General features: G+C 57.6%; 215 protein-coding genes, 8 tRNA genes and 1 pseudogene (2 of these 224 running past the window's edge). 118 read left to right on the plus strand and 106 right to left on the minus strand.

Annotation, left to right across the window (positions count from 1 at the left end):
* The 5 genes from chrA to ACOZ42_RS02085 all read left to right on the plus strand — a co-directional run.
* Positions 1 to 681, plus strand: partial view of a chromate efflux transporter gene (gene chrA / locus ACOZ42_RS02065; protein WP_426345493.1) — the 3' portion only. Its footprint begins 546 nt before the window's first position; the window shows 681 of its 1,227 coding nt (coding positions 547-1,227); its start codon lies off the left edge, out of view; its stop codon occupies positions 679 to 681.
* A 189-nt stretch (positions 682 to 870) separates the two neighbouring features.
* Positions 871 to 1,392 (plus strand): ferritin-like domain-containing protein, encoded by a 522-nt coding sequence (locus ACOZ42_RS02070; RefSeq protein WP_426345494.1) that lies wholly within the window; start codon positions 871 to 873, stop codon positions 1,390 to 1,392.
* Between the two features lie 124 nt (positions 1,393 to 1,516).
* Positions 1,517 to 1,801: a hypothetical protein gene (locus ACOZ42_RS02075; protein WP_426345495.1), complete on the plus strand. Its 285-nt coding sequence runs from the start codon at positions 1,517 to 1,519 to the stop codon at positions 1,799 to 1,801.
* 353 nt (positions 1,802 to 2,154) lie between these two features.
* Positions 2,155 to 3,156, plus strand: coding sequence for a 2Fe-2S iron-sulfur cluster-binding protein (locus ACOZ42_RS02080; RefSeq protein ID WP_426345496.1), 1,002 nt, complete (start codon positions 2,155 to 2,157; stop codon positions 3,154 to 3,156).
* 120 nt (positions 3,157 to 3,276) lie between these two features.
* Positions 3,277 to 3,828, plus strand: coding sequence for a GNAT family N-acetyltransferase (locus tag ACOZ42_RS02085; protein ID WP_153008921.1), 552 nt, complete (start codon positions 3,277 to 3,279; stop codon positions 3,826 to 3,828).
* Positions 3,829 to 3,963: 135 nt separating this feature from the next.
* Here the strand turns inward: ACOZ42_RS02085 and dld are convergent, their stop codons facing one another.
* From dld to lldP, 4 genes are all read right to left on the minus strand, one after another.
* Positions 3,964 to 5,685, minus strand: a complete 1,722-nt coding sequence (dld, locus tag ACOZ42_RS02090) for a D-lactate dehydrogenase (protein WP_426345497.1) — start codon at positions 5,683 to 5,685, stop codon at positions 3,964 to 3,966.
* Between the two features lie 2 nt (positions 5,686 to 5,687).
* Positions 5,688 to 6,827: an FMN-dependent L-lactate dehydrogenase LldD gene (gene lldD, locus ACOZ42_RS02095; protein WP_426345498.1), complete on the minus strand. Its 1,140-nt coding sequence runs from the start codon at positions 6,825 to 6,827 to the stop codon at positions 5,688 to 5,690.
* On the minus strand, positions 6,824 to 7,603 hold the full coding sequence (gene lldR, locus ACOZ42_RS02100) for a transcriptional regulator LldR (RefSeq protein WP_003804025.1): 780 nt from the start codon (positions 7,601 to 7,603) through the stop codon (positions 6,824 to 6,826). Before lldR ends, lldD begins: the two co-directional genes overlap by 4 nt.
* A gap of 77 nt (positions 7,604 to 7,680) precedes the next feature.
* Positions 7,681 to 9,348 carry an L-lactate permease gene (gene lldP, locus ACOZ42_RS02105; RefSeq protein ID WP_003804023.1) on the minus strand — a complete coding sequence of 556 codons (1,668 nt, stop codon included), beginning with the start codon at positions 9,346 to 9,348 and terminating at the stop codon, positions 7,681 to 7,683.
* 469 nt (positions 9,349 to 9,817) lie between these two features.
* On the opposite strand from lldP, the gene ACOZ42_RS02110 reads away from it, so the two are divergent.
* On the plus strand, positions 9,818 to 10,246 hold the full coding sequence (locus ACOZ42_RS02110) for a hypothetical protein (RefSeq protein ID WP_131071248.1): 429 nt from the start codon (positions 9,818 to 9,820) through the stop codon (positions 10,244 to 10,246).
* 114 nt (positions 10,247 to 10,360) lie between these two features.
* On the plus strand, positions 10,361 to 11,065 hold the full coding sequence (locus ACOZ42_RS02115; RefSeq protein ID WP_219235580.1) for a GntR family transcriptional regulator: 705 nt from the start codon (positions 10,361 to 10,363) through the stop codon (positions 11,063 to 11,065).
* A gap of 42 nt (positions 11,066 to 11,107) precedes the next feature.
* Here ACOZ42_RS02115 and ACOZ42_RS02120 read toward each other — a convergent pair whose 3' ends face one another.
* Positions 11,108 to 11,569, minus strand: a complete 462-nt coding sequence (locus tag ACOZ42_RS02120; protein WP_003804018.1) for an Lrp/AsnC family transcriptional regulator — start codon at positions 11,567 to 11,569, stop codon at positions 11,108 to 11,110.
* Positions 11,570 to 11,712: 143 nt separating this feature from the next.
* On the opposite strand from ACOZ42_RS02120, the gene kynU reads away from it, so the two are divergent.
* From kynU to ACOZ42_RS02190, 14 genes are all read left to right on the plus strand, one after another.
* Positions 11,713 to 12,963 carry a kynureninase gene (gene kynU, locus ACOZ42_RS02125; RefSeq protein ID WP_426345499.1) on the plus strand — a complete coding sequence of 417 codons (1,251 nt, stop codon included), beginning with the start codon at positions 11,713 to 11,715 and terminating at the stop codon, positions 12,961 to 12,963.
* 36 nt (positions 12,964 to 12,999) lie between these two features.
* Positions 13,000 to 14,373 carry an amino acid permease gene (locus ACOZ42_RS02130; protein ID WP_240208929.1) on the plus strand — a complete coding sequence of 458 codons (1,374 nt, stop codon included), beginning with the start codon at positions 13,000 to 13,002 and terminating at the stop codon, positions 14,371 to 14,373.
* Positions 14,374 to 14,540: 167 nt separating this feature from the next.
* Entirely contained in the window at positions 14,541 to 16,403 is a 1,863-nt protein-coding gene (locus ACOZ42_RS02135) for an amidohydrolase (RefSeq protein WP_426345500.1), read from the plus strand.
* A 170-nt stretch (positions 16,404 to 16,573) separates the two neighbouring features.
* The gene (locus ACOZ42_RS02140) at positions 16,574 to 17,344 is read left to right on the plus strand and encodes a DeoR/GlpR family DNA-binding transcription regulator (protein WP_003804007.1); all 771 of its coding nucleotides are present in this window, start codon (positions 16,574 to 16,576) and stop codon (positions 17,342 to 17,344) included.
* Entirely contained in the window at positions 17,341 to 18,435 is a 1,095-nt protein-coding gene (locus ACOZ42_RS02145) for an ABC transporter ATP-binding protein (RefSeq protein ID WP_426345501.1), read from the plus strand. The genes ACOZ42_RS02140 and ACOZ42_RS02145 overlap by 4 nt, the downstream gene beginning before the upstream one ends.
* A gap of 19 nt (positions 18,436 to 18,454) precedes the next feature.
* Positions 18,455 to 19,717, plus strand: coding sequence for an ABC transporter substrate-binding protein (locus ACOZ42_RS02150; protein WP_003804003.1), 1,263 nt, complete (start codon positions 18,455 to 18,457; stop codon positions 19,715 to 19,717).
* A gap of 12 nt (positions 19,718 to 19,729) precedes the next feature.
* Positions 19,730 to 20,620: a carbohydrate ABC transporter permease gene (locus ACOZ42_RS02155; protein ID WP_003804001.1), complete on the plus strand. Its 891-nt coding sequence runs from the start codon at positions 19,730 to 19,732 to the stop codon at positions 20,618 to 20,620.
* On the plus strand, positions 20,620 to 21,462 hold the full coding sequence (locus ACOZ42_RS02160) for a carbohydrate ABC transporter permease (protein ID WP_059318538.1): 843 nt from the start codon (positions 20,620 to 20,622) through the stop codon (positions 21,460 to 21,462). The genes ACOZ42_RS02155 and ACOZ42_RS02160 overlap by 1 nt, the downstream gene beginning before the upstream one ends.
* 9 nt (positions 21,463 to 21,471) lie before the next feature.
* Positions 21,472 to 22,281 (plus strand): phosphodiesterase, encoded by an 810-nt coding sequence (locus ACOZ42_RS02165; RefSeq protein ID WP_426345502.1) that lies wholly within the window; start codon positions 21,472 to 21,474, stop codon positions 22,279 to 22,281.
* Positions 22,282 to 22,663: 382 nt separating this feature from the next.
* Positions 22,664 to 23,365 carry a TerC family protein gene (locus ACOZ42_RS02170; protein ID WP_059318540.1) on the plus strand — a complete coding sequence of 234 codons (702 nt, stop codon included), beginning with the start codon at positions 22,664 to 22,666 and terminating at the stop codon, positions 23,363 to 23,365.
* Positions 23,366 to 23,465: 100 nt separating this feature from the next.
* A complete protein-coding gene (locus ACOZ42_RS02175) occupies positions 23,466 to 23,747 on the plus strand; it encodes a peptidylprolyl isomerase (RefSeq protein WP_003803993.1) in 282 nt (93 codons plus the stop codon).
* 311 nt (positions 23,748 to 24,058) lie between these two features.
* Positions 24,059 to 24,325, plus strand: a complete 267-nt coding sequence (locus ACOZ42_RS02180) for a hypothetical protein (RefSeq protein ID WP_003803991.1) — start codon at positions 24,059 to 24,061, stop codon at positions 24,323 to 24,325.
* Between the two features lie 3 nt (positions 24,326 to 24,328).
* Positions 24,329 to 24,790 carry a YaiI/YqxD family protein gene (locus ACOZ42_RS02185; RefSeq protein ID WP_003803990.1) on the plus strand — a complete coding sequence of 154 codons (462 nt, stop codon included), beginning with the start codon at positions 24,329 to 24,331 and terminating at the stop codon, positions 24,788 to 24,790.
* Positions 24,791 to 24,861: 71 nt separating this feature from the next.
* A complete protein-coding gene (locus tag ACOZ42_RS02190) occupies positions 24,862 to 25,236 on the plus strand; it encodes a nucleotide pyrophosphohydrolase (RefSeq protein WP_003803988.1) in 375 nt (124 codons plus the stop codon).
* 24 nt (positions 25,237 to 25,260) lie between these two features.
* On the opposite strand, the gene ACOZ42_RS02195 is transcribed toward ACOZ42_RS02190, so the two are convergent.
* The 7 genes from ACOZ42_RS02195 to ACOZ42_RS02225 form a co-directional block, all read right to left on the minus strand.
* Positions 25,261 to 25,902 carry an HD domain-containing protein gene (locus ACOZ42_RS02195; protein WP_039943889.1) on the minus strand — a complete coding sequence of 214 codons (642 nt, stop codon included), beginning with the start codon at positions 25,900 to 25,902 and terminating at the stop codon, positions 25,261 to 25,263.
* A 104-nt stretch (positions 25,903 to 26,006) separates the two neighbouring features.
* The gene (locus tag ACOZ42_RS02200) at positions 26,007 to 26,981 is read right to left on the minus strand and encodes a Bug family tripartite tricarboxylate transporter substrate binding protein (RefSeq protein WP_003803983.1); all 975 of its coding nucleotides are present in this window, start codon (positions 26,979 to 26,981) and stop codon (positions 26,007 to 26,009) included.
* 30 nt (positions 26,982 to 27,011) lie between these two features.
* The gene (locus ACOZ42_RS02205; RefSeq protein ID WP_131071254.1) at positions 27,012 to 28,166 is read right to left on the minus strand and encodes a mandelate racemase/muconate lactonizing enzyme family protein; all 1,155 of its coding nucleotides are present in this window, start codon (positions 28,164 to 28,166) and stop codon (positions 27,012 to 27,014) included.
* A 300-nt stretch (positions 28,167 to 28,466) separates the two neighbouring features.
* The gene (locus ACOZ42_RS02210) at positions 28,467 to 28,847 is read right to left on the minus strand and encodes an RNA-binding S4 domain-containing protein (RefSeq protein WP_003803980.1); all 381 of its coding nucleotides are present in this window, start codon (positions 28,845 to 28,847) and stop codon (positions 28,467 to 28,469) included.
* Between the two features lie 78 nt (positions 28,848 to 28,925).
* Positions 28,926 to 30,239, minus strand: a complete 1,314-nt coding sequence (locus ACOZ42_RS02215; RefSeq protein ID WP_426345503.1) for a ferredoxin reductase family protein — start codon at positions 30,237 to 30,239, stop codon at positions 28,926 to 28,928.
* Positions 30,240 to 30,501: 262 nt separating this feature from the next.
* On the minus strand, positions 30,502 to 31,677 hold the full coding sequence (locus ACOZ42_RS02220; protein WP_426345504.1) for an amidase: 1,176 nt from the start codon (positions 31,675 to 31,677) through the stop codon (positions 30,502 to 30,504).
* Between the two features lie 15 nt (positions 31,678 to 31,692).
* Positions 31,693 to 32,685, minus strand: coding sequence for a Bug family tripartite tricarboxylate transporter substrate binding protein (locus tag ACOZ42_RS02225; RefSeq protein WP_003803973.1), 993 nt, complete (start codon positions 32,683 to 32,685; stop codon positions 31,693 to 31,695).
* A 156-nt stretch (positions 32,686 to 32,841) separates the two neighbouring features.
* Here ACOZ42_RS02225 and ACOZ42_RS02230 point away from each other — a divergent pair, with 156 nt between their 5' ends.
* A complete protein-coding gene (locus tag ACOZ42_RS02230) occupies positions 32,842 to 33,735 on the plus strand; it encodes a LysR substrate-binding domain-containing protein (RefSeq protein ID WP_003803971.1) in 894 nt (297 codons plus the stop codon).
* Here ACOZ42_RS02230 and ACOZ42_RS02235 read toward each other — a convergent pair.
* A complete protein-coding gene (locus tag ACOZ42_RS02235) occupies positions 33,727 to 34,581 on the minus strand; it encodes a cupin domain-containing protein (protein WP_426345505.1) in 855 nt (284 codons plus the stop codon). The two genes, ACOZ42_RS02230 and ACOZ42_RS02235, sit on opposite strands and share 9 nt — an antisense overlap.
* Before the next feature lie 131 nt (positions 34,582 to 34,712).
* Between ACOZ42_RS02235 and ACOZ42_RS02240 the strand changes: the two genes are divergently transcribed.
* Positions 34,713 to 35,255, plus strand: coding sequence for a carboxymuconolactone decarboxylase family protein (locus ACOZ42_RS02240; protein WP_426345506.1), 543 nt, complete (start codon positions 34,713 to 34,715; stop codon positions 35,253 to 35,255).
* Between the two features lie 64 nt (positions 35,256 to 35,319).
* Here ACOZ42_RS02240 and ACOZ42_RS02245 read toward each other — a convergent pair whose 3' ends face one another.
* Positions 35,320 to 35,631 carry a monooxygenase gene (locus ACOZ42_RS02245; protein WP_131071260.1) on the minus strand — a complete coding sequence of 104 codons (312 nt, stop codon included), beginning with the start codon at positions 35,629 to 35,631 and terminating at the stop codon, positions 35,320 to 35,322.
* Between the two features lie 166 nt (positions 35,632 to 35,797).
* Here ACOZ42_RS02245 and ACOZ42_RS02250 point away from each other — a divergent pair, with 166 nt between their 5' ends.
* The 5 genes from ACOZ42_RS02250 to ACOZ42_RS02270 all read left to right on the plus strand — a co-directional run bounded on the left by ACOZ42_RS02250 (position 35,798) and on the right by ACOZ42_RS02270 (position 43,202).
* Complete coding sequence (locus ACOZ42_RS02250; protein WP_426345507.1) at positions 35,798 to 36,682, plus strand: EamA family transporter; 885 nt, start codon at positions 35,798 to 35,800, stop codon at positions 36,680 to 36,682.
* Positions 36,683 to 36,775: 93 nt separating this feature from the next.
* Complete coding sequence (gene htpG, locus ACOZ42_RS02255; protein ID WP_003803961.1) at positions 36,776 to 38,680, plus strand: molecular chaperone HtpG; 1,905 nt, start codon at positions 36,776 to 36,778, stop codon at positions 38,678 to 38,680.
* A 412-nt stretch (positions 38,681 to 39,092) separates the two neighbouring features.
* A complete protein-coding gene (locus tag ACOZ42_RS02260) occupies positions 39,093 to 41,288 on the plus strand; it encodes a TonB-dependent receptor (protein WP_003803960.1) in 2,196 nt (731 codons plus the stop codon).
* Between the two features lie 99 nt (positions 41,289 to 41,387).
* Positions 41,388 to 42,068 carry a Fe2+-dependent dioxygenase gene (locus ACOZ42_RS02265; protein ID WP_003803959.1) on the plus strand — a complete coding sequence of 227 codons (681 nt, stop codon included), beginning with the start codon at positions 41,388 to 41,390 and terminating at the stop codon, positions 42,066 to 42,068.
* A 21-nt stretch (positions 42,069 to 42,089) separates the two neighbouring features.
* The gene (locus ACOZ42_RS02270; RefSeq protein ID WP_426345508.1) at positions 42,090 to 43,202 is read left to right on the plus strand and encodes an alpha-hydroxy acid oxidase; all 1,113 of its coding nucleotides are present in this window, start codon (positions 42,090 to 42,092) and stop codon (positions 43,200 to 43,202) included.
* Here the strand turns inward: ACOZ42_RS02270 and ampD are convergent.
* The 3 genes from ampD to ACOZ42_RS02285 are packed head-to-tail and all read right to left on the minus strand — an operon-like array spanning position 43,190 to position 44,925.
* Positions 43,190 to 43,825 (minus strand): 1,6-anhydro-N-acetylmuramyl-L-alanine amidase AmpD, encoded by a 636-nt coding sequence (gene ampD, locus ACOZ42_RS02275; RefSeq protein ID WP_131071263.1) that lies wholly within the window; start codon positions 43,823 to 43,825, stop codon positions 43,190 to 43,192. The genes ACOZ42_RS02270 and ampD overlap by 13 nt on opposite strands.
* Before the next feature lie 4 nt (positions 43,826 to 43,829).
* Entirely contained in the window at positions 43,830 to 44,081 is a 252-nt protein-coding gene (locus ACOZ42_RS02280; RefSeq protein ID WP_426345509.1) for a PP0621 family protein, read from the minus strand.
* The gene (locus ACOZ42_RS02285) at positions 44,074 to 44,925 is read right to left on the minus strand and encodes a cytochrome C assembly family protein (RefSeq protein WP_003803955.1); all 852 of its coding nucleotides are present in this window, start codon (positions 44,923 to 44,925) and stop codon (positions 44,074 to 44,076) included. The genes ACOZ42_RS02280 and ACOZ42_RS02285 overlap by 8 nt, the downstream gene beginning before the upstream one ends.
* 103 nt (positions 44,926 to 45,028) lie before the next feature.
* Here ACOZ42_RS02285 and ffh point away from each other — a divergent pair, with 103 nt between their 5' ends.
* Positions 45,029 to 46,453, plus strand: a complete 1,425-nt coding sequence (gene ffh / locus ACOZ42_RS02290) for a signal recognition particle protein (protein WP_003803954.1) — start codon at positions 45,029 to 45,031, stop codon at positions 46,451 to 46,453.
* A 154-nt stretch (positions 46,454 to 46,607) separates the two neighbouring features.
* On the opposite strand, the gene lysM is transcribed toward ffh, so the two are convergent.
* From lysM to trmB, 4 genes are all read right to left on the minus strand, one after another.
* A complete protein-coding gene (gene lysM, locus ACOZ42_RS02295) occupies positions 46,608 to 47,051 on the minus strand; it encodes a peptidoglycan-binding protein LysM (RefSeq protein ID WP_003803953.1) in 444 nt (147 codons plus the stop codon).
* A 129-nt stretch (positions 47,052 to 47,180) separates the two neighbouring features.
* Positions 47,181 to 47,381 (minus strand): sulfur carrier protein ThiS, encoded by a 201-nt coding sequence (thiS, locus tag ACOZ42_RS02300; RefSeq protein WP_059318612.1) that lies wholly within the window; start codon positions 47,379 to 47,381, stop codon positions 47,181 to 47,183.
* A 42-nt stretch (positions 47,382 to 47,423) separates the two neighbouring features.
* Positions 47,424 to 48,371 (minus strand): prolyl aminopeptidase, encoded by a 948-nt coding sequence (gene pip, locus ACOZ42_RS02305; RefSeq protein ID WP_240208944.1) that lies wholly within the window; start codon positions 48,369 to 48,371, stop codon positions 47,424 to 47,426.
* Positions 48,368 to 49,135 carry a tRNA (guanosine(46)-N7)-methyltransferase TrmB gene (trmB, locus tag ACOZ42_RS02310; protein WP_426345510.1) on the minus strand — a complete coding sequence of 256 codons (768 nt, stop codon included), beginning with the start codon at positions 49,133 to 49,135 and terminating at the stop codon, positions 48,368 to 48,370. The genes pip and trmB overlap by 4 nt, the downstream gene beginning before the upstream one ends.
* A 202-nt stretch (positions 49,136 to 49,337) precedes the next feature.
* Between trmB and ACOZ42_RS02315 the strand changes: the two genes are divergently transcribed.
* Both ACOZ42_RS02315 and ACOZ42_RS02320 read left to right on the plus strand, forming a co-directional pair.
* Positions 49,338 to 49,411: transfer RNA gene (locus ACOZ42_RS02315), tRNA-Gly, on the plus strand.
* Positions 49,412 to 49,884: 473 nt separating this feature from the next.
* Complete coding sequence (locus ACOZ42_RS02320) at positions 49,885 to 50,922, plus strand: DUF72 domain-containing protein (RefSeq protein WP_426345511.1); 1,038 nt, start codon at positions 49,885 to 49,887, stop codon at positions 50,920 to 50,922.
* Between the two features lie 56 nt (positions 50,923 to 50,978).
* Here ACOZ42_RS02320 and ACOZ42_RS02325 read toward each other — a convergent pair whose 3' ends face one another.
* The 10 genes from ACOZ42_RS02325 to ACOZ42_RS02370 all read right to left on the minus strand — a co-directional run bounded on the left by ACOZ42_RS02325 (position 50,979) and on the right by ACOZ42_RS02370 (position 61,841).
* Positions 50,979 to 52,112 (minus strand): calcium:proton antiporter, encoded by a 1,134-nt coding sequence (locus ACOZ42_RS02325; protein ID WP_426345512.1) that lies wholly within the window; start codon positions 52,110 to 52,112, stop codon positions 50,979 to 50,981.
* Positions 52,113 to 52,446: 334 nt separating this feature from the next.
* Complete coding sequence (locus tag ACOZ42_RS02330) at positions 52,447 to 53,376, minus strand: helix-turn-helix domain-containing protein (RefSeq protein WP_426345513.1); 930 nt, start codon at positions 53,374 to 53,376, stop codon at positions 52,447 to 52,449.
* A gap of 638 nt (positions 53,377 to 54,014) precedes the next feature.
* Positions 54,015 to 54,623, minus strand: a complete 609-nt coding sequence (locus ACOZ42_RS02335) for a 2-hydroxychromene-2-carboxylate isomerase (protein ID WP_426345514.1) — start codon at positions 54,621 to 54,623, stop codon at positions 54,015 to 54,017.
* Complete coding sequence (locus ACOZ42_RS02340) at positions 54,620 to 55,948, minus strand: MFS transporter (protein WP_240208947.1); 1,329 nt, start codon at positions 55,946 to 55,948, stop codon at positions 54,620 to 54,622. The genes ACOZ42_RS02335 and ACOZ42_RS02340 overlap by 4 nt, the downstream gene beginning before the upstream one ends.
* Positions 55,949 to 55,987: 39 nt before the next feature.
* Positions 55,988 to 56,773, minus strand: a complete 786-nt coding sequence (locus ACOZ42_RS02345; RefSeq protein WP_059318619.1) for an aldolase — start codon at positions 56,771 to 56,773, stop codon at positions 55,988 to 55,990.
* Between the two features lie 180 nt (positions 56,774 to 56,953).
* Positions 56,954 to 57,133: a hypothetical protein gene (locus tag ACOZ42_RS02350; protein ID WP_131071271.1), complete on the minus strand. Its 180-nt coding sequence runs from the start codon at positions 57,131 to 57,133 to the stop codon at positions 56,954 to 56,956.
* Between the two features lie 13 nt (positions 57,134 to 57,146).
* Positions 57,147 to 58,559 (minus strand): GNAT family N-acetyltransferase, encoded by a 1,413-nt coding sequence (locus tag ACOZ42_RS02355; RefSeq protein ID WP_426345515.1) that lies wholly within the window; start codon positions 58,557 to 58,559, stop codon positions 57,147 to 57,149.
* Between the two features lie 370 nt (positions 58,560 to 58,929).
* Positions 58,930 to 60,099, minus strand: coding sequence for a YncE family protein (locus tag ACOZ42_RS02360; RefSeq protein ID WP_240208949.1), 1,170 nt, complete (start codon positions 60,097 to 60,099; stop codon positions 58,930 to 58,932).
* A gap of 259 nt (positions 60,100 to 60,358) precedes the next feature.
* Positions 60,359 to 60,832 carry a nucleoside deaminase gene (locus tag ACOZ42_RS02365; protein WP_003803938.1) on the minus strand — a complete coding sequence of 158 codons (474 nt, stop codon included), beginning with the start codon at positions 60,830 to 60,832 and terminating at the stop codon, positions 60,359 to 60,361.
* Positions 60,833 to 61,004: 172 nt separating this feature from the next.
* On the minus strand, positions 61,005 to 61,841 hold the full coding sequence (locus ACOZ42_RS02370) for a bifunctional allantoicase/(S)-ureidoglycine aminohydrolase (protein WP_131071273.1): 837 nt from the start codon (positions 61,839 to 61,841) through the stop codon (positions 61,005 to 61,007).
* A gap of 410 nt (positions 61,842 to 62,251) precedes the next feature.
* On the opposite strand from ACOZ42_RS02370, the gene ACOZ42_RS02375 reads away from it, so the two are divergent.
* Positions 62,252 to 63,157, plus strand: a complete 906-nt coding sequence (locus tag ACOZ42_RS02375) for a LysR family transcriptional regulator (RefSeq protein WP_059318623.1) — start codon at positions 62,252 to 62,254, stop codon at positions 63,155 to 63,157.
* Between the two features lie 42 nt (positions 63,158 to 63,199).
* Here ACOZ42_RS02375 and ACOZ42_RS02380 read toward each other — a convergent pair whose 3' ends face one another.
* The 3 genes from ACOZ42_RS02380 to ACOZ42_RS02390 form a co-directional block, all read right to left on the minus strand.
* Positions 63,200 to 64,096, minus strand: coding sequence for a cation diffusion facilitator family transporter (locus ACOZ42_RS02380; RefSeq protein ID WP_003803929.1), 897 nt, complete (start codon positions 64,094 to 64,096; stop codon positions 63,200 to 63,202).
* A 195-nt stretch (positions 64,097 to 64,291) separates the two neighbouring features.
* Positions 64,292 to 66,361, minus strand: coding sequence for a methionine--tRNA ligase (gene metG / locus ACOZ42_RS02385; RefSeq protein ID WP_426345516.1), 2,070 nt, complete (start codon positions 66,359 to 66,361; stop codon positions 64,292 to 64,294).
* A 216-nt stretch (positions 66,362 to 66,577) separates the two neighbouring features.
* Complete coding sequence (locus ACOZ42_RS02390; protein WP_003803926.1) at positions 66,578 to 66,835, minus strand: hypothetical protein; 258 nt, start codon at positions 66,833 to 66,835, stop codon at positions 66,578 to 66,580.
* Between the two features lie 102 nt (positions 66,836 to 66,937).
* Between ACOZ42_RS02390 and apbC the strand changes: the two genes are divergently transcribed.
* The 7 genes from apbC to gcvH all read left to right on the plus strand — a co-directional run bounded on the left by apbC (position 66,938) and on the right by gcvH (position 78,528).
* Complete coding sequence (gene apbC / locus ACOZ42_RS02395) at positions 66,938 to 68,023, plus strand: iron-sulfur cluster carrier protein ApbC (RefSeq protein WP_003803924.1); 1,086 nt, start codon at positions 66,938 to 66,940, stop codon at positions 68,021 to 68,023.
* A 6-nt stretch (positions 68,024 to 68,029) separates the two neighbouring features.
* Positions 68,030 to 69,808, plus strand: a complete 1,779-nt coding sequence (locus ACOZ42_RS02400; protein WP_415302143.1) for an autotransporter assembly complex protein TamA — start codon at positions 68,030 to 68,032, stop codon at positions 69,806 to 69,808.
* Positions 69,808 to 73,857 carry a translocation/assembly module TamB domain-containing protein gene (locus ACOZ42_RS02405; RefSeq protein ID WP_426345517.1) on the plus strand — a complete coding sequence of 1,350 codons (4,050 nt, stop codon included), beginning with the start codon at positions 69,808 to 69,810 and terminating at the stop codon, positions 73,855 to 73,857. Before ACOZ42_RS02400 ends, ACOZ42_RS02405 begins: the two co-directional genes overlap by 1 nt.
* 127 nt (positions 73,858 to 73,984) lie before the next feature.
* Positions 73,985 to 74,548 carry a dCTP deaminase gene (dcd, locus tag ACOZ42_RS02410; RefSeq protein WP_003803918.1) on the plus strand — a complete coding sequence of 188 codons (564 nt, stop codon included), beginning with the start codon at positions 73,985 to 73,987 and terminating at the stop codon, positions 74,546 to 74,548.
* 9 nt (positions 74,549 to 74,557) lie between these two features.
* The gene (locus ACOZ42_RS02415) at positions 74,558 to 76,831 is read left to right on the plus strand and encodes an arginine/lysine/ornithine decarboxylase (RefSeq protein ID WP_003803916.1); all 2,274 of its coding nucleotides are present in this window, start codon (positions 74,558 to 74,560) and stop codon (positions 76,829 to 76,831) included.
* Positions 76,832 to 76,885: 54 nt separating this feature from the next.
* On the plus strand, positions 76,886 to 78,067 hold the full coding sequence (locus ACOZ42_RS02420) for an NAD(P)/FAD-dependent oxidoreductase (protein ID WP_426345827.1): 1,182 nt from the start codon (positions 76,886 to 76,888) through the stop codon (positions 78,065 to 78,067).
* A gap of 86 nt (positions 78,068 to 78,153) precedes the next feature.
* The gene (gcvH, locus tag ACOZ42_RS02425) at positions 78,154 to 78,528 is read left to right on the plus strand and encodes a glycine cleavage system protein GcvH (RefSeq protein WP_039943780.1); all 375 of its coding nucleotides are present in this window, start codon (positions 78,154 to 78,156) and stop codon (positions 78,526 to 78,528) included.
* A 355-nt stretch (positions 78,529 to 78,883) separates the two neighbouring features.
* Here the strand turns inward: gcvH and ACOZ42_RS02430 are convergent, their stop codons facing one another.
* Genes ACOZ42_RS02430 through ACOZ42_RS02440 form a run of 3 tightly spaced genes read right to left on the minus strand, consistent with a single transcriptional unit; the run spans position 78,884 to position 80,602 of the window.
* Positions 78,884 to 79,375, minus strand: coding sequence for a dihydrofolate reductase (locus ACOZ42_RS02430; RefSeq protein WP_003803908.1), 492 nt, complete (start codon positions 79,373 to 79,375; stop codon positions 78,884 to 78,886).
* Positions 79,372 to 80,172 carry a thymidylate synthase gene (locus ACOZ42_RS02435; protein ID WP_003803907.1) on the minus strand — a complete coding sequence of 267 codons (801 nt, stop codon included), beginning with the start codon at positions 80,170 to 80,172 and terminating at the stop codon, positions 79,372 to 79,374. The genes ACOZ42_RS02430 and ACOZ42_RS02435 overlap by 4 nt, the downstream gene beginning before the upstream one ends.
* 7 nt (positions 80,173 to 80,179) lie before the next feature.
* Positions 80,180 to 80,602: an OsmC family protein gene (locus ACOZ42_RS02440; RefSeq protein WP_003803905.1), complete on the minus strand. Its 423-nt coding sequence runs from the start codon at positions 80,600 to 80,602 to the stop codon at positions 80,180 to 80,182.
* Positions 80,603 to 81,141: 539 nt separating this feature from the next.
* Between ACOZ42_RS02440 and ACOZ42_RS02445 the strand changes: the two genes are divergently transcribed.
* Genes ACOZ42_RS02445 through coq7 form a run of 6 tightly spaced genes read left to right on the plus strand, consistent with a single transcriptional unit; the run spans position 81,142 to position 86,030 of the window.
* A complete protein-coding gene (locus tag ACOZ42_RS02445) occupies positions 81,142 to 82,797 on the plus strand; it encodes a cbb3-type cytochrome c oxidase subunit I (RefSeq protein WP_039943885.1) in 1,656 nt (551 codons plus the stop codon).
* A 7-nt stretch (positions 82,798 to 82,804) separates the two neighbouring features.
* Positions 82,805 to 83,395 carry a cbb3-type cytochrome c oxidase subunit II gene (locus ACOZ42_RS02450; protein ID WP_003803902.1) on the plus strand — a complete coding sequence of 197 codons (591 nt, stop codon included), beginning with the start codon at positions 82,805 to 82,807 and terminating at the stop codon, positions 83,393 to 83,395.
* Between the two features lie 55 nt (positions 83,396 to 83,450).
* On the plus strand, positions 83,451 to 84,038 hold the full coding sequence (locus ACOZ42_RS02455; protein ID WP_003803899.1) for a c-type cytochrome: 588 nt from the start codon (positions 83,451 to 83,453) through the stop codon (positions 84,036 to 84,038).
* 21 nt (positions 84,039 to 84,059) lie between these two features.
* Complete coding sequence (locus tag ACOZ42_RS02460; RefSeq protein WP_003803897.1) at positions 84,060 to 84,695, plus strand: SCO family protein; 636 nt, start codon at positions 84,060 to 84,062, stop codon at positions 84,693 to 84,695.
* Positions 84,695 to 85,330 (plus strand): hypothetical protein, encoded by a 636-nt coding sequence (locus ACOZ42_RS02465; protein ID WP_426345518.1) that lies wholly within the window; start codon positions 84,695 to 84,697, stop codon positions 85,328 to 85,330. The genes ACOZ42_RS02460 and ACOZ42_RS02465 overlap by 1 nt, the downstream gene beginning before the upstream one ends.
* A gap of 31 nt (positions 85,331 to 85,361) precedes the next feature.
* Positions 85,362 to 86,030, plus strand: coding sequence for a 2-polyprenyl-3-methyl-6-methoxy-1,4-benzoquinone monooxygenase (gene coq7, locus ACOZ42_RS02470; RefSeq protein WP_003803894.1), 669 nt, complete (start codon positions 85,362 to 85,364; stop codon positions 86,028 to 86,030).
* 207 nt (positions 86,031 to 86,237) lie between these two features.
* Here the strand turns inward: coq7 and ACOZ42_RS02475 are convergent, their stop codons facing one another.
* The 7 genes from ACOZ42_RS02475 to gcl form a co-directional block, all read right to left on the minus strand.
* The gene (locus ACOZ42_RS02475) at positions 86,238 to 86,537 is read right to left on the minus strand and encodes a hypothetical protein (protein ID WP_240208955.1); all 300 of its coding nucleotides are present in this window, start codon (positions 86,535 to 86,537) and stop codon (positions 86,238 to 86,240) included.
* Between the two features lie 610 nt (positions 86,538 to 87,147).
* Entirely contained in the window at positions 87,148 to 88,569 is a 1,422-nt protein-coding gene (gene pyk / locus ACOZ42_RS02480; protein WP_003803891.1) for a pyruvate kinase, read from the minus strand.
* A gap of 29 nt (positions 88,570 to 88,598) precedes the next feature.
* The gene (locus ACOZ42_RS02485; RefSeq protein ID WP_003803889.1) at positions 88,599 to 88,997 is read right to left on the minus strand and encodes a GlcG/HbpS family heme-binding protein; all 399 of its coding nucleotides are present in this window, start codon (positions 88,995 to 88,997) and stop codon (positions 88,599 to 88,601) included.
* A gap of 23 nt (positions 88,998 to 89,020) precedes the next feature.
* Positions 89,021 to 90,298, minus strand: coding sequence for a glycerate kinase type-2 family protein (locus ACOZ42_RS02490; protein WP_131071278.1), 1,278 nt, complete (start codon positions 90,296 to 90,298; stop codon positions 89,021 to 89,023).
* 223 nt (positions 90,299 to 90,521) lie between these two features.
* Positions 90,522 to 91,406: a 2-hydroxy-3-oxopropionate reductase gene (locus ACOZ42_RS02495; RefSeq protein ID WP_003803882.1), complete on the minus strand. Its 885-nt coding sequence runs from the start codon at positions 91,404 to 91,406 to the stop codon at positions 90,522 to 90,524.
* A 39-nt stretch (positions 91,407 to 91,445) separates the two neighbouring features.
* The gene (hyi, locus tag ACOZ42_RS02500) at positions 91,446 to 92,234 is read right to left on the minus strand and encodes a hydroxypyruvate isomerase (protein ID WP_131071279.1); all 789 of its coding nucleotides are present in this window, start codon (positions 92,232 to 92,234) and stop codon (positions 91,446 to 91,448) included.
* Positions 92,235 to 92,262: 28 nt separating this feature from the next.
* Positions 92,263 to 94,038, minus strand: coding sequence for a glyoxylate carboligase (gcl, locus tag ACOZ42_RS02505; RefSeq protein WP_003803878.1), 1,776 nt, complete (start codon positions 94,036 to 94,038; stop codon positions 92,263 to 92,265).
* Positions 94,039 to 94,148: 110 nt separating this feature from the next.
* Between gcl and ACOZ42_RS02510 the strand changes: the two genes are divergently transcribed.
* The gene (locus ACOZ42_RS02510) at positions 94,149 to 95,066 is read left to right on the plus strand and encodes a LysR family transcriptional regulator (RefSeq protein ID WP_003803877.1); all 918 of its coding nucleotides are present in this window, start codon (positions 94,149 to 94,151) and stop codon (positions 95,064 to 95,066) included.
* Between the two features lie 60 nt (positions 95,067 to 95,126).
* On the opposite strand, the gene ACOZ42_RS02515 is transcribed toward ACOZ42_RS02510, so the two are convergent.
* From ACOZ42_RS02515 to uraD, 6 genes are all read right to left on the minus strand, one after another.
* Positions 95,127 to 96,005, minus strand: a complete 879-nt coding sequence (locus tag ACOZ42_RS02515; RefSeq protein ID WP_003803868.1) for a hypothetical protein — start codon at positions 96,003 to 96,005, stop codon at positions 95,127 to 95,129.
* Between the two features lie 200 nt (positions 96,006 to 96,205).
* Positions 96,206 to 97,690: a nucleobase:cation symporter-2 family protein gene (locus ACOZ42_RS02520; RefSeq protein WP_003803867.1), complete on the minus strand. Its 1,485-nt coding sequence runs from the start codon at positions 97,688 to 97,690 to the stop codon at positions 96,206 to 96,208.
* A 368-nt stretch (positions 97,691 to 98,058) separates the two neighbouring features.
* Complete coding sequence (locus tag ACOZ42_RS02525) at positions 98,059 to 98,244, minus strand: 4-oxalocrotonate tautomerase (protein ID WP_426345519.1); 186 nt, start codon at positions 98,242 to 98,244, stop codon at positions 98,059 to 98,061.
* Positions 98,245 to 98,267: 23 nt separating this feature from the next.
* The gene (locus ACOZ42_RS02530) at positions 98,268 to 99,059 is read right to left on the minus strand and encodes a class II aldolase/adducin family protein (RefSeq protein WP_415302146.1); all 792 of its coding nucleotides are present in this window, start codon (positions 99,057 to 99,059) and stop codon (positions 98,268 to 98,270) included.
* Positions 99,056 to 99,568 (minus strand): ureidoglycolate lyase, encoded by a 513-nt coding sequence (locus ACOZ42_RS02535; RefSeq protein WP_003803858.1) that lies wholly within the window; start codon positions 99,566 to 99,568, stop codon positions 99,056 to 99,058. Before ACOZ42_RS02535 ends, ACOZ42_RS02530 begins: the two co-directional genes overlap by 4 nt.
* Positions 99,569 to 99,714: 146 nt before the next feature.
* On the minus strand, positions 99,715 to 100,245 hold the full coding sequence (gene uraD / locus ACOZ42_RS02540) for a 2-oxo-4-hydroxy-4-carboxy-5-ureidoimidazoline decarboxylase (RefSeq protein WP_003803856.1): 531 nt from the start codon (positions 100,243 to 100,245) through the stop codon (positions 99,715 to 99,717).
* A gap of 291 nt (positions 100,246 to 100,536) precedes the next feature.
* Between uraD and ACOZ42_RS02545 the strand changes: the two genes are divergently transcribed.
* The 9 genes and pseudogenes from ACOZ42_RS02545 (at position 100,537) to ACOZ42_RS02585 (ending at position 111,270) form a co-directional block, all read left to right on the plus strand.
* A complete protein-coding gene (locus ACOZ42_RS02545) occupies positions 100,537 to 101,493 on the plus strand; it encodes a LysR family transcriptional regulator (protein ID WP_003803852.1) in 957 nt (318 codons plus the stop codon).
* Positions 101,494 to 101,693: 200 nt separating this feature from the next.
* Entirely contained in the window at positions 101,694 to 102,818 is a 1,125-nt protein-coding gene (locus ACOZ42_RS02550; RefSeq protein ID WP_003803851.1) for an MraY family glycosyltransferase, read from the plus strand.
* 55 nt (positions 102,819 to 102,873) lie between these two features.
* Positions 102,874 to 104,148 carry a Vi polysaccharide biosynthesis UDP-N-acetylglucosamine C-6 dehydrogenase TviB gene (gene tviB / locus ACOZ42_RS02555; RefSeq protein WP_003803850.1) on the plus strand — a complete coding sequence of 425 codons (1,275 nt, stop codon included), beginning with the start codon at positions 102,874 to 102,876 and terminating at the stop codon, positions 104,146 to 104,148.
* Between the two features lie 14 nt (positions 104,149 to 104,162).
* The gene (locus ACOZ42_RS02560; RefSeq protein ID WP_336579838.1) at positions 104,163 to 105,188 is read left to right on the plus strand and encodes an SDR family oxidoreductase; all 1,026 of its coding nucleotides are present in this window, start codon (positions 104,163 to 104,165) and stop codon (positions 105,186 to 105,188) included.
* The gene (gene murJ / locus ACOZ42_RS02565; protein WP_003803848.1) at positions 105,185 to 106,546 is read left to right on the plus strand and encodes a murein biosynthesis integral membrane protein MurJ; all 1,362 of its coding nucleotides are present in this window, start codon (positions 105,185 to 105,187) and stop codon (positions 106,544 to 106,546) included. Before ACOZ42_RS02560 ends, murJ begins: the two co-directional genes overlap by 4 nt.
* Before the next feature lie 39 nt (positions 106,547 to 106,585).
* Entirely contained in the window at positions 106,586 to 107,695 is a 1,110-nt protein-coding gene (locus ACOZ42_RS02570; protein WP_039943882.1) for a glycosyltransferase family 4 protein, read from the plus strand.
* A gap of 63 nt (positions 107,696 to 107,758) precedes the next feature.
* Positions 107,759 to 108,886, plus strand: coding sequence for a glycosyltransferase family 4 protein (locus ACOZ42_RS02575; RefSeq protein WP_059318632.1), 1,128 nt, complete (start codon positions 107,759 to 107,761; stop codon positions 108,884 to 108,886).
* Positions 108,883 to 109,899: pseudogene (locus ACOZ42_RS02580) on the plus strand (glycosyltransferase); the annotation flags it as partial. The gene ACOZ42_RS02575 and the pseudogene ACOZ42_RS02580, both read left to right, overlap by 4 nt.
* A 255-nt stretch (positions 109,900 to 110,154) precedes the next feature.
* Positions 110,155 to 111,270: a glycosyltransferase family 4 protein gene (locus ACOZ42_RS02585; RefSeq protein ID WP_426345828.1), complete on the plus strand. Its 1,116-nt coding sequence runs from the start codon at positions 110,155 to 110,157 to the stop codon at positions 111,268 to 111,270.
* Between the two features lie 161 nt (positions 111,271 to 111,431).
* Here ACOZ42_RS02585 and ACOZ42_RS02590 read toward each other — a convergent pair whose 3' ends face one another.
* Positions 111,432 to 112,820, minus strand: a complete 1,389-nt coding sequence (locus ACOZ42_RS02590) for a phosphomannomutase/phosphoglucomutase (RefSeq protein WP_059318633.1) — start codon at positions 112,818 to 112,820, stop codon at positions 111,432 to 111,434.
* 128 nt (positions 112,821 to 112,948) lie between these two features.
* On the opposite strand from ACOZ42_RS02590, the gene ACOZ42_RS02595 reads away from it, so the two are divergent.
* Positions 112,949 to 114,364 carry an FAD-binding oxidoreductase gene (locus tag ACOZ42_RS02595; protein WP_059318634.1) on the plus strand — a complete coding sequence of 472 codons (1,416 nt, stop codon included), beginning with the start codon at positions 112,949 to 112,951 and terminating at the stop codon, positions 114,362 to 114,364.
* Positions 114,365 to 114,380: 16 nt separating this feature from the next.
* Positions 114,381 to 115,067 carry a phosphatase PAP2 family protein gene (locus tag ACOZ42_RS02600; RefSeq protein ID WP_415302149.1) on the plus strand — a complete coding sequence of 229 codons (687 nt, stop codon included), beginning with the start codon at positions 114,381 to 114,383 and terminating at the stop codon, positions 115,065 to 115,067.
* Between the two features lie 193 nt (positions 115,068 to 115,260).
* Here ACOZ42_RS02600 and fahA read toward each other — a convergent pair whose 3' ends face one another.
* From fahA to mutM, 6 genes are all read right to left on the minus strand, one after another.
* Entirely contained in the window at positions 115,261 to 116,586 is a 1,326-nt protein-coding gene (gene fahA, locus ACOZ42_RS02605) for a fumarylacetoacetase (protein WP_219235598.1), read from the minus strand.
* On the minus strand, positions 116,583 to 117,887 hold the full coding sequence (gene hmgA, locus ACOZ42_RS02610; protein WP_219235600.1) for a homogentisate 1,2-dioxygenase: 1,305 nt from the start codon (positions 117,885 to 117,887) through the stop codon (positions 116,583 to 116,585). The genes fahA and hmgA overlap by 4 nt, the downstream gene beginning before the upstream one ends.
* 14 nt (positions 117,888 to 117,901) lie before the next feature.
* Positions 117,902 to 118,111, minus strand: a complete 210-nt coding sequence (locus ACOZ42_RS02615) for a DUF2783 domain-containing protein (protein ID WP_003803823.1) — start codon at positions 118,109 to 118,111, stop codon at positions 117,902 to 117,904.
* Positions 118,099 to 119,772: an FAD-dependent oxidoreductase gene (locus tag ACOZ42_RS02620; RefSeq protein WP_426345520.1), complete on the minus strand. Its 1,674-nt coding sequence runs from the start codon at positions 119,770 to 119,772 to the stop codon at positions 118,099 to 118,101. The genes ACOZ42_RS02615 and ACOZ42_RS02620 overlap by 13 nt, the downstream gene beginning before the upstream one ends.
* Before the next feature lie 24 nt (positions 119,773 to 119,796).
* Entirely contained in the window at positions 119,797 to 120,753 is a 957-nt protein-coding gene (locus tag ACOZ42_RS02625; RefSeq protein WP_003803820.1) for an MBL fold metallo-hydrolase, read from the minus strand.
* Between the two features lie 163 nt (positions 120,754 to 120,916).
* Complete coding sequence (gene mutM, locus ACOZ42_RS02630) at positions 120,917 to 121,744, minus strand: bifunctional DNA-formamidopyrimidine glycosylase/DNA-(apurinic or apyrimidinic site) lyase (RefSeq protein WP_131071284.1); 828 nt, start codon at positions 121,742 to 121,744, stop codon at positions 120,917 to 120,919.
* Between the two features lie 122 nt (positions 121,745 to 121,866).
* Here mutM and ACOZ42_RS02635 point away from each other — a divergent pair, with 122 nt between their 5' ends.
* The 9 genes from ACOZ42_RS02635 (at position 121,867) to ychF (ending at position 129,766) form a co-directional block, all read left to right on the plus strand.
* Complete coding sequence (locus tag ACOZ42_RS02635) at positions 121,867 to 123,612, plus strand: tetratricopeptide repeat protein (protein ID WP_230406242.1); 1,746 nt, start codon at positions 121,867 to 121,869, stop codon at positions 123,610 to 123,612.
* Positions 123,613 to 123,614: 2 nt separating this feature from the next.
* The gene (locus ACOZ42_RS02640; RefSeq protein WP_059318641.1) at positions 123,615 to 124,205 is read left to right on the plus strand and encodes an outer membrane lipoprotein LolB; all 591 of its coding nucleotides are present in this window, start codon (positions 123,615 to 123,617) and stop codon (positions 124,203 to 124,205) included.
* Between the two features lie 20 nt (positions 124,206 to 124,225).
* Positions 124,226 to 125,164, plus strand: coding sequence for a 4-(cytidine 5'-diphospho)-2-C-methyl-D-erythritol kinase (gene ispE, locus ACOZ42_RS02645; protein WP_426345521.1), 939 nt, complete (start codon positions 124,226 to 124,228; stop codon positions 125,162 to 125,164).
* A 5-nt stretch (positions 125,165 to 125,169) separates the two neighbouring features.
* Positions 125,170 to 125,246, plus strand: a tRNA-Gln gene (locus tag ACOZ42_RS02650).
* 104 nt (positions 125,247 to 125,350) lie between these two features.
* The gene (locus ACOZ42_RS02655; protein WP_003803813.1) at positions 125,351 to 126,301 is read left to right on the plus strand and encodes a ribose-phosphate pyrophosphokinase; all 951 of its coding nucleotides are present in this window, start codon (positions 125,351 to 125,353) and stop codon (positions 126,299 to 126,301) included.
* Positions 126,302 to 126,398: 97 nt separating this feature from the next.
* On the plus strand, positions 126,399 to 126,995 hold the full coding sequence (locus ACOZ42_RS02660; RefSeq protein ID WP_003803811.1) for a 50S ribosomal protein L25/general stress protein Ctc: 597 nt from the start codon (positions 126,399 to 126,401) through the stop codon (positions 126,993 to 126,995).
* Positions 126,996 to 127,121: 126 nt separating this feature from the next.
* The gene (gene pth, locus ACOZ42_RS02665) at positions 127,122 to 127,718 is read left to right on the plus strand and encodes an aminoacyl-tRNA hydrolase (protein ID WP_003803810.1); all 597 of its coding nucleotides are present in this window, start codon (positions 127,122 to 127,124) and stop codon (positions 127,716 to 127,718) included.
* A gap of 3 nt (positions 127,719 to 127,721) precedes the next feature.
* Positions 127,722 to 128,543: a CPBP family glutamic-type intramembrane protease gene (locus ACOZ42_RS02670; protein ID WP_240208963.1), complete on the plus strand. Its 822-nt coding sequence runs from the start codon at positions 127,722 to 127,724 to the stop codon at positions 128,541 to 128,543.
* Positions 128,544 to 128,674: 131 nt separating this feature from the next.
* Positions 128,675 to 129,766: a redox-regulated ATPase YchF gene (gene ychF / locus ACOZ42_RS02675; RefSeq protein WP_003803805.1), complete on the plus strand. Its 1,092-nt coding sequence runs from the start codon at positions 128,675 to 128,677 to the stop codon at positions 129,764 to 129,766.
* Positions 129,767 to 130,014: 248 nt separating this feature from the next.
* On the opposite strand, the gene ACOZ42_RS02680 is transcribed toward ychF, so the two are convergent.
* Entirely contained in the window at positions 130,015 to 131,250 is a 1,236-nt protein-coding gene (locus ACOZ42_RS02680) for an autotransporter outer membrane beta-barrel domain-containing protein (RefSeq protein WP_426345522.1), read from the minus strand.
* Between the two features lie 270 nt (positions 131,251 to 131,520).
* A complete protein-coding gene (locus tag ACOZ42_RS02685) occupies positions 131,521 to 132,171 on the minus strand; it encodes a carbonic anhydrase (protein WP_003803801.1) in 651 nt (216 codons plus the stop codon).
* Between the two features lie 108 nt (positions 132,172 to 132,279).
* Between ACOZ42_RS02685 and cynR the strand changes: the two genes are divergently transcribed.
* Positions 132,280 to 133,167, plus strand: a complete 888-nt coding sequence (cynR, locus tag ACOZ42_RS02690) for a transcriptional regulator CynR (protein ID WP_003803800.1) — start codon at positions 132,280 to 132,282, stop codon at positions 133,165 to 133,167.
* A 42-nt stretch (positions 133,168 to 133,209) separates the two neighbouring features.
* Here the strand turns inward: cynR and ACOZ42_RS02695 are convergent, their stop codons facing one another.
* A complete protein-coding gene (locus ACOZ42_RS02695; RefSeq protein ID WP_426345523.1) occupies positions 133,210 to 133,752 on the minus strand; it encodes an ureidoglycolate lyase in 543 nt (180 codons plus the stop codon).
* 214 nt (positions 133,753 to 133,966) lie between these two features.
* Here ACOZ42_RS02695 and ccmA point away from each other — a divergent pair, with 214 nt between their 5' ends.
* From ccmA to ACOZ42_RS02745, 10 genes are read left to right on the plus strand one after another with little or no spacing between them, the layout of a single operon-like run.
* Positions 133,967 to 134,587, plus strand: coding sequence for a cytochrome c biogenesis heme-transporting ATPase CcmA (ccmA, locus tag ACOZ42_RS02700; protein ID WP_039943770.1), 621 nt, complete (start codon positions 133,967 to 133,969; stop codon positions 134,585 to 134,587).
* Positions 134,581 to 135,249 (plus strand): heme exporter protein CcmB, encoded by a 669-nt coding sequence (gene ccmB, locus ACOZ42_RS02705; RefSeq protein ID WP_003803794.1) that lies wholly within the window; start codon positions 134,581 to 134,583, stop codon positions 135,247 to 135,249. The genes ccmA and ccmB overlap by 7 nt, the downstream gene beginning before the upstream one ends.
* Before the next feature lie 5 nt (positions 135,250 to 135,254).
* Positions 135,255 to 135,986 carry a heme ABC transporter permease CcmC gene (gene ccmC / locus ACOZ42_RS02710; RefSeq protein WP_003803793.1) on the plus strand — a complete coding sequence of 244 codons (732 nt, stop codon included), beginning with the start codon at positions 135,255 to 135,257 and terminating at the stop codon, positions 135,984 to 135,986.
* Between the two features lie 17 nt (positions 135,987 to 136,003).
* Positions 136,004 to 136,171 (plus strand): heme exporter protein CcmD, encoded by a 168-nt coding sequence (gene ccmD, locus ACOZ42_RS02715; protein ID WP_230406251.1) that lies wholly within the window; start codon positions 136,004 to 136,006, stop codon positions 136,169 to 136,171.
* On the plus strand, positions 136,164 to 136,613 hold the full coding sequence (ccmE, locus tag ACOZ42_RS02720; RefSeq protein ID WP_003803788.1) for a cytochrome c maturation protein CcmE: 450 nt from the start codon (positions 136,164 to 136,166) through the stop codon (positions 136,611 to 136,613). The genes ccmD and ccmE overlap by 8 nt, the downstream gene beginning before the upstream one ends.
* Positions 136,610 to 138,577: a heme lyase CcmF/NrfE family subunit gene (locus tag ACOZ42_RS02725; RefSeq protein WP_003803787.1), complete on the plus strand. Its 1,968-nt coding sequence runs from the start codon at positions 136,610 to 136,612 to the stop codon at positions 138,575 to 138,577. Before ccmE ends, ACOZ42_RS02725 begins: the two co-directional genes overlap by 4 nt.
* Positions 138,574 to 139,104, plus strand: a complete 531-nt coding sequence (locus tag ACOZ42_RS02730) for a DsbE family thiol:disulfide interchange protein (RefSeq protein WP_426345524.1) — start codon at positions 138,574 to 138,576, stop codon at positions 139,102 to 139,104. The genes ACOZ42_RS02725 and ACOZ42_RS02730 overlap by 4 nt, the downstream gene beginning before the upstream one ends.
* The gene (locus ACOZ42_RS02735) at positions 139,101 to 139,574 is read left to right on the plus strand and encodes a cytochrome c-type biogenesis protein (RefSeq protein WP_003803785.1); all 474 of its coding nucleotides are present in this window, start codon (positions 139,101 to 139,103) and stop codon (positions 139,572 to 139,574) included. Before ACOZ42_RS02730 ends, ACOZ42_RS02735 begins: the two co-directional genes overlap by 4 nt.
* The gene (ccmI, locus tag ACOZ42_RS02740) at positions 139,571 to 140,446 is read left to right on the plus strand and encodes a c-type cytochrome biogenesis protein CcmI (RefSeq protein WP_003803784.1); all 876 of its coding nucleotides are present in this window, start codon (positions 139,571 to 139,573) and stop codon (positions 140,444 to 140,446) included. The genes ACOZ42_RS02735 and ccmI overlap by 4 nt, the downstream gene beginning before the upstream one ends.
* 1 nt (position 140,447) lies before the next feature.
* Entirely contained in the window at positions 140,448 to 141,185 is a 738-nt protein-coding gene (locus tag ACOZ42_RS02745) for a cytochrome c biogenesis CcdA family protein (protein WP_426345525.1), read from the plus strand.
* Between the two features lie 59 nt (positions 141,186 to 141,244).
* On the opposite strand, the gene ACOZ42_RS02750 is transcribed toward ACOZ42_RS02745, so the two are convergent.
* From ACOZ42_RS02750 to ACOZ42_RS02765, 4 genes are all read right to left on the minus strand, one after another.
* Positions 141,245 to 141,994: an SDR family oxidoreductase gene (locus ACOZ42_RS02750; RefSeq protein ID WP_131071289.1), complete on the minus strand. Its 750-nt coding sequence runs from the start codon at positions 141,992 to 141,994 to the stop codon at positions 141,245 to 141,247.
* A gap of 224 nt (positions 141,995 to 142,218) precedes the next feature.
* Positions 142,219 to 143,283: a bifunctional DNA-binding transcriptional regulator/O6-methylguanine-DNA methyltransferase Ada gene (gene ada, locus ACOZ42_RS02755; protein ID WP_426345526.1), complete on the minus strand. Its 1,065-nt coding sequence runs from the start codon at positions 143,281 to 143,283 to the stop codon at positions 142,219 to 142,221.
* Positions 143,284 to 143,502: 219 nt separating this feature from the next.
* A complete protein-coding gene (locus tag ACOZ42_RS02760; RefSeq protein WP_003803780.1) occupies positions 143,503 to 143,697 on the minus strand; it encodes a heavy-metal-associated domain-containing protein in 195 nt (64 codons plus the stop codon).
* Between the two features lie 72 nt (positions 143,698 to 143,769).
* Positions 143,770 to 144,207, minus strand: coding sequence for an Ivy family c-type lysozyme inhibitor (locus tag ACOZ42_RS02765; protein WP_003803779.1), 438 nt, complete (start codon positions 144,205 to 144,207; stop codon positions 143,770 to 143,772).
* 325 nt (positions 144,208 to 144,532) lie between these two features.
* Between ACOZ42_RS02765 and ACOZ42_RS02770 the strand changes: the two genes are divergently transcribed.
* From ACOZ42_RS02770 to ACOZ42_RS02805, 8 genes are all read left to right on the plus strand, one after another.
* A complete protein-coding gene (locus tag ACOZ42_RS02770) occupies positions 144,533 to 145,702 on the plus strand; it encodes an ABC transporter substrate-binding protein (protein WP_003803778.1) in 1,170 nt (389 codons plus the stop codon).
* A 20-nt stretch (positions 145,703 to 145,722) separates the two neighbouring features.
* Positions 145,723 to 146,643 (plus strand): branched-chain amino acid ABC transporter permease, encoded by a 921-nt coding sequence (locus tag ACOZ42_RS02775; RefSeq protein WP_003803777.1) that lies wholly within the window; start codon positions 145,723 to 145,725, stop codon positions 146,641 to 146,643.
* A gap of 3 nt (positions 146,644 to 146,646) precedes the next feature.
* Complete coding sequence (locus ACOZ42_RS02780; RefSeq protein WP_003803776.1) at positions 146,647 to 147,609, plus strand: branched-chain amino acid ABC transporter permease; 963 nt, start codon at positions 146,647 to 146,649, stop codon at positions 147,607 to 147,609.
* The gene (locus tag ACOZ42_RS02785; RefSeq protein ID WP_003803775.1) at positions 147,606 to 148,424 is read left to right on the plus strand and encodes an ABC transporter ATP-binding protein; all 819 of its coding nucleotides are present in this window, start codon (positions 147,606 to 147,608) and stop codon (positions 148,422 to 148,424) included. The genes ACOZ42_RS02780 and ACOZ42_RS02785 overlap by 4 nt, the downstream gene beginning before the upstream one ends.
* On the plus strand, positions 148,417 to 149,121 hold the full coding sequence (locus tag ACOZ42_RS02790) for an ABC transporter ATP-binding protein (protein ID WP_059318648.1): 705 nt from the start codon (positions 148,417 to 148,419) through the stop codon (positions 149,119 to 149,121). Before ACOZ42_RS02785 ends, ACOZ42_RS02790 begins: the two co-directional genes overlap by 8 nt.
* A 274-nt stretch (positions 149,122 to 149,395) precedes the next feature.
* Positions 149,396 to 150,397: a cytochrome-c peroxidase gene (locus ACOZ42_RS02795; RefSeq protein WP_426345527.1), complete on the plus strand. Its 1,002-nt coding sequence runs from the start codon at positions 149,396 to 149,398 to the stop codon at positions 150,395 to 150,397.
* 223 nt (positions 150,398 to 150,620) lie between these two features.
* Positions 150,621 to 151,829, plus strand: a complete 1,209-nt coding sequence (gene serA, locus ACOZ42_RS02800; protein ID WP_131071291.1) for a phosphoglycerate dehydrogenase — start codon at positions 150,621 to 150,623, stop codon at positions 151,827 to 151,829.
* Between the two features lie 22 nt (positions 151,830 to 151,851).
* Positions 151,852 to 152,130: a hypothetical protein gene (locus tag ACOZ42_RS02805; protein WP_426345528.1), complete on the plus strand. Its 279-nt coding sequence runs from the start codon at positions 151,852 to 151,854 to the stop codon at positions 152,128 to 152,130.
* Here the strand turns inward: ACOZ42_RS02805 and ACOZ42_RS02810 are convergent.
* A complete protein-coding gene (locus ACOZ42_RS02810) occupies positions 152,116 to 152,568 on the minus strand; it encodes an RrF2 family transcriptional regulator (protein WP_003803771.1) in 453 nt (150 codons plus the stop codon). The two genes, ACOZ42_RS02805 and ACOZ42_RS02810, sit on opposite strands and share 15 nt — an antisense overlap.
* Before the next feature lie 2 nt (positions 152,569 to 152,570).
* Positions 152,571 to 152,975, minus strand: a complete 405-nt coding sequence (locus ACOZ42_RS02815) for a group III truncated hemoglobin (RefSeq protein ID WP_003803768.1) — start codon at positions 152,973 to 152,975, stop codon at positions 152,571 to 152,573.
* Between the two features lie 344 nt (positions 152,976 to 153,319).
* Here ACOZ42_RS02815 and ACOZ42_RS02820 point away from each other — a divergent pair, with 344 nt between their 5' ends.
* Both ACOZ42_RS02820 and ACOZ42_RS02825 read left to right on the plus strand, forming a co-directional pair.
* On the plus strand, positions 153,320 to 154,339 hold the full coding sequence (locus ACOZ42_RS02820) for a glycosyltransferase family 2 protein (RefSeq protein WP_003803766.1): 1,020 nt from the start codon (positions 153,320 to 153,322) through the stop codon (positions 154,337 to 154,339).
* 124 nt (positions 154,340 to 154,463) lie between these two features.
* Positions 154,464 to 156,134 carry an ArnT family glycosyltransferase gene (locus ACOZ42_RS02825; RefSeq protein WP_237714450.1) on the plus strand — a complete coding sequence of 557 codons (1,671 nt, stop codon included), beginning with the start codon at positions 154,464 to 154,466 and terminating at the stop codon, positions 156,132 to 156,134.
* Here ACOZ42_RS02825 and ACOZ42_RS02830 read toward each other — a convergent pair.
* Positions 156,073 to 156,450 (minus strand): GtrA family protein, encoded by a 378-nt coding sequence (locus tag ACOZ42_RS02830; RefSeq protein ID WP_039943765.1) that lies wholly within the window; start codon positions 156,448 to 156,450, stop codon positions 156,073 to 156,075. The two genes, ACOZ42_RS02825 and ACOZ42_RS02830, sit on opposite strands and share 62 nt — an antisense overlap.
* 66 nt (positions 156,451 to 156,516) lie before the next feature.
* Here ACOZ42_RS02830 and ACOZ42_RS02835 point away from each other — a divergent pair, with 66 nt between their 5' ends.
* On the plus strand, positions 156,517 to 157,275 hold the full coding sequence (locus tag ACOZ42_RS02835; RefSeq protein ID WP_100214885.1) for a ChbG/HpnK family deacetylase: 759 nt from the start codon (positions 156,517 to 156,519) through the stop codon (positions 157,273 to 157,275).
* A gap of 9 nt (positions 157,276 to 157,284) precedes the next feature.
* On the opposite strand, the gene ACOZ42_RS02840 is transcribed toward ACOZ42_RS02835, so the two are convergent.
* Positions 157,285 to 157,881, minus strand: coding sequence for a GNAT family N-acetyltransferase (locus ACOZ42_RS02840; protein WP_426345529.1), 597 nt, complete (start codon positions 157,879 to 157,881; stop codon positions 157,285 to 157,287).
* 50 nt (positions 157,882 to 157,931) lie between these two features.
* Between ACOZ42_RS02840 and ACOZ42_RS02845 the strand changes: the two genes are divergently transcribed.
* Together ACOZ42_RS02845 and ACOZ42_RS02850 are read left to right on the plus strand one after the other, a co-directional pair.
* Positions 157,932 to 158,273 (plus strand): TIGR01244 family sulfur transferase, encoded by a 342-nt coding sequence (locus ACOZ42_RS02845; RefSeq protein ID WP_003803759.1) that lies wholly within the window; start codon positions 157,932 to 157,934, stop codon positions 158,271 to 158,273.
* Positions 158,274 to 158,360: 87 nt separating this feature from the next.
* The gene (locus tag ACOZ42_RS02850) at positions 158,361 to 158,822 is read left to right on the plus strand and encodes a universal stress protein (RefSeq protein WP_003803758.1); all 462 of its coding nucleotides are present in this window, start codon (positions 158,361 to 158,363) and stop codon (positions 158,820 to 158,822) included.
* A gap of 165 nt (positions 158,823 to 158,987) precedes the next feature.
* On the opposite strand, the gene ACOZ42_RS02855 is transcribed toward ACOZ42_RS02850, so the two are convergent.
* The 5 genes from ACOZ42_RS02855 to ACOZ42_RS02875 are packed head-to-tail and all read right to left on the minus strand — an operon-like array spanning position 158,988 to position 165,143.
* Positions 158,988 to 159,239 (minus strand): formate dehydrogenase subunit delta, encoded by a 252-nt coding sequence (locus tag ACOZ42_RS02855; RefSeq protein ID WP_003803755.1) that lies wholly within the window; start codon positions 159,237 to 159,239, stop codon positions 158,988 to 158,990.
* Positions 159,236 to 160,102 carry a formate dehydrogenase accessory sulfurtransferase FdhD gene (fdhD, locus tag ACOZ42_RS02860; protein WP_003803754.1) on the minus strand — a complete coding sequence of 289 codons (867 nt, stop codon included), beginning with the start codon at positions 160,100 to 160,102 and terminating at the stop codon, positions 159,236 to 159,238. Before fdhD ends, ACOZ42_RS02855 begins: the two co-directional genes overlap by 4 nt.
* 31 nt (positions 160,103 to 160,133) lie before the next feature.
* Positions 160,134 to 163,058 carry a formate dehydrogenase subunit alpha gene (fdhF, locus tag ACOZ42_RS02865; protein WP_003803752.1) on the minus strand — a complete coding sequence of 975 codons (2,925 nt, stop codon included), beginning with the start codon at positions 163,056 to 163,058 and terminating at the stop codon, positions 160,134 to 160,136.
* 13 nt (positions 163,059 to 163,071) lie between these two features.
* Positions 163,072 to 164,640, minus strand: coding sequence for a formate dehydrogenase beta subunit (locus tag ACOZ42_RS02870; RefSeq protein WP_003803749.1), 1,569 nt, complete (start codon positions 164,638 to 164,640; stop codon positions 163,072 to 163,074).
* The gene (locus ACOZ42_RS02875) at positions 164,637 to 165,143 is read right to left on the minus strand and encodes a formate dehydrogenase subunit gamma (protein WP_426345530.1); all 507 of its coding nucleotides are present in this window, start codon (positions 165,141 to 165,143) and stop codon (positions 164,637 to 164,639) included. The genes ACOZ42_RS02870 and ACOZ42_RS02875 overlap by 4 nt, the downstream gene beginning before the upstream one ends.
* A gap of 201 nt (positions 165,144 to 165,344) precedes the next feature.
* Between ACOZ42_RS02875 and ACOZ42_RS02880 the strand changes: the two genes are divergently transcribed.
* The 3 genes from ACOZ42_RS02880 to mobA all read left to right on the plus strand — a co-directional run bounded on the left by ACOZ42_RS02880 (position 165,345) and on the right by mobA (position 168,370).
* A complete protein-coding gene (locus ACOZ42_RS02880) occupies positions 165,345 to 166,451 on the plus strand; it encodes a substrate-binding domain-containing protein (protein WP_039943870.1) in 1,107 nt (368 codons plus the stop codon).
* Positions 166,452 to 166,520: 69 nt separating this feature from the next.
* Positions 166,521 to 167,774: a GTP 3',8-cyclase MoaA gene (moaA, locus tag ACOZ42_RS02885; protein WP_230406253.1), complete on the plus strand. Its 1,254-nt coding sequence runs from the start codon at positions 166,521 to 166,523 to the stop codon at positions 167,772 to 167,774.
* Positions 167,771 to 168,370, plus strand: a complete 600-nt coding sequence (mobA, locus tag ACOZ42_RS02890; protein WP_426345531.1) for a molybdenum cofactor guanylyltransferase MobA — start codon at positions 167,771 to 167,773, stop codon at positions 168,368 to 168,370. Before moaA ends, mobA begins: the two co-directional genes overlap by 4 nt.
* A gap of 218 nt (positions 168,371 to 168,588) precedes the next feature.
* On the opposite strand, the gene glp is transcribed toward mobA, so the two are convergent.
* From glp to ACOZ42_RS02925, 7 genes are all read right to left on the minus strand, one after another.
* Positions 168,589 to 169,794, minus strand: a complete 1,206-nt coding sequence (gene glp, locus ACOZ42_RS02895; protein ID WP_003803741.1) for a molybdopterin molybdotransferase MoeA — start codon at positions 169,792 to 169,794, stop codon at positions 168,589 to 168,591.
* 102 nt (positions 169,795 to 169,896) lie between these two features.
* The gene (moaB, locus tag ACOZ42_RS02900) at positions 169,897 to 170,427 is read right to left on the minus strand and encodes a molybdenum cofactor biosynthesis protein B (protein WP_059318656.1); all 531 of its coding nucleotides are present in this window, start codon (positions 170,425 to 170,427) and stop codon (positions 169,897 to 169,899) included.
* Positions 170,420 to 170,899, minus strand: coding sequence for a molybdenum cofactor biosynthesis protein MoaE (locus ACOZ42_RS02905; protein WP_059318657.1), 480 nt, complete (start codon positions 170,897 to 170,899; stop codon positions 170,420 to 170,422). The genes moaB and ACOZ42_RS02905 overlap by 8 nt, the downstream gene beginning before the upstream one ends.
* Before the next feature lies 1 nt (position 170,900).
* Entirely contained in the window at positions 170,901 to 171,185 is a 285-nt protein-coding gene (gene moaD / locus ACOZ42_RS02910) for a molybdopterin converting factor subunit 1 (protein ID WP_003803738.1), read from the minus strand.
* A 35-nt stretch (positions 171,186 to 171,220) separates the two neighbouring features.
* On the minus strand, positions 171,221 to 171,724 hold the full coding sequence (gene moaC, locus ACOZ42_RS02915) for a cyclic pyranopterin monophosphate synthase MoaC (protein ID WP_003803737.1): 504 nt from the start codon (positions 171,722 to 171,724) through the stop codon (positions 171,221 to 171,223).
* An 80-nt stretch (positions 171,725 to 171,804) separates the two neighbouring features.
* Complete coding sequence (locus ACOZ42_RS02920; protein ID WP_059318658.1) at positions 171,805 to 172,443, minus strand: response regulator transcription factor; 639 nt, start codon at positions 172,441 to 172,443, stop codon at positions 171,805 to 171,807.
* On the minus strand, positions 172,440 to 174,407 hold the full coding sequence (locus ACOZ42_RS02925) for a PAS domain S-box protein (RefSeq protein ID WP_131071299.1): 1,968 nt from the start codon (positions 174,405 to 174,407) through the stop codon (positions 172,440 to 172,442). Before ACOZ42_RS02925 ends, ACOZ42_RS02920 begins: the two co-directional genes overlap by 4 nt.
* Before the next feature lie 115 nt (positions 174,408 to 174,522).
* Between ACOZ42_RS02925 and ACOZ42_RS02930 the strand changes: the two genes are divergently transcribed.
* The 5 genes from ACOZ42_RS02930 to ACOZ42_RS02950 all read left to right on the plus strand — a co-directional run bounded on the left by ACOZ42_RS02930 (position 174,523) and on the right by ACOZ42_RS02950 (position 180,142).
* A complete protein-coding gene (locus ACOZ42_RS02930; RefSeq protein WP_003803732.1) occupies positions 174,523 to 175,506 on the plus strand; it encodes a TRAP transporter substrate-binding protein in 984 nt (327 codons plus the stop codon).
* Between the two features lie 118 nt (positions 175,507 to 175,624).
* Positions 175,625 to 176,260: a TRAP transporter small permease gene (locus ACOZ42_RS02935; RefSeq protein ID WP_003803728.1), complete on the plus strand. Its 636-nt coding sequence runs from the start codon at positions 175,625 to 175,627 to the stop codon at positions 176,258 to 176,260.
* Entirely contained in the window at positions 176,257 to 177,582 is a 1,326-nt protein-coding gene (locus ACOZ42_RS02940) for a TRAP transporter large permease (RefSeq protein ID WP_003803726.1), read from the plus strand. The genes ACOZ42_RS02935 and ACOZ42_RS02940 overlap by 4 nt, the downstream gene beginning before the upstream one ends.
* Positions 177,583 to 177,967: 385 nt before the next feature.
* Positions 177,968 to 178,477, plus strand: coding sequence for a peroxiredoxin (locus tag ACOZ42_RS02945; RefSeq protein WP_003803725.1), 510 nt, complete (start codon positions 177,968 to 177,970; stop codon positions 178,475 to 178,477).
* A 165-nt stretch (positions 178,478 to 178,642) separates the two neighbouring features.
* Positions 178,643 to 180,142, plus strand: a complete 1,500-nt coding sequence (locus tag ACOZ42_RS02950; protein WP_003803723.1) for an MFS transporter — start codon at positions 178,643 to 178,645, stop codon at positions 180,140 to 180,142.
* A 101-nt stretch (positions 180,143 to 180,243) separates the two neighbouring features.
* On the opposite strand, the gene ACOZ42_RS02955 is transcribed toward ACOZ42_RS02950, so the two are convergent.
* The 3 genes from ACOZ42_RS02955 to bioB all read right to left on the minus strand — a co-directional run bounded on the left by ACOZ42_RS02955 (position 180,244) and on the right by bioB (position 183,299).
* Complete coding sequence (locus ACOZ42_RS02955; protein WP_131071300.1) at positions 180,244 to 181,260, minus strand: BMP family protein; 1,017 nt, start codon at positions 181,258 to 181,260, stop codon at positions 180,244 to 180,246.
* Positions 181,261 to 181,429: 169 nt separating this feature from the next.
* A complete protein-coding gene (locus ACOZ42_RS02960) occupies positions 181,430 to 182,281 on the minus strand; it encodes a hypothetical protein (protein ID WP_003803720.1) in 852 nt (283 codons plus the stop codon).
* Between the two features lies 1 nt (position 182,282).
* Positions 182,283 to 183,299 (minus strand): biotin synthase BioB, encoded by a 1,017-nt coding sequence (bioB, locus tag ACOZ42_RS02965; protein ID WP_003803719.1) that lies wholly within the window; start codon positions 183,297 to 183,299, stop codon positions 182,283 to 182,285.
* Between the two features lie 288 nt (positions 183,300 to 183,587).
* Here bioB and ACOZ42_RS02970 point away from each other — a divergent pair, with 288 nt between their 5' ends.
* Positions 183,588 to 184,010 (plus strand): acyl-CoA thioesterase, encoded by a 423-nt coding sequence (locus tag ACOZ42_RS02970; RefSeq protein WP_003803716.1) that lies wholly within the window; start codon positions 183,588 to 183,590, stop codon positions 184,008 to 184,010.
* On the opposite strand, the gene ACOZ42_RS02975 is transcribed toward ACOZ42_RS02970, so the two are convergent.
* From ACOZ42_RS02975 to ACOZ42_RS03020, 10 genes are all read right to left on the minus strand, one after another.
* Positions 183,987 to 184,469 (minus strand): DUF3293 domain-containing protein, encoded by a 483-nt coding sequence (locus ACOZ42_RS02975; protein ID WP_003803714.1) that lies wholly within the window; start codon positions 184,467 to 184,469, stop codon positions 183,987 to 183,989. The genes ACOZ42_RS02970 and ACOZ42_RS02975 overlap by 24 nt on opposite strands.
* Positions 184,470 to 184,658: 189 nt before the next feature.
* Positions 184,659 to 187,730: an efflux RND transporter permease subunit gene (locus tag ACOZ42_RS02980; protein ID WP_426345532.1), complete on the minus strand. Its 3,072-nt coding sequence runs from the start codon at positions 187,728 to 187,730 to the stop codon at positions 184,659 to 184,661.
* A complete protein-coding gene (locus ACOZ42_RS02985; RefSeq protein ID WP_426345533.1) occupies positions 187,727 to 188,812 on the minus strand; it encodes an efflux RND transporter periplasmic adaptor subunit in 1,086 nt (361 codons plus the stop codon). The genes ACOZ42_RS02980 and ACOZ42_RS02985 overlap by 4 nt, the downstream gene beginning before the upstream one ends.
* Before the next feature lie 52 nt (positions 188,813 to 188,864).
* Positions 188,865 to 189,476: a TetR/AcrR family transcriptional regulator gene (locus ACOZ42_RS02990; RefSeq protein ID WP_426345534.1), complete on the minus strand. Its 612-nt coding sequence runs from the start codon at positions 189,474 to 189,476 to the stop codon at positions 188,865 to 188,867.
* A gap of 391 nt (positions 189,477 to 189,867) precedes the next feature.
* A tRNA-Asp gene (locus tag ACOZ42_RS02995) sits at positions 189,868 to 189,944 on the minus strand.
* 23 nt (positions 189,945 to 189,967) lie between these two features.
* A tRNA-Glu gene (locus ACOZ42_RS03000) sits at positions 189,968 to 190,043 on the minus strand.
* A 25-nt stretch (positions 190,044 to 190,068) separates the two neighbouring features.
* Positions 190,069 to 190,144 (minus strand) — tRNA-Ala (locus ACOZ42_RS03005).
* A gap of 125 nt (positions 190,145 to 190,269) precedes the next feature.
* A tRNA-Asp gene (locus ACOZ42_RS03010) sits at positions 190,270 to 190,346 on the minus strand.
* 23 nt (positions 190,347 to 190,369) lie between these two features.
* Positions 190,370 to 190,445: transfer RNA gene (locus tag ACOZ42_RS03015), tRNA-Glu, on the minus strand.
* Positions 190,446 to 190,471: 26 nt separating this feature from the next.
* A tRNA-Ala gene (locus ACOZ42_RS03020) sits at positions 190,472 to 190,547 on the minus strand.
* A 556-nt stretch (positions 190,548 to 191,103) separates the two neighbouring features.
* Here ACOZ42_RS03020 and ACOZ42_RS03025 point away from each other — a divergent pair.
* Entirely contained in the window at positions 191,104 to 193,926 is a 2,823-nt protein-coding gene (locus tag ACOZ42_RS03025) for an EAL domain-containing protein (protein ID WP_426345535.1), read from the plus strand.
* A 58-nt stretch (positions 193,927 to 193,984) separates the two neighbouring features.
* Here ACOZ42_RS03025 and lnt read toward each other — a convergent pair whose 3' ends face one another.
* The 5 genes from lnt to miaB form a co-directional block, all read right to left on the minus strand.
* On the minus strand, positions 193,985 to 195,553 hold the full coding sequence (gene lnt, locus ACOZ42_RS03030) for an apolipoprotein N-acyltransferase (RefSeq protein WP_219236096.1): 1,569 nt from the start codon (positions 195,551 to 195,553) through the stop codon (positions 193,985 to 193,987).
* A 37-nt stretch (positions 195,554 to 195,590) separates the two neighbouring features.
* Positions 195,591 to 196,472 carry an HlyC/CorC family transporter gene (locus tag ACOZ42_RS03035; RefSeq protein WP_039943754.1) on the minus strand — a complete coding sequence of 294 codons (882 nt, stop codon included), beginning with the start codon at positions 196,470 to 196,472 and terminating at the stop codon, positions 195,591 to 195,593.
* Between the two features lie 147 nt (positions 196,473 to 196,619).
* A complete protein-coding gene (gene ybeY, locus ACOZ42_RS03040) occupies positions 196,620 to 197,096 on the minus strand; it encodes an rRNA maturation RNase YbeY (RefSeq protein WP_003803700.1) in 477 nt (158 codons plus the stop codon).
* Positions 197,089 to 198,084, minus strand: coding sequence for a PhoH family protein (locus ACOZ42_RS03045; protein WP_003803699.1), 996 nt, complete (start codon positions 198,082 to 198,084; stop codon positions 197,089 to 197,091). Before ACOZ42_RS03045 ends, ybeY begins: the two co-directional genes overlap by 8 nt.
* A gap of 3 nt (positions 198,085 to 198,087) precedes the next feature.
* Entirely contained in the window at positions 198,088 to 199,488 is a 1,401-nt protein-coding gene (gene miaB, locus ACOZ42_RS03050; RefSeq protein WP_003803697.1) for a tRNA (N6-isopentenyl adenosine(37)-C2)-methylthiotransferase MiaB, read from the minus strand.
* 260 nt (positions 199,489 to 199,748) lie between these two features.
* Here miaB and ACOZ42_RS03055 point away from each other — a divergent pair, with 260 nt between their 5' ends.
* A complete protein-coding gene (locus ACOZ42_RS03055) occupies positions 199,749 to 199,970 on the plus strand; it encodes a ParD-like family protein (protein WP_003803695.1) in 222 nt (73 codons plus the stop codon).
* Entirely contained in the window at positions 199,967 to 200,734 is a 768-nt protein-coding gene (gene map, locus ACOZ42_RS03060) for a type I methionyl aminopeptidase (RefSeq protein WP_426345536.1), read from the plus strand. Before ACOZ42_RS03055 ends, map begins: the two co-directional genes overlap by 4 nt.
* A gap of 602 nt (positions 200,735 to 201,336) precedes the next feature.
* On the opposite strand, the gene secF is transcribed toward map, so the two are convergent.
* From secF to queA, 5 genes are all read right to left on the minus strand, one after another.
* A complete protein-coding gene (secF, locus tag ACOZ42_RS03065) occupies positions 201,337 to 202,275 on the minus strand; it encodes a protein translocase subunit SecF (protein WP_003803691.1) in 939 nt (312 codons plus the stop codon).
* A gap of 52 nt (positions 202,276 to 202,327) precedes the next feature.
* Complete coding sequence (gene secD, locus ACOZ42_RS03070; RefSeq protein ID WP_003803690.1) at positions 202,328 to 204,199, minus strand: protein translocase subunit SecD; 1,872 nt, start codon at positions 204,197 to 204,199, stop codon at positions 202,328 to 202,330.
* Positions 204,200 to 204,259: 60 nt separating this feature from the next.
* Positions 204,260 to 204,604 (minus strand): preprotein translocase subunit YajC, encoded by a 345-nt coding sequence (yajC, locus tag ACOZ42_RS03075; protein ID WP_003803689.1) that lies wholly within the window; start codon positions 204,602 to 204,604, stop codon positions 204,260 to 204,262.
* An 89-nt stretch (positions 204,605 to 204,693) separates the two neighbouring features.
* On the minus strand, positions 204,694 to 205,830 hold the full coding sequence (tgt, locus tag ACOZ42_RS03080) for a tRNA guanosine(34) transglycosylase Tgt (protein WP_003803688.1): 1,137 nt from the start codon (positions 205,828 to 205,830) through the stop codon (positions 204,694 to 204,696).
* On the minus strand, positions 205,827 to 206,891 hold the full coding sequence (gene queA, locus ACOZ42_RS03085) for a tRNA preQ1(34) S-adenosylmethionine ribosyltransferase-isomerase QueA (protein ID WP_003803687.1): 1,065 nt from the start codon (positions 206,889 to 206,891) through the stop codon (positions 205,827 to 205,829). Before queA ends, tgt begins: the two co-directional genes overlap by 4 nt.
* 158 nt (positions 206,892 to 207,049) lie before the next feature.
* Here queA and dacB point away from each other — a divergent pair, with 158 nt between their 5' ends.
* From dacB to ACOZ42_RS03150, 13 genes are all read left to right on the plus strand, one after another.
* Positions 207,050 to 208,498, plus strand: a complete 1,449-nt coding sequence (gene dacB, locus ACOZ42_RS03090; RefSeq protein ID WP_003803686.1) for a D-alanyl-D-alanine carboxypeptidase/D-alanyl-D-alanine endopeptidase — start codon at positions 207,050 to 207,052, stop codon at positions 208,496 to 208,498.
* Between the two features lie 70 nt (positions 208,499 to 208,568).
* Positions 208,569 to 209,219, plus strand: a complete 651-nt coding sequence (gene upp / locus ACOZ42_RS03095; protein WP_003803685.1) for a uracil phosphoribosyltransferase — start codon at positions 208,569 to 208,571, stop codon at positions 209,217 to 209,219.
* A gap of 102 nt (positions 209,220 to 209,321) precedes the next feature.
* A complete protein-coding gene (locus tag ACOZ42_RS03100; protein WP_003803684.1) occupies positions 209,322 to 210,038 on the plus strand; it encodes a hypothetical protein in 717 nt (238 codons plus the stop codon).
* A 145-nt stretch (positions 210,039 to 210,183) separates the two neighbouring features.
* On the plus strand, positions 210,184 to 210,501 hold the full coding sequence (locus ACOZ42_RS03105) for a DUF883 family protein (protein ID WP_003803683.1): 318 nt from the start codon (positions 210,184 to 210,186) through the stop codon (positions 210,499 to 210,501).
* Positions 210,502 to 210,651: 150 nt separating this feature from the next.
* Positions 210,652 to 211,041: a phage holin family protein gene (locus ACOZ42_RS03110; protein ID WP_039943748.1), complete on the plus strand. Its 390-nt coding sequence runs from the start codon at positions 210,652 to 210,654 to the stop codon at positions 211,039 to 211,041.
* Positions 211,038 to 211,427, plus strand: coding sequence for a hypothetical protein (locus tag ACOZ42_RS03115; protein WP_003803681.1), 390 nt, complete (start codon positions 211,038 to 211,040; stop codon positions 211,425 to 211,427). The genes ACOZ42_RS03110 and ACOZ42_RS03115 overlap by 4 nt, the downstream gene beginning before the upstream one ends.
* A gap of 159 nt (positions 211,428 to 211,586) precedes the next feature.
* Positions 211,587 to 212,465, plus strand: a complete 879-nt coding sequence (locus tag ACOZ42_RS03120; protein ID WP_003803680.1) for a LysR substrate-binding domain-containing protein — start codon at positions 211,587 to 211,589, stop codon at positions 212,463 to 212,465.
* A 464-nt stretch (positions 212,466 to 212,929) separates the two neighbouring features.
* Positions 212,930 to 214,153, plus strand: a complete 1,224-nt coding sequence (locus tag ACOZ42_RS03125; RefSeq protein WP_003803678.1) for an aromatic ring-hydroxylating oxygenase subunit alpha — start codon at positions 212,930 to 212,932, stop codon at positions 214,151 to 214,153.
* Positions 214,154 to 214,171: 18 nt separating this feature from the next.
* Positions 214,172 to 215,137 (plus strand): PDR/VanB family oxidoreductase, encoded by a 966-nt coding sequence (locus tag ACOZ42_RS03130; protein ID WP_003803675.1) that lies wholly within the window; start codon positions 214,172 to 214,174, stop codon positions 215,135 to 215,137.
* A gap of 20 nt (positions 215,138 to 215,157) precedes the next feature.
* Positions 215,158 to 216,030: an NAD-dependent epimerase/dehydratase family protein gene (locus ACOZ42_RS03135; RefSeq protein ID WP_003803672.1), complete on the plus strand. Its 873-nt coding sequence runs from the start codon at positions 215,158 to 215,160 to the stop codon at positions 216,028 to 216,030.
* A gap of 47 nt (positions 216,031 to 216,077) precedes the next feature.
* A complete protein-coding gene (locus ACOZ42_RS03140) occupies positions 216,078 to 216,692 on the plus strand; it encodes a hypothetical protein (RefSeq protein WP_003803670.1) in 615 nt (204 codons plus the stop codon).
* 9 nt (positions 216,693 to 216,701) lie between these two features.
* Positions 216,702 to 217,874, plus strand: coding sequence for a DUF1116 domain-containing protein (locus ACOZ42_RS03145; RefSeq protein WP_240208982.1), 1,173 nt, complete (start codon positions 216,702 to 216,704; stop codon positions 217,872 to 217,874).
* The gene (locus ACOZ42_RS03150; protein ID WP_426345537.1) at positions 217,855 to 219,165 is read left to right on the plus strand and encodes an amidase; all 1,311 of its coding nucleotides are present in this window, start codon (positions 217,855 to 217,857) and stop codon (positions 219,163 to 219,165) included. Before ACOZ42_RS03145 ends, ACOZ42_RS03150 begins: the two co-directional genes overlap by 20 nt.
* A gap of 66 nt (positions 219,166 to 219,231) precedes the next feature.
* Here ACOZ42_RS03150 and ACOZ42_RS03155 read toward each other — a convergent pair whose 3' ends face one another.
* Both ACOZ42_RS03155 and ACOZ42_RS03160 read right to left on the minus strand, forming a co-directional pair.
* Positions 219,232 to 219,666 (minus strand): hypothetical protein, encoded by a 435-nt coding sequence (locus ACOZ42_RS03155; RefSeq protein WP_426345538.1) that lies wholly within the window; start codon positions 219,664 to 219,666, stop codon positions 219,232 to 219,234.
* Positions 219,667 to 219,909: 243 nt separating this feature from the next.
* Positions 219,910 to 221,289, minus strand: a complete 1,380-nt coding sequence (locus ACOZ42_RS03160; protein WP_003803661.1) for an MFS transporter — start codon at positions 221,287 to 221,289, stop codon at positions 219,910 to 219,912.
* Between the two features lie 317 nt (positions 221,290 to 221,606).
* Here ACOZ42_RS03160 and ACOZ42_RS03165 point away from each other — a divergent pair, with 317 nt between their 5' ends.
* The gene (locus ACOZ42_RS03165) at positions 221,607 to 222,530 is read left to right on the plus strand and encodes a LysR family transcriptional regulator (RefSeq protein ID WP_230406254.1); all 924 of its coding nucleotides are present in this window, start codon (positions 221,607 to 221,609) and stop codon (positions 222,528 to 222,530) included.
* Between the two features lie 92 nt (positions 222,531 to 222,622).
* Positions 222,623 to 223,030 (plus strand): lactoylglutathione lyase, encoded by a 408-nt coding sequence (gene gloA, locus ACOZ42_RS03170; protein ID WP_240208985.1) that lies wholly within the window; start codon positions 222,623 to 222,625, stop codon positions 223,028 to 223,030.
* A 143-nt stretch (positions 223,031 to 223,173) separates the two neighbouring features.
* Here the strand turns inward: gloA and ACOZ42_RS03175 are convergent, their stop codons facing one another.
* Positions 223,174 to 224,718: a UbiD family decarboxylase gene (locus ACOZ42_RS03175; protein WP_415302162.1), complete on the minus strand. Its 1,545-nt coding sequence runs from the start codon at positions 224,716 to 224,718 to the stop codon at positions 223,174 to 223,176.
* A gap of 95 nt (positions 224,719 to 224,813) precedes the next feature.
* Between ACOZ42_RS03175 and ACOZ42_RS03180 the strand changes: the two genes are divergently transcribed.
* Positions 224,814 to 225,506: the 5' portion of a lytic transglycosylase domain-containing protein gene (locus tag ACOZ42_RS03180; protein ID WP_003803654.1), read on the plus strand. Its footprint extends 147 nt past the window's final position; only the first 693 of its 840 coding nucleotides appear in the window; the start codon lies at positions 224,814 to 224,816; its stop codon lies off the right edge, out of view.

Below are 225,506 nucleotides of genomic sequence, written 5' to 3' on the forward strand. Positions count from 1 at the left end.
TTGTTGGCCTGGTGGAGGCTGGATTCTGTGCAGGCCGGTGCTATGCAGGCCCATTCGTATCCAGTGTCACGTACGGTCGGGACGGCGGCGTTGGTGCTCTTTGCGGGTCTGTTGATGGTTTTACCGGTGTGGGCAGCAGTCAGTGCTTCGTCCACGGCGCAACTACTGGAAGGGGTGTACCGTTCCGGGGCTTTGGTGTTTGGTGGTGGGCACGTGGTGTTGCCTTTGCTGCAGGCTGCGGTCGTACCCAGTGGGCTCGTCAGTAATGCCGATTTGATGGTGGGGTATGGCGCTGCCCAAGCAGTTCCAGGGCCATTGTTTACCTTTGCGGCTTATATCGGCGCGATGGCTCAAGGCCCCTTGCACGGGTGGCTGGGCGGGCTGGTCTTGTTGGGGGTTATTTTTGTTCCGGCCTTGCTGATTCTGATCGGGGTCTTGCCTTTTTGGCAGGGTTTGCGACACAGGGCGGGGATTCGCACGGCGATGGCCGGGGTGAATGCGGGTGTAGTGGGCATTTTGGGCGTGGCTCTGTATGACCCGGTGTGGACCAGTGCCATTCATACTCGGGCGGATTTTGGGCTGGCTTTGCTCTTGTTTGGTTTGCTGACAGTAGGACGTGTGCCGCCCGCCCTGGTCGTGCTTCTGGCGGGGCTGGGGGCATCGTTGCTGGCCGTGTTCTGATAGAGCTTCAGTGGGGTTGCGGCACGCTTGCTTCACACCCGCCTCGGGCGGGCCGAACGGGTTAAAAGTCGCCCTGCGGTCAGTCTTGTTCTGAGGGCAGGGACAACAATTTCGCGGTTTGGGAACGCTTTGTGCTGGGTATCCATCGCTTGTCGCCGTTGCGACAGGGTAAACCGACTGGAGGATCTCATGGACACCACTCACTCACGTGCAAGCAAACATTTAATGGACTGGCTGCGGGATGCGCATGCGATGGAAGAACAAGCTGAAACAATGTTGAACAGCATGCTCTCGCGTGTCGAGCATTATCCCGAACTGCATCAGCGCATTCAGCAGCATATTGAAGAAACCCGGACTCAGCAGGGCTTGGTGCGTCAGTGCATTGAGCGGCGCGGTGGTGACACATCCCTGCTTAAGGATCTGGGCGGCAAGGTCATGGCAACCTTTCAGGGGTTTTCGGGGATGTTTGCGTCTGACGAGGTGGTCAAGGGCAGCATGTTCAGTTTTGCCTTTGAGAGTCTTGAAATTGCCGCCTACAGCCAGATCAAGGAAGCGGCTGACTATTTGGGGGACGTCGAGACGGCCGCCGTTTGCCAACAGATTCTGGAGCAGGAACGTGCCATGGCCCATTGGCTGGAAGTGCATTCCCCTGAGTTGGTACGGGTCTTTCTGGCTCGGGCCGATGAGGGCCACCCCCAGGCAAAGCGTTGACACACGACAAAGGAGGCGAGCGGCGCCCGGTTTGCTGGTCTGGCTGGGCGGGGGCGATGCAAATTTGCCATAGATACGCTGCTTGCCTGAATTTGCCTGCAAAACCTGATTGTTGGAGGCTTATATGAATACATCACGCCAAGATCGCCGGGCATTGCCAACGCAACCCGAGGCCCCAGAACCCAGCCGTGAATCTCAAGCGGATATTGCAAGGCGGGTGCAGGAAGATTTGAAAGAAGTAAATAAGCAGAGTCAGGACAGGACACCAAGCAAAACGGGTGATCAGAAGGCGACGCAGTTTGACGGCTCTCCCAAGCCAAAGCATGACCCTAGCCCCAACTGGTTCAAACCAAAAGATGATACCCCTGCCATTTTGCCCAAGCGCCACGGGCCCAAGAACCCCGACTGAGATTCCCGGCTAGCCCTTGACTGGATAAACGCAGCCTAGGGGGGCTGTAGGGCAAGGGGCAGGGTGACATTCCAAGCCGTGGCTGCACAGATAAGGCGAAATGCTGGGGCCTTCACTGTGCCGCTGTGGCCTGGCGTGTCGGTTGGCGGGCCTTGTTTCGCCGCCCCAAGTAAGCCTTGGCGTGAAATAATCTCTTGAAAAAACAGGCATATTGCCGGGTTTGCGTGCAAACTTCCGGGAAAGTGTCATGTCACATACAACGATGAGACAGTCAGACCTTTCTGTGGTGCCAAGAAAGGGGCTGGAGTTGACCGCTATGCAGGGCCTGTGCGGCCCTACTTGAAAGGGCAGCAATGAGCAGCAAAACCATTATCATCCGCCAGACCGGCATGCAGTTTGACGCTCAGGAAGGGCAAAACATTCTGCAGGCAGCGTTGGAGAACGGGATCGTCTATCCCTACGGCTGTCGTCAGGGCCGCTGCGGTGGCTGCAAGACCCGTTTGGTGCAGGGACAGGTGGACCTGCTGGATTACTCCCGTTTTGCCCTGACGGAAACTCAAAGCGCGCGCGGCTTGATTCTGGCTTGCCGGGCCATCCCACGCAGCGATGTCACGCTGGACTGGATAGGGACCGATGACGTCCGGGGACAGGTCCCCCTGCGTCAGGTCGAGGGCACAGTCGTCACGCTGGAGGCGTTGACCCACGATATACGGCGTGTTCGCATTCGTCTGGCCGACGAGCAGCCCCTGATGTTTTTTGCCGGTCAATATGCTGATATCAAGTTCGGGCAGGCGCCAGCGCGTAGTTACTGCATGGCTAATCGACCGGGGGAGGCGGAGCTGGAGTTTCATATCCGTCGTGTCCCCGGCGGGGTGGCCTCTGCGTATGTGCATACCGTGCTTGAGCCTGGCGAGCGGGTGACGCTGGAATTGCCCAAGGGAACGTCGTATTTGCGTGAGGGGCATGGTGGGCCCATGCTATGTATCGCAGGGGGAGCAGGTCTGGCTCCCATTAAATCGATTGTGGAGACAGCGCTGGCCAGTGGCATGAGCCAGGCGATTCATGTGTATTTTGGTGTCCGTGAAGGGCGGGATTTGTACGGGCTTGAGGAGTTCCGAGCCTTGGCGCGCGACTATCCCACGCTGCTTTTCACTCCGGTCGTCTCGGGGATACCGGTCGCACACTGTAGTCGGGGCCTGGTGACCGATATTGCAGGCAGTGAACAAGCGGATTTGCGGGGTTGGAAGGTCTATGTGGCGGGCTCCCCGACGCTGGTCGACGCTACCATTGGCATGGCGCTCAAGCGTGGCCTGAAGATTCAGGATCTGCATGCGCAAATCTATGTGACCCCCTAGGAGATTTGCGTGTGAACCCGAGCATGGCGTTCCGTCTCGCAAGAGGAGGGAGGAACGCTATGATTCAAGCCTGGGCTTAACCTTCACTGTTGTAAAACCGTATTTTTCAAACCGATCATCATGTCCTTTGTGCTTGCTGGCCTGACGCTGCGCCCCTTGAGTGAAACCGAATTGAATTGGGTGTGGTCCATTGATCGCAGCGAGCAAATTGAGGCCTTGTATGAATGGCGCGAAGGCGTGCTGCACAAACAAGAGGTGGTGATAGATCTGCGTGGCTGGCCGGAAGGCGATCCCGAGAAATACCATCCGGAACACGAGGAGGCCTTTCATCGCGGTGCCTGGTTTATGGGGGTCTTCAAGGATGACCGTCTGGTGGCCGCGGTGGGTTTGGACCGTTTGCCTCTGGGCCCGCAAGGCGATTGGCGTCAGCTTTTCTTCCTGCATGTCAGCCAGGCGCTGCGTGGGCAAGGCATGGGGGCCTGCTTGTTGGATCAGGCCAAGAAACAGGCGATCCTGTGGGGGGCGAAGGCGGTCTATGTCTCGGCCACGCCTTCAGTCAATACCGTGGACTTTTATAGGGCGCAGGGCTTTGTGATCGCACCCGAGCCGGACCCACGTTTGTTTGCGCTGGACCCCGAGGATATCCACCTGCTTTGCCATCTGGCTACCTGACGGAGCTCGACGGCGCGACCCCCGCCATCAAGCCCCGGCACACTCCTTCAGATAACCACGTTATAAGCAGCACGAACGCGTGTGCTGACTATAGCGCCACGTCCCGTGGGAGTGAGGCCTTCCAGAAGCGGGCATTTAGTCGTGTTTGCCGGCGCAGCATGCACTCCACCATTTACGGCGCGACGTATGACCGATACCGGGGTTGAACGTGTTGGTAGGGTCCAGTTCGCGGTAGAAACCCGCCAGTGCAGGTTTGGCGACGTACAGGTGGCCCACATTGTGCTCGGCTGGGTATTCAGCCTGACGCTCATCCAGTAGTTTCCACATACGGTGTTCCATCTCCAGAGGCGCCACGCCTTTTTTGATGATGTAGTCCTGATGGAACACGTGGCACAGGAAATGACCGTAATAGAGTTTGTGGACGATATCTTTCTCCATATCGTCGGGCAGTTGCTCTACCCATTCCCGGTCGTTGCGGCGCAAGGCAATATCCAGCGCCACAATGTCCTCCACGCTGTTGGGATGGGATTCGCGGTAGCGGATGGCGGCACCGGCGATCGCAAAGCGGTGCAAAAAGGCTTTGCGGCCTTCTTCGGTATCACATTCAAAATACGCGCCCTGCGTGCTGTCGCCAAATTGTTGCTGTAGATAATCGCGGGTGGCCTGGGCGGTGTCGTTGGAGACGCGTAGCAGCAGATGATGCTCGAAACGGTCACGCCATTGCCGCATCCGTGCGGGCAGGTGACTGGGCAGACGATTCATGACGGCCTGAATCACACGATCGGTGACGCCGCGCCAGCCAAAGCGTTCAAAAAAGCCGTCGATACGACTTTTCATCGCAAAGGCGGAGGGCACTTTGGCAGTCCCAAAGCGGTCGATGAGCAGGAACGTATCTTTACCGTACTGCTCACCAATATCGTAAGCGGTGCGATGGATGTATTCGCCCGCAATGGGCAGGCGTGGCAACTGGGTCAGCAGGTGTCGGCGGACAGCCGTCAGCTCATCCGGCTCATTGGTGCCAATGTAGAACACCGTACTGGCTTCTTTGGGAAAGGTATCCAGACGCACGGCAAAAATGCACAGCTTGCCCGCTGAGCCCGAGGCTTCGTACAGGCGGGAGGGGTCAGCATTGAAACGGGCAGGAGTTTGGGCATCCACGTCGCGTACGTCGTCGGCGTAACGGGGATCGCTGGCCTTGCGTTGCGGATCGTTGAGGATGTCGGCAGCACGGTAGTTGCCCTGTTCCAGGCGGCTCAGGATTTCTTCGGGCGTGTCGCCCAGATGGATACCCAGGTGATTGACCAGTTGCAGACTGCCATCGTCCCGCACTTGGGCGTACAGGGTCAATTCCGTGTAGGCGGGTCCACGGCGTACCAAGGCACCGCCGGAGTTGTTGCAGACCCCGCCCAGCACAGAGGCGCCGATACAGGAGGAACCAATGACCGAATGGGGCTCGCGCCCCAGGGGGGCCAGTGTCTGTTCCAGACGATCCAGCGTGGCGCCGGGCAGGCAGACAACCTGTTCGCCATCGTTAATGACCTGTATACCTTGCAGGCGCATGGTGTTCATCAACACGATGTCGCGGTCGTAGTCGTCGCCGTCGGGGGTGGAGCCCCCGGTCAGGCCCGTGTTGGCCGCCTGCATGATCACGATGCAGTCCGCGGCGACGGCTGCTTGCAGGCTGCGCCACTGCTCCAGCAGCGTTCCGGGCCGAACCACGGCCAGTACCTTGCCTTCACCTGTGCGGTGGCCCTTGCGATAGCGGCGCGTGCTGCGATCGTCGGTCAGGACGTGTGCCTGGCCGACAATAGAGCGCAGTTGCTGCAGCAGATCCGTGCGGATGGAGGAAGCGGTCATTATCAAGGCTCCCGGACAAGCAGCTCGGAGGTGATCTGAGAGATGCTGCTGACGCTGGTCAGCGTCATGGCGACGCGGATTTCTTTTTCAATCAGGCCCAGCAGGTGGTCGACTCCGGATTGTCCGGCGGCGGCCAGTGCATAGATGTAGGCGCGTCCCAGCATGGCGGCATCGGCACCCAGGGCAATCATGCGCACTACGTCCAGACCACTGCGGATACCGGAGTCCGCCAGAATCTTGATCTGGCCTTTGACAGCATCGGCAATGGCCGGCAGGGCGCGGGCCGAGGACAGGACGCCGTCAAGCTGGCGGCCACCGTGGTTCGAGACGATGATCCCATCCGCTCCAAAGCGCACGGCGTCGCGGGCATCATCCGGGTCCAGGATGCCTTTGATCAGCATGGGGCCTTTCCAGAATTCACGGATCCACTCCAGGTCCTTCCAGGAGATGGACGGGTCAAAGTTGGCGCCCAAGTAACCCATATAGTCTTCCAGGCCCGTGGGTTTGCCCAGGTAGCGCGAGATATTGCCCAAATCGTGCGGACGACCCAGCAAACCTACATCCCAGGCCCAGCGCGGATGCATGACGGCCTGAGCGTAGCGGCGCAGGGCGGCGTTGGGGCCGCTCATGCCCGAGTGTGCGTCACGGTAGCGCGCGCCGGGTACGGGCATATCCACGGTAAAGACCAAGGTGCTGCAACCGGCAGCCTGGGCGCGTTCCAGTGCATTGCGCATGAAGCCACGGTCTTTCAGCACGTAGAGCTGAAACCACATGGGTCGGCTAAGACGAGGTGCCACTTCTTCGATCGGGCACACGGATACGCTGGACATGGTAAAGGGAATACCGCGTGCATCGGCGGCCCGGGCAGCCTGAACTTCTCCCCGGCGTGCGTACATACCCGTCAGTCCGACCGGAGACAGAGCCACCGGCATGGACAATTTTTCGCCAAACAGATCAACGCTGGTGTCCAGCTGGCTCATGTCTTTGAGGACGCGCTGGCGTAGGGCGACCTCCGCCAGATCGTCCACATTGCGGCGCAGGGTGTGCTCGGCATAGGCGCCGCCATCGATGTAGTGGAACAAAAAGGGAGGCAGCCGTTTTTGGGCGGCACGCCGGTAGTCGGTCGAGGAGGAAATAATCATGGCAGGATGGGGTCGGGTAAGACGGAGGGAGAGGTCTGCAAGCGCGCGGCACGTTCGCGGCGGGCGAGGTCTTCGTCCGCCTGAAGAAGCGTGTTGCGTACGTAGCCCAGATGCTCGTTCACGACATGGCGCGCATGGGCCGCGTCGCCATCGATAATGGCCTTGACCAGGGCTTCGTGCTGGGCGGTCAGGTGGGTGAGGGTTTCGGGACTGTCATGGACGAACATGATGATGTCGCGGTTTTGTGTCACGCTGCTCAGCACCAGATCGAACAGTCCGCGCATGACCTGAACCAGAACCAGATTGTGCGAGGCTTCGGCGACGGCCAGATGGAATTGGGCATCGGCCCGGGCCGACAGATCGGTATCGCCGCTTTGCTGGTAGCGGATCATCTGCTCAAAACATTGCAGGATCTTGCTCTTGTCCTCGGGCGAGGCGCGCAAGGCAGCGTGCCAGGTCGTGCTGCTCTCCAGTGCGATACGGGCTTCCAGTACGTCGTATCGGTATTGCGGATCGGACAGCATCAAGGCGGCCAGCGGGTCCACCGAACGCTGGGTCCACTGCGGCGTTTGAGAGGTCAGGTAAGTACCTGATCCGACCTGACTGCGCAAAATGCCTTGGCTGGTCAGTTGCTGAATGGCCTCGCGCAAGGAGGCGCGAGACACGTTCAATTGGGCTGCCAACGTGCGTTCGGCGGGCAAGCGTTGCCCCGCTTTGAAATCGCTGGACTGAATGAGCGCCAGCAATTGTTGGGCAACGTGATCAGAGAGGCGCATAGTTCTTGAGGTACCGAAAAGATAAATCTGCAAGGCGCGAGTCTACGGCCTTGCAGATGAAGGATGAGGGCGGGCCCTTAGGGGATCATCCAAGGTAACACATAGGCTTGCAGGGTGGTCAGCAGGCCAATCAGAACGGCGAAGATCAGGCTGTGTTTGACGGTGAAGCGGAACAGGTCGGACTCCTTGCCAGCCAGGCCGACGGCGGCGCAGGCAATGGCAATGGACTGGGGAGAGATCATCTTGCCGGTCACGCCACCCGTGGTATTGGCCGCAACCATCAGCACTTCAGGCAAACCCAGTTGCTGGGCCGTGGTGGCTTGCAAAGCACCAAACAGGGCGTTGGCCGAGGTATCGGAACCGGTCAGAAACACGCCAATCCAGCCCAGGAAAGGGGAGAAGAAAGTGAAGGCTTTGCCGGTGTGGGCCAGGGCCAGGGCCAAAGTAGCCGACAAGCCGGAATAGTTGGCGATAAAAGCAAAGGCCAGCACCATGCCGATCGAGTAAATGGGAACGGCCAGTTCCTTGAAGGTTTCACCCAGTGTTTCCACTGCTTTGGCGGGCTTCATGCGCAGAAAAAGAATGGTCAGCAAGGCGGCAATCAAAATGGCTGTGCCGGTAGCCGAGAGCCAGTTAAAGGCATAGACCGCGCCATAAGGAGTAGCCGAGGCGACGACGGGAGGGGCTTTTTCGACCAGATTGTGCAGGAAAGGCACAGGAATGTTCACAATGGTCGAGGCCAGCGGACCGTTGGCGGCAAACAGTACTTTAAAGGGCTGCACGCTCCAGATCGTGACCATGACGGTCAGGATGATGAAGGGCGACCAGGCTTTGATGATGCGACCGGTGGTCAGCGGCAGAGTAGCTTGTTGGGCCACATCGCTCTGGACCGGTGTAGCTTCTTGCTCGTCAAAGCGGAAGATGCGCTTGGGCTGCCATACCTTCAGGAACAAGGTCAGGGCTACCAGGGAAACCAGGGCCGAGGTAATGTCGGGCAGTTCGGGGCCAATGTAGTTGGCCGTCAGGAACTGCACCAAGGCAAAGGAGCCGCCGCCGACCAGCACGGCAGGCCAGGTTTCTTTGATGCCGCGCCAGCCGTCCATGATGGCCATCAGCCAGAACAGCACAATGATGGTCATAAAGGGCAGTTGGCGACCGGCCATTTGTCCAATATGGAAGGGATCAATGCCCGAGACCTGGCCAGCCACAATGATGGGAATGCCCATGGCGCCAAAGGCTACGGGAGCCGTATTGGCAATCAGACACAGACCAGCAGCGTACAAGGGGCGGAAACCCAGACCGGCCAACAGGGCTGCGGTAATGGCGACGGGAGCGCCGAAGCCGGCCGCGCCTTCCAGAAACGCCCCGAAGCAAAAACCGACCAGAATCAGCTGCAGGCGCTGGTCAGGGGTGATGGACAGGATAGAGGCACGAATAATGTCGAACTGTCCGGTTTTTACCGAAATCTTGTACAGGAATACGGCTGCCACAATGATCCACGCGATGGGCCACAGTCCGTAAAAAAAGCCATAGACCACCGAAGCGAAGGCGGTGGAGACGGGCATGCGATAGAAAAACAGGGCTACGCCCAGTGCCAGCAGCACGGTAATGGTGCCTGCCTGATAGCCCTTCATGCGCAACTTGGTCAGGGCCAGGAAAAAAAAGATGATGGGAATAAGGGCGATCAGGGCCGACAGCCAGATATTGCCGGTGGGATCGTATTGCTGCAGCCACGCTTGTTGCATGTTCTTCTATCTCCGCAGGAGCAAAGGGGGGGCGCTTGTAGAGGAAGCGTACCAGTAGGTCGCCAAATTGGTCTGACCATTAAAGATGTGGTCAAGAGTAGAACGCATTGTATCCAAAGGGTAATTTGATTGAACGTCAGTGTTTACCCTAATAATTTAGAGCTCAACGCCTTTTTATGTTGATAATTGGTATGACCAATTTAAGGGCGGCAGTGGTGTGTGAAGGAGGTCAACGCTAGCGTTCCTAGCGTGGCTTCATAGGGGAAAAAGGGCGTTTTGTGCAGAAGAAGACACTGGTCGCCATACCGGACTACCAAGGACACTATCGTCTGTTTGCGTTGGGAGGGGCCGGAGTCTGCGTGTCCTTTTGCCCGTGGCTAATACGTGTTTTCCCGTCTAGTGGGAGCGGGATTTTGATATGACAATATTTTTATTGTCATAACAATAACGATGGAACAGGAGCCAGTCAGTGAAAGACCCACATTGTCATTCCAGCAGCATCTTGGTGGAGCGCCCGGCACAGGTCGCTTTTGAAATCATGTCCGATGGCCTCCTGCAAGGTCAGTGGGCTTGGGGCAGTGCGAATCGTAGCGAAGTGGAACCGGGCTTGTTCAAGGGAACCTCGGTCTTTAGCGGTCAGGAAACCTATGTGCGTCTGAATGTGGATGCAGCGCGTTTGCAGGTGGATTACGACGTGGGGGCCAGCAAAGAGGTGATGCAGTTTCGCAATATGTCGCGTGTCATTCCCGGCGAGGTGCTCAAGCTGGGGGCGGATAAATGTGTAGTGAGCTTGCTCACCTGGCGCCTGGCCACGCAAAGCGATGCCGCCTGGGAGCAGATCTGTTGCGTCCACGAAGCCGAGATGTTTCTGATTAAAGGGCTCTTGGAGCGCGAGTAACAAGGTGGTTTGCAGGCAGGGAAAGCCAGGAGAGACGGCTGAACACAGCAGGGTGAATACCGCAGGTGGGTGGGGCCAGCCGCACATGGCCATCAATGGGGATGAAATTACGCAGTGAGTACAAAACCGCTCTACGAACAGCTTGCTGACAAGCTGACCCGCTATATCCAGGACGGTCGCTTAAAGCCGGGCGACCGTTTGCCCACGGAAGCCGAGCTGGGGGAAATGTTTGGTGTCAGCCGCATTACGGTACGGCAGGGTCTGGCAATCCTGACCCGTAATGGCCTGATCGAGCGCTTTCCCAGCCGTGGCTCCTTTGTGCTGGAGCGCAAGAATACAGGTTCCTGGGAGCTGAACTCCCTCAATGATCTGGTCCAGCTGGGCAAGGACACCAGTACCAAGGTTGCCCGGTGGGAATTGGTCGCCCCTCCGGCGGAGATTGCCGAATTCTTTGCGTCCGACGAGCCGGTGTATAAGCTGCAAGCGGTGCGCTACAAGTCTGCCGTGCCGCTTTATTTTGCAGAAAACTACGTGCTGCGCTCGATTGGCGAACGTCTTGGGCAACAGGATCTGGAAACCCGCACCATGGTGGAGATGCTGACCTCTGTGCTGAATGTGCCCATCAAGCATGCGCAAGAAGAGATCAGCATGGCCGATGCCTCAGCGGAGATGGCCAAGCAGTTGTGGATCAAGGAAAACCAGGCAGTGATCGTGCAGCGTATCGACTTGTTCGATGTCGATGACAAACCGGTACAAAGTGGCAAGGGCTGGTGGCGCAGCGAGCATTTCAAACGCCGCTTCACGCTCAATTACCTCTGAGTGCAAGCGTTGGCCTTATGCCAGCCCGTGCCGCGACGGCGGTTACACCGGCAAGCGTTGCCCCTTGGCTTTGATGCAGGACAGCACAATCTGTGAATGGATTTTGGTGACGCCGCGCAGGGTATTGAGCTTGTGAACGACAAAGTTGGAGAAAGTCTCGAAATTGCGCGTGCGGATGTGCAGCATGTAGTTGGCCTGACCCGTCACGATGTAGGCATGCAGGACTTCATCCATGGTGGCCAGTGCTTTGCTCAGGTACTGGTGTTCGCTTTCATTGAGCTGGGCGATATTCACTTCTACAAAGGCTTCAATGGCAAAACCCAGTTTGCTGGCGCTCAAGTTGGCGCTGTAGTTTTCAATGAGTCCTTCCTGCTCCAGGATTTTCACGCGTCGGTGGCAGGAGGAAGGGGAAAGGGCCACCAGATCAGCCAGTTCTTGGTTGCTGAGTCTGCCGTTATCCTGCAAAAGACGCAGGATTTTAAGGTCTGTCTCGTCTAGTCTCATGTTTTAGAATTATCTTCGAAAAGAGTTTTTAAAAAACGATTTTTCTTCCAAATTTAATCATGATGTTCGTCACTTTGGAATAATTTGCCAGAGCCTCGATGCTAGACTAAATGACGTAAAAAGCAGAATCGAGGAGCATGAACATGATTACCTTGCAGCAATGCGAGCAGTGGGATCAGGCCGACGAACTGGCTGGCTTCAAAGCCAGGTTTGATCTGCCACCCAACACGATTTATCTGGATGGAAATTCCTTGGGCGCCATGCCCCGACACGCGATGGAGCGTGCGCAGCAAGTGATTGCCCAGGAATGGCGTACCGACTTGATCAACAGCTGGAACAAGGCAGGCTGGTGGACCTTGCCTGTGCGCCTGGGCGATCAGATGTCTTCGCTGATCGGTGCTGGCCAGGGCGAAACCATCGTGAGTGACAGTACCTCGGTCAATCTGTTCAAGGTTCTGGCTGCGGCTGTCAATTTGCAAAAAGAGCGTCATCCGCAAAAGAAAGTCATCCTGGCCGAGCGCGACTCTTTTCCAACGGATCTGTACATCATTGAAGGGTTTAACGCCTTTTTTGGTAAAGACTATAGGCTGGAACTGATTGATGAGCCGGCCGATCTGAAAACCGCCATCAATGACGAAACTGCCGTGGTGGTCTTGTCCCATGTGAATTATCGTACCGGCTATCTGCACGATATGCAGGCCACTAACCGTCTGGCACATGAGCACCATGCGCTGGTGATCTGGGACTTGTGCCACTCGGCGGGCGCCTTGCCCATCGAGCTCAAAGCCAGCGGTTCTGATTTTGCCATTGGCTGCACCTACAAGTATTTGAACGCCGGTCCTGGCGCACCGGCCCTGTTGTGGGTGAATCCCGAGCTGCTCGACAAGATCAGTCAACCTTTGTCGGGTTGGTGGGGGCACAAGTATCCTTTTGCCATGAGCCCCTCTTATGAGGCGGCCAGCGGGATCGAGCGTTTCTTGTGCGGTACCCAGCCTATTGTGTCCCTGAGCCTGGTTGCCTGTGGCGTGGACGTTTTCTTGCAAACCGATTTGCAGGCCGTGCGTCGTAAATCCCTGGCCTTGACTGATCTGTTCATCCGTCTGGTCGAGCAGGAATGTGCCGAGTTTGGCTTGCGCCTGATCACGCCCCGCGATCATCATTTCCGCGGCAGTCATGTCAGTTTTGCGCATGAGCAAGGTTACGCCGTTGTTCAGGCCCTGATTGCACGGGGTGTGATTGGCGACTATCGCGAACCTGAAGTGATGCGATTTGGCATTACCCCTTTGTATCTGTCTTTTGTGGATATCTGGCAGGCCGTCCAGCATCTCAAGGCGGTGCTGACGGACAGGGAATGGGACAAGCCGGCCTACAAAACCCGCTCCAAGGTGACTTGATCGCACTCATTAAAAAAACAATCATAAGGAGGAGACATGAGCCGATTTGAACAGATTCAATCGCGCGAGGCCGGACTGCACAAGAGGCTGAATGCCCGTCAGATGAGCATGATTGCGATCGGGGGGGCCATTGGTACCGGCCTGTTCCTGGGCAGCAAGTTTGCTATTGGCTTTGCGGGACCCGGGGTGGTGCTGAGCTACGTCATTGGTGGTTTTATTGCCCTGGTGCTGATGGGGTGCCTGGCAGAGATGACGGTAGAGCATCCTACCTCGGGCTCCTTTGGCGCGTATGCCGAGTTTTATATTCATCCGCTGGCCGGTTTTCTGGTGCGCTACAGCTATTGGGCCTGCATTGTGCTGGCTGTCGGCACTGAGGTGACGGCGGTGGCCGACTACATGAAGTTCTGGTTTCCGGAGGTATCGCCGTGGATCTGGATCGTCTTTTTCTCGGCCGTGCTGATTGCGGTCAATGCCTATAGTGTTAAAGCATTCGGCTCGGTGGAGTATTGGTTTGCCCTGATCAAGGTATTTGCCATTATTGCTTTTATCGTCTTGGCCATTGGCATGTTGACGGGTTATTACCAGCCCGCACAGGTGCAGGAAAACCTGTTGGGCCAGGGTGGCTTCATGCCCAATGGCTGGTATGGAGTCTGGGTGGGCGTGATTATTTCCATCTTCAGTTATCTGAGTATCGAGATGATTGCGGTTGCGGCGGGCGAGGCAGAAAACCCTGAGCAGGCGGTGCGCCAGGCGTTCAAGGCAACCATCTGGCGCTTGATCATTTTCTACCTCTTGTCTCTGTCCCTGATTGTGATGCTGGTGCCCTGGCAGGTGCTGATTGCAGATGGCACAAGCAGCCCCTTCATTACGGTGATGCAGTCGGTGGGCATTCCTTATGCAGACAGCATTTTGAATTTCATCGTGATTATTGCTGCTTTGTCGGCCATGAACAGCATGCTCTACATTTCTACACGCATGATGTTCAGCCTGTCGCGTGCGGGGGATGCGCCACTGGTACTGGGTAAGGTGGCACGCAATGGAGTGCCGTTAAATGCCCTGGCTTTGTCGGCCAGCGGGGTGGGTGTGGCGGCCGTGGTGTATGCCTACAATCCGGAAACGGCGTTCCCGGTGATGATTGCCTTGTCCATGTTCGGTGCCCTGTTTACCTGGGGCATGATTTTCCTGACCCATTTGTTTTTCCGCCGCCGCGTGGCGCAGGAAGGGGTGCAGCTGCGTTTCCGGATGCCGGCCTATCCCATCGGCACCTTGCTGGGTCTGATCGGTATTGTGGCGATTCTGATTACCACCTGGTTCATCAATATCTTCCATTACACCCTTTTGTTTGGTGTGCCGTTCTTGCTGACCTTGATCGTGATTTATGTTGTACGCTCAAAAAGCCGGGTCGCGTAACCGTGTAGCCGCATAGCGTGGTCCCGTTCATTCGTGCTCAGTCTGGGGCTTGGCACGAATGAGCGGCAGCATGGCCAGCAAACCGATACAGACAGCAGGACAGAGCCGGTCTCCTTGTGGCACAGTAAACGAGTTGGCCACTTTTTTCTGAGCAGAAAGGGGAGCATATGTGGTTCAAAAACATTCTGAAAGTGTCTGTGCTGGCGGGCAGTCTGGTGATGGCTGGCTCGGCCTGGACAGCGGAAACGGCCGATCAGATCTGGATGGGCGGGCCGGTCTTGACGATGAGTGACAGCCAGCCTGCTGCCGAAGCGGTCGCGGTCAAGGAGGGGTGGATTCTGGATGTGGGTACCTTGCAGGCGATGCAAGCCTATAAAGGTCCAAACACCTCTGTGATCGACCTGCAGGGCAAGGCTTTGCTGCCGGGGTTTGTGGATGCGCACAGCCACGCCTTCATGATTGGTGTGCAGGCCATGTCCGCCAATCTGCTATCGCCCCCGGATGGGGCGGTCAAAGACATCGCCAGTTTGCAGGAGACGCTCCGGCAATGGCTGGATGAGCAAGGTAAAACCAGGCAGGTGGGCTTGATCCTGGGCTTTGGGTATGACGACGCCCAACTGGCAGAGCAGCGCCACCCCACGCGACAGGAATTGGATGCAGTGTCCGAGTCCGTGCCGATCATCATCATTCATCAGTCCAGCCACATTGGCGTGCTCAACAGCAAGGCGTTGGAGATGGCGGGCATTTCCGCCCAGACCCCGGATCCGGCAGGCGGTGTCATTCGGCGGGAAGAGGGTAGCACCCAACCCAATGGGGTGCTCGAAGAGATGGCCTTTTTTTCAAGCGTGGCCAGCCAGATGGGCAAACTCACACCCGAGCAGGTTCAGGCCCTGTTTGTGGCCGGGACCGATCTGTTAAAGCGTTACGGCTACACGACCGGACAGGAAGGGCGGGCCACGTCCGATACGGTGCCTTTGATGCAGGCCGCGGCGTCGGCGGGCAAGATCGATATTGATGTCGCTGCCTACGTCGATGTGCTCCAGGACCGGGACTTTATCGCGCGTCATGTATCGCGGCATTACACCGATGGTTTTCGGGTGGCCGGTGCCAAGCTCACGATTGATGGCTCCCCTCAGGGGTTTACGGCCTATCGCGACCGCCCCTATTACAAGCCACCAGCAGGCTACCGCGCCGATTACCGGGGGTACGCAGCGGTCACGCCCGACCAGGTGTTTGATTCGGTGGACTGGGCCTTCAAGAACGATATACAGCTGCTGACTCACGCGAATGGGGAGGCCGCCTCGGATCTGCTGTTGGCTGCGATTAAAACAGCACGTGAAAAGTATGGTCCCCGGGATCGGCGGGCCGTCTTGATTCACGGGCAGTTTCTGCGCCGGGACCAGATAGCGTCCATAGCAGACCTGGATGTCTTTCCGTCCTTGTTCCCCATGCACACCTTTTATTGGGGAGACTGGCACCGTGACCGTACGGTGGGGCCGGTCAATGCCGACAATATTTCTCCCACTGGCTGGGTGCGTGAGCATGGCTTGATGTTTTCAACCCACCACGATGCGCCCGTGGCCTTCCCGGATTCCATGCGGGTGTTGTCGGCGACCGTCACGCGTCGCACCCGATCGGGCGATATTTTGGGGCCGGATCAGAGGGTAGATGTCATGACGGCCCTGAAGGCAATGACGATCTGGCCGGCTTTCCAGCATTTTGAGGAGAAGGAAAAAGGGTCGATTGAGCCGGGCAAACTGGCGGACTTTGTTGTCCTGTCGCAAGATCCGACATCGGTCGATCCCGAGCAATTGGCCAGCTTGCGCGTGGTTCAGACCATCAAGCGAGGCAAGCTCATTTATGAACAGGACGAGGCATCGGAGACCGAGCAACTCAGCCAGGCGCAGACTGGGCAGATGCTTTCCCGTTTTCTGAATGAGTGGCAGCACCAGGCATCTGAAACAGGCGCTGCAGAGCACGCGCATGGGCCTGAGTTGCTGATGGGGGCTCTGTTGCGAGGTTTTGAGTAAGGCCAGTCCGTCACTGACACCAGGCGGCCGGCGCGAATGCTGTCTGGATTGAGCGCCGACATGTTCATATGAACATGTCGGCGTCATAAAACTTTCATCTGAGCGTCACTGAGTCGTCATGTCGCGTTCCTACACTGCCAGGTATTCAAACGAAACCTGTATGCCGTGTTATGAACCTATCCGTCAGGCAAAGCATTATTGTGGATTTGCTCGCCGCCCAGGGGGCGGTGTCCGTTGATGGCCTGGCCGCGCATTTCGGGGTGACGCCCCAGACGATACGGCGCGACCTGAACCACCTGTATGAGGCCGATCTGGTGCGTCGTCGTCATGGCGGCGCCGAGCTGAACGTGGTCGAGCGCAATGCGCCTTTTCAAACGCGCCGCATTACCCACTTGCAAGCCAAGGCCCGTATTGGTCGAGCCGTTGCCAAGCTGATCCCTGCCGGTGCCAGCCTGCTGCTGGGTTTTGGCACCACTCCCGAACAAGTTGCCTTGGCGTTGGCAGATCACCGAGATCTTACGGTGGTGACCAACAACATCAGTGCCGCCTTGGCCCTGTCGCACAATATGAGCCATCGCGTGGTGCTGACGGGGGGCGAGCTGCGACAACCCAATCCTGAAATTCTGGGCCCCGGTGCCGAACGGCTGTTCAACAGCTTCAAGGCAGACTTCGGGGTGTCCGGGGTTGGGGGCTTTGATTCGGATGGTGCCTTGCTGGACTTTGATATGGCCGAGTCCGACTGCCACAAGGCGCTGCGGGGCAATTGCCGGGTGCGGATTCTGGTGCTGGACCATACCAAGTTCGGTCGGCGCGCCCCGGTGCGCAGCGGCTCCTTGGACGATGTGGATATTCTGGTCAGCGATCAGCCCATTCCCGAACCTTACCGCGATCAGATTCCTGCGCGTGTTCAGCTTGTGATTGCGGATGAGGTGCAGGTATGAGCCGCAGCGCGATCGAGTTGCAGGGCATAGTCAAATCCTGGGGCGAGCAGGCTGTGCTCAAGCAGATGGATCTGACCATTCAGGAAGGAAAATTCACGGCCTTGCTGGGCCCATCGGGCTGTGGCAAATCGACCTTGCTGCGCATTATTGCCGGGCTGGAAGCGCCCGATCAGGGCCGTTTGCTGATTAATGGGCACGATGCCACCCATATGGAACCCGCCAAGCGCGGCTTGAGCATGGTGTTCCAGTCCTACGCCCTGTTTCCCCATTTAAATGTGGCCGACAACATCTTGTTCGGCTTGCAGGTGCGCCGTGCGGACCGCCGGCAGCAACAAGAGCGTCTGCGCGAGGCCTTGGCCCTGACCAATCTGGAAGGGCTGCAAGAGCGCAGACCCGGCCAGCTCTCGGGAGGGCAGCGACAGCGGGTGGCCCTGGCGCGCAGCATTGTCTCAGGGCATCGCATTTGCTTGATGGACGAGCCCTTGTCGAATCTGGACGCCAAGCTGCGTCACACCGTGCGCCACGAAATTCGCTCCCTGCAACAGCGTCTGGGATTGACGGTGGTCTATGTCACTCACGACCAGACCGAGGCGATGGGGATGGCGGATCACGTGGTGTTGCTCAATGCCGGACGTATTGAACAGCAGGGCCGTGCCCAGGACCTGTATGGCCAGCCTATGAGTGTCTTTACCGCCAGTTTCATCGGCAGCCCGCCCATGATGATGATTCACAGTGACCAAGTGCCCCTGGGACTGTGGCCTTCACGTCGGCAGTACGACCAGCCGCATCGTGTACTGGTGGGCGTGCGCCCCGAAAACCTGAACCTGCACGAGGCGGGCGAGCGGTTTGTGGCGGCCACCGTGGTGCATCAGGAATTTCAGGGGGCAGATGCTTATGTGTACGTGCGACTTGATGATGGGCATACCTTGATCGTGCGTGCCCCGCACAGCCACCGTTTCGAGGCGGGTACACGTTGTGGTCTGAGCTGGCATCCCGCTGACGCTTTTTACTTTAATCAGGACAGCGGCGCTCGCCTGCCGACACCGTCTGCCGATGCGCTGACCGCTGCTTCTTTTGCTGTTGTTCCCTAAACGTACTGCGAGTCTACTCATGTTGAAGAATTGTCTGCTTGCCACTTCCAGCGCTTTATTGATGGGCCTGGGCACCAGTGCCCACAGCGCGGTGGAATTGACCATGTATTACCCGATTGCCGTGGGTGGTCCGCTGACCGAGGTGGTCGATGGAATGATCAAGGACTATCAGGCCCAGAACCCGGAAGTGACCGTGAAGGCCGTCTATTCCGGCAACTACGATGAAACGCGGGTGCGTGCCTTGTCGGCCCTGCGTGCGGGCGAGCCGGTGCAGCTTTCTGTGCTGGGCGCACTGGATACGCATGATCTGGTGGAGCAGGGCCTGGTCGAGGCTTTTAGCGATGTGGCTCAGGATGCCCCCAGCCAGGACTGGCTCAAGAGCTTTTACCCTGCGTTGATGGCTAACGGCACCTTGGAGGGCAAGGTCTGGGGCATTCCCTTTCAGCGTTCGACCATCGTCATGTTCTACAACAAGGATATGTTCCGTGAGGCGGGTCTGAACCCCGATCAAGCTCCCAAGACGTGGGACGAGCTGGTGCAAACTGCCCAGAAACTGACTAATGACAAGCATCACGGCTTGATGATTCCATCGACGGGCTATCCCTACTGGATGTTCCAGGCCATGGCCTTGCAAAACGGCCGTCAGTTGATGAATGAAGAAGGCACGCAGGTCTACTTCAATGATCCCAAGTCGGTGCAAGCGCTGCAGTTCTTCCACGATCTGGCCTACAAGCACAAGGTCAGCCCCGCGGGCACGATTGAATGGGGTACCTTGCGCCAGGCCTTCGTGCAGGGCAAGACCGCCATGATGTGGCACACCACGGGCAACCTGACGGCCGTCAAGAACGAAGCGAAGTTCGACTTTGGCGTGGCCATGCTGCCCGCCAAGGAAAAAGCGGCTTCTCCTACCGGCGGTGGCAACTTCTACCTGTTCAAGGGCGCTAATGACGAGCAGAAAAAAGCCGCATTGGATTTCGTGCGCTGGATGACGGCCCCCGAGCGTGCTGCCAAGTGGTCCATGGCCACGGGCTATGTGGGTGTCAGCCCTGCAGCCTACGAAACACAGGCGCTGCTTGACTACGCCAAGACCTTTCCACAGGCCGTGGTAGCGCGTGATCAACTGGCCGTGGCCTCGCCCGAGTTTGCCACGTACGAAACAGCGCGTGTGCGTGAACTGTTGTCCAACGCCGTGCAGGCCGTGCTGACCAATGCCAAGACGCCTCAAGCCGCCCTGGATGAGGCCCAGGCCGCCGCGGATCGCTTGCTGCGTCCTTTCAACTAAGCAGGTGCAGGAATGGCTGAACCATTGCGTGTGCTGCGTAAAGAGTGGGTATTTGCCTACCTCTTGCTGACGCCGCTGTTTGTGCTGCTAAGCGTGTTTGCCTTTATCCCGGCGCTGCACACGTTTTGGTCCAGCCTGTTAAGTAAAGGCACGGCTCGTCGTCCGGCCCAGTTTGTGGGCATGGACAACTACGATGCCATGCTGGCTGACCCGACTTTCTGGCTGGTTCTGAAGAATAATCTTTGGTACGCCGCCATTGTGATTCCGGTGTCCATGGCACTGGCCTTGCTGATGGCCTTGTGGGCCAACCGGGCCATGAGCATGCGTGCCTGGGTGCGCTGCGCTTACTTCACGCCCACCATGTTGCCCATGATCGCCGCCGCGAACCTCTGGCTGTTTTTTTACACGCCGGATCTGGGTTTGCTGGATCAGATTGCCAAGCTGTTTGGCGCCGGGGCCACCAATTGGTTAGGTCAGCCTCAAACTGCCCTGGGCGCAGTCATGGTGGTGACCATCTGGAAAGAGGCCGGATTTTTCATGATTTTTTATCTGGCCGCCTTGCAAACCATCCCGCCCGAACTGCGTGATGCTGCCCGTCTGGAAGGCGCAAGCCGCTGGCAATATGGGCGCCGTGTACTGCTGCCCTTGCTGGCTCCCACCACTTTATTCATTCTGATCAATGCATTGATCAACTCGGTCAAACTGGTTGACCACCTCTTTATCCTGACCAAGGGCGGCCCCAATAACGCTTCCAAGCTGATGTTGTACTGGATCTGGGAAACGGCTTTTGCTTACATGGATACGCCCGCGGCTGCCGTACTGACGGTGGTGCTCTTGTTGGGTCTGGGCGCCGTCGCTATTTTTCAATTCCGCTACGCCGAACGACGCGTGCACTACCAGTGATGAACATGGACACTGTTTTGACTGCCCCCAGCCGCCCGCTGCGTTTGCCCTCACTGGATACGGTAGGAGCGCACGTTTTGGCCCTGCTGTGGATCGCGCCTTTGCTCTACGCGTGCTGGGCTGCTTTTCGTGACCCGTCAGCGGCCTTGCGTTTTGACTGGAGCGCAGGTTGGACCTTTGATAACTTTGCCGCGGCCTGGGATCGTGCGCCCTGGCTGCGCTACATCTTCAATACGACCGCGTTGGTGCTGACGATTCTGATCGGTCAGTTTGTTCTGTGTACGCTGGCTGCCTACGCCTTTGCCCGCTTTCGTTTCTTTGGCAGCCAGTTTCTGTTCATGCTGCTGCTGTTGCAATTGTTCATTTTGCCCGAAGTGCTGATTGTGGAAAATTACCGCATGGTGGCCTGGCTGGGCTGGACCGATACGGTATGGGGCATGGGTGTGCCTTATATGGCCAGTGCGTTTGGGGTATTCCTGCTGCGTCAGGCCTTCAAGCAGGTGCCGCGTGAGCTGGAAGAGGCGGCGCGTCTGGAGGGCTGTAGCCGTCTGGGGGTGTTGTGGCGTGTGTATGTACCCTTGGTCAAGCCTGTTTACCTGGCTTATGCCCTGGTGTCGGTGTCAACGCACTGGAACAATTTTTTATGGCCATTGGTGATCAGCAGCTCGGATCATACACGGCCTTTGACTGTGGGCTTGTCCCTGTTTGGCGCGCCTGAAAGTGGTGTCAGCATTTCCCTGATCAGCGCCGCCACCATCATGACGATCCTGCCGCTATTGCTGGGCTTTCTGCTGTTTCAAAAGCAGTTCATGCAGGCTTTTTTGCGCGCCGGCATTCGTTAAGGAATTCTGATGAAGATTATCCAGTTTTCGGATTTGCACATTACCCCGCCCGATGGCCTGTTGTTTGGTTCGGACCCTCTGGATCGCTTGCGTCACTGTGTGCAGCACATTAATCGCCATCATGCCGATGCGGATCTGTGCGTGCTGACGGGCGATCTGACCCATGCCGGTCACCCACGCGCGTACGAGCGCCTGCGTGAAGGCTTGCAAGACTTGATTCCGCCCGTGCGCTTGTTGATGGGCAATCACGATAGCCGCAGTGCGTTTCAGCGGGTATTTCCAGACGCCAGGACCGATTTGCCCGGGTTTGTGCAATATGCCGAAACCAGGGGCGATTGGCGTCTGATTTATCTGGATACCTTGGAAGACAGCTACACCAACGGTTATCTGTGCGCACGGCGTCTGCAGTGGTTGCAGCAGGAACTGGCCTCGCATAACGGGCCGGTGATGCTGTTCTCGCACCATCCTTTGCCCGCCTTGCAGTATCCCTCCATGGATTGGCTGCGTTTGAGCAATGCCCTGGAGCTACTGCCTGCGTTGAAGGCGCACCCAGCACCCGTACATTTGTTTTCCGGTCATGTGCATCGCTGTGCCAGCGGCGTGTGGAACGGTCTGCACTTTGTAACGGTCAGTGGCACCAACCATCAGCATGAACTGGATCTGGAGCGCGAGGGAGCGGCAACGTCCACTTTTGAACCGGCCAGCTACGCGGTGATCCTGCCCAATGCAGACGGTCTGACCGTGCATTTTCAGCCCTTTGCTTACGAAGAGCTGCGCTTTCCGTACACGGGAGACCTGAACGCGTTGAAGTGTCTGTAAAGGCGGGGCGGTCGATTTTGAGGTTGGCATGCAACGCGGTCTTCGAACGTGTACTGAAAAACCGCCATGTTCGGCGAAACGCTTTGTTGTTTGCCACAAGATCGCTATACTTGCGAACTATCAGGGGGAGTAGCTTACTTTCCGGCGCATCGTCATCACGGCAATTTGTGTTTTTCACCGATTCCCGGTGCCCGGGCAGCCTTAGGGTTGCAAGCGAGACCTTGCCATTCATGGGCAAGGTGCATCCTCAAAAAAGATGGCCTGTGTCCTTAATGGATCAGGCCATTTTTGTTTTGTACAACAGCGGTCATTTTCTCGTTGTACAGTCATGCAAGATGGTCGTCGGGTTTCAATTAAACAATATGAAAAGGCGGTCTTATAAATGATTGAATTTTTGCAGACAATGAGTTGGGCGGCGGTATTTCAGATCATCCTGATCGATATATTGCTGGGGGGCGATAATGCTGTGGTGATTGCCCTGGCATGTCGCAACTTGCCTGCACAGCAGCGCGTAAAAGGTATTTTGTGGGGAACGGCAGGGGCGATTGGTCTGCGCGTTGTCCTGATCGCGTTTGCTCTGACCTTGCTGTCCGTTCCATTCTTGAAAGTGGTGGGTGCCTTGTTGCTGGTCTGGATTGGCGTCAAGCTGCTGATCCCCGAGGAAGATGGTCACGGCAATGTGGAAGGGGGGGCAACCTTGTGGAAGGCCATCAAGACCATTATTATCGCGGACTTTGTGATGAGTCTGGATAACGTGATCGCGATTGCGGGTGCCGCTCAGACGGCTGACCCGGATCATCAGATTGGTCTGGTGGTCTTTGGTCTGGTGGTGAGCGTGCCCATCATTATCTGGGGCAGCACACTGGTTCTGAAGCTGATCGACCGTTTCCCCATTGTGGTAACGCTGGGCGCCGCGTTGCTGGGCTGGATTGCTGGCGGCATGCTGGTGACGGACGTTAAATACATCGAGTACTTCGGCGAGCCTAGCACCACCATCAAGCTGGCTGCGGAAGTGGCTGGTGCCTTGCTGATTGTCGCGTTGGGTCACGGTATTGCGGCCTACAAGCGCAAGCAGGCTGCCTGAGTCTGAAATTGAAACAGCCCGTATAAAGCCATGCCGGAGACTTCGCTTCCGGCATGGTTCTGGGTTAAGCTCAAACGATTTTCTAAAAAAGGAGTACACCATGGCACAAGCCTCCGCACGCCACATTCTGGTCAGCACCGAAGAGAAAGCGAATGAACTGAAAGCCGCTATCGAAGGTGGTTCTGACTTCGCTCAGGTGGCCAAGGACAATTCCAGCTGCCCATCGGCCCGCATGGGCGGTGAGCTGGGAACTTTTGGTCGTGGCCAAATGGTGCCCGAGTTCGATCAGGTTGTGTTCAGCGCCCCCGTGGGCGTTGTGCAAGGCCCCGTCAAGACCCAGTTTGGCTACCATCTGGTAGAAGTGACTGCACGTCAGGACTGATACGATCAGGCCAGAAAAACCCGCTTCGGCGGGTTTTTTTGCGCCTGCTGCGCCTGTGTATGCTGGGCAGGGCTTGAACTGTTTTGGCAAGCGCAATCCCGTCTTTTCGCGACGGCGATGTCAGTAGGCTCTTGTTCAATAGGCCTGGCTCTGGAGTGGCTTCATGCTGGTATTTGCCAGACATATACATAAAAAGTCTGGACATTTATCCACAAGCTGCGCAGTATGCCAGCCATGCCGGCTCGTGGGGCCTTGCCCACGCCTTGCTCGCTTGTTTCGAGCAATTCAGCCCATTCTTATAAAGAAATCCCATGAAACGCACCGATATGGAAAAACTCAGCGCCGTCAAATTGCTGGGAAATGTAAAAAAGGCGGGCACGCCACAACGCTTTGCAGCTGATTCCGCCGTGGCCGACCGGCGCGAACAACGTCGTCTGGATCAGGCTGCTGGCCTGGTGTCCTTTCCCGTTAAGCTGACGCAGCCTGTTATTGATGCCGTGCGCGCTCGCGCTACCGAGCAGGGTGTCTCGACCAATGAGGTCATTGATCGCCTACTGGCCCAAGCCTTGGACCTGTAATTTATGCAGATCTGGGTAGATGCAGACGCTTGTCCGGTCGTCATCAAAGAAATTTTGTATCGCGCCGGGCAGCGCTGGAGTCGCCATGTGATCCTGGTGGCCAACCAGATGCTGCGCACTCCCCCTTCACCCTGGCTGCGGGCCGTGCAGGTGGCGCGTGGCTTTGATGTGGCGGATGACTATATTGTTCAGCACGCCAGTGTGGGAGATCTGGTGATTACCGCCGATATCCCGTTAGCGGCGCAGGTTCTGGAGCGTCGGGCTCTGGTCCTGACCCCCAGAGGTGAGCGTTTGGATGTCAATAGCATAGGCGAGCGTCTGGCCATGCGCGACATGATGGAAGAGCTGCGCAGCACCGGCGTGGACATAGGCGGTCCGGCGCCCTTCAGCCAGGCTGACCGGCGCGAGTTTGCCAATGCGCTGGATCGTCTGATGATGAGTCTGAATAGCGCAGCCCGACGATGAGCAGACTTGCCTTGGCGGCCACCTTTGTGTGAGTCTGTGGTCGGATTGAATTTTTTTAAGTGAAGTACGCAATGACAGACTCAAACCGTCCTTTGATGAATTTATCCGGTCTGAATGAGGCCGTCGCCCAGTTTGCGCGCGAGCGTGAGTGGGACCAGTTTCACAGCCCTAAAAACCTGGCCATGGCCTTGACCAATGAAGTGGGCGAACTGATCGAAATTTTCCAATGGCTGACAGAAGCGCAATCGCACGAGGTGGCTAGGGACCCGAAAACTGCCGAAGCCGTGCGTGACGAACTGGCGGATGTGCAGATCTATTTGAGCCGTCTGGCGTTCGTGTTGGGCGTGGACATGAACGACGCGGTCGCCTGCAAACTGGCGAAAAATGCGCAGAAGTATCCCGCCGACAAGGTGCGCGGGACGAACAAGAAATATACGGAACTGTAAGAACGTCGCGGCAAACGCGCTGCCTTACAGCTCCCTCAGCAGATCCTGCACAAACTGCTCCATCCGCTCGTGTCTTTCGCGGGCGATTTCCTGTCCTCGTTTAGTCTGAAAGCCCTCAGCCAGTTTCAACAGCTTGGCCGCAAAGTGGTCCAGCGCGTAGCGCTTGTCATCCAGGGGGCGGTGTTGTGCCTGCGGGTCGCAGGGATCATACAGGCCCGAGCCCATGCGCCCGGCGGTATAGAAGCAGCGAGCTATCCCTAAGGCACCAATGGCATCCAGCCGGTCGGCGTCCTGCAAAATGCGGGCCTCCAGGCTGACCGGCCTAATGTTGGCTGAAAAGCTGTGGCTTTGGATAACCTTGCCCACGGCCTCGCAGTCCTGCCCGGACCAGCCTATCTTGGCCAGAATGTGTTGTGCCTGTTCCGCTGACAGGGTGGAAGCGCGCGAACGCAGCGGCGAGTTCTTTTCTACCGCAACGCAGTCGTGCAGCACCGTTGCTGCCAGCAAAATCCGCAGATCCCCACCTTCTTTTTCCTGAATCGCACAGACATTCTTCCAGACACGCTGCAGGTGTGACTGGTCGTGAGAGCCATCGTTATGGCTGGTGCTGCTATGGGGCAGGAGTTGAGTGGCAAGCGCCTCAAAGGGATGAAAAGGACGGGTCATGGTCATGGTCTGCAATCGTCAGGCACACAGCATACCGCGAAGCAGTCCAGGACAAAGAAAAGGAGCTGCACCAGGCAGCTCCTTTCTGGCCTGAGTCCAGCGATTTAAAAGTCGCTCAGGCCCAGATCACTGACAGCATCGGCCCAATAGTTCAGTTCCTGATCCACATATTGTGTGAACTCGGCAGGGCTATTGGTAAGCAGGGTGGCCCCGTTGCCTTGCCAGATCTCCTTGATCTTCTCAGTGTCCAAGGCTCGATGAATGCTGTCCGCGACGGCTTGTACCGTGGCATCAGGCACGTCACCCTGCATGAAGATGCCATACCAGGTCTGGGCGGTGATCTCATCCATACCCAGTTCTTTGAGCGTCGGCACATCAGGCAGGGCAGCCGCGCGCTCCGGGCTGGAGACGGCCAGAGCGCGCAAGCGGCCATTGCGGATCTGTGCGACAGCCGAAGGCATGGTCTCGAACATGAAGTCCACCTGATCGCCACTGATCAGCGCCATGACGGCCGGGCCGCTGCCTTTGTAATGCACGGCAGTCATGGTGGTGCCAGAGCGTTTCTCCAGCTTGCCCGCCATCAAATGCAGCATCGTGGCCACGCCGCTCGTGCCATAGTTCACGCCTGCGCCTTGCTTGGCCGCAGCCAAGAGGTCATCCACGCTCTTGTAGGGCGAGTTGGCATTGACCACCAGCACGTTGGGCATGGCAGCAATCAAGGTGACCGCTTTCAAGTCTTTGCGGGTGTCGTAGGGGAAGTTCTTCAACACGGCAGGCGCAATCATGTGATGCACGGCACCAAACAAGAGCTGATTGTCTGCGGGGCTGGAGTTGGCGACCATGCTGGCACCCAGCACACCACCGACACCACCTTTATTTTCTACGACAACGGTTTGACCGATTTCATTACCCAGTGCTTCGGCCAGAGGACGAGCCAGGGTGTCGCCCGAACCACCTGCGGCAGAAGGGACGATCAAGCGCACCGGGCGCTCGGCCCAGGCGGGGGGAGCTGCCCAGCTTTGGGGTGCGGCAGCGACGATAAAACTGAGGGCAAGTACAACACGGGACCAGGGTTTCATGTTTTTTTACCTCCTCGGTAGTCGGTGGTTTCAGCCTTTGCCGGAGCCCAGGCTGCCAGGGTTGCTGCGCAGCTTGTCGATCTGATCTTGCCGGGGACTCAGACCCAGCCCGGGGGCGTCTGGCATGTGTAGCCAGCCTTGTTCGGGCTGGGGCAGGCCGGTGTAGATCTCGGCCATCATGGCGCTGGCGGCCAGATGCCATTCCACATCACCGCCATTGAGCAAGCCGCAGTGCAAGTGACCGTTGTGGGAGGGGAATGCCCCGCCATTGGCTACCGAAGCATTAAAGCTTTCAGCCAGGGCAAAGATCTTGCGGGACTGGGTAAAACCGCCGGATATCAGTACGTTAGGCTGCACAATGTCCACCGCCTGCTGCATCAGCAGATCGCGGAACCGATAGGCCTGGCCTTCGTTCTGGCCGGCCGCCACAGTGATGCCCGTGCTCTGGCGCAGTTCACGCATACGCCCGGTGTCATTTTGTGTGATGGGTTCTTCAAAGAAACCTACATCCAGGTCACGGGCGTGGCGCGCAATGGTCTTGGCGTGCACATAGTCCAGACTACAGTTGCCATCGATATACAAGGGCATCTCGGCAGGAATGGATTCTCGTACCAGGCTCATGCGGCGCATGTCCTGACGAATCAGCTCGGCTAAGGGGCGTGGTTCATCTCGGCGTTGCAGGCCGTGATGGCCCACGACCATCTTCAAGCCTTTGAAGCCTTGGTTGACGCAGTCCTGGGCGACCTTGACCAGTTCCTCCTCGTTCAGGAAGGCAAAGCCAAACGTGGCATAAGCGGGCACTTTCTCACGGGCGCCGCCCAGCAGTTTCCAGACAGGCAAACCCAGGGCCTTGCCCTTGATATCCCACAAGGCAATGTCCAATGCTGAGATCGCATGCATGGCATAGCCGGTCTGGCCGCGAGGGCATACGTTCCAGTACATGCGATCCCACAGACGCTCCGTGTTCAAGGGGTCTTGTCCGACCAAATCACTGGCCAGGATGTCGTTGATGGTGCTGGCCACGGGGTGCTCTTCGGTAATGGCACTCAGGCCATAACCGGTAATGCCTTCATCCGTTTCGATTTCCACATGACAGATGGCCAGATTGCTGGGTTTTTTGATGCCCGCGCTATGGAACTGAAAAGGTACGTTCAAGGGAATTGCGCGTACTGCCGTGATTCTCATTCTCCGTTCTCCTCACATTTTTTAAATGCGTTTGCATGTAATTGTTTTAGGTTTATAGCGTTTTGGAGAGTAGGTGGGCAATGGTGTAAACCCTTGATTTTATTGATATATAAAAGCCATTTCTGATATATCAAAAGGGCGGGTTCAGGGGCGAAGAGCGGCGCATGCGGCGGGAAAAAGATGCAGGAGAGTGGTGATGTACGCCGCTAGGCGCTCTTGGCCCTTGTGCATGCAAAAGGCCCTGCCAGGCAAGGCCTGGCAGGGCCGGTGAACTCTCGGGATGTATGAGCAGTGAGTGGCTTATTTACCGCGCAGTAGCTGCATCTGACGACGATCTTTTTTAGTCGGGCGTCCCGCGTCAAAATCCAGGGCAGGCTCAGGCGCCAGACGGCGCTGTTCCGCGGCCTGCGCGCGTCGTGCACTGCTTTGCTCGGTTTCTTGATAGAGAGTGCGCGCCACGGGAGCGGGGCCACGTACCCCACTCAAGGCTTGAACGTGAACTTCCATGGCTGGCGTTTCCTTGCGCAGGGTAATCAGATCCCCTACCGATACCTCGCGGGCCGGCTTGGTGCTTTGCTGATTGAGCAAAACCCGTCCTTTAGTGATCTCTTCACTGGCCAGGCTGCGCGTTTTGTAAAAGCGCGCCGCCCAGAGCCATTTGTCCAGTCGTAATTTGTCCATGCCGTATTGTAAATCCAGGCCGGGCCCCCGTGAAAGGCGGAACCCGGTGTGACGAGCTTGCTGGTGGCCAGCCCGGTTCTAGCGGAACTGAAAGTGTTCCTTATGCAAGGTCCAGGACTTAGCGGGCAAGGCACGCTTGAGCTCCCGCTGCAGCTGCTTGCCCATCCCGGCAGGGCCACAGAACCAGATATGTAATGGTCTGCCCGCCTGATAGTGCTGCACCACCTCTTGGGGACTCCAGCGGCGGCCATCGGCATAAATATCCAGCTTGACATCCGGGTGCTCTTTGGCGGCGTTGCTCAAGGCCTGGGCGAGTGGGTCGGAACTGTGCTGACAGGCATATTGCAGATAGGCGTAAGGAGCATGGCCCTCCTCATGCTCCTGGCTTAGCCAGGACAGAAAGGGGGTCGCTCCCACTCCTGCGCCGACCCAGATATAAACCCCCTTGTCGTCGCGGCCCGGTTGAGTGAAACGGCCATACGGGCCATCCAGCTCGATGTTCTGTCCGATATGCAGGCGCTCTGGCAGGCGGCGCGTCCAGTCGCCCAGTTGCTTGATGTGAAAACGCACAATCTGGTCATCCTGATCCGCGTCGGACAGGGTGAAGGGGTGAGACTCGGTTTCGCCTTTCAAACGCAGGAAGGCAAACTGGCCCGCCTGATGACCCGGCCAGGATTGATCCATGCGGCATTGCACTTCTAGGACATCGCCTTGCGGGGTACAGGAAATGACGGTACCGGTGTGCGGGTAAGCCGAACTGAGATTGCGTAACAGCTGAATGCTGGCGGCTACTGTTCCGATCACCAGGCTGACGGCCAGCAGCCAGCCACCTATCCCGCTCCAGTAGGCAGGTGGGGTCAAGACTACGCCATGAAAGACCAGAATCAGATAGGCAACCGGCATTAGCCGATGCAGGCTGTACCATTTTTTATAGGAAATCGTGCGGTGCGCCAGGGTAATGATCAACATCACAATCAGCGCGTAGAACGTCCATTCCCCCAGCGTCTTGGCATAGGGCTTGAAGAGGCTGACCCATTCGGGGACGGGCACTTTGGCCAATTTGCCGCTGGTGCCGATGGCGGCGGCGATCAGGTCTTTGGATTGTTTGCTTAGCCAATGCGCCAGGCTGAGCAAAATCGCCAGGATGCCCAGATACTTGTGTAGCTTGTAGGCTTTGTCCATGCCACCGAGCCACGGTTCCAGGCGACGGGGGCGTAAGGCCAGGACCATAATGGCCGTCATGGTGCCCAGCGCCAGAATGCCGGTGAGCAGCATGCCTTCCTGCCGGATTACCCACAGCGTGTCGCCTGGGGGCGAGGGAGAGAGCCACAAGGCTTGTACAGCCCAGATCAGAAAGAAGGTGGAGAGCAGCAGAAATAGAGGGCGACGCATGGCCTTTTCCGAATGATGGGTGGGCCGGGAGCTGGCAAGTCGCACCATGCAAAAGTACCGACGCAGCGCACCGGGGACATCTGCCCATCTTAGTACGTAGCGTGGCGGTCTGGGGGGGTTGTATTCAGGCGTGAATTGAGAAAACTCAAAATACCCCTAAATAGTTGTTATTTAAAGTATTTGTTAATGATTCTGGTTGCTGTTTATCGTGTTGACCCTGCCTGGGGTGGTTTCGGAGGGACACCGCCTGGCAGGGCGTTTTTCAGTGGGCCTGTTCAGGACTGAGCAGTACGGCCAGATCCAGCAAGGCCGCGTCCTGATGGGCTTGTCCGATCAGTTGCAGTCCCAGGGGCAGCGGGGAGTCCTGAGCGGGCGCGGGCAGGCTTAAGGTCGGCCAGCCTAACAAGGACCACGGGCGGTTCAGAATCGAGGAGCCTGTGCTGTCCAGCCCATAGGGCGCGGGGCCAGGGGCCGCCGGAGTTAGCAAGGCATCGAAATGAGCATATCGGTCCTGCCATTCTGTCTGGAGCTGGCGACGGCGTGCCTGCCAGGCGTGGTAGTCCGCCGGGGGCAATTCCAGGCCTTGCTTGATCGCTTGCACGGTAATGGGTCGCAAGGCATTGGGGCTGGCTTGCCAGACGGGCAGCAGGCTGCGGGCCATTTCGTAAGCCATGATCTGGCCTTGCAGGATCAGCAGCTCTTTCAGTTGCGGGTCCGCGGGCAGACGCTCCAGTTGGGCACCTTGTTGTTCCAGGTGCAGGCAACCTTGCTCCAGAGCAGCAAGGGCAGCGGGGGTAATTGGGCCCAGATCTTTGCCATCCAGCACGCCGATGCGGGGACAGGTGGGCACCTTAACATCGGGCAAACCTTGCAGAACCGTCGCCACACGGCGCAATACGGACAAGTCGCGGCTGAAGTAGCCGATGGTGTCCAGACTGTCGCATAGCAGGAAAAGACCGCTGCGATGAATGGCACCAAAACTAGGTTTGAAGCCGACAATGCCGGTAAAGGCAGCAGGGCGCATCATGGAGCCGCCCGTTTGGGTTCCCAAAGCGAAATCGACCATGCCCGCGGCCACGGCAGCCGCAGACCCACTGGAGGAGCCACCGGGAGTGTGCTCCAGATTCAGCGGGTTACGGGTCGGGCCGGGCGCCGCATAGGCAAACTCTGCCGTCACGGTCTTGCCGACTGGAATGGCACCGGCCCGGCGCAGCACGGCCACACAGGCCGCATCATGCTGCGCGGGCCGCGCGTCGGGGAAATGGGCCCCGTAACGCGTGGGCATGCCTTGCACATCCAGCACGTCCTTGACGCCGAAGCTCAGGCCCGCCAAGGGGCCCTCGGGGTGGGTGCTGATACAGGTAAGCGGGTCCGCCAGCCAGGACCAGGCCTGAATGGACTGGTCCTGCACAGCGAGAGGAGAGGGATGGGCAGTCATAGCGCAGAGTAGCAATTACTGAATCGAGATGTTTTGTGCCTTGATCAGTGCCGTCCAGCGCTTTGCTTCTTCCTTGATGAAAGCAGAGAACTCTGCAGGCGTGCCGCCCACCACTTCTGCGCCCTGGGATTCCACAATCTTGCGGTACTCGGGGTCTTGCAGTGCATCGTTGACGGCTTTATTCAGTTTTTCCAGCACATCGGCTGGAATGCCTGCGGGAGCAATCACGCCAAACCAGTTGGAGGCGACCAGATCCACGCCTTGCTCTTTGAAGGTGGGAACATCAGGCATGGCCTTGACACGCTCTTCAGAGGTCACACCCAGAATGCGCAAACGTGGATTGTCGATTTGCATGTGCGGCAAGAACAAGCTGGCCAATTCCAGGTAGAAGGAGATATTGCCGGCCAGCAGATCGTTGGATGCCGGTGCGCCACCGCGGTAAGGAACGTGTACCGCGTCAAAACCCGACGTGGCTTTGAACTGCTCGGTCAGCAGGTGCGAGGCGCCGCCCGCTCCGGTCGAGGCATAGTCCAGTTTTTGTGGGTTCTTCTTGCCGTCGTTCACCAGGTCGGCCAACGACTGGTAGGGCGAGTTGCTGTTTACACCCAAAGCCATGGCGCCACGCTCAATCAGGGCGATGGGCTGCAGATCCTGTTCGGGATCAAAGGGCAGGTTGCTGCCGTACAGGGCTTTGTTCACGGACATTGGACCAAAGTTGCCCAGACCGATGGTGTACCCGTTGGGCTTGGCACGGGCAATCATGCTGGTGCCGATATTGCCGCTGGCGCCAGGCTTGTTCTCCACCACAATCGTCACGCCCAGACTGTCGCTCATTTTCTGAGCCAGCATCCGCGAACGGGTGTCCGAGCTGCCGCCGGCCGCATAAGGCACAACAAAAGTAATGGCTTGCGAAGGGTAGGGGGCGTCGGCCAGTGCCGAGCCGGAACCCAGCAAAGTCAGTGTGAGTAGGCCGCCCAGCAATGAGGCACGATGCTTGAATACCGTCATGTTCATCTCCTGCAATGGGCCAAGATTCGCCGTGGCGTGCAGTATGGCCCTGTTTTTTTGATAGAAGTCAGAACGGATAGTAGAGAGAGCTTATTATGTTGTCTAATATTAAAAATAGTCATTATTAATCTTTTTAAAAACCTAATTGGTGGGCATATGCTGGACTCCAAATTAAGTGAAATGTTTTTGGTTCTGGCCGAAGAGTTGCACTTTGGTCGTGCGGCACAGCGTCTGTTCATGACCCAGCCTCCCTTGAGTCAGGCCATACGCAGGCTGGAGGAGCAGGTCGGGGCCACCTTGTTCATCCGCACGACGCGCACGGTGCAACTGACTGCGGCCGGCGCGGAGCTGCAGCGCCGCCTGCGCCTTATCGGCAATGAGATGGAGCAGACTTTGCAAGCGGTGCAGCAGGTTCACCGCGGGGAAACCGGTATGTTGCGTATCGCCCTGACGCCCAGCAGTGCCTATGCGGGCGTATCACGGCATTTGTACCGGTTTCGTCAGGACTTCCCGCAGGTGGATATGCAGGTTTACGAGATGAACTCCAGTGACATGCCTGCCGCCTTGTATGAGCGCCGGGTGGATGTGGCGTTGATCCGCCCCTCTTTTGCGGTGCCCGATCTGAATCCGCAATTGGTGGAGTCCGAACCCATGATGTTCGTGCTCAGACGCGATGATCCCCGTGCGCAGGAACATAGCCAGGGGCTGACGCTACATCAGGCGTTTTCTTACGAAATGGTGGCCTATTCACGTCAGCAATCGCGCTACTTCCATCTGCTTCAACAACGTTTGCTGCAGCGTTCGGGCTGCCTGCCGCGCTTTGTCCAGGAGAGCATGGTGCCCACGGTGTTGATTATGGTGGAGGCGGGGATCGCACCGGCTATCGTGCCGGCCTCCCTGGCTCGGCTGCGCACGGATACGCTGGTGTATCTGCCCTTGCTCGATGCTGCCGATATTGCGGCCGAGCTGATGAGCGCCTACATTTCCGACAATACCAATCCCGCGCTCCAGAATTTTCTGGCGGTGCTGGAACAGGATCGTTCAGTCTGACTGGCGGGCAGCCAGCCATTGGCGCATGGATTGACCGGTGCGCTGTCGAAACAGGCGTGACAGGGCCGAGGGATTGGCGTAGCCCAGATCCAGTGCGATGCGTTTGGCGGACTGGCCCTGGGTCAAGCGCTGGCAGGCCAGCGACAGACGCCATTGGGCCAGATAGTCGGCCGGCGTGTCACCCACCCACTGCTTGAACTGGACGGCAAACGCGCTGCGCGAGAGCTTGGCTTGTTCAGCCAGCGATTGCACAGTCCAGTCTCGTCCCGGGTCGGCCTGGATGGCCAGCAAGGCGCGGGCGACGGGAGGATGGGACAGCCCCCGGAACAGGCCCACGGGAATATCGCAGCGGTCGGGATGGTCAAACAACCAGCGCAGCAGTTGCAAGAGCACGATTTCAAACAGACGATCGGCCAGCAAACGATGGCCGCAACGTACTGCTTCTGTTTCTGCAAATAACAGGCTCAATGCTTGCTCCAGACCTGCCGCCTCTTCCAGGGGAACAATGATCAGGTCCGGCAGCGACCGGGCCAGCGGGTGATGTTCACCACCGTCAAAATCCAGGGTGGCGCAGGTAAAGTCCGAGCCCTCCTCGGGCATATCGTAGAAAGTATGGTCCAGCGGACGTGGATAGAACAGCAGGCTGGGACGATCAATCGTCAGGATTTCCGGCACTGGATCGCGCGGATCGTGACGCACCCCCAGCTGACCCCGTCTGAGGATGTGCAAAAAGGCCCGCCCGGGCTGAGCCGCAAAGCGGGTCATGCCGCATAAGGAGCCGTTGTAAAACAAATGGGCCCGGACACGGAATTGTTCCAGCAAAAGAGAGAGGCGATCCAGATTCATGAAATCATCCCTTTTTGGATGAAAAGATAAGTTGTCGGGACTAATCTTATCCAATGATCTTGATTCTGGCGAGACACTATCCCTGTCAGATTCATTTTGGCCCTCAGGGCCTACTTCACCAGGAGATCACCATGTCCCGTCTTACGTTGCCTGATGTTGCTCAAGCTCCCGCCGCCAGCCAACCTGCTTTGCAGGAAATTCAAAAGGCTTTTGGCGGCAATGTGCCTGCCATGTTCCGAATGGTGTCCAACTCGCCCGCCGCTTTGCGCAGCATGTGGGGGTCTTTCGGTGCTTTTGCGGGTGGCAAGCTGGGTGCAAAACTGGGCGAGCAACTGGCAGTGGCTATTGCTGACCGCAATCGTTGCGAGTATTGCTTGGCTGCCCACAATGTGCTCGGTGCCAATGCTGGTTTGAGCCCCGAGACTCTGGCCCAGGCCCAACGTGGTCAGTCTGATGATCCACGCACGGCGGCCGCCCTGAAGTTTGTGCTCAAGCTGGTCGATCAGCGGGGTCAAGTGTCGGCGGCGGATGTGCAAGCCGTGCGCGACGCAGGTTTTTCCGAGGGTGAGGTGGTGGAGCTGGTCGGTGTCACGGCCTTGAATCTGTTCACCAATTACATCAACAATGCGCTGGATGTTCCGGTCGATTTCAAAGCGGTTGAGCTGACGGCTTAAACAAGGTTTGATGACCCGCTTGCTGGAGAGGCAGGCGGGTTTTACTGCGTCGGTACGGCCGGCGCTAGTTGCCGGACAACGGGCCGGCGTTAATTTCGCTCAGTGCCGGATTTACATCAAAAAAGCGGGCGTCGATGCCGGTGATACCAACGCTGTTGAGCCGCTTGCTGTGCATGTCCAGATAGGCCTGTGCGCTTGCCTTGTCACTGAACAAATACACCCCGCCAGCCTTGGACTGCTCCTGATTTTCCGTCCAGAGTTTCCAGATCAATCCCGGTTCCTGCGAAATGGATTGCGCCAGTTCTTTCATGGCGATGGCCATGTCCTCGCCCCAGGGGCCGGAGTAGGGAAAATCAACATACAGCAAGGTGCTCATGGTCGGCTCCAAATCAAAATACGTGACGATCATCATACCCTGATGATGAAATGCTCCCGTATTGTCTCTTATTTGTCATGGGACGTTGAAAGCGGCGTGATTGGCTGGCCTCGCCCCTGAAGGGGGCGTATAGTTTTTGTTTTGCGATTTGCCGGTGGAAGCCCTCATGTCCTGGACCGCTGTGTTGTTGGTGGTGTGTGCTGCGTTCATTCATGCGGGCTGGAATCTGCTCTCCAAACGAGCGGCGATGGCAGGAGCCCATTTTGTATTTGCGTACTCCTTTTTTGCCATCCTGTTTTATTTTCCCATCATGTTGTGGGTGGTGTTTACCGAAGGCAATATGCCTTGGACCACCGAGACCGTGACTTGTCTGGTGTTAAGCGCGTTGCTGCATATGGGCTATAGCCTGAGTCTGCAAAAAGGCTACCAGGTGGCGGACTTGTCGGTGGTCTATCCGATTGCACGCGGCACCGGTCCCATGCTCTCTTCCGTGGGCGCCTTCATTCTGCTCGGTGAGCCGGTACGGCCTGTGGGGGTGCTTGGTATCTTGCTGGTGGTGATGGGAATCTTGCTGATTGCCACGCAAGGTCATTTGCGGCGTTTCTTCAACCCCGCTGCGCTAACCGGCGTGCGCTGGGGCATGCAGACGGGGATTTTAATTGCGGCCTATACCGTGGTGGATGCCTACGGCGTCAAAGTATTACTGATCTCGCCGTTCTTGTTGGACTGGTTCAGCAATGTGCTACGTCTGGGCATGCTGGCCCCCTTCATTGCCAAGCGTGGACGGGAAGGCTTTATCAAACTGAAGCCTTATTGGAAGCTGGCGGCAGCCGTGGGCCTGCTCTCGCCCCTGTCTTACATACTGGTTTTGCAGGCGCTGCGCCTGGGAGCCCCCCTGTCCATGGTGGCACCAGCTCGGGAAATGTCCATGATGGCGGGCACGCTGCTGGGCATGGTGGTCCTGCGCGAGAAAGCCAATGCCTGGAGTTTGCTGGGCTGTGCCGTCATGATCGCCGGGGTGATCCCCCTGACTGCCGGACCGTCTGCCTGATTGCTCTCTTGAAATATGCGGGGCCGACCCTATCTGTCTGCAATAGGGCGCGCACCTGCGCGTGGCCATCAACCCATTTTTTGCTTTTTCACCATGAGCCAGACTGACACTGCGAATACGTCCGAAACCTTGGGTTTTCAGGCTGAAGTCAAACAATTACTGCATTTGATGATTCACTCCTTGTACAGCAACAAGGAGATTTTCCTGCGTGAGCTGGTATCCAATGCGTCGGATGCCTGTGACAAACTGCGCTTTGAGGCCATCGACAATCCTGCCTTGCTTGAGGGCGACCCGGAACTGCGCATTCGTGTGGACTTTGACAAGGAAGCACGCACGATCACTATTTCCGACAATGGCATTGGCATGTCGCGTGATGAAGCCATTGCCAACCTGGGCACGATCGCCCGGTCCGGCACCAAGGAGTTCTTCTCTCAGCTGACAGGCGACAAGCAAAAAGACACCCAACTGATTGGTCAGTTCGGGGTGGGCTTTTATTCCTCGTTTATCGTCGCCGATAAAGTGTCGGTACTGACACGTCGTGCCGGCGAGGACCAGGAAGCCGTCTTGTGGGAGTCCACCGGCGAGGGCGAATTTACCATCGCGTCTGCCGAGAAAGCCGAGCGCGGCACCAGCATCACCTTGCATCTGCGCGAAGGCGAGGATGAGTTCCTGGATGGCTGGCGTTTGCGCAATGTGCTGCGCCGCTACTCGGATCACATTTCTTTGCCGGTACAAATGCGCAAAGAGGACTGGGACGAAGACAAGCAGCAGCAGGTCAAACAAGATGAATGGGAAAGCGTGAACCAGGCCAGTGCCTTGTGGACGCGCTCCAAGTCGGAAATTAGCGACGAGCAGTACCAGGAATTCTACAAACACATCGCTCACGATTACGAGAACCCCTTGGCCTGGACACACAACCGGGTGGAAGGTCGCAGCGAATACACCCAACTGTTGTATGTGCCCAAGCAGGCTCCTTTTGATCTGTGGGATCGTGACGCTCGCCGCGGCGTGAAGCTGTACGTCAAACGCGTGTTCATCATGGACGACGCTGAGCAGTTGTTGCCGGCCTATCTGCGGTTTGTGCGTGGCGTGATCGACTCGGCGGATCTGCCCTTGAACGTCTCGCGCGAAATTTTGCAGGAAAGCCGCGACGTACGCGCCATCCGCGAAGGCAGCGCCAAGCGCATCCTGTCCTTGCTGGAAGATCTGGCGGAGAACCAGCCCGAGCAATATGCTGAGTTCTGGAATCAGTTCGGTCAGGTGCTCAAAGAGGGCACGGGCGAAGATATGGGCAACCAGGCCCGGATTGCGGCCTTGCTGCGCTTTGCGTCCACGCATCAGGAGGGCTCGGCCCAGACGGTGTCCTTGAACGACTATATCGGTCGCATGAAGGAAGGCCAGGACAAGATTTACTATGTGACGGCAGATACCTTCGCCGCCGCCTCCAATAGCCCGCATCTGGAAGTGTTCCGCAAGAAAGGGATCGAGGTGCTGCTGATGTCTGATCGCGTGGACGAGTGGATGTTGTCTTATCTGCGCGAATTTGAAGGCAAGCAACTGGTTTCCGTGGCCAAAGGGGGGCTGGACCTGGACTCGCTGGCTGACGAAGAGGAAAAGAAACATCAGGCTGAAGTCGCCGAGACCTTCAAGCCTTTGGTGGAGCGTCTGAAAACCACGTTGGGCGACAAGGTCAAAGAGGTGCGTATTACGGCCCGTCTGGTCGACTCCCCGGCCTGCGTGGTGGTGGACGCCAACGAACTGAGTCCGCACCTGCTGCGCATGTTGCAGGCGGCGGGGCAGGAAGCGCCGGAGGTCAAGCCGATTCTGGAAATCAATCCAGAGCATGCTTTGATTGCCAAGGTGCAAGCCGCTGACGATGAAGCCTTTGGGGAGTGGGCGCAACTGCTGCTGGAACAAGCCATGCTGGCTGAAGGTGCCGCATTGCAAGATCCCGCCAGTTTCGTAAAACGGGTGAATCGTTTGTTGTTGAATCTCTAACCTTGTATGGACTGTGCGTAAAGCGCAGTCCGGGACTTCTTGGAAAAGCCCTGATCCTCTGTACGAGGATCAGGGCTTTTTTGTGTTTGTCAGTCGGCTAACGCGGCGCAAAAGCCCAGAATCCTCATCAGGAAGCGATAGGTATTAAGCGATTTTTCACTTTTTGTCTATCTTAATGAGAATTGATCTCAGTACGATGCGGGTACGCCACACTCTGGTACTGATCCTGCTTTTTTTCAGCAGAATTTAAGGAAAAGGCCTGTTTTGGATGGACTTAGTAATAAGAATGATTAATATTACGTTTCCTTTATTAAAAGAACTTATCAAGCAGTGAGAAGCCGCCGACGCAAGCGATTGGCCTGGCTCCCTTAGTCCTGTCTTGAAAAAGTGATACCTACCATTTGGAGCTGGTATGTTGTTTGTTTCTTCCGTACCGCCTCGCCGCTTTGCCGAGACGGTTTTGTCTGCTGCCTTGTTTGCTGCCCTGACCGCGCCTGCGATGGCGCAAACCGCTGATCCGGGTGTGACCGAGTTGCAGTCGATTAAAGTGCAGGGTTCGGCAGACGCCAATGGCATAGATGGCTTTCAGGCCCACAAAGCGCAGTCGGTCAAATTCTCTGAGAGCTTGTTGAACACACCGCGTTCCATCACCGTGATTCCAGAGGAGGTGATCCGGGACCGTGGCGCGACCTCGCTGCAAGATGTGCTGCGCACGACCCCTGGCATTACGCTGGGATCGGGTGAAGGCGGCACGCCCGTGGGGGACCGTCCTTTTATCCGTGGTTATGAAGCCAGTACCGATATTTTTATCGATGGTGTGCGCGATTACTCTCGTGGCTCGCATGAGACCTTCAATCTGGAATCGGTTGAGGTTCTGAAAGGCCCCAGCTCGGCCTATACCGGCCGTGGCGGCACGGGCGGCAGCTTGAACCTGGTGACCAAGTCGCCCAAGCTCAAGGACTTTTTCCAGGTGGAAGCGGGTTATGGCACGTCGGACCAGTATCGTCTGACTGCCGACGGCAACTATGCGTTTTCGGATACGGGGGCAATTCGCTTGAACCTGATGCGTATGGGCGGCGATGTCCCGGGTCGCGATGGGGTAAAAATCGACCGGTGGGGAATCGCTCCTTCGATTGCCTTTGGTTTGGGCACGCCCACGCGTGTTACGTTGTCCTACTCCCGGCTTGAAAACAAGGATATGCCCGATCTGGGTTTCCCCTTCAAGAATGCCGCCAACCCGGGCCGTGTCACGCCTTTGGAAGCGGATCGTGACAATTTCTACGGTCGTCACAATGTAGATTTCCGCAAATACATTGCCGATACCGCCTCAGCCAATATTGAGCATGATCTCAATGATCGTTTCACGGTGCGTAACGTTACCCGTTACAGCAAGACGCTGAACCATTACCTGATGACCCGTCCGTCCTTTGACAATTGCGTGGCAGGGGCGGGTGGTGCTTGCGCGTCGGAGGGACCTGGTCTGCAGTTTCGTCGCGATGACCGGACGAATTACCGGGTGGCTGAGTCCTTGCTGAACCAGACTGATGTGTATGGCAGCTTCAATACCGGTTCGATCAAGCACGATATTGTGGCGGGTGTGGAGATCAGCAAAGAGGAAATTCACAACAAAGCCATGACGGGCGGGCCAGGCCGTGACACGGACTCGTTCTACAACCCCGACCCCAATCGTCAGTACAACTATTCCTTGCAGTACGGTCCCAAGACCAAGACAGGCGACATCAATACCCGTTCCGCGTATCTCTTTGACACTTTGACATTGAACGAGCAATGGATGGTGAATGGCGGCCTGCGCTTTGATCGCTTTGAGGCCGACAATACCAAGGACTCCCGCACCGACGATATGTGGAACTATCAGCTGGGCGTAGTCTATAAGCCCGCTCAGAACGGTTCCATCTACTTGAGTTACGGTACGTCCTCCAACCCGACAGGCGAAAATCTGGGGCAGGCTGGGGGAGCAGATGGCCCGGCAGGCGGCGCGGCCATCCGTGATCTGAAGCCCGAGCGCAGTTACAGCTGGGAGCTGGGTACCAAGTGGGATGTGGCCGACGAAAAACTGTCGCTGACCGCCGCCGTATTCCAGACCGACAAGAAAGATGCCCGTTCTACCGACCCGCTGACCGGTGATGTGTCGTTAAGCGGCAGCAATCGTGTGCGGGGCCTGGAGCTGGGTGCGGCTGGCGCGATCACGCCGAACTGGAATCTGTGGGCAGGCTATACCTACCTGGACCCCAAGATCAAGAAGTACCGCAATGGCAGCAACGTCTTTGACGGCAATCAGATGAAATTCATCGCCAAACAAAGCTTCAATATCTGGACGACTTACAAAGTGATGCCCGAGCTGACCTTGGGTGCAGGCGCCACCTTTGTGGGCAAGCGGTTTGTGGATGATGCCAATCAGCTGAAGCTGCCGTCGTACTGGCGTTACGATGCGATGGCGCGCTACGAGCTGAACAAGAACGTGTCCTTCCAGTTCAACGTCAACAACATCAGCAATGTACGCATGTATGATGCTTCCCACGTGGGGATTTTTGCCAACGTGGGCCCCGGCCGCTCTTACATGTTCAATGCGTCTTACCGTTTCGAGTAAATTGCCTCGGGTAGGCTGATGGCAGATGGGCCGCCCGCGGGGGCGGCTCATCTGCTTTTTCCGCGTTCCGATGTGTGTCTTTGTTCTCGCAGGTCTCTCATGCTGATTACTATTCCCGACGTTCTCGATGCCGAGCAATTGCGCGATTGTCGCCAGGCCCTGGAGCAGGCGCAGTGGGAGGACGGACGCACGACGGCAGGCTATCTGGCCCAGCACAGCAAGCGCAATTTGCAGTTGCCTCTGGATGCGCCTCTTGCCCGTCAGATGGGCGAGTTTCTGATGCACGTACTGGGGCAGCACAGCGGCTTTATTGCCGCTGCCTTGCCACTGCGCATGCTGCCGCCACGCTTTAATCGTTACGAGGGTGGCGGGGAATATGGCAACCACATTGATAACGCGATTTTTACCGTTCCTGGCACGCCCCAGCGCCTGCGTACCGATGTGTCCACAACCTTGTTTTTCAGTGATCCCGACGAGTACGAGGGGGGCGAGCTGATCATCGAGGATGTGTACGGCACTCAATCCATCAAGCTGCCTGCAGGACATATGGTGGTGTATCCCGGTACCAGCTTGCATCGCGTAGAGCCGGTAACGAAAGGAACGCGCTATGCCTCCTTTTTCTGGACGCAAAGCATGGTGCGCCACGCGCATCAACGCAAATTGCTGTGGGAGCTTGATCAGAGCATTCAGCAACTGGCCAGGCAGAATGCGGATGCCCAGGAGCTGTCACGCCTGACGGGGATTTACCACAATTTGCTGCGTGAATGGAGCGATGTCTGATCGCCTGGAGCTTGATTGACCATGTCCCACGAACGACTGCCCCCACTCACTCACATCCCGGCCCAGATTAGCTGCCTGAGGGATTACGAATCCTATGCCCGTCAGCGTATGCGTGCGCAGGACTGGGCTTACTTCAGCACGGGGGCAGCCGATGAGCTTACCTTGCAAGACAATCTGGCCAGCTTCGGGCGTTGGGGCCTATGGCCTGCTGCTCTCAGCGAATTTGATCAGCCCTCGACCCGCTTGACGCTGCACGGGCAGTCCATGGATTACCCGATTCTTCTGGCTCCCGTGGCTTATCAGCGCCTGGCTCACCCTGACGGTGAATTGGCCAGTGTGTTGGGCGCGGGTGCGATGGGGGCGACTAGCGTAATCAGCATGCAGGCCAGTCATTCCTTTGAAGAGATCGCCGCACGGGCGCACGCCCCTTTGTGGGCCCAGTGGTACTGGCAAACGGATCGCGCCTTTACTGTGGATTTATTGAGGCGGCTCGAAGCGGCCGGTTATGCCGCGCTGATGTTGACGGTAGATGCTGCGGTCAATGGTGTGCGTAATCAGGAGCAACGTGCCGGCTTTAGCTTGCCTGAGGGGGTGGACGCCGTGAATCTGCGGGGGGTGCCCAAGCAACAGGTGGTTTTGGGTGCAGCAGGAACCAGTCCTTTGTTTGCTAGTGGTTTGTTGGATACGGCGCCGACCTGGGAGGATCTGGCCTGGTTGGTGCAGAACAGTCCTTTACCGGTATGGGTGAAGGGTGTGATGCGACCCCGAGACGCTCAGCGAGCCCTGGATAGGGGGGTCGCCGGAATTGTGGTGTCCAATCACGGAGGGCGAACGTTGGATGGTGCTCCCGCCTCTGTGGACGTCTTGGCACAGGTTTGTCAGGTCGTGCAGGGCAGGGTGCCGGTCTTGATGGATGGCGGTATTCGACGCGGAACCGATGTGCTCAAGGCATTGGCGCTGGGTGCAACAGCCGTGATGATTGGCCGTCCTTATATTTATGGTCTAGCCGCCGCAGGAGCGGCCGGCGTGGCGCACGTCCTGCATATTTTGCGGGCGGAACTGGAAGTGGCAATGGCTCTGACGGGTTGCAACACCTTGGCTGATATTGGCCCTGAACTGCTTTATCGATCCTGAGCGGGCACTGGTTGCGGCTTGGGTTCCAGCTCTTGCTCCGGCAGGCTTTCTTTGGGCCAGCCATGTTCCCGCTTCACCCTTTCCCAATCAAAGCATGGCCCCGGATCGGTCTTGCGCCCCGGGGCGATATGCTCGTGTCCACGTACTGCGGTCAAGTTATGACGCATACGCAGGGCGCGGCTCAGACGGGACAGTTCCCGGTACTGCGCTTCTGTAAAAGGCTCGAAATCGCTGCCTTCCAGCTCGATGCCAATAGAGAAGTCATTGCAGCGCTCACGGTCTTCAAAGCGTGACACACCCGCATGCCAGGCACGGCGGGTAGTGGGCACAAACTGGATGATATGGCCCGTGCGCTGAATCAGAAAGTGCGCTGATACTTTCAGGTCCCGGATATTCTCGAACCAGGGATGAGCACTGATATCCAGCTGGTTCTGGAAGAAATCCCGAATATAGGGTCCGCCAAACTCCCCGGGGGGCAGGCTGATGTTGTGCAGCACCAGCAAGGTCGGGGTGTCGCCCTCGGGGCGCTCATCCTGATTGGGAGACAGGGCCCGCAGGACATTGGCATGAGGTTTGAGCCAGCCCTGGCGATCCAGGTCGTAGGCGTGGTGCATGCGAGCCATAGCTTCAATTGCGCGGGCCGCGCTTGGCGTGTTCCAGGCTGCACCAGGTGTGATGATTGCTCATCAGGGCTTCAGAGCGCGGCAGGTAAATGCCACAGTGCGCACAACGAACCATCTCTTCGGCACCGCCTTTCTTGCGTGGGGGGCGCGTGGTCGGGTTGGGTGGAATGCGCTTGCGGGCCTTGTTTTGTGACACGATGCGGGCAATGATCATGGCCCCCAGAATGACCACAACCCAGAATAAGACTTTACCCAATTTTCCCTCGTTGCAAGATGACGTCCAGTACAAAGTGGCTGCCTGTATAGGCGAGCAGCAGGAAGGCAAAGCCGGCCAAGGTCCAGCGCAAGGCTACCCGACCGCGCCATCCATACTGTTTTCGACCCCATAATAAGCCACCAAATGTAACCCAGGACAGCAAGGTAAAGACAGTTTTATGGTCCGCTGGCAGAAATTTACCATCTATGGCCATGGAGACAGCGGCTCCGCTCAAAATCGTGAGGGTCAGAATAAGGAAAGAGACGCGGATCAGACGAAACAGCAGCTCTTCCTGGACCAGCAGGGGCGGCATGGTGTCCAGCACCCGGCTGAACAGGCCGCGTTGCTCCTGATGAGCCACGGGGCGGTGCAGTTGACGGTCCAGCGCGGTCATCAGGACGGCATGCAAGGCAGCCACTGTGCTGAGACCATAAGCGACCAGGGCGATCATCAGGTGGATGCGCAACCATTCATTGCCCACATGGTTGACGATATGGCCCTGGGGAAAAGCCATGGCCAGCAGGCTGACGATTGTGGCTGCAGGCAGTAGAATGAGCAGCAGGCTGTCCAGACGCAGATACAGGCTTTGGAACCAGAACACCACCATACCCAGCCAGATTGCCGCCGATAGGGCCAATGCCCAGCTCAGATGCAGCCCCTGGGGCTGCACAATCGTCAGCAACAGGCCCGCTCCATGCACAATGATGGCGCATAGCAAGGCTACCCGGCTGGGGGCGTTCAGTACGGTTCGGGTGCTGCCGCGAGTCAATGGACGCCAGAGCGAGATCGACAGCACGATGTACGCCAGTGCGGCGAGCAAGTGAAATACAATACTTGCAGACATAAGTCCCGGTTTTCCTGAAAAACGGTACGGGGCGTACCTCAAGTGGCCATTTTATTCTTATTCGTAGACCACACGATAACCTAGTTTAAGCGAACCCAGTCCTATGTTTGAAAATCTGACCCAGCGTATGTCACGTGTGGTGAAAACCATGCGCGGCCAGGCTCGTCTGACCGAATCCAATACTCAGGATATGTTGAGGGAAGTGCGTCTGGCGCTGCTGGAGGCGGACGTGGCCTTGCCGGTCGTGCGCGATTTTGTGGCGCGGGTCAAGGAAAAGGCACTTGGTGTTGAAGTTGCCGACAGCCTCAATCCGGGGCAGGCGCTGGTAGGGGTTGTTCATCAGGAGCTGACCAACTTGATGGGGGCAGACCTGGGCGACAACGCCAGCGAGCTGTCCTTGGCTGCCCAGCCTCCCGCTGTGATTCTGATGGCGGGTTTGCAAGGGGCCGGTAAGACCACGACCACTGGTAAGCTGGCCAAATGGCTTAGCGAAGGCGGCCATATCCAGCATGGCCGCAAGACAGGCAAGAAAAAAGTGCTGGTGGTCAGTGCCGACGTCTACCGTCCTGCCGCTATCGAGCAGTTGAAAACCGTTGCCGCGCAGGTCGGTGTGGAGTTTCTGCCTTCCGATCCCAGCCAAAAGCCTGCAGACATTGCCCGTCATGCCTTGGATCATGCCAAACGTCATCACTTCGATGTGTTGATTGTCGACACGGCCGGTCGTCTGGGCATTGATGAAGAGATGATGCGCGAGATACGCGCGCTGTACGATTTGCTGAACCCGATCGAAACCTTGTTTGTGGTCGATGCCATGCAGGGCCAGGACGCGGTCAATGTTGCCAAGGCTTTCGCCGACGCTCTGCCCCTGACCGGTGTGGTCTTGACCAAGCTCGACGGTGATGCCCGAGGTGGTGCAGCCTTGTCGGTACGCCACGTCACCGGCAAACCGTTGAAGTTCGTGGGTGTATCGGAAAAACTGGACGGTCTGGAGCCTTTCCACCCCGAGCGCATGGCTCAGCGGGTGTTGGGGATGGGCGATATTGTCTCTCTGGTCGAGCAGGCTCAGCGCAACATCGACATTGCCGACGCGCAAAAGATTACCGACAAGATCAAGGCCGGCGACAAGTTTGACCTGAACGACTTTCGCGATCAGTTACAGCAAGTCAAAAAGCTGGGCGATATGGGCTCTTTGCTGGAAAAACTGCCTGCCCAGTTTTCTCAGGCGGCGTCCCAGCTGCAAGGCGGTCAGGCTGAGCAGCAATTGCGCCGTACTGAAGGCATCTTGAATTCCATGACTCCTGCCGAGCGTGCCAAGCCTGAGTTGCTGAAGGCGTCGCGCAAGCGTCGCATTGCGGCTGGTTCGGGCGTGTCGGTGCAAGAGGTCAACCGTCTGCTTAATCAGTTCGAGCAGATGCAGGGCATGATGAAACAGATGAAAAAGGGCGGCATGGCCAAAATGATGCGGGGCCTGGGCGGCATGGGAGCCTTGAAAGGTCTGGCCGGTAAAGGTTTCAAGGGTTTTCGCTAGGCAGCCGTTAAAGTCGGCGGCAGTGGCGTGATCCGCTTCTCCTGGAGGCTTGAGTCAATAAAAAACGCCCGATGCACTGCATCGGGCGTTTTGTTTTGGCTTGAGCGCAAATCCAGGCCTGTCACCGATGGACAAAGACCGGTACAAGCCCGTTTTACAGGGCAGGAATACGCAGTACCTGACCGGGATAGATCTTGTCAGGATGGCTGAGCATGGGTTTGTTGGCCTCAAAAATGACCGTGTACTTGGCCCCATGGGTTGTGCCGTAATGGACTTCGGCAATTTTCCACAAGGTATCGCCTTTTTGGACGGTGTACATGGTGGCCTCGATGGACGGCTGTGCCACCGTCAGCTGGTTATCGACTTGTGCCACACCCAAGGTATTACCCAGTGCCAGTACGATTTTTTCCGCCTGTTCGGTGGAGGCAACCTGACCGCTGACCGTGACCTTATCGCCCTCTACCGTCAGATTCAGACCGTCAGCGGACAGCTGGTGTTTGGCCAGTTCTTTCTGCAGTTCGTCCGCGGTGGCTGCTTTGGCCTCATTGGCGCCAAAGAGTTTTTCGCCGACATCTTTAAGAAAACTGAATACGCCCATCGCTTTACTCCTGAAGTTAGGGTTCTATGGCAGCCTGCTCCCTGGCAGGCCAATCCACCCATTATGACCGCATTTCTAACGGTGAAGCGGTACCGGAATGTCAGCAATTGTGCATTTTAGGAAGGGGCGTCAGCCGCCTCCGACCGCAACCACGATTTCAATCGTGTCGCCGTCCTTGATAGGGGTATTGGCATGCTGGCTTTTGGGCACGATATCGCCGTTAAGCTCTACAGCAATGCGCTTGTTCTCGTAGCCTAGCTCGCGGATCAGTGAGCCAACCGTATCGGAGTTTGCCAAAGTCTTGCTCTGGCCATTCAAGGTAATGTTCATTCTTGTCTCTGGATAGGGTCCGACAAGGGTCGGACGCGTGATTCAGATGGCAAATTTCCGGGTGGCAGCCAACAAACGGGCCAAAATACCCGGTTCGTCATAAGCGTGACCCGCGTCGGCCACCATATGGAATTCTGCTTGAGGCCAGGCGCGATGCAGTTGCCAGGCTGTATGCGCCGGAGTGCACACATCATAGCGCCCCTGGACGATTACCCCGGGAATGCCGTGCAGGCGGTGGGCATTTTTGAGCAGTTGATCCGGCTCCAGAAAGCCCTGATTCATGAAATAGTGGTTTTCAATACGAGCAAAAGCCAAGGCCGCCTTATCACTGGATTTGGCGTCCAGGTGATTCTGGCTGGGCAACAGTGTAATGGTGTTGCTTTCCCACTGTGACCAGGCATGCGCGGCCCGCAGCTGTACAGCAGGGTCGTCACCTGTCAGACGCTTGTGGTAGGCCGTGATCAAATCATGGCGCTCGTTCTCGGGAATGGGGGCCAGGTACTGTTCCCACATATCGGGGAACAGGCGCGAGGCACCGTCCTGATAAAACCAGTGCAGCTCTTGCGGGCGCGCCATGAAGATGCCCCGCACGATCAGTTCGCTGACGTGCTCGGGGTGATTCTGGGCATAGGCCAGCGCCAGAGTCGAACCCCAGGACCCGCCAAAGACCAGCATCTTGTCCGCTTTGAGCTTTTCCCTGCGCAAGCGCTCCATGTCCTCAACCAGATGCCAGGTGGTGTTGTTCTCCAGGCTGGCATGGGGGTATGAGCGCCCGCAACCGCGCTGATCGAACAACAGCACATTGTATTTTTGCGGGTCGAACAGGCGGCGATGATCGGTAGAGCATCCTGATCCCGGTCCACCATGCAGGAAGATGGCTGGCTTTCCGGCCGGGTTGCCGCAGCATTCCCAGTAGATATGGTGGCCATCATCGGTATGCAAGGTGCCTTGTGCGTAAGGCTCGATCGGCGGGAACAGGGTTGCGCTCATTGTTCTTTCTTGGGCCAGTTCAGTTCAGGGGTAGGGGTGTCATTGCGCGTGAAGATCAGATCCCATACGCCATGGCCCAGACGCAGTCCGCGATTCTCAAATTTGGTTAGCGGCCGAAAGTCGGGACGAGGTGCGTAGCCCTCGTGCGTGTTGGTCAGCATGGGTTCAGCCGACAGCACTTCCAGCATCTGCTCCGCATAATTTTCCCAATCGGTTGCGCAGTGAATATAGCCACCGGGCTTGAGGCGGCTGCTGAGCAACTGAATAAAGGGCGACTGGACCAGTCGGCGCTTGTGGTGGCGTTTTTTGGGCCAGGGATCGGGGAAGTAGATGTGAATGCCAGCCAGCGAAGCAGGCGCGATCATGTCGCGCACCACTTCCACTGCGTCATGCTGAATGATGTGGATATTGCTGATCTGATTGTCATCAATACGCTTGAGCAAAGCGCCGACACCGGCGTTAAACACTTCCACACCCAGGAAATTGTCATCGGGTCGGGCCTGGGCAATTTTCTGGGTGGTTTCACCCATGCCGAAACCAATTTCCAGAATCACGGGCCTGTCGTTGCCGAACACCGTTTCCGGTTTCAGGATGTTGTCGCGGTAGCTGATCGACCACAGCGGCAAGAGGCGCGCCAAGGCTTGCTCCTGGCTGGGCGTGATGTGCGCGCGCCGATGAACAAAGCTACGGATATGGGTCTCGCCGGAATTGCTGTTGGCGACAGTGGGCGACAACAGGGATTGTTTTTCGTTGCTGGAGGTCATGGTTGTGGCGCGGGCATCGGAAACGGCTCGCGTATCAGCTAAAAGCGGGAAAGCTCTATTGTAGTGAGTCTTGCCGCCAAATTCATGTGGTGGTGGGTGAAAAAGATAGGGCGGGTGTGACGCACAGCCACCAGATCGCGCTATAATTTTCGCTTCCCCTTTCGCGGGACCGGCTGCGTTTGACGCAGACCTCTCCAACAGGGCGGGTGTAGTTTAATGGTAAAACTGATGCTTCCCAAGCATCCGTCGTGGGTTCGATTCCCATCACCCGCTCCAGTTCTGCTTTGTTTCCAACTCCCCCGTTTTTCTGCAACGTTTTCCCAAGCCAGGCTTTGCCGCTCTCGGGATTCGGGTGTGTTGGGCTGCAAAACGACTGCATTTCTACTTCTTAGGCTGTGGTAGCCGCTGATTCTTTCAGCGAAACTGGATGCACGTCGCTATGTATTGAAAATAAGTACACCTTTTATCGACGTGTCACTGGTGACGACATAAGGTGGCAACCTGTCGACGAAATCGAGATTTGGCATCATGATGCTTGATGCTGTGTGGAATCCGAGCCAGCCTTATATCCAGCTACCTACTTGGCTGCCCAAGCATGCACTGGACAGTCGTGTTGTTCTAAAAGCCCGCATTGAGGCGCGCACAGCATGGGCGGAGCTTAAGCAAGCTGCGCAGCTGATTCCTCATCAAACGATGCTGATCACGTTGCTCATTGGCGACCAGCTCCTTCCCATGGCACTATATTTGGCATGCAAGAAGATCTTTTCGGCGATGCCATTCCTCAGCCACCCGCCTCAAAGCCCGCCGCCCCCTCGCGACGCAAAATCACCAAAGTCAGCCTTGCTGCTTCCGCCCTGGAGCTAAGCGAGCTGGCAGCTCAGCTGCCTGAAACCCTGCGTTTCGGTGTCTCCACCTGGTCTTACCCCGGTTGGCAAGGTTTGGTCTGGGATGGCGAGTACGAGCCAAGTACCTTGTCCAAGCACGGCCTGGAGGCCTACCACCAACACCCCTTAATGCGCACGGTGTGCATTGATCGGACTTTCTGGCGTCCTTTGACGGTCATGCAGTATGGCGCCTACGCCGCGCAGGTCGATAAGGATTTTCGCTTCGTGGTGAAGTGTCCATCCCTGATTACGGACGCGCAAGTGCGCGATGAGCAGGGCAAGGTGCGCAAGTCCAATCCCGACTTTTTGAACCCGCGTCTGGCGGTGGAGCAGTTTGTGCAGCCTGCCGTGGAGGGCTTGGGGGCCAGCCTGGGGGTACTGGTCTTCCAGTTAAGCCCACTGTCCTGGGCTTGGTTGCATCGGCCCGCCGACTTGTTCCATAAATTGGGGCACATGCTGGCGGCGGCACGCGAGGCTTTGCCTCAAGGCTCCTCAGTGGTGCTTGCCGTAGAAGTGCGAGACCCCGAGCTGCTGAGTCAAAATCTGGTCGATACGCTCAAGGCCAATAGAGCAACGTTTTGTCTGGGCCTGCATGGCAAGATGCCGCCCATCGAGGAGCAGTTGCCGATATTGCGCGCCTTATGGCCCGGTCCTTTGGTGTGTCGCTGGAATCTGAATCGGGAGTTTGGGGCCTACGGTTATGCCGATGCTCAGAAAAAACACACCCCTTTTAATGCCATTGTCAGCGAGGACTTGCCTACGCGTACCGTGCTGGCACGCACGATTGGCGGCATCACGGGGGCGGGCCAAGCTGCTTATGTGACGATCAGCAATGATGCAGAAGGCTGCGCACCGCTGTCCATTCAGCGGCTGGCGCAGCTTATTGCGGCGCAGAAAAAGTAAAGGCGAGGCGGGCGGGCCCGTTTGTCTGCGTCAAGAGGGGTCCTTTTGGTGCCTAATCAGGGATAAAACAGCAGCAGTCCGAACACGGCAAAAACCATCAGGTGCATATAGCCGTGAATGGGAGAGGTACGTGGGCCGCCAAAGCTCAGCATGCTCAGCATGACGGTAAGCAGAAACAGCACCATGTCGGTATTGCTGATACCCATAACGACCTGTTTACCGCTTATCAAGCCGATAAGCAGGACCACGGGTACGGTCAGCCCAACGGTAGAGACAAAGGCCCCCAGACAAAGATTGATGGCGCGTTGCATTTCATTGTTCATGGCAGCCTTGATGGCGGTAATGGACTCGGGGGTGAACACGATAATGGCAATCAGCACCCCCCCGACGGCGACGGGCGCGCCGGAGGCGGCAATCCCGTAATCGGTCACGATGGCCAAATCATGCGCCAGCAAGACAATCGGCAAAATCAGGGCGATCAGCACCAGGCTGCGTATCAGCATGGCGCGGGTGGCCTGGGGATCACGCGGTGTGGGCGCTGCGTTCTTGGCGCCTGGCACAGTGTCATGGGGTTGCATATAGTCATGGCGACGGCTACCCATTTGCAGAGACAGGAACAGGGCATAGATCAGGCCCGTCAGTATCGAAATGCCGATGGCCTGTGTCGTGCTGAACTCGCCCGCAGTGCGGGTGTAGTTGGGCAGTATCAGCGCCATACTGGTCAGCAAGACGATCATGGACAGGTAGGTGCGGGTACCTTGACGGTTGAACGCCTGATCGCCATTGCGCGCCGCTCCGGCAATCAGGCACAGCCCAGTGATCAGATTCAGAATAATCATCATCACCGCATAGATCGAATCTCTGCCTATGGTGGGAAAGTCGCCCGGCCCCAGCAGCACCGAGGCAATCAGAATGACCTCGATCAGCACAATGGATAAAGTCAGGATCAGGGTGCCGTAAGGTTCGCCCAGTTGATGGGCCAGATGGTCTGCCTCACGAACGACGCCAAAGGAGGCGGCCAGAATGGTGATGAACAGAACCAGAAAGGCGAGGGTTGCCGTAGTGCCGTTCAGGGAGTCGCCCAGCCATTGACTGCCAAAAACCGTGAACAGACCCACAATGGACCAGGAGCCGAACAGGCGTAACCAGGTGACAGGTGCAAGCAGAGGGGAGGAGCCGGTGTGTTTCATGGTTGTTGTTTGCCGCGCGCAACGCTGAAGATGGCCAGGCGACGCGATGCGTCGTGCTCAAAAAACAGGCAGGAATGGGAAGCAGGAACATGCGCCAGGGCATGTGAGGGTGAGGCAGGGTGGACCATCGTGGATGCTCCTTTTGAAGGAGTAGGGCCGTCCCTGTATTGAAAAGGCAGATCCAGGTCGTCCCGGATCTGTTTTGAATTGAGCTATTCAAGCCCACAATTTTATCATCCTGTGCCCATACGGCAAGTCGGGGCCTTCCCAAGTGGTGCTTTCGCGGACGGGAATCTTCTTTTGCGCACCTGCGTGCCGCTTTATTCCCTCCTATTTAAGGTGGGCACCATTCTGATGAAAAAGAGGGAGAACCCAGGGATCGAAGAGCAGGTGTTTTTTCTGTGGGGAGTTTGTTTTTTTCAATGGCCTGTCTGAATTTGCCAGGCGCCACACCTGCATAGGTTTTGAATGCGGTCGAGAAATTGGCCGGGCTGGAAAACCCCAAATCCGTTGCGATGACATCAATTTTCAAGGCGGTCGTTCGTAGCAGATACTCAGCCCGATACATACGCTGCAGTCGGATATAGCTGCTGACGCTCAAGCCGAAATTGCGCTGAAATATATTCATGATTTTTCGTCTTGAGATCTTGAACATATCGCACAGTTCTTTCTGGCTGGGCGGTGAACCCAGATTGGCATCGATTGTTTTTTGAATGGCGTAGATCAGCATGCTGGTTTCAGCAGTGGTGCTGGGCCGCTGGGTCAGAGTCTTGCCGGCAGAGAGGTGGGAGAGCGCCTGTTTGGGATTACGTAAGGGAACGTTGATGCGCTCTTTGACTTCGTCAACGGCATAGGGATTGCCAATGTAATCAACGGCTCCTGCCTTCAGGAAATTGACGCATTCTTCACTGCTGCTTTCGCTGCGTGAATCCAGAATGATGATGGGAATGTGGGCGGTTGCTTTTAGCCCTTGCAGCATGTGTGTCAGCGATAAGGCATCAATCCCGCCTACTTGTTTATCCATCAGGATAAGTTCGGGTAGCGTTAGCTGGGCCTTGGTGTAGCCTTGCACTCCATCAGCGGCAACAGAAACCCGAAACGCTCCAGCCAGCAGAGATTGCAGAAGGTGTTCGTGCTGTCGAGTGTTATTGGAGATCAGCAAAATCCTGGTTTTTTGATCCGGCTGACACTTTATAGTGGCGTATTTGTTCAATATAAAGCCCCGCGCCCTTCTTCTGTCGAAGACGGCTACCTTTACTGGCATTGCTCAAGTAGCCAATTCCTTCAGAATACAGACTCTATGAATAGATAAAATCTATCGATATGATTCGTACGGCAGACATAACATTTTGTATCAACGGAAAAAGTAAATTTTCAAAATTGCTCATTGCATTTTATTTTTGGCAGGCGGCGTGCTGAAAGCCGGAATCCCGGGCTTTAGGCCGAACCCAGAAGTCGATTCTCAGCAATGCTACGTTGACGTATGGGTGAATTTTCCTGGCAGGAACAAGCGTGATTCTACGGCTTTTAAGACCGAACGAATGAGGGGGCTTTGGCAGGTCTGCCGTTGCTTTTCAGGTCTGCGCGTGTAGCCGTTCGCAGGTGTTTCACCCGAGCCTCCCCGTTTTTTTGTGAGGACTCATCCGCGGCACTCAGTCAGTCAGTGAACGAGCATCGACGTGAACCCTGGGGGGCTGAGTGTTGAGCTTTCTCAAGCGCCGGGCTTCGGTGTTGGGATGGTTTTTAGACCGTTTTGGGGTCCCCGCTCTTGAATGACATTGAGCAGGATGGAGACGGGGCCCAGCCAGTCTCTGACGCGACTATCGCTAAGGGCAGAACACGCTTGGTAGCCTTGTTCTGCCCTTGCTGTAAAACCCGTTGAACACTAGTCGGAACGTCGGTTTAAGCCGGGGCAGGATGCATGTGGATGGCCTCGTCCAGCATGTCCAGCCTGTCTTGCCCCCAAAATAGCTCGCCCTGATACACATAGGAGGGCGAGCCGAATACACCGGCTGCAATCGCTTCGTCGGTATAAGCCTGATAGCGTTGTTGCATGTGCGGCGCCTGTTCAAACCAGTAGTCAGCGTCCAGGTGCTGTGACTGCATGATTCGAGCCAGTTCTGCTGGATCGGCAATATTGCGCTCTTCACACCATTGCGCCCGCAGTATGGCCTTGTACAGCTCTAGGACGGGCAAGCTGGCCTGATTGATGGCGATGACCACGGTCGAGGCCAGCGTGGCATCCGGGCACATGAAGCGGGGCGTGGGGTTGATGGGGATGCCCAGCTTGCGGCACCAGCGCTGCAGTTCAGTGATCCGATAGGCCTGGCGTTCGGGGGAGCGTTGTCCGAGCAGCACACCTCCTGTACGGGCATACACCTGCGGCAAATCGACGGGCTTGTAATGGATGGGGATACCCTGTTTGCGGACGATCGCCTCCAGACGGTCGGCTCCCAGGTAAGCCCAATCCGAGTTCATCCAGAAGTAGTAGTGAATGCCGGCCATGCTCATGTGCGCACCTTGGGACGGGAAAGATTGGGCAGGGAGAAGTGGGCCGGTCCGTGCATGAACCAACTGCTGGCAAAAGCGATCAAGCCCAGCGCACTCAGATACCAGACGATGTAGTCAGGTTGTCCGTCTCCATAGGCCAGTAAGGAAGTCGCCACCAAAGGGGCCAGACCGCCACCGATGGCGCCAGAGACCTGGACAGCGATTGAGATCCCGCTGTAGCGTACCTCGGGGGGGAACTGCGTGGAAAACAGACCGCCCTGCGGGCCATAGAGTGCTGCATAGACCAGACCAATGGCAATGACCAGCGCCAAGGTGATGGTGCCGGTGTCCAGGCTGCCCAGCATGGAGAAGAAAGGCGAGGAGAATGCCAGCATGCAAAGCGTACCCGCCATAAAGACCCATTTAAAGCCGAGACGGTCGCCCAGTACGCCAAACAGGGGCATGGTGAACAGCGCGGCAAAGGCGCCCCATACCGTGGCATTGAGCATCACACTACGCTCTACCCCGAGGGTGGTGGTGGCATAAGCCAGGGCGAAGGTCACCACCGTGTAAAACCAGGTGACTTCAGCCAGGCGGCCGCCGACCACCAGCAGAACTTCACGGGGGTAGTGACGCAGCACTTCCAGGGCGGGAATAGCGACCTGCTTGCCCTTTTTGCTCATCTGCTCAAAGTCTGGAGATTCGGCCACTTTGGCTCGAATCCACCAGCCTACCAACAGCAGCGCGACACTGGCCAGAAAGGGCAGGCGCCAGCCCCAGCTCAACATGTCTTCTTCGGGCAGGCTGGCAACGGCTCCCATCGCCAAAGAGGACAAAATAAGGCCCGGCGCGACCCCGGTCTGGGGCAGACTGCCAAAAAAACCTTTTTTACCATCCGGGGCGTGTTCCACCGCCATCAGGACAGCGCCACCCCATTCACCTCCCACGGCAACCCCTTGCAAAAAACGCATCAGGACCAGCAGGACGGCCGCCCAATAGCCAATACTGTCGTAGGAGGGAATCAGTCCGATCAGGATGGTAGGAATACCCATCAGAAACAGCGTAATTAACAGCATGGATTTTCGGCCCAGCTTGTCCCCGAAATGGCCGAACACAAAACCGCCCAGGGGACGGGCAAAAAAGCCTACGGAATAGGTGGCAAAGGCCGCCAGAGTGCCCGTAATCGGGTCGAAGGCGGGAAAAAAGATCTTGTTGAAGATCAGTGCGGCAGCAGTGCCGTAGAGGAAAAAGTCATACCACTCTATGGTGGTTCCCATCATGCTGGCCAAGCCAGCAGTGACGTACTGGCGCGACGAACGCGCCTGTCCGGTGTGAGGCATCGTCATAGCGACCTCCTGGTGGAAGCGGGGTGTTGAGTGTGGGCGTCAGCGAGTCGTTGTTAAGGGCGCAATGCCTTGGGTCTGACGGGACCAGTAATCGAAGGTCGCGTTCACAATGGAGGGCTTGAGCAGGTAGTCGTGGGCCTCGGCCGCCAGAGTGTCATCGACGGGAGTCAGCGGGCCAAACGCCGCTTGCGCACGCACCTGCAGGCGTGCCGCACGTTCCAGGTAGACCGACAGGTAGGTCGCCTCCTGGCAGCTTTTTCCCGCAGTCAGGTAACCGTGGTGAGCCAGGATGATGGCGCGCTTGTCGCCCAGCGCTTTGGAAATGATAACGCCCTCCTGGTCGGCAATGGGTACACCGGGCCATTCGCCCAGAAACGCACAGTCATTGTGCAACGGCGTCATGTCCATTTGCGAAATCACCAAAGGCTGGCGGGCGGTCGCCAGCACGGTCGCCCAGGGTGAGTGCGTGTGAATGATGGAGTTGACGTCGGGGCGGGCTTCGTACACCCACAGGTGAAAGCGGGTGGCGGGGTTGGCCATGCCCTGGCCGCTCAGGGTGTTCAGGTCGCGATCAACTTCAATGAAGTCATCGGGTGTGGCTTCATCAAAACCCAGACCAAAGCGCAGGGTCCAGTAGGCCCCGGGACGTTCGGACCGGACACTGATCTGGCCGGCCAGACCGGCCTCCTGTTCGGTCATGGCCAGAATGCGACAGGCAAACGCCATGGTTTCGCGGGTGTCGCGCTGGACTTGGGGTAGATGCGTGGCCATCTCTTGGGTGGCACGTTCATCGAAATAGGATTTGTCTCTGAGGGGGGTATCCATGCGATTTGTCTCCTTTAGCATGCTTCGCCGGTCTATGCGCCGACGATGGGGTCATTGTCTTGATTTAAATCAAAAGGAGCTATGTGCCTTGGCTCATAGCTCCTATTCCATTTGGCATGAAGAGGGATCGCATATGCTGGCCCGGCATGAGCCGGGCGCGGCGACTTTTCTCCTTTGCGCTTATGCCTGACGCCATCGGGAGCGCTCGCGTCGTCGCGAGCGGGACCAGGGGTGTTGCACCTTATGCGGCTGTGGCCGGGGATCGGGTGGATGTCGCGTGTCATTATTTTCCACGGGATTGGAGTCCGGTTTGGGCGAGTCCAGAAAGACATCAATGGAACAATCGCAGTCGAGGTACATGGACAGTCCTTTGTCAGCGTGAAGAAAGGGGAGGTAGTAGCGCAGCCCCGTTGCGGGCTTGCGTCTCTCCTGAAAAAAACGTGTCATAGCGCTCTAGCAAGGCTTGCAGAATCAACTCAGGGTAGTTGTCCTGCTCAACCGGCAGGCGCGCCTGCAGGTGCGCCAGATGTTCATTATCTTGTTGCCCGCCCCAGTGCTTGTGGTAGTGGCCTTGTTGATAGCCACGTAGCTGGCGCAATCGGTTCAGGGCATTTTTGCCGACGTAGGCATGGTAGAGCGTATCCAGCGTCAGACCGCACAGGCCTGCCAGCAAGGCAAAGCCCTCAAAATCAAAGTGACGGGTTTGCAGCACTCGCAAGGTAAAGCGTTCCAGGGCATGCATGAGCGTGGTGGAATCACCGGCGGCTGTGTCTTGGGCGTGTTGGAGCTGTTCCAGCGCGGCAGCGGCCTCTTGTTCGCGCAAGGCATCGTTAGCGTGAAGCACATCACACAGTCCGAAATGCAGAATATCGATTAACTCCAGCTGTAGTTGCGGCAGATTTCGTTCGGACTGTTGCCACCACTTCCAGTCCAGGTAAGCAGCCAGCTCCGCGCATTCCACCCAGATTGCGCGGTAGTAGCCCTGTTTGGCTACTCGCCAGTTCGGGTCAATCAATTGATTCAGCTCGGATTGCAATGCGAGCATCTGCTGGAGTCGGCGCACGCCCGCATCGGTGGGTGTGGGCGTTACATGCTGACCCAAACGGTGCTTTTGTCGACCCTGCCCGTCAAAGTTTTCCGGGGCCAGCCACGTCTGGAAATTTGTTTTCAGGGCAGGCCATTCTTTATCGGTGATGGAGAACCAGGCTGTGTCGCGTGAACGGCCCTTATAGACAACGGCCTGACGGAACACCCCCTCGTAACGAAAGCCTAGACGCCGTGCTGCTGCTTGTGAGGGGGCGTTGTGCGTGTCGCATTTCCATTCGTAGCGACGGTAGCCCAACTTCTCAATGGCGTAGGCCATCAACAGATAGTGGGCTTCGGTGGCCAGGCGGGTTTGTTTCAAGGCGGGTGACCAGGCGACAAAACCTACCTCGATACAGCCGTTTTGCGCGTCAATCCGCATGAGGGCCAGGGTGCCTAACGCCTGTCCGGTCGTCTGGTCTACGACGGCGTAATGCACGGCATTGCTGGCCTGGCTGATGGCGTGGAGGTGCTGATCGAACTGTATCCGGTTGCTGAAGGGCCCGACTGACAGATAGGTCCAGTCGCGCCCGTCGCGGGCGCGGCTGTAGGCCTGATACAAGCTGTCGCCATGCTTGTCGGGGTCCACGGCTTCCAGGCGACAGTATGTGCCCTGAAGAACGCAGCGTGCAGGTTGGGGGCGGGCTTGCCAGTGGGCAAGCGCGGGGCCAATAGGCTGATGATAAGCGTTTAGCTGAACCATAGGTCATCTGCAATAGAAAACGCTCCAGAGATGCCTGTGTGGGGCATCTCTGGAGGTGGAAAAGGCATGGACTTGGCCGGGAATCGGCAGGCGTCTTGCTAGGTCACTAATTGATTCTATTGATCAAGTGGCAGGTTGCAGCAATCCGCTTTTGGTCTGGTTTCCAGACCGCTTTGTGTCAAGGGGAGTGACATGCGTCGGGCGCACCCCGAGGCTGACCTGGAAAGAGGGTAGGAGCCAGGGGCAAAACCAGGCTGGATGCGAGGCCCAGAAGGGGTTACGCGGGTGGGCGGACCCCACTGTGAGGTAAAAAAAGCCGGCTTGGCACAGTGGACAAACCAGGCTTTGGGATGGGTATCAGACCGCAGGTTTAGAGTTGGTTCAGGTTCAGACGCAGCACGCTATCCTTGGCCCCTTTCAGGTAATGGGGGCTCTTGTCGCCATGCGGAGCCTTGATGGTCACAAAAGCGGTCTGGCCGTCTGCGCTCAAGGTGACGCTGTTGGGGTGAATGGGGGCGCTGAGGCGATGTTTCACGGCCAGAGTTCGGGCATCCAGAATGTTGATGGCGCCGGTGCCAGCAGGCGAGTCACGATCCACGCCGCGGTTGGTGGCGATCAACTCCTGGCGAGCCGGGTTATAGACGATATCGAGCAGCCCTGGGCCGACGTCAACCGAGTTTTCCACTTTCCCTGAGGTGGTATCAAAGACGTAGATCTTGCCGGTATTGGCATCGGCGCCGAACAACTGCTTGCCATCCGCACTCAGGGCCACATTTACAAAGAAGTGACGCGAGTCCTCACGCTTGTCGCTTTTGGCATCGCCCGTGCTAAAGCGCTGCTCGATCGTGCCGGTGGCGGGGTTGATGACCGCAATCTCTTCCTTGCCGCCCTGACCCACGAACAGACGCTTGGTGTTGGCGTCATACGCGGCACCCGCAGGCCACAGTCCCACATTGTCGATATTGTGCAAAATACGGCCTTGGGTGCCGTCCACAATCCACACACGCCCCCCTTCAGCGGGGTTGGTCACAAAGATGCGGTTGTCTTGTTCATCAATGATGACCTTGCGGGTATGTTCCCAGCCTCCCTTGTCCTCTTTCTGGCCCAGCTGAATCAATTGTTTGACCGTACCGTTCAGGCTATTGAGGGCCAGTAAGGAGCCATCCAAGGTATTGCCCACGTACAGGGTGTGTGTTTTCTGGTTCAGCCCCAAGGCAAATGCCCGTCGTGGCAGTTGGATCAACTGTGTTGGTTGCAAGGTGTCCTGGTCCAGAACATGCACAAAGCCGGCGGTGCGATCCTCAAACAAAGGGGTGGCAGCCACGAACAATTGATTGCTGTCCTTGGCGGCCAGCACTTCGTAAGCCCCTTCGATTGAGTCCTGGCGAAAGCTCACCTGCGCCTGCGGGGCTGTGTTGGCACGAGACGCGTTCAGGCCCGACTGTTGAGATTGCGGTGTGCTTTGGCAGGCGCTCAGCAGCAAGGCCCCCATGACAGAGGCAACAATCATTTTCAAGGAGGCGGGGCGGCACACAATCATGGATTTCCTTTGGACGTGAACAACAACAAACTGACTGCAGAACGGGCGTGAGGCTGCCGTCAGCCCCAATGCGTCAGAGCCACAGTGCTTACGGCCATAACCACATTGCGGACCTGTACAGTCGCCTGTTCTGATTCGGTAATAAATTAATAAATGAGAATCGTTACTATAAACAATTCGATTTATAAGCTTTTCTTGTCATTCTGTCCATGCCAATACGCAAGACCCTGCGCGAACGCAGGGTCTTGAAGGTGCTGGGCTAATCCTGGGCGGGGCCTTGACCAAAACGGGCTTGCCAGTCTTCGTAGACTTGGCGTTTTTCAGCCAAGGGCAAATGTTCCACTTTCACACCCTGCTGTCCGAAGTCCTGGCGCATTTTTTGATAGAAGGCTTGGGTGGACCAGCCAAAAGGAGCCCCTTCCTTATCATCGGCGCAGTACACCACGCGCTCTACGCCTGCCGCGATCATGGCAGCCATGCACATGGGGCAGGGGATGCCGCTGGCATACATGGTACTGCCGGTGTGCTGGCTGCTTTTGAAGGTTTGGCTGGCATTGCGCAGGGCCTGGATTTCCGCATGCGCGGTAGGATCATGGGCGATATAGGTTTCATTCACCCCTTCGGCCAGCACCTGGTCGTTACGTACCAACACCGCACCAAAGGGCTGACCGCCACGGTCAACGTTCTCTTTCGCAATCTGGATGGACCGCAGCAGATAGTGTTTATCGTTCATGTTTTTCTCCCTGAGAGAGCAAAGCTTGGAATAAGTCCTGACACGCGGGGCTGTGTCGTGTTCGGTGTGCCGACTCTACCTTAAAGAGGTTAAAGGCGGGCAGTTCAGATTGGGCCTGTCTGCAACGCAAAACAGCCGCTGGCAGGCAGCGGCTGTTCGGGTTCAGGCCATATTAGCGTTTGCCGCCAATGGTCAGGTTGGCATGACGGTTAACGTCTTTGTACAACAGGTAGCGGAAACGGCCAGGGCCGCCGGCATAGCAGGCCTGTGGGCAAAAGGCGCGCAGCCACATAAAGTCGCCGGCTTCCACTTCAACCCAATCCTGGTTCAGGCGGTAAACCGCCTTGCCTTCCAGAACGTACAGGCCATGTTCCATGACGTGCGTTTCTGCAAAGGGAATCACGCCACCGGGTTCAAAGTTCACGATATTCACATGCATATCGTGGCGCATGTCGGACATATCGGCAAATCGGGTGGTGCTCCAACGACCATCGGTGTCAGGCATGACGCGGGGTTCAACGTCTTTTTCGTTGGTCACGAAAGCCTCGGGGGCATCCAGACCTTCGACACGCTGGTAACGCTTGCGGATCCAGTGGAAGTTGGCCAGTTCGTTGCTGCGGTTGTGCAAGGACCAGTTGGTAGACGGAGGAATAAAGGCATAGCCGCCTTCTTCCATGATGTGTTTGGTGCCTTCCAGAACCAGTTCGAGCTGGCCCTTGACGACAAAAATCACGCCTTCGGCCTCGGGGTCATCCTCAGGGTGGTCGCTGCCACCTTGCGGGCCGACTTCCATGATGTATTGCGAGAAGGTCTCGGCAAAGCCGGACAAAGGCCGTGCCAGTACCCACAGACGGGTGTTTTCCCAACCGGGCAGGTAGCTGGTCACGATGTCCTGCAGCACGCCTTTGGGCAGCACGGCATAGGCTTCGGTGAACATGGCGCGATCCGTCAGCAGCTGTGTCTGTGGCGGATGCCCGCCTGGCGGGGCGTAGTAATTGACTTTGGACATGTTGATTCCCAATGAAATTCAGTAAGGAAAAATCTGTCGAACGGCACGGCGCAATCCCTGCGGCGGCCCAAAGGCAGAGGCGGGATGTCGTTGTAATGCGCGGGACCAATACACATTAACGAGAGCTGGTGATATTTACAAATTAAATGTATAAATCTCTTGTATTTGTTTTTTGAATAGCTGGAAGCGTGGGCTCGGATTTGAAACCTGGCGCGCAGTGGGCCAGACAGGCGCCCTCAGGATCTGCATTCGTCTCTCACCATGCTCTGACGCGGCAGCGCGGTCAATTCACAGGCAGACTCCGTTTGCCACACCGCAAGATGCGTCTTAACGGCCGGTGTGGCAGCTTGAAAAAATCGTTCTGCCACGCCCCGGGCGCTCATCGAGAATAGAGAAAAGGGGGTGAACACATGGATCATCAACGATCCAGCAGTCCCAGTCTGAACCGGCCTTTGTATGACCTGGATCTGCTATTGGCCTTGTTGACGGTTGTTGACTGCGGCAGTTTTACAGCGGCAGCCAGTCGTTTGCACTCAACACAGTCCACGATCAGTCAGAAGGTGCGTCGTCTGGAGGAATTGGCAGGACTGCGTTTGCTGGACCGGGCCAGTCGTGGTGTCAGCACGACAGAGGCGGGGCAGACCTTGCTGGCTTACGCGCGTCAGATGCTGGCCTTGAACCATCAGCTCTCTGAAGCCTTGTCGGGTTCTTTGGTAACCATCTCCGTGCGTCTGGGTGTGCCGGAGGACTTCACCAATGGCCAGACCATGCGGGCGTTGGCTGGTTTCAATCGCCGGTTTCCACAAGTGCGCCTGGAGGTCAGCAGTGGTTTGAGCAGTGATTTGCTGGCGGCCTATGATCAGGGTGAGCTGGATCTGGTCTTGGTCAAGCAGCGGCATAATGCCCGCGAGGCGGTGGCTTGTCTGCCCGAGCAGACGGCGTGGGTCGACAGTGCCACTGATCCCGTCTTTCATCTGGACCCTATTCCTTTGGTCACCTTCCCGCGTCGCGGTGTTTACCGCGAAGAGATTATCAGTGCCGTGGAATCCTTGGGGCGGCGCTGGCGCATCAGCTTCACCAGTTCCAGCTTGAGCGGGATTCAGGGGGCTGTGGCCGATGGAATGGGTATCAGCCTGCTGCCGCGGCGTGCGGTACGTCAGGATCATATTGAATTGGGACAGGCTCAGGGACTACCGCGCATTGACGCTTTTGAGCTGGCGATATTGCATCGGCCTCACGCCAATGAGATGGTGACCGCCTTGTCCCGGGTGCTGGTCGAGATGCTGGCCCCCGAGAGCGCCCGCCGCACGTCATAGCCGGGCGGGCTGCCTGGGCCAGTGATCAAGGTAAGTGCAATCTTACTGTTTGGGGGTGACCGGATCAAAGTGCGTCATTACATCCAGTACCGGCTCTTCAGCCATGACGCGATCTCTTGCCGCCACAGCGATGGCATGGCCTTGGGCAATCGTTAAGGTGCCGTCCATTTCCAGATCGACTTCCACCCAGATCATGTCGCCCAGTTTGCGGGTGCGCAACTGGTGTATCCCTTCCACCCCGGGTGTCTCGCGTAACAGCTTGGCGATGCGCTCCTCGGTTTCCTGATCAACGGCTTTGTCGGTCAGGTCATGAAACGCGCCGATAGAAAATTTCCAGCCCATGCGCACAATCATCAAGCCCACGATACTGGCGGCCAAAGGGTCGCCCAAGGGCAAGCCTGCCAGGTTGGCCAGGACGCCGAGGCTGACAACCAGGGAGGAGGCCGCATCGGAGCGGGCGTGCCAGGCATTGGCAACCAGCAAGGTTGAGCGCAGACGTTTTGCCACGCGCAGCATGTAGCGAAACAGGAGCTCCTTGCTACACAGAGCGGTAAAGGCAACGAGTAGGGCAACGGGATGGACGGCCTCGATGCTGCTGGGGTCCCGCAATGAAGAGATGGCATTCCAGAGCATGCCGGCGCCTACGGCCAGCAACAAACCGCCGATCGCCAAGGTGGCAGCGGTCTCGTAACGCAAATGTCCGTAGGGGTGGTCGGCATCGGGGCCGCGACGGCTATGGTGATTGGCAATCAGCACCACAAAGTCCGAGAACAGGTCTGACAGGGAGTGGATGGCGTCGGCAATCAGGGCCTGGGAATGGGCGAAGATACCCACCACAATTTGCAGCAGGCTCAAGCTGATATTGACCAGAACACTGACCCAGGTTGAACGCTGGGCACCATGGTGCCGATCCAGATCAGAGGGGGTGAGATTTTCCATGCCAGAAGGTCCTTGCAGCCAGAGCGTCAGGCTGTGTATCAATACAGCGCTTTCAAGGTAGAGAGTGTATCGGCTTTCCTGCAGGCAGGGGCGCCCCAAGGGCTTGAACCGCTTGTTTTGAACAGATTCTTTGGTTTATAGATACAAAAAAGCCTCGCTTTGGGACGAGGCTTTTTTGCGTATCAGGAATGCGTCTTAATTGATGCGCATACCGGGCTGAGCGCCGGGGAATGGCTCCAGAATATAAATACCTTGATCGACGGCCTCATCCGCGTGGCTGGCTGCCAGAACCATACCTTCGGATACGCCAAACCGCATCTTGCGAGGAGCCAGGTTAGCCACCAGCACCGTCAGCTTGCCGATCAGATCCTCGGGCTGGTAGGCCGATTTGATGCCGGAGAACACTTGGCGCAAACGACCTTCGCCCGCGTCCAGGCTCAGACGCAGCAGTTTGTCCGAACCGTCTACGGCCTCACAGCTGATGATTTTGGCAATGCGCAGGTCCACCTTGATGAAGTCCTTGATGTCGATGGTGTCGGCAATGGCTTCACCACCGGGCAGCACGACAGGGGCGGGTGGGGGAGCCAGCAGCTCATCGACCATGGCGCTGTCGACGCGTTGCATCAGGTGTTTGAAGGGAGCGATGTGATCGGGCAGGGCGGCCACGTCATCCCATACAAAACTGCGGTCCAGGCCGAACAGTTCACGCGCCACGCGATCGGTCAGGGTAGGCAAAATGGCGGTCAGCATGACGGACAAGCCCTTGAAGCCAGCCAGGGTGCGCGAGCAAATGTCTTGCAGCGCATCTTTCTGGGCTTGTTCGGCAGTCGCAATGCCTTTAGCCATGACCCAGGGCTGCGCCGTATCAAAAGCCTGGTTGATGAGGTCGGCCTGAGCCATGATCTGGCGTACGGCACGGCCGTACTCACGGCTTTCCAGATCGGCGCGGACTTTCTCGGCAACGTCCTTGAGCTGGTCTTGCAGCTCGGAGGTGTCACCCTGGTAAGCCAGCTTGCCATCAAAATGCTTGCTGATGAAGTTGGCGGCACGGCTGGCGATGTTGACGTATTTGCCAATCAGGTCGCTATTGACGCGGGCGATGAAGTCGTCAGGGTTGAAGTCCATGTCTTCAACGTGCGAGTTCAGCTTGGCGGCCATGTAATAGCGCATCCACTCGGCATCCATGCCCAGTTCCAGGTAGCGCAGGGGCGAAATGCCCGTGCCACGGCTCTTGGACATTTTTTCGCCGCTAACCGTGATGAAACCGTGCACGTTCAGTGCGTCAGGCACTTTACGGCCGGAGAACTTCAGCATGGCAGGCCAGAACAGGGCGTGGAAGTACACGATGTCCTTGCCGATGAAGTGGACTTGCTCCGTGTTGCCTTCCGGGTCCAGCAAGGCATCAAAGTCCAGACCTGCCTTGGCACAGTAGGCTTTCAGGGAAGCCAGGTAGCCAACAGGCGCGTCCAGCCAGACGTAGAAATATTTGCCGGGTGCATCCGGAATCGGGATGCCGTAATAGGGTTCGTCGCGGGAGATGTCCCAGTCGTTCAGGGAGGCCTCAGCACCTTCACCGGTACCCAGCCATTCGCGGGTCTTGCCTAATACTTCCGATTGCAGGCGTGGCTTGCCCTGGGCGTTCTTGCCCGTGGTCCACTCTTGCAGGAAGGCCACGCAGCGCGGGTCGGACAGGCGAAAGAAGAAGTGTTCCGAGCTCTTTAGCACCGGACGCGCATTGGTCAGGGTGGAGTAAGGCTCGATCAGTTCGGTAGGGGCGTAGACCGCGCTACAGACTTCACAACTGTCGCCGTACTGGTCCTTGGCGTGACACTTGGGGCATTCGCCCTTGATGTAACGATCGGGCAGGAACATGCCTTTGACTGGGTCATAGAACTGTTCGATGGTGCGTGTATCGATGAAACCGGCGCTTTTGAGCGTACGGTAGATATCCTGGGCCAGCTCGACGTTGTCTGGCGAGTCGGTACGGTGCCAGTGGTCAAACTTGATGTGAAAACCGTTCAAATAGCTGGGGCGTTCCGCCGCAATCTTGTCAACCAGTTGCGCTGGGGTGATGCCCGCACTTTCTGCTTTAAGCATGATGGGAGCGCCATGAGCGTCATCCGCACATACAAAATGTACCGTATGTCCCGACATTCGCATGGACCGAACCCAGATGTCGGCCTGGATATATTCCATGATGTGGCCGATGTGAAACGAGCCGTTGGCGTACGGCAGGGCAGTCGTAACAAATATCGTTCGTGACATGACTTAACACAATAAAAGAGAAAGGGAACAAGGATTCTACGGTCTATTGCCCACTTGTGCTGCGCAAGACAGAGAAACGTACACGGGCCAAGCCCGATCAGGCAGTGTGAATCACACAAATGCACACACCCTGAGCCTTTGCGGACTCAGGGTGTTCGAAAGCCTACCTGTTCAGTGTTGCTGTTCGTCCAATACAGGATAAACAGTCAAGAACTGTTAAGGGATCTCGCGCATCTCTATGTCGGTCACATCACGCGAACGGGGTGAGGACGACTGTCTGCTGGCAGTAGCGGGGCGGCGGCGCTGATCCCAATAGGCTTTGACACCGAAAGGACGGCCACTAATACGCGCCACAATGTATAAAATGCCGATCGCAATAGCAGTGGAAACCATGAAGATAAACGCCATGATTGCACCGAAAATTGTCAGCAAGACAAAGAGGGCTGTGCGGATAATCTGGTTAAATGTGTTCATAGGGTTAGTATGACATCATAAGTGTAAAAAAATTCCCCTTGAACCGCTAATTTTCTGGTTTAAAGGTATGGTGATGTTTCTTTATATCAAGGTTTTGGATAAATGACAGTGAGTTCTGAGCGCGTGTTGCAAGCCCTGGCGAGTGTGACCGATCCCAACACGTTAAAGAAGTTATCGGTCGATGCGGGTCGATGCGAACTGAGCATTGACCAGAATCAGGTTGAACTGACCTTGCATCTGCCCTACACGGCTTATGACATACAGGGTCAACTGCGTGAACGCATTGAGCAGGCCTTGGCAGGCGTGGGTGCCACCCTGTCCAAGTTGCACCTGAATCCGCGCATTGGCGTGCATGCTGTGCAGGAGGGCCTGCGCCCCATGCCCAATATCCGCAACATTATTGCGGTGTCATCGGGCAAGGGCGGCGTGGGTAAAAGCACCACCTCGGTGAACTTGGCCTTGGCCCTGCATATGCAAGGTGCCCGGGTCGGACTGCTCGATGCGGATATTTATGGCCCCAGCGTGCCCACGATGCTCGGTTTGCACGAGCGTCCCCGTAGCGCAGACGGCAAGATGATGGAGCCGCTGATCGGCCATGGTCTGCAGGCGAACTCCATCGGCTTTCTGCTGGACGAAGACGCTCCTGCAATCTGGCGGGGCCCGATGGCCACTCAAGCCTTGACCCAATTGCTGACACAGACGCGCTGGGACAACCTGGATTACCTGATTATCGACATGCCTCCCGGGACCGGTGACATTGCCCTGACCCTGTCTCAGAAAGTACCGTTGACTGGTGCGGTCATTGTCACCACGCCTCAGGATCTGGCGCTGGTGGATGCCAAACGAGGCTTGAAGATGTTCCAGAAGGTCAATGTGCCTGTGCTGGGCATTGTAGAGAACATGTCGGTTCATATCTGCTCGAACTGTGGTCACGCTGACCCGGTATTCGGTCAGCATGGTGGCCGCGATATGGCCAGCCAGTACAACGTGCCCTGGCTGGGTGCCTTGCCCTTGGCAATGAGTATTCGTGCGCAGACCGACTCCGGAACACCTACCGTCATTGCCAATGCGGACAGCCCCGAGGCCCGCCTGTATCACGAGATTGCCAATCGCGTGTCGGCCAACGTGTCTCAGTTGCCACCTGATACGTCGGGGCAGCGCCCCAAGGTTGTTCCCCGTCCTCTTTGAGCACGTATGCGCAAATCCGGCTTTTGCCTGCTGTTCTCATTGGTCCTGAGCCCTGGTGCCTGGGCGCAATCGTCTGTCCCTGAGGTCATTATTGATCCAGGGGGCGTGCCGCCCCAGGCACTCAAGGAAATCCAGCGTGCAGTCGGTGCGATCACACGGCTGGCGGAGGACCAGGATCTTGGGGAGGTCACGCGCTTGCGTCGCCGGGCGCATGACGCGACTGTTTCTGCCTTGCAGACGCAGGGCTACTTTGATTCCGTGGTCACCCTGGAAGTGGGGGAGGACGCGGGCGGAGAATACTGGGACATCATTATCCGTCCCGGGGAGCTCACGCGGGTGCGTGATGTCAATCTGGATTTCAAAGGCAAGATTCAGGAGCCGGAGTATGAGGTGCGCCTTGAAGGCATCAAGGCCAGCTTTCCCCTGAAGAAAAACGATCCGTTTCTCAATTCGGTCTGGTCGTCGGCCAAGGCTGATTTGCTTGAAAGCGTGCAGCGTCAGGATTTTTATTACGCGCGTTATGTGGACACGCGGGCCACTGTCTACGCCGATGAAAGTGTGGCCGATCTGTCCTTGAAGGTGGACAGTGGGCCGCGGGTTCGCATGGGGCCGCTGGAGATGACGGGGCTAAAACGGGTACCGCAGTCCCTGGTGGATCGGTATGTGCGTTACACCCCCGGCGACCCCTACGATCAGGACAAGCTCGATGAGTGGCAGCAGTCCCTGGCTTCCACCACGTTTTTCCGGGGGGCTTTTGTCACCTTGAATCAGGATGCCAGCAAGAAAAAAGAGCTGCCTGATGGGGACGTGGAATTGCCTGTTCAGGTGCGGGTCACGGAGGCGCCTTCCAAGCAGTTTACGGGCTCTTTGGGGGTGGACAGTGACCACGGTTTGCGAGTTGAAGGCCTGTATCGGAAAAATATTGTGTTTGGCCTGCCTGTTTGGACAGAGGCGGGCATTGGCGTGGATAAAAAGCGTCAGCGTGCTTTTTATGACGTCCATCTGCCGCCGACGCTGCGCGGCTATAAAAACAGTTTTGGGCTTTTGTACGACCGCTCTGACATTGAGGGTCTGGATACGCAGCGCGCCGCCGTGGGCTGGAAACTGCGGCAGGAGCGCAAGGCAGCAGGTAATAGTCGGGTCGAGTACGAGACCGAGTGGGGCTTGCTGGGTGCCTGGGATAAAACCCAGATCATCGGTTTGCCGACCCGTGAAACACCGTCTGCGATTGCAACCTGGCAGTGGCTGCGTCGTGACGTGGACAAGAAATACGATCCACGAGACGGTAATCTGATCGACTTTGGCCTGGGAGCCGGTATCACGCTGGATCGAGGCGAGCGCTTCTACCGCAGCAACTTGCGCTTGCAGCAATGGTGGCCCATCGGAGATCGGGATGTCTTGTCCATACGGGGCGAAGTCGGCAAAGTGTGGGGCATGACGGATCGGACGCCGCCGGATTTCGGTTATCGCACCGGGGGCGCACGCAGTATCCGGGGCTACAAATATCAAAGTATTGGTCTGCAACGCGGCGAGGCTGTGATTGGTGCGCCTGCCATGGCAGTTGCCAGTGTGGAATATACGCACTTTTTCACCAGCATGTATGGCATGCGGGCGTTTGTGGACGTGGGCGATGCCGCTCCCAGCTTTGGTGATATGAATTTAGCCTGGGGTTACGGTCTGGGGGCTGTGGTTCGTACTCCAGCCGGGCCCTTCAATCTTGATCTGGCCTATGGTCAGCGAGACAGGCGTGTCCGTTTGAGCTTTTCTTTGGGAATCGCATTTTAATGGCCTGGGTTCGGCGCTGGTTCCGGTATTTCGCCTTATGGGGCATCCCTTTCATTGTGCTTGCCCTGCTGTTGGTGTGCGGCTTTTTGTACTGGGTATTGGCCAGTCAGGTGGGGACACGCTGGGCGCTGCGCACGGCTTTGCCTTATGTACAAGGCAGCGCGCAAGGTGTGCGCGGAACCATCTGGGATGGGCTGAGCATCGATCATTTGGTGTTGGGCTTGCCCGATACTCATATCGATATCGAGCGTTTGCGCCTGGAGGCTAACTGGGACGAATTGTGGGACCGCCGCTTGCATGTGGTGGAGTTAAGTGCCCATAAAGTAGATGTGGCCTTGAGCACGTCGGATGCGCCCAAGTCTGATGAACCGTTCAAAATGCCGCAGCTGCCGGTCAGTATTGCGGTAGACAAGCTGGCACTTGGCCAGTTTTTGTTGTCCCAGGATGGCACCCCCTTGCCCGTGGCCCTAGCGGACTTGTCCTCGGCGCTGGCGCTGGAGTCGGACCGTGCGCAGCTACGCCTATACGATTTGATGGTGGCCAACGAGTCCATTCGTGCCGGCTTTCAAGGCGAGGTGGAGCTGGCGGGCTTGGAGGCGCCCTACCCGGCACGAGCTGATATACAAATTATTGCGCGTGGTTTAACTGCAGAGTCGCCCATTTGTGCCAAGCAGTATCTGCCCGCTTATGCGCAGCCTCACAAAACCAGCGCACCCGCGACAAAATCAGCCCCCGCTGATTCGTCCCGCAACGTGACTGGCTCTGCCAGCGCAGCGCCCGCTACCGCGCAAACCTCAGTCAAGGCGACGGAAACGTCCGCCAGCCCGTCTGTTGACTCAAAGGGAGCGTCAGCGGCTCAGGGTGCAGCCGCTCCCGAGCAGCACCATGATGCTCAGGGCGCTGCGGGGCTGATCCGTTCTGCACCGTCAAACGGTACAGGCGTGGTGCTTGACGAGCGTATCAAGGAGCCGGTTGCTGTTCCTGAGCCCGAGCCCTTGCCTGATTGTGTGGTGAATGCTCAGATCAAGCTGGATGGCTCTTTGGAGCAAGCGACCTTGTCCCTCACGGGGCAGGGTCAGGGCTACAGCCTGGATGTTCAGGCAGATTTGAGCCCCTTGGCTTCCGTGCCGGTCAGGCAGGCTCAGCTGGCGGTGAAGTTACCGGATGAATCCACGCTGGACGCGGACTTTACCTGGGACGCCACGCAGGACAGCGGGCACGTTCAGGACCATTTCAAAGGCCAGTTCCGCAGCGATAAGCTGGATTTACACGCCTTGTTGGGCGATGTTCTGCCCGATGCATTGATCAATACGCAAGGCCAGTTCGATGTGGTGCTGGCCGATAAAGAACAATTGCTCCGGGCAGATGTAGACATCCAGCTTTTGCAGGGTAGCCGTTGGAACAGGCAACCCGCTCTGGGACATATCAAGGCCAAGGCGTCCGCGCCGGCTCAACCAGGTCAGCCCGACTGGTGGCGTTTGCTGAATGTCTCCGAGGTGCTTACGGATATGAAAGTGGGAGACAACCAGGTCCAGCTAAAAGGGGGGTTCGGCATGTCGGGTAAAGCCGAACTGGATTTGCTGGCCCGTATCCCACGCGCCGAGCAATTATGGCCTGGACTGGAGTTGGGCAAGGCGTCGGTACAAGGCCAATTGCGCGGGGACATCGCCCGTCATGTTTTGCAGTTAACTGCCCAGTACGATCTGGGCGGCAAGGCGAAAGGGCAGTTGGGTCAAGGTCTGGCCGAGGCGGATCTGGCCTTGGAAGGCGGCTGGCACTTTGCGGAACAGGGCCAGGCGGCATACTGGGACGGAAAAGTCAGTCGGCTGGTAGCCGATCATGCCGGTGTGGCACTGCGTTTGCAGTCCGCTCTTCCTGTACGCTTTACCGATGCGTTGCGGGCGCCCAAGACTCCCGCTCTGGAAACACAGGTTCGTTCTGGGGATCAAGACAGGACAGGCACCACCGCTCAGCAGGCGGCTGGGTTGGCGAAGAATGAGACGGCGTTGTCAACGTCGGATGAGGCGGCAGCACAGGCTGTCGCACAGCGAGAAGCCGGGTCACCAGCGCAAGCCAAACCCGGCCAGACGGATAAGGCGGGCACCCGCTCAGACAACGCCGGCAGGACATCGCAGGCTTCCGAGCCATTGGCTCCCTGGTCGGTTCGGGTTGGAGCTGCTACGGTGAGTACGTCTGTTGACGGAGAGTCGTGGATCAATCTACGGCACCAGGAATCCAGCTACCAGCCCGGCCAATGGGCCAGCCGCGGCGAGGTCCGGGACTTGGTGTTGTCCGAGCCCCGTATTGCCCGTTTGCTGCGCAAGGTGGGCATAGAGGAAAACACAGACAAAGACCAAGGGGGTGTCAGGATTGTCAAGCACAAGAAAACCCAGCCCCCGGAGATTGATCTTCAGGCGCGTTGGGATCTGAAGTTTGCCGGCGCTTTGTCGGGGCAGTTGCGTGTAGACCGTGTGGCCGGTGATGTGCAGGTCTTTGCTGATCCGCCCACCTCCCTGGGTCTGCAAGACCTGAGCGTTGTCGTCAACGCTAAGCCCGTCTCGGCCACCAGCAGTCGCCTGGATGCTCAACTGGACCTGCGTACCAAGGAAATGGGCTATTTGACCGCCAAGGCGCAGACGCAGATTCATGGGCTGGTCTTGAATGAAAACGATCGTAAAACCGTCAGCATTCAGGCCAATATTGATGATTTGAGCTGGACACGCCTGTTCCTGGGCGATGCCATGGAGTTGGGCGGGCGTTTGAATGCGGACGTCAATATTGATGTGGGCGCCAAATGGGCCTGGACCAGCCGGGGCACAGTAACGGGGCGCGAGCTGCGCTTTACCCGACTCGATGACGGTATTCGCCTGATTGACGGTGAGCTGGATGCCCGTTTTGATGGCGATGTCTTCAGGCTGGAGTCCTTGACCTTTCCCGCTCGTTTACGCGTGGAGCCCCAGGAGTGGCGTACGGCGACCTGGTTGAAAGAAAGCCCGGATGCCAAGGATGGCAAGCTGACTGTTGCGGGCCAGTGGAACCTGAGCACTCAGCAGGGAGCGTTTGATGTTGATATTTTCCGCTTCCCCATTTTGCAGCGTTCCGATCGTTACGCCATGATTTCCGGCAATATCAATCTGGACATGGAACTGCCCCGCATTGCCATTACTGGCAAGGTGGTGGCGGATGCTGGCTGGTTCAATCTGGACATGCTGGGCGGCATTCCCACCGTAGACAGCGATGTGGTGATTGTGCGGGCCGGTGATGAGCCTGCCGCTGAGCCATCTGCCGCCACGACGGATATGAGCCTGCAAATTGATGTCGATCTGGGACCCCGTTTTTACCTGACTGGTTATGGCGTGAACTCGGGTCTGGTGGGCAGTCTGAGAATCACCATGATGGACGGCAAACTGACGGGTATCGGGGCCTTGCGCACTCGGGGTGGGCGGATCGAACTGTATGGGCAGAAACTGTTGCTCAGACGCGGTACGGTGACGTTTCAGGGCGATATCACCTCTCCGATCCTGGACATTGAAGCCTTGCGTACCGGCCAGGCTGTAGAGGCAGGTGTTAAGGTAGTGGGGACGGCCCGCAAACCCCGAATCGACTTGGTGTCCTATCCAGAAGTCAGCGAGGTTGAAAAACTGTCCTGGTTGCTGCTGGGCCATGGCCCGGATGACTCCGGTGGTGATATGGCGTTGCTGCTCAGTGTAGGCACTTCCTTTCTGGGAGATGGTGAGCCTTTCTACCGCAAGTTCGGTATTGATGAGGTGTCCATGCGCTCGGGCGATCTGGGCAGTGCGGGCAGCATCTTGCCGGTGGAAAGTGTGGTCAAATCCCTGAACAGCGGCACCAGCAACGAAGAGCGCAAGTTCATTGCCATTACCAAGGCATTGACGGCTGATTTTTCGGTCAGCCTGGAGCAGGCCATGGCCGATACCGGCACCGTGGGTCGGGCCAGTTACCGCCTGGCACGGGGCCTGACCGCTGAAGTCAGTATCGGCACCGTCAATGGTCTGGCCCTGATTTACCGCTGGTTCTCGAAGGATTGAGGCGGACTTGTCTGGCGCAAAGCGGACAGGCAATTGTGGTGCAAAGACAAATTTGCATCGCAGTTGCCTTGTGCAAGTCTCTAAACGATAAAATAACCGGTTACTGATTTAAGGCGGCTAATTTCTTATGAGTATCAAAAGCGACCGTTGGATTCGGCGGGCTGCTGCCCAAGGCATGATCGAGCCTTTCGAGCCAGGCCAGGTGCGCAGTGTGGACGGTCAGCGCATCGTCAGCTACGGCACTAGCAGCTATGGTTACGATGTGCGCTGTGCCAACGAATTCAAGATTTTTACCAACATCAACTCGACCATCGTCGACCCCAAGGCGTTTGATGAAAAGTCCTTTGTGGATTTTGTCGGTGATGTGTGCATTATCCCGCCCAACTCCTTCGCTCTGGCCCGCACGGTTGAATACTTTCGTATTCCCCGCAGTGTGCTGACGATGTGTCTGGGCAAAAGCACCTATGCCCGTTGCGGCATCATTGTGAACGTGACCCCGCTGGAACCCGAATGGGAAGGCCATGTCACGCTGGAGTTTTCCAACACCACTCCGCTGCCCGCCAAGATTTACGCGGGGGAAGGGTGTGCCCAGATGCTGTTCTTTGAAAGCGATGAAGTGTGCGAAGTCTCGTACCGCGACCGTGGCGGTAAATATCAAGGTCAGCTGGGCGTCACCTTGCCCCGTACCTAGGAGTTCTGGATGAAGTTTCGTTTTCCTATCGTCATCATCGACGAAGACTACCGTTCCGAAAATACGTCGGGTCTGGGTATTCGAGCCCTGGCTGCGGCGATAGAGGCCGAAGGCGTGGAGGTTCTCGGGGTCACCAGCTATGGTGACCTTAGTTCTTTTGCGCAACAGCAAAGCCGCGCGAGCGCCTTCATTTTGTCGATTGATGATGAGGAATTCGATGTGGATTCCCCAGAAGATGTCGCCAATGCGATCAAGAACCTGCGCTCCTTTATTGGCGAGCTGCGGTTTCGCAACGAGGACATCCCCATCTATCTGTATGGCGAGACGCGAACTTCGCAGCATATCCCCAACGATATTTTGCGCGAATTGCACGGCTTTATTCACATGTTCGAGGACACGCCCGAGTTCGTGGCGCGTCACATTATCCGTGAAGCACGTTCCTACCTGGAAAGTCTGGCGCCGCCGTTTTTTCGCGAACTGGTCAAATATGCATCGGACGGTTCCTATTCCTGGCACTGCCCGGGGCACTCGGGTGGCGTGGCCTTTCTGAAAAGCCCGGTTGGGCAAATGTTTCACCAGTTCTTTGGTGAAAACATGCTGCGCGCGGATGTCTGTAATGCGGTGGACGAGCTGGGGCAGTTGCTGGACCATACCGGTCCGGTCGCGGATGCCGAGCGCAATGCCGCGCGCATTTTCCATGCTGATCACTGCTTTTTCGTCACGAACGGCACGTCCACGTCCAACAAGATCGTCTGGCATGCCAACGTCGCCAACAATGATGTGGTGGTGGTCGATCGCAACTGCCATAAGTCGATTCTGCACGCCATCACCATGACGGGCGCCATCCCGGTGTTCTTGCGCCCTACGCGCAATCACCTGGGGATTATTGGCCCCATCCCGCAAGAGGAGTTCTTGCCGGAAAACATTGCACGCAAGATCGAGGCGAACCCCTTTGCCAGCAAGGCCAAGAATAAGAAACCCCGTATTTTGACGCTGACGCAAAGTACCTATGACGGGGTGATCTACAACGTGGAAATGATCAAGGAAACACTGGATTCCAAGATCCCTACGCTGCACTTTGATGAGGCCTGGTTGCCGCATGCGGCCTTCCATGACTTCTATCACGACATGCATGCGATTGGGGCGGACCGTCCACGTACCAAAGACACCATGATTTACGCCACGCATTCCACGCACAAAATGCTGGCCGGCTTGTCGCAGGCGTCCCAGATTACGGTACAGGATGCGGAAAACCGACCGCTGGACCGTAACGTGTTCAATGAAGCCTATCTGATGCACACCAGCACCAGCCCGCAGTACGCCATTATTGCGTCCTGCGATGTGGCGGCAGCCATGATGGAGCCACCGGGTGGCACTGCTCTGGTTGAGGAAAGCATTTGCGAGGCCATGGACTTTCGCCGTGCCATGCGCAAGGTGTCCAAGGAGTACGGCGAGAACGACTGGTGGTTCAAGGTATGGGGCCCTGACACGCTGCCCGAGGAAGGCATAGGCGAGCGCGAGGACTGGATTTTGCGCTCCGATGCGGAATGGCATGGCTTTGGCAAGTTGTCCACCAACTTCAATATGCTGGACCCGGTCAAGGCGACAGTCGTCACACCCGGTCTGGATATTTCTGGCACCTTTGCCGAGCAGGGCATCCCGGCCGCTCTGGTGTCCAAATACCTGGCCGAGCATGGCGTGGTGGTGGAAAAAACCGGCCTGTATTCCTTTTTTATCCTGTTCACCATTGGCATCACCAAAGGTCGCTGGAATACCTTGCTGACCGCCTTGCAACAGTTCAAGGACGACTACGATCGCAACCAGCCCATGTGGCGCATCTTGCCGGATTTTTGCAAGGCTCAGCCCACCTATGAACGCATGGGCTTGCGTGACCTGTGTCAGCAGATTCACCAGGCTTACCGCAAGTACGATCTGGCCCGCCTGACTACCGAGGTTTACCTGAGCGATATGATTCCTGCTCTGAAACCGTCGGATGCGTATGCCAAGATGGCGCATGGCGATATCGAGCGCGTGGGCATTGATGAGCTCGAGGGCCGGGTGACCGGTGTGTTGCTGACTCCTTATCCTCCCGGTATTCCTTTGCTGATACCTGGCGAACGCTTTAACTCCCGCATTGTGGAGTACCTGCAGTTTGCGCGCGAGTTCAATGCGCGTTTTCCCGGCTTTGAAACCTATGTGCATGGACTGGCGCAGGATATTGGCCCCGATGGACTGCCGCGCTACTACGTAGATTGCGTGCTTGAGTCTGAACCCAACGAGTAAATTTGCGTGATCCCTTTTTTTGATGTGGCCGTCATAGGCGCAGGTGCAGCCGGCATGATGGCTGCCAGTATCGCAGGCCAGCGCGGCCTGCGAGTGGTATTGATTGATCACGCTGAAAAGCTGGCCGAGAAAATCCGTATTTCCGGTGGAGGACGTTGCAACTTCACCAATACGGGCACGTCGCCCGAGAACTTCCTGTCCAAAAACCCGCACTTTTGCCGTTCAGCGCTGGCCGGTTATACCCCGCAGGATTTCTTGCAGCTGGTGCGCGACTATCGCATTGGCTTTCATGAGAAGCACAAAGGTCAGCTGTTTTGTGATGACTCCAGCGAGTCCATTATCCAGATGCTGCGTCAGGAATGTCTGAAAGGGCAGGTGTCCTGGCGCATGCCTTGTTCCGTTCAGTCCATTGGTCGTACGGAGCAAGGCTTTGTGTTGCGCACCAGTCAGGGTGAGCTCAATGCCCTGCAAGTCGTTATTGCGACAGGGGGCATGGCCATTCCGCAGTTGGGTTCTACGGACTATGCCCTGCGTGTGGCGCGTCACTTCGGTCTGAAAGTAATTGAGCCCCATCCCGCACTGGTGCCCCTGACTTTCGACGGTCGTGACTGGAAGCCATTTTCTGCCCTGAGTGGCGTGGCGTTGGAAGTGGAAGTCAGTACCGGGCAGGGTAAGCAGCGCCAGGCTTTTCTGGAAGACCTGTTGTTTACGCATCGCGGCTTGTCAGGGCCGGGTATTTTGCAGATTTCCAGCTACTGGCAGCCAGGTGAGAGCATTTGCGTGGATCTGGCACCGGGCCAGGACATTGCCCAGCAGTTGCTGGACTTGAAGGCGGGGAATCGCCAGCAGTTGGTGACGGTGTTGTCGACATTGTGGCCGCGTCGTTTGGTGGAGCAGTGGCTCGATACCTCGGAGCTGTTGCCCAAAGGCGTAGGCCAACAACGTCTGGCCGATTTGCCGGATCGCGTCTTGCGTTCCGTGGGGCAAGTGATTAATGCCTGGGCGTTGAAGCCCAGTGGCACTGCAGGCTATAAAAAGGCGGAAGTGATGAGCGGCGGCGTGGATACCCGTGAGCTCAATCAGAAAAGCATGGAAGCACGCAAGGTTCCTGGCCTGTTCTTTATTGGCGAAGCGGTGGATGTTACCGGTTGGCTGGGCGGGTACAACTTTCAATGGGCTTGGGCTTCGGCCGCGGCTTGTGCGCGGGCACTGAAGGCGCAGGCGGCTCAAAGTTAAGCAAGCGGGTGAAGACGGCAGGGCCTCGATTGGGTGGCCGTTTTTGAAATCAACACAGGTGTTGGCTGGTTAGTCAGGGAGGCAATATGCAACTGCCAGTAGATAGAAAGTACGTAGCAAGTCATGAGTGGGCCAAGGAGGAAGGCGGAGTTGTGCTGGTAGGCATTACTGATTTTGCGCAGGACCAGTTGGGTGATTTGGTTTTTGTCGGGGACTTCACTCCTGGGACCCGGCTGGCCGCCGGTCAGACGGCAGGGGTGGTGGAGTCGGTGAAAGCTGCTTCCGATATTTATGCGCCGGTTTCGGGTGAGTTGGTGGAGTTCAACCAAGCCTTGTCGGATGCGCCGCACCTGTTGAATGAAGCCCCGTTCGATACCTGGATTTTCAAGCTCAAGGCTGATAATCCGGCGGATCTGGACGGTTTGCTGGATGGTCCGGCTTACGCGGCGGTCGCGGAGTAAGGCCAGACGTAGAGCCCGTACGAATGCAGTTTGGCCTTGCCTGATGCAGGCGGACTGATCGGAAAAAAGCCTGAATCCGTTTGACGGGTTCAGGCTTTTTTTTTGGCTTCGGGCGTCAGCAGGGGGGTGCGCAGAGGCCCCGGTGCTTGCTTGAAGCCCGTGCCTGATGCCTGTCCCGACAACTGAAGCGATGCGAAGCCCGAGCCAGGGTTTTTGGGCTTTGGTGACTGTCAGCTCGATAGAGCGGTGGTGGTCAAAGGCTTGCAAGGCATGAAAAACAACGCCTTGACCTCATTGCCAGGAAGTCATGCGCCGCATAGTGACTAAGCGCCCCGCTCGTTGCTCTACGGCTTTCTTAGCGGCGACGATAGGTGACATAGTCGTAAGTAAAGCCATTTTCCTCAGGCTGGGGAAGGCGTTCAATTTCTTCCCACTCACCTTCCGGCAGTATCGGGAAGAAGGTGTCGCCGTCCACCTCTGCCTTGATTTCAGTGGCAATCAGCTCCTGAGCGATGGGCAGGGCCAGACGGAAAAGCTGTTCGCCGCCAATCACGCAAACGGTGTCATAACCGGGGCAGGCCGCCAGAGCATCGTCCAGATTGCTGAAAACCTGCGCGCCCTGGGCCTGATAGTCCGCATTGCGGCTGATCACCAGATTCGGGCGACCCGGCAAGGGCCGGCCCAGCGACTCCCAGGTCTTGCGGCCCATGATGATGGGCAAACCCATGGTCACACGCTTGAAGTGCTGCAGGTCGGACGGCAGACGCCAGGGCAGGTCCTGATCTTTGCCAATGCAACGGTTGGCCGCATACGCGACAACCAGACGGATAAGTGGGAGGGTGCTCATACGGCAACGGGCGCCTTGATATGGGGGTGAGGATCGTAATCGGTGATCTCGAAGTCTTCGTACTCGTACTCAAACAGGCTGGCCGGCTTGCGCTTGATGGTCAGCTTGGGGTAGGGGCGCGGGTCGCGTGAGAGCTGCAGTTCAGCCTGCTCGAAGTGGTTCGAGTACAGGTGGCAGTCGCCTCCGGTCCAGATGAAATCGCCGACCTCCAGATCACATTGCTGGGCCACCATGTGGGTCAGCAAGGCGTAGCTGGCAATGTTGAATGGCACACCCAGGAAAATATCCGCGCTGCGCTGGTAGAGCTGGCAGGAGAGCTTGCCGTTGGCAACGTAGAACTGGAACAGGGCATGGCAAGGGGGCAGGGCCATCTGATTGACATCGGCCACATTCCAGGCAGAAACGATCAGGCGGCGCGAGTCGGGATTGTTGCGAATCTGCTCTACCACCTGGCTGATCTGGTCAATATGACGCCCATCGGGAGTGGGCCAGGAGCGCCATTGCACGCCGTAGACGGGGCCCAGATTGCCGTTCTCGTCAGCCCACTCGTCCCAGATAGAGACGCCACGCTCTTGCAGCCACCGCACGTTGGAGTCGCCGCGCAAAAACCATAGCAACTCGATAAAGATGCTGCGGGTGTGCAGCTTCTTGGTGGTGATCAGTGGAAAGCCCTGCGACAGATCGAAGCGCATTTGGTGGCCAAATACCGAGTTCGTACCGGTGCCGGTGCGATCCCCTTTGGGAGTGCCTTGGGTGTAGACCAGGCGCAGCAGGTCTTCGTAGGGATAAAGGGACATGGCGAACTCAGGCTTGCTCAATAGCGACGGAATAAGTGATCTCGGCGGTCTTGCCCAACATGGCCGAGGCTGAACAGTACTTGTCATGCGACAGCTGCACGGCACGCTCGACGGCGGCTTGAGGCAGGTCCTTGCCGGTCACCACAAAAGTGAAATGAATCTTGGTAAAGACTTTGGGATCGGTGTCGGCGCGTTCAGCCGTCAGTTTGACCTGACAGCCGGTAATGGCATGACGACCTCGCTTGAGAATCAGCACCACGTCGTACGCTGCGCAGCCGCCTGCGCCGGTCAGCAACATTTCCATGGGTCGGGGAGCCAGATTATTGCCGCCTCCTTCGGGAGCGCCGTCCATGGCCGTCACATGACCGCTGCCCGTACGGGCAACAAACAGCATGCCGTCCTTGCCGCCCCAGTCGATTGTGCATTCCATATGAATTCCTTTGTTGTCAGTGCGAGCCAAGACTCGTCAGTAGATTGTCAGGGGTGATTGTACTTTTTGACGCGCTCGCGTGCAGCGTCCGCATCTGACCTGTGGGGCGATGGCTACTGCCACTGAACGGCATGCCGGTGCTTGTCGTCCTGTTCCAGGCCCATATAAGAAAAACCGTATGGACAAATCGGGGCAGAACCACGCTCTTTGTAAGATTTAGACTGGTTTTGTTGATTGTCCTAGGATAAACTTCGGAGCGGTACACGGCATTTTGAAACAGATATGTCACACGGGTTTACCCTCGCCTATAATGACAGTCGCCCGTATACCAAAAAATGTCGTGCTCGTATTTGTCCTGTCTCAATAAACCTTGCTTTCAATGGGGGCTTTATTCAGACGTCACAGACGGGTGTTTTAACATGACGGCTCTCGCGACCTAGGCAGTCGCAGATTTTTTGCGTCCATGCTCTTTCGATCTGCGACGCGTCAAGTGCCGCCGAGCTGCTTGGCAGCTTCACATTAACCAGGCCTGGATCATTGTGAATACCGTTTCAATACTGCTACTAGCTTTCATATTGTCCGTTACCGGACTTTTTGTCTTCATCTGGTCGTTACGTCGTAACTTCTTTGACCACAGTCCCGCCGCCTCGCGAGAAATTTTCTCCAAAGGCGAGATCGGGCAGGTAGATGACCCTTCCGCCACCCCTGAACAACGTCAGGCACTTCAAGATGAAATGGGCCACAAGACCATTTCTGCTGAGGATCGTCAGGCGCTGAGCGTTGAACTGGCAGAACGTGTGGAAGCCGACCGCTCCACCGCGTCGGTCACCTTCATTTTGCTGGCCTGTTCGGTGTTCTGGCTGATTGTGGCCTCGACCGCGGGTCTGATCAGCTCGATCAAGCTGCATGAGCCCGAGTTCTTGACGCAACACGCCTGGATGACGTTCGGCCGTATGCGCACCCTGCACCTGAATGCGGTCGCTTATGGTTGGGCCCCGATGGCCGCCTTTGGCGTTGCCATGTGGATGCTGCCCCGTCTGCTCAAGACCCCCCTGATTGGTGCCCGATACGCCATCACCGGCGGTGTCTTGTGGAACCTGGGTCTGGTCGGTGGGCTGACCTGTATTGCGATGGGTATTACTGACGGCATGGAATGGCTGGAAATGCCCTGGCAGGTTGATATCCTGATGGTTATTGGCGGCGCGCTGGCAGCCATGCCTTTGATCTTCACTTTGCAAAACCGTCGTGCCCACCATCTGTATGTGTCGGTGTGGTACATGGGCGCGGCGCTGTTCTGGTTCCCCATCCTGTTCCTGGTCGGCAACCTGCCAGCCGTACACGTGGGTGTTGAGCAGGCAACCATGAACTGGTGGTTTGGTCACAACGTGCTGGGTCTGTTCTACACTCCGATGGCCCTGGCGTCGGTGTACTACTTCCTGCCCAAGATCATCGGTCAGCCCATCAGCTCCTACAACCTGTCTCTGGTGGGTTTCTGGGGTCTGGCGTTTTTCTACGGTCAGGTCGGTGGTCACCACCTGGTTGGCGGCCCTGTGCCGCAGTGGATGGTGACGCTGTCGATTGTGCAAAGCATGATGATGATCATTCCCGTGCTGGCTTTCTCGATTAACCAGCACTACACCATGAAAGGTCACTTCCGCACCCTGATTCACTCGCCCACCCTGCGCTTTATCGTGCTGGGCGGCATGATGTACACCGTCAGCTCCATTCAAGGTTCCTTTGAGGCGCTGCGCAGTATCAACACAATCACCCACTTCACGCACTTTACGGTGGCCCACGCCCATATCGGCTTGTACGGCTTCTTTACGATCGTGATGTTCGGCGCCATTTACTACGTGATGCCGCGCGTGATGTCCTGGGAATGGCCTTATCCTAAACTGATCTCCCTGCACTTCTGGCTGGTGGTGATCGGTTTTGCCATCTACGCAATCGGCCTGAGCATTGGCGGCTGGCTGCAAGGTCTGGCGATGCTGGACCCTGCCAAAGCCTTCATGGAATCGGTCTTTGTCACGATGCCTTATCTGAAGTCGCGCTCGATTGGTGGTGGTTTGATGACTTTGGGTCACCTTGTGTTTGCCTTCCACTTTGTGGCAATGGCTTTGCGCTATGGCAGCCGTCGTATTGGTCCAGCCCTGTTTCACCAGCGCTCGGCAACTCGCAATGTAGTGGAGGCATGATTTAGTCATGGAAAGCGAATACAAACTATTGGGCGGCGCCATGGTGACGCTGGCCCTGGCCACATCGGCTCTGGTCGTTGTTCCTTACCTGCAGGTTGAGAAGGTGGAGCCCTCTCCGGGGCTCAAGCCCTACACCGAGGTGGAACTGCGCGGCCGTCAGCAGTACATCGACATGGGCTGTGTGTACTGTCACTCGCAGCAGCCACGCAGCCAGAACCAGGCTCCTGACTTTCAGCGCGGCTGGGGTCGTGCCTCGGTGGCCGGTGACTACTACTACGACACGCCGCACCTGCTCGGTACCATGCGTACCGGTCCCGATTTGCTCAATATCGGCGCCCGTCAGCCTAGCGTGGACTGGCACCTGGGGCACTTGTACCAGCCTCGCGCTTATACCCCTGGCAGCAATATGCCGTCCTATCCTTTCATGTTCGAGCTCAAGGACAAGGCTGACGAGGGCGATAAAGTTGTGAATCTGCCTGGCGATTTTGCCCCTGAAGGCAAGGTGGTGGTAGCCAAGCAAGAAGCCCTGGACCTGGTTCAATACCTGTTGGCGCTGGATCGTACGTATCCCGTATCGCCCGCCAGCGTTATCAAATAAGCAGGCATTGTTGAGCTAGTGCGCCCCGCAAGGCGGGGCGCCTCGGAGAATTAGAATGAGCGACAATCGTAAATATGACGCGCAGTTGCGCGAAAATGCGGATCCGGAAGAAAACGCGGCGCCTATCCCCTGGGTCGTCCTGGTGATTATTGCCGGTCTGTTCCTGTGGGGCATCTACTACATTTTCAGCAGCGATCTGAGTCACGACGCCACAGTGGGCGACAACCGTATCGTTGCCGATTTCGAGCTGCCAGAAGGCGCCGTGGATGGTCAGCAATTGTTTGTGGCCCAATGTGCGGCCTGTCACCAGGCAACCGGTGCTGGTGTGCCGGGCGTATTCCCGCCCCTGGTTGGTTCGGAGTGGGTGCTGCGCAAGCCAGAAGTTTTGGTCCAGATCATGCTGCACGGTATTGTTGGCGAACTTACGGTCAAGGGTAATAAGTACAATGGTGCGATGCCCGAGTTCCGCGAGAAGTTCAATGACGAGGAATTGACGGCAGTGGTCAATTACCTGCGTACTGAATTAGGTGGCAACAGTGCTGATCCTGTGGATGTGGCCTTTGTCAAAGCCGAACGTGAAAAAACTGCTGATAAAACTGATCCCTGGAATGGGGATGCCGACCTGGCTCCCATGGAAGAGTAGGACTGAAATGATGGGCCAGAGATGAGACTGTTTCTAAGTATTCTCCTGGTTGTTGCCCTGGGTATCGGGGCTCTGGCCCACCTGACACAAGGCTTTACTGCCTTGACCGCCGAGACAGCCCGTCGCAATGACGTGGCTGCCTCCCCGCGCTTGATATCCGATGTAGAGGTACTGCTTCCGACCGGGGGTAGTACGCCGCTAAGTTCCTTGTTGCAAAACGATGGTCGCATCACCATCGTCAACTTCATCTACACCCGTTGCGTCACGCTTTGTCTGGCGATGGGCTCGGAGTATCAGCAGCTGCAAAAAGCAATTCTGGACGAAGGCCTGCAGGACCGTGTGCGCCTGTTGAGTATCAGCTTCGATCCTACCGATTCGCCCGATCATTTGCGCCGTTACAGCAAAACCATGAAAGCCGATCCGGCTGTCTGGCAGTTCGTGACCATGATGCCAGGGGAACAGCGCCAGCGTGTACTGGATGATTTTGGCATCATCGTGATTCCCGCTCCCTTCGACGAGTACGAGCATAATGCGGCCTACCACGTCGTCAGCCCCGAGCCGCGCCTGGGGCGAATCGTGGACTATGGCGAACCCATGCTGGCCCTGGCCTATGCGAAACGGGCCTTAGAGGACCTGGACAAGAAGGAGGACCGGTAATGTCGTTGAAACGTGTTGTTGCGTCCTCCACGATACGTCCCTATTTGGGCAGCGCACTGGCGTTGCTGGCCGCCGTGCTGTTTGCTGCTGCTGCATACTGGGACCGCCCCCTGACTGCCTCCATGAGCCTGCATATGCTGGTTCATATCCCGCTACTGGTCCTGTCCGGTGTCGCCTTGCAGTCGGCCTTGCGTTACCAGGGTGTGGGCCGCTCGGCCTTTGTGCAGTCCTTGCTGCGTCCCTACTACGCCCTGAATGAATACGGTTTGCCCGGTTTGATCCTGGTCAGCTTTGCTGCGGCTTACTGGATGGTCCCCAAAGCGCTGGACGATGTTCTGGTGTCGCCTCTCATGGCAACGGCCAAGTATATTGGCCTGGTGCTGATGGGCATGGTGTTCATGGAATCCTGGCGTCGCGCCCATCTGGTATTTCGCTTGTTCTTTTTTGGTAACTTCAGCTGGATGATGGCGATTGTAGGTTTGTTGTATTACGACAATCCGGTTCGCCTGTGTAATTTCTATCTGCAGTCCGATCAGGAAATTGCCGGCATAGGTCTGGTCATCATGGCATGTGTCTTGCCTTTGCTGTGGCTCTTGTCCGAAAGCAAGGCTGTGATCGCCTTTTTGCGGCAATAATACCCCTCTATTTTGTTTTGCAGGTGTCCCTATGAGCCATACTGTTTCCAACAGCGATACCCGCTTGTACCGGCGCAATAACTTTTTTGATCAGATTCTCGGCGAGACCAATCGGGCTCTGGAAGTCCTTGGGCGTTCGGCCCGAGCATCACGTCCCAATCCGGCAGGCAAGGAAGTGTCCGAGATCAGCGTCGACGAGGCTCGTCATGCTGCTGGACTAATGCGTGTGAACCATGTGGGCGAAATTTGCGCTCAAGCCTTGTATCGCAGTCAGGCCATGTTGTGCAAAGATCCCCAGGCAACTGAGGTGCTGCTGCAAGCCGCGCAGGAAGAGGTAGATCACCTGGCCTGGTGCGATGACCGTCTGCGTGAACTGGAGAGCCGCCCCAGCGTGTTCAACCCCTTGTGGTATGCCGGCTCTTTTGCCTTGGGCTTGCTCGCCAGCCGTGCGGGTGTGCCGTATAACCTGGGTTTCATGGCCGAAACCGAACGTCAGGTGGAAGAGCATCTGGAAAGTCACCTGGAGTCTTTGCCCGTTAATGATCATCGTTCCCGCCGCATCGTAGAGAAAATGCGGGATGACGAGATCGAACATCGGCGTACGGCAGAAAATCACGGGGCAGTGGGTTTGCCACCTCCGGTGAAGACCCTGATGCGCATGATGTCTAAAGTGATGACGACCACGGCGTATCGTTTGTAATGCTTGTGCCGGGAGCGTGGCAAAAGCAGATCTTCAGTCTGATTCTCTGGCGGTAGAGGCGGGCCCATGACGGGCCCGCTTTTCAATGCAGGTGTAGGGCACGCAGAAATTCCAGGCGCAGGGGGAGCCAGGCAAGCAGCCTGGACCGGGTCCGGTGCATCAACGGCCTAGAAGGGACCTCAGCGCCCGAAACGCTCAGTATCGATACTATGCCGGTCGGGCCACCGCGATGAGGGACTCCAGACGCTCGCGCTGCGCTTTTTCTTGTTTGTGAAGCTCGACAAGCTTGTCACGGTCTCGATGGTACAGACCGCTGACGGGCTGTACTTTCTCCAATGCGGCACGCAATCCCCTGATGTAGTCATTGTCTGTGTGAATTTCGCCAGTCAGGCGGGCAATTCCGCGGCCGAGCTCTTCAAGCATGGGATTGCATTGCACAACAGTGGCACTCCATCCTTCATTGAAGTCGGCCTGTATGCCCGCTGCGATTCCGCGAGCGTGTCCCATAGCCTAACCCAGTGATTTGGCGAGGTATTCATTTCCGAAGCGACCTGTCCTGTCAGCGTTTCACTTGTTGTGCGCATGGGGAGTGAGGCACGGGAGAGGTGCCCGATTGAGGGCTTAGGAAAGGGCAAAATGCAGGCATTATGCTGATTTGCCTGATGTCGGACTGCCGCTCTTGAACCCTGTTTCGGCGGCTTAGGGTTAACGACTAGATACCCGATCAAGAATTTGCGCTAGGAAATTGATGTATTAAAGCGACAAGATCAGCGTCTAAGGGTTTTCCACGGTATTTATCTTGCATTGCACCATTTTTGTAGGTAGACTTTAGTTATTGGATGTTGAAAAGAAAGCAGGAAAAACAAGCGTAATAACCCTTAGCTTTCTGGCTCGATATTGTATCTGGTAGCCCAACTTGCCACGATTGTCTCCTCCACCCTCCTCCTTTGGTGGATTTGCCCGAGATCTTTAGATCTCGGGTTTTTTTTTGCCTGTATCCGTGCAACTTTGTTCTTAGGGCTTGTTATGTCCATGCATGATGCTGGCGCCTGACGGTAAAAAAACCTTGTCCAGCATAGTGATGGACAAGGTTTTTTTTGACCTGCTTGGGACGAACTTACTTTTGTGGGACGGTCGCCACGTGCAGCAAGTTAGTGCGTCCACTGGTGCCAAAGGGGACACCGGCAATCATCACGATCGTATCGCCGCCCTGGGCGAACTCGTGTTGCGCTGCCATATCAGTCGCATGATCGATCATTTCGCCCAGATCACTGACATCCTCGCAGGGAATGGCATGCACGCCCCAGGCAAGGCTTAGACGGCGTGCGGTTTCCACACGGGGCGTCAGTGCCAGGATAGGGGCGATGGGCCGTTCACGACTGGCGCGCAAGGCGCTAAAGCCGGTGGTGGTGTAGGCCACATTCGTTGCGGGTTCCAGAATGCTGGCCACACGACGCAGGGCGCAGCAGATCGCGTCTGCGGTGCTGGCTTCTGCCGTGCTGTGGTTGGCTTCCAGAATGGTGCGCCAGCTGGGATCGTTTTCGATCTCCTTGATGATGCTGTCCATGATGGATACCGCTTCCAACGGAAACTGGCCGGAGGCCGATTCGGCGGACAGCATGACGGCGTCAGCACCCGAGTAGATGGCGGTAGCCACGTCGGAGGCTTCGGCGCGTGTGGGAACCGGCGAGGTGATCATGGATTCCAGCATCTGTGTGGCGACGACTACCGGACGGCCTGCCGCGCGGGCAGTACGCACGATTTGGCGCTGCAACACAGGCACGCGCTGGGGTGGAACTTCCACGCCCAGGTCGCCACGTGCCACCATCACGCCATCGCACAGCTGGACAATTTCTTCCAGGTGTTCGAGTGCCTGTGGCTTTTCCAATTTGGCCATGATCCAGGCCTTGTCGCCGATCAGCTCGCGGGCTTCACGAATGTCGCCAGGACGTTGTACAAAGGACAGGGCAACCCAGTCTACGCCCAGTTCAAGACCAAATTTCAGATCGATCAGGTCTTTTTCGGTCAAAGGCGAGATAGGCAGTACCACGCCGGGTACGTTCACGCCCTTGCGGTCGGACAGCGGGCCGCCGACCATGACCGTGGTTTCTGCAAAATCCGGACCAAAGCTGTCCACACGCAGACGCAGCTTGCCGTCATCGAGCAGCAGGTCTGTCCCGTCTTCCAGAGCCGCGAAGATCTCGGGGTGAGGCAGGTAGGCACGCTGGCTGGTTCCCTCGGCGGGGTCCAGATCCAGGCGGAATTTCTGGCCGGTTTCCAGTGTCACGCGGCCATCTTTCATTTTGCCAACGCGCAGCTTGGGACCTTGCAGGTCCATCAGAATACCGATACTGCGACCGGTTTCCTTTTCAATCTGACGAATGGTGTGATAGCGCGCGGCATGGTCTTCATGTGTGCCGTGGCTGAAGTTCAGGCGGAACACATCAGCGCCGGCCTCGAACAGTTCACGAATGCGTTCTGGCGTAGAACTGGCAGGACCCAGGGTAGCCAGAATGCGGGAATGACGTTGACGTTTCATGGGTTGTTGTCCTTAGGGGGATCGATAGCTCAAAGAGCAGCGATACCGGCGCGGGCGATCTGAGCGTCTTCGGGTGCTTTCACGCCGGACACGCCGACAGCACCAATCACTTGACCGTCCACCACGATTGGCTCGCCGCCCTCCAGTGGTGTGATGGGCATGGACAGAGCGGCAAAGCGACCATTGTTGACCATGTCTTCAAAGACCTTGCTGGGTTTGCCACCGCCCAGCACGCAGGTTTGCGCTTTTGCCGGGGCAACCTGGGCGCTCATCAGGGGAGCGCCATCCATGCGTTGCATCCACAGCGCATGACCGCCCGCGTCGCAAATGGCGATGCTGACGGCCCAGTTGTTTTTCAGTGCTTCTTGCTCGGCTGCAGCGGCCATTTTTTTGACATCGGTCAGGGTCAGTGCTTTTGTGTCTCTCATGTCCATTTCCTTTAAGAAAAGCGTTAATCGCTAGGGGATAAAACCAGAATTGCGCGAAAATCGTTGACATTGGTCAGGGTCGGACCCGTAACCAAGGCATCGTCCAGGGCTTCAAAAAAGCCGTGACCATCATTATTGTCCAGACTGGCCCTGGGGCGTATACCTTGTTGCCAGGCACGCTCCAATGTGTCGGGACCGCAGAAGGCACCGGCAATCTCTTCCTGGCCATCTACCCCGTCAGTATCGCCTGCCAGACCATAAATGTCGGCTGCGCCGTTCAAGGCGATCGCCGTGGACAGCAGAAACTCCACATTGCGACCGCCACGGCCCTGGCCACGCAAGGTCACGGTGGTTTCTCCGCCAGAGAGCAGGACGCAGGGAGCCTGGGCGGGTTGCCCGTGTTTGGCCACGCTCAGGGCAATGCCGGCCATGACCTTGCCGACCTCGCGGGCCTCGCCCTCAATGCTGTCGCCCAACAGGACCGGGTGGACACCGCTGGCCTGGGCGACCCGAGCGGCAGCCTGCAAAGCCAGTTGCGGCGTGGCTACCAGATGGGTGGTGACATGAGCCAGGCGAGGGTCATCGGGTTTGATGGTTTCGCCTTCGCCGCTTTCCAGCCGGGCACGGGCAGCGGCAGGGATGTCAATACCATAGCGCTGAATGATGTCCAGCGCTTGTGCGCAGGTGGTGGGATCGGCCACCGTGGGGCCCGACGCGATGTCCATGGGCTGGTCGCCCGGGACATCCGAAATGAGCAGGTTCAGGACACGGGCAGGCGCACAGGCCGCCGCCAGACGCCCCCCTTTGATGGCCGACAGGTGGCGACGCACCGTGTTCATCTCACCAATCGAGGCGCCCGATTTCAGCAAGGCCTTATTGATGGCTTGCTTGTCGGCCAAGGTAATGCCTTCTCCGGCTAAAGGCAGCAGAGACGAACCGCCGCCGGAAATAAGACAGATCACCAGGTCATCTTCAGTGAGATTGCTGACTGTTCGCAAAATTTCGCGGGCGGCATCTTCGCCAGCCTGGTCAGGCACAGGGTGAGACGCTTCCAAAATGGTGATGTGGTCGCAGGGTACGCTGTAGCCGTAGCGGGTGACGACCACGCCGCTGATGGGGCCTTTGTCCCAGTGACGCTCCAGCGCCTGGGCCATCGCTGCCGATGCCTTGCCGGCGCCAATCACAATGGTGCGTCCTTTAGGAGCATCGGGCAGGTAGGGCGGGATGCAGTGTTCGGGTTGAGCCGCGTTGACGGCAGCCTGAAACATTTTGCTGAGTAAGTCTTGTGGCTCGATCTTCATGGGTCAATCCTAAGGCAGAGCGATGGCAACTGACCATCTTACCGCGCTACAACACGCCTTCATGAGATCACTGGGACTTGCTGCCCCCCTGGGGAGTGCAAGCTGTCCTGGTGAGGTCCGGCGGTAAAAAAAGCGGGCTGCAGCCCGCTTGCTGGAGGCCACGCCTGTGCTGGTCTGGGGCATGCAGCAAACCAGCACGGGCGGGAACCCCCTTGAACCGGTCTTATTGACCAATCTCGTAGTTGGCCATGATCTCCAGGGCCCGGACCATCGCGGAGTGGTCCTGTGCAGCGCCACCGTGCGCGGCGCAGGTGTTGAACAACTCCTGTGCGGTAGCGGTGTTGGGCAGAGCCACGCCTAGCTGACGCGCGGTGGTCAGGGCCAGGTTCAGGTCTTTCTGGTGCAATTCGATGCGAAAGCCCGGGTCAAACGTGCGCTTGACCATGCGCTCGCCGTGAACTTCCAGAATGCGCGAGTTGGCAAAACCGCCCATCAGGGCCTCACGGACCTTGCCAGCATCGGCACCAGCCTTGGAGGCCAGCAACAGGGCTTCGCCCACGGCTTCAATGGTCAGGGCCACGATGATCTGGTTGGCAACTTTGGTGATTTGACCGTCGCCGTAGCCACCCACCAGGGTGATGTTCTTGCCCATCAGTTCGAACAGCGGCTTGACCTTGTCGAAGGCTTCCTGCTTGCCACCGACCATGATGGTCAGGGAGCCGGCCTTGGCGCCGACTTCCCCGCCAGAGACGGGAGCGTCCAGGTACTCGCCGCCCAGCTTGACGATGCGTTCGGCAAAGTCCTTGGTGGCGACCGGGGAAATGGAGCTCATGTCCACCACGATCTTGCCAGCGCTCAGGCCCGCGGCCACGCCGTTTTCACCAAACAGGGCATCTTCCACGTGGGGGGTATCGGGAACCATGGTGATGATGATGTCAGCCTGGCGGGTGACTTCGGCGCCATTCTCGCAAACGGTAGCGCCTGCTTCCTTGACGCTTTTGGGGAAGTCGCCACGGGTGTAGGCGAACAGTTCATGACCGCCTTTGATCAAGTTGACCGCCATGGGTGCGCCCATGATGCCCAAACCAATAAAACCGATTTTAGCCATTGTGTAATCTCCTAATAATTATCTGCAGGTATCCGACGATCAGGCGGTGACTTCTGTCAGCTCCGTCATCCAGCCCAGGCCATCCTTGGTCACGCCAGCGGGCTTGTACTCGCCGCCGATCCAGCCTTGATAGCCGATGCTGTCGATGTACTTGAACAGCCAGGCGTAGTTGATCTCGCCCGTACCCGGTTCGTTGCGACCGGGGTTATCTGCAATCTGAATGTGTGCGATCTTGTCCAGGTGCTTTTTCAGTGTGTTGGCCAGCTCGCCTTCCATGCGCTGGGCGTGGTAGACGTCGTACTGAATGAACAGATTGTCCGAACCGACGTCCTGCAACAGAGCCGCAGCCTGTTCGGTGCGATTCAGGTAGAAACCGGGGATGTCGAAGGTGTTGATGGGTTCAACCAGCAGACGCAGACCAGCGTCTTTCAGCTTGGCTGCCGCAAACTGCAGGTTGCTGACCAGCGTTTTGTGGGCCACTTCGCGATCAGCGCCGTCGGCCAGTTTGCCGGCCAGGCAGTTCACCTGTTTGCAGCCCAGCGCGGTGGCGTATTCGATGGCACGGCCAACGCCGTCCTGGAATTCGCCCACACGCTCGGGCAGGATTGCAATGCCGCGCTCGCCGCCGTCCCAGTCGCCCGCAGGCAGGTTGTGCAACACCTGGGTCAGACCGTGTTGTTGCAGTTTGTCAGCCAGCTGCTGTTTGTCGTAGGCGTAGGGGAACAGGTACTCCACTCCCTTGAAACCGGCTTGGGCCGCTGCCTGGAAGCGATCCAGGAAGTCGTGCTCGTTAAACAGCATGGTCAGGTTGGCGGCAAATTTTGGCATAGTGCTACTCCGTTTTTTAAATCAGCAATCAGTCCATCAGCGAGATGGCGGTGGGGGCGTCAATACCCGCTTCGGCCAGGGATTCGAACTCTGTCACATTGTGCAGTTCGGTGCCCATGGCAATGTTGGTGACGCGCTCCAGGATCAGTTCAATCACAACCGGCACGCTGAATTCTTTCATCCATGCACGAGCCTGTTCAATGGCAGGCTGAATGTCTTCGGGTTTGTGGACGCGGATGGCCTTGCAACCCAGACCTTCCACCACGGTGATGTGATCCACACCATAACCTTCGGTTTCAGGGGCATTGATATTGTCAAAGGCCAGTTGCACACAATAGTCCATCTCAAAGCCGCGTTGTGCCTGACGAATCAGACCCAGGTAGGCGTTGTTGACCAGAATGTGCAGGTAAGGCAGCTTGAATTGTGCGCCCACGGCCAGCTCTTCAATCATGAACTGGAAGTCGTAGTCGCCCGAAATGGCCACCACTTCACGGCCTGGGTCAGCCGCAACCACACCCAAAGCGGCAGGAATGGTCCAGCCCAGCGGGCCTGCCTGACCGCAGTTGATCCAGTGGCGTGGCTTGTACACGTGCAGGAACTGGGCGGCGGCAATCTGCGACAGACCAATGGTGCTGACGTAGGTGGTGGAGGGGCCAAAGGCACGGTTCATCTCTTCGTAAACGCGCTGCGGCTTCAAGGGCACATTGTCAAAGCTGGTCTTGCGCTGCAAGGTGGCTTTACGTTTCTGGCATTCTGCAACCCATGCGGCGCGGTCACGCAACTTGCCGGCAGCCTTGTACTCTTTGGCCACTTCAATAAACAGTTTCAGCGCAGCACCGGCGTCCGAGGCAATGCCCAGGTCCGGACCGAACACACGCCCGATCTGGGTGGGTTCAATATCCACGTGCACGAACTTGCGGCCTTCGGTGTAGACGTCAACCGAACCGGTATGGCGGTTGGCCCAGCGGTTGCCGATACCAAATACAAAGTCCGATGCCAGCAAGGTCTGGTTGCCGTAGCGGTGCGAGGTTTGCAGTCCGACCATACCTGCCATCAGCGGGTGATCGTCAGCCACGGTGCCCCAGCCCATCAGGGTCGGGATGACCGGCACATTGACCAGTTCAGCAAATTCTTGCAGCAGCTCGGAGGCGTTGGCGTTGATGACACCACCACCGGAGACGATCAGCGGACGCTCGGAAGCGTTCAGCAGTTCGATGGCTTTTTCAGCCTGAGCGCGGGTGGCCGTCGGTTTGTACGCTTCCAGGGGCGAGTAGGTGTCCAGATCGAATTCGATCTCGGCCATCTGCACGTCGATAGGCATATCAATCAGCACAGGACCGGGGCGGCCCGAGCGCATGATGTGAAAGGCTTGCTGGAACACACGCGGGATCAGATCGGGTTCGCGAACGGTCACTGCCCACTTGGTCACGGGTTTGGCAATGGATTCGATGTCCACAGCCTGGAAATCCTCTTTGTACAGGCGGGCGCGAGGGGCCTGGCCGGTAATGCACAGAATCGGGATCGAGTCAGCCGATGCGGAGTACAGACCGGTAATCATGTCTGTGCCAGCGGGGCCGGATGTGCCGATGCACACGCCGATATTGCCGGGATTGGCACGGGTAAAACCTTCGGCCATGTGGGAGGCACCTTCCACGTGGCGGGCGAGAATGTGATCAAAGCCACCTTCTTTGCGCAACGCGGAGTAGAAGGGGTTGATGGCGGCGCCGGGCACGCCAAATACGGTGCTCACGCCTTCTTTACGTAAAATTGCGGCGGCGGCGTCCACTGCTCTCATTCGAGCCATTGATATCTCCTAGATCATCGTTTGACGAAATTCACAACTCGATAATAAGGAGTGATAGACCTGCCTAGAAATGGTGGTACGATTGTTTCTATCGATACTTGGAGTATTGAATGAGCCGTTACACCGAAATTAGAAGTTTTGCGTTGGTCGCTGAAAAAGGCAGTTTTGCGGCTGCTTCCGTGGTTGAGGGCGTGACTCCCGTGGTCATGGGCCGTCGCCTGGATGCACTGGAGCAGCGTCTGGGCGTACGTTTGATGCACCGTTCCACTCGTGGCCTGACCCTGACGGATTTGGGCGAACAATTTCTGGAGCAATGCAAGCAGATCCTGAAGGACTTTGAGGAGGCGGAGGCCAGCATCAGCGCCCAGCGCAAGGTGGTGCGTGGGCACCTGGTGGTATCGGCTCCGGCGGCCTTTGGACGGCGCCATGTAGCCCCGCATGCCTTGTCCTTTAAAAAACGCTATCCCGAACTGAAGCTGTCCTTTAACTTTACGGACAGCGTGGTCGATCTGGTGCGCGAAGGCTATGACATGGCCTTGCGGATTGGCGAGGTCACCGACCCCAATTACGTGGCGGTGCGCTTGTATCCGAACCGTCGGGTAGTGTGTGGTACGCCCGGGTATTTTGAGCGCCACGGCGTGCCGCGTGTGCCCGAGGACCTGGCGCGTCACAATTGTCTGGCGTTCAATTTGCAGGGCGGGCAGCAGCGGGGCTGGACCTTTTTGCGTGATGGCCGGCCTTTTGCGGTACGAGTCGATGGAGACCTCGATTGCAATGACGGTGAGCTGCTTTTTAACTGGGTCAAGCAGGGCTGGGGCATAGGCTGGCGGTCCACTTGGGAGATCCAGCCCGAACTCAAGCGAGGCGAGCTGGTCACCGTGCTTAATGAGTTCGAAGTCCCCAGCTATGACATTCAGGCGGTGTATCAGCAGCAACGCTATTTGCCCGCCAAGGTGCGGCGCTTTATCGATTACCTGCGAGTCATCTACAACACGCCAGGCTACTGGGATGGCGAGGTGCAGTTCTAGACGGGGGCTGTTTTCTGATGAAAAAACCGCTGTGAGAAGCGGTTTTTTCTTGTCTCCTGCTTAGAAATGCCATTCCACCTGTACGGTCGGAGCGCTGGTTTTAATACCGGGCTTCAGGTTGCCGTTCGCCATGTAGCGGTTGCCGAATTTGTTGTGCCAGTATTCATAGCCAATGCCCACCCACAGGGTGTTTTTCTTGTCGAAGGCCACTTTGCCTACGTCCGCCATCAGGGAGGTACGCACCAGGACTTCAGACTTGGTGCTGATCCCGGCGTAGTCATGGCCTTTGGGGCTGGCATAGTTGGCAAAACCCTGGAACTTCAGCGGCAAGGCGCCTACCTCGAAAGGCAGGTTCCAGTTCAGACTAGCCATGAACTGAGGGTCAAACGAGCGGCGGCTATCGGGGCAGGCTGGTGCTCCCAGGCCGCAGTGGTTCCATTCTTTACCGATCATCAGGCTGAGATCGACAAAGCCGCGGGGCACATCAAACTTGAAGGTCGGGCCCAGCACCAGCAGACGCTTACGAGGTGCAAAGGCGGTGTTCTTGGTGTTCAGATCAAAGCCTGCCGTGATGGCTACGTCCTTGACCGGTCCAAAGCCCAGGTCCTTGTCGAACACTTTGCCCATGGAAAGCTGGTGGCGGTAGGTCGCGTAGAACTCGGTGGCGCCATTGCTGCCATTTCCGCTGGACGGGTCGTAGCGGTCGGACTGCAAAACATCCAGATTAAAAAAGTTCTGTCCCAGGCTGTAGCCGTTGACGTGCGTCAGGCTCAGGATGTGCTTCTGGATAGTCCGATCGTTCATGGGCTCGGTGTATTGCGTGCTGAAGCGATAGCCCAGGAACGTGTCGCTCCAGTCTGCGGCCAGAGCAGTGCCCGATAGCAGGGGGGCGGCCAGCAATGTGCATGCCCAACGGGCGGCGGGGCGTCGATGTTTCATGGTGTCTCCTCTTTGTTTGAGCGCAAGCAGGCCCTTGGGATCTGATGTCCCTTTCGGCCTGAGGCTTTGGTTTTTGGATAGGGGGTGCTACTGACTGTGCTTAGATTAATTATGGACAGTCGATACTTTTCCGTATGTACTGCGGAAATTTGAGTAAGCGCCCGTTTCAGGTCGGGCGCTTACTCGAAAAGGAGGGCGGCTTAGCCGTTTTGTGCGGCCAGATGGTTGCTGCTGTCTTCGGTCGTTTCGGCTGCGTCGGCCTGCTTGCGGGCCTGGGTGGCGGCAGTGGATTCGACCGTGTGGCCCTGATCTGCGTATTTCTGAACACCGTTGAAAAACAGATTCAGCACGATGGCAGAGACGGCGGCCAACAGGATTCCGCTGTGCAGCAGGGGAGCCAGAGCGGGAGGCATCTTGTCCAGCAGGTGCTCGGCGACCAGGGGAATCATGCCAAAGCCCAGGCTGATGGCCACGATGTAGGGGTTGTAGGGGTTGCGATTCAGGTTGGCAGACATCAGGATCTTGATGCCGGTGGCAGCCACCATGCCAAACATCACGATGCCGGCGCCACCCAGAACGTAGTTGGGGATGGAAGCCACGACAAAGGCCATTTTGGGAAACAGGCCCAGTATGATCAGGAAAGCACCGCCCATGACGCATACCCAGCGGCTGCGTACGCCGGTCACGCTGACCAGCCCAACGTTTTGCGAGAAGGAGCTGTGTGGAAAGGTGTTCATGATGCCACCGACCAGCGTACCCAGCCCATCAGTGCGCAGGCCACGCACCAGCGCTTCACGGTCAGTAGGACGGCCACAGATGGAACCCAGTGCCAGGAACATGCCCAGGGATTCAACCATGATGACCACCATGATCAGTGACAATACTGCCGCCGCGCCCAGCAGTGCCCAACTGAATGTGGGAACCCCGAAGTGAAAGGGCGTCACCACGGCAAACCAGCTGGTCTGATCCAGGCCATCGAAGGTGATGCGACCCATGGCCAGTGAAACGAAAAAGCCCGCAAGCAGCCCAATCAGCACCGCTACGTTTGCCAGAAAGCCGCGTGCGAACTTGGTGATCAGCAAGATGACGGTCAGTACCATCAAAGCAATGGCCAGGTTCTCCAACGAGCCGTATTCAGGGTTGGGCATGGACAGGCCAGTGGCTGGGTCAGTAATCGTTGGAGAGCCGCCGCCGATCCAGTTCAGGCCCACACGCATCAGCGTCACGCCAATGACGGTAATGATGATGCCAGTCACAACGGGCGGAAAAAGCCCCATCAGACGGCTGAATACCGGGGCGATCACAATGCTGAAGATACCGGCCAGGATGGTGGCACCGAAAATGCCCGGCAGACCCAGTTGAGGGTCCAGGCCAATGGCAATCATGGGGCTGACTGCCGCAAAAGACACTCCCATCATCACCGGCAGCTTGATGCCGAAGATACCCAAGCCGCGAGCCTGGATGATGGTAATCAGGCCACAGCACAGCAGGTCAGCATTAATCAGGAATGCGATCTGTTCTTTGGTCAGGCCCAGGGCGGCGCCAATAATCAGGGGGACAGCAACTGCACCTGCGTACATCACCATGACGTGCTGTAAACCAAGGGTTGCCAGGCGCGCCGTTGGCAGGCGCTCGTCTACACCGTCGCAAGCAGTGGGTGTGGACACTTCTGGGTTGGCGGACATCCGGGTCTCCTTATTTAATACGTTATGCGCAGCCGATGCCTGGGCCGCGTAAGCATAAAGTTATCGGATGGGCGGTATCACTGGAAGGCGGTACGGCTTGATAAGTAGAATACGTAAAAACATATGGCAGGCTGATCGGTGCAAGGGTGAAAGGATATAAGCCCGGTAGACGGGGGGCTGTGTTCACGCCGTAGTCGAGTCTATTCCTGCTTTTTTCAGGTGTTTTTCGCTGCTAGGGGTATTGCCCACCTAGTTCAGCGTCAAAAACTGTGTTAGAAGCCGCCAAATTACTGATTCGTGCCAGCTTGTCGCGGGATAACGAGGCTGATGAAAAAAAAGCGGCTTGCCAGCCGCTTTGGGAAATTCGCTTATTTGTCCGACCACAGGACACCGGCTGTGGCCCAGTTCTCGCGCTTGACGTCGGTAAAGACAATATCAACCGCCTCTGGTGAACAGCCAAGCACGCGACAGGCTTCTTTGGTCAGGGCCTGAGCAAGTTCACGCTTGATTTCCACTGGACGGCCGTCGAATAGTTGTATGTTGATAGAAGGCATAAAGACTCCGTAAGGGGGATGGATTAGCGGCAAAAATCCGGCTCGCTCTGGTAGAGCTTGCGCAGCAGAGCCGGCCATTCTAGCAAGCCCTCGGGCTCGTTCCCCGGTAAAAGCTGGCGATGTGTCAAATCCAGCACATCCTTCGGGGGCAGATGCAGTTGCGGGCTGGCTGCCATGGCCGAAAGCTGAATGCGGCAGGCGCGCTCCAGAGCATCCATCAAGACATAGGCTTCGGCAACGGTGCGCCCACAAGTCAGGGCGCCGTGATTACGAAGCAGCAGGGCCGGATGGGCACCTAGCTGCTGCAGCAGGGCTTCTTGCTCCTGAGGCGGGAAGGCCAGTCCAGCATAGTCGTGATAGCCGATGTCTTGCCAGAAGCGCATGGCGTGCTGTGACAGGGGCAGAAGTCCGCAGGGCAGCGCTGATACGGCGATGGAGGCGTCGGTGTGCAGATGGATGACACAGTGTGCATCCGCACGGGCGCGGTGAACCGCGCCATGAATGGCAAAACCACTGGGATTGGCACGGCGACCGGTTCCGTCCGCGACCTGCCCTTGCGTGTCAATCAGCAATAAATTGGACGCGCAGATTTCCGCAAAGCGCAAACCAAAAGGATTGATCAGGAACAGCCCATCCTGGCCCGGCAGACGCAGAGACAGGTGGGTGTAGATAAGGTCGTCCCAGCCCTGGCGGGCGGCCAGCCGGTAAGCAGCGGCCAGATTGACACGAGCGCGCCAATGCTCGGGGTCAATATCTGCCGGACGATGCGCGTAAATGGGCGCTAGGTCCGGCGTGATCGGACAGGACTGGCTCACGCTGCGGTGGTCTCCAATTCCGCGATGATGGCTTTTTCTTCCAATTGGATGACATCGCAGTTGTCACCCGGGCCTTTACGGTCGATGACGATGAAATCGGCGACCTGATTCAATGCCATCAGCGGGTGGTGCCACACGCCGGTTGCATAGTTCACACCCTGATCGCCGCGGGCCAGAAACAGGCGCAATTCGCTGGCTTTGGGGGCGGGACCGGCGGGGGCCACGATGACCAGGTAGGGTTGGCCCGACTGGGGGATGAAGGCTTGGCTGCCTTTGGGATGACGTTCCATCATCTCCACGGTAAAGGGCAGGCTGCGCGGCTGGCCGCGAAAAATCGAAACGATGGCTCGACCGTCCGTGCCGGGGTCAATGTTGGCCAGGTCGTGGTAGCGCTCGGTATTGCCTTCGTTGATGGTGAAATGCTGCACCGTGTCGCTCGCCTCGATAACGTCGCCAAACGGGGCGAAGGCATCAGCGGTCAGGGTTTCCAGCTTCAATGTGATGGTCATGGCAGATCCTCGATGAGGCAAAGCTGCGCGGTGTGACAAGCAGCCCCGCGCAGGCAAGGTCAGAGCAAACAAAGGGCAGCGTGCCGCAGGCTGTCGCTGCCCTGATAATCTTGTTGGATCAATGCGTGATCCGGCAGGCTTCAGGTTCAGGCCAGCAGCGCGTCCAGACGGAAGCGGGCGATCTTGCCGATTTCGGTCAGGCAGGTCTGGAACTCGGTTTCAGCGCTGTTGTTCAGACGCGCTTGAACCGTGTCCATGATCTGGTAGCGGCTCAGTCCTTTGACAGCGATGACAAAGGGAAAGCCAAAGCGTTCGCGGTACTGTGCATTCAGACTGCGCAGGCGAGCCAGCTCCTCGGCTGAGCACTGGTCCAGGCCGGCGCCACGCTGCTCACCCGTTGACGCCGTGGTCAACGTGCCTTGCTCGGCTTCTTTGCCCGCCAGTTCGGGGTGAGCACAGATCAGGTTTTTCTGTTCCTCGTAAGAGGCTTGTTCGACCACATGCACCATGCAGGCATGCAGTTGATCCACGCTCTCAAAGGGACGTTGGTTCCAGCTACGCTCAGGGACCCAAGGGGAGTGTTCAAAAATACCTTCGAGCTTGTCCACAAATTGGCTCTGGTCCAGGCTGGAGAGTTCAGCCAGCGCCTGGGAGGTGGTGAGGGTTTGAGTAGTCATGTGTCAGTCCGATTGTCTAAGCGTAAAGAATGCGAGCCGAGCCGACTCCAGGGCCAGGCCTGGGAGCCGTTGTATCAAGGGTAGTGGGGAGGCGTTTACATGGTTTGCTTGTTTTAATCAAACCCTTATAAACCACCGCCAGGGGGGGCTATGATTTTCTTATGTGGGACCAGTTTAAGTTTTCTGCTTATAAATAAAATAGAATTAGGCGTATAAATGATATATGCCATCTCGTATTGTGCATGTATGTCATTATCATGCTGGAAAAAAGCGTAAGAAGGAGAGACCAGGATGGCCGCCCGACGTGGGGATAACCCGCTTGATACCTATCTTTTGAGGGTGTTTTGCCTACTCGTTACCGAGCGCAGTGTCTCGCGTACCGCGTTCAAAATGAACCAGTCGCAGCCTGCTATCAGTGCGGCTCTACGACGCTTGCGCGACATTATTGGCGATCCATTGCTGGTTCGTGAGAAAGGCGGCATGGTGCCTACCGAGCGTGCCATCAGTCTGCTGGCTCACGCCAAGGGCGCTTTGGCTGAAATTGATTGCATGGTCAATGCGCCGGACAGTTTCGACCCGCAGGTCAGCCGTAGCGAATTTCATATCGGCGCGCCGGATTACCTGGCGCCTGTTTTTATTGGTGGGGTCGTCGAGCGTCTGCGCCGGGAAGCACCGGGCGCACGCCTGAATTTGCATTCCCTGGATGCCAGTTTCGATTTTGAGCGTTCGCTGGCTGAAGGGGATCTGGATATGGTCATCGGCAACTGGCCCGAGCCGCCCGATCGCATGCACTTGTCGGTGCTGTTGGAAGATCAGATCGTCTGTCTGGTCGCGGCGACCCACCCTTTGGCGCGCAAGGGCCTGACCCTGGACGATTATGTGCGTGCACGCCATGTGGTGCCCATGCCGTATTCCATCAATCAGCGCGGTGTCATCGACACTACCTTGTCGGCTCTGCGCATTCAGCGTGATGAGAGTGTCGTGGTGCAGTCTTTTTCGGCAGCACCGTATTTGCTACAGAATACAGACTTGGTGTTTACCACTTCGCGCCACTTTGCCGAGTTCTATTGCCGCCTGCTGCCCCTGGCAATTCTGGAGGCTCCGCTGGAGTTCCCGCCCATGCGGTTTTATCAGCTCTGGCATGAACGCAACCGGCACTCGCCCAGTCATCGCTGGTTGCGCCGGCTCTTGACCGAGTGCGGCAATCAACTGGCTTCTACCGAACCGTTGCCCCAACCCGATTCCTGAGCGTCAATCCCGCAAAATACTTGCTTTCGGGCTCGCGCTCGGGCAAATTAGCGAGCTACTCCTGCCTATGCGAAAGTGATACGGAACTTGACGGAAATTGTTGCACTTAATGCGACTGGTCACGGACACAATCCGGAAGGCAGGTTGATAATAATGTAGTTCCTAACCTTGCAGGGTGTTACGCGGTGTCTTTACCTCAGATGGGGGAATCCTTTACCTGGTTGTATATCTGTGTCGTGGCTTTTATGGTCGGCGGGCTGATTGTAGCCTCCGAACGTTGGCACGGCCGCTTGACCGGGGACAGCGACCTGAGCAAGCCCCAGGCTTCCCATTCCCGCCCCACACCCCGCGTGGGGGGGCTGGCGGTGGTGGCCGGCAGTTTGGCCGGTTTGCTGGTGCTGGGTCCGAGCAATATGACCTTGACCTGGTTGTGGCCGGTTTTGTTTCTGGCCGCCATGCCGGTGTTTGTGGCGGGTCTGGTCGAGGACATCACCAAGGATGTGGGTTCCCTCAAGCGCTTGCTGGCCGCCTTTTTGTCGGCAGCCATCGCCTGGTGGCTGCTTGGCGGAGTCTCGCGTGTGGGGGTCAGTTGGGCAGATTGGGTACTGGGTTTTTGGCCCATTTCCTTGCTCTTTACCATGATCGCTGTCGGTGGCTGTACACATGCCCTCAATATTATTGACGGGATGAATGGCCTGGCCGGCATGATTGCCACCTTGATGGCCTTGTCCTTGGCGCTGGTAGCCTTGCAGGTGCAAGACATTCCGATTTTTCTGATTGCCGCCTCGTTGGCCTCGGCCACCTTGGGATTTCTGGTCTGGAATTTTCCCTTCGGGCGCGTTTTTCTGGGCGATGGCGGGGCGTACTTCCTGGGCTTCATGCTGGCCGAATTGGCTGTCCAGCTCGTTGTGCGCAATCCCAGCGTATCGCCCTTCTATGCCCTGGCGGTATTGTTTTACCCTGTTTTTGAAACCCTGTTTTCGATTTGGCGCCGGCGTTTCAAACGCGGTGTGCCCGTGGATCAGCCCGATGCCTTGCACTTGCATCAACTGGTGTTTCGCCGTCTGGTGCGCTCCACGTTCAGTCGTGACAGTGGCGGGGCCTTGCCCGCGTTTTGTAACGCCATGACCTCGCCTTACCTGTGGGTGCTGGCTTTGATCGGTTTGGTTCCGGCAACGATCTGGTGGGACAATACCTGGGCCTTGTGCGCCAGCATGTTGGCCTTTTCACTCGTTTATATCTGGCTCTATTCCCGTCTAGTTTCGTGGCGTCGCCCCTCCTGGTTGCTGCTGCCCTCGGTAAGGCGGCGGGCAGACCGGGACTAATACTGTTAGGCGTTCAAGATTATTCCTTGCGCATAGCGCTAACTGGAGAATGAAGTTGCAACTTGAGAATGTGAAACTGGCCGTAGTCGGCTTGGGATATGTCGGTTTGCCTTTGGCAGTGGAGTTTGGCAAAAAGCGTTCCGTTATTGGGTTTGACATTAACGCGCGTCGTGTCGCCGAACTCAAGGAAGGGGTGGATCGCACCTTGGAAGTCGAGAGCGAAGAGCTGGCCCAGGCCACCGGCCTGAGTTATTCCTGCGAGGCCGATGAGTTGGCCCAGGCCAATGTGTTCATCGTGACCGTGCCCACGCCCATTGATGAGTTCAAGCAGCCTGACCTGACCCCCTTGGTTCGAGCTTCTGAAACCATCGGTAAAGTGCTCAAGCGTGGTGATATTGTCATTTACGAATCGACGGTGTATCCGGGCGCGACCGAAGAAGTGTGCGTGCCCGTGCTCGAACAGGTATCGGGCCTGCGCTTTAATGAAGATTTTTATGCCGGTTACAGCCCTGAGCGGATCAACCCGGGTGACAAGGAACATCGCGTCTCCACGATCAAAAAAGTGACCTCCGGCTCGACCCCCGAGGTTGCAGATCTGGTCGATGCCCTGTACCGCGAGATTATTGTTGTCGGTACCTTCAAGGCCAGCTCCATTCGTGTGGCAGAGGCTGCCAAGGTGATCGAGAACACCCAGCGCGACGTGAACATTGCGCTGATCAACGAATTGGCCCTGATTTTCAACCGTCTGGGCATTGATACCCTGGACGTGCTGGAGGCGGCCGGCACCAAGTGGAACTTCCTGCCGTTTCGTCCCGGTCTGGTTGGCGGTCACTGCATTGGTGTGGACCCGTATTACCTCACCCATAAGGCTCAGGCTATTGGCTACCATCCCGAGATCATTCTGGCTGGCCGCCGTCTGAACGACTCCATGGGCGGCTATGTAGCGTCCCAACTGGTCAAAGCCATGACCAAGCGCCGCATTCAGGTGCAAGGCTCTCGCGTGTTGCTGCTCGGCTTGGCTTTCAAGGAAAATTGCCCGGATCTGCGCAACACCCGTATCGTCGATATCGTGCATGAGCTCAAGCAATACGATGTTCATGTGGATGTCTATGATCCATGGGTTGATCCGCAAGAGGCAGAGCACGAATACGGCATTACCCCAATCGAGACTCCCCAGGCAGGCGAGTATGACGGGGTGATTGTGGCTGTGGCCCACAACCAGTTCAAGGAACTGGGTATTGAAGGGGTGCGCCAGTGGGGCAAGCCCGAACATGTGCTCTACGACTTGAAGTATGTGTTTGATCGCGACCAGTCCGATCTGCGCCTTTAATTTTGGAAAGCATTATGAGCTCTGCATTTGAACAGGCGAGCCAGCAGTTGCGTAATCAGCCTAAAACCTGGTTGGTGACGGGCTGTGCCGGCTTTATCGGTTCCAATCTTTTGGAAGCGTTGCTGAACCTGGATCAACAGGTCGTAGGGCTGGACAACTTCGCGACTGGCCATCAATACAATCTGGACGAAGTGCGCGATCAGGTTGGTGCCGAGCGCTGGGCCCGTTTCCGCTTTATCGAAGGTGATATCCGCAATCTGGACACCTGCCGACAGGCCGTCAAGGGCGTGGATTATGTGCTGCATCAGGCCGCCCTGGGCTCAGTGCCTCGCTCTTTGAACGATCCATTGACCTCTAATGAGGTCAATGTGAGCGGCGCCTTGAACATGATGGTGGCAGCGCGTGACGAGCAGGTCGGCGCTTTTGTCTATGCGGCCTCCAGTTCCACCTATGGCGACCATCCCGGTTTGCCCAAGGTGGAAGATACCATCGGACGCCCCTTGTCTCCGTACGCGGTCACCAAGTTCGTGAACGAGTTGTACGCAGACGTGTTTGCCCGTGCTTATGGCTTTTCCAGCGTGGGCCTGCGTTATTTCAACGTGTTTGGTAAACGTCAGGACCCCAATGGCGCATACGCGGCCGTGATTCCCAAATGGGTATCGGCCATGATCCAGAACCAGGACGTGCAAATCAATGGTGATGGTCAGACCAGCCGCGATTTCTGTTTCATTGATAATGTGATCCAGATGAATATCCTGGCCGCTGTGCATCAAAAGCCCCGCACGGCCGAGGTCTACAACGTGGCACTGAATGCCCGAACCAGCCTGAACGAGCTGTTCGGGTATCTGCAGCAGACCTTGAGCCGCAACGGGATCAACTACACCAAGCAGCCTGTTTATGCGGACTTTCGTGCCGGGGATGTACTGCATTCGCAAGCGGATATCTCTAAAGCTCGCACTGAACTGGGCTACGAGCCGACTCACACAATTTTGCAGGGCCTGAATGTTGCCATGCCCTGGTATGTGGCGTTTCTGAGTTGATTTGGACCGGCCTGAAAGCACGTCTGTCTAGTCTGCATGACGACCATCGTCGCATCGCCCTGGGGGCGATGCGGGTGGCGTTTTTTCTATTGCTAGGCAAGGCGGCGGGCGCTTTCAAGGAAATGGCCGTGGCGTATCGCTATGGTGTGAGCGATGTCGTCGATGCCTATCAATTCACGATGGTCATGGCCAACTGGCTGCCCGTCACCATTGTCGGTTCCATGTCGGTTGTGTTGATTCCCGTTCTGGTGCGCCTGCATCGCCTGGAACCGGCTGCGCGCAGCCGCTTTTTAGGGGAACTCAAGGCCTGGTGCATCGTGCTTGGCTGTGTGCTGGGCGCACTGATCTGGATCAGCTGGCCCTGGGTGCTGAAATGGACTGGGCAGGGCTTGAGTCCCGCGGTTCATGAAATGAGTCAGGAGCTGCTGTTTGCCTTTGCGCCAGCGGCTGTGCTGACCCTGATGATAGGTTTGAGCGCCGCTCGTCTGCGCGCTCATGAGCGCCACATCAATACCTTGCTCGATAGCGTTCCGGCCTTTGTCATACTCATCTGGGTGCTGGCGGCAGGGGCCAATGCGGGCATTGGTCCGCTGCTGTGGGGCACCTTGCTGGGCCTGACTATTCAGGCGCTATGGTTGATGGTCCTGGCCTCACGGGCCGATCAGATCTGGGCGCGCCCCAGTATCAGCTTGCGTGCCGAGCAATGGCCCGATCTGCTCAAGGCGGCCACCATCATGCTGGTAGGGCAGGTGGCCATGAGTTTTGTCGGTCCGATCGACCAATATACGGCTGCCAATCTGGGTGCCAATGCCAACGCCACGTTGGGCTATGCCACGCGTTTGCTGGCGCTGGTGCTGGGGGTGGGGGCCGCGTCGGTAGGCCGTGCCGCCTTGCCGGTACTGGCAGATGTCCAGAGCCGGGGAGATCAGGCCCGTGCCCGCTCCATGGCCTTGAAGTGGTCAGTCATGATGTTGCTGGCTGGTGCGGGAGCAGCGGCCATTGGTGTCTTGCTGGCTCCCTGGGGCGTGGCGCTGCTGTTTGAGCGCGGCGCCTTCACGGCGCAGGATACGGCCACGGTCGCCCAGGTGTTTCGGTGGGGGCTGGTGCAACTGCCTTTTTATTTTGGGGTGCTGATTTTGGTGCAGTTGCTGGCCAGTCAGAACCGTTATAAATCCATGGCAATCATTGCCGTGATCAATTTTCTGGTGAAAGCGGCCTTGAATCCGGTGCTGGCGGCACGCATGGGTCCTTCGGGAATCATGCTGGCGACCAGTCTGATGTACGCGGCCTCTTTTACGTGTTATTTCATTTTGGCCTTAAAGCCAGCCAGCGCAACGGCGTCTGGTTCGCAGGAATAGGAAAACGTGCACAGTCATTCGGTAGTTCGCCCTCATATCATGTTGCTGATCCACTCTTTGGGTGGGGGCGGGGCGGAACGTGTTGCAGTCGATTTGAGCGCAGCCTGGGTGGCGCGTGGCTATCGAGTGTCCCTGGTGACGCAGGCCGGTTGTGACCAAGACGCATATACCGTGGCGCAAGGAGTGGAGCGTCATGTTCTGGGGACGGCAGGCAACAGCCGGGGCCGTCTGGATGCCTTGTGGAAAAACTGGCGTCGTGTCAGCCGCTTGCGTGCTTTGTTGCGAAAAACCAAGCCCGATGTCGTTCTTGGCATGATGACCACCTCCTCTGTGCTGGCTATCTCGGCCGCCAAAGGCCTGCCCTGCAAAGTGATTGCAACCGAGCATACCCACCCACCGTCTCAATCGTTGTCGCCTTTCTGGCAGAAAGCCCGCTTACGTACTTATCCGCAGGCACACGCCGTTATTGCCTTGACCGCCGGCACCGCAGACTGGCTGCGTGAGCATGTCCCTGGCAGTCAGGTACACGTGATTCCCAATGCAGTGCGCTGGCCCATGGACAGTGCCGAGCCTTTGGTGCCGGTTCCCGCCTTGCCAGATGGGCGCAAGCGCCTGCTGGCGGTGGGCCGCTTGCACCCGGTCAAGGGTTTTGACACCCTGATCGAGTCCTTTGCCATGCTATCGAACTATTTCCCCGACTGGGATCTGGTGATTCTGGGCGAAGGCGAGCAGCGGGGGGCGCTGGAGGCGCGGATCCAGGAGCTGGAACTGCAGGAGCGGATTCAGCTCCCGGGGCGTGTTGGCAATATGGCGGACTGGTACGAACAGTCGGATCTGTATGTGCTCAGTTCCCGGATGGAGGGCTTGTCCAACAGCCTGCTGGAGGCGATGGCCAGTGGCCTGACCGCGGTGGCTTTCGATTGTGATACCGGACCTCGTGAGATTATTCGCGCCAATATTGATGGTGTGTTGGTGCGCCCGGTTGAGGATATCGAGGCTTTGGCGGCGCATTTGTCCGACCTGATGGCCAATGAGGACAAGCGCCAGCGCCTGGCGCGTCGAGCCACCGATGTGCGTGACCGTTTTTCCTCGGCCCGCGTTCTGGCGCTATGGCAGCAAGTGTTGGAACAGTGCCTGCGTCGGACTTAAAATGGCGCTTTGCGTCGTGTCGGTAGACTCTCGCTATCCGGTCGATGAGCCCACGGAGGCCCAGTGAATATTCTGTTTTTCGTCAGCTCCCTGAACGCAGGCGGCGCCGAGCGTGTCGCCTCTACCTTGGCGAATGCCTGGGGCTTGCGAGGTGACCAGGTGACCCTGGTGCCAACCTACAGCGGGGGAGGCACTGCTTTTTACCCAATCGATTCCAGGGTGGAGGTGGTGTGGCTGGCCCATCGCATGCGCGGCAGCTGGCTGCCCAAACCCCTGGCCAAGCTGCGTGCCATGCGCAAGCTGGTGCATGAAAAGCAGCCTGACGTGATCGTTTCTTTTCTGACCAATGTGAATATCAATGTGTTGCTGGGGCTGGGCAAGATGGGCGTTCCCATTGTGGTGGGCGAGCGTACCAATCCGGCCTTCAGCAGCAGTGCCGGCAAGCTTTTGCAAGGCCTGCGTCGTCGTCTGTATCCCCAAGCCCAGGTGGTTACCGTCCAGACCCGTGCCAGTGTCGCAGCGTTTCAGGCCATGGTGCCGGGCATGAAACAGGTCATGGTTGTACCCAACCCCTTGCCCCAGGCGCTGGATGCGGTACAACGCGAGGTGCGGGTGGAGGAAAACCGGCATTGCACCTTGATGGCCATGGGCCGTTTGGTCCCCTCTAAACGCTTTGACGTGCTGATTCGCGTGTTTGCAGGACTGGCTGCCGATTACCCGGAGTGGAAACTGAAGATCTGGGGCGATGGCCCGCAGCGTGCACAGTTGGCACAGCAGATCGCCCTGTGCGGGGCGAGCGACCGGATTGAGCTGGCTGGCAAAACGGCCCAGCCCTGGCAGGAGATGGCGCGCTCCCATGCCTTTGTCATGACTTCGGAAGTGGAAGGTTTCCCGAACGTACTGCTGGAAGCCATGGCGATGGGCTTGCCTGCCGTCACGGTGGACTGTCCCAGTGGCCCGCGCGAGATCAGTTCCGATGGCAAAGATGCCTTGCTGGTGCCGGTTGGGGACGAAGGCGCCTTGACTGCTGCCTTGGCCGAGCTGATGGGGGATGGCGTTTTTCGGGGTGTGCTGGGGCGTCGCGCTGCGGCCGCGGTGCGCCAGCGTTATGAATTAGAGCAGGTTTTGCTTAACTGGGACCAGGTCTTTCAGGCCGCCCGTGGCGGTATAAAAGAGGGAGCCAAAGCATGAGTGCAGTGCAACCAGCGTCGTTGAGTCAGGAAGCGGATGAGGACAAGGCAGGAAAAACAAGGCCCGCCTTGCGGGTCGTGCATATTATTGCCGGGCTGGGGCAGGGGGGAGCGGAAACGGTTCTGTTTCGTCTGGTGACGGCCCCCGGGCAGGACACTGAACATATTGTGATCTCGTTGGGTGACGAAGATGTTTTTGGGCCGCAGCTACGTGCGGCCAATATTCCTCTGTATTGCCTGCACATGCAGTCACCCCTGGGTTTTCTGAAAGGGCTGGGGGCATTGACGCGGGTGCTGCGCGAGGTGCAGCCCGATGTTGTGCAAACCTGGATGTACCACTCTGATCTGATTGGCGGCGCGGCAGCGCGTCTGGTGGGCATTCCGGCGGTTTCCTGGGGCATTCGCAACTCGGGGGCCAACTTGTATCAGGGCAGCCCGAAAGCGCGCCTGGTGGCCTGGTTGTGTGCCCGCCTGTCGCGCCTGATTCCCAATCTGATTGTGTCTTGCGCCGAGAACGCGGCCCGACGTCACAAGCAATGGGGGTATCGCGCCGACATCATGAAGGTGATTCCCAATGGCTACGATTTGAGCCGCTGGCATCCCGATCAGCAGGCACGCGAAGCAGTGCGTCAAGAGCTGGGCCTGTCGCTGGATACGCCCGTCATAGGCAGTGTGGCCCGCTGGAATCCCTTGAAGGATCACCCCAATTTGCTGGCGGCCTTGGCTCGCAGCCTGCACCGGCATCCCACTTTGCGTTGCTTGCTGATTGGTGATGGCATGGACAGCAGCAACGAGACCTTGATGCGTTTGCTGGATCAACATCAATTGCGTGACAGTGTCATTTTGATGGGGCGTCGCAGCGATGTGCCTCGTCTGATGAATGCCTTGGACGTGCATGTCTTGTCCAGTTCGGCAGAAGGTTTCCCCAACGTGGTGTGCGAGGCCATGGCTGCCGGTGTGTCCAACGTGGTCACTGATGTGGGCGATGCGGCCCTGATCGTGGGCAATGAGGGGTGGATCGTGCCGCCCAGCAATGCCGAGGCGCTGGCCGGCGCCATCAACAGCGCCGTCGATGAGCTGGGTGCGCCATCCTGGCAGGCGCGGCATGAGCATGCCCGTGAACGGGTGGCCCGTCTGTTTTCCCTGGAAGGCATGGTCAAGAATTACACGCAGGCCTGGAAGACCTTGACGGCCCAGCATCCACCCAAACGCAAGCGCAGCCGTCAGGCCCTCAGTGTGTTGACCGATGAGTCGGGTAACAAAACCCGCATGCTGATGTTTGTGGTGAATAATCCGGCTTTTTTCCTGTCGCACCGTTTGCCCTTGGCGCAAGCTGCGCAGCGTGAAGGGTACGATGTGCATGTCTCTACCATGGACGGCCCTGCTGTTGCCGACATTGAGCGCCACGGCTTGCAGCATCATGCACTGCCCATGACGCGCAGCGGGACCAATCCCTTACAGGAGTTGCAAACCATCTGGGCCTTGTGGCGCCTGTTCCGACGGGAGCGCCCCGAACTGGTTCATGCCGTCACCATCAAACCTGTTTTGTATGGCGGCATTGCGGCGCGGCTGGCTGGCGTGCCCGGTTTCTTGGCCGCCGTGTCCGGTCTGGGGTATGTGTTTACTCAACGCGAGAAGTCCTTTGACCCCGTGCGCTGGATTGCTTTGCTGCTCTATCGTATTGCCTTGGGGCATCCCAACAGCCGTGTGATTTTCCAAAACAGCAATGATCGTGATGTGCTGCTGAACGATCGCGTGGTCAAACGCGACCAATGCATCCTGATTCGTGGCTCCGGAGTGGACCTGAACGAATTTCAGGCTGTGCCCGAGCCGCCGGGCCCGCCCGTCGCCTTGATGGTGTCTCGCCTGCTGGTGGACAAAGGGGTGCGAGAGTTCGTGGAGGCGGCCCGCATCAGCGCCGCTCAAGGCAGCCCGGTTAAGTGGGTGTTGGCCGGGAGCCCCGACCCGGGTAATCCGGCCAGCATCAGCGATCAGGAGTGGCAAGGCTGGCAGCAACAAGGCCTGGTGCAGTGTCTGGGGGAACGGCGCGATATTGCGCAGCTTTACGCCCAATCGCATATTGCTGTGCTGCCGTCTTACCGTGAGGGCTTGCCCAAATCCCTGGTGGAAGCCGCTGCCTGCGGACGGGCGGTGGTCACAACCGATGTGCCCGGTTGCCGCGATGCGATCGAGCCAGGAGTCACTGGCGTGCTGGTGCCGGTGCGAAATGCACAGGCATTGGCAGAAGCCGTGATGGAACTGGGTGAGGATACGGTCAAGCGACAGGCGATGGGCGTTGAAAGTCGGCGCCTGGCGCAAGAGGCATTTGATATAGACCGGATCAGTCAGGCCCATCTGGATCTGTACCAGTCTTTGAGCCGATAAGGTGTTGACCGCCTTGGTTCAAGACCAAGGTAGACAAAACGGGCTGAACGGTCGTTGAAGTCTTGGATTCACAACCAAGTCATCGCAGACAGTTCAGCCCGTTTTTTTAGATTGCTAGAGCCTGGAGCAGGGCTACTGGACGCTAGTGAATCAACGCGACTTTAGAAAGGCAATGCCGCATCCGGCTTCAAGGCCAGCAGTGCCGCCCGGAACTCCCCTTGAATCCGATCGAGCGCGTCTTGGGACTGGGCCTCGAAACGCAGCACAATCACGGGCGTGGTATTGGAGGCGCGAGCCAGACCGAAGCCATCGGGATACTCGGCACGCACGCCATCAATGGTGTTGAGCTGATTGGCGCTTGGGAAACGCCCTTCTTTTTGGAGCCGGGCAATCAGGGCATGGGGCTCACCCTCGGCCAGTGGCAGTTTCAGTTCGGGTGTCGACAAGTCCTGGGGCAAGGCTTCCAGTTCGGCCGTGGGGTTGGCTGTGCGCGAGAGAATCGCCAGCAGGCGTGCACCGGTGTACAGGCCGTCGTCAAAGCCATACCAGGCTTCCTTGAAGAAAACGTGGCCGCTCATCTCGCCAGCCAGGGGGGCGCCCGTCTCGGCCAGCTTGGCCTTGATCAGGGAATGACCGGTCTGCCACATCAAGGGTTGGCCGCCCGCCTTGGCAATTTCCAGAGCGACATGGCGGCTGCATTTCACGTCAAAAATGATGGTGGAGCCAGGTTCGCGTTGCAAAATATCGCGTGCATACAGAATCAGTTGACGGTCTGGCCAGATGATCTGGCCCGAGCGCGTCACTACGCCCAGGCGGTCGGCATCACCGTCAAAGGCCAGGCCCACTTCACAGTCCGTGTTTTGTACATGCGCGATCAGGTCTTGCAGATTGTGCGGCTCGGCCGGGTCAGGGTGGTGGTTGGGGAAGCTGCCATCCACCTCCTCAAACAGCATGTCGACCTCGCAGCCCAGGGCCTTGAACAGCCGGGCGGCAACGACGCCGCCCACGCCATTGCCACAGTCCAGGGCGATCTTCATCGGGCGCGCCAGGGTGACGCGCTCGGCGATCGTGCGCACGTACTGGTCCAGCATATCTTTCTTCTGGCCTGTACCGGGTTGAGGCGCTGGCTGGGCGCCGGCCTGCATGCGTTGCATCAGGCCCTGGATGTCCTGCCCGTGCAGGGTCTTGCCGGCCATCATCATCTTGAACCCGTTGTAATTGGATGGGTTATGGCTGCCGGTAATGGCAACCCCCGAGCCTGTTTCCAAGACATTGGCGGCAAAGTAAACGACCGGGGTGGGTACCATCCCCAGGTCCACGGTGTTGACACCTCCTGCCTGGATGCCTTTTTGCAGGGCCTGGGACAGGGAAGGGCTGCTATGGCGGCCATCGTAGCCCACGACCAGGGTTTGAACGTCTTGTTCACGGGCACTGGCGGCCAGTGCCAGGCCCAATTGATAGGCGAAGTCTGGGTTCAGTTGTTCGGGAACCGTGCCTCGAATATCGTAGGCCTTGAAAACAGCAGTCGGTAGGGCAGGAAGCTGGGTCACGTCGTGTCCTGAGTGGATAAGTAAAGAATGTAGTTTAGCGTGAATGCCCCCCGCTTTCGTGAGTTACCATTAAGAGCTGTAGCGCGACAGCAAGAGCGCCCGACTGTTTTTCTTGAGTGGCTTGGGTCATGACTTTTCTAAACGAACTTGAACAGCGTATTGGTCAGCAACATGTGCTGACAGGACAATCCATGCAGCAGTACCTGGAGGATTGGCGAGGACGCTATACCGGCACTGCGGTGGCGGTTGCCCGACCTGCAACGACGCAGGAAGTGGCCCAGGTCGTGCGCCTCTGTGCTGAACATCGTGTGCCTATTGTTCCGCAGGGCGGCAATACGGGTCTGTGTGGCGGCGCGACGCCGGATAACACGGCCACCGCACTGGTATTGTCCCTGGAGCGTTTGAACAAAATTCGCAGCGTGGATACCGAGAACGACACCATGGTGGTGGAGGCGGGCTGCATTTTGCAGAATGTGCAGCAGGCCGCCCGCGACCATCAGCGCCTGTTTCCCTTGAGCCTGGCCGCCGAAGGCAGTTGCACCATTGGTGGCAATCTGGCCACCAATGCGGGCGGCACGCAGGTTCTGCGTTACGGCAACGCGCGTGATCTGACGCTGGGCCTGGAAGTGGTGACCGCCCAGGGCGAAATCTTGCACGGTCTGCACGGCCTGCGCAAAGACAATACCGGTTACGACCTACGTAATCTATTCATTGGCAGTGAAGGGACGCTGGGCATCATCACGGCAGCCACCATCAAGCTTTATCCCCAACCTGTTGCTGCCTGCACCGCCTTGCTGGCGCTGGACACCATTGAGGATGCAGTACACGTTCTGGCCTTGGCACGCCAGGGTCTGGCAGCCTCCCTGACCGGTTTTGAGTTGATTGCGGGCAATTGTCTGCAAGCGGTGCTGCATTGCTATCCCGATCAACGCATGCCGTTTCAGGGGCCGGCGGCCCAGGCAGCCTGGTATGCCCTGCTGGAGCTGTCTGATAGCGAAAGCCTGGAGCATGCGCGCGAGCGCTTTGAAAGCGTGATCGGGCAGGCCCTGGAGCAGGAGCTGGTACAGGATGCGGTCATTGCGGAGACCATTGCGCAGAGCAAGGCGCTGTGGCATTTGCGTGAGAGCATTCCGCTGGCCGAGAAAGCCTATGGGAAAAGCATCAAGCATGATGTTTCCATTCCCGTCTCCCTGATGGCTCAATTTGTGCATGAGACGGACCAGGCCTTGCAGGACGCTTTTCCAGGCTTGGAAAACGTGACTTTCGGACACCTGGGCGATGGCAATTTACATTACAACGTGGCACGTGGAACGGCTTTTACGGAAGAAGAGCTGTTAAAGCGCCAGGACGAAATCTATACCCTGGTCCACGATAGCGTCCATCGTTTTCAGGGCTCCATCAGTGCCGAGCACGGCGTAGGTCAACTCAAGCGTCAGCTTTTGCCCCGCTATAAAGACCCGGTGGCGTTGAGTCTGATGAAACAAATCAAGCTGGCGCTGGACCCCTTGGGGATTATGAACCCCGGTAAGGTCTTGCCTGACTGATTGACGTGGTGGCTGGATGCTTTTTCGCCCTTATATCCTCGGTAGTGCGGTCTTTTTCCTTGTTTTGGGAGTTCTGGCCTCGGTCACCATGGGCTCGGCAACGGACTTGTCCTTAAGCGCCTTTTTCTTCGATCCTCAGCTGCGGGACTTCCCCTGGCGATTGCAGCCGTTTGTGGATTTGTTCGGTCGCAAGCTGGTGTGGTTCGTGCCCTTTGGCGGGGCAGTCATCGCTGCGGTTGTGGCCTGGCGCTTACCCAGGGGCTCTTGCCGGCAGTTGGCCTGGGCAGGGGCCGCTTTCTACATGGGCAGCGGCCCCTTGCTAATAGGCGTATTGAAGCATCTGACCGCCATGCCAAGGCCTTTTAATCTGGCCCTGTTCGGTGGCACGGAATCAATGCCTGATTATTTCTGGGCCCATTCCTGGGCCCAGGCAGGTAACGCCCTGCCCAGCGCCCATGCTGCATCCGGCTTTGTGCTGCTCTCCCTGTTTTTTGTGGGTGTCATGATAGGCTGCCGCAAACTGACTGCCGGAGGATTTGTTCTGGGACTGGGCGCGGGCCTGTTGTTTGGCTTTTTACGCATCATGCAGGGTTATCATTTTCTCAGTCAGGTACTGGCCTCCGGCGCAGTACTGGGCCTGTATGGTTGCGTTCTGTTTTATCTTTTATGGACCTGGGCCAGACACAAACCGTTGGAATCTTGATGGTTTGATCCATGCTAGCCTGCCCGCCGAGGCATTTTTCTGTCTGGAGTGGCCCGAAGAGTTGGCTTGTTACGGCCTGATGTTAGCCCGACCAGCCGGCTCGAGTGGCGTATAAAAAACACCCCGGTTTCTGATACGGAAACCGGGGTGTTTGGCTCAAAGGCGCTCAAAAAGGGCCTGACAGCCTCCTTGCCTACACAATAGCGGGCAAGACGCGTCCGGCACATTCGCCAAAAGAGAGGGTCGGGTAGCCATCCTGGCGGCAGAAACCCTTAAGAATGACCTCGTCCTGATCTTCCAGAAAATTGCGCTGCTCTCCCCAAGGCAGATCAATCGGGTTCTTGCCCCCCTGGTTCATTTCCAGCAAAGAGCCTTCCTGACCTTTGCCCGGACCGGACAAGGTGCCAGTGCCCAGCAGATCACCGGTTTGCAGATTGCAACCGTTGACGCTGTGGTGGGCAACGAGTTGGGCCACGGTCCAATAGGCTTGCTTGAAGTTGCTGCGCGAGAGCAGGGCCGGATCTTTGTGTTGCTGGCGTGACTGCTCGGTGCTCAGGTACACCTCCAGCTCCACATCCAGCACGCCGCTTTCCAGATTGGCCTGGTCCTGCAAATAGGGCAGGGGCTGAGGATCGGATTCAGGACGACTGAATGGGCGACGGAAAGGAGCCAGAGCTTCCAGTGTTACTACCCAGGGGGAGATGGTCGAGGCAAAGTTCTTGGCCAGGAAGGGACCCAAAGGCTGGTATTCCCAGGCTTGCAGGTCGCGTGCCGACCAGTCATTGAACAGGCACAGACCAAAAACGTGCTCGTCTGCCTGACCGATAGGAATACGGTGACCCGCTTTGTTGCCTTTGCCAATCAGAATGCCCATTTCCAGTTCAAAGTCCAGGCGCTGGCAAGGACCAAAGTTGGGCTGCTCCTGCCCCTCGGGTGGGCGGGTCTGGCCGATGGGGCGCGGGAACTGCTGGCCAGACACACCGATGCTGGACGCCCGGCCGTGGTAGCCAATAGGCACCCACTTGTAGTTGGGCAGCAAGGGTGCATCGGGGCGGAACTGTTTGCCCACTGCTGTTGCGTGGTGCACGGAAATGTAGAAGTCGGTGTAGTCGCCAATCTGGGCGGGCAGGGCGTATTCCAGCTTGCTGCGTTCGATCAGCATGGGGCGCAGGCGCGATTCGGCCGAGGAGCCCTGGCGCAAGTCCTGCGACAAGGCGGCACGCAGTGCGCTCCAATATTCCTGACCCAAGGCCATCAGATCATTGAGAGCCGGTTTGACGCAGGCTGCCAGGGCGTCGGCGGCTTTGCCGTGCCAGGGGGTATCGCAGGCCAGCAGGCCCAGATCCAGGGCGTAGGGGCCGATCGCCACCATGACACGGAAGTCTTCCTGACTGTCACGGCGGCGCGCTACGGCAAAGGGCAGGTTCTGGATAGGAAAGCCGTTGTCGGCCTCGTTGGCGCCGGGCACCCAGCTTTGCAGCGTGGGATCGTGAGTGTCATTCAGATAAGCGTGGGTCATGCCTTTTGTTCCGTAGAGAAATGTTTTTCCAGACCGTCCCAGACGGCATCGTAGTTAGCCTGCAGGCTGTTGCTTTGCAAGGCCCGAGGCGAGGGACGAATCACTTTGCGGGTTTCAAACATAAAGGCCATGGTACCGCGCAGATAGTCCGCCTTGCTCAGATCTGCGCGGCTGGCCTTGTCAAAGGTGCTGGCATCGGGGCCGTGCGGGCTCATGCAATTGTGCAGGCTGGCACCGCCCGGCGCAAAGCCATCGGCCTTGGCATCGTACACACCCTGGATCAGACCCATGAACTCGCTGGCGAAATTACGGTGGAACCAGGGTGGGCGGAAGGTATTTTCCATGGCAAGAATGCGGGGCGGGAAAATGGCGAAGTCCAGGTTTGCCGTACCCGGCGTGTCCGAAGGGGAGGTCAGCACAGTGAAAATACACGGGTCGGGATGATCGTAGCTGATCGAGCCGATGACATTGAAATCCCGCAAATCGTATTTGTAAGGCGCATGCGTGCCATGCCAGGCCACCACATCCAGTGGCGAATGGCTTAATGCGGCGACCCAAAAGCCGCCGGTAAATTTGGCGATCAGTTCATGTGGCTCGCTGACATCCTCGTACCAGGCGACCGGTGTCTTGAAATCGCGTGCATTGGCCAGACCGTTGGAGCCGATCGGACCCAGTTCGGGCAAGCGCAGCGGCGCGCCGAAATTCTCCAGCAGATAGCCCCGGGCGGTATCGTCCAGCAGCTCTACCTTGAAGCGCACGCCACGAGGCATGACGGCAATTTCGCAGGGTTCGATTTCCAGGATGCCCAGTTCGCTGAGCAGACGCAGACGCCCTTGCTCGGGTACGAACAGCATCTCGGCATCGGCGTTGTAAAACACCCGGCGTCCCATGGACTGGTTGATGGCATACAAATGGATGGCAATGCCGCTTTGCGAGTCGCTGCTGCCATTGCCTGCCCAGGTGTGAACGCCGGCCAGAAAATCAGTGGGTGTATCGGGCAGGTTCAGCGGATTCCAGCGCAAGCGGTTGGGGTTGGCCGGCCCGTGTCCGAAGTCCTCATTCCAGTAGGGGGCTCCCTCAAAAGCGGCAAAGGCTCCCTGTTTGGCGCTGGGGCGAATGCGATACAGCCAGGAGCGGCGGTTATCGGCGCGCGGCGCCGTAAAGGCGGTACCGGACAGTTGCTCAGCGTACAAGCCATAGGGGCAGCGTTGGGGCGAGTTGCGCCCAAGGGGAAGCGCACCGGGCAGGGCCTCGGTGGCAAAGGCATTACCAAAACCAATCTGATACTTCAAAGCGCTCATTGGGATCTCCAGATTCAGGCGGCCTGCTCCAGGCAGGTCTGGCGGGCGGCATCCAGGGCTTGCTTGATCACGTCCAGCGAGCCGATATGATTGCACAGCAACAGTACCAGGGCGGCATTCATGGCATGGCTTTGGGCCGTGCTCAGGCCCTGGTGGGCATCGATCAACATCTGGTAGAAGTCGTCAGCCCGTTCCAAGGGGGTATGGGTATTCAGTGTAGACATGAAGCACTCTCCAGGAAATGGCCACAGGCTTTTTGCAGGGCAATACGCACAGCCTGCCCATCCAGATGACGCCAGCGGGCGCACAGGTGTTGATCGGGACGGATCAGATAGCAGGAGCCGGGCTGAGCGTCATAACGCTGACGCAGCATATCCTGGCTGTCGATGATGTCACCTTGGGCCTGGACAGCTGGCGTGCCTGCCGGCCAGACGCGCCGGCGGGTCATGAGACCTTGGGCGACCAATTCTTCTAGCGCTTCAGGCTGGCTGGTCTGGCCTTCGCCAAATTCCAGCAAGGTAAAGCCACTACCCAATTGACCCAGCCACCAGCCTGCCTGACCGTTTTGCTCGATAGGCGCATCGGGGACGCAGGCGCCCAATGGCGTGGCGCAGGCGGCAAATTCGTGTGTGTCAGCCGTATTCAACGGGCTGTCCGGATAAGCGCTGGGCAAGGACAGGCGACCGCTATTGACCAGCACACGGGCAAAGGCGTGGCGACGCGCCAGAATCAAGGCTGCATCACGGAACAGGCGGCTGACTTCGCTTTTAGGGGTAATGAAATCTGTTGAACGGCTGGAGTGACGAATGTTCTCGTCCGCGGCCAGCTCACGTTCATTACGGTAGCTGTCCAGCAGGCTGTCGGGGGCCTGGGCATTCAGAACCAGATTCAGCTTCCAGGCCAGGTTGTCGGCGTCCTGGATACCGCTATTGGCGCCGCGTGCGCCAAAGGGCGAGACACGGTGGGCCGAGTCTCCGGCAAACAGGATGCGGCCATGACGAAAGCGCTCCATGCGCTCGCAGGCAAAGGTGTAAATGCTGACCCACTCCAGTTCAAAGGGGGCGTCGGCACCGAGCAGGGCGCGAATGCGGGGCAGCACGTTCTCGGGCTTGACGGCTTCCACGGGGTCCGCATCCCAGCCTAGCTGGAAGTCGATGCGCCAGACATTGTCCGGTTGGCTGTGCAGCAAAACAGACTGGTTGGGATGAAAAGGCGGGTCAAACCAGAACCATCGTTCAGCGGGAAAGTCCGCCTGCATGCGCACGTCCGCAATCAAAAAACGGTCCTTGAACACGCGTCCGCTGCTGCTTTCCCCCAAGGCGCGGCGAATGGCCGAGCGTGAACCATCGCAGGCCAGCAGCCATTCTGCTTCCAGAGTGTAATGGCCTTGTCGGGTTTCTATATCCAGATGCACGCCGTTTGCCTGATTCACCACGTTCAGCACTTTATGGCCGGAGCGCAGCTCAATCAGGGGCTGGGCGCAGACCGCTTCGTAGAGATAGCCTTCGCAGTAGTACTGCTGCAAGTTGATGAAGGCGGGACGCTGGTGGCCTTCTTCCGGCAGCAAATTGAAACTCCAGACCTCCTGGTTGCGGAAAAAAACTTTGCCCACATTCCAGGACACGCCTTTGTCCATCATGCGAGCGCCCACGCCCAGGCGGTCCCAGATGTCCAGGGTGCGCTTGGCAAAGCAGATGGCCCGTGATCCTTTGGACAGCGTCGTGTCGTCGTCCAGAATCACGACCTGGTGGCCTTTGGCCGCCAGGTCCAGAGCCATGGTCAGCCCCACCGGGCCGGCCCCCACCACCACGACAGGGTGGCGGTGATGGGCGGCCGGCGGGGGGGCTTGTGTCAGCTCCAGGGTCTGGTAATTAATGTCTCCCATCTTCTCTCTCCCTGGCCTGGCGTCTTATTGACCTTCGAGCTGCTTCCACATTTCCAGATCGCGCTCGGCGGTCCAGATACGTGGGTCTTCGTGACCGTTGACCTCGTCGTAGGCACGGGACACATCAAAGGGCATGCAGTGATCGAAAATGACCCAGTCCGCATAGCGCGGCTTCATGAAATCGTAGGTTTCGCGGTAGATGGTTTTCAGATCTTTGCCCGCCGCAGCGCCTTGCTGCACGCTGGAATACAAGTCGGTCAGAAAGGCACGGGTGCCTGCCAGGGCCTGACGCACCTCCGTAGCGTTCTTCAGCGCAGGGCCACGGCCAGGAACCATTTTCTCTGCCTTGAATTCGTCCAGACGATCTAATGTGCGTGGCCATTCGCGAAAGTAGCAATCGCCTGCGTAGGGAGTGGACTGATACTCGACCAGATCACCGGCAAACAGGATTTTTTCCTTGGGCAGCCAGGCGATGGTGTCGCCTTTGGTATGGCCGCGGCCTACTTGCATCAGATGGACCTCCAGATTGCCCAGGTCCACCGTCATGTGTCCTTCAAACGTCATGGTGGGCCAGGTCAGGCCGGGAGGGATGGATTCGGCGTTGCGAAACAAGCGAGGAAAACGGCCAATTTCGCTGGCCTTGTCCTGCTCGCCACGTTCCACGATCAGGTCGTAAGTGTCACGGCTGGCCAGGATCTCCTGAGCCTGGTAAGCCGATGCGCCCAGTACGCGCACGGCGTGGTAGTGCGACAGCAGCACATACTTGATGGGTTTGTCGCTGACTTCGCGGATGCGGCGAATGACATCCTGTGCCATTACCGGCGTGGCTTGAGTGTCGATCACCATAATGGCCTCATCACCAATGATGATGCCTGTGTTGGGATCACCTTCAGCCGTGTAGGCGTAGGCATGGTCGGACAGTTTTTCAAAGGCAACGACTTTGTCTTCCAGGTCGTTGTGCGAGGCGAAGGACTTGCTCATGAAAATGACTCCACAGTCGATAGGGATGATGTCAGATTAGTTTATGGCGAATCAGTTAGATATAGGTGAATACCTGAATAGGGTATAGGCCTGCTGTTAAAACGCGCGTGCGCCTGCCTGCCGGAACCGGCATGACAGGCAGACAGAAGGGAAGAGAGCGGGCTTAGCGGCGTTGGCAGCGCGAGCAGTAGTAGGTGGCGCGCTGACCCTGAACGATACGTTTGATGGGCTGTTGGCAACGCGGGCAGGCTTTGTCCACCCGTTCGTACACATTGGCGTGAATGGCAAAGTAGGCACCTGGCTCGCCACTGGCGTTCACGTAGTCGCGCAAGGTGCTGCCCCCTGAGTCCAGGGCGGCCTGCAGGGTGCTCAGGATAGCCGCGTGCAGTTTCTCGCAGCGATGCAGAGAAACTTCACCGGCAGGCAGTTCGGGATGAATGCCCGCCAGAAAAAGAGATTCGGAGGCATAGATATTGCCCACGCCCACGACAATCTTGCCGCCGAGCAGAGCCTGTTTGATGGCCATGCGTCGTCCCTGCAAATGCCGGAACAGATAGGCCGGCGTAAACAAGGGGTCAAAAGGCTCAATGCCTAAAGTACGTAGCAAAGGATGGTTTTCCAGCGGGCCGTCCTGGTGGGCATGCCATAATATCGCACCAAATCGTCGTGGGTCATGCAGCAGGAAGCGGGCCTCGTCAAAAATCCATTCCGCATGATCATGTTTGCGGCGTTCTTCCTCCAGCGCCACGCGCCGCAGGGAGCCCGACATGCCCAGATGGATGATCTGCACGCCTTTTTCAAAATGCAACAACAAGTACTTGCCTCGACGCGTGCAGTCAAGAACGGTCTGGTCTACCAGGCATTGGGGCAAGGAGGCGGGCACGGGCCAGCGCAGACGTGGTTCGTGAACCAGGAATTGTCGGACGTTTTTTCCTTGGATAACCGTCGCAATTCCGCGACGAGTTGTTTCAACTTCTGGCAGTTCAGGCATGGGGGGGTGATACCATCAACAAATCTGATTCCTTTATTGTGCCATCGGGCGTTTTATCGCGCGTATCAGGGCACGGGTTTTTCTGGATGAATGCTCTGACCTTAGCACTAAAGCTGGGCCTGATGTCGTTGCTTGCAGCGGTTTCGGCGCAAGCACAAACCTCACTTCCCATACTCAAGGCGGAGCCGCCTGTCGACACCATCCGCTTGCGCAGCGGACAACTGCCGTTGGTAGGCTTGACCTCGGACATCCTCTATCGCATTTTGGTGGCCGAGGTTGCGGCTTCCCGAGGCGAGTACGATGTTGCCAGCCAGACTTTTCTATCCTTGGCTCGTGACACCAGTGATCCTCGGCTGGCTCAGAGCGCGTTTCAATATGCAATGGCCGACCGTGATCTGGGCCGCGCATTGCGGGCTGCCAAAGAGTGGGCCCTGTTAGCCCCCAACGATGCGGAAGCCAAGGCCACTGCCCTGGCGCTGGAAGCGTCCAGCGGTCAGACCGAAGGCCTGGCAGATGCCTTGTGGCTGCGCATTTCACGGGCTGAAGATAAAGAGCAGGCCGTGGTACAGGCCATGAGCATGGTCAGCAAAATGGTGGATCGCCGACTGGCGCTGGAGGTGCTGGACAAGGCCTTGCAGCAGCCGGTGCGTTCTTTGCCTATCGCCCGTCTTGCTCTGGCCGATACCGCCTGGAGTGCCGGTGACGCAGCACGCGCGGAGCGCGAGGCACGGGAAGCCCTGAAACTGGACCCGCATTCTGAAGCAGCCGCGCAGCGAGTGCTGGAATATGGCATCAAGATTGATCCTTCGGCTGCCTTGCAAAGCGCACGTGCCTTCGTACGCGACAATCCGGACAGCCGCAAGCTGCAGTTATTGTTGGCCAATCGTTTGGTCGAGCGTCAACAGTTTGACGAGGCCCAGGCCATTGTCAGCGCCTTGCAGCGCGCTAACCCGGAAGACTTTGACCTGCTCTATACCCAGGCCGAAATTCACATCCGCGCCAAGGAGTATGCGCAGGCCCGCCAGTTGCTGGAACAATATATTACGGTTCAGCAGCAGCGCCGCCAGTCCTTGAATGACGCCGTCAATACGGCTTTGGCCAGCATCTCCGAAGCTCGCTTGTCCCTGGTGCAGATTGCCGAGGCGCAGGGTGATCTGAACGAGGCTATTCGTCAGCTGGATTTGATCGAGGAGCCTGCGCTGCGTTTTCAGGCGCAGATTCACAAGGCGGTTCTGCAGGCCCGTCAGGGCAACTTGCCCCTGGCACGCCGTACTTTGGAAAGCTCCCGCCCGCGAGATATGAGTGAGCAGGTGGTGGTGGCCCTGACCTATTCCTCCATTTATCAGGACAGCGGTCGTACGGATCAGGCTCTGGAAGTGTTGGAGCGCGCTGACCGTGAGCTGCCCGACAGCCCTGAAATCAAATACAACCTGGCCATGCTGTACGAGCAGCGGGCCAAGCATGATCAGTTCGAGGCTCTGATGCGCCGCGTTATCGAGTTGCGCCCTGACCACGCGAATGCGTATAACGCCTTGGGCTATACCTATGCGGATCAAAATCGCCGTATGGACGAGGCCCAGGATTTGCTTGAGCGCGCCATGGAACTGGAGCCGGACAACCCCTATATTCTGGATAGCGTTGGCTGGTATCTGTTTCGCATCGGTGATTTGCAGGCCGCGCTGGAGTATCTGCAACGTTCCTACGAGCGTTTGCCCGAGGCGGATGTGGCTGCCCATCTGGGAGAAGTGCTCTGGGTCAAAGGCCGTCGCGAAGATGCCATGCTGGTCTTTCGGGCGGGCTTGAGTAAAGATCCAGACAATCGCACTTTGACTGAAACCATCAAGCGACTGGGAGTGCCGCTGCCGTGAAGATGTTGAAACAGCGCTTATGGTATCGGGCTGCGGCCCTGACGCTGCTTGCCGTGCTCAGTGCCTGTGCCACCCCCCCCCAGCCCAAGGACGGCAGTGGCGCCGAGGCTGATCAGGCCTCCAGCGCGTTGTCACGTTCAGGTCGCTTTGCCGTAAGCGTGACGCACTCCAGCTCGCAGGTCGAAGCCGTGCAGGGTGGTTTTTCCTGGCGTGATGATGGGCGCAAGCTGATGCTGGATTTGAGCAATCCATTGGGTAATACCTTGGCGCGTGTCTGGGTACTGCCGGGGCAGGCCATTTTGGAGCGTACCGACGGAAGCCAGGAGCTCGCCACTCATCCGGATGCGTTGGTGGAACAGGTTCTGGGCAGCCCCGTGCCCGTGGCCGGCTTGCGGGACTGGCTGCATGGCCGCACGGGCAGTGCCCCCGTTCAAAGTGAACGCAGGGACGATCAGCAAAAACTGAGCAGTTTCGAGCAGTCCGGCTGGCGTGTGACGCTGTCGCGTTACGACGAACAAGGCCCGCGCTTGCTCCAGTTGAACCGTCATGAAGCCAATCGCTCCATCAGCGTGCGTTTGGTTGTGGACCAGTAAAGCGCGAGCAGGTTTGTGTCATGGCGCTCTACAACGTCCCGGCTCCGGCCAAGATCAATCTGTTTTTACACGTCACGGGTCGTCGTGAAGACGGCTACCATTTTCTGCAAACCGCCTTCCGCTTTGTGGATCTGAATGACTACCTGAGCTTCGTTCCACGTAGTGACGGACAAATCTGCCGGGTACACAGTACCTTGAGCGATGTGGAGCCTGAACAGGATCTGGTGATCAAAGCCGCTCGTGCCCTGCAACAAGCGACGGGCACCCGGCAAGGCGTGGATATTTCTTGTGTCAAGAACATTCCGTCGGGAGCGGGGATGGGCGGTGGCTCCAGCGATGCGGCCACGACCCTGATTGCCTTGAACCGTTTGTGGAACCTGGGCCTGAGCCGTCAGGCCTTGATGGATATTGGCTTGCCTCTGGGCGCCGATGTGCCGGTTTTTGTATTCGGACAGGCTGCATTTGCGGAAGGGGTAGGGGAACAATTGCAGGCCATTCAGATGCCGCCCCGGGACTACATCATCATTCGGCCGCCGCAATTTATATCCACAGGAAAAATATTTAGCGCCGAATGCTTGACACGCGATGAGAAACCGATCACAATAACGTTCTTTACTGATTGGCAAGAAAAATTCTGGCAAGCCAAGGATAGTGATCCTTATTTTGGCAGAAACAATCTAGAGTCGGTTGCATTTAATCTTTATCCTAATTTGTTGCTGTTAAAGCAGGGTTTGCAAAGTTTAAAATTAAATGCTAGAATGACGGGCTCAGGTTCTTGTTTGTTTGTTGAGTGCAGAGACAAACAAAGCGCCATGAAAGGTCAGTTTGAAATTGACCGAAATAGCAGTAAAATAGATTTTTCTGGTAGCGAAGAATCAAATAGTGGTAAATTGCTGGTCGATCAAACATGGGTTTGTTCTGGTTTGCAAGATCATCCGCTACGCTACTGGATTAAGTAAGTATTTGGGGAATCGCCAAGCTGGTTAAGGCACCGGATTTTGATTCCGGCATGCGAAGGTTCGAATCCTTCTTCCCCAGCCACCTTTCAGGCCTGGCCTGCGATAATGTAAAGCTGTTGAGTCGTTTCCTTGTAGGGGTTTCGATCAACAGCTTTGCTTTTCCTGCATCAAAATCTATCTCCCATCATGGCACAAGACCGATTCATGATCTTCACCGGCACGGCTAATCCTCGCCTTGCTGTCGATGTCGTCAACCACCTTGATATGTCGCTGGGGAAAATGACGGTGGGTCGCTTCTCTGACGGGGAAGCCATGGTTGAAATCAACGAGAACGTGCGCGGTCGCGATGTTTTTGTTCTGCAGCCCACCTGCGCTCCCACCAACGACAATCTGATGGAAATCATGGTGATGGTCGATGCCTTGCGCCGCGCGTCGGCCGGTCGCATCACCGCTGCCATCCCTTACTTTGGTTACGCCCGCCAGGATCGACGCCCCCGTTCGGCGCGTGTGTCGATCTCGGCCAAAGTCGTGGCCAATATGTTGCAAGTGGTCGGTGTTGATCGCGTCATGATGATGGATCTGCACGCAGACCAAATCCAGGGTTTCTTCGACATCCCGGTCGACAATATCTACGCTTCCCCCATTTTGCTGGGCGATATCTGGCGCTGTAACTACCAGGACATGGTGGTTGTCTCGCCTGACATCGGCGGCGTGGTGCGCGCACGTGCACTGGCCAAGCAACTGGAAGTGGATCTGGCCATTATCGACAAACGTCGCCCGCGTGCCAACGTATCCGAAGTCATGAACATCATTGGTGATGTCAACGGACGCACCTGCATCCTGATGGATGACATGGTGGATACGGCCGGTACGCTGTGCAAAGCGGCCGAAGCCCTGAAAGAGCGCGGTGCCAAGGCGGTTTACGCTTACTGTACGCACCCTGTGCTCTCGGGCGAAGCCATCGAACGCATTACGCAGTCCCAATTGAACGAGCTGGTTGTGACGGACACCATTCCGTTGTCCGCCAAGGCCCGCGAGTGCAGCAAGATTCGTCAGCTGTCCTGTGCAGCACTGCTGGGCGAGACCATCTTGCGTATCTCGAACGCCGAGTCGGTCAGCTCCTTGTTCAGCGATTAAGTTTTTTAACGTGTGCTGGTCGCGGCACACGTCAACTAGGTAGTCCGCTACCACTTTTCAGCAGTACGCCTCAAGTGTTCTGCCATTGGAGTTTTAAATGAAATTCACCGCTACGTCGCGTGATGTACAGGGTACGAGTGCGAGCCGCCGCCTGCGTCACGCTGGTCGAGTTCCTGCAATTGTTTACGGTGGCGAAGAACAGCCCGTCGTAATCTCGCTGGACCATAACGAGATCTACCACAACCTGCGCAAAGAAGCGTTCCACGCATCCATCCTGACGATGGAACTGGACGGTAAAGCTGAAAAAGTGCTGTTGCGCTCGGTTCAGTGGCACCCCTACAAGCAGCAGGTTCTGCACGTTGACTTCCAACGCGTTCTGGCTTCGCAAGCCATCACCACCAAAGTTCCTCTGAACTTTGAAGGTGGTGAAGTGTCCCCAGCTGTCAAGCTGAGCGGCCAGGTCATCAGCCACATCCTGACCGAGCTGGAAATCACCTGCTTGCCCGGTAACCTGCCTGCGTCCATCACGGTGGATCTGAGCGGTATGACGGCTAACGCCAACCTGCACCTGGACAGCATCAAGCTGCCACTGGGCGTGACTTACGCTGGCAACGACACCAACCCTCTGCTGGCTGCTGCCTTGCCAGTGGGTGGTGCTGCTGCTTCGGAAGAAACCGAAGAAGGCGCCGAGTAATCAAGATTGCCTGTCGGCTTTGGCCGGCTTGCAGCTTGGCGAATCAACCCCTGTCAGCGTATGCTGGCGGGGGTTTGTTATTTCTGCCTGCGCCATTGCTGGTGTATGCCTCCTGCGAAAACATTCATGTCTGAGCCTATCCGTTTGATTGTTGGCCTGGGTAATCCCGGCCCCGAGTATGAAGCCACCCGTCATAATGCGGGCTTTTGGTTGGCAGACCAGTTGGCCGATGATCTGCATGCGAGCTTCAATCTGGAAAAGTCATTTTTTTCCTGGGTCGCCAAAGCGCGCTTTGAAGGTGAGAACGTCATCATCGCCAAACCCATCACCTTCATGAACAAGTCTGGGCAAGCCGCCGGGGCCTTGATGCGTTTTTACAAGCTCAAGCCCGAGCAGGTGCTGGTCCTGCATGACGAGCTCGATTTGCTGCCCGGACAGGTGAAGATGAAAAAAGGAGGCGGGCACGCGGGGCATAATGGCCTGCGCGATATTCAGTCCGCCTTTGGCACGCCGGATTTCTGGCGCTTGCGCCTGGGGATTGGTCACCCTCGCACCCTGGGCCTGGCCCAGCAAGTGGTGAATTTCGTACTGCATGCGCCCCGTCAAGAAGAGTTGCGCGAGATTGAAGATGGCATGAACCGGTGCCGGCTTATGATGCCTGCCTTGCTGCGTGGCGACTTTGAGCAGGCCACCCGCCAGCTTTATGCTCCGCAGAAGGCCTGATGCATGAAGTCAGTGCCTAGTAGCCCGTTGCGTTTTAGGGATGAGCTCAAAGACTTCTTTTACTTTTTGCGCCATCCCCGCAGCGCCCGACGTTTGCCTGGCAGGGTACCGGGTGATGGCTGGTATCTGGACTGGTTTGCTCCCTTGCCCTGGAAGCGTCTGCTGCAATGGGCGGGCATGCTGTGGCTGATTAATGCATTGGTACTGGGGCCAATCGCGGTCTCGGTGGCGGGTCTAGGTGGTGCACAGCATCGTCTGGACCCGACCCGCATTCCTTGGGCGCAAGCCATCATCTGGGCGCCCATTGTGGAAGAGCTGGTTTTCCGCTTTGTGCTCAGACGTCCGTCCCAATGGCTGACAGTGGTCCCCTTGGCCGTGTTTCTGATGTTTCAGGGACCAAGCGGGTGGTTGATCCAAGGACTGCTGGTTTTGTGTCTGGCCGTCTGGATCAGTCGTTATACCGGCATGCCCCGTGAAGCCTTGCCCGCAGATAGCGGATGGTGGCGCAGGTTGGTGGGAGCGGTGCAGGGGAGGGCATGGCGTTTTTCATCCATGCGACGCTATTGGCGTTGCTTTCCCTGGGTGTTTTATGGTGCAACGCTGGCCTTTGGCGCATTGCATTTGTATAACTTCCAGCTCAACAGCATGAGCTGGTATTTGCTGCCCTTGCTGGTCCTGCCCCAATGTATGACCGGACTGGTGTTGGCCTGGCTGCGTGTGCGTCGAGGCATGGGCGCCTCGATTGTGCTGCATGCCATCTTTAACGGTGGCCCGGTCTTGCTGATTATCGGACTGCTCAAGCTGTTTGACGGTATTCCGGTTTAAGAATACCTGCCGTTCAAGGCGCTCTCCTGTGTCCCCGGCACGACTGTTCTGATCCGTCTGCAGGCGCTGTAGCGCCCAAGGGCGCTACAATAGCGCATCGTTTATATAACTCTTTGATTTTCAGGATACTCATGGCACTGCAATGCGGCATCGTTGGCTTGCCCAACGTTGGTAAATCCACTCTGTTCAACGCTCTGACCAAAGCCGGCATTGCGGCTGAAAACTACCCCTTCTGCACTATCGAACCGAACGTCGGTGTGGTCGAAGTTCCTGACCAGCGTTTGCAAGATCTGGCTAAGATCGTGAATCCCGAGCGCATTTTGCCTGCCGTGGTGGAATTCGTAGACATTGCCGGTCTGGTGGCGGGCGCCTCCAAGGGTGAAGGTTTGGGTAACCAGTTCCTGGCCAATATCCGTGAAACCGACGCAACCGTGCATGTGGTGCGCTGTTTTGCCGATGAGAACGTGATTCACGTTGCCGGCAAGGTGGACCCCTTGGCAGACATTGAAATCATCAATACTGAATTGGCGCTGGCTGATCTGGGCGTGGTTGAGAAAGCCCTTCACCGCAATCAGAAACTGGCTCGTTCGGGCGATAAAGACGCTGCCAAGCTGGTGGCCTTGCTGGAGCGTATCGAAAAAGCGCTGGGCGAAGGCAAGTCCGTGCGCTCGCTGAAGCTGGACGAAGACGAACTGCACCAGATCAAATCCTACGGCTTCATCACCGCCAAGCCCACTATGTACGTGGCCAACGTGAAAGAAGACGGCTTTACCAACAACCCACACCTGGAAGCCGTGCAGAACTACGCTGCCGCTGATGGCGCTCCTGTGGTTGCCGTATGCGCTGCCGTGGAAGCCGAAATCGCTGAGCTGGACGACGCCGACAAGATCGAATTCCTGTCCGATCTGGGCATGGAAGAACCTGGTCTGAACCGTGTGATTCGCGCCGCCTACAGCTTGCTGGGCCTGCAAACCTACTTCACCGCAGGTGTCAAAGAAGTGCGTGCCTGGACCATCCGTGTGGGCGACACCGCCCCTCAAGCCGCTGGCGTGATTCACACCGATTTCGAGCGCGGCTTCATCCGTGCCCAGACCATCGCCTTTGACGACTTTGTGGCTTGCAAGGGCGAACAAGGTGCCAAAGAAGCTGGCAAAATGCGTGCGGAAGGCAAGGAATATGTCGTGAAAGACGGTGATGTGCTGAATTTCCTGTTCAACGTCTAAGCGAGTTGTGCCGGTGGTAGAAATGGCAGGCCCCTCTCGGGGGCCTGCTTTTTTATGCTTCCGTTGTGCCCGGACACGACTCTTGCCTCAGGTGTCGGGCTGCCACTGTTGTGCGAGGTGTGGTTTTAGTGAGCTTGCCGCGCGAGTCGTCTGGAGCCGTTTCTGAATAGAGTGACGGTGCCCTGAGCAATTGGGCTCTGGCTCAGGCGCGAGGCAGAACGCGGCAAGGAGCGGCAAGACAGACCAGCCTAGAAAAGATACGCCGTATTCAAGTACATGGCTGTTTGTGGACGGGTGCCTGGAGCCAGCTGAACGCTGATGCCTGCACCCAGTGTCCAGTGATGGCTGAGCTGACCCGTTACCCCCCATTCCAGCAGTCCTGCATCACGCGCCTCTTCCTGATCCGTGGGCAGGTAAAGGTGGCGTTTACTGTAGGGTCCGTCCTGCAAACGTGCGCCTAGCAGTTCCGCCGGTTTTCTGAATTCGTGCAGCCACTCTGCGGAGGTGTACAAGGACCACTGATGGCTGATGGCGACATTGATTTGGTAGCCCACACTGCTTTGCACAGAACGTTGGGACTGGGCATCAAAACTCATGGTGGTGGACAGATTCGGATCATCTTCGGATAAAGGCTTGATCCGGGATTGTTGCATGCTCAGGCTCAAGAGCGGCCCGTGAGTCACACTTTCTGTCTGCCAGTCGTAGCCCGTGCTGATCTTGCCGCCATACTGCTCGCCCCCCGCTTTGGCCTGATGCTCTCGCGCCGCCGTGCCCAAATACAGATGGCGGCGGGTCTTGTTATCCAGATCGCTGTAGAACAACTGAGCATTCACCCAAAATTTCTCGGATTGCCAGCGTCCGTACAGACCTGCCGATTGGCGCTTTTGACTATATGTTCCTTCCTCGTCCGTGTCGCCATCCAGGTTCTCGTAAGACAGATAGGCACCCAGTGTCCACGCATCCAGCGGTTGGTCCACGCCCAGTTTCCAGGCGGTCTGAATACCCTCCGGGCGCGCATTCGCGCTGTTGCGACTGCCGGTTATGGCTTCTCCCTGCAACCAGACGGCCAGTTCTGAATCCTGGGAGGCGCTAAGCGTTTGCAGACGACGGTCAATATGCTGCATTTGCATTTGGCCGGCCGTGTTGGCCGAGGAGGCCAGCATGGCAACCTGGCTAGGGGCGCTGACGACAGACTGTGCATATTCGGCAAGGAGCTTGTGATGCCCTTCGCCTGTGGCTACCGGAGTCACGCCATAAGCCTGCGGGTCGGCAGCGATCTCCTGCAAAAGTGCTGACACATTCAGGGAAATAGTCTCGGTCGCCGGATCGCTTATTGGCCCAGCCAGCGCGTGGTTGTAGACGTTTCCTGGCAAGAGGGCGGCAGTTGCGCGGGCGTGAGCGGCGGTCTCTTTGTCGGAACCGGCTTGGGCTTGGGTGGCGGCGTGCAGGGCCATCAGAGCCAGAGCAAGACAAGTTTTCTTCATGGGCCTGCTCATTCTGTAAAGAGTCTTTCATCGGCCTGGGCGGTACCGCTTTGAATTGTGTGTGTTGCGGTGTTCACCCTGCCATGGCAGCTCGGATGGAACAGAAGGATGACGCATTATCGGATTACCGTCCATCTTAGCGAGGGAGCGTTTATTTCTGTGGGACGCTGGCGCGGCGCGTGCTGGTGGGCTAAAGGACCGTTACAAGCAGGTTCAAAGACGAAAAAAAACGCCTGGCAACGGCCAGGCGTGAATCAGTCCCCGATACGTTTACACGCGTCTTACCGGGGCGGCAGCAACGTCTGGGTTGTCTGCCAGCGACACGAATTTCATGCTGCCACCGTCATAGGCATCAATCGTGCCGGACTCAATGTCGTAAACCCAGCCGTGCAGGGTCAGGCGACCTTCTGACATGGCCAGCCGCACGGAAGGGTGGGTCTGGATATTGGCCAGCTGAGCCACCACATTCTCGCGCACCATGGAGGCGATGCGCTCTTGTTCGTTGGCGTGAGTACGCGCCTCGTTGACCAGGCGAGCCGAGTCTGCGTAGCGTAACCAGTGCTCGACGGCAGGCATATGATCCAGACATTGGCAGGACGCGATGGCAGTCATGGCGCCGCAGTCCGAATGTCCGCAGATCACCACATCCGACACGCGCAGAGCGGATACCGCGTATTCCACCGAGGCGGTGACCCCTCCCGGTTCCGGTCCGTAAGAGGGAACGATATTGCCCGCGTTGCGAATCACGAACAGATCGCCCGGCTCACGCTGTGTGACCAGCTCGGGGACCAGGCGGCTATCGGAGCAAGAAATAAACAAGGCGCGGGGGTTTTGTTGTGTAGCCAGATTTTTGAAAAGCTTGGCGCGCTTGGGATAGGCTTCCCGCTGGAATTTCAGGAAACCGTCGATAATGTCTTTCATCCTTGTCCTTGTAGTTCGGCGTGGATAGAAGGTTAACGCGTCCGGGTCATAAGGTAAAATACCGAATTCTGATGCTTTTTATTGGGTTTACTTATAGAAAGGCCCCCTATGCTTTTGCGCCATCTTAATTACTTTCTCGCGGTTGCCCAGTATCAGAGCTTCACCCGCGCTGCGCGCGCCCTGCATGTCTCGCAACCGGCTTTGTCTCAGCAGGTGCGTCAGCTTGAAGAGCATCTGGGGGCGCAACTCTTTGACCGTACGGGGCGTCTGGTTCGTTTGACGGATGCTGGCGAAGTCTATCTGCGTTATGCCCGGCAGGCTTTGCAGGATCTGGAAGAGGGGCGTCGTGCCTTGCACGATGTCAGTGATCTGAGCCGCGGCTCCTTGCGGGTGGCGGTCGCGCCCACATTTACCTCGTATCTGATTGGCCCCTTGGTAGAGGCCTTTCACCGTCGTTATCCTAATGTGCGGTTGGTGGTACAGGAAATGCTGCAGGAGCGTGTGGAAACGCAGTTGGTTGAGGACGAGCTCGATATCGGTATTGCTTTTGAGAAGCCCACTTCGGCGGCGGTTGAGTTTCAGGCCCTGCTGGTTGAGACACTGGCCTTGGTGATGAGCCGCACTCACCCCCTGGCCGAGCGGCGCAGCATTGATCGAGAAACCTTGATGCGGGAATCCCTCGTTTTACTGACTCCTGAGTTTGCTACACGCGGGCAGATTGAACGCTATTGCCGTGAGTACGATCTGGACTTGAATGTATCAATGGAGTCCAACTCGCTCAATGCGGTGATTGAAGTAGTAAGGCGTACGGGTTTGGCGACCTTGCTGCCGGCTGCCATTGCTGGCAATAGCGAGTATCTGGTGGCCGTCAGCCTGGACCCGGCACCGCCGCAACGACGCGCGATCCTGATGCAGCGCAAGGGCGCTTATCAGTCGGCAGCAATGCGTGCCTTTATTGAGTTGGCGCTGAAATACGGTGCGGCCTCGACATTCTGATCGGGCATTGTGCGCTGGTCGCCAGGCGACCAGGCAGACCCTTTACAGAATCACACGCACGCTCTGCTCCAAGGGGCGAAGCTCGCTTTCGCGCGCGGGTTGACCCTGGCTTAAATGCGCCACCAGATCGACGGTGGTAGACAGGCGTGTCAGCATCAGACAGGTCACTTCCTTGCCGGCGACTCGGCTGCTGTGCCAGCAGCCGGGCCGCATGCACACGCCTTGCCCTGGAATGATCCGGAACGCTTTGAGGGTCTTCAGGTCCGGGCCGCCCTCGGGTGTACTTTGGGCCACGATATGAATCACCTCCCCGGTCAGCGGAATCAGAGCCTGCTGGGTCAGCAGGTGATTTTCCAGTGTCGTAATCGAGGGGTCCTGAATGCGGTAATTCACCCATAGCACTTCGGTCTGACCACTTGGACCTGTGTCAAAGGCGTGTTCGTGCCAGAAGTCAGTGGCGGCATTGCTAAATGCGGTTGTGGCTGGGGCAGTGGTCAAACCTTTACCTAACATCCAGCCGTAGGGGGCGAAAACCTCTGGGCTGAGAGACTGAGGGGTGAGGGTGATAGGGCTTGTCATGGGCATCACTCAAAGAAGTGCTAAGGCACCATAGTAACAAGACCGAGGCCTAGTGTCGGATTTGGCCTAGATCAAAAAGCCTGCATTTCGAGGGGTTATTGCGGAACTAAGTCTGGCATCCCCTGTCTTGAAGGAGGCTCGCGATGACTTGGCGGGCCAGTAAAGCCGCCTTTTTGCTCGGGCGGCTTCGCGCTGTTGGCTTTCATGATAAGGGGGTGCTGTGCTTGAAGCGGTTTCGCTGTCCTGCCGACGAGGGCAGCGTCGTGTGTTCTCTGACCTGAGTGTCAAGCTTGAAGCCGGCCAATGTTGTCTGGTCAGTGGCCCCAATGGCAGCGGCAAAACCAGCTTGCTGCGTATTCTGGCCAACATCGCCCAGGCTGATGCGGGGCAACTGCTTTGGCATGAGCGCCCTGTACAGCGTAATGACAGTGATTATCGCCGCAACTTGATGTATGGCGGGCATGCCCCCGGGCTGAATGCCAATTTGTCCGTGCAGGAAAACCTGGACAGCCTCTTGCTGCAGGATCGGGTTGCATGGGAGCGCCAGGACTACGATCAGGCTTTGCGGGCAGGCGGTTTGCTGGCGTACCGCCGCGTGCCGCTGCGGCAGTTGTCTGCCGGGCAGCGGCGGCGCGTATTTCTGGTGCGTTTGTCCCTGAGCAATCGCCCTTTGTGGATTCTGGATGAACAGCTCACCGCACTGGATAGCGCCGGCCAGCATTTCCTGGGCGAGCTGATTGCGCAGCATCTGCAAAGGCAGGGGGCCGTCATTCTGACCAGTCATCAGGCCTTGCCCTGGAAGCTGGACGTGCAGCACCTGGATCTGGGGTCGGCATGTTGAGTCTTTTCCTGGCCCTTCTGAAACGTGAATGGCGTCTGGCGGTGCGTCGCCCCGGTGACGTCCTGATCCCCCTGGTGTTCTTTCTGGTGGTGTGCAGCCTTTTTCCATTGGGAGTCGGTGCCGACGCCGCCTTGCTCTCCAAGATGGCTCCGGGCGTGCTGTGGGTTTCAGCCTTGCTGGCTACCTTGTTGTCGCTCAGTCGGCTGTTTGAGCAGGACGAGCAGGATGGCGCCCTGGAGCAGGTTCTGTTTTCTCATTTGCCTCTGGGCTGGTGGGTGTTGGGCAAGGTTCTGGCGCATACCTTGCTGACGGGCGTGCCCTTGCTGCTGCTGGCCCCCATTTTAGGCCTGCAATTTAGCTTGCCCCCAGCCAGTCTGGGGGTGTTGATGCTGTCGCTGGCGCTGGGCCTGCCTGTCCTGACTTTGCTGGGAGCGATTGGCGCGGCCTTGGTGCTGGGCCTGCGTTCAGCAGGGGTGTTGTTGGCTTTGTTGATTTTGCCTTTTTATGTTCCCGTGCTGGTCTTTGGCGCGGGGGCCGTGCAAGCGGTTCAGGCCGGGTTGGGAGCGCAAGCGCACCTGTCCGTTCTGGTCGCTTTTTTACTGTTGGCTTTGTTCTTTGCGCCCCTTGCTACGGCAGCGGCGTTGCGCCTTGCTCTTGAGTAAATGTCATGAATTTTTTGTATCGCTACGCCGCCCCTCAAAACTTTTATGCCCTGGCCGGACGCATGGTGCCTTGGGCTGCGTTTCTGGCGCTGCTGCTGTTTGTGGCGGGGGCGTATGTGGGCTTTTTCCTGGCTCCCACCGATTTTCAGCAAGGCGAGGGCTATCGCATTATTTTTCTGCATGTGCCCGTGTCATGGATGTCCATGCTGATTTATCTGGCCATGGGCTTCTGGTCCCTGATCTGCCTGGTTTTCAATAGTCGTACGGCCGCCATGATGGCTGCCGCGCTGGCTCCGACCGGCGCGATCTGTACGGTGCTGTCGCTGGTTACGGGCGCCTTGTGGGGCAAGCCCATGTGGGGCGCCTGGTGGGTCTGGGATGCCCGTCTGACGTCCGAATTGTTGCTGCTGTTTCTGTACATGGGGTTTATGGGCTTGCGCGGAGCGATTGACGATCCGCGCCGCGCGGACAAGGCCGCCTCCATCCTGGCCTTGGTCGGGGTGGTGAATGTGCCCGTTATCTATTTCTCGGTGCAGTGGTGGAACACCTTGCACCAGGGAGCATCGGTATCGCTGACCAGTTCGCCGTCCATGGCGACCGTCATGTTGACGGGCATGCTGCTGATGAGTCTGGCCATGTGGTGTTACTGCATTGCCATTGCACTGTACCGGGTGCGCAACTTGATTCTTGAACGTGAGGCGCATACCGCCTGGGTTCGCAACTTGCCGGAGGGCTGAGGATGCATTGGTCGAGTGTGAGCGATTTTTTCGCTATGGGCGGCTATGCCGTGTATGTCTGGGGTTCGGTGCTGGCCTGTGCCGTGCTGATCCTGGGCGAGGTGCTGGTTGCACGGGCAGGGCGGGCACGCGCCTGGCAGCGCGTGCGTGACGAGCGTGCTCTGGGAGAGCAAGGTCATGACTAAGCGACAGAATCGTCTGGTACTGATTTTGGGGGCTCTGGTGGTACTGGGCGCTGCGACGGCCCTGATCCTGAATGCCTTTCAAAGTAGTCTGGTGTTCTTCTTTACCCCTACCGAGGTCAGCCAGGGACAAAGCCCCGAGAACCGCACCTTCCGAGTCGGTGGCATTGTGCAGATGGACAGTATCCGTCGCGGTGGAGATCAAGGCATGGCCGTGAACTTTGTGGTCACCGATGGTGCGGCCCAGGTGCCCGTCAGCTACACCGGGATTTTGCCCGACCTGTTTCAAGAAGGGAAAGGCGTCGTGGCCCAAGGTCGCTTGAACGAACAGGGACATTTTGTGGCGGAAGAAGTGCTGGCCAAGCACGATGAGAACTACATGCCGCCGGAGGCCATGCACGCCATGGAGCAGGCCGAGCGTGCGAAACAAGGAGCTCAGCCATGATCCCGGAACTTGGGCACTTTGCCCTGATTCTTGCGTTTGTGCTGGCACTGGCCCAAGGCATTGTGTCCTTGTATGGGGCCTGGCGCGGCAATCTGGCCTGGATGGCCTTTGCCCGTCCAGCGGCCCGCTGGCAGTTTGGTCTGGTGGCCTTCAGCTTGCTGTGTCTGGCCTGGTCCTTTGCCAGTTTTGATTTCTCCGTGGCTTATGTGGCGCAGAATTCCAGCACCAAGCTGCCTTTGTTCTATCGCATTGCTGCGGTGTGGGGCGGGCATGAAGGCTCGCTGCTGCTGTGGATGTTCATGCAAACGGGCTGGGCCTTTGCCGTCAGCATTTATTCGCGCTCCTTGCCTGAGGCCATGCTGGCTCGTGTACTGGGTGTGCTGGGTCTGATCACGGCCGGTTTCTTGCTGTTTGTGCTGATCAGCTCCAACCCCTTCGAGCGCATGTTCCCGGTTCCGGCAGAAGGTCTGGATCTGAACACGCTCTTGCAGGATATTGGCCTGATTGTTCACCCGCCCTTGCTGTACATGGGGTATGTGGGTTTTTCGGTGGCCTTTGCCTTTGCAATTGCCGCTTTGCTGGCCGGGCGTCTGGATGCCAGCTGGGCGCGCTGGTCGCGTCCCTGGACGACAGCTGCCTGGCTGTTTCTGACCCTGGGTATCGCTGTAGGCAGCTGGTGGGCCTATTACGAGCTGGGTTGGGGCGGCTGGTGGTTCTGGGACCCGGTGGAGAACTCCTCCTTTGTGCCGTGGTTGGCGGGTACCGCCTTGATTCACTCTTTGGCGGTCACGGAAAAACGCGGCAGCTTCAAGAACTGGACGGTTCTGCTGGCAATCAGCACCTTCTCGCTGTCGATTCTGGGCGCCTTTCTGGTGCGCTCCGGTGTGTTGACATCCGTACATGCGTTTGCAACTGACCCGGCTCGCGGTGTGTTCATTTTGAGCCTGTTCGCCGTCATCGTTGGCAGCTCCCTGATCCTGTTTGCCTGGCGGGCGCCGCGTGTTGGCGCAGGTGGGCAGTTTGCCGTGGTATCGCGTGAATCCTTGCTGCTGGTCAACAACGTCCTGCTGGTCGTCGTGACGGGCACGGTTCTGTTGGGGACTTTGTACCCCCTGATTATGGATACGCTGGGTCTGGGCAAAATTTCCGTGGGGCCACCTTATTTCAACAAGGTGTTTGTGCCTTTGATGATCCCGGCGCTGGTCCTGATTGTGTTTGGTGTGCTGGCTAACTGGAAGCGGGCCAACTTGATGGACATCGTGCGCCAGTTGGCCTTGGTGATTGTGTTCAGCGTGGTGCTGGGCGCAGCCATTCCTTTGCTGTACGGCCAGTGGCAGGGTACCGCCGCTTTGGGCGCCGGCCTGGCCATGTGGATTGTGCTGGGCAGCTTGTTTGATGTGGTCAAGCGTGTGCGCGCCACGCGTTCAGGCGTGTTCTCTCAGCCGCGCAGCTGGCTGGGCCAGCATCTGGCTCATATCGGCGTGGCCGTCTTTGTGCTGGGGGTGACCATGGTCAGCCACTACGAGACAGAAACCGATGTCTTGTTGCAGCCTGGCCAGACGGCGCAGGTGGGCGCGTATGACGCGCGCTTTCAGGGCGTGCGTATTGTGCCCGGCCCGAACTACTCGGCCGAGCGTGGCACGGTGGAGCTGCTGCAGGACGGCAAAGTAGTGTCGACCTTGTACCCGGAAAAGCGTACCTATCTGTCCTCGGCTTTGCCCATGACGGAATCGGCGATCAACGCCAATGGCTTGCGCCATATTTACGTGGCGCTGGGCGATAACTTTGAGCAGGGTGGCTGGAGTGTGCGTCTGTACTACAAGCCCCTGGTGGACTTTATCTGGCTAGGCTGTTTGCTGATGGCCCTGGGCGGTGGACTGGCAATAAGTGATCGACGCTATCGCGCCAGGCAAACCCGTGCCGCTGTGCAGAGCAAAGCCATGAATACGCAGGTACAGGCATGAATCGTTTTACTGTTCCTCTGATTGGCTTTGTCCTGTTGCTGGTTTTTCTGGGCATCGGTCTGACGTTAAAGCCGAGCGAAGTGCCTTCACCGTTACTGGACAAACCTGCACCCTCTTTCAGTTTGCCTCAGTTGCACAATCCCGAAGTCAGCTTTTCGGGCGAGCAGATGAAGGGGCGTGTCTGGCTGCTGAATGTGTGGGCGTCCTGGTGCTATCCCTGTCTGACCGAACACCCCTTTATCAAAGAGCTGTCCACTGAGCACAAGGTGCCGGTGGTGGGGTTGAACTACAAGGACGTGCCTGAGGAAAGCCGCGAGTGGCTGCTGCGCAACGGCAATTCTTACGAAGTGTCCGTTATGGACAGGGATGGCCGCGTAGGCATTGATTTTGGCGTGTATGGCGTACCGGAGACCTTTGTCATCGACAAGCAGGGCATTGTGCGCTTCAAGCATATCGGCCCTGTCTCGCGTGAATCCATGGAGGAGACCTTTTTGCCCTTAATCCGTCGTTTGGAGCAAGAGCCATGATGATGCGTGTATGGATGGCCGCTTTCCTTGCCAGTATGTGGCTGCTGGTACCGACCGCTCAGGCGCAGTCTGACGCGCAGGGAGCTCAGGAGTCAGTGATGTTGGAAATTGCTGCTGAGCTGCGTTGTCTGGTGTGCCAGAACGAGTCTATTGCGGCTTCGCGTGCCGAGCTGGCTGTGGACTTGCGCCATCAGATCATGGAGCAGTTGGGGCAGGGCCGCAGCCCGGATCAAATCCGCTCGTATATGGTGGACCGCTACGGTGACTTCATCTTGTATCGCCCGCCCTTCAAGTCCACCACGGCACTGCTCTGGCTGGGACCAGCCCTGTTGTTACTGACTGGCTTTCTGGTTTATGCCTTTACCCTGCGCCGTCGACGCCGTGCGGGTGATGAAACGGCCCTGACGGATGAGCAACGCCGTCAAGCCGATGCCCTTTTGCAGGGTTCTTCTCGGGATGAACAATCGTGACTATTGTTTTTTATAGCGTAGCCGCGCTGCTGGTACTGCTGTGTGCGGCCTATCTGATGCTGAGCGTCAAACGCAAGCCAGCCTTGCAGCGTGTGGTTGAACACAAGCAGGCGAACCTGGCGATTTTGCGCGAGCAGTTGAAAGAAATTGAGCGGGACAAGCAGGCCGGTGTCTTGTCCGCTCAAGATTTCGAGCAGGCGCAGATGGATTTGCGTCAGCGCGTACTGGAAGAGAGCGAAGGGCTTAAAACGGAGACTGTTCAGCACACTGGCGCCCCCAGGCTGGCCTGGACCCTGATGATCAGCATCCCGATTGCTGCCATCGCCCTGTACTTTTATCTGGGTAACCCGGTGATGCTGGACCCTGCCGCCGTGCAGCAACAGGCTAACGCACAGCCCGTGGATATTGAGGCCATGGTGGCCCGTCTGGAACAGCGTCTGAAAGAAAACCCGGATGACCCGGGGGCCTGGTTGATGATGGCCCGCTCGCACCGTTACTACGGTCGTCATCAGCAAGCGGCAGAGGCCTATGCCAAAGCCATGCCGGTGGTGGACGGAGACCCGACGGCACTGGCTGAATATGCCGAGTCCATGTTGCTGGCTGGAATCGACACCCTGGATGGGTTGCCCGGCCGTTTGGTCAAACGTTCCCTGGATCTGTATCCGGAAGAGCCCTTGGGCCTGATGCTGGCGGGGGCTGCGGCTTTGCACAAGGAGCAGTATCCGGCCGCCATCGATTACTGGCAGCGTTTGCTGGCGCAGTTCCCGCCCGATTCGGAAACCGCCAAGGTCGTGAATCAGGGCTTGCAACTGGCGCGTGAGCGTATGCGTATGCCAGCGAACTCGGAACCGGAACCTGCCGCGGCTCCCTGATATGGAAATAGCGTCTCTGGATTTGGGCCTGATTGCCCTGATAACGGCGTTTCTGGCGGGCATGGCTTCGTTTTTGTCCCCCTGTGTCTTGCCTTTGGTTCCCGGCTACCTGTCCTATCTGGCCGGGGACGGCCAGGTATATACCCGGGTCAAGCGCAGCCAGTTACTGGGCCGCAGCGTGTGCTTTGTTGCCGGCTTTTCGCTGGTGTTCATTGCCTTGGGGGCCAGCCTGTCTTACCTGGGCCAGCTCTTGATGGCCTACCGCTATGAGTTGAATGTGGCGGCAGGCGTGATGGTGGCCTTAGCCGGTTTGAGTGTGATGGGTGTGCTGCGCATGCCCATGAGTCTGCAACGGTACTACCGTTTTGAGTCCGGTAAAGCGGCGGGCCCCGGTGGCGCAACGCTGATGGGGCTGGCATTTGGATTTGGCTGGACTCCCTGCATCGGCCCGATTCTGGCTGGCATTCTGATGATGGGGGCCAGTACCGCCAGCGCAGGCAAAGCCAGTATCCTGCTGTCTGTATATGCGTTGGGCCTGGGTGTTCCCTTCATTCTGGCCGCGTGCTTTTTGACGCCCTTTTTGCAGCGCATGACGCAAATTCGCACGATTGGACGCTATGTGCGTTGGGGTGCGGGTCTGGTGTTGATTGTGATGGGCTGGGCCATGGCAAGCGGTGAACTGGCCCGTTTTGCGATCTGGGTGCTCAAAACATTCCCGGTGTTAGGACAACTGGGCTAAGCCTTTGTCCGCCGGGAGTCCGTGCAGGGACTCCTCTGTGCTCAGGACGCAGTGCGGCGTCACTTTACGGCGGCATTGCCGCCATCCGCGAACAGGGCTGATCCGGCAACAAAACTGGACAAGGGGCTGGCCAGAAAGAGCGCAGCGGACGCAATTTCGTCTGCTTGGGCGATGCGCTTCAGGGCATGCAGCCCCGCTGCCCATTCCTTGGTGCTGGGGTCTCCGGCTATGTCTGTATCGGTGCCGCCAGGCAAGAGGGCATTCGCCCGGATGCCTTGAGCCGCATAGTCAGCCGTAATGCCTTTTACCAATCCCATGAGTGCGGCTTTTGAAGCCCCGTAGGCCGCCATGCCAGGAAGGCCCGCGCTGGTGCCGACAAAGCTGGAGGTGAAAATCAGTGAACCGCTGCCACGCGTGAGCATGGCCGGAATCTGGCTGCGGGCCCCTAGAAAGGCTGCGGTCAGATTGGTCTGGAGTGTGTGTTGCCATTCCTCAGGGCTTATCGCTACCAGAGGTTTGAGGGGGCCGATGATGCCGGCGTTATTGACGGCGATGTCCAAACCGCCGAATCGGTTCAGGGCGACTGCAACCAGCCGCTCATGGGTTTGGGCCTGAGTAATGTCGCCGACCACCAGCTCGACCTCTCCGCCATCGTGCCGGATGGTGCTGGCAAGTTCCTCAAGCAAGGCACCACGTCTTGCCGTCAGAACCAGTGCCGCCCCGTGGGCCGCAAACATCAGTGCCGTGGCGCGTCCGATACCCGACGATGCCCCCGTGACAATTGCCACTTTGCCATCCAGTAAAGCCATTTGTGAAACCTCCCACTGGGTTCATTGAGAGCTCACATCGTAATGATCCTGAGCTCGCGCGGAACTCCGTTTCTTGTTCTCGAATTCGGCAGGCTCAAGGCGTGAAGGAGACGGTTCGCATGACAGGCCTGGTGGCCGTGGCGTCGTGTTGTTTGGCAGGTATTGCAAGCGCGGGTATCTGTCCTGAGCGAGGGAGCCGCAGTTGCCGGGCAGTTGGCCCGTCCTCAGTCTTGTGCCTCGCGGCGCAGCAGCTCGCGTTTGCGTTCTACGCCCCAGCGATAGCCTGCCAGATCGCCGTCGCGTCGTACGACGCGGTGGCAGGGAATCGCGACCGCAAGGTGGTTGGAGGCGCAGGCCTGGGCCACGGCGCGTACTGCCTTGGGTGAGCCGATGCGATCAGCAATCTCGGTATAACTGGCCGTAGCGCCGGGTGGGATCTCGCACAGCGCACGCCAGACACGTTGCTGAAAGGCGGTGCCTTGCACATCCAGGGGCAAGTGCAAACCGATCGACGGGTTCTCGACAAAACCGACCACCCGGGCGATCAATTGCTCGAACTTAGCGTCGCAGCCAATCAGTTCGGCTTTGGGAAACTGGTCTTGCAGGTCGCGCAGCAATTGCTCGGGGTCCTCACCCAGCAAGATAGCGCAGATGCCGCGCTGGCTCTGAGCGACCAGGATGGCACCCAGCGAGCATTGGCCCACAGCAAAGCGGATGACGGCCCCGGCGCCGCCAGCCCGGTAGTCGCGCGCGCGCATGCCCAGCAATTGACCGGAGGCCTCGTAAAACCGGCTGTTGGAATTGAATCCACTGTCGTAGATCGCATCGGTAATGGAGGTGTTTGGGCTGCTCAGTTCTTTGCGCAGTCGGCGTGCCCGGGCGGCCGAGCTGTAGGCTTTGGGCGTCAGACCGGTTTCTGCCTTGAAGAGTCGATGAAAGTGAAAGGGGCTTTTGCCAACTTGCGCGGCCAGCTCTTCCAGTGACGGTGGGGTGTCCGAGGCCTCGATAAGACGGCAGGCGCGTGCGACAAGGGCCGCCCGCTCGGCGGCAGCGCTGCTCTGGTCTTTACTGGGATGACGGCTGCAACGGTAGCCGGCCGCCTCAGCCGCTTGGGCAGAATCGAAGAATTCAACGTTTTCACGTTTGGGCAGCCGACTGCCGGCACTTGGGGGACAGTACACGCCCGTTGTGCGCACGGCATAGACAAAATGGCCGTCGGCGGCGGCATCCCGCGCTTGTACGGCCGCCCAGCGCTGCTCGTCGGTTTCGTAAGCAAGGTCCGTCTTCATGGCAAAAGCCCTGTCAATGTTGATGACGACGCCAGAATACGCGGGTCTTTCATCGCCAGCACTCCGATTCTTGCGGTCAACGGCGGGTACCTCGGCCAAGGTGGCTGTTGTGATGCCAACCTTGCCAACAGGTGTTCTTGCTCCAGGCAGAGCACAAAGGCCGGTTGATACCGGCCTTTGTGGTGTGAATGCGTGGGCTGTGCGCCCGGCGCTGTGTGTCTACACCGGGCTGGGCGTGTAACCCGCTTCTTCAATCACTTTCAGGGCTTGTGCGCTATCCAGACCCTGCACGGTGACCTGATGTTTTTCCAGGTCCGTGCTGACCGTGGCTTGAGGCGCAACGGCCTGAATGGCCTCAGTGATGCTGCGTACACAGTGGCCGCAGGTCATGTCGGGAACAGAAAAGGTGGACATGGCTGACTCCTTGGATAAAAACAATGAAGCGAGCTTAAGGCTTGCCACAGGGGCAAGGTCAAGCCCTGTTTCCTAAAACAGGGCCGGTGCCATCAGACGGATCTGGTCAAGTTCCGGATTGCCCAGCCATTGAATTTGGCTGCTGTCCAAACCTAAGCCTGCTTCCTTGTTCTCCACGAACGCACCCTGGGTCAGGGTCTGCTTTTCCGTATCCATTAGAACGACATAGCTGGCACGGGGGCAGTCATGTGGTTTGCAGCCGGAAAAGACTTGATAGTCGCGTCCATCCAGAGAAACGGTTTGGCCTGGTGAGGCGGTGCCGAAGTCCTTGACCCAACTGGCATTGTTGGCCACGTCCTGCATCAGCTTTTGGTATTGCTGGGCGACGTGCGGATTGGACTTGGCCAGATCTGCCAGATAAACGGATTCCGGGGACTGTGCATGGCTCAGAAAGGGAAGGAGCAGGGCGCTGCCCAGGACCAGGCGGCACAGGGAATGGGAAATACGCATGGGATCTCCAAGAATGAGGCGAGCGCCCAGTTTAGCAGCCGACCAGCGGCGATACTGTTAACAAAATCAAGGAAAACGTGCATAAACGACGGTGTCCGCAGTCGTTATAGTGCTTATCCGTCCCTGCGATTGGCACAGGTTCGTGTTTCCTGTCGCATGAGCAGGATTTCGAGGAGGTGTAGGTAAAAACCACAGCTTGCCAGCAAAATTGTTTCATAACTAAACTATTTATAAATGAACGGTTGGCATGGTTGCATTTGTGGTTCGATCTGCTGTGCATCTTAGATAAAGACAGCCTATAAGCGCGGTGGCGCAAGGAGATAACATGAAAGGTATTGCATTGACCGTGGCCTTGGCTGCGGCTTTTGGCGGTTCTTTGGCTCAGGCCGAAACCATCAAAGTGGGGATGGCAATGGACACCTCGGGTCCGTTTGCTGCCGTGGGGGGCGAGGTTCGTGACGGTTTCAATCTGGCCATCAAGCAACTGGACGGCAAGCTGGGCGGCTTTCCGGCCGAGTTCATCCAGCAGGATATGGCCGGTAATCCCGACCAGGCCCGCCAGTTGGTCAATCGTTTCGTGCAGCGTGACAAGATCGACTTCTTTACCGGGCCTGTCGGCTCCAACGTGGCGCTGGCTGTCGCTCCTGCTCTGTTCTCGGCCAAGGTGCCTTACCTGACCAGCAATCCAGGCCCCAGCCAACTGGCCGGCGCAGGCTGCAATCCTTATTTCTTTGGGGTGTCCTATCAGAACGATGCGTTTGACGAGGCGGCCGGCAAAGTGGCGGCAGACCGCAACTACGAGAAGATGTTCATCATTGCTCCTGACTATCCAGCCGGCAAGGATCATCTGAACGGTTTCAAACGTGGGTATGGCAAACCGGTCAGCGATGAGCTCTACACCAAGCTCGGTCAGATCGACTACTCGGCAGAGCTGGCCCAGATTCGTGCCGCCAAGCCTCAGGCTGTGTTTTTCTTTCTGCCCGGCGCCATGGGCATCAACTTCATCAAACAGTTTGTGGCGGCTGGCCTGAACAAAGATGTGGTCTTGCTGGGCCCGGCTTTCTCGGGTGACGAGGACATCATCCCCGCCGTGGGCGAGCCGATTTTGGGCATGCTCAATACCGCGCAGTGGTCGCCTGATCTGGACGTTCCGGCCAACAAGACCTTTGTGGAGGAGTTTCGCAAAGCCTACGACGGTCGTTACCCCTCAGTGTATGCCGCGCAGGCCTATGACGTGATTCTGGCGATCGATGCCGCAGTCAAGCAAGTGGACGGCAAAGTCTCGGACCGTGAGGCGGTGCTCAAGGCATTGAAAGCGGCCGACTACAACTCGGTGCGTGGCCCCTTTACCTACGGCAACAACAACTTCCCTATCCAGGCTTATTACCTGCGTGAAGTGGTCAAGGACCAGGATGGACGTCTGGTCAACCGTATGGTCAGCAAGGTGTTTGACTCCTACCAGGACGTCTACGCCAAAGATTGCAAACTTAATTAAGATTCACAGGTGGTAAAAGCATGTCGCTCATTCTGATTAGCGAGCAATTGCTGAATGGTTTGCAGTTTGGTTTGATGTTGTTTCTGATTGCCGCGGGCCTGACATTGGTCTTTGGCATTATGGATATCATGAACCTGGCCCACGGCTCCCTCTATATGGCGGGAGCCTATGTGGCCGCGGAAACCATGCAGCGTACAGGGTCTTTTACCGCCGCCATTGTGGTGGCGGTGGCAGTGACAGCCCTGGTCGGTATTGCCCTGGAAATTCTCATTCTGCGCAAGCTGGTCACTCGTGACCACCTGGCTCAGGTACTGGGAACCTACGCCGTTATTTTGATCGCCAACGATGTGGTCAAAATGATTTGGGGGCCAACCCCCGTAATGTTGAATATGCCCGCCTTGTTGTCCGGGCCGGTAGAACTCTTGCCTGATTTCCTCTATCCCGCCTTCCGTCTGATGATTATTGCGGTTGGTCTGGTGATGGCGCTGGCCTTGTATGCCTTCGTGACCAAAACACGAGCCGGTGTGCTGGTGCGGGCAGGCGCCTCCAACCGGCAGATGGCCACCCTGATGGGTGTGCGGGTGCCTATTTTGTTCCTGGGCGTGTTCACGCTGGGCGCCGCCTTGGCTGCGCTGGCCGGTGCGCTGCTCGGCCCGATTACCGCGGTTCAGATCGGTATGGGCGAGGATATTCTGATCCTGGTTCTGGTCTGTATCGTGATCGGTGGGATCGGCTCGATTCGCGGCGCTTTTGTGGGCGCTCTGCTGGTGGGGATGGTCGATACTGCTGGCCGTGCGTTCCTGCCCATGTTGCTGCGTAATATCTTCCCGGCTGACGTCGCTTCCAGCGTCGGGCCTACGATTGCTGCCATTTCGATTTACGTTCTGATGGCGGTGGTTCTTGTTTTCCGTCCTTCGGGCCTGTTCCCGGCGCGAGGTTAATGTATGTCTACTTCGCGTATTTTGTCGGCCCTGGTGCTGCTGGCTTTGCTGGCCTTTCCCTTGATTGCACCGATGTATGGGCTTGAGTTCTACATTTCGTTTGTTCGCCGCATTTTTATCTATGCCCTGGCGGCCAGTGCCTTGAATTTGGTGCTGGGCTATGGCGGGATGGTGGCGCTGGGTCATGCCGCCTTTTTTGGGGCAGGGGCCTACACCGTCGGTATTCTGGCCACAGAAGGTGTGCAAAGCGGCCTGGTCGCCTGGCCTGCTGCCATGCTGATCTCCGGTCTGCTTGCGTTCCTGACGGGGGCGGTGTCGCTGCGTACCCGTGGTGTGTACTTCATCATGATTACCCTGGCCTTTGCCCAGATGATCTTTTATATGTTCATCTCCTTGCGCCAGTACGGGGGTGAGGACGGCCTGAATATGTATAGCCCCTCGTCGCTGCCCGGAATCGATCTGAGCAATGACCTGAGCTTTTACTACCTGGTTCTGGCTATCCTGCTTGTGGTTCTGTTCCTGTTCAACCGTCTGGTCAATGCCCGTTTCGGACAGGCCTTGATGGGCACCCGTGAAAACGAAAGTCGCATGACGACCCTGGGTTACCCGGTCTATCGCATCCGTTTGACGGCGTATACCCTGAGTGGCGCCATCATGGGCCTGGCCGGCGCCTTGCTGGCGAACCACAACCTGTTTGTCTCGCCCAGCCTGATGAACTGGACCCAGTCGGCCGACCTGATCATCATGGTGCTGGTCGGGGGGATTGGACTGTTGTATGGCGGTGCGCTGGGGGCGTTCGTGATGTTGGTGCTGGAAGAAATCCTGCGCAACTGGACGGAGTACTGGCATATGCCGCTGGGTATTTTGTTGCTGCTGGTGGTGTTTTTCGCACCCAAAGGACTGGCCGGACTGGTACGTGTCCGTTCGGCTGCTGATCCGGCAACGGCCGCCAAGGAGCAAGCATGACGAACACGATAGCCGCCGCCAAGGCGGGCAGCGGCACAGCCGCTTTGCAAGCCCGTGGTCTGATGAAGCGCTTTGGTGCTTTGCAGGCTACCAATGATGTTTCCCTGGATCTGGTTCCCGGTGAAATCCATGGTCTGATCGGCCCGAATGGGGCCGGTAAATCGACCCTGATTCACTTGTTGTCGGGTACCCTGAGCCCGGACTCGGGGCAACTCTTGCTGGGAGGGCGCGATGTGACGGCCCTGTCCGGTCACCAGCGCGTTGCCGCTGGGCTGGCACGGTCCTTCCAGATCACGAATATCTTCAAGAACTACACGGTACTGGATAACTTGGTACTGGCCCTGCAGGCCTGTAGTGGCAGCAGTTTCCGCTTCTGGCGTGCGCGGCAGACGGAAACCGAGCTGTATGAACAAGCCCGTGCCCTGGCTGCCGAATGCGCCATTGATGCCTCGCTGCTGCATACCCAGGCCGGTGTTTTGCCGCATGGCGAGCAGCGCAAGGTGGAGTTTGCCCTGGCCTTGGCCAGCCGGCCGCAAGTCCTGTTGCTCGATGAGCCTATGGCAGGCATGGGGCCGGACGAAACGCTGCGCTTGACCGAGCTGATCGAGACCATGCGCGGCAAGGCCACCATGTTGCTGGTCGAGCACGATATGGAGGCGGTGTTCCGCCTGGCTGACCGGATCTCCGTGCTGGTGGCTGGCCACATTATTGCGACTGGTACTGCGGCCGAGATCCGCGACAACGAGGCGGTGCGCCAAGCTTATCTGGGCGACGATGACACGCCAGCTCCAACCAAGGTGGAAAGCCATGCTTGAAACGACTCAATTACAAAGTGGCTATGGCGCCAGTCAGGTGCTGTTTGGGGTGGATCTGTCCATTCGCAGCGGTCAGGTAGTGACAGTGCTGGGTCGCAATGGCATGGGCAAGACCACCTTGCTGAAAACCATTCTGGGCCAGTTGCCCGTGCGCGGCGGCGATGTGAAGTTCGACGGCCAGTCCATTGCAGGCTGGAATCCGGACCGTATCGCCCGGGCCGGTATCGCCATTGTGCCTGAAGGGCGTCAATGCTTTCCCAACCTGACGGTGGCCGAGCACCTGACGGCCTTTGCCTGCAATCGCAACCCCAAGGCGCACAAAACCTGGACGCCTGAACGTGTCTATGATTTTTTCCCGCGTCTGCGGGAGCGTGCGTCCAATATGGGCAATCAGCTCTCGGGTGGTGAGCAACAAATGCTGGCCATTGGCCGTGCCTTGGTCACCAACCCCAAGCTGCTGATTCTGGATGAAGCATCCGAAGGTCTGGCGCCCAAGGTACGTGAGGAAATCTGGAACTGTCTGGCCGTGTTGCGTGAAGAAGGGCAGACCATCTTGCTGATCGACAAATATGTCGAGCGCCTGATGGCCTTGTCGGATCACCACATTATTCTGGAACGGGGCAAATTGGTCTGGCAGGGAAATTCTGAGGCACTGGGAGCGGACCGCACGTTGTGGACACGCTATCTGGGCGTGTAAAAAACATAATTTGCAATAATTGTCCTCAAACCGCCTGGTCGTGCACAGGCGGTTTTTTTGTCTCAGACTTTGAAGTTTCATAGGAGCGGCTTGTCAGGCAGGGGGACTTTTCACCGAAAGTTCCCTAACGATCTGAAGAAAGATTCTTTCCTTGCGATGTATCAATGTGTAATGAAATGGCATTCCTTACGATGTCCATAAGGCCAGCAGGGTTATGCGTCCTACCCGGACTCCTTACTGGCAGGAAGCTCTGTCATCCCATAAGGAAGTTGTTATGAAATTACGCCTGTTCACTCTCTCTGCTCTGGCTGCCGGTTTGTTGCTGGGCACTGCCGCGCAGGCCCAGGAAAATGAACCTGTACAGCCCATCCCTGCCGCCGTTGTCACGGACCCTGCATGGGTGGAGCTGGGTAAAAAGCTGTGGTTTGAGCCCCGTTTGTCACGCTCGGGTTTTATCTCCTGTAATTCCTGCCACAACCTGAGCATGGGGGGCACGGACAATATCCGCACCTCTATTGGGGATCGCTGGCAGGAAGGCCCGATCAACTCACCGACCGTCCTTAACTCCAGCCTGAACCTGGCCCAGTTCTGGGATGGTCGAGCCAGCGATCTGAAAGAGCAGGCCGGCGGCCCCATTGCCAACCCGAAGGAAATGGCATTTACACATGAACTGGCCATGGAGTTTCTGAGCTCGATCCCCGAGTACAAGGCCGAGTTCAAGCAGGTATTTGGCAAGGACGATTTCGGTATTGATGAAGTCACCTCGGCGATTGCGGCGTTTGAAGAAACCCTGGTGACCCCGGACTCCCGCTTTGACTTGTGGTTAAAGGGTGACAAAAAAGCCATTACAGATCAGGAACTGGCCGGTTATCAACTGTTCAAAGGCAGTGGCTGCGTGGCTTGTCACAATGGTCCCAACCTGGGCGGCACCTCTTTCCAGAAAATGGGCCTGGTCGAACCCTACCAGACCACGAACCCTGCAGAAGGTCGTGCAGCTGTAACGGGCAAGGATGCCGACCGTTTCAATTTCAAGGTGCCCACGTTGCGTAACGTGGAGTTGACCTACCCCTACTTCCATGACGGCGCGGTCAATACTCTGACCGAAGCGGTCGACACCATGGGCCGGCTGCAGCTGGGACGCAGTTTCACTGCGGAAGAAAATGCCCAGATCGTGGCGTTCCTGAAAACGCTGACGGGCAAGCAGCCTGAAATCACGTTGCCTATTTTGCCCCCATCGCGTGACAACACACCCCGTCCGGTGCCATTTGGTTCCTGATAGGGAGCTGTTCCGCGGCGGCCGCTAGTGATCCGGCGCCGCCTGTACGACTAACCCAGGACTTGGAAGCAGTTTTCCAAGCCTGGGTTTTTGCTGTTGGGCGCGGATTGAGGGACCGGTTCTGCCCTCCGTCCACCAATCCCCTGTTGCTATTGTTGATGCTCACTCAGTCAGGTCAAAAAAATAGTACCATTTAGATACTATTTAAATGACTGGAACCATCATGAGTCGCATTGTCCTGTTTGAGAACATTCATCCTAGCGCCCGTGAAGTTTTTGAGGCGGCGGGCTTGACCGACATTCAGACCTACAAGGGAGCCTTGTCGGGTCAAGAGCTGCTGGAGGCTGTCAAAGGCGCAGAAGTTGTGGGCATCCGTTCCCGCAGTCAGTTTGACCGCCGGGTGCTGGAACAGGCAGACCAGCTCAAAGTGCTGGGCTGCTTTTGTATCGGGACCAACCAGGTGGACCTGGAGCAGGCTCAAAACCGCGGTGTCCCGGTCTTTAATGCGCCGTTCTCCAATACGCGCTCGGTTGCCGAGCTGGTGCTGGGTGAGGCCATCTTGTTGCTGCGTCGTATCCCCGAGAAAAACCTGCGTGTGCATCAGGGCTTTTGGGACAAAAGCGCCGATGGTGCCTTCGAGATTCGCGGCAAGACGCTGGGTGTGATTGGTTACGGCAATATCGGCTCTCAAGTCGGCACCTTGGCAGAGGCCTTGGGTATGCGCGTGCTCTATCATGATGTCGAATCCAAGCTTCCTCTGAGCAATGCGCGTGTTTACGGCAGCTTGAAACAGATGCTGGCTGAATCTGATGTAGTGACCTTGCACGTTCCCGGTGGCCAGGGAACGCAGAACATCATGAATGCCGAGACCATCGCGGCCATGAAGCCGGGTTCCATTCTGATCAACGCCTCGCGCGGTACGGTCGTGGACATTGATGCCTTGCATCAGGCGCTGGTCAGTGGCCATCTGGCAGGGGCGGCGCTGGACGTTTTTCCAGTCGAGCCGAAAAGCGTGGACGAGCCCTTGAAGAGCCCGTTGATCGGTATGCCCAATGTTATTTTGACACCGCATATCGGCGGTAGCACGCAGGAGTCGCAAGAGAATATCGGCCGTGAAGTGGCGGAAAAGCTGGTCAGTTATCTGCGCAGTGGTGCGACCAAGGGGGCCGTGAATTTTCCGGAGGTGTCGTACTACGACATCCAGGGGGCGGTTCGTTTGCTGCATGTCCATCGCAACGTGCCGGGGGCGATGGGCAGCCTGAACAATATTCTGGCTCAGCACGGCATTAACATCACTCGTCAGCAACTGCAAACGCAGGGCGAGTTGGGTTATGCCATGACAGACCTGGATCGTGTGCCTGATCAGGAGGTGCTCGATGCAATCCGCGCGCATCCCGGCACGGTTCGTAGCGATTTGATTTTCCCGGCGTAAGACGAGCCCTTAGATCGTGAAAATGGCCCCGGATTCCAAGGAATCCGGGGCCATTTGCCACCTGCTGCGCTGCCACCTGCTGCGCTGCCACCTGCTGCGCTGCCACCTGCTGCGCTGCCACCTGCTGCGCTGCCACCTGCTGCGCTGCCACCTGCTGCGCTGCCACCTGCTGCGCTGCCACCTGCTGCGCTGCCACCTGCTGCGCTGCCACCTGCTGCGCTGCCACCTGCTGCGCTGCCACCTGCTGCGCTGCCACCTGCTGACTAGCGCTCTCCTGTGTGCCCGCTCAGGCGGAGTGTAGGGACCGGGTTGGCCAGGCGATGGTCTGTTCGGGGCTGCTGCCCGGAACAATAATGTCACGCAGGGTGTAATTGTCCAGATAGCTCAGGAACTGGACCAGGGCCTGCTTGAGAATGCTGCTGAGATTGCAGCGCCCACTCAGAATGCAATGGGTGCCGCTGCCCAGGCATTCCACCACGGCAAGATCTGTTTCGGTGTAACGGACCAGCTCGCCCAGATTGATGTCCTCGGCAGGGCGTGCCAAGCGCATCCCACCATTTTTTCCTCGCTGCGTCTGAATCCAGCCGCCCTTGGCAAGCAGATGGGTTACTTTCATCAGGTGGGCCTGGGAAATCTGGTGGTACTGGGCAATTTCCGCGATGGTGCAGAGCCTGTCTTCATTCTGGCCCAGATACATCAATTGACGCAGGGCATAATCGGTAAGATTGGTCAGACGCATGATCAGGGCAGTTGCAACTCTGTGGCTACTTGGGTGGGGTTGTGCTGGAACTGGTAGCCAAACCAGAAGCTGCGGGCGATGCGCTGGGCATATTCCAGTGCCAGCTCGGCCATGGCCCGGTTTTCACGCTCCTGGCAGGTTTCTTTGAACAGACGCAACCATTGTTCAAAGTGACTGGCTTGAATGTGCTGGAGCGACAAGTGCTTGGCCATCGGGTTGCCATTGAAGCCGTCTGTCTTGAGCAGCAAGGAGGACCAGAACTCCTCCATGACGCCCAGATGCGTATCCCAATCCTTGATGCGTTCTGAAAAAATCGGGCCAAGAACATCGTCCATCCGGATACGGTCATAGAAATCCCAGACCAGATCATGAATTTCCTGGCGGGTACATAAAGGATTGAGAGCCATAATATTTTGAATTTAAAGATATATATTTTATCTATCTTATTGGCAGCGCTCGCCGGGGTCAAGCCGGAAAGGAAACATCTGGTTTACACACATTGCTGTGCTTGATTTCACGCAGATTCAACGCCTGTGTCCCTACACTCGACTGCAGTTTCAGAAGTGTAGATGTAGCGTTCTGAACGCTTGGCCGGTCAAGCCGGCAGGGCAAAGGTGGATCAGGTTTTGAACAGCGTTCTTTATAAAACACAAGTATCACGGAAGGTAAATTGCACTAGGCGGGCTGGCAAGCTACGATTACTTTTTGTTGGCTGAATCCTATTTTGTTACAACATGGTGCGCTAGGAATAATGATTACAAAAAGACAGGCCCAAACGCTTTCTTGCGTCATCCCTGGTTTGAATGAAGCAGAAAACCTGCCCGCTTTGCTGCCGGTTCTGGTGGCGAAGTTGCGCGAACTGGTCCCGGATTTTGAAATCATTTTCGTCGATGATGGCAGCACGGACGCAACCCCGTTGGTGGTTGAGCAGTTGCGGCAAACCTATCCTCAACTGGTGTATCTGCAGTTATCCCGCAACTTTGGCAAAGAAGCGGCGTTGACGGCAGGTCTGGAGGCCAGTCGCGGGCAGGTCGTGGTGTGTATGGATGCGGATTTGCAGCATCCCCCCGCCTTGATTGAAGCCATGTTGGAGCGTTGGTCCACGGGTCTGGAAATGGTCTATGCCGTGCGCGAAACCCGCGATGACGAGACCTGGATGAAGCGGGCTGGCACCAGCTTGTTCTACAAGCTCATGCGTACGTCCAATGGCTTGCGGGTGCCACGCGACGCGGGGGATTTTCGCCTCATGGATCGTTGTGTGGTCGATGCCTTGTTGGCCTTGCCCGAGCGCAGCCGTTTCATGAAAGGCTTGTTTGCCTGGGTGGGCTTTCCTTCCGAACCTATTTATTACTCGCCTGCGGAGCGTCTGCATGGTGTTAGCCGCTTTCGTCCTGCAAAGTTGTTGCGCTTTGCCGTGGACGGTCTGACGGCCTTCACCACCTGGCCGCTGCGCTTGCTAAGTTTGCTAGGTGCGATACTGGCCATGCTGTCATTCAGTTATGGCTTGTTCATTATCTTTAAGCATTTGCTCTATGGCGATGCGGTGCGGGGCTGGGCCAGCTTGATTACGGTGGTGCTGTTTTTTGCCGGCGTGAACATGCTGTCGCTGGGTGTCGTGGGCGAATATGTCGCCAGCATCTTTGCCGAGGTCAAAAACCGGCCCTTATATCTGGTTCATCGCCGTCGGGGGCAGGGCTTGTCCTCCGTTCCCGTGCCGTCGCAAAGCCAGGAGCCGAACGCCTCCCAGCGTCAGGCTCCATCAGGGGATTGAAGGTGATTTTTGCCGTTTAATGGGCAAAATGCCGTCAAATGTAATTGAACGCTACAACGATATTCTGATTCATGTCGACAGCCACGACAGTGGCTGCCTCACTCTCTTGGTTTGATCGTGAACGATGAGTATCGATAATTCATTTTCCCCTTCTGGCGCAACGGTCCCACATGGGCAGTCTGATGGGATGGCCTGCTGGCTGCGCCGTGGCGTAGAGCGCCTGGGTACGCTGCCCAGCGCCTGGGTGGGACTGCTCGCACTGCTGTGGTTCGCTCTGACGCTGGGAGTCTACCCCTTGCTGATTCCGGACGAAGGACGCTATGTGGGTGTTGCCCTGTCCATGCTGGAGTCCGGTGACTATCTGGTGCCGCGTCTGGATGGTTTGCCTTTTTTTCATAAGCCACCGCTGCATTACTGGCTCACCGCCTTGAGTCTGAAAGTGCTGGGCGTCAATTTTGTCGGCGCCCGTCTGGTCCCGGCCCTGATGGCCGCGCTGCTGATTGCCGGAATGCATGCCTTTTTGAAGCGTCATGCCAGTCGGCAACATGCCGCCTGGACGGCTTTGATCCTGACCAGCAGTCCTTTGCTGTTCGGCGCTTCCCACTACGCCAATCTGGATATGACAGTGGCGGCCTTGATCAGCAGCTGTGTGCTGCTTGGTGCACATGCCGCCTTGCAAATGGAGCAGGGACGCGCCTATCGGCTGGCATTGATGGGACTGTATGTCATGGCGGGTCTGGCCTTTCTGGCCAAAGGCCTGATCGGGATTCTGATTCCCGGTGGCGTGCTGGTGTTCTGGTTGCTGGGGCGTGGTCAGTGGCGCGTCTTGCTGCGGCTGTTTTCCTGGACCGGCCTGGGCCTGCTGGCATTGGTGGCCACGCCCTGGATGTGGGTCATGCAAGCCCGCTATCCGGGATTTTTCGACTATTACATCGTCTACCAGCATTTCCAGCGCTTTCTGGAAACGGGTTTTAACAACCCGCAACCCTTCTGGTTCTACTTCGCCTTGATGCCGGTGGCCACCTTAGGGTGGACGCCCTTTTTGTTCCGGCGGGGCCGAGGCGCCGACCACACGCCGGATGGCTTGGGGGCGGTACGGGGGCTGATGTTGTCGGCTTTGCTGACGGTCCTGATTTTTTTCTCCATACCCACGTCCAAGCTGCTGGGCTATGTGCTGCCCGCCATGGGGCCCTGGGCTTTTTTTCTGACCGATGGTCTGATCCGCCAAAGCCAGCGGGAGGGGGAAGCGAAAGTAGCGCGTTTTGCTGTCGGGAGTGTGGCGGTTTGCCTCACGGTCTGTCTGGTCGCGGTATTGACCATGGTGCTACGTCCACAGGTCAATAGTCAGGCCTTGGGCCGCGTTCTTGCCGCCCAGTACCACAAGGGAGATCGTATCGTTTATCTCAATGACTACCGCTACGATCTGGGGTTTTATGTACCGGGCATGTCGAACGTCAGTGTGATGGGCCGTTGGGATGATCCGGAGATCATGCATACGGATAGCTGGCGTAAGGAGCTAGTGGAAGCGGCCCGTTTCGAGCCTCATCGCGGGGCGCAGATCTTGATAGACCGGCCAACCCTGCGCCAGCAGTTGTGCCGGGACCGGGCAGCCGTAGTGTGGCTGATCGGTGCGCCTGACGCGGTGCGCCAAAGCCAGGTGCTCAACCATGCCCAGCGCCTGTATGATGACCAGCGCATCGCCTTGTGGCGCTTTGATAGCGATGAGTACGAGCTTATGTGCGGCGAAACGCCCACAGTCGCCCAGCCAGAAATGTCAGCACCGCCAGGCCAATAAGAATCAAGCCCAGCAGCAGGTCGTAACGCAGGCCGGAGTGATTCAGCAAGAAAGCGTAGCTGGCTTCGTTCACGGCGAAGCCAGCAGCCGACACCAGAAAAAAACGGGATAGCGCGGGCAGGAAACGGGCATTCTGGGACCGGAAGGTCAGCCAGTAATGGCCGCCAAATGACACCAGAAAGGCAGTCAGCCAGCCAAAAAGATTGGCCAGCAAGGGCGACAGGCTCAGCGTTTGCACCAGGGCGATTACAATCCCCCAGTGCGTGAAGGCGGCCAGGGTGCCGACCAGAATGAACAGAATGATTTGACGAGACATAAAGCGAAAGCGGAGCGAGCGGTGGCCAAAGACAGGCAGATCAGTATATGCGCGGATGATTTCGGCATGGCCCAGGCAGTAGACGAGGCCATCTTGAGCTTGGCCCAGGCCCGGCGCCTGACAGGAACCTCCTGCCTGGTCGATGGGAACAGCTTTATACAAAATGCTCCAGCGCTGCGTCAGAGTACCTTGCAAAAAGGCTTGCATCTGAATTTTACCGAGTTTGCCGGACAAGCGGGTGTTTATGCGATGCCGCTCAAGCAGGTCATTATTCGCAGCCTGCTGAATCGTCTGGACAGCCAGAAGATCAAGGACAGCGTGGCCCGCCAGCTGGATAAGTTTGAGCAGGTCATGGGACAGGGGCCTGACTACATTGATGGGCACCAACATGTGCATCAGCTACCCATGATTCGTGAGGCCTTGTTGGCCGAAGTGGAGCGTCGCTATGCCGCCCGCTTGCCCTGGCTGCGCTATACCGGCGCTGATCGACTGGCAAGCGGCTTTGCGTTCAAGGACCGATTCAAGGCACGGATTATTGCGGCCCTCGGTTCCAGCCAGTTGTCACGCTTGGCCCGGGCCCGGGGGATCACCTTGAATACCGGTTTTACCGGTGTGTACGATTTCCAGGGAGGCAGGCAGCGCTACGGTGAACTGGTCAGGGCCTGGCTGGCTGTCATGCAGCATGGAGACAGCATGATGTGCCACCCCGCGCTACGCAGCGTGCCTGATGACCCGGTGGGCGCACAGCGGCTGGCGGAGTATGAGGTGCTCGCCAGCCCGCAGCTGCAACAATGGCTGGATCAGTACAGTCTGAGAATCGCCTGAACCGGGTTGCTAGACTTGGGTGGCAGGCAGGCTGTGGCTGCCTTCTCCCAGGCTGCGCTGCATGATGACCACATCAATCCATTGCTGGAATTTATAGCCCACCGCCGGTTGGGTGCCGACATGGGCAAAGCCCAGTGAACGGTGCAATGCGATGGAGCCCCGACTGTCATGGCCGGCGATAATAGCCACCATTTGTCGCCAGGGACCTTTTTCGCACTCCATCACCACTTGTTCCAATAGCGCCTTGCCCAGGCCTTTGCCAATCTGCCCCTGAGCCAGATAGATGGCGTTCTCTACCGTGAAGCGGTACGCAGGGCGGGATCGGTAGCTGGTGGCATAGGCATAACCGACGATTTGCCCATCCAGTTGTGCGACCAGCCAGGGCAGGCCCAGCTCCTGCACCTGGGTAAAACGGCGACGCATTTCCTGTTCGTCAGGCGGGCTTTGTTCGAAGGTCGCCGTACTGTGCAGCACATGATAGGCATAGATGGCTTGCACCGCCGCCATGTCTTCCAGACTGGCGGGGCGGATCAGCAAGGTGCTGGCCTGGCTGCCTTTAGGCAGGGACGAGGCGAAAGGGGCTTGCGTACTCTCGGGGGGGAACATACTATTTTTCCTTTGAACTGATTTAGTTTATCCCGACTTCAGGAGTGTCTATGTCCTTTCCACACCAGTTTTTGACCGAGCAATTGGCCGTCGCCCCTCAGTTGTCGGGAGAGGACATGCAAGCGGTAGCCGATGCGGGCTTCAAAAGCGTTATTATCAACCGGCCTGACCTGGAGGGCGGCCCCGATCAGCCTTTGTCAGCTGATGTGATGAAGGCCGCTCAGGCAGCAGGCTTGCAGGTAGAGTATCAGCCGGTGGTCGGTAGTGCCATTACCCCTGCTGATGTTGCCCGTTTTGGCCAATTATTGGAAGCCTTGCCAGCCCCGACCCTGGCCTATTGCCGCACCGGCACACGTTGTGCCGTATTGTTTCGCGCATTGAACGAAACCTGACCTGGCTCAAGGTTCAGGTGTTTATCCGCTTGTCCTGCGTCTGTAAGCAGCGCTAAGCTATCTGTCTCCATTCAAAGGGGTTATGCCATGTTCAAGAAAATTCTGATTCCAACTGACGGTTCCGAGCTCTCCTCTCAGGCAGCCAACAAGGGCGTGACCTTTGCCCGCCAAATGGGAGCCGAAATTCTGGCTTTGCACGTGACGCAGCCGTTTGCCGCCACGGTGGGTTTTGATGGTATGGCCGCGGCTTACGCCATCACCGACGAGGACTACGACAAAACCGCCAAAGAACAGTCACAAAAATACCTGCAGCAGATTTTGGATCGTGCCGAAACCGCGGGTGTAAAGGCGACCGGTAAATCCGTGTCCAACTTTAACGTGGCCGACGGTATTGTGCAGGTCGCCGAGCAGGAAGGGTGTGATCTGATTTTTATCGGCAGCCACGGCCGCAGTGGTCTGTCTCGCCTGTTGCTGGGCAGTGTCACCATCAAGGTGTTGAACATGGCCAAAAACACCGTACTGGTGTATCGCGTCAAAGAACACGACTGATCGTTTTCAGGTCCCTAAAAAAACCCGCCCAGGCGGGTTTTTTTATCTTCACAGCCTGCCGTGGCCAGGTCTGATCCGCGCGTTTACTGAAGAGGTATGGCATCAAAAAAGCTAGCCTGGGGGCTGGCTGTAGGCACAGTGGCCGCAGGCTTGCGCAGAGCCGGTTTATGGCTGGCGCGGCTCTAGCTGCTGCCTGTGCGTGAGGACAGCTTGCAGCACGATGGCGGTCAGCTCGCCATCTTCACTTTTGCCATTCGGGTGCTGCTCTACAAAATCCAGCAGGGAGCGACGCATGCGCGGGTCCCAGAATTTCTGTATATGGTCGGCAATTTCGCGTAGACCCTGCTCCCGATTGCTCAGGGTTTCAAAGAACTGGCCGATCTGGTTGGCCATGGGAATCAAAGGGACAATATTCATGGTGAGGTGGCCGAGGCAGACTCGGCAGAATTCAGGTAGTGGGGATGGCTGTACAGCGTGAAGCTGCGGTCACGGGCAAAGGCGGCCAGCATGACGCCCAGTTCATCGGCAATCTGTACAGCATAGGTGGTGGGGGCGGAGACGGCCACCACGAAACTGATGTCCATGGCAGCGGCTTTCTGGACCATCTCGAAGCTGGCACGGCTGGAAATCAGCACCATGCCAGAGCGGGGATCAATATCGTTGCGCAGCAGGTGTCCCAGCAGCTTGTCCAGCGCGTTGTGACGGCCAACATCTTCGCGAACGGCCAGGATATCGCCTTGCAGATTGCACCAGGCAGCGGCGTGAGTGGCCCCGGTCAGGCCATGCAAGGGCTGGCTGGAGCGCAAGGCATCCAGAGCCCGGAAGATGGCGTTGGCATCGGGCCGGTGATGGGGAGCTTGCAGACGGGGCAGCGCCCGGCGTACCTCGTCCAGGCTTTCCAGGCCGCACAGACCACAGCCTGTACGGCCTGCCAGCTGACGGCGGCGTGCCTTTAACTGATGCTGACACGCACTGGCAATCTCGATCTGCAACAAGCTGCCACGTTCGCCTTCCAGCACATCCACGCTGCGTATATCGTCTGCATCGCGGATGATGCCCTCAGTCATGGAAAATCCGTAGGCCAGATCTTCCAGATCGCTGGGACTGCATAGCAAGGCGCTATGGCTGATGCCATTGAATTCCAGGGCAACGGCTTGTTCGCGGGCCAGCATGTCCTGGTCCTCCTGGGGCAGGTTTCCGGTGTTGGCTTGCGCCGGGGTACGCGCCTGCCGCCATACGGTGGCAGGGGCACTGGCATCACGAAAATCTGCCTGGCTCACGTGGCAACTCCTTAAGGTCGGTTAGTACGCATCATACTTTCGCGACCGCCGGGGCATGCTCCGGCGAGCAGGGGTGATCCTCCGGGTCTGGCAGGTCCGCGGCGGGGACAGTCTCGCCTTGCAGGAGGCGCTGCTGAATCTCGTTGAAGCGGTTCCAGCGGTTTTGCCACGCCGAGTCGGACGTGACGCGTTGAATCTGCACAGCCGTCACTTTGTACTCGGGGCAGTTGGTGGCCCAGTCCGAATTGTTGGTGGTGACCACATTGGCGCCCGACTCGGGAAAGTGGAACGTAGTATAGACCACCCCTGGCTGCACCCGTTCGGTGACCGTTGCACGCAAGACCGTCTCGCCAGCTCGGCTCTTGACCGAGACTTTGTCACCACTGCGAATGCCTCGGTCCTCGGCATCTGCCGGGTGAATTTCCAGCAAATCTTCGGCATGCCAGGCGACGTTCTCGGTACGGCGGGTCTGAGCGCCCACGTTGTACTGCGACAAGATGCGACCGGTGGTCAGCAGCAAGGGGAACTTGCGGCTGCTGCGTTCTTCAGTCGGGACGTACTGGGTCAACATGAAGCGCCCCTTGCCTCGCACGAATTGGTCAATGTGCATGGTGGGGGTGCCATCCGGGGCCTGTTCGTTGCAAGGCCACTGCACGCTGCCGCCCAGTTCCTGAATGCGCTGGTAGGACACGCCGGTAAAGGTGGGGGTCAGGCGGGCGATCTCGTCCATGATCTGGCTGGGGTGATCGTAGCTCATGGGGTAGCCCAGAGCCCGGGCCAAGGCGCAGGTGACTTCCCAGTCGGCCATGCCGGCTTTGGGCTCCATGACCTTGCGCACGCGCGAGATGCGGCGCTCAGCGTTGGTGAAGGTGCCGTCTTTTTCCAGGAAAGACGAGCCAGGCAGGAAAACGTGCGCGTATTTGGCGGTTTCGTTCAGGAACAGATCCTGCACCACCACACACTCCATGGCGGCCATGGCGGCGGCCACGTGCTGGGTATTGGGGTCTGATTGAACAATGTCCTCGCCCTGGCAGTACAGCCCCTTGAAACTGCCACTTAAGGCGGCCTCAAACATATTGGGAATGCGCAGCCCAGGTTCGGACTGCAGGGGCACGCCCCAGGCCTGTTCAAATTGCTGGCGTACGCTTGTGTCGGAGACATGACGGTAGCCGGGGAACTCATGCGGGAACGAGCCCATATCGCAGGAGCCTTGCACGTTGTTCTGACCACGCAGCGGATTGACGCCCACGCCTTCGCGCCCCACGTTGCCGGTGGCCATGGCCAGGTTGGCAATGGCCATCACCGTGGTGGAGCCCTGGCTGTGCTCGGTCACGCCCAGACCGTAGTAAATCGAGCCGTTGCCGCCGGTGGCGTACAGACGGGCTGCACCACGGATGTCGTCCGCGGACACGCCGCAGATCTCGGCCATGGCTTCTGGCGAGTTCTGGGGCTGGCTGACAAATTGGCGCCACTCCTCAAAAGCGGCCGTATCACAGCGTTCGGCCACGTAGGATTCGTTGACCAGATTCTCGGTAACGATGACGTGAGCCATGGCGGTCATAATGGCGGTGTTGGTGCCGGGGCGCAGCGGCAGGTGGTAATCGGCCTGGATGTGCGGCGAGCTGACCAGCTCGGTCTGGCGCGGGTCAATCACGATCAGGCGTGCGCCCTGGCGCAAGCGTCGTTTCAGGCGCGACGCAAAGACGGGGTGTGCCGCGCTGGGGTTGGCGCCGATCACAATCACCACATCGGTGTGCATGACCGAGTCAAAGGTTTGGGTACCCGCCGATTCACCCAGTGTCATTTTCAGACCATAACCGGTCGGAGAGTGACAGACGCGGGCGCAGGTGTCCACGTTGTTGGTACCAAAGGCGGCGCGAACCAGCTTTTGCACCAGATAGGTCTCTTCGTTGGTGCAGCGCGAGGAGGTGATACCGCCCACGGCGTCACGACCGTGCTGATCCTGAATGCGACGGAACTCGGAGGCGGCGTAGTTGAGAGCCTCCTCCCAGGACACTTCCTGCCAGGGGTCGGTGATCTTCTTGCGAATCATGGGGTTCAGGATTCGATCCTGGTGCGTGGCGTAACCCCAGGCGAAACGACCTTTCACGCAGGCGTGGCCACGATTGGCCTTGCCGTCTTTCCAGGGCGTCATGCGAATGACCTTGTCGCCCTTCATTTCGGCCTTGAAGCCACAACCCACGCCGCAGTAAGCGCAGGTGGTGATGACGGCGTGTTCGGGTTGACCCAGGTCGATGACAGATTTCTCCATCAGCGAAGACGTGGGGCAGGCCTGGACGCAGGCACCGCAGGAGACGCAGTCACTGCCCAGAAAATCATCATTCTGGCCGGCAGTGATGCGCGACTCAAAGCCGCGCTTGTCTACGGTCAGCGCGAAAGTGCCCTGTACTTCCTCACAGGCACGTACGCAGCGATTGCAGACAATGCATTTGCTGGAGTCATAGGCAAAGTAAGGATTGGAGTTGTCGGTGGTGTCGTCCAGATGGTTGGCGCCGTCAAAGCCGTAGCGCACGCTGCGCAGGCCCACGACGCCGGCCATGTCCTGCAGCTCGCAATTGCCGTTGGCAGGACAGGTCAGGCAGTCCAGCGGGTGATCGGAGATGTACAGCTCCATCACGTTGCGGCGCAGCTTGTGCAAGGTGTCGTTTTCGGTCTGCACGACCATGCCTTCTTCCACTAGCGTCGTGCAGGAGGCAGGGTGGCCGCGGCGGCCTTCGATATCCACCAGACACAGGCGACAGGAGCCAAAGGCTTCTAGTGAATCGGTGGCGCACAGTTTGGGAATGTTGATGCCAGCCAAGGCGGCGGCATGCATCACGGAAGTGCCCACGGGCACTTCAATCAATTGGCCATCAATGGTCAGCTTGACCATCTCGGTCTGGGTCGAGGCTGGGGTGCCCAGGTCACGTTCGCGTACGGCGACTGTTTCTTTCATGGTGATCTCCGTCTTAGACCTTGGCCAGGTCCTGCTCGGTTTGCGGGGCCAGTCCAAAATCCTGGGGGAAGTGTTCCAGCGCGGACAGGACGGGGTAAGGGGTCATGCCGCCCAAGGCGCACAAGGACCCGGAGAACATGGTGTCGCACAGATCGCGCAGCAGCTCGACATGGTTGTCCATGTCTTCGCGGCGACGGATCTTCTGGATGGTTTCCACGCCACGCGTGGAGCCGATCCGACAGGGAGTGCATTTGCCACAGGATTCGATGGCGCAGAACTCCATGGCGTATTGCGCCATGTGGGCCATATCCACCGTATCGTCAAAGGCCACCAGACCACCGTGACCGACCATGGCATTGATCTTCATGTAGGCTTCGTAGTCCAGAGGGACATCCCACTGATGCTCAGGCAGATAAGCACCCAATGGGCCACCGACCTGGACCGCACGCAAGGGACGACCGCTGGCGCTGCCGCCACCGTAGTCGTACAAGAGTTCACGTAGCGTGACGCCGAAGGCTTTTTCCACGAGGCCGCCGTTTTTCAGATTACCCGTCAACTGGAACGCCAGGGTGCCGCGCGAGCGGCCCATGCCGTAGTTCTGGTAATAGGCACCGCCCTTGGCCAAAATGATGGGCACAGAGGCCAGGGACACCACGTTGTTGATGACGGTGGGTTGACCAAACAAGCCTTTGATTGCCGGCAAGGGTGGTTTGACTCGCACCATGCCGCGCTTGCCTTCCAGGCTGTCGAGCAGGGCGGTTTCTTCGCCACAAATATAGGCTCCTGCCGCTTTGCGCACTTCCAGATCGAACTCGCGCCCGCTGCCCTGTATGTTCTTGCCCAGCCAGCCTGCTGCACGCGCTGCCTCAATGGCTTCGTTCAATGCTTGCACCGCCAGCGGGTATTCGGAACGCACATAGATGTAGCCATAGGTCGCACCGACGGCCAGACCAGCAATCGTCATGCCTTCTACCAGGCAAAGCGGATCGCCTTCCATCAGCATGCGATCGGAGAACGTGCCCGAGTCGCCTTCGTCGGCATTACAGACAATGTATTTCTGCTGTGCCGGGGTGTTCAGTACCGTGTTCCATTTGATGCCGGTCGGGAAAGCCGCACCGCCCCGACCACGCAGGCCGGAGTCAGTGACTTCTTTCACAATGGCGGCCGGCTCCATGGCCAGCGCTTTGCTCAAACCTTCAAAGCCACCACAGGCCTGATAATCGGCCACGCTGACCGGATCAATAATGCCCACGCGGGCAAACGTCAGGCGTTCCTGATTCTTCAGGTAGGGGATGGCGTCCGTCAGACCGTGACACAAGGTATGTGCACCGCCTTGCAGGAAACCAGCGTCAAACAGGCCAGGCAGATCCTCGGTCTGGACAGGGCCGTAAGCCACACGGCCTTCTGCCGTTTGCACTTCCACCATGGGCTCCAGCCACAGCAAACCGCGCGAACCATTGCGCACAATTTGCACATCCAGACCGCGTTCCTTGGCCTGGGCCGCCAGTTGCCGGGCGAGCTGATGCGCACCCATGGCAACCGCCGCGGTATCGCGCGGAATATAAACGGTAATGGTGCTCATGATTGGGACTCCGGGCGGCTTAGCAGCGCGTCCAGCTTTGCGGGCGTAACGCGTGCGTGGGGAACACCGTCCAGCATGACGGCAGGAGACTGGGCGCACAGGCCCAGACAGTAAACAGGCTCCAGCGTGTACTGACCGTCCTCGCTGTTTTCATGAAAGTCACAGTTCAGACGGCGGCGGGCATGAGCGCTCAGTTCCAGTCCACCCCGCGCCTGGCAAGCTTCGGCCCTGCAGATTTCCAGGGTGTGAGTTGCGTGGGGCTGGCTGCGGAAATGGGCGTAAAAGGAGATCACGCCATGAATTTCTGCCCGTGACAGGGCGAGCTGCTCGGCCAGCACCGGCACCACGGAATCGGGAATACAGGCTAGCCGGTCCTGAATCGTGTGCAATATAGGCAACAAGTTACCTTTTTGACCGGCGTGCTCCTGCACGGCCTGCAAGGCAAGCTCTTCAGGTGTCAGGCCGGACCGGGCCTGTTCCTGCGCATGGGGGGTAGTTTGCATGTCCTGTGTGCGCGGTGCCCGGAACGGGAGCCTGCGCCTCCATATTTTTATGCACAGCCGTGCATATTATTTGATTGTGTTTTCCCCCGTAATCTAACCACTTAAGTACGTAACTTCAATAAGCAATTATTCGCATATATAATGTTTGGTACATGCAGCACAGAACATAAATACGAAAACACGACCGGTCTTAAAAAACACATGACCAAACAAAAATTCAAAGCCCGGCTGCGCTCTGAATGGATTCTGGAAAATGCAGACGGCGTTGAGCTTCCCATGGGAGACGTGCTGCGTCTGTTAGGTGCCATCGAACGATTGGGGCATCTGGCTGGAGCCAGCAAGGAATGCCGGTTTTCCTATAGACATGCCTGGGGCTTGTTGCGCAATGCTGAAAAACAGTTTGATGCGGCCCTGCTGGAGACGTCCCGCCGCAAAGGCACCAAGTTGACCGAGTTCGCCCAGCGTTTGCTGTGGGCGAACCGGCGTCTGGATGCGCGCCTGACGCCAACCCTGGAGAGCATGGCTTCCGAGCTGGAAGAGGAACTGGGTCGTTTGTACGCTCAACCCTTGGACCGTCTGCGGTTTCAGGCCAGCCATGGATTTGCGATTGAAGGCTTGATGCGCTTTGCCAACGAACGCGAGGGTTTGCCTCTGGAGCTGCGTTACCGCACCGCGATCGAGGCCTTGGCCTCATTGGAGCGCGGGGATTGCGATCTGGCCGGCTTTCAGGTGCCAGTGGGTGAGTTTGAGGCGGCGGCTTTGCGCCGGTACGGACAGTGGCTGTCACCGGCGCGTCACCGACTGATTTTTCTGTCTACCCGACGCACAGGCCTGTTTGTGGAAAAGGGCAACCCCAAGAACATCACGGGCATGGCGGATTTGCTGCGGCCCGATGTGCGCTTTGTAAACCGGCAGATGGGTTCCAGCACCCGCTTTCTGGCTACCTTGCTGCTGGGTCAGTTAGGGGTAAACACGAATGCGGTGCTGGGCTTTGAAACAACAGAATTGACGCATATGGCGGTGGCAGCGCATGTGGCCAGTGGCATGGCCGATACCGGCCTGGGCGTGGAAACGGCGGCCAGCCGTTGTGGGCTGGAGTTCATACCCCTGGCGCAGGAACGTTACTTCATTGCGCTCGAGCAGGAGTTGCTGGATAAGGCTCCTATGCAGCAATTGATGAACGTGATTGGCGGTTGCGCGTATAGTCAATTTATGGAAGATCTGGTGGGTTACGACCCACGGGGGCTAGGTCAGATCATGACGCTGGAACAGGCATTTGGGCGGGCTGCCGATTTGCTTTGGCGTTAAGCCCCTTTGCATGACGAAAACACACACCATGAGACGGGGACGAACCCTGTCCTTGAAAAAGAGAACACCATGAGCGATGAGCATGGGCCAAAACGTGAGCCTCTGTCTGTAGACAGCGCTCAGGCCAGGCCATATCAAGAGGCGAGTTCTTCGGATTCGGAGATCGCTTTCCCTGGGCGAGGCGATACGCCGCCCTCTGGATCGGAGCTTGCACAGGCGGTGCTAGCCCGCCCTGAGCAGACGCCGCAAACGGGCCGTGTCGACGCGTCCCGTCGCCCTACCGTGCGGTTTGCGCCGGTCGAGGGGCAACCCCGGGACAAACGTCAGCGTCCCTTGCGTGATTTGCGCATTTCCCTGACGGATAAATGCAACTTCCGCTGTACCTACTGTATGCCGCGGGAGGTATTTGGTACGGACTACGAGTTCCTGCCCCATTCTTCCCTTCTCAGTTTTGAAGAGATCGAGCGGGTGGCACGACAGGCTGTGTCGTTGGGCGTGCGCAAGCTGCGGCTGACAGGAGGCGAACCGCTGTTGCGACGAAACATCGAAGTGCTGATCGCGATGCTGGCCAAGCTGCGCACCCCGCAGGGTGAGCCGGTGGAACTGACGTTGACAACCAATGGCACTTTATTGGGTCGCAAAGCCCAGTCCTTGAAAGAGGCGGGCTTGAATCGTGTCACTGTCAGCCTGGATGCGCTCGATGACGCCCGTTTCACGCAGTTAAGTGACAGTGGCGTTTCCGTCTCCACGGTGTTGGAAGGCATTGCCAAGGCGCAGGCGGTAGGCTTGAGCCCGGTCAAGGTCAATATGGTGGTGCGCAAAGGTCTGAATGACGATCAGATTCTGCCCATGGTGGAACACTTCAAGGGTTCGGGCCAGATCCTGCGTTTTATTGAGTACATGGATGTGGGCACCAGCAACGGTTGGAACCTTCAGGAGGTGGTCAGCGGAGCGGAGATAGTGGCACGTATCCAGTCCCGCTTTGCGCTGGAGCCCGTTGCGGCACAGTATCGTGGGGAAGTCGCCAGTCGCTGGCGTTTTAAGGATGGCTCTGGAGAGGTGGGGGTGATTACCAGCGTGACCCAACCTTTCTGTGGCGACTGTTCGCGCATGCGTCTTTCCCCGGAAGGGCGTCTGTTTCTGTGCCTGTTTGCGTCTCAGGGGTATGATGTGCGGGCGCAATTGCGCTCGGGCGCGTCCGACGAGCAGTTAGCCGCCTATATGCACGGCGTCTGGACCGGACGGCAGGACCGATATTCCGAGATTCGTGGCGAGCAAACCACGAGTCGTGACCGTATAGAAATGAGTTACATCGGCGGATGATAAACACACAGGACATGAGCGGTATCGTGCTGGCAGGCGGGCGGGCCCGGCGCTTTGATTTGTCGGGCCAGATTGATAAAGGCTTGTTGCTCTTGCAGGGCCAGCCGCTGGTTCAGCATGTGGTGCGTCGCCTGCGCCCGCAGGTCGGCCCTGTATTGATCAGTGCCAATCGCAATCCTGAGCAGTATGTGCATTGGGGCCGCGTGGTCCCCGATGCGCTTGAGCTGGAGGGCTATCTGGGCCCCCTGGCCGGTCTGGCCAGTGTGCTCGATCAGGTCACCACACCCTGGGTCTTGTCCTGTCCGGTCGATTTGCCTTTTGTTCCCAGCGATCTGGGTAAACGCCTGAGCAGGGCCGTAGAAGAACAGGGTGCCGTTGCCGCTTATGTGCAGGCCGAACGCAGCCACCCCCTTTGCCTGTTGCTGCGTGCCGATCAGGCTGCGGTGCTGAAAGCGTATTTGCTCAGTGGTGAGCGTCGTGTCATGAATTTTCTGCAGAGCATAGGTGCGATAGCGGTGGATTTGCGCGATGCCCCCGAACATGCTTTTTTCAATATCAATACGCCACAGGATCTGGATCAGGCGCAAAGCTGGTAGGCCTGTTGGGGCTCCTCTGTTTCCCCTGAACGCATACATGCAGAAAAGAGGGGGCGATAGGGTCGTTCACGTATCCGCGTGTCCTGACGTGAACGCGTTAAGGGCAGAGTGTCTGTCGCGGCGACATCCGAGAATTGCGTCAACACACGGCATAAAAAAACCGCCCCGAGCAGGGCGGTTTTGTAGGGCCAAGCCAAAAGCGGAATGAGCCCCTGAAGCTAGGCCTGCCACTGGCTGTATTCATAGAGCCGAACGGCATCACCCGGCACTACGGTGGTGTCTGCGGGGATGCGGGCCAGTGCCTGGGCCCAGGGCAGAGAACTGATCACGCCAGAGCCCTGGTTGCCGAATGGACGCACCAGCAGGCGGCCCAGCTCGTCGTTGTCCACCTGTACCCGGATAAACTCTTCGCGGTCACCCTTGAATTGGCGCTCGCCTTGCAAAATGCCGAAGCGTGTGGCGGGCAGTGCGTCTTTGCGGCCTTGCAGGCGGCGAATCAGCGGAGAGACCATCAAGGAAAACACAGCGTAGGAAGAGACCGGGTTGCCGGGCAGGCAGACCAGCGGCTTGTTGTCGATGTAGGCCAGCGCCAGGGGTTTGCCAGGCTTCATGCGCACTTTCCACAGATCCAGCTGTCCGCCCATGCCTTCGATGGCAGGTTTGACAAAGTCTTTCTCGCCGACGGATACACCGCCGACTGTCAGAACCAGGTCGCAGCGTTGCAGCAAGTCTTTCAAGGCGTCCTGAATAGCGTCCAGCGTGTCTTTGGCATGGACGGCGTGCACTGACTCCACGCCCAGCGCCTGCAGTTGCGCACGCAGCATGGGGGCGTTGGAGTTGTAGATCTGGCCGGTTTGCAAGGGCTGTCCGGCAGGAGTCAGCTCGTCGCCTGTGGTCAAAATGCCGACAGTCAGTTGTGGATAGACCGGTAGCTGAGCGTGGCCTTGCGCCGCCAATTGCGCAATATGGGCCGCAGTCAGTTTGGTACCTGTGGTGATCAACACGTCACCCATGCGCATGTCCTCGCCCCGGCGACGGATGTTCACGCCAGCCACGGGCATTTCCAGAATGCGCACCCCGTGCTCATCTTCCTGGCAGTTTTCCTGAATGACGACGGTATCGGCGCCGGCTGGCAACATGCTGCCGGTAAAGATGCGGATCGCCATACCTGCTTGCAAGGGTTCGGGAATATCCCCGGCATAGCAGCGTTGCTGAATGGGCAGTTCCTTGCCCTCGACAATGTCGCTCAGGCGCAGCGCATAGCCGTCCATGGCACTGTTGTCGGCGGGCGGCATGTCCAGTTGGGCGGTGATGTCCTGAGCCAGAATACGTCCCAGGGCGTGGGCCAGTTCGCAGTGCTCGGTTTGGGTGGGGGCTTGCCCCGCTTGGGCCAGGCGCTGCTGAGCTACGTCAAATTCGATCATAGGATTGGATACAGTCGATAAAACAAGGTCGTGGCTGAAGCAGGGGAGGGGCAGGCCCCAAAGAACCGTTTGGGGTGCGGATGGCCCCGGTGCTTTCAGGCTTTAAGGGGAATGCGGTTCCAGATACTGGGAGGCAAAATTGCAGGGACGATGACGGCTGTCCAACTGTTCTTTCAGGATATTCTCCCAGGCCAGTGCGCAGGCGCCGCCCGAACCGGGAAGGCAAAATATCAGCGTGCGGTTGGCCGTTCCCGCCAAGGCATCGGACTGCAAGGCCGAGGAGCCAATATCCTGATACGACAAATACCGGAACTGCTCGCCAAAGCCGGTAATGACTTGATCCAGTAACGGTGTTACCGCCGCAATGGTGGATTTTTTATGGCTGAAGCCGGTACCGCCATTGCAAAGGATGACATGGATGTCGGGGTCTGCAATCCATTGGCTCAAGATGGCGCGAATGGCATAAATATTGTCTTTGCTGATGGCGCGCTGCACACAATGGTGACCGCTTTCGCTCAGGCTGCTTGCCAGGTAATCGCCCGACGTGTCCTCGTCGGGGCCACGGCGCTCTGAGATGGTCAGAACCGCCACGTTCAAACGTGCGGCAGGTCGGTCGGTCTGGGCTTTAGACATGCTTGCTGGTGTCCGCAGTAGTGTTCCAGGAATCGGTTTTTCGGGCGTCGCTGTCGCGCTGCTGCACCCAGAAACGCTGGCCGTCGGCCAGGGTTTCGCGCTTCCAGAAGGGCGCACGGGTTTTGAGCACATCCATGATGAACTCGCAGGCACGAAAGGCATCGCCGCGGTGGGCGCTGGTGACCCCAACATAGACAATCTGTTCGTTCAGATGCAGTTCGCCTACGCGGTGCACGACCAGCGTATCCAGAATGGGCCAGCGCTGGCGCGCCTGCTCGCACACGGTTTCGATTTCGCGCTCGCACATGCCAGGATAGTGTTCCAGGAACAGGGATTCGGTGGCGGTGCCATCGGCCTGATCGCGTACATAACCCGTAAATGTCACCATGGCACCGGCCTTGCCGCCTGCCGTGGCACGCAGCTCGGCATTCAGGGCCGCCACATCAAAGTCTTCGGTCTGGATACGTACCATTTTAACCTCCGGTGACGGGCTCAAAGACGGCCACTTCATCGCCGGGGCGCACAGGGTCGGTGGGTTTGGCGTGAAACTGGTTAACCGCTACATGCAGTCGGCCGGCCATGTCGCTCAAATTTGGGTGGCGCTCCAGCAGGGCATCGGTCCATTGCTGGACGGTGCCTTCCTGCGGCCAGTCCCAGGTTTCCTGACGCTGGCCGGTGCGTTCGGCTACCTGGGCAAAGTACAGGACACGTAATGTGGAGCTCTCCGGTCTGTTGGTCGGGGTCAAAGGGCTTGTCATGCTATCTCCGTGAAAGGGCTTAGGGTCAACAGGCCCTATACCGAGGCCGTCCAGGTCCCGCTTTTGCCGCCGGTTTTTTCCAGCAAACGGGTCTGCTCAATCACAATGCCTTTGTCAGCCGCTTTGCACATATCGTAAATCGTCAGCGCCGCAATCGAGCAGGCGGTCATGGCTTCCATTTCGACGCCCGTGGTGTAGCGGGTCCGGCAGGTGGCCAGTACGGCAATGGTGCCCGCTGCGGCATCGCTTTCAAACTCAATGCCGACAAAATCCAGGGGCAGACTGTGACACATGGGGATCAGTTCAGCGCAGCGCTTGGCGGCCAGAACCCCCGCCACGCGTGCGGTGTTCAGCACCTCGCCTTTGGCATTGTGCTGGGCCGACAGCAACTGGTAGGCGGCCGGGCTCAGGCGAACCACGGCGCGGGCAGTGGCCGAGCGGGCGGTGGCCGATTTATGGCTGACATCGACCATCTGAACCTTTCCATCCTCATCCAGATGGGAAAGGTGCAAATCAGTATTTTCGGTAGTGGTGCTCATGATCGCTCCGGAGACCGGGCCTAGTGCGCGGTTCTAATTGTTTATGGTTGCATTATATACATCCGCAGCGCGGGCCCCGCCTAAGGCCCTGGAGGGGGGCGGTCTTCGCGCAAGCGTGCTGGATCGAGCAGACGCGCCAGTTCGATCAGGGTGCGCGACTGCATTTTTTCCAGAGCTCGTGCGCGGTGGACCTCCACGGTGCGCATGGTGATGCTCAACTCCTGGGCAATCTGTTTGTTCAGACGTCCTTCCAGGGCCAGCGCCAGCACTTCGCGCTCGCGCTGGGAAAGGGTATCGAGCCGCTCTTCCAGCGCCTGCTCATCGTCCCGCTCTTGCTGACTGGCTTCGTAACTGCGCAACACATCCAGAACCCGATCCACCAGATCGTTGTCATTAAAGGGCTTTTCAATGAAGTCGGCCGCGCCTTGTTTCAAGGCTGATACGGCCAGCGGCAGGTCGCCATGACCTGTCAGAAAGATGACAGGCAGGCAGGACTGGCGGTCGCGCAACTGCTCGAATACCTCCAGCCCGGACAGGCCCTCCATGCGGATATCAAGCAAAATGCAGCCGTGTGTGTCAGGACTCAGGGCAGCTAAAAAAGCCTCGCCGCTCTCCCACTGTTCGGTATGGACCTGCCGAGTGGAAAACAGCCAGGACAAGGCATCGCGGATGGCTGGGTCGTCGTCCACGATATGGACCAGGGGAGCGCGCTTAGTCATAGTTCGATCAGGGGTAAGGAAAACAGGAAGGTGGCACCGTGGGGAACCCCGTTTTCAAACCAGAGTTTGCCATGGTGCAGCTCCACAATGGAGCGGCAAATATTCAAACCTATGCCCAGGCCCTGGGCTTTGGTCGTGGTGAAAGCCTGGAAGACCTCGGCCATGATCGTCGCTGCCACGCCGGGTCCTTGGTCGGCCACCATCACCAGCACCACGCCATTGCTGGCTTGCATGGTCACTTCCAGAATGCGCCGTTCCGGCTCCAGGCCTGACATGGCTTCGGCCGCATTGCGCAGCAGGTTGAAGATCAACTGCTCCAGCAGAACCTTGTCGCCCATGACGGGTAGCCGCTCGGGGTGGGAGGGCACAATCAACTGGATCTGGTGATGGCGCAGGCCCGCTTTGGCCATGGCCAGGGCACCCTGCAGGGCATCGGGCAGATTCAGGGGACTGAGCTGCGGATCTCGCTTGCGCACGAAATCATGGATACGGTGAATGATCTGCCCGGCGCGACGCGTCTGGTCAGCCAGACTCTCCAGCCCGCGTCGCAGCTGCCTGGGGTCCAGCGGCTCTGCACCCAGCAGGTTCAGGGAGCCAGCCGCATAGCTGGCAATGGCCGATAGGGGCTGATTCAGTTCATGGGCCAGCGTAGAGGCCATCTCGCCCATGGTGATGAGCTTGGCTGTGTGGTGCAGTTGTTCAGACTGTGAACTGGCCAGGGCTTCGGCCTGCTTGCGCGAGCTGATGTCAATGATGGAGCTGATCCAGCCTACATGCTGTTCCTGGGCATCAATCAGGGGGGACTCAAAAACCTGCACATCGACGCGAGAGCCGTCGGGTCGTTGAAACTGGGTGTCAAAAACCTGCACGGCGCGGGTGGATTTGAGGCGGTCCCGGCGCTCCAGGGTTTCATCCATCATCTCCGGCACCCACCAGGGCATGGGCGGGGCCAGGCCAATAATGTCCTCACTGCGGCGGCCGACCAGCTCGCAAAACGCGGGGTTCACGTACAGCACCTTGCCGTCCAGATCGCGGGCGCGCATGCCAGTGACCATGGAGTTTTCAATGGCGCTGCGAAAGGCCTGCTCTTGCATCAATGCCAGTTCCGCATCACGGCGCTTGCGGGCGTAGTGGTGCTGCATGGCCAGGTTCACCACAGCCAGCAAGGCCAGGCCGGCGATGACGGTCATCAGCAGTGTGAACGTGGGAATGTTTTGCTGCGGGTATGGGATCATCAGCAAACGCACCCCATGCAAGGGAGGGTCCACCGACATGGCATAGCGCAGCTCGCTTGGGCCGGGCTCGCCTTTGGAGCGCGTGGCCAGCGTCTGGTCGCCCTGATCAATCAGGGAAACGTGGTACTGCTCGGCAATCCACCAGGGCACGTTTTCCATCAGGATGGTCGCCAGGGAGAAAGTGGCCCGCAAGGTGCCGACAATGGCATTGTCCTCGTAAATGGGAACCACCAGATCCAGCACGCTTTCCTGGTGCTCGCTGGAGTAATAGGCTGGCAGCCAGGTCGAGGTTCTGGGTGTGCTGACGTGGGCCGCAATACGGGTGTCGGCGCCGGGTGGACGTACCAGCAAGGTCGTGCCAAAGCGGTCCTGGATGGCCACTTTCAGCAGGTCAGGATGAATCGTCTTGAAATGCTGCAATTGCGTTAAAGCCGTCTGGGTGGTGATGGGTGGGGAGTGCATTTCAATTTCGCTGGCAATGCGGCTTAAATTGTTTTCGTGCGAGCGCAGTTGAAAGGACAGGGATTGTTCCACCCACAAGGCATTGCGGATCAGTTCATTGGATTGCTCATCCGTGCGCTCCTTGTTGACCGCCCAGGCAAATACGCCCATCAGCAGCACAATAATCAGGATGGCCAGAATCGGCACATAGCTGCTGAGCGGGTGAGGGGTCAGGGTACGCGAGGCAGCCTGGCGTATGAATCCGGACGGGCGAGCAAGACGCATCATGGCAAAAGGTTTCGGATTTCCACAATAGATAATTCGGGACCGCTTTTTTAAGCTACACGCTTTCACGCAAATCAATCAATAACACGTGTCGGCTCCCCACCGACCGGAGGCAACCATGAAAAAGACCCTTGTGGCCAGCGTGCTGGCGTCCGTGTTTCTGTCCGCGCCCGCCATGGCCAACCCCCTGATCATCAAGTTCAGCCACGTCGTATCGCCCGATACGCCCAAGGGCAAGGGGGCCGTGCGCTTTAAAGAACTGGCCGAAAAGTACACCGAGGGCAAGGTGGTTGTCGAGGTTTACCCAAACTCGCAACTGTACAAAGACAAGGAAGAGCTCGAAGCCCTGCAATTGGGCGCGGTACACATGCTGGCACCGTCGCTGGCCAAGTTTGGTCCTTTGGGTGTGCGCGAATTTGAGGTGTTTGACCTGCCATTCATCTTCAATGACCGCAACGATCTGCGCAAAGTCACCGAAGGGCCCGTGGGCCGCATGCTGCTGGACAAACTGGAGCCCAAGGGCATCAAGGGCCTGGCTTACTGGGACAACGGGTTTAAGGTCATGAGCGCCAACAGCCCGCTGAAAAGCGTGGATGACTTTCTGGGCCTGAAAATGCGCATCCAGTCCTCCAAGGTGCTGGAAGCCCAGTTCAAGGCACTGGATGCCGTCCCCCAGGTGATGGCGTTCTCCGAGGTCTACCAGGCCTTGCAAACGGGTGTTGTGGATGGCACCGAGAATCCGCCTTCGAACATGTACACCCAGAAAATGCACGAAGTGCAAAAGCATGCCACCGTGTCTAACCACGGTTACCTGGGTTACGCCGTGATCGTGAACAAGAAGTTCTGGGAAGGCCTGCCTGACGATATTCGTCAAGGCATGGAAAAAGCCATGAGCGAGGCCACGGTGTATGCCAACGACATTGCCGAGCAAGAGAACAACGACTCCATGAAAGCCATGGAAGAGTCCGGCAAGACTCAGTTCTACCAGCTCAGTGATGCGGAGCGCGAACAATGGGTCAAGCAACTGCGCCCTGTTCATAAGGAAATGGCTTCGCGTATCGGTCAGGACGTGATTGACGCTTTCTATAAAGCCACCGAATAAGAGCAGCGTCATCTGATTGTCTTATACAGGTCTGATTCAGACCTGTTCTTCCTTTCTTCCCGCTCTCTGTTTGCGCCAGCCCGGTTCCGGGCGGGCCAACTGTAGTCTGGAGCTACCCATGTTTTTACGATTTCTGGACCGCTTTGAGGAAATGTTCATTTCATTTCTGATGGTGGCCGCCGTAGTGATTATTTTTGTAGCGGTCTGCCAGCGCTACTCGGTCAGTCTGTTGGCGGACCTGGTGGCCTGGTCGCGGGCTCAGGGCTATGAGTCCGTCATGGCCATGGCTCGTTCTACCTATCGAAGCGTGGCCGGCATCAACCTGCTCTGGGCACAGGAGCTGTGCATTTACCTGTTCGTCTGGATGGCCAAGTTCGGCGCTGCTTATGGCGTGCGCATTGGCATCCACGTGGGGGTGGACGTGTTGGTGAACGCGGTGGGACCGCGCTGGCGTCATCTGCTGGTGGTGATTTCTCTGTTGTCGGGCGCTTTGTTCACCGCGATTGTGGCCTGGATCGGTGGCAGCTTTGTCTATGGCATTGCCCAGACGGCCCAGGTGTCGGCTGATCTGGAAGTGCCCGTGTGGATTGTGTATCTGGCTGTGCCGGCAGGCTCGTTGCTGATGTGCTTTCGCTTTCTGCAGGCCTTGATGAACTTTATTCAGACGGGGCATTTGCCCAATCACGAGCCGGTGGCGGATCTGGTGGCTGAAACAGAGCGCGGTCTGTCTGAATCTGAAGGAGCGCGCGCATGACCGCCCTGATTATTTTTGCCATGCTGGCTGTCCTGCTGCTGACAGGCATGCCCGTATCGATTGCCCTGGGCCTGACGGTGATGGGCTTTCTGTTCACCATGACCGAAGTTCCGATGGACAGTATTGCGCTCAAGCTGTTCACCGGGATTGAAAAGTTCGAGATCATGGCGATCCCGTTCTTTATTCTGGCGGGCAGTTTCCTGACTCATGGCGGGGTCGCCCAGCGCATGATTCGTTTTGCCGCCTCCCTGGTGGGGCACATGCCCGGTGGCATGGGTCTGGCGGCCGTGCTGGCCTGCGCCTTGTTTGCATCCATCAGCGGTTCGTCGCCGGCGACGGTGGCGGCCATTGGTTCCATCATGATTCCGGCCATGGTCAAACAAGGCTATCCGGCGCAGTTTGGTACCGGGATTGTGGCAACGTCGGGCGGTCTGGGCATTTTGCTGCCACCGTCGATTGTGATGGTGATGTACGCCGTGGCCACCAGTGGCATGATGGTGGAAGGTCCGGACGGCGCCAAAGTGGGCACAGCTTCGATCGGTCAGTTGTTTATTGCCGGCGTGGTTCCAGGTTTGATCCTGGCATTCCTTCTGGGGGCAACGACCATGTTCCGTGCCTGGAAACTGGACTACCCCCGTATGCCGCGTGCCTCCTACAAAGAGCGCTGGCGTGCCTTCCTGGACTCCATCTGGGGCCTGATGCTGATCGTCATTGTGATGGGCGGTATCTATTCCGGTGTCTTTACCCCCACCGAAGCGGCCGCCATCAGTGCCGTGTACGCCTTTGTGATTGCCGTCTGGGTCTATAAGGATGTGAAGCTGCGTGAGGTAAAACGCATTGTGCTGGAATCGGCAGCCATGAGCGCCATGCTGCTGTACATCATCACCAATGCGGTCATGTTTGCCTTCATCCTGACCTCCGAGCAGATTCCACAGGCGATTGCCGAATGGATTGTGTCGCAGGGCATGGGCCTGATCGCGTTCCTGCTGTTTGTGAACGTCTTGCTGCTGGTGATCGGCATGGTGATGGAGCCCTCGGGTCTGATCTTGATCATGGCTCCCATCCTGTTCCCGGTTGCCATGAAGCTGGGCATGGACCCGGTTCACTTTGGCATCATGCTGGTGGTGAATATGGAGATCGGGCTGGCGACACCGCCGGTCGGTTTGAATCTGTATGTGGCCTCCAGCATATCGAAGCTGGGGCTGACCGAAGTGACCAAGTCCACGGTGCCCTGGTTGCTGACCGGTTTGGCCTTCCTGCTGATGATTACCTTCATTCCGGAAATTACGCTTTGGCTGCCCCGCATGATGGGATGGCTGTAGGAGTCCTGATTGCTATCCGCGGTCAGGGCGGGGTGAGCCCATAATGGGGCAGCATGGCGTTATGTCGTCTGTGTAAAACGTGAATCACCCTGAAGGCCGGGCGACAAGCCCGGCCTTTTTTGTGGGCGGGCGTTTTGGAGGCGGGCAGATTGTTTTTGTGCAGCGGCTGCTTTGGTGTGTGTTGAAACGGCCTGATGTCAGAATCGTCGGCTGCTGGCGTCTTGCGCTTATTGCATGACCGGGCTCTGTTGAATGGGTTTCCCCCGGCATGTAGGCAAGTGAAACGTACTGATAAGTATTATTTGCCTATTGGCGCGGCCAGTCTATTAGTATCATAGGTTGTTCGGGCCGCCATGCTGGCGGTATTTATTCATACGGAGACCTTATGTCCATTTCAGTCGGTGAGCGCGTTCCAGACGCGACCCTTAGCGAGTACATTGAAACCGCCACGGAAAGCTGCCCTATGGGCCCCAATAACTTTCAGGTGGCTGATCTGGTTAAAGGCAAGAAAATTGCCGTGTTTGCCGTTCCAGGCGCGTTCACTCCAACCTGCTCCGAACAGCACCTGCCCGGCTTTATCGCCAAGGCAGAGGCGTTCAAGGCGGCTGGCGTTGATGAGATCTGGTGCGTGGCGGTAAACGATCCTTTCGTGATGGGCGCCTGGGGCAAGTCCCTGAACGTCAATGGCAAAGTTCGTTTGCTGGCCGATGGCAGCGCGGTCTGGACCAAGAAACTGGGTCTGGAATTTGACCTGACCGCCAAAGGTCTGGGCGTTCGTTCCAAGCGTTTTTCTGCTTTGCTGGACGACGGCGTTGTCACGCAGCTGAACATTGACAACGACGGTGGCCTGCACACAACGGATGCAGACACCCTGCTCAAACAGGTACAGTCTTAAGTATCTGATCCCGCGCCAGTCCGGCGTGGCGTGGGAGAGAAGGCTTACAAAGCGCTGGCTGCAAGCTGGCGCTTTTTTTTACCGTGCTTCTGTCGCGATATCGGTGCCGACACCTGAACGATCGCGATGGCCTGGGCGGTTCTGCAGTTTTTTTAGGATGTGTGGATGCTGACATCGGTGGGTGCGTTCTCGTCCCTGTATTTTGCGACCCTGATGCTCTTGCTCAGCTCGGGCCTGTTCAATACCTTCATGGGGGTGCGCCTGACGGCCATCTCGGTGTCAGAGGTGTGGATCGGCGGCCTGATTGCCGTGTATTACCTGGGTCTGGTTTTTGGCGCCCGTATGGGACATCGCCTCATCATGGGGGTAGGCCATATTCGGGCCTATGCGGCCAGCGCGGCTATTGTCACCATTTGTGTGCTGCTTCAGATTCTGATCGACTCCATGTACGTCTGGTTGTTGCTGCGCTTTTTGGCGGGCGCGGCCATGGTGGTGCAGTTTATGGGGATTGAAAGCTGGCTGAATGAGCAAAGTGACAACAGCCAGCGCGGTACGATTTTTGCCATCTACATGGTGTTTTCCAGCCTGGGTACGGTGCTGGGACAGTTGTCCCTCACGCTGTTTCCCCATTTGAATTACGAGCCCTTGGTATTTGTGGCCATTTGTTCGGCCTTCAGTCTGGTGCCCGTGGCCATTACCCGCCGCAGTCACCCGCCTTTGCAGGTACCAGCGCCGATCAATGCACGCTATTACGTTGATCGAGTGCCCCTGTCCATGATGGTGTTGCTGGTTGCCGGTATGCTGACGGGTGCTTTTTATGGTCTGGCACCGGTGTACGCTGTGCGCGTGCATTTAAGTAGTGAGCAGGCTGCCTTGTTTGTGGCGGTGTCGGTGGCCGCGGGCGTTCTGGCGCAATGGCCGGTAGGTTGGCTGGCGGATCGCATGAGCCGCGTCAAGCTGATTCGCATCAATGCCATTTGTTTGCTGGCCCTGGCCATTCCATTATGGGGCTGGTTCGAGGTGCCGTTTTGGTTTTTGCTGATCTTCTCGGCCATGTTCGGGGTGCTGCAATTTACCCTGTATCCCTTGGGGGCGGCGTTTGCCAATGACAACGTCGATCCGGAGCGGCGCGTAGGTCTTAGTGCCATTCTTTATATGGTGTATGGGCTGGGGGCCTGTGTGGGGCCGCTGCTGGCCGGTGGCCTGATGACCTATATCGGCAGCAATCTGTATTACATCTTTGTGGCGGTCTGTGGCTTGTCGCTGGTCTTGCTGGTTCGTCCGCAAAAGGTACTGGGTGATCACTTGAGCCAGGATGCTCCCACCACTTTTGTGCCCATGCCCGACAGTTTGCAAAGCTCGGCAGCCGCCGTGGCGCTGGACCCACGCGTGGATATCAGCTCTGACGTGTCGCACGACCCGGTGTTCGAGGATCTGCCGCCCGTTCAAGAGCGGGTGCCCGCAACGATGGAAAGCACGGCCATGGAGCGCAAGGAGGGGGATGAATCTGCAGGGGCGACACATACAGAGAAAGACAAGGGGGTTGATCCCGTCGTGGGCAGTGCCGCAGACTTGGATGGCTCTGGGAAGCAGATCGATACGGGAAGCCCGGGACACGCCGAAGACGCAGAGAGCAAGCGTACATCGTCAGATCCGGCTTCCTGAGCCCTCGCCAGAATCGGACATGGTGTTGTAGCCTTTTCAAGCATGATTCATTCATGAAAAAACCCAGGCCACGCCTGGGTTTTTGTAGGCCTGCCTGAATCTTAAATCTGGAATTCAGGCCCGTTAAATTCGGCCTCAACCTCAATCTTGCCGCTCAGAATGTCCTGCTGCAGCGCTGCAATACGCTGGCGCACGACATCCGGGGTATCGGGAGCCATGATCAGCCGTACCGCATCAGGCTGTTGCAAGCCCACCTTAAAGATTTTGCCGGACTCGAACTTGTTTTCGCTCAGGTCCTTGCATGCTTGAAAAACGCCAATGCCTACATCCGCCCAGGCCGAACCTATAAACACATCGGGTTCGCGAGCCACCCAGTCAATCACATTGCCGATTTGCTTGATGCCCAGTTCACGGCAGGCCTGCGTTGTGCCGCTACGTCCTTTGTTCAGCATGGTGTAGATGATGTCTGCTCCGGCTTTGGCCTGAGCCTGGGTGACGCGGGCGGCCAGCTCAATATCATCCTGATTGCCGGAGAAATTTGTCAGCAGCTTCACCTCCGGATTGGCGTGCTTGACGCCAGCCGCATAGGACGCACGGGCGCGTAAGCCGGGTGGCACCCGTATCCCGGACTGGTGTGCCACCACGCCGGTTTTCGTCATCAGGGCTGCATAGGCACCGGCCAGCCAGGCGGACTCTTCCTGACGAACGTCGTAACTGCTCAGGTTGCTGGCGGTAACCGCTCCTTGGGTGATCACCAGGCGGATATCAGGAAACTCCTTGGCGACAGCCAGTGCGGCGTCGGTATTCTGACCTCCGTGAGCGATCAGCAAGTCAGGTTTGTAGTGAGTGGCCAGTTCACGCAAGGCGGCTATCTGCGCCTGGGTTTCATTGGCAACCTGGTCTTTGTAATGGCCGCTAAGAGCGAGCTGATCCATGGCTTTTTTAAAGCCTTGGTAGCCCGCCTGCATGAAGCCGTTGTCATCGATGTGGCCGCAGAACAGGGCAGCGACCACCGGTTTGCTGGCAGCCAGAACGCGGTGGCTGAGCCAAGGCGTGGCCAATGTGCCCGCTGCAGCGCAGGTGGCCAGTAGTAATTGGCGGCGTGTTAATCCGGTCATGATGATGTCTCCTGGGTAGTCTCCGACGTGAGCGTCGGTAGAATTTGTTTTTTCTAATCTACAGGAGATGAAAAGCAGTCGTGCCCCGTCGCTTTAAATGTCAATCATATGGCTTTTCTTATAGTGCGGTTTGCCGGGCCCCGATGGGCTTGGCCCGGCAGGGGGCTGTTTAACGGGGAATCAGCGCGACGATGGCTCCTATGGCCAGGGCAACACCCACGATATTGAGCGCACTGAGCTTTTCTTTGAAGAAACCGGCTCCAATGAGGGCTCCCAGCGCAATCACGCCGATGTTCATGGCAGAAAACACCAGAGTCGGGTTCTCGGGAAAGAGCTGATGGGCCCGAATATAAAAGAAAATATTCCCAAAATTCAGTGAACCCAGTACCAGTCCGGCCAGCAGGCTACCTTTGTGCCATTGGCAGCGCTTGATCAACAGCCAGCACAACATCAGCACACCCGCCAGGGAAAAGGATACAACCAGGCTGCTGGAGAAGGCAGCGCCCGCTTTGGAGAGCTGCTTGAACAGAATGTCGATCACGCCATACCCTAACCATACCGCCAGCAGCATCAGGGCAGGGTGCCCGGATCCCGGTTCCTGACTGCTGGACGAGCGGGGGCGTATCAGCAAACACAGCAGGGCAGTCAGGGCCAGGGCAATACCCAGCAGTTTCTGGCCGCCCATGTGTTCGCCAAACAGAAGAAAAGCAGCCAACAAGGGTAGAAACAGCGACAGTCGCTGGGCGGCGTCACTGAGTACGATGCCAGCCTGTCGGACGGCGGCCGCCATGAACAGAAAGACACTGGGCAGCAGGACGCCCAGCGCAATCAGAATCCACCACGGGGTAGCAGGATTGAGCAGGCTGCTCGGATGGGGTTGCAACAGTACCAGGCTTAAGGTGACTGCTACGCCGTAGTTGACCATGATGGCCTGAGCCACATCGATCTGCCGCTGGCGAGCGATCTTCAGCAAAATGGAAACGGCAACACTGCACAGAATACTGGCGAACAGGGTCAGCATGTCAGAGAGCCTCGAGCATGGCGCGTGGTCGGGTCTGTTCCAGGGACAGAGGTGGTTCGGACAAGGTGGTTTTGGCAGCTTCCAGTTGCAGTCGGGCAAACAGGTCCTGATCGGCCACAAACTGCGGATTGCCAGTAGTCAACAATTGCTCGCCGTAGAAAATCGAGTTGGCTCCGGCCATAAAGCACAGTGCCTGGGTGCTGTCGTCCATGGTTTCGCGGCCGGCAGACAGGCGTACGGCGCTGGTGGGCATCAGGATGCGGGCAATGGCGATGGTGCGCACAAACTCGAAAGGGTCCAGGTCCTCGACCTGATCCAGAGGCGTTCCGGGCACTTTAACCAGTTGATTGATCGGCACGGACTCGGGGTAGGGGCGCATATTGGCCAGTTGAGCAAGCAGACCGGCACGCTCGCGCCGGCTCTCGCCCATGCCAATGATTCCGCCGCAACAACTGTTCAATCCGGCTGCGCGGACACGTTCCAAGGTGTCCAGCCGGTCTTGGTAGGTGCGTGTGCTGATGATCTGTCCGTAGAATTCCGGCGAGGTGTCCAGATTGTGGTTGTAGTAGTCCAGTCCGGCCTCTTTAAGGCGTTCGGCCTGGCCTTCTTTGAGCATGCCCAGGGTGACACAGGTTTCCAGTCCCATGGCTTTGACAGCGCTGACCATATCAATGACTTGATCCAGCTGTTTTTCGGTGGGGGAGCGCCAGGCAGCGCCCATGCAAAAGCGTTGCGCTCCTTGTGCCTGGGCCGCACGCGCGGCTTCCAGCACCTTCTCCAGAGGCATCAGGGGTTCGGGTTCCAGCTCGGTCTGGTACTTGGACGACTGTGGACAATAGGAACAGTCCTCGGGACAGGCGCCTGTCTTGATGGACAGAAGGCTGGAGAGCTGGATCTGATTGGCAGGGTGGTGTTGTCTATGGACAGTCTGTGCCTGGAATACAAGGTCCATAAAAGGCAACTCGTACAGCTCCATGATGCGACGGATCGTCCAGGGGGCGGGGGTATTTACAGACATGGCAGGCTACCTTATTCAGTGACGCGGCTATGCTAGGTTCTCCCTCACTGAAAGACGACTTTGCCGCCCTGTCGATAGCACGCCATTGTCGGGCTGACTGGCTTGTTTTCATGTTAATTGAATGAAAATGCGCTTAATTTCTTCTAATTTTCATTATTTATGTTGATGCAAATTGTTTCCATCCAAATATTTGCAAAATGTTTCAATGGCTGATTGACAGGCTGATTGCCCAGGGTTCGAGGTTTTTATCCGCGCTAAACTAAGGGGAAAATTTGTCAAAGGATCAACATGCATGTGTTCGAGCGCCGCATCACCGTGGAGTGGGGTGACTGCGATGAGGCCGGGATTGTTTTTTATCCCAATTATTTTTATTGGTTTGACAGCACGTATCAGGCCTGGCTGCGGCAAGTGGGGTTGAGTCAGCGTATTTTGCAAAGTGAGTACGACGCGGTGACACCACTGGTGGATGTGGGCGCCAATTTCCGTGCGCCGGTGACTTATGACCAGGAAATTCGTATTGGGGTGCGGGTCGTCCAATGGCAGGAGGGACGTTTCAAGATGGAATACCAGGTCTTCAATATGGACGGGGTACAGGTTGCCAGCGGTCATGAGTGGCGAGCGTGGGCGAAGGTTCTGCCCGGGGGAAAACTCAAAGCGGCGGCCATTGCCCCCGGTTTTCGTCAGCGTCTAGAGGGAGGTGGTGCTGTTTAACTGGGCCTGATTCGACGCAGGCAGGCGTTGTTGCACATCATGCAAGGCCGGCTTGCCATCGAGCGGGATGTAGACAAAAGCCAATTGCTTGAACAGGCGCGCTTGCCAGCGTGCTTGTTGCAGGCTGATATCGAGTACCAGCAGGCTGGGTTCATCTGGCCATTTACCATTGGGGTCCAGGTTGACTGCAGGCCACCAGCGCAAGTCCAGTTTCTGCAAACTACGCAGCAAACTTTCCTGGACTGCGTCGTTAAAAGCACGGCTGCAAATTTGTGCGCCTGGATTGCAGGCGGTCAAAATCGCCGCCCCACGGCTGGTTTCCTGTTGCAGTAACTGATTTAAGGTTCTGTTGAACTGGCCGATACGCACATCTATATCGCCCTGCGGGCTATGTACACGGTAGATCGCCTTCTCGAATGCGTGAGACAGGGCGGCGGGCAGGTCTTTCTGTGTAGACATAAGCTATCTTGCGTCGTTCTGTTCTCTGGACCCACAAAACAGGCAGTGGGATGCATGGTTTCTGTGCTAAAGCCCACCCCCGGCAAAAGGCGCCCATTTTTAATGGGAGGCAGCCGGCAGAGAAAAAATCTGCCGGGCGCGGGGAGCTTGTTTCAGACCATGCATCCATTATTTACACAGTTTCAGCCTTCAAGCAAGGGATGCGACCCGTGGGTCCTGGATGCGATTCCAGATGGCATACAGGCTGGGCAAGAATAAAAGGGTCAGGATGGTGCCGATGGCTGTGCCGCCGATCAGCGTCAATGCCATGGATCCCCAGAACACGGAAAACGATAGCGGGATAAACGCCAGCACGGCGGCCAGCGCCGTCAAGATAACCGGGCGGGCGCGCTGGACGGTAGCTTCAATCACCGCATCATAGGGGGAGGCCCCTTCGGCGCGATTGGTCTTGATCTGCTCGATCAGGATGAGCGTGTTACGCATCAGGATGCCGGCCAGACCAATCAGCCCCAAAATGGCGGTGAAGCCAAAGGGCTGCTGAAAGATCAGCAGGGCCGGCACGCTGCCAATCAGTCCCAAGGGGGCAGTCAGAAATACCATGATCATGTTCGAGAGCGAACGCACCTGGATCACGATGACCAGGAGCATCAGCGCAATCATGACCGGAAAGACCGGCAACAGAGCGTCGTTGGATTTCTTGGCCTCGGCGGTAATCCCGCTCATCTCGATCAGATAGCCCGGTGGCAGAGAGGCTTGCAGGGGAGCAAATGCCTCCATGACCCGGTTGGCCACTTCTGCCGGCTGAACGTGTGGAGCAATGTCACCGCGCACGGTCATGGTGGGTAAACGATTGCGGCGAGCCAACTTGGGCTCCTCCTGGATGATCTCCAGTTTCCCAATCTGTTCCAGTGGCAGGTTCTTGCCTTGGTCGTTGGTGACGGTCAGGCCAGACAGTCGGGTGGGGTCATGCCGGTTGATCGCCGAGCTGCGGGCGATGACCAGGACATTGCGCAGGTCCTCACGGTATTCCGCCACTGTCGTACCATCGAGTTGCAGCTGAATTTGCTCGGCCAGACGCTGGCGGTTCAAGCCCAGGGCTTGCAGGCGTTGCGGGTCTATATCCAGCTTCAACACGGGCACGCGTGCGCCCCAGTCCACGTTGACCTGACGCATGTCCGGGTCGGCTCGCATGATGGCCATGGCCTGTTCCGAAATGTCGCGCAACCTGTCCAGTTCGGGGCCCCGAACCAGAAACTCGACCGGATACTTGGTGGAGGGGCCAAATACCAGTTGGGTGGCGCGAACCCGTGCCTCGGGAGTCAGACCATCGGCCACCACCTGACGAAAGCGCTGCAGCAAGGCATCGCGGTCGTGATGATCCGCCGTCAGGACGACCAGACGGGCAAACGAAGGGTCCGGCAGTTCCGGGTTGTAGGACAGAAAAAAGCGTGGCGCACCCTGTCCGGCATAGCTGGTGGCCAGTCGTGTTTCAGGCTGCTCGCGCAGCCAGCTTTCCACTTTGCGGGTGACGGCCTGAGTGGACTGGATGCTGCTGCCTTCGGGCAACTGCACCTCCACCAGCAGTTCAGGCCGATCGGACGTGGGGAAAAACTGCTGTTTGACGAAACCCATGCCCACCACCGCCAGTATGAAGGCCCCCACCACAATACCGGCCACCAGAAACTTATGGTGTACGGACCAGGCGATCATGCGCCGCAGGCGCATATAGTTGGGCGTGTCGTAAATGGCTTGATGGCCCCCTGGGCGGGCCGCAATGGCGGGCAAGAGCTTCACGCCCATATAAGGCGTGAACGCCACGGCGACCACCCAGGAAGTCAACAGGGCGGCTGCCAGAATCCAGAAGATGTTGCCTGCATACTCTCCGGCAGAGGAGCGGGCAAACCCGACGGGCAGAAAGCCAATAATGGTCACCAGCGTGCCAGAGAGCATCGGGGCTGCCGTATGATTCCAGGCGTAGGCGGCGGCCTTCAGGCGGTCCATGCCTTCTTCCATCTTCACGATCATGATCTCGATGGCAATAATGGCATCGTCCACCAGCAGGCCCAGCGAGATAATCAGCGCGCCCAGTGTGACTCGGTCAAAGACCTTGCCCGTCATCATCATGATGACAAACACCATGGCCAGTGTCAGGGGGACGGCAGCGGCCACGACGATCCCCACCCGCCAGCCCATGCTGATCAGACACACCAGCAGCACCACACTGAGCGCGGCGAAGAACTTGAACATGAACTCGCCCACCGCCGAGGCAATATTCACCGATTGGTTGGTCACGGTCTCCAGCGAGAATCCCAAAGGCAGGGCGGCAGCAATCTCTTCGCGCGCTTTCTCCAGATCTTTGCCCAGGTACAGGCCGTTATAGCCTTCTTGCATGACCACATCCAGCAGCATGGCAAACTGCGCATTATGATGAATCTCGAAGCTGGGCGGGTCCTCGTAGCCCCGGCTGATGGTGGCAATATCGCCCAGACGCAGCGCGTGACCCTGAACATAAATATAGGTGTCGCTGATCGCCTGAACATTATCCAGTCCCGCACTGAGGCGCAGATGAATCCGTGGCCCGTCGGTACTGATGGCGCCACTGGGGGTCATGGCGCTGCGCTGCGACAGGGCCTGCAGGATCTGTTGGGGATTGAGTTGCAAATTGTGCAGCTTGGTCTCGTCCAGATCGATGAAAATACGTTCGCTTTGCTCCCCCAGGATGTTGACCTTCTTGACGCCGGGCACTTGCAGCAACTGGCTGCGTACCTTCTCCGCCTCCCGGGTCAGCAGGCGGGGCGGCAAACCAGGGGCCTGCAGCGCGAACAGGCTGAACGACACATCCGAATACTCGTCATTGACGAAAGGGCCCTGTACGCCCTGGGGCAGACTGGGCGCCTGATCCTGGAGCTTTTTACGTAACTGGTAGAACTCGCTCTGGACATCGGCCGGGGGCATGGTGTCCTTCAAGGTCACCACCATCAGGGCAGTGCCGGGACGGGTGACAGTCTCCACTTTGTCAAACCAGCGCAGCTCCTGCATGCGTTTTTCCAGGGGCTCGGCCACCAGATCCTGCATTTCCTGGGCCGTGGCACCGGGCCACAGGGTGGTAACGGTAAGAACTTTGACGGTAAACGCCGGGTCTTCTGCCCGACCCAGCTTGACGAAGGAGTAGATGCCGGACGCCGCCAGGGCGATGATCAGAAATAGAGTGATGGCCCGTTCGCGCACGGCCAGCGCGGAAAGATTGAAGCGGCCTGTCATGGCTTGGCCTCGCGTGTTTCAGGGCGCACTTCCTGGCCTTCGTGCAAGAGATTGGCGCCCAGCGCCACGATAGGGGTGCCCGCTTCGGGCCCATCGGAAAGGTAGGCGTGTTCCTGGGCCAGCTTGGCGATAGTCACTGCCTGCCAATGCACGGTGTTCTGAGCGTCGATGACCCACACGCCCGGGCCTTTGCCTGGATCGTAAAGCGCGGTGAGGGGAACCTGGTTCAAGGCATCCGCCTCCGGGGGTGTCAGGTGCACGATGGCGCTGGAACCCAGGCGGGCGCTGATGGTTTCATCGTCAAAGGAGAAGCGGGCCTGATAGCTGCGCGTGGCCGGGTCCGAGGACTGGGCCAGTTCGCGCAATCGGGCGGGCAGGCTTTGCTGGGAGTCGGTCAGCTCGATCGTGGCGCGGGTGCCCAGCGGAATATCCCATTGTTCAGGCAGGCTGACGATCACCTCTCGCGGGCCGTCCAGAGCCAGACGCAGCACGGCCTGACCGGGACTGACAACCTGGCCAACGTCACCCATCTGCGCAGTGATAATGCCATCCGCATCTGCCTTTAGGGCGCTGTACTGATCGGCATTCCGTGCGATTTCGGCCTGTGCCTGGGCGGACTTGAGATTGGCCTGAGCGCTGCGCAACGCCTGTCTGCTTTGTTCGTGGGCCTGACGAGAGACGCCCCCCTGGTCGACCAGCAAAGACAGGCGCTTGTAATCCGATTCGGCCTGTTCGGCCTGAGCCTGGGCAGCTTGTACGGCGGCCAGACGGGCGCGGTGATCCAACTGCAGGTCCTTGGGGTCCAGCGTCATGAGGAGCTGCCCCTTTTTCACATGTTCACCGTTTTGGACATGGCGTGTGTCAATTTTGCCGCCCACCCGGAAGGCCAGTGGGCTTTCGACTCGTGCGCTGACCAGTCCCAGAAAGCGCCGTTGCTGATCCGCCTTGGCTTGAACCATGCTTTGAATCACCAAGGGCGCCTGGGTGCGTGGGTCAGCCTCCTGGGTCTGCTGGCTGCACCCCATGAGAACCAGGGTGGTGGACAAACTCAATACAGGACTAAGAGAGCGAAAGAGAGCCATTCAGGACTCCGGGTAAGTAAATAGTTGGTTGAACTGTAACTAGGGAGGTAGGTCAGGGCATCAGGCTGCGCAAAATCAGGGGGGTTACCACCAGCAAACCCTGACGCGTTTTTTCGGCCGGATGTATCTCCAGCAGCACGGGATGCAGACAGGCTGTGAGTGCAAACAAAATGCCCTGAACCACTTCGTCCAGCGGGGCACGCCGCTCGAAGTCTCCGCTTTCCCGGCCTGCGCGTACCAGTGCCGTGATTTGTGCCAGCAGATCCTGCCTGTGCTGATCGACAGTGGGCCAGTTGTTTTGCAGGGCCTCGATCACGACTTCCTGCATGCGCCCTTCTTGCAGGAACAGCTCCAGGCTTAGCTGGCAGGCGGTTTCGATAAAGTGGCGCAGCCGCTCGATGGGAGGGAGGTCACTGTCGACAATCTGCTGCAGCTGCTGATGCATGCCATGCAGCACCGAGTGGCAAATGGCCTGGCCGATAGCCTGCTTGGAGTCGAAGAAGCGATACAGGTAAGCGCTGGAGACGCCGATTGATTTGGCCAGACTCGCGACCGAGGTTTTGCGATAACCATAGAGCCGGAAATGCCTGTTGGCCTGCTCGATGATCTGTTCGCGGCGATGGTGTTCGGTCGGGCCACGCTGGCCCAGGGTGCTGACAGGCATGACTCTTGAATATTGAAGTAACGATAACGCAATACATTAACTTCCCTGGAGAGCGGGAGCAAGACAATTGCTGATTTGAATAGGGAGAAATGCAAGAGCACTAGCAAGCCACAGGCCTGCGCAGGCAGCTCGCTTGCAGCTGGCGAGCCCTGGGCCACGCCTCATTTCCTGGAAAGGGGGCTGGGACTATCAGGGGGGGGGCATGGTACCGGTAGGAGAGCCCGATGGACGGGGTGGCCTTGGAGGAGCGGAGCGCGACCATGGTTTGACTCGGGGCGCTGGGTTGCGGCGTGCCTGGAAAGGCAGGCCTTTATAAAAGCCTGCCATGGGTTTTGCAGCAGTAATGAAAAAAGCCTGACAGATCGAAATCTATCAGGCTTTTTGGAATTTTTGGCGGAGCGGACGGGGCTCGAACCCGCGACCCCCGGCGTGACAGGCCGGTATTCTAACCAACTGAACTACCGCTCCGCAGCGGTGCCAAGCAAAAGCTTTGGCGTCCCCTAGGGGATTCGAACCCCTGTACCCACCGTGAAAGGGTGGTGTCCTAGGCCTCTAGACGAAGGGGACAGGACTTACAACTAAACCGTCGTTTTGGTGGAGGTAAGCGGGATCGAACCGCTGACCTCTTGCATGCCATGCAAGCGCTCTCCCAGCTGAGCTATACCCCCAATTTCTCTTTACTTCATTTTTTGACTGTGCCAAAAAACCAAAGTATCGAAATAAGTGTCAGGCTTGACGAGGCTTGCCACTTCAAACTGCTAGAACCAGTCCGGGACTGATTCATAAAATCTTTTGGCGGAGCGGACGGGGCTCGAACCCGCGACCCCCGGCGTGACAGGCCGGTATTCTAACCAACTGAACTACCGCTCCGCAGCGGTGCCAAGCAAAAGCTTTGGCGTCCCCTAGGGGATTCGAACCCCTGTACCCACCGTGAAAGGGTGGTGTCCTAGGCCTCTAGACGAAGGGGACAGGACTTACAGCTAATCTTCGTTTTTTGGTGGAGGTAAGCGGGATCGAACCGCTGACCTCTTGCATGCCATGCAAGCGCTCTCCCAGCTGAGCTATACCCCCATTTCGGTGTTCTTTTTTGTTGACCACCAACGAAGAATTGAGATTATGAAGATGTTTTTGTCTTTGTGCAAGTCTTTTGAGAGAAAAAAGAAAAATAAAGCAAAAAAACTTCAAGACAGGGGGCTGAGGCAAGACGAACGCGGGTAGGAAGGGGCGAGATGGACACAAGAGGCAGGCAGGGGAAACCGGGCCGAGTGCGACTTGCTCCCATCCGTATCTTTTTATTTCAAGCGGTGTTTTGTATCTTCTTTGTGTCATAACATTTCATATATGAGTCAATAGACGTAAATCGTTTCTCGACTTCACGTCGTTTTTTTGTCCCTTTTGCGGGGGGGTAAATCCCCTCTTAGGCGCATAAATGAAGGCTCTATAAGAAATTTGCGCTGCTCGGTAATCTAATGATGTTATGCTTCGATGAGTAACATTTCACCTGCAATCATTACGTTTTGTAGGCCGATCTCTGAGCCTGCATTTTCTATTTAATGGCGCTATGTCAGCAAAGCAGTGCATATCATCACCTCTGCCTGTTCCAGTGGATGCACAAAGACGAATCAGTTTGCGTGCTTTGCTGATTTGGGTGCTGCTGGTTTGGCTGTTGTTGATTTCCGCGACGGTTACGGTCATTTACAAGCAGAATCAGGCAGATATCCGCTTGCAGGCCAGCAGTGGCCTTTTGCGACAACTGTCGGATATCAGTTATTCCGTGGCGCTGGCCGCGCCATCCAGCTCCACCCCGGCCCGTTTGCGTCAGCTCGACCAGCAGTTTCAGTCTGTCGTGCAGTTGCTTCGCGAGGGAGGCATGGTCGATGGTGTGGTTCTCGTGCCGCTGGACAAACCCTTGCTGGGACTGGTCTCGCAGTTGAGCAATGAGTGGCAGCGGCGGCTGATGCGCCTGGATTTTCCGGTCAGCTCGGAGCAGGTGCTTTTACCCGCTGCCAGTCTGAATGCCGAAGATTCCCTGTTCCGGCATAACACGCAGCAATTGCTGGACGCTTTTGACGTTCTGCGTGAACGTACCCGCTCCCAGCACCGCTGGACGGTGTTTTTCATGCTGGCGCTCGATGCGTTGGCGCTGTTTCTCTCTTACTTTATGTTGCGCGCCTGGGTGGCCACGCCCTTGAGGCAACTGCTCGCCCAGGGAAAGGCCTTTACCCAGGGGCATTACCGCACAAAAAGCATCAGTTCCGGTACGGATGAAACGCGCTATTTGTCGCAGATTCTGAATGACTGCGGGTTGCAGATTCAACAGCGGGATGCCCAGCTCTCCATTCAGCAGCGCAATTTATCGCAGCTCAACGCCATATGCCGCAGCGTAAGTCACAACCCTTTATTGGGTATTTACGTGAGCCGCGACGGCCGCTTTGATTTTGTTAATAAAAAGTTGGCGGAAACATTGGGATATAGTCGCGCGCAATTGCGTCAGGAGTTCACGGTGGATCAGATTTTCCTGTCTCCACGATTTCCGTCCCTGACTCATACGGTGCCCGATTCGCGTTCAGGCGGCAGCAGTTTGCGTTATGAAACACGGGCATTGCGTCATGATGGCAAATCCATTGATGTAGAGATCTGTGCCATTCCCATTCGGCTGGATGGCCGTACCGCCATGGTGGCAGTGGTGCAGGACATCACCACGCGGGTGCGTAATGAGGTGACGGGTCGCTTGGCGGCGGTAGTCTATGAGAACACCTGCGAAGCCATTGTGGTTACCGACCGCTTTGGCCACGTGGTCGATGCCAATCCGGCCTTTAGCCGCATCACGGGCTATGAGCTCGATGAAGTTCGCGGACGCAGCTTGTCGCTTCTGAATTCCGGTCGTCAAGATCGCGAGTTCTATCGCAAGATGTGGCGCGAGATTTCAGAAACGGGGCGTTGGCAGGGGGACATCTGGAACCGTCGCAAGAACGGGGAGGATTTTGCCGAGCGCCTGACGATCAGCACTGCGTGGAACCCCGACGGCACGGTGTATCGTCACATCGGCCTGTTTACGGACATCACCAGCCATAAAAAGCGTGAGGCCCAGATGTGGCGGCAGGCGCATTACGATCATTTGACAGGCTTGCCCAACCGGCAAATGTTCCAGGATCGTTTGCAACAGGCTCGCGAGCAATCCCGCCGTACTGGTTTGCCCTTCGCCCTGATCTTTATGGACCTGGACTTTTTCAAGGATGTGAACGATTCCCTGGGGCATGAGAAAGGAGACGTGCTCTTGCAGGAAGTGGCCCAACGCCTGCAACGCTGTGTGCGGGTGACAGATACGGTGGCGCGAATTGGTGGCGACGAGTTCACTGTCATTTTGTCCGATATCAGTGATACATCGATTGTGGAACGTACCTGTCGCTGTTTGCTGGACACGATTGAGGAGCCTTTCCAGCTGGGCAAGAACTCGGTGTCTGTCTCTGCCAGCGTGGGTATCACCTTGTTCCCCGAGGATGGGGACGATGCCGGTCAGCTTTTGAAAAATGCGGACATGGCCATGTATGCGGCCAAAGCGTGTGGTCGCAACCAATACTGCCGTTTTTTACCTGCCATGAGCGAAGCGGTGGAGGCTCGCCTTCGTTTCTCCCAGGATCTGCAAAAGGCCTTGAGCGAAAAGCAGTTTCAGCTCTATTACCAGCCTATTGTGGATATGCGTACGGGACAGGTCACCCGCGCTGAAGCCTTGATTCGTTGGGAGCATCCTCAGCTCGGTCTGGTGCCGCCTTCGGAGTTCATTCCTTTTTCCGAAGACTCCGGGCTGATTGTCTTGATCGGAGAATGGGTATTCGAGACGGCTGCCCAGGCGGCGGTCAGGCTGCGCCACGAGTTGGACCCCAGTTTCCGGGTCAGCCTGAACGTGTCACCCGCGCAGTTCAAGCTCAATGGTTCTTGTGCGCGGGAATGGGTGGAGTATCTGCAAACCCAGGGCATTCCGGGCGATGCGCTGGTGGTGGAAATTACGGAGCGTCTGTTGCTCGATGATCAGGGGCAGGCCTTGCAGCAGCTGCGCTCCTTGCGTGAATATGGCATGAGTGTGGCGCTGGATGATTTCGGCACAGGCTATTCCTCTCTGTCCCATTTGAAGCGCTTTTCCATCAATGTGCTCAAGATTGATCAGTGTTATATCCGTAATTTGGCGCTGAGCAGCGAGGATCTGGTCCTGACCCAGGCCATGATCGTCATGGCGCAAAAACTGGGTTTGCGCGTCGTGGCAGAAGGAGTGACCAGCCACGAGCAGCTGGACTTGCTCAACCACGCCGGCTGCGATTACATGCAGGGCTATTTGTGCTCGACGCCGATCCCGGCAGACGAGTTTGTGGATTGGTGCAAGACCTGGAATCGGGACCATGCAGGGGGATTTGCCGCGGGTCTGTATCCCGTGGGTCCCCAGGCGTTGCAGTAAGAAGGTCTGTTCAGGCGACGCGGTCGCTGGACATGTCGGCGTGCCGCACCCCCGGTGCTCAGGATGAGCGGCGAGCGCGCCAGGCAAACATAATCAGCAAGAGGCTGGCCCAGATCAGAAAGGGCAGGTTGCCGTATTTTACGTAGGGTGTCAGGCCAGTGGTGCCCTGTACTTCCACATCCAGTACGCCCGGTGTCAAGGGCGGCAGCACGGCGCGAATCCGTCCATACGGATCAATGGCAGCCGTCATGCCGGTGTTGGTCGCGCGCAGCATGGGACGTCCTGTTTCCAAGGCTCGCATGCGCGAGATCTGCAAATGCTGGCTCAAGGCCCAGGAGTTCCCGAACCAGCCCAGATTGCTGATATTTAGCAGCACGCTCGCCCCCTGCTGACCAGGGCGGCCCTGGACGGCCTGGATGATCTCTTCACCAAAAACGTCTTCATAGCAGATATTGGCCGCGACACGACCTTCTGGCAGCTGGAAAGGAGCTTGTGGCAGGGCGCCCCGGTGAAAGTCACCCAAGGGGATATTCATCATGTCCACGAACCACCGAAAGCCGGCGGGGATGAATTCGCCAAAGGGCACGAGATGGTGTTTGTCGTAGTAGGCAGCAGTGCTGTTGATGATGTCCTGAGGCTGGGTTTGGGGGGTGATCAGCAAGGCACTGTTGGTATAGCTGAGTTTGCCATCGACCGTACCGCGATCCATGGGTACGCCCAGCACCAGATTGGCTTGATGACGTTGGGCCAGTTCTGTCCAGCGCAACCAGAAGCTGGTTTCCAGACGGTTCTGCAAAACCGGGATGACGGTCTCGGGCAGGACAATCAGACGCGGCGCGTCCTCGGGGGATTTGGCGTCCAGATTGGCCAAGTCGTAATAGCGTTCTATGCCCTCGCCCATCGCGGGGCCAAACTTGGCGCTCTGGTCGACATTGCCTTGCACCAGCCGGGCGATGAACGGATCACCCTGAGGTTTAACCCAGGCGATATGCGGCAAACTGATGCCGATCAGGCCGAAAACCATGGCGATGCCAATACCAATGGCACTAGAAGGGCTCTGGTTTTTGTCTTTGGAGGCGGCAAACTGGGCGATGACCGCGGCACTGAAGGCGGACAGCCAGGCCAGACCATAGACGCCGACAAGTGGAGCCCAGCCGGTAAACATGCCTTCCGCATGGGCGTAGCCGATGTTCAGCCAGGGGAAGCCGGTCAGTAGCGTGCCCCGCAGCCATTCGCTCAGCGCCCAGCAGCTTGCAAACCCCGCGGACAATAGCAGTCGTGGTAGCCAGGCATCACTATTGTGTTTGGGACGCAGCTTTTGCCACACGGCCGCAGCCAGGGCGGGGAAAAGGGCCAGTGCAGCTGCCAGCAGCAAGACCCCCAGGGCCGCCAGCCATGATGGCATCCCGCCATACTGGTGCATGCTGATGTAGAGCCAATACACGCCGACGGCAAAGTTGCCCAGACCAAACCAATAGCTGCGTCCGAAAGCTTGTCGTAACGACTGCGCTGCCATGATCTGCGAACAGGCTATGGCTAGCAGGGTGATCTGATAAAACGGCAGAATCCAGGAGGGCAGCGGGCCTATCGAAAAGGACAGGGCATGCAAGCCCCCCAGAGCCAGCATTAACGCGACGCGCAGCGCCTGGGGGACAGGTTTGGAATCAGGATTGTTCAAGATGGGGCTCGGCGGGTGTGGCTCGCTGAACGTGCAGCCAAAGGGCTCGTTTCGCATCGGCACGCACGACGGTGATGCTGATGCCGTCAAGCTGGGCGACATCGCCCCGGCGAGGGATGTGCCCCAGTTCGGATGCCAGCCAGCCACCCACGGTATCAAAGTCGTCGTTGGGCAGATTGGTATGGAACGCTTCGTTGAAATCGGGGATTTCGGTCAGGGCCATGACCCGCCAACTGTCAGGGCCTGCCTGGAAAATGGTCTGTTCGGCGTCTTCATCGTATTCGTCCTCGATGTCGCCGACAATTTGTTCCAGCACGTCTTCCATCGTGACCAGCCCGGCGGTGCCGCCATGTTCGTCAATGACGACGGCCAGGTGATTGCGGCTGCCACGGAACTCATGCAGCAGCACATTCAGGCGTTTGGTTTCAGGAATGAACACGGCAGGGCGGATCAGCGGCCGCAGATCCAGTGTGGGGTTGGCAATGGACAGCAGCAAGTCTTTAGCCAGCAATATACCGATGATGTTGTCGCGTTCCGTCTCATAGATGGGGAAGCGGCTGTGGCCCGTTTCAATAATGATGGGCAGCATCTCGGTCAAGGGCTTGGCGATGTCCAGCATATCGATCTTAGAGCGCGGCACCATGATATCGGCCACCGTCTTATTGGCCATATCCAGCGTTCCAGCGATCATGGAGAGCGATTCGTCGTCGATGACTTTGCGAGCGTGGGCCGCAACCAGGACAGACTTAAGGTCTTCTCGGTCTTCGGGCTCGTGACGCCGATTGAAAAAAGCACTTAAGCGAGAGATAGGATTGTTTGAGCTAGCCTTGGAAGGGCGGGGCTCAGGGTCGGTAGCAGAGTCTGACATTGTCCGAAGGACGAGTTAAGGAAAAATTAAGCATAACCGAAAAACGATGACAAGGTATGGACCTGTCATCATTCGCAAGGCGTGAAGCACGGCGCGTATTGATGCGGTTTTGTCATCGGCGGCCACACGAAGCCGGCACAGCGCGCGCTAGCGTTCCTGATAGGGATCAGGAATACGAAAGCTGGCCAGCACGGCTGTTTCCAGTGCTTCCATGTCCTGGGCCTCGTCTTCTTCGAGGTGGTCATAACCCAGCGAATGCAGGCAGCCGTGCACAACCAGATGAGCAGCATGATGCAAAAAGGGTTTGTCTTGTTCCTGGGCTTCACGTTCCAGAACGGGCAGACACAACACAATGTCGCCATGGACCACGCCGTCTTCGTCCTGACCATATTCAAAGGTCAGCACATTGGTCGCGTAGTCGCGATCTCGGTAGCTCAGGTTCAGGCTTTGGCCTTCCTGGGCTCCCACAATGCGCAAGGTGGCAGACAGACCAGTAAAGCGATCCTCGGGGTGGATGCGTTCGACCGCCATCTCAAGGGTGCGCTGCATCCAGCGGCGGATACGGGAGCGGCTCAGTTCGGGACATTCAACAGCGTACTGGACGCTCAAGGACAGATCAGGCATCACCGGCTCGTTCGTATGCGTCCACAATTCGCGCAACCAGGGGGTGGCGCACCACATCACGGCTGCTAAAGCGCGAGCAGGAAATACCTTGCACGTTTTCCAGCACCGTGACGGCATGGGTCAAACCACTGCGCTGGCCTTTGGGCAAGTCCACCTGGGTGGGGTCACCAGTAATAACGGCCTTGCTGCCAAAACCGATACGGGTCAGGAACATTTTCATCTGTTCCGGCGTGGTGTTCTGGGCTTCGTCCAGAATCACAAAAGCATGGTTCAGCGTGCGGCCGCGCATGTAGGCCAGCGGTGCGATCTCGATGGTCTGCTTCTCAAACAGGCGCTGCACTTTTTCCACGCCCATCAAGTCGTACAGGGCGTCGTACAGGGGGCGCAGATACGGGTCCACCTTTTGGGCCAGATCGCCGGGCAAAAACCCCAGCCGCTCACCGGCTTCCACTGCCGGCCGGGTCAGAATCAGACGATGGACGGATTCGCGCTCCAGTGCATCAATGGCGCAGGCCACGGCCAGCCAGGTTTTGCCGGTACCGGCCGGGCCGATGCCAAAGTTGATGTCGTGGTTCAGAATGTTGCGCAGGTACTCGCGCTGACCAGGGGTACGTGGCCGCAGGTCGCGTTTGGCCGTGCGCAGGGAAATGTCGTCCTGACCCACAGGAGGCAGCTCGGGCAAAGCCTCTGGCGCAGGTTCCTTTTCGTGGCTGCGGCTGGCGCCCAGCTCGACCAGACCCAGTTGGATATCGTCGATATTGAGCGCCCGATGCACTGCGCGCGAATGAAACCAATCAATGGCCTTGGCGGCCTGTTCCGCACGCGCGCCTTCAATCGAAACATGGCTGCCACGCCGACGCAGCGTGACGTCGTAGGCAATAGCAATCTGCTTGATGTTCTCGTCCAAGGGGCCACACAGATTGGCCAGATGGGTGTTGTCCCCATCCAGACGCACAGCAGTGGGCAGGCGGCGGCGTTGACTAGTCATAGATCAGGCTCCTGCAACCCGGTCATGGGTCACGATTTCTCCGCGCAATGTGTTGGTCAGTACCTGGGTGACATGCACATCCACGATTTGTCCGATCAGGCGAGGATCACCCGGGAAGTTGATGATGCGGTTGTTTTCGGTACGGCCTTTCAGTTCCGAATCGTCTTTGCGTGAGGTGCCTTCGACCAGAATGCGCTGCACGCTGCCGACCATGGCCTGGCTGATGGCCTGGGCCTGTTCGTTCACCAGTGCTTGCAGGCGGTGCAAACGGTCCAGTTTTTCTTCTTTGCTGGTGTTGTCTTCCAGGTCGGCGGCAGGCGTGCCAGGGCGACGGGAGTAGACAAACGAGAAGGACTGGTCGAAATTCACATCGCGAATCAGTTTCAGGGTTTTCTGGAAATCCTCTTCTGTCTCGCCGGGAAAGCCGACGATGAAGTCCGAGGAAAGGACGATATCCGGTCGGGCTTCGCGCAGGCGGCGCACGATGGATTTGAACTCCAGCGCAGTGTAGCCGCGTTTCATGGCAGCCAGAATACGGTCGCTACCTGCTTGCACCGGCAGGTGCAGGAAGGGCACGAGCTTGGGCAGATTGCCATGGGCTGCGATCAGGCGCGAGGTCATTTCCTTGGGGTGCGAGGTGGTGTAGCGAATGCGCTCGATACCGGGAATCTCGTGTACGTATTCCAGCAGCATGGCGAAGTCGGCAATTTCGCCCGCCACGTCGGTAGGGCCACGGTAGGCGTTCACGTTCTGGCCCAGCAGCGTCACTTCACGCACACCCTGGTCGGCCAGGTCAGCCACTTCCATCAGCACGTCGTCAAAGGGACGGGAGACTTCGGGGCCGCGGGTGTAGGGCACCACACAGAAGCTGCAGTACTTGCTGCAGCCTTCCATGATGGACACAAAGGCCGAATAGCCTTCCACGCGTGCGGGGGGCAGGGCGTCGAATTTTTCGATTTCCGGAAAGCTGATGTCCACCTGCGAGCGGCCGCTGTTGCGCCGCTTGACGATCAGCTCGGGCAGGCGGTGGAGTGTCTGGGGGCCAAACACCACATCCACGTAAGGCGCGCGACGAATAATCGTGTCACCTTCCTGGCTGGCCACACAGCCACCCACGCCAATGACCAGATCGGGATTCAGCGCCTTCAAGTGCTGGACCCGGCCCAGGTCCGAGAACACCTTTTCCTGCGCCTTCTCGCGTACCGAACAGGTATTGAACAGGATGATGTCGGCTTCTTCGGGATTGGTGGTCAACTCAACGGGGCGATCCTGATTCAGGATATCAGCCATTTTTTCGGAGTCGTACTCGTTCATCTGGCAGCCAAAGGTGCGAATGAAGAGTTTGCGGGCAGGTTTGGCGGCAGCGTCCGCCGTGTCGGGGCTAGGGTGTGTGGTGTCAGTCATAAGAGAAGCCGTGACGGGTGTATATCCCGCGGGCCATTGAGAATGAAGAATCGAGCATTATAACGCCCCGTCTTACAGGGGGCACGAACAAGGGACTGTTCTTGTTCAACTTGTTGCGGGCAGGCCGCCCCTCAGAGGTGCGTTTATGGGAAGCCGCCACAGGGGTGAACTGGCCGTATCTGACGCGTTCAACTCGGCCCTCTTGCGAAGGGTTTTCTATGAATATATGATTCATATGTGTTTCATATAGAGGTTGAGTGATGGGTATTGTCAATATTGATGATGAGTTACACGATCAGTTGCGCAAGGCGAGCACCGTTTCGTGTCGCTCCATTAACGCGCAGGCTGCCTTCTGGATACGTATGGGTTTGCTGTGCGAATTGAATCCCACTTTGAGCTTTAACGACATCGTTGCCCGAGAGATGAGGGCGGTCGGTTTGGGTGAGCCTGCGGTGCCCCTGGAACAAACGGAGCCCGCATGATCAAGACGGCAGGCGAAATTGCCTTGATGGCCGAGTCGGGTCGTTTGCTGGCGCAAGTGTTCACGCGTCTGGATCAGTTGGATCTGATTGGCATGAACACCATGCAGGTCAATGATCTGGTCGAGAGCTACATCGTCCAGGACCTGCAAGCCCGGCCCGCCAGCAAAGGGCAGTACGGTTATGCCTATGTTCTGAACTCATCGCTCAATCAAGTCGTGTGTCACGGTATGCCGTCCACGGCGGATGTGTTGAAAGAGGGAGATATCGTGAACTTCGATATCACCCTGGAGAAGAATGGCTTTATCGCGGATTCCAGCAAAACCTACACGGTGGGGCAGGTTACGTCTGCTGCGCAAAAACTGGTCGATGCCTGCTATATGGCGATGTGGAAAGGCATACAAGCCGTGCGTCCGGGCGCGACTTTGGGTGATGTGGGATTTGCCATCTCGCAATACGCACGCACGAACGGCTACTCCGTTGTGCGCGATCACTGTGGGCACGGCATCGGGCGAGAAATGCATGAAGCCCCCGAGGTCCTGCACTGGGGTACGCCGCGCACAGGCTTGCGATTGAAGGAGGGCATGGTGTTCACCATTGAACCTATGCTCAATCAAGGCGGTCATGCGGTGCAAACCGGGAAAGATGGCTGGACCGTACGTACCTGTGATGGCTTGCTGTCGGCACAGTTTGAGCACACGGTGGCTGTGACAGAAAGTGGTGTGCGTGTATTGACGCTGCGGCCGGATGAAACCATCCCGCATTAATTAAGTAGACTGCGCTTATTTTGTTCCCTCGACTGTCGGCTTGTTGTTGTGTCTTATCCGGTCCTTGCAGCGTGTGGGCTGAGAGTGGCGGCGATAAGCTCTATCAGCCTTATGGAAATGAGATTCGCTCTAGACAGCGCTGGAGCCGCTACAGCAGTAAGGTTCTGCCATATTGCCATCGCAGTATTGCTCGCTGTATAGCTGTCGTGCCGAGGTCTCTCTTTAGATCAATATAGGGTGGCAGGCCTTTGTTTTCTTGGGGGACCCGAGCCGGTCAGCTTGGCGGGCCATTCGCCCGTGCGGTGCACGGGTCCCCTTGTCAGTGCTCTGCTGCGGGCGGGTCGTGAACTCGGAGCGCAGTTTGTCCGCCGGACAAACCGCAAACGTGCTCCTCAAACAGCACGACCCTTGCATCCCGCATCAGAGCACTGCCTGTGGCGAACGGCCTGACTCGCCCCGCCGACCGGCTCGGGTCCCCCAAGAAAACAAAAAGAGGCTTGTTGCTGCCACCCTATTGCTTGCAATCTAGCAGCCTTAGAAACAAAAAAGCCCGACATTGTTTTAATGTCGGGCTTTTCTTTAACAGCGACTAAAGAAGCAACTTAGCCTTCTACAACCTCGCCGCCTTCGTCTTTCTTGATCGGCTTGACCAGATCCTCACGTTTCACGCCCAGCCACATGGAAATAGCGGCAGCCACGAACACGGAGGAGTAGATACCAAACCAGATGCCGATGGTCAGCGCCAGCGAGAAGTTGTGCAGTGTGGGGCCACCGAAGAAGAAAATCGACAGCACCATCATCTGGGTAGAACCGTGGGTGATGATGGTACGCGAGATGTTCTGGGTAATGGACAGGTCGATAATCTCGGCTACCGACATCTTGCGCTGCTTGCGGAAGTTTTCACGGATACGGTCCATCACCACAACGGATTCGTTCACGGAGTAACCCAGCACCGCCAGCACACCGGCCAGTACCGACAGCGAGAATTCCCATTGAAAGAAAGCGAAAAAGCCGAGGATGATGACCACGTCGTGCAAGTTGGCAATGGCACATGCCAGTGCCAGCTTCCATTCAAAGCGGAAACCCAGATAGAGCAAAATACCGGCGACCACAAAGGCCAGGGCCATCAAGCCGTTATGCAGCAACTCCTGTCCCACCTGTGGCCCGACGAACTCCACACGACGCAGTTCTACGTCCGGGTGTTGCTGCTTCAGTGCCTGGATGACCTGTTCGCTTTGCTGGGTGGAATCCTGCCCATCCAGGATGGGCAGGCGGATCATGATGTCCTGGGAGGTGCCGAAGTTCTGTACCTGGAAATCGGTGTAGCCCAGAGACTGGACCGAGCGGCGCACATCTTCGACCTGTACGGTTTGTTGATAATGCACTTCCATGACTGTCCCACCGGTAAATTCGATGGACAGGTGAAAGCCGCGCACGATAATAAAAACAACCGCTGCGATAAACGTCAGAAAACTGATCAGGTTCAGCACCAGTGCATGGCGCATGAACGGGATAGTGCGGTGAATACGAAAAAATTCCATGATGCTTTATGCCTGTAGTTGGGCCTGGCCGGCTTGCGCCGGCCCTGGCGCTTTACTTCTTGTCCTGTGGCTTCCAGACCTGGCCGATCGAAATCCCTTGCAGGCGACGACGGTTGCCATACCAGAGATTGACCAGGGCACGAACCCCAACCACCGAAGAGAACATGGAGGTCAGAATACCGATCACGTGTACAACCGCAAAACCGCGGATGGGGCCGGAACCGAAGGCCAGCAAAGCGACACCCACAATCAGGCTGGTCAGGTTGGAGTCGAAGATCGTGGCCCAGGCACGATCAAAACCCAGGTGAATGGCCTGTTGCGGGGAAGCACCATTGCGCAGTTCTTCGCGGATACGCTCGTTGATCAGGACGTTGGCGTCAATGGCCATGCCCAGCGTCAAGGCAATGGCGGCAATACCCGGCAAGGTCAGGGTCGCCTGCAGCATGGACAGCACGGCCAGCAGCAAGAGCACGTTGAAGGTCAGGCCAATGGTCGAGAACAGGCCGATCAGGTGGTAATACAGCATGATGAAGATGGCAATCGCAATAAAGCCGTACAGCGTGGCGTTAAAGCCCTGGCGAATATTGTCGGCACCCAGGCTGGGGCCAATGGTGCGCTCTTCGATGATGCTCATGGGCGCGGCCAGTGAACCGGCACGCAGCAGCAGGGAAATGTCAGCGGCTTCCTGGGCATTCATGCTGCCGCTGATCTGAACCTGACCGTTGGGGATTTCGCTGCGGATAACCGGGGCAGTGACCACTTCACCCACGCCATTCTCAAACAGCACAATGGCCATGCGTTTGTTGATGTTGTTGCGGGTAATATCGCGAAAGATCCGTGAACCCTTGTTGTCCAGCGTCAGGTTGACAGTGGGCTGTTGGGTCTGCGAGTCGCGGCCGGGCTGGGCATCCTGCAGGTTTTCGCCTGTCAGGATTACCTGGCGACGCAGCAGCAAGGGGGCGCCACCGCGCTCGGTATAACGCTCCAGCCCAAAAGGCACGGTGCCCGAGTTCAAGGCAGCGACGGCAGCGGGGGAGTCTTCCACCATGCGCAATTCCAGCGTGGCAGTACGGCCCAGGATTTCCTTGGCCTTGGCCACATCCTGCACGCCGGGCAACTGGACGACGATGCGGTCGGAACCTTGTTGCTGGATAACTGGTTCAGCCACGCCCAGCTCGTTGATCCGGTTGTGCAAGGTGGTGATGTTTTGTGTGAGCGCGTTTGTCTGGACTTGAATGGTGGCGGTCTCGGTCAGCCGCGCCGTCAGCCCGCTGTCGCCCGCAGGGGTAAAGGCCAGGTCGGGGATGGCACGACGAAGCTCAGACTGGGCGCGGTCGCGTTCGTCAGCCGAAGCAAAGCTCAGGCGCAGGGACTGGCCTTCACGCTCAATAGTGCCAACCGGTACCTTGGCTTCACGCAGCACACTGCGGGCGTCCGCGACCATGGAGTCGTAGCGGGCTGTCAGGGCACCTTGCATATCGACCTGCAGCAGAAAGTGTACGCCGCCACGCAGGTCCAGCCCCAGATGCATGGGGTGCGCGCCCAGCGCGGTCAGCCAGGCGGGCGAGGCAGACACCAGGTTCAGGGCGACGGTGTAGTCGGGAGCAGACGCGGCAGAGTCCTTGTTCAGCTCGCGCTCGATCAGGTCCTTGGCCTTGAGCTGGACGTCAGTAGACGCAAAACGGAAACGCGCTGTGGCGCTGGGTCCGTTCTGTTCAAAATACGAGCCCGTCGTAGGGATATTGTTCTGCTTGAGCAGCGCTTCAACATGCGTGATCAGGCTGGTTTCAAGCCGGACCGTGGATTTGGCGCTGGAAACCTGCACAGCAGGAGACTCACCAAACAGATTGGGCAAGGTATAGATCAGGCCGATCGCCAGCGCGACCAATACGATGGCATATTTCCAGAGGGGATAACGATTCATGGGATATCTACGACGGGTGCAGAAATGGCAACCCCGGACCGAGGTCCGGGGTCGGAGGCATTACAGCGACTTGATGGTGCCTTTGGGCAGAACAGTCGTAACGGCCACGCGTTGGACCAGAACTTCGACGGGTTTGTCGGTCAGGTTGGCCACTTCAACGGTCAGGTAGTTGTCGTGAACTTTGCTGACTTTGCCCAGCAGACCGCCGGAGGTGATGACTTCGTCGCCTTTGGCCAGGTTGGACACCAGGTTGCGGTGCTCTTTCTGGCGTTTCATCTGAGGACGAATCATCAGGAAGTACAGCACAACAAACATCAAGATGATGGGCAGCATGCCCATCAGGGCGTTTTCGCCGCCGGCAGCTGCCTGGGCGGGGATGAGAGTCAGAATGTCAACAGCGGACATGTGGGGCTCCTGAGGATTTTTTTGTGTGGGTTGTCAAAAACTAACGGTGTATTGTAGCGGCACTTTATTGCCGGATCACAAACAGCCTGTTATTCGATGCCGCGTGCCCGGTCCTGGTGAAATTGCTCCCGCCAGGCTGCAAAACGCTTTTGCTCGATGGCATCGCGCATCTCTTGCATGATCTGCAAATAGAAATGCAGGTTGTGCAAGGTATTCAAGCGTGAGCCGGTAATCTCATTGGAACGCTGCAGGTGATGCAGGTAGCCACGCGAAAAATGCTGGCAGGTATGGCAGCTGCAACTGGGGTCCAGCGGGCGGGTATCGTCCCGATAGCGGGCGTTGCGGATCTTGATATCGCCGTAACGCGTGAACAGCCAGCCATTGCGCGCATTGCGGGTAGGCATCACGCAGTCGAACATGTCCACGCCCTGGCTGACGCCTTCGACCAGATCCTCAGGCGTGCCCACACCCATCAGATAGCGCGGCGCATGGGCGGGCAGTTTGGGGGTGGTGTGCGCCAGAATGCGCATCATGTCTTCTTTGGGTTCGCCGACCGACAGACCACCAATGGCGTAGCCCTCAAAGCCGATTTCCGTCAGGCCCGCCAGTGATTCGTCGCGCAGGTCTTCATACATGCCGCCCTGCACAATCCCAAATAAGGCATTGGGATTGCTCAGACGCTTGAATTCCTCGCGTGAGCGACGGGCCCAGCGCAGGGACATACGCATGGATTTGGCCGCCTCGGTGTGAGTGGCCGGGCGATCGTCAATCAGATAGGGCGTGCATTCGTCAAACACCATGGAAATGTCGGAGTTCAAGGAATACTGGATCTGCATGGACACTTCAGGCGTTAAAAAAAGGCGTTCGCCGGTGATGGGGGAGGCAAATTTCACCCCTTCCTCGGTAATTTTGCGCATGCCTTTCAGACTGAATACCTGAAAACCGCCCGAGTCGGTCAGGATGGGCTTGTCCCACTGCATGAAGTTATGCAGGCCCTTGTATTTGTCCATCACTTCCGTACCGGGACGCAACCACAAATGAAAGGTATTGCCCAAGATGATCTGGGAGCCGATGTCCTTTAATTCGTGCGGCATCATGGCCTTGACGCTGCCATAAGTGCCTACCGGCATGAAAATGGGGGTTTGCACCACACCGTGGTTCAGGGTGATCTGGCCACGGCGAGCGGCGCCGTCGGTGCTTAAAAGGTCAAACTTCAGTCCACTCATGGGGTAGGGGGCTCAATGAACATAGCATCGCCATAACTGAAAAAGCGATACCGGGATTGGACGGCGTGCTGGTAGGCACGTTGTATGGGTTCGATCCCCGCCAGGGCTGACACCAGCATCAGCAAGGTGGACTGGGGCAAATGAAAATTGGTGATCAGTGCATCAACCCATTGATATTGGAAGCCGGGAGTGATGAACAGGCGTGTATCGCCTTCAATACTGCCATCGGCGCAGCGCTGGTTCATGCCGGGCTCTTTGCTGGCGGCCGATTCCAGTGAGCGCACGCTGGTGGTGCCCACGGCGATGATGCGGCCACCCGCAGCCCGGGTTGCCTCAATCTTGGCCAGGGTGGCGGCGGGTACGTGGTAGCGCTCGGCGTGCATGACGTGTTCGCTGATATTGTCGACACGCACCGGCTGGAAGGTGCCGGCCCCTACATGCAAGGTGACAAAGGCCTGGTCCACGCCTTGCGCACGCAAGGTGGCCAGCATGTCGTCGGTAAAGTGCAGGCCTGCCGTAGGAGCGGCCACGGCACCGGGGTGTCGGGCATAAACGGTCTGATAGCGTGATTCGTCCTGCTCATCGGCCGCATGGGTGATGTAGGGGGGCAGGGGCGTGGCCCCGTACTGCTCCAGCATGTCCAGCACGGGTTCATGAAAGCGCAGGGCAAACAGGGCATCCTCGCGGCCTGTGCAGTCGGCCAGCACCTTGCCATCGGCCAGTTCTAGCAAGGTGCCTGGCTTGGGCGACTTGCTGGCGCGGATATGCGCCAGGGCGGTGTCAGGGCCGGTCACGCGCTCGATCAGCACTTCGACTTTGCCGCCGCTGCTTTTCTGACCATGCAGGCGCGCCTTGATGACTCGCGTGTCATTAAAGACCAGCAGATCGCCTTTGCGCAGCAGGCCAGGCAGGTCGGTGAACTGGCGGTCATGCAATTGGCCGGCCCCGTCCAGATGCAGCAGACGGCTGCCTTGGCGCTGGGCCGGAGGGCTTTGAGCGATCAGCTCGGGGGGGAGCTCGTAGTCGAACTGGGCGATGGTTAAAGAGGGATCGATGCTCATGGTTTGTCGTAAAGGGCCACGGACTGCAAGGTCGGGCCTGATGGGGTAACCGACTATTTTAACGCTTTGCCGTCAGATTGCTGAATCGGCCATATCCGCAGTGTTTTTCTTTCGGTATGCTTGGGTTTTTCCTGAATTGATCTGTTGGAGACGAGGGCATGGGTGTTTTGAAGACAAAGCCTGTTTTGAGTCGTTGCAAGCATATGGCTCTGGTAGCCTTGCTGATGGTGCAAGGCGCCTCACTGGCTCTGGCCCAGGCCCTACCTCCCGAGTTGGCGTCGGTCTGGAGTGCCAGCCGCCTTCCCCAATCGTCTTTGTCGATTGTGGTGGACGAGGCAGATGGCCCGCGTCTGATTGGCGTCAATCCCCAGGAGCCCCGCAACCCCGCTTCGGTCATGAAGCTGGTCAGCACCTGGGCTGGCTTGTCCGCCTTGGGGCCGGAATATACCTGGCGCACCACCCTGATGGCCCAGGACGGCCTGCAGGTTGATGAGCAGGGCACCTTGAAAGGACCCTTGTATATCAAGGCGGGAGGCGATCCGTTTCTGACCGTGCCGCAGTTATGGGACATGTTGCGTGAACTCCGTTTGCGTGGGGTGAAGAATCTGACCGAAGTGATTGTGGATCGTTCCATTTTTGGCAATGTGACGATCAATCCGGGGGATTTTGATAACGCGGGTGATCGACCCTATAACGCCAGCCCGGATGCCATGATGGTCGGGCTGGGAGCCTCTCGGCTGGTATTTCAACCTGATGCGCAGGCGCGCAAATGGGTGGCGATTATTGATCCGCCGCTGCCGGGTGTGCGCGTGCAGGGTGAAGTGGAGTGGTCGACCGCAACGTGCCCGGGCTCACCGGTGATCGGCACCCAGATTCAACCCGAAGCTGGGGGCATGGTGGTACGCGTCAGCGGTAAGGCGGCCGCCTCTTGTGGCGAATTCAGCGTGTATCGTCTGGTGCACTCTCAAACTGAGTTTTTCGACAAACTGTTTCGCAGTCTGTGGCGCGATCTGGGCGGCACCCTGGCGCGTGATATCAAGCCTGGCCGGGTGCCGGGTCGTGCCCAGGCCATTACCTGGCATGATTCGCAGTCCCTGTCTGACCTGATCCGTCTGGTGAACAAGCAAAGCAATAATGTGATGGCCCGCACCATCTTGCTGACCGTGGGCGCGGAGATGAGCGGGCCCGGGGCCACCGTGGCCAGCGGCGAGCGGGCAGTCATGAACATATTGGGACGCCAGGGCGTCAACACCAGCGGCTGGGTTGTGGACAATGGCTCGGGCCTGTCGCGCAACGGACGGGTGACCGCCGGCGGCATGGCTGATATGTTGAAAGTTGCCTGGCGCTCGAACTGGATGCCTGAATATATTTCCTCTTTCGCCATCTCCGGTGTGGATGGCACGGTACGTTCACGCTTGCGGGACGACGAGGTGCAGGGGCGCGCCCACCTGAAAACAGGCACCTTGCGCGACAGCCGTGCGCTGGCCGGTTACGTGCTGGGAGCGAGCGGAAAGCGGTATATTGTTGTCATGATGGTCAATGACGAACGTTCTGCCTCTGCCCGGCCCTTTTTTGACGCAGTGGTGAAGTGGTTGGCAGTGCGTTAATGATCACGATAGTGTGGGCTGCGGTGCAGCGGCCCTGTTTGTAGTTTGTTCCTAATTTGATGAAGCAATCATGCCCATACACGAAATACGTCACCCTTTGATCCGCCATAAACTGGGCCTGATGCGCAAGGCAGATCTGAGCACGAAAAATTTCCGCGAAATGTCCCAGGAAATCGCCTCCTTGCTGACCTACGAGGCTTGTAAGGATTTGCCCCTGGAGCCCACCACGATTGAAGGCTGGTGTGGGGATGTGGAAGTGGAAAAGCTGGCAGGCAAGAAAGTGACGGTGGTTCCCATCTTGCGTGCCGGTATTGGCATGCTGGACGGGGTGTTGAACCTGATTCCGGGTGCCAAGGTCAGCGTGATCGGCATCGCCCGAAATGAAGAGACCCTGGAGGCCCAGGCCTATCTGGAACGTCTGGTCGGGGAGCTGGATCAGCGCCTGGCCCTGATTATCGACCCCATGCTGGCAACCGGAGGTTCCATGGTTGCCACCATCGATCTGCTGAAGAAAGCAGGCTGCAAGAACATTCGCGCCCTGGTGCTGGTGGCAGCGCCTGAAGGCATTGCCACTCTTGAAAAACACCATCCTGACGTACATATCTATACCGCGTCCATTGACAAGCACCTGGACGAGCATGGTTATATTGTGCCGGGCCTGGGGGATGCGGGGGACCGTATTTTCGGTACCCGTCAAAAAGTGCAGGACGGCGAGGTGTAGGCCGGGAACTTGTCGCGCTTTTTTACAATCCCTTGCTCGTCCCCTAGAGGGGATAGGCATAATAAAGAGTCAAACCTACGTTTCACTGAATTCAGGATGTGCATGAAACTGAAAGCTTGGATGGCTGCTCCGCTGTTGGTGATATCGGGCCTGGGTTCGGCTCAGGCCGGTCTGTGCGACGTCCCTTTCATGCGTGATGGCGGCCAGGTTCAATTGACGGGTTCGGGTTTTCTGGCCATGGGCGCAGACCTTGCTTTTTCCGACGTGAAAAAGCAGGGGGGCGACCAGTGTCAGGCGCGCGTACAGGGCAAGGCTAGTGTGGCCCTGGCTGGCTTACCGGCCAGCAAGCCCAATATTGACTATGTCATGACAGTGCGTGATGGTCGTACCCGCTTTCAGCGTGACGATGGCCGAGGTGGCTTGGAAGCGGTCCACGGTTCATTTGACTTGCGTTTGCTGGGGCTGTTTTCCTACGAGCACGGCGGCTTGCAGGAAGGCCAGACCTTCCCCCGCCAGGATTTCCAGATCAATCTGGACAAACGAGCCCAGTCCAATGTGCTGCGTGTCCATACTGGTGCCAAAACGGTGGGCGCCCAGCAGACGGTGCAGACGGCCTTGGGCAATTACGAATGCTGGCCGATTCGCTACCAGCGAGAGATCGAGCCTACCCAAGCCAGTTTCAGCGGCATCAGCCTGCCTATTCCGGGTATTAATTCTCAGGTTACCGATTGGTACTGCCCGGAAGTGCAAATGGTGATGAAGCAGGAAAGCATTCAGAATGGTGTACCGTCTACGGTAGACGTGACCCACTTGAAGTAAGCTTGCGACGCGTCCGTTGCAGGTTTACGGAGTATCTTTATCCTGAATAGAGCGGGTTAAAGAATTTTGTGCGGCGCTGTGATGGCGTCATTCACTTGGCGATACGTATTTGTCGCGTGTCCCTTTCAACTGCAAGGAGTTATTTATGGCTACCAAGAAAAGTCTGGAAAACAGCGGAGACAAATTCATCGAGGAAGTGAAAGCGAGCTTGGATGAAGCTGAGCAACTGATGCGTGAAGCAGCCGAAGCGACGGGCGATAAAGCTGGAGAGCTCCGTGAGCGAGCTTTGCGTTCATTGCGTGTGACCCGCGATTCGCTGCATGATGCCCAGGAAGCGGTGGTTGAGCATAGTGTTCGTGCGGCCAAGGCCACCGATAACTATGTGCATGACAAACCCTGGCAAGCCATCGGCGTGGCCGGTATTGTGGGCCTGATGTTCGGCATGCTGATCAGCCGTCGTTAATCTGTCTGTGCTCTGCGCTGCTGACTGGTTTCAGCAGCAGAAAAAGTAGCCCTGCCGATCCGAACCTTCCGGTTCGGATCGGCAGCCTCTTCGCAATCAGGCTCCTGACATTGCGTGCAATGGCAGGATGTCGCAGAGCAGGAATAAAACATGGCGCTAAGGCAAACTATCAGTCAGCTTGGTTCTACCTTGATAGGGGCCGTCAGTACTCGATTGGAGCTGTTCGCTCTGGAAGCTGGCCAGCAAAAGGCGAGCCTGATCACGCTGTTTAGCATGGTGTTCGGCGCGCTGCTCTTCTCAACGCTGGCAGTGCTGGTGTTCAGCTTGCTGCTGGCTTTGTATTTCTGGCCGACAGAATATCGCTACTGGGCTCTGGGCGTGTTGGTCGTGCTGTATGCGGGTTTGGGAGTGGGTCTGTTCATGGCGGTACGCCGTCGTTTGACCTCCGGTCCGATTCCTTTTTCGGCCACTTTGTCCGAGTTGCGTCGCGATGTTGCATTTATTGAGCGCTTGCGGGATACCGAAGGAGACGGTAAATGAGCATCAAACAAGAGAGCATGTCTGCCCAGGAGCGGGCTGTGCGTATTGAATTGTTGCGAGTGCGCGCCTCCCTGGAGCGCCAGACTTTATCGTCCCAGGTCCATTCGCTGGGGCAGGACTTAAGCCCTGGCAATTTGTGGAACAGTGTCAAACCTTCTGGTCTGAGCATGGGCGGCGTGGTTAGTAATGCGTTGTCTTTGTCGCGTCGTTATCCGTTTTTGCTCTCCGGTGCATCGGCATTGCTGAGCAGTTTGGGTGGGCGCTGGATGCGGATTGGCGCTCTGGCCCTGGGAGCGTGGAAGTTGTACGACTCGTCTAAATCAGCGCGTGAAAAAGCCCGCAATGTTCTGGTTCCCGTGCGACGCAGTCCCCGCGTGGACGAGTAAGTGGCGCGTATTTTGAAAAACCGGCTCCGGCCGGTTTTTTTTGCGTCTGATCCTGGCTTTGCATTCTGCCCGACTGGTTTTTGAGGGCAGCAGGGCTTATGCTCCCGATAATCAATAATTCCAATTGAACTAGACCCACCCCAGGAGACATCGCCCGTCATGCAGGTGCCATTACTGAATGCGTTAAGAACTTTTACGGTATCGGCGCAAAGGCTGAACTTTACCAAGGCAGCCGAGGATTTGCTGGTCTCCCCCTCAGCGGTCAGCCATCAGATCAAAGTGCTGGAGGAGTATCTGGGCTGCAAACTGTTTTTGCGCAAAAACCGTTCCCTGGAGCTGACGGATCAAGGGCAGTTTCTGTTTGATCGTTTGCAGCGGCCTTTTTACGAGATCAATCAGGCCTTGCGCGAATTGCGTATGCCACACGGCAAAAGCCGCATCAATCTGTCCTTGCGCCCCTTTGTGTCCAGCATGTGGTTTACCAGGCAGCTGTGTGACTTCTGGTTGAAGCACCCGGATATTGAAATTAATTTACTGCATAGCTTGCAGGCGCCGGATTTCTTCAGAGACAACATCAATTTTGCGATTGTCTGGGGCAAGCAGGGGGACTGGCCGCACTTACAGACTTTGCGCATCATCCCCGGTAATTTGACGCCCGTGTGTGCGCCATCGTATTTGCAGGCGCATGGCCAGATTAGGTCTTCGGCAGATCTCAACCAGCATGTGCTGATTCACGAAGAGAATCAACTCTGTTGGGAGCAGTGGTTACGCAAGGCGGCTGGTCAGGAACTGACGGCTAAAAAGAGCTTTCATATCGATGACACGAATGTACGCCTGAATGCGGTTCTGAACGGTCAAGGGGTGATGCTGGGTTGTCCGGCTCTGTTGCAGCCACTGATCGAGAAAAAGGAACTGGTTCAGCTGTTCGATGTTTGTCTGGATGAATACGCGTATTTCCTGGCTTATCCCAAAGAGGCGAATCATAGTCGGCAGGAGCAGGAGTTTGTGGATTGGGTGGCGTCCATTGCAATCCGCTAGGCGGTAGGGTCGGAGCGTTTCCCCGGCTGGCGTTCAGTGATGGGACTTTCTCAGTTTTACTGGGGTTGCCACTGCCACTGCCACTGCCACTGCCACTGCCACTGCCACTGCCACTATCCCTTTGTCCCTAGTCTCTAAGGTAATGCTTGAGGCTTGGGAGGCCGTTCTTGCAACGCATCGGGCTTGTGAACCCTTTATTGCGCGCTATTTTGCTCACCTCAGGCATGGAGCGGACTTGCCAGCGGCCGTTCCGCAGACCTTGAATCGGGGTTGAGGCCGGACTGGTCGTTCTCAATCCGCAACGATTGCAGCCTTCCGTTTCTCCTTCCTTCGTTTCAACAACAAAAAAAACTCATCGTTCCGTCAAATTTACTCAATTTTCAAGCGCCACTCCCTGTCGCATCATGGGCCTGACCAAATAAAAGCCATTCATGGTGCTCATGCAAACCAGAGGAGATATCGAGATGAATCATGCTGTGCGCTCGCCGATTGCGATTGAAGAATTTGACCGCAGCTATTTTCAGCAGGAAACCGACGAGGTTTTTGCCTTGCCTCCCGAGTGTTTTACCTCGGAAGCGTTTTTTCAGTTTGAACTGAATGCTGTGTGGAAGAAGCAGTGGTTCTGTGTGGGCCGTGCAACCGACATCCCCAATGCCGGTGACTTCTTCACCTTTGATGTAGGCAATGATGCCTTGTTCGCCATTCGCACGCGTGAAGGCGGGATCAATGTCCTGTCCAACGTCTGTCGCCACCGCAATATGCTGTTGCTGGAAGGGGCGGGGAATGTACGTCGCATCAGTTGCCCCCTGCATGCCTGGGTGTACAACATGGAAGGTGAACTGGTTTCGGCTCCCGGCCTGACGGATACTGACGCCAGTTTCGACCCCAAGAGTGTCTGTCTGCCCAAGATCCGCACCGAGGTCTGGGAAGGCTTCATCTTCATCAACTATGACGCCACCGCGCCCGCTTTGCATACCCGTCTGGGTAATCTGGGCAAGCAGTTGGCCAACTACCGCATGGCCGAACTGAAGTCCTCGGAACCCTTGAAGATGGAGAGCTTCGACTGGAACTGGAAGATCTTCAATGACGAGTGCTATCACTGCAGCTTTTTGCACGCCTCGTCCTGGGGAGGCATGTATGAAACCAATCCGGACCGGGTGGATGAAACCGCTGTCTTTAATGATGTGCCCAATGGCATTGTGTCCTACAACCTCATCTCCACACATAGAGATGCTGCACCCACCCATACCGGCTCCATTTTGCAGCCGCCCATGGATGGCTTGACCGACCAGGAACGTACCCAGCTTTCCTACGTGACGGTGGCCCCCAACCTGTTGCTGGTGGCCATGCCCGACAAGGTCAAGTATTTCATGTGGTTGCCCAAAAGTGCCCAGCAGTCCACCTATGGTGTGTCCTGGATGTACCCGCAAGCCACGCTGGAGCGTGAGGACCACAAAGAGAAGTTCGATCAGGAACACGACGATCTGTACCCCGTCATGATCGAGGATCTGTTTGCCTGGCGTCGTTCGCATCAAGGCATGCAGTCCAACTTTGCGTCCCGTGGCCGTTTGACCAACGAAGAGCTGGTCATCAAGCGTTTGCAGAACTGGCTGATCGATCTGTACCGCGCCGAAGAGCGTCGTGCGGACGAACAAAGCCGGGTGTTGCCGATCAGAGCGATCGCCTAAGGGAGCAGGAGCCGCATCATGCAGCAAACTTTGCAAACACGCGTGCTGAAGAAAACCAGGCTCTCGGACCGTGTCGTCGGTCTGACCCTGGGTTTGCAAAACGGGGCCGAGTTTCCCGCCTGGGAGCCGGGGGCCCATATTGAGTTGGAGCTGGCGGTCTCGCAGAGCGAGCCGCTATACCGTCAGTATTCCCTGTGTGGCCAGCAGGCCAACACCCGTGAATGGCAGATTGCCGTTCTGAAAGAGGACGCGGGGCGAGGGGGCTCGGCCTACATCCATGAAGTGTTGCAAGAAGGGGATGCGCTGGCTGTCAGTCTGCCGAAAAACCACTTCCCCTTTGCTGCCAACAAGAAGTGCTTTTTTATTGCCGGTGGCATAGGCATCACGCCTATTGTGCCCATGGTTCAGGCGGCTGCAGCCGCTGGCCTGGACTGGCATCTGTTGTATCTGGCCAGAAACGCAGCAGATTTTATTTTTCTGCAAGAACTGCAGCAGGTGGACGGCCAGCGCATCACCACGCATGCCTCCAATCAGGACGGCCTGTTTGATCTGCAAGGAGCATTGAAAGCGCTGGATGCACAAACCGTCGTCTATTCCTGCGGTCCGCAGCCGTTGCTGACGGCCTTGGAAAACTATCAACAGGAACAGGCCGACAGTGGCTGGCAACTGGTGCTGGAGCGTTTCTCGGTGGAGACCGATCCAGCCATGCTGCAGGGCAAGAGCTTTACCGTGACGTTGCAAAAATCGGGCAAACGCATTGCGGTAGCCGGGGATGAAACGATTCTGGCGGCCTTGAAACGGGAAGGCATACGGGTCAAGTGCTCATGCCAGAACGGAACTTGCGGGACTTGTGAAACTGGGGTGATTGCCGGTCTGCCGGAGCATCGTGATTTTGTGCTGTCTGAGCAGGAACGCCAGCTCAATGAAACCATGATGATTTGTGTTTCGCGTGCCGTGTCGGCTGAATTGGTATTGGATCTATAACAATAAACAGGAGAAACACCATGAAGAAAGTGGTGGTTACAGGCGGTTCGGGCCGTGTGGGCTCGTACGTCGTACAGCAATTGATGCAGACCATGGATGTGGTCGTGGCGGACTTAAAGCCCAGCCAGCATCAGGTTTCCTTTGTGCAAACCGATGTGATGGATCTGGACGCGGTTCGTGCCGCGACCAAGGATGCGGACGCGGTTATTCACTTGGCCGCTATCGATTTTGACTGGAAAGCGCCCGAGGAGCAGTACATCAATGTGAATGTACGAGGCACTTGGCATGTACTACAAGCTTGTCGGGAAAATGGCGTAAAAAAAGTGGTGCTGTGTTCCAGCATCTCCGCCTGCGGCCTGTCGGAAATGCGGGCGGACTGGAAGCCCCAGTATCTGCCCGTGGATGAAGCTCACGACAACAAACCTTATCAGGCTTACAGCGTCAGCAAAATCATGATGGAGCAGATGGCCAAGAGTTTCAGCGAGGCCACGGATATGGAGATTATCTGCCTGCGTCCGCTGGCCGTGGTGTTGCCCGAAACCATTCACGAATATATCCAGTTTGTGGACAGCCCCGACCGTAACTGGCTGTTTTATTACATCTGGGCAGCGGACTTGGCACGCGCCTTTGAGGCGGCCGTGAATCTGCAAGGTCTGCGCTACGGCGTGTTTTTCATCAGCGCAGACGATAGTTCCCACCCCCTGGCAACGACAGACTGGTATCAGCAGATTATTGGTCCTGTGCCTGAAATCAAGAACCCGCGCTGGTATCAGAACAATCCTCGTGCTTCTATTTTCAGCAGCCAGGCCGCCAAGGAAATTCTGGGATGGCAGCCAAGTACGGATTTCCAGCACCTGCGTGAGCAATACGCGGTGGAAAAAGACCTGGCCTGACGGGCCCAGGTACCCATGATGAATAATTTGAACACGGAGACTTGAGCATGACGGGTATTAAAACCGGTACGCTGGATTGGACAGGCGACAACCCTTTTATTTATTTAAAGACCGACCCTGAGCAGGATTGGTCGTCCTTGTCCCTGTATTTTCGCATTGCCAGCTCGGCTTATGGCAGCGGCCAGGCCATTCTGGTTCTGGACAAGCCCTACGAGGACGGACAGGACAATGACGCGCGTTTGCTGATCACGGACAACCAGCCCTTGGCCCACTATCTGGTGCAGGATTTTGTGCGCCATTTCGGCCTGTTTCGCAAGGCGGTGGCGCTGGACAGGTTGCAGGTGTTTGATGACGGCGTTTTTCAGACGGTGAACCGTTTCCCGGAACTGGTCAGCGAGTCTGTGACCTCCGCCCGTGCTGGTCTGACGGTGGAGTTGCAATGGCATCAAATGACGCAACCAGCTATTTGCGTGGATCTGCCGCAAAGCCAGACCCAAACCCAGAAGCACGAAATGATGTGTGTGTTTCACCCGGCGCAGCAAGCCAAGGTGCTGATCAATGGCACGGCCTTGCCGGGCAACACCATCGAGCGTGACTTTAACGGCTCGCGTGCGCAGTCCGCCAGTCTGGCGAACAGCGAGACCTGGGTGCGTGTGGCATAAGGAGACGAGATGGCTCAGCATGTAGAGACACAGGCTCTGGCCGTGATGCCAGCCTGGACGGGGGTGCGGTCCCTGCAATCCATTTTGCCTTCGCAAGACCGCCTGGTCTTGCATGCCGGGCCACCGTTTCGGGATGCGCAGGAACTGCCTGCTGCGATACGAAACTCGGTCCTGATTGGCATACTGTACGAGGGGTGGGCCACGAGCAAGCAAGAGGCGCAAGCCTTGCTGGAGGCGGGCGGCGTGCAGCTGGCCCCCGCTCAGGATTATGGGGTGGTCGTGCCGCTGGCCGGCGTTGCGACACCGTCCATGTGCCTGATCGAGGTCAGCGACAGCAATCGGCCCGAGAACAAAAAATACTCGGTGTTCAATGAGGGCATGCAGTGGTGCACCCGACTGGGTATTTTTGCTGATGAGATGGTGCTGCATCTGCGTTGGCTGCATCAGGATTTGGGTGCACGGCTGGCCGCGCAGTTCCAGGGGCCGGTAGAACTGGCACCCATCGTTCAGGCGTCCTTGCTAAATGGTGATGATGGCCATGCGCGGACCCTGCATGCTTCCCGGCAACTGGCCGACATTATTGTCTCCTGGGGCATCAATGATGAGGCCAGTCAGACTTTCCTGCATGGCGCGATGGCCTGGGCATTGAATTACTGGATGGCGGCCAGCGCGCTGATCCTGGCATATCAGACACCTGCCGATGGCGCTAACGCCATTGTTAAAGTGGGGGGCAATGGTTTGCGTTTTGGTTTGCAGCTGGCCGGCTCCACGAGCTGGTTGGTGACGGATGCTCCTGTCATTGCGGGCAATAAAGAGCCCGGCCATGAGCAGGCGAACGCACTGGGTGCCTTGGGTGACAGTGCCGTGGTGGATTTTGTGGGACTGGGTGGTCAGTGTCTGGATCTGGCCAGTCTCAGTGCCAGAAATCTGCAGGCATTCCTGCCCTCGGATTATCTGACGCGTCAAAGTTTGTTCTTGAAGACTCGCTTGCCTTTTCTGGCCGGACGCCCCGGCATTACCGATTTTGCGCAAGTGATGGCCAGCAATACCGGACCGTTGGTGCTGCTGGGCATGATTGACGGTGCTGGCGAGCGTGGTCGTGTTGGCGGCGGGGTGGCGACGGTGGACGCCTCTTTATTGCAGGCTCTCAAGGAGTGGCACAATGAAACGACAGTGGTTTAAGCTGCCTTTGCATCAATTGCTGCATGCTCTGCATTCGGGTCAGGCCAGTCTGCCCGAGATCGTGGCCTCGTTCTATGAGCGTATCGCCCTACGTGATGACAAGATCGGCGCCTGGCAGTATTTGATTGATCAAGAAGACTATCTGGCCGAATACGAAAGTCGCAGCGATTTTTACAAGGCCTCGCCCTTGATGGGCCTGCCCTTTGCGGTCAAGGACGTGATTGACACGGCGGGCATTCCCACTAGCATGGGATCGGCCATTCACCAGGATCGGATTCCAGACATGGATGCTTCCTGTGTTACCGCAATCAAAGCGGCAGGCGGCATCTTGATGGGCAAGACGGTCACGACCGAGTTTGCTTACTTTCAGGCAGGCAAGACAAACAACCCGCATGATGCCGAGCGCACACCCGGTGGTTCGTCCAGCGGCTCTGCTGCCGCTGTCGCTGATTTCATGGTGCCGGTCGCCTTTGGCACACAGACGGCGGCCTCGGTCATACGACCCGCCTCTTATTGCGGTTGCACAGGCTATGTAGGCACCCGCAATGAGTTTTCCTTACGCAATATTCAGCCCTTGGCGCAGTCGCTGGATTCGCTGGGGATACTCAGCAATGATGTGCTGGATACGCTTTTGCTGCGTAATCTGCTATTGCACAAACCGTTGAATCTGGCGGCGCCAGGCACCCAGAGCAGCAGTGTGTTCGCGATGTTTACCGGCCAGGCACTGGGCGAGGTTCAAGACAAGATGCTGGAGACCCTCCAGGCCTGCCAGCAGGATCTGATCGGGCAGGGGCATCAGTGTGTGGATTTTCCCTTGCAGGACAGCATTGTTGAGCTGACGGCATTGCACGCCCAGATCATGGCTTACGAGGTGGCGCGCAATCTGGTGTATGAACAACAGCACCATGACAGCTTGAGTGCCCATGTGCAGTCCTTGATTCGTACGGGACTGGCTTTTCCCTACAAGGACTACATCGCGGCCTTGCTGCGGGCGGATACACTCAAACAGGGGCTGCTGGACTGGTTCGAACAGGCAGGGGCGGATTTCATCCTGGCACCTGCGGCAGCAGGGATAGCGCCTTGTAAAACCGAGGGTACCGGGGCGCCATTCATGAGCCGGGCCTGGCAACTGTTGGGCTTGCCCGTGGTCTCCCTGCCTTTGGGTTATGCCCAGAAAATGCCGATGGGCTTGCAGTTGATCGGCAAGCCGCATCAGGATGATGATTTGCTGCTGCAGGCGCTGCAGTTTCAGCAACATTTTCTAAGTACGGATTCGGTTCTGGCCGTGTAATTTCCTGTTTTCTTTTTTCTTTTGAACGCTCTGTTTTTACAGAGCGTTTTTTTTGACGCTGCGCTTTTACAGTTTAGGCAGTAAGTATTTTTCCAATAAGCACTTCAAACCGTAGAGTGCTCCGCCGATAATCGCCGCAATGGCCAGAAAGTCGGCGCTGAACACACTTTGTTCCTTATCGGCCAGTTCCATATAGATGTGTTCGTTAGCGGGTCGCGCGTAGGTCATGGGAATGGAAGGCCTGGGCAAGTCCGCCTGCAGGACCAGATAGTTGCCATTTGGGCCTGCCTGCAACAGAAGCGTGTCGACCGGGGTGGGGGCCAAACCATTGCTGTTCCCCAGTTCGCACAGTGTCCGGGCTCCTTGCGCCCAGTTGTCCTGGCTGTCCGGACAGTAGGCCTGAGTGCTGTAGCCGTTGCTGAACTGCACCGTCAGCCACCCTTGGACGTGCGAGGCGGGGTCGCTGCTTACAGTTACGTTGGTCAGGCTGACAGTGGTCATGGTGCAAATTCCTTGGCAGTGCAAACGCGCTTTTCAGTCTGCTTAGGGCAAGGACTCAGTCTATATTTGATGCGCGCTTCAACAGGCTATTCTATAGAAGCTGGCATGGGAATATGGCTTTAGGTATAGATAGAATCACCTTGAGAAGACTGGCTTTTAATGTAAATCAAATTGTTTCGTAAAAAAAACAGCCCTGCAAAGCAGGGCTGTTGATAGCGGAAAGCTGGCAGAAAGAGGGAAAGCCTAGCTGGCGCTTGCCTTGCCCATGTTGATAGCCGGTTTGGCATCATGGGCCGGTTCGGTGTGATAGCGACGTAGCGGCTTGTTGGCCGTTTCGGGCATCAGAACCGTAACCCAGAAAAAGCACAATACCGCGACGATCGTGACGTAAAAAGCCGGAGCCAGGTAGCTGCCAGTCTGGGTGGTCAGCCAGATGGCCAGGTAGGGCGCCGTACCGCCAAAAATGGCGAAGGTGATGTTGTAGCACATGCTGGAGGCGGTATAGCGCATGTCGGTGGGGAACATCTCCGAGAGCAAGGTCACGGCCACGACACTGGCGGCCACCTGCCCGATACCAATGATCAGCATGCCGAAAATGGCCGCTTCCAGGGACGCTCCTTTGCTGACGATCATGTAGGCCGGTATGGTGAACAGTGCATGCCAGACAGCGGCAAACTGCATCATGCGACGGCGGCCCACCCGGTCCGAGATCACGCCGGCAATGGGGGTCAGGGCGGTGACAAACAGCAGGGCCACCATGTTCGCGGTCAGGGACTGGACCGAGGACAAGCCAATGACCGTGCGCAAAAAGGTGTTCATGTAGGTGGAGAAGATATAGAAAGACAGGGCGTACAGCACAATGAAGCCGCCCAGCTTCACAATATTGGAACCCTCTGCCTTGAATACCTGGGAGGCGCTGTAGCTGAGCTGCCCTTTCTTCTCTGCACGCATCTGTTGAAACTCGGGCGATTCGGCCAGATGATCGCGGATGAAGAAGGCCACAATACCCATGGGGATGGCCAGCAGGAAGATGATCCTCCAGCCCCAGTCACCCATGGCGTCGGTACCCACAATCGCAGCCAGACCGGCACTGATACCGGCAGCCAGCGCAAATGCAAAGTACGTGGCGCCAGACATGGCCCAGGCGTAGGAATTACGCTTGTTCATGGGGCTGTGCTCAACCGTGTAGATGGTGGCGCCTGTGTATTCGCCACCGGCCGACAGCCCCTGGATACAGCGGATGATAATCAGCAAAACCGGTGCCCAGATACCAATACTGTCATAAGTTGGAATCATGCCAATGGCCGCGGTCGAGCCGGACATCAGCAAGACGGTCAGGGCCAGGATTTTCTTGCGGCCAATCCGGTCGCCCAGTCTGCCGAAATAGATGCCGCCTAGAGGCCGCACAATAAAGGACACCAGGAATACCGCAAAGGTGGCCAGCAAGCCGGCCATCTTGTCTTCCGAAGGGAAGAAGTTCTGTGCAATGTAAACGGCCATATAGCCGAACAAGGCAAAGTCAAACCATTCAACGATCGTGCCGGCCGCTGAACCCATCATTACTTTTTTAATGTGACCGGTCTCGGTATGTTCCGATTCGGCCACCGTGTTTGCCCTTTGCATACTTATGTCTCCTCAAGTATTGGGACTATCTGTTTTTTGAAATCAAACCCTGTGGGGGTAGCTGGTTTTTTATTATTTACTGGCGTGTGTGGCTGTCTTTTATTCGTATTGGTATTGGTTGGATGCTCGATCAGAGCACCGGCTGCAACAGGATGAGTTCCTCCTTTTTGTAGGGCTGGGCATCCGGTCCTGGCCTGCTTGCAAAGCGCCATCCAGTGCGTGCTAGATAAGCTAATCCTCTGCCAATCGCTTGTCCATTCACTATTCACGCACTATTATTGACCGCGATGTTATCAATCTAAAATATGAGCAAAATCATGATTCCCGCACGCCTGGATTTGCATCATCTGCGGGCCTTTAAAACGGTGGCCGAACAGTTGCATTTCAAAAAGGCGGCCGAGCTGCTGCATATCACGCAGCCAGGGCTGACGCGCATCATCAAAAAGCTGGAAGATGATTTGCAGGTGGATCTGTTTGAGCGCAGCACCCGCCAGGTCCGGCTCACGGCGGCTGGTTTTTTGCTGCTGCAGGAAATTGAACAGGTGTTCGTGCATCTGGAGCGCGGCATCGAGTTGGCTCAGAAAGCCAAGTTTGGCGATATTGGGCATCTGATCATTGCCTACAATGACTATGCGGTGCAGGACGTGCTGCCCAGAACGCTGGAACATTTCAAGCAGCAATATTCAAACATCACAACCGATTTGTTATATATGCCCACGCAGCAGCAAATTCAGGGCTTGCAGCAAGGCAGTCTGGACCTGGGTTTTGGCTTTGCCTTCTCGGATGATCCCGAAGAGCTGGGCGTGCAGTGGAAGCCTGTGTGTCATGATGACCCGATTGTGCTGTTGCAAAGCGATCATCCCTTGGCCCGGGAAAAGTCCATCCCCTTGGTCGAGCTGGCCCATGAGCGGTTTGTGGTGGGCAGCAAGACACACTGGCAGGTCTGGCGCCGCTACTTTTATTCATTGTGCCGACATGCCGGTTTTCACCCCAACTCTGTGCAGGAAGCCAGCACTATTACCGGCATCATGAGCATGGTGGCGGCCAATATTGGCATCGCCATTTTGTCGCAATCCTTGCGCAAATATGTACACCGTGATCTGGTGGCGATTGATCTGGATTTGTCCGGGCAGCATCCGCAATCCTTTATCAACATCATGTGGCAGGAAAGCAATGCCAATCCTTGCGTGCCTTTATTCATCCAGACCATTACCTCGGAGCTGATGACGGCGCGAGCCTGAGGCTTGAGTATTTCTCATGGACCCTTGATGAGCGGTCATGATGCAGGGCGGGCTGTTTTGCTACAGTGCAGTTTTTAAACCCGTCCCCTGCTATGAGTACTTCCACAATACAGTTTGGCCTGGATCACGTCATGCTACGTGTGCTGGACCTGGACCGATCGCTGGCTTTTTATCGCGATGTTCTGGGCATGCAGGTAGTGCGTCACACGGATTATGAATCCGGCCGTTTCACCAATGTCTTTCTCAGCTTTGACCCGAGCACGCAGTCCAGCCTGGAACTGACCTGGAACTGGGATCAAGACGAACCTTATGAAAAAGGCGGGGCGTTCGGTCATCTGGCCCTGATGGTCAGGGACGTGCATCAGGCAGTGGATTATCTGCAGGAGCAGGGGGTCAGAATCAAAACCCCACCCAAGCAGATGAGTCATGGCAAACGTACGATTGCTTTCGTATTTGATCCCGACGACTACCTGATTGAGCTGGTGGAGCCGCTGGCTTAGGCCTGACCGGCGCATTGGGAAGGCCAGGCGGCCGGCCTGCTTGGTGTGCCGGCTTAATGCACCCAATAAAACAAAGACCATGCACCGTTGCGGTGATGGTCTTTGTTGCGTTTGATGCGTACGGGCTAAACGCGCGCTCTGCCTTACAGCCCTAGCGAGCCCCACATATCATCCACTTTCTTTTTGGTGGACTCATCCATTTTGATCGGTGTGCCCCATTCGCGCTGGGTTTCTCCCGGCCACTTGTTGGTGGCATCCATGCCCATCTTGCCACCCAGTCCCGAGACGGGCGAAGCAAAGTCCAGGTAGTCGATAGGGGTGTTCTCGACCAGCACAGTATCGCGCACCGGGTCCATGCGGGTGGTCATGGCCCAGATCACTTCCTTCCAGTCGCGGGTGTTGACGTCCTCGTCCACGACCACGATGAACTTGGTGTACATGAACTGGCGCAGAATGCTCCAGACCCCGAACATCACGCGTTTGGCGTGGCCCGCGTACTGCTTGCGTATGGACACCACAGCCAGGCGGTAGCTGCAGCCTTCGGGTGGCAGATAGAAGTCCACGATTTCGGGCAGTTGCTTGCGCAGCAACGGTACAAAGACTTCGTTCAGCGCGACACCCAGAACAGCAGGCTCATCAGGTGGTTTGCCGGTATAGGTGCTGTGATAGATCGGGTTGCGACGCATGGTAATGCGCTCGACCGTAAAGACCGGGAACCAGTCCTGCTCATTGTAGTAACCAGTGTGGTCGCCATAAGGGCCTTCCAGCGCCATTTCGTAGTGGCTGTCGGCAGGCGGTTTCATGCCTTCAGGCACGTCGGGTGTCAGGGCGTCCGGGTGATTGCTGGGCAGGATATGGCCTTCCAGCACAATTTCGGCCCAGGCAGGCACGGACAAGTCGCTGCCCAGTGCCTTGGCAACTTCGGTGCGTGAGCCGCGCAACAGCCCGGCAAACTGATATTCGGACAGGCTGTCCGGGACAGGTGTGACCGCCCCCAGAATGGTGGCAGGGTCTGTCCCCAGAGCAACCGCAATCGGGAAGGGTTTGCCGGGATTTGTCAGGGCGTGGTCGCGAAAGTCCAGTGCTCCGCCGCGATGGGACAGCCAGCGCATGATCAGCTTGTTGCGACCAATCAGTTGCTGGCGGTAAATGCCCAGATTCTGGCGCTTGGCATGTGGGCCTTTGGTAATGACCAGACCCCAGGTCAACAAGGGAGCGACGTCACCAGGCCAGCACAGTTGCAAGGGAATCTGGTTCAGGTCCACATCCTTGCCTTCCAGTACGACTTCCTGGCAGGCAGGAGAGCGTACGTGCTTGGGGCTCATGTCCCACAAGGCGGATTTGAGCATGGACACTTTGGACAGTGCATCGCGCATGCCGGTGGGGGCTTGCGGCTCTTTCAGATTGGCCAGTAGTTCGCCTGTGTCGCGTAATGCCGACACCTCTTGCGCGCCCATCCCCCAGGCAACGCGTTGCGGCGTACCGAACAAATTGGCCAGGACCGGCATGGCGGCCTTGACGCCTTGATGCTGGGCATTCTCAAACAAGAGTGCCGGTCCACCGGCACGCAGTACCCGGTCACTGATTTCAGTCATTTCCAGCGAGGTGGAAACGGGCTGCGTAATCCGCTTCAGATCGCCCCTGGCTTCCAGTTGGGCAATAAAGTCTCTCAAGTCACGGTATTTCACAGAAGAACGGGGCTCCGCTTGCAGATATTTTGGTTAAGACCTTGAACAGGTTCTAAGGTTAACATCGGGCAGTTAGCAATACTAAGGATGAACCCATGGGCTTCCAAGATATGGACTATGTACTTAGTCGCTCAGCCCGTACCCTGACGTATCGCATCGGCGAGTTTGTACATGTGTGTGCCATGTATCTGGGCATAGCCGTACTGGTGACGATTGCAGCCTGTGTGGTTGTACCTTCCATGCGTGCTCAGTTTAACCAGCTTTATACCGGTCTCGTGCAAACCCTGCGCCCCGAGGCGGTGAAATACGATGCGTACAGTCTGGCGGTCTGGCCGGCAGACACGAGTCAGCCGGCCCTGTCTGAAGATGGCCAGGATTTGACCCAGACGGAACAGCAGCAGGCGGTTTCTGCCTATCAGGGCTTTATGAAAAATCTGCGTGCCTCGGTGACGGGGCAGCCCATCGCAGGCGTGACAGCCGCCCAGCAGCAGGCCTTGCGCAGCTACCTGGCGCGCAAGTACAAGATCGCCTACTCGGTATCCGGGGCCCTGATCCACACGGCTTTTATTGTGGGCAAGGAAAAGAACCTGGACCCGCAACTAATTCTGGCCGTCATCGCCATTGAGTCACGTTACAACCCCTATGCAGAAAGTCATGTGGGGGCCCAAGGGCTAATGCAGGTCATGACTAAAGTCCATAAAGAGAAGTTTGATATCTATATGGAGGGCACGCTGGCGGTATTGAGCCCTGAGGCCAATATCCGGGTGGGCGGTCAGATTTTGTCCGAC

This window comes from Alcaligenes sp. HNGD-HTN06, assembly GCF_049932565.1.
GTDB classification, from domain to species: Bacteria; Pseudomonadota; Gammaproteobacteria; order Burkholderiales; family Burkholderiaceae_B; genus Alcaligenes; species Alcaligenes ammonioxydans.

Coding starts and splice junctions, on each gene's coding strand:
- ACOZ42_RS02070 (WP_426345494.1), top strand. CDS start 871: ATGGACACCACTCACTCACGTGCAAGCAAACATTTAATGGACTGGCTG.
- ACOZ42_RS02075 (WP_426345495.1), top strand. CDS start 1,517: ATGAATACATCACGCCAAGATCGCCGGGCATTGCCAACGCAACCCGAG.
- ACOZ42_RS02080 (WP_426345496.1), top strand. CDS start 2,155: ATGAGCAGCAAAACCATTATCATCCGCCAGACCGGCATGCAGTTTGAC.
- ACOZ42_RS02085 (WP_153008921.1), top strand. CDS start 3,277: ATGTCCTTTGTGCTTGCTGGCCTGACGCTGCGCCCCTTGAGTGAAACC.
- dld (WP_426345497.1), bottom strand. CDS start 5,685: ATGACCGCTTCCTCCATCCGCACGGATCTGCTGCAGCAACTGCGCTCT.
- lldD (WP_426345498.1), bottom strand. CDS start 6,827: ATGATTATTTCCTCCTCGACCGACTACCGGCGTGCCGCCCAAAAACGG.
- lldR (WP_003804025.1), bottom strand. CDS start 7,603: ATGCGCCTCTCTGATCACGTTGCCCAACAATTGCTGGCGCTCATTCAG.
- lldP (WP_003804023.1), bottom strand. CDS start 9,348: ATGCAACAAGCGTGGCTGCAGCAATACGATCCCACCGGCAATATCTGG.
- ACOZ42_RS02120 (WP_003804018.1), bottom strand. CDS start 11,569: ATGAGACTAGACGAGACAGACCTTAAAATCCTGCGTCTTTTGCAGGAT.
- kynU (WP_426345499.1), top strand. CDS start 11,713: ATGATTACCTTGCAGCAATGCGAGCAGTGGGATCAGGCCGACGAACTG.
- ACOZ42_RS02130 (WP_240208929.1), top strand. CDS start 13,000: ATGAGCCGATTTGAACAGATTCAATCGCGCGAGGCCGGACTGCACAAG.
- ACOZ42_RS02135 (WP_426345500.1), top strand. CDS start 14,541: ATGTGGTTCAAAAACATTCTGAAAGTGTCTGTGCTGGCGGGCAGTCTG.
- ACOZ42_RS02140 (WP_003804007.1), top strand. CDS start 16,574: ATGAACCTATCCGTCAGGCAAAGCATTATTGTGGATTTGCTCGCCGCC.
- ACOZ42_RS02145 (WP_426345501.1), top strand. CDS start 17,341: ATGAGCCGCAGCGCGATCGAGTTGCAGGGCATAGTCAAATCCTGGGGC.
- ACOZ42_RS02150 (WP_003804003.1), top strand. CDS start 18,455: ATGTTGAAGAATTGTCTGCTTGCCACTTCCAGCGCTTTATTGATGGGC.
- ACOZ42_RS02155 (WP_003804001.1), top strand. CDS start 19,730: ATGGCTGAACCATTGCGTGTGCTGCGTAAAGAGTGGGTATTTGCCTAC.
- ACOZ42_RS02160 (WP_059318538.1), top strand. CDS start 20,620: ATGAACATGGACACTGTTTTGACTGCCCCCAGCCGCCCGCTGCGTTTG.
- ACOZ42_RS02165 (WP_426345502.1), top strand. CDS start 21,472: ATGAAGATTATCCAGTTTTCGGATTTGCACATTACCCCGCCCGATGGC.
- ACOZ42_RS02170 (WP_059318540.1), top strand. CDS start 22,664: ATGATTGAATTTTTGCAGACAATGAGTTGGGCGGCGGTATTTCAGATC.
- ACOZ42_RS02175 (WP_003803993.1), top strand. CDS start 23,466: ATGGCACAAGCCTCCGCACGCCACATTCTGGTCAGCACCGAAGAGAAA.
- ACOZ42_RS02180 (WP_003803991.1), top strand. CDS start 24,059: ATGAAACGCACCGATATGGAAAAACTCAGCGCCGTCAAATTGCTGGGA.
- ACOZ42_RS02185 (WP_003803990.1), top strand. CDS start 24,329: ATGCAGATCTGGGTAGATGCAGACGCTTGTCCGGTCGTCATCAAAGAA.
- ACOZ42_RS02190 (WP_003803988.1), top strand. CDS start 24,862: ATGACAGACTCAAACCGTCCTTTGATGAATTTATCCGGTCTGAATGAG.
- ACOZ42_RS02195 (WP_039943889.1), bottom strand. CDS start 25,902: ATGACCCGTCCTTTTCATCCCTTTGAGGCGCTTGCCACTCAACTCCTG.
- ACOZ42_RS02200 (WP_003803983.1), bottom strand. CDS start 26,981: ATGAAACCCTGGTCCCGTGTTGTACTTGCCCTCAGTTTTATCGTCGCT.
- ACOZ42_RS02205 (WP_131071254.1), bottom strand. CDS start 28,166: ATGAGAATCACGGCAGTACGCGCAATTCCCTTGAACGTACCTTTTCAG.
- ACOZ42_RS02210 (WP_003803980.1), bottom strand. CDS start 28,847: ATGGACAAATTACGACTGGACAAATGGCTCTGGGCGGCGCGCTTTTAC.
- ACOZ42_RS02215 (WP_426345503.1), bottom strand. CDS start 30,239: ATGCGTCGCCCTCTATTTCTGCTGCTCTCCACCTTCTTTCTGATCTGG.
- ACOZ42_RS02220 (WP_426345504.1), bottom strand. CDS start 31,677: ATGACTGCCCATCCCTCTCCTCTCGCTGTGCAGGACCAGTCCATTCAG.
- ACOZ42_RS02225 (WP_003803973.1), bottom strand. CDS start 32,685: ATGACGGTATTCAAGCATCGTGCCTCATTGCTGGGCGGCCTACTCACA.
- ACOZ42_RS02230 (WP_003803971.1), top strand. CDS start 32,842: ATGCTGGACTCCAAATTAAGTGAAATGTTTTTGGTTCTGGCCGAAGAG.
- ACOZ42_RS02235 (WP_426345505.1), bottom strand. CDS start 34,581: ATGAATCTGGATCGCCTCTCTCTTTTGCTGGAACAATTCCGTGTCCGG.
- ACOZ42_RS02240 (WP_426345506.1), top strand. CDS start 34,713: ATGTCCCGTCTTACGTTGCCTGATGTTGCTCAAGCTCCCGCCGCCAGC.
- ACOZ42_RS02245 (WP_131071260.1), bottom strand. CDS start 35,631: ATGAGCACCTTGCTGTATGTTGATTTTCCCTACTCCGGCCCCTGGGGC.
- ACOZ42_RS02250 (WP_426345507.1), top strand. CDS start 35,798: ATGTCCTGGACCGCTGTGTTGTTGGTGGTGTGTGCTGCGTTCATTCAT.
- htpG (WP_003803961.1), top strand. CDS start 36,776: ATGAGCCAGACTGACACTGCGAATACGTCCGAAACCTTGGGTTTTCAG.
- ACOZ42_RS02260 (WP_003803960.1), top strand. CDS start 39,093: ATGTTGTTTGTTTCTTCCGTACCGCCTCGCCGCTTTGCCGAGACGGTT.
- ACOZ42_RS02265 (WP_003803959.1), top strand. CDS start 41,388: ATGCTGATTACTATTCCCGACGTTCTCGATGCCGAGCAATTGCGCGAT.
- ACOZ42_RS02270 (WP_426345508.1), top strand. CDS start 42,090: ATGTCCCACGAACGACTGCCCCCACTCACTCACATCCCGGCCCAGATT.
- ampD (WP_131071263.1), bottom strand. CDS start 43,825: ATGGCTCGCATGCACCACGCCTACGACCTGGATCGCCAGGGCTGGCTC.
- ACOZ42_RS02285 (WP_003803955.1), bottom strand. CDS start 44,925: ATGTCTGCAAGTATTGTATTTCACTTGCTCGCCGCACTGGCGTACATC.
- ffh (WP_003803954.1), top strand. CDS start 45,029: ATGTTTGAAAATCTGACCCAGCGTATGTCACGTGTGGTGAAAACCATG.
- lysM (WP_003803953.1), bottom strand. CDS start 47,051: ATGGGCGTATTCAGTTTTCTTAAAGATGTCGGCGAAAAACTCTTTGGC.
- thiS (WP_059318612.1), bottom strand. CDS start 47,381: ATGAACATTACCTTGAATGGCCAGAGCAAGACTTTGGCAAACTCCGAT.
- pip (WP_240208944.1), bottom strand. CDS start 48,371: ATGAGCGCAACCCTGTTCCCGCCGATCGAGCCTTACGCACAAGGCACC.
- trmB (WP_426345510.1), bottom strand. CDS start 49,135: ATGACCTCCAGCAACGAAAAACAATCCCTGTTGTCGCCCACTGTCGCC.
- ACOZ42_RS02320 (WP_426345511.1), top strand. CDS start 49,885: ATGCAAGAAGATCTTTTCGGCGATGCCATTCCTCAGCCACCCGCCTCA.
- ACOZ42_RS02325 (WP_426345512.1), bottom strand. CDS start 52,112: ATGAAACACACCGGCTCCTCCCCTCTGCTTGCACCTGTCACCTGGTTA.
- ACOZ42_RS02330 (WP_426345513.1), bottom strand. CDS start 53,376: ATGCCAGTAAAGGTAGCCGTCTTCGACAGAAGAAGGGCGCGGGGCTTT.
- ACOZ42_RS02335 (WP_426345514.1), bottom strand. CDS start 54,623: ATGAGCATGGCCGGCATTCACTACTACTTCTGGATGAACTCGGATTGG.
- ACOZ42_RS02340 (WP_240208947.1), bottom strand. CDS start 55,948: ATGACGATGCCTCACACCGGACAGGCGCGTTCGTCGCGCCAGTACGTC.
- ACOZ42_RS02345 (WP_059318619.1), bottom strand. CDS start 56,773: ATGGATACCCCCCTCAGAGACAAATCCTATTTCGATGAACGTGCCACC.
- ACOZ42_RS02350 (WP_131071271.1), bottom strand. CDS start 57,133: ATGTACCTCGACTGCGATTGTTCCATTGATGTCTTTCTGGACTCGCCC.
- ACOZ42_RS02355 (WP_426345515.1), bottom strand. CDS start 58,559: ATGGTTCAGCTAAACGCTTATCATCAGCCTATTGGCCCCGCGCTTGCC.
- ACOZ42_RS02360 (WP_240208949.1), bottom strand. CDS start 60,099: ATGATTGTGTGCCGCCCCGCCTCCTTGAAAATGATTGTTGCCTCTGTC.
- ACOZ42_RS02365 (WP_003803938.1), bottom strand. CDS start 60,832: ATGAACGATAAACACTATCTGCTGCGGTCCATCCAGATTGCGAAAGAG.
- ACOZ42_RS02370 (WP_131071273.1), bottom strand. CDS start 61,841: ATGTCCAAAGTCAATTACTACGCCCCGCCAGGCGGGCATCCGCCACAG.
- ACOZ42_RS02375 (WP_059318623.1), top strand. CDS start 62,252: ATGGATCATCAACGATCCAGCAGTCCCAGTCTGAACCGGCCTTTGTAT.
- ACOZ42_RS02380 (WP_003803929.1), bottom strand. CDS start 64,096: ATGGAAAATCTCACCCCCTCTGATCTGGATCGGCACCATGGTGCCCAG.
- metG (WP_426345516.1), bottom strand. CDS start 66,361: ATGTCACGAACGATATTTGTTACGACTGCCCTGCCGTACGCCAACGGC.
- ACOZ42_RS02390 (WP_003803926.1), bottom strand. CDS start 66,835: ATGAACACATTTAACCAGATTATCCGCACAGCCCTCTTTGTCTTGCTG.
- apbC (WP_003803924.1), top strand. CDS start 66,938: ATGACAGTGAGTTCTGAGCGCGTGTTGCAAGCCCTGGCGAGTGTGACC.
- ACOZ42_RS02400 (WP_415302143.1), top strand. CDS start 68,030: ATGCGCAAATCCGGCTTTTGCCTGCTGTTCTCATTGGTCCTGAGCCCT.
- ACOZ42_RS02405 (WP_426345517.1), top strand. CDS start 69,808: ATGGCCTGGGTTCGGCGCTGGTTCCGGTATTTCGCCTTATGGGGCATC.
- dcd (WP_003803918.1), top strand. CDS start 73,985: ATGAGTATCAAAAGCGACCGTTGGATTCGGCGGGCTGCTGCCCAAGGC.
- ACOZ42_RS02415 (WP_003803916.1), top strand. CDS start 74,558: ATGAAGTTTCGTTTTCCTATCGTCATCATCGACGAAGACTACCGTTCC.
- ACOZ42_RS02420 (WP_426345827.1), top strand. CDS start 76,886: ATGATGGCTGCCAGTATCGCAGGCCAGCGCGGCCTGCGAGTGGTATTG.
- gcvH (WP_039943780.1), top strand. CDS start 78,154: ATGCAACTGCCAGTAGATAGAAAGTACGTAGCAAGTCATGAGTGGGCC.
- ACOZ42_RS02430 (WP_003803908.1), bottom strand. CDS start 79,375: ATGAGCACCCTCCCACTTATCCGTCTGGTTGTCGCGTATGCGGCCAAC.
- ACOZ42_RS02435 (WP_003803907.1), bottom strand. CDS start 80,172: ATGTCCCTTTATCCCTACGAAGACCTGCTGCGCCTGGTCTACACCCAA.
- ACOZ42_RS02440 (WP_003803905.1), bottom strand. CDS start 80,602: ATGGAATGCACAATCGACTGGGGCGGCAAGGACGGCATGCTGTTTGTT.
- ACOZ42_RS02450 (WP_003803902.1), top strand. CDS start 82,805: ATGGAAAGCGAATACAAACTATTGGGCGGCGCCATGGTGACGCTGGCC.
- ACOZ42_RS02455 (WP_003803899.1), top strand. CDS start 83,451: ATGAGCGACAATCGTAAATATGACGCGCAGTTGCGCGAAAATGCGGAT.
- ACOZ42_RS02460 (WP_003803897.1), top strand. CDS start 84,060: ATGAGACTGTTTCTAAGTATTCTCCTGGTTGTTGCCCTGGGTATCGGG.
- ACOZ42_RS02465 (WP_426345518.1), top strand. CDS start 84,695: ATGTCGTTGAAACGTGTTGTTGCGTCCTCCACGATACGTCCCTATTTG.
- coq7 (WP_003803894.1), top strand. CDS start 85,362: ATGAGCCATACTGTTTCCAACAGCGATACCCGCTTGTACCGGCGCAAT.
- ACOZ42_RS02475 (WP_240208955.1), bottom strand. CDS start 86,537: ATGGGACACGCTCGCGGAATCGCAGCGGGCATACAGGCCGACTTCAAT.
- pyk (WP_003803891.1), bottom strand. CDS start 88,569: ATGAAACGTCAACGTCATTCCCGCATTCTGGCTACCCTGGGTCCTGCC.
- ACOZ42_RS02485 (WP_003803889.1), bottom strand. CDS start 88,997: ATGAGAGACACAAAAGCACTGACCCTGACCGATGTCAAAAAAATGGCC.
- ACOZ42_RS02490 (WP_131071278.1), bottom strand. CDS start 90,298: ATGAAGATCGAGCCACAAGACTTACTCAGCAAAATGTTTCAGGCTGCC.
- ACOZ42_RS02495 (WP_003803882.1), bottom strand. CDS start 91,406: ATGGCTAAAATCGGTTTTATTGGTTTGGGCATCATGGGCGCACCCATG.
- hyi (WP_131071279.1), bottom strand. CDS start 92,234: ATGCCAAAATTTGCCGCCAACCTGACCATGCTGTTTAACGAGCACGAC.
- gcl (WP_003803878.1), bottom strand. CDS start 94,038: ATGGCTCGAATGAGAGCAGTGGACGCCGCCGCCGCAATTTTACGTAAA.
- ACOZ42_RS02510 (WP_003803877.1), top strand. CDS start 94,149: ATGAGCCGTTACACCGAAATTAGAAGTTTTGCGTTGGTCGCTGAAAAA.
- ACOZ42_RS02515 (WP_003803868.1), bottom strand. CDS start 96,005: ATGAAACATCGACGCCCCGCCGCCCGTTGGGCATGCACATTGCTGGCC.
- ACOZ42_RS02520 (WP_003803867.1), bottom strand. CDS start 97,690: ATGTCCGCCAACCCAGAAGTGTCCACACCCACTGCTTGCGACGGTGTA.
- ACOZ42_RS02525 (WP_426345519.1), bottom strand. CDS start 98,244: ATGCCTTCTATCAACATACAACTATTCGACGGCCGTCCAGTGGAAATC.
- ACOZ42_RS02535 (WP_003803858.1), bottom strand. CDS start 99,568: ATGACCATCACATTGAAGCTGGAAACCCTGACCGCTGATGCCTTCGCC.
- uraD (WP_003803856.1), bottom strand. CDS start 100,245: ATGACTACTCAAACCCTCACCACCTCCCAGGCGCTGGCTGAACTCTCC.
- ACOZ42_RS02545 (WP_003803852.1), top strand. CDS start 100,537: ATGGCCGCCCGACGTGGGGATAACCCGCTTGATACCTATCTTTTGAGG.
- ACOZ42_RS02550 (WP_003803851.1), top strand. CDS start 101,694: ATGGGGGAATCCTTTACCTGGTTGTATATCTGTGTCGTGGCTTTTATG.
- ACOZ42_RS02560 (WP_336579838.1), top strand. CDS start 104,163: ATGAGCTCTGCATTTGAACAGGCGAGCCAGCAGTTGCGTAATCAGCCT.
- ACOZ42_RS02570 (WP_039943882.1), top strand. CDS start 106,586: ATGTTGCTGATCCACTCTTTGGGTGGGGGCGGGGCGGAACGTGTTGCA.
- ACOZ42_RS02585 (WP_426345828.1), top strand. CDS start 110,155: ATGCTGATGTTTGTGGTGAATAATCCGGCTTTTTTCCTGTCGCACCGT.
- ACOZ42_RS02595 (WP_059318634.1), top strand. CDS start 112,949: ATGACTTTTCTAAACGAACTTGAACAGCGTATTGGTCAGCAACATGTG.
- ACOZ42_RS02600 (WP_415302149.1), top strand. CDS start 114,381: ATGCTTTTTCGCCCTTATATCCTCGGTAGTGCGGTCTTTTTCCTTGTT.
- fahA (WP_219235598.1), bottom strand. CDS start 116,586: ATGACCCACGCTTATCTGAATGACACTCACGATCCCACGCTGCAAAGC.
- hmgA (WP_219235600.1), bottom strand. CDS start 117,887: ATGAGCGCTTTGAAGTATCAGATTGGTTTTGGTAATGCCTTTGCCACC.
- ACOZ42_RS02615 (WP_003803823.1), bottom strand. CDS start 118,111: ATGTCTACACTGAATACCCATACCCCCTTGGAACGGGCTGACGACTTC.
- ACOZ42_RS02620 (WP_426345520.1), bottom strand. CDS start 119,772: ATGGGAGACATTAATTACCAGACCCTGGAGCTGACACAAGCCCCCCCG.
- ACOZ42_RS02625 (WP_003803820.1), bottom strand. CDS start 120,753: ATGAGCAAGTCCTTCGCCTCGCACAACGACCTGGAAGACAAAGTCGTT.
- mutM (WP_131071284.1), bottom strand. CDS start 121,744: ATGCCTGAACTGCCAGAAGTTGAAACAACTCGTCGCGGAATTGCGACG.
- ACOZ42_RS02635 (WP_230406242.1), top strand. CDS start 121,867: ATGTCGTTGCTTGCAGCGGTTTCGGCGCAAGCACAAACCTCACTTCCC.
- ACOZ42_RS02640 (WP_059318641.1), top strand. CDS start 123,615: ATGTTGAAACAGCGCTTATGGTATCGGGCTGCGGCCCTGACGCTGCTT.
- ispE (WP_426345521.1), top strand. CDS start 124,226: ATGGCGCTCTACAACGTCCCGGCTCCGGCCAAGATCAATCTGTTTTTA.
- ACOZ42_RS02655 (WP_003803813.1), top strand. CDS start 125,351: ATGGCACAAGACCGATTCATGATCTTCACCGGCACGGCTAATCCTCGC.
- ACOZ42_RS02660 (WP_003803811.1), top strand. CDS start 126,399: ATGAAATTCACCGCTACGTCGCGTGATGTACAGGGTACGAGTGCGAGC.
- pth (WP_003803810.1), top strand. CDS start 127,122: ATGTCTGAGCCTATCCGTTTGATTGTTGGCCTGGGTAATCCCGGCCCC.
- ACOZ42_RS02670 (WP_240208963.1), top strand. CDS start 127,722: ATGAAGTCAGTGCCTAGTAGCCCGTTGCGTTTTAGGGATGAGCTCAAA.
- ychF (WP_003803805.1), top strand. CDS start 128,675: ATGGCACTGCAATGCGGCATCGTTGGCTTGCCCAACGTTGGTAAATCC.
- ACOZ42_RS02680 (WP_426345522.1), bottom strand. CDS start 131,250: ATGAAGAAAACTTGTCTTGCTCTGGCTCTGATGGCCCTGCACGCCGCC.
- ACOZ42_RS02685 (WP_003803801.1), bottom strand. CDS start 132,171: ATGAAAGACATTATCGACGGTTTCCTGAAATTCCAGCGGGAAGCCTAT.
- cynR (WP_003803800.1), top strand. CDS start 132,280: ATGCTTTTGCGCCATCTTAATTACTTTCTCGCGGTTGCCCAGTATCAG.
- ACOZ42_RS02695 (WP_426345523.1), bottom strand. CDS start 133,752: ATGCCCATGACAAGCCCTATCACCCTCACCCCTCAGTCTCTCAGCCCA.
- ccmB (WP_003803794.1), top strand. CDS start 134,581: ATGTTGAGTCTTTTCCTGGCCCTTCTGAAACGTGAATGGCGTCTGGCG.
- ccmC (WP_003803793.1), top strand. CDS start 135,255: ATGAATTTTTTGTATCGCTACGCCGCCCCTCAAAACTTTTATGCCCTG.
- ccmE (WP_003803788.1), top strand. CDS start 136,164: ATGACTAAGCGACAGAATCGTCTGGTACTGATTTTGGGGGCTCTGGTG.
- ACOZ42_RS02725 (WP_003803787.1), top strand. CDS start 136,610: ATGATCCCGGAACTTGGGCACTTTGCCCTGATTCTTGCGTTTGTGCTG.
- ACOZ42_RS02730 (WP_426345524.1), top strand. CDS start 138,574: ATGAATCGTTTTACTGTTCCTCTGATTGGCTTTGTCCTGTTGCTGGTT.
- ACOZ42_RS02735 (WP_003803785.1), top strand. CDS start 139,101: ATGATGATGCGTGTATGGATGGCCGCTTTCCTTGCCAGTATGTGGCTG.
- ACOZ42_RS02745 (WP_426345525.1), top strand. CDS start 140,448: ATGGAAATAGCGTCTCTGGATTTGGGCCTGATTGCCCTGATAACGGCG.
- ACOZ42_RS02750 (WP_131071289.1), bottom strand. CDS start 141,994: ATGGCTTTACTGGATGGCAAAGTGGCAATTGTCACGGGGGCATCGTCG.
- ada (WP_426345526.1), bottom strand. CDS start 143,283: ATGAAGACGGACCTTGCTTACGAAACCGACGAGCAGCGCTGGGCGGCC.
- ACOZ42_RS02760 (WP_003803780.1), bottom strand. CDS start 143,697: ATGTCCACCTTTTCTGTTCCCGACATGACCTGCGGCCACTGTGTACGC.
- ACOZ42_RS02765 (WP_003803779.1), bottom strand. CDS start 144,207: ATGCGTATTTCCCATTCCCTGTGCCGCCTGGTCCTGGGCAGCGCCCTG.
- ACOZ42_RS02770 (WP_003803778.1), top strand. CDS start 144,533: ATGAAAGGTATTGCATTGACCGTGGCCTTGGCTGCGGCTTTTGGCGGT.
- ACOZ42_RS02775 (WP_003803777.1), top strand. CDS start 145,723: ATGTCGCTCATTCTGATTAGCGAGCAATTGCTGAATGGTTTGCAGTTT.
- ACOZ42_RS02780 (WP_003803776.1), top strand. CDS start 146,647: ATGTCTACTTCGCGTATTTTGTCGGCCCTGGTGCTGCTGGCTTTGCTG.
- ACOZ42_RS02785 (WP_003803775.1), top strand. CDS start 147,606: ATGACGAACACGATAGCCGCCGCCAAGGCGGGCAGCGGCACAGCCGCT.
- ACOZ42_RS02790 (WP_059318648.1), top strand. CDS start 148,417: ATGCTTGAAACGACTCAATTACAAAGTGGCTATGGCGCCAGTCAGGTG.
- ACOZ42_RS02795 (WP_426345527.1), top strand. CDS start 149,396: ATGAAATTACGCCTGTTCACTCTCTCTGCTCTGGCTGCCGGTTTGTTG.
- serA (WP_131071291.1), top strand. CDS start 150,621: ATGAGTCGCATTGTCCTGTTTGAGAACATTCATCCTAGCGCCCGTGAA.
- ACOZ42_RS02805 (WP_426345528.1), top strand. CDS start 151,852: ATGGCCCCGGATTCCAAGGAATCCGGGGCCATTTGCCACCTGCTGCGC.
- ACOZ42_RS02810 (WP_003803771.1), bottom strand. CDS start 152,568: ATGCGTCTGACCAATCTTACCGATTATGCCCTGCGTCAATTGATGTAT.
- ACOZ42_RS02815 (WP_003803768.1), bottom strand. CDS start 152,975: ATGGCTCTCAATCCTTTATGTACCCGCCAGGAAATTCATGATCTGGTC.
- ACOZ42_RS02820 (WP_003803766.1), top strand. CDS start 153,320: ATGATTACAAAAAGACAGGCCCAAACGCTTTCTTGCGTCATCCCTGGT.
- ACOZ42_RS02825 (WP_237714450.1), top strand. CDS start 154,464: ATGAGTATCGATAATTCATTTTCCCCTTCTGGCGCAACGGTCCCACAT.
- ACOZ42_RS02830 (WP_039943765.1), bottom strand. CDS start 156,450: ATGTCTCGTCAAATCATTCTGTTCATTCTGGTCGGCACCCTGGCCGCC.
- ACOZ42_RS02835 (WP_100214885.1), top strand. CDS start 156,517: ATGGCCCAGGCAGTAGACGAGGCCATCTTGAGCTTGGCCCAGGCCCGG.
- ACOZ42_RS02840 (WP_426345529.1), bottom strand. CDS start 157,881: ATGTTCCCCCCCGAGAGTACGCAAGCCCCTTTCGCCTCGTCCCTGCCT.
- ACOZ42_RS02845 (WP_003803759.1), top strand. CDS start 157,932: ATGTCCTTTCCACACCAGTTTTTGACCGAGCAATTGGCCGTCGCCCCT.
- ACOZ42_RS02850 (WP_003803758.1), top strand. CDS start 158,361: ATGTTCAAGAAAATTCTGATTCCAACTGACGGTTCCGAGCTCTCCTCT.
- ACOZ42_RS02855 (WP_003803755.1), bottom strand. CDS start 159,239: ATGAATATTGTCCCTTTGATTCCCATGGCCAACCAGATCGGCCAGTTC.
- fdhF (WP_003803752.1), bottom strand. CDS start 163,058: ATGAAAGAAACAGTCGCCGTACGCGAACGTGACCTGGGCACCCCAGCC.
- ACOZ42_RS02870 (WP_003803749.1), bottom strand. CDS start 164,640: ATGAGCACCATTACCGTTTATATTCCGCGCGATACCGCGGCGGTTGCC.
- ACOZ42_RS02875 (WP_426345530.1), bottom strand. CDS start 165,143: ATGCAAACTACCCCCCATGCGCAGGAACAGGCCCGGTCCGGCCTGACA.
- ACOZ42_RS02880 (WP_039943870.1), top strand. CDS start 165,345: ATGACCAAACAAAAATTCAAAGCCCGGCTGCGCTCTGAATGGATTCTG.
- moaA (WP_230406253.1), top strand. CDS start 166,521: ATGAGCGATGAGCATGGGCCAAAACGTGAGCCTCTGTCTGTAGACAGC.
- mobA (WP_426345531.1), top strand. CDS start 167,771: ATGATAAACACACAGGACATGAGCGGTATCGTGCTGGCAGGCGGGCGG.
- glp (WP_003803741.1), bottom strand. CDS start 169,794: ATGATCGAATTTGACGTAGCTCAGCAGCGCCTGGCCCAAGCGGGGCAA.
- moaB (WP_059318656.1), bottom strand. CDS start 170,427: ATGTCTAAAGCCCAGACCGACCGACCTGCCGCACGTTTGAACGTGGCG.
- ACOZ42_RS02905 (WP_059318657.1), bottom strand. CDS start 170,899: ATGGTACGTATCCAGACCGAAGACTTTGATGTGGCGGCCCTGAATGCC.
- moaD (WP_003803738.1), bottom strand. CDS start 171,185: ATGACAAGCCCTTTGACCCCGACCAACAGACCGGAGAGCTCCACATTA.
- moaC (WP_003803737.1), bottom strand. CDS start 171,724: ATGAGCACCACTACCGAAAATACTGATTTGCACCTTTCCCATCTGGAT.
- ACOZ42_RS02920 (WP_059318658.1), bottom strand. CDS start 172,443: ATGACTAAGCGCGCTCCCCTGGTCCATATCGTGGACGACGACCCAGCC.
- ACOZ42_RS02925 (WP_131071299.1), bottom strand. CDS start 174,407: ATGATGCGTCTTGCTCGCCCGTCCGGATTCATACGCCAGGCTGCCTCG.
- ACOZ42_RS02930 (WP_003803732.1), top strand. CDS start 174,523: ATGAAAAAGACCCTTGTGGCCAGCGTGCTGGCGTCCGTGTTTCTGTCC.
- ACOZ42_RS02935 (WP_003803728.1), top strand. CDS start 175,625: ATGTTTTTACGATTTCTGGACCGCTTTGAGGAAATGTTCATTTCATTT.
- ACOZ42_RS02940 (WP_003803726.1), top strand. CDS start 176,257: ATGACCGCCCTGATTATTTTTGCCATGCTGGCTGTCCTGCTGCTGACA.
- ACOZ42_RS02945 (WP_003803725.1), top strand. CDS start 177,968: ATGTCCATTTCAGTCGGTGAGCGCGTTCCAGACGCGACCCTTAGCGAG.
- ACOZ42_RS02950 (WP_003803723.1), top strand. CDS start 178,643: ATGCTGACATCGGTGGGTGCGTTCTCGTCCCTGTATTTTGCGACCCTG.
- ACOZ42_RS02955 (WP_131071300.1), bottom strand. CDS start 181,260: ATGACCGGATTAACACGCCGCCAATTACTACTGGCCACCTGCGCTGCA.
- ACOZ42_RS02960 (WP_003803720.1), bottom strand. CDS start 182,281: ATGCTGACCCTGTTCGCCAGTATTCTGTGCAGTGTTGCCGTTTCCATT.
- bioB (WP_003803719.1), bottom strand. CDS start 183,299: ATGTCTGTAAATACCCCCGCCCCCTGGACGATCCGTCGCATCATGGAG.
- ACOZ42_RS02970 (WP_003803716.1), top strand. CDS start 183,588: ATGCATGTGTTCGAGCGCCGCATCACCGTGGAGTGGGGTGACTGCGAT.
- ACOZ42_RS02975 (WP_003803714.1), bottom strand. CDS start 184,469: ATGTCTACACAGAAAGACCTGCCCGCCGCCCTGTCTCACGCATTCGAG.
- ACOZ42_RS02980 (WP_426345532.1), bottom strand. CDS start 187,730: ATGACAGGCCGCTTCAATCTTTCCGCGCTGGCCGTGCGCGAACGGGCC.
- ACOZ42_RS02985 (WP_426345533.1), bottom strand. CDS start 188,812: ATGGCTCTCTTTCGCTCTCTTAGTCCTGTATTGAGTTTGTCCACCACC.
- ACOZ42_RS02990 (WP_426345534.1), bottom strand. CDS start 189,476: ATGCCTGTCAGCACCCTGGGCCAGCGTGGCCCGACCGAACACCATCGC.
- lnt (WP_219236096.1), bottom strand. CDS start 195,553: ATGCTGGCTCTGGGGGGCTTGCATGCCCTGTCCTTTTCGATAGGCCCG.
- ACOZ42_RS03035 (WP_039943754.1), bottom strand. CDS start 196,472: ATGTCAGACTCTGCTACCGACCCTGAGCCCCGCCCTTCCAAGGCTAGC.
- ybeY (WP_003803700.1), bottom strand. CDS start 197,096: ATGCCTGATCTGTCCTTGAGCGTCCAGTACGCTGTTGAATGTCCCGAA.
- ACOZ42_RS03045 (WP_003803699.1), bottom strand. CDS start 198,084: ATGACTAGTCAACGCCGCCGCCTGCCCACTGCTGTGCGTCTGGATGGG.
- miaB (WP_003803697.1), bottom strand. CDS start 199,488: ATGACTGACACCACACACCCTAGCCCCGACACGGCGGACGCTGCCGCC.
- ACOZ42_RS03055 (WP_003803695.1), top strand. CDS start 199,749: ATGGGTATTGTCAATATTGATGATGAGTTACACGATCAGTTGCGCAAG.
- map (WP_426345536.1), top strand. CDS start 199,967: ATGATCAAGACGGCAGGCGAAATTGCCTTGATGGCCGAGTCGGGTCGT.
- secF (WP_003803691.1), bottom strand. CDS start 202,275: ATGGAATTTTTTCGTATTCACCGCACTATCCCGTTCATGCGCCATGCA.
- secD (WP_003803690.1), bottom strand. CDS start 204,199: ATGAATCGTTATCCCCTCTGGAAATATGCCATCGTATTGGTCGCGCTG.
- yajC (WP_003803689.1), bottom strand. CDS start 204,604: ATGTCCGCTGTTGACATTCTGACTCTCATCCCCGCCCAGGCAGCTGCC.
- tgt (WP_003803688.1), bottom strand. CDS start 205,830: ATGAGTGGACTGAAGTTTGACCTTTTAAGCACCGACGGCGCCGCTCGC.
- queA (WP_003803687.1), bottom strand. CDS start 206,891: ATGAGCATCGATCCCTCTTTAACCATCGCCCAGTTCGACTACGAGCTC.
- dacB (WP_003803686.1), top strand. CDS start 207,050: ATGGGTGTTTTGAAGACAAAGCCTGTTTTGAGTCGTTGCAAGCATATG.
- upp (WP_003803685.1), top strand. CDS start 208,569: ATGCCCATACACGAAATACGTCACCCTTTGATCCGCCATAAACTGGGC.
- ACOZ42_RS03100 (WP_003803684.1), top strand. CDS start 209,322: ATGAAACTGAAAGCTTGGATGGCTGCTCCGCTGTTGGTGATATCGGGC.
- ACOZ42_RS03105 (WP_003803683.1), top strand. CDS start 210,184: ATGGCTACCAAGAAAAGTCTGGAAAACAGCGGAGACAAATTCATCGAG.
- ACOZ42_RS03110 (WP_039943748.1), top strand. CDS start 210,652: ATGGCGCTAAGGCAAACTATCAGTCAGCTTGGTTCTACCTTGATAGGG.
- ACOZ42_RS03115 (WP_003803681.1), top strand. CDS start 211,038: ATGAGCATCAAACAAGAGAGCATGTCTGCCCAGGAGCGGGCTGTGCGT.
- ACOZ42_RS03120 (WP_003803680.1), top strand. CDS start 211,587: ATGCAGGTGCCATTACTGAATGCGTTAAGAACTTTTACGGTATCGGCG.
- ACOZ42_RS03125 (WP_003803678.1), top strand. CDS start 212,930: ATGAATCATGCTGTGCGCTCGCCGATTGCGATTGAAGAATTTGACCGC.
- ACOZ42_RS03130 (WP_003803675.1), top strand. CDS start 214,172: ATGCAGCAAACTTTGCAAACACGCGTGCTGAAGAAAACCAGGCTCTCG.
- ACOZ42_RS03135 (WP_003803672.1), top strand. CDS start 215,158: ATGAAGAAAGTGGTGGTTACAGGCGGTTCGGGCCGTGTGGGCTCGTAC.
- ACOZ42_RS03140 (WP_003803670.1), top strand. CDS start 216,078: ATGACGGGTATTAAAACCGGTACGCTGGATTGGACAGGCGACAACCCT.
- ACOZ42_RS03145 (WP_240208982.1), top strand. CDS start 216,702: ATGGCTCAGCATGTAGAGACACAGGCTCTGGCCGTGATGCCAGCCTGG.
- ACOZ42_RS03150 (WP_426345537.1), top strand. CDS start 217,855: ATGAAACGACAGTGGTTTAAGCTGCCTTTGCATCAATTGCTGCATGCT.
- ACOZ42_RS03155 (WP_426345538.1), bottom strand. CDS start 219,666: ATGACCACTGTCAGCCTGACCAACGTAACTGTAAGCAGCGACCCCGCC.
- ACOZ42_RS03160 (WP_003803661.1), bottom strand. CDS start 221,289: ATGCAAAGGGCAAACACGGTGGCCGAATCGGAACATACCGAGACCGGT.
- ACOZ42_RS03165 (WP_230406254.1), top strand. CDS start 221,607: ATGATTCCCGCACGCCTGGATTTGCATCATCTGCGGGCCTTTAAAACG.
- gloA (WP_240208985.1), top strand. CDS start 222,623: ATGAGTACTTCCACAATACAGTTTGGCCTGGATCACGTCATGCTACGT.